The organism is Bradyrhizobium shewense (assembly GCF_900094605.1).
Classification (GTDB): Bacteria; Pseudomonadota; Alphaproteobacteria; order Rhizobiales; family Xanthobacteraceae; genus Bradyrhizobium; species Bradyrhizobium shewense.
The window spans coordinates 305,359-536,044 of the sequence record NZ_FMAI01000001.1; the positions used below are offsets into that span (position 1 = coordinate 305,359).

A 230,686-nucleotide genomic window follows, 5' to 3' on the forward strand; every position below is an offset into this window, starting at 1 on the left:
AGCATGCGGAAGACCACATGCTGTTGCTCGGCCGCAAGACCTCGCTGGAGCGGGTCGCGGCGTTCCTGCTCGAAATGGACAAGCGGCTGACGGCGGCGGGCGTCATCGCGCTCCCGATGTCGCGACGCGATATTGCCGACTATCTCGGCCTGACGCTGGAGACCGTCTCGCGCGCTCTGTCGCGCCTGCACGAACTCGGCATCCTCGGCTTTATCGGCAACACCCAACGACAGATCGTCTTGCTCGACCGGAACCAGCTCGCCAGCCTCGATCTGCATCCTTGAACTGGCGAAACGTCGATCGCGGTTGACCAATGATCCGGGGCGCCGTTCGCCGCAGCCGCATTCATGGCGGGCGTGAAACTGGGCCAGGCGCTTCAGTCAGCCCAAGATGCTCGAGCGTCTTGCGCAACACCTCGAAAAGAATGGCGGCGGACCAGCCGAACAGCAGCACGCCATTCATGGCGGTGAACGGGCCGATCAGCCGCCATTCGCGTACCGGCGTGATGTCGCCATAACCGAGCGTGGTATAGTTGACGAAAGCAAAGTAGAGCAGGTCGGTGTCGGCGGCGGCAGCCTGGACGATGCCGTAGGCCGCGGCCCACACCAGGACTTCCAGCATGTGCGCGACCTTCAACACCACGGCGGTTGCGATCATGACGCCCATCAGGTGCAATTTCGGCCGCTTGAAGTGACGCAGACCTGCGTTGCGCGCGATCCCGACGGCGACGACCGTCACGAGCGCATGAAGCCCGATATTGATCACGCTGACCAGCGTGCCGGCGAGAAACTGTAGCATCATGGCGACCCACCGCCCTCAATTCACCCCAGGACGTCCTACGCCCCCGCCAAACGATGCCAAAGGTCAGCTTGTCGACGTGCCGCCGCCGCGGTTTCCCCTCGCCACGGCGAAGGCCTGGAACTTCACGTGGCGAGCACACGACACTCGCGCCGATCGGCCATGGCGGCGGTTGATCTAGGTCAATGCTGCTTCAACGCCGCCCGCGAGATCGCCAAGGCGCGCCAGCATGGCTGGATCGATGCAGAGCGACAGGCGATCCGGGCTCATATCGAACACGTGCGTTGACTGCCGTCTTGAAGCAGACCCGATGTCGGGTCTGCGCACTCGTTCAGGTTCTTATCGCCGATTGTTCGATCGGCCGGCTGAACCCTGCTCCGCCTATCGCGTGACGCAAGCCGCGACGATCCTGCAGAAGTCGAAGGCGAAGCGGCTATAGAAGAGACTCGCCCCCGGTTCTGACGCTGCCAGGCGATACGAGCTGCCGAGAGCGCGGACGAACTCGACCGTCCCCATCAGCTCCTGGTGCGTCAGCACCGAATGGATGCCCGCCAGCGGTAGCACCAGAGCCTCAATTCCGATGATGGTCATGACCTGTTGGCTCCCGCGCGCGGTAGCGGCGCAAGCTGCGCAAGATGGGCGCTCCTCCATTGATGAGGCGTATCGCCGGTGAAGCGCTTGAACACCGTGGTGAAGTGCGCCTGCGTCTGGAAGCCGACCGTCAGGGCGACGTCGACGAGAGATGCGTCGGCCTGCGCGAGCAGTTCCTGAGCGCGCGCAATGCGGCGCTTCAGAAGATATTCGTGAGGCCGAACGCCGACAGCTGCGCGGAACTGCGCGGCGAAATGCATCCTGCTGAGGCCGGCGACCGTCGCCAGCTCCTGCAGCGTGATCCTCACATTCAAATTCTCCTCGACATATTGCATGACACGCCTGAGACGCCATTTTTGCAGCGACCGTACGGTCCGGCTGGCATGATCCCCGCACTCACCGGCGACGGGATCGAGCGCGGCCCGCTCGTCACGCGCCTGGCGGCTGAACTTGCGGGTGAGGATCGCCAGCCGCAACGCATCCGCCAGGATGGCGGAATGAGCGTCATGCGTGGCTTCGGTCGCCGCGAGCGCGTCAGAGAGACGCCGCATGACGGGGTCCGTAAAATCCGCTGAGGTCTCTTCGCTCCCGTCCGATACACTCGCAAGACGCTTGGCGGAGACCCTGAAGCTGGGCACGCGATCGGCGGATCGCTCGATATCGCCCGCAGATGCCTCAACCGCCAGGGCCACGTCCAGATGAACGAGAGACAGCGTCGTTCCGTCGTCGTCGAACCACTCGACATGCCCCGACGGGGCGAGCCGACGACGATCGATTGCCGAGACGTCGATCGCGCGAACGATATGATCCTTGGCGGCTTGCTGGTGTGACATCTGCAGCGACATCGTCGAATCTCCTTGTCCCATTTCGATCCGGCAGGGCCGCACCGGCCTGTCCGAATGTCATGAGCGAAGAATAATTCGCCGGTCCACGCGCTCCATTCTACGCGGGGGTGCATCGATAGATTCTCGGGTTGATCGAGTCATACCTAGGTATGATCGCAACACAGCCGTCCCGCGCGGCCTCGCCGCGACGCCGAATCGCCGCTGATGGGCGATCGGGTCCACCTGCGGTAAGTTGACGCGCTCGCCGAGCGCCACAGACCAGCAGGATCGCGAAGTGCCCTTGTTTTGCTTCAGTAACGGCCCCTGCCGGCATTCGCACCGGATTCGACGCACTGAGCGTCTTCCAAGAGAGCACGAAAATCACGCGGCAGGATGTTGTCGGCGCGATCAAATCGCGGCATCAACGCCGCTGGAATGAAGCGAACGACGACCAGCGACGATGACGATTGTTGACCAAGCCACGGGGCCATCCGTGAGCCGCATTGGCTTGCGGTTCTGGTCTGCTGCGCTCGCCGTCGCGGTTTTCCTGGTCGACGTCCTGACGCCGCTCGAGGGCGCCGTCGCAGTGCTCTACGTCGTCGCCATCTTGCTCGCAGCGAGAACGAACCGGCGCCACGACATCATGGTCGCTGCCGCCGGCTGTGCCGCCCTGACGATAGTGGCCTATCTGCTCTCGCACGGCCTGCAATCTATCGCCTCGCCCGCCCTCCGTGCGCTGGTGAGCCTCGCGGCGATCGCCATCACCACCGTGCTTGCGCTCCAGAATCACACCGCAACCAACCGCCTGGCGGCGCAGGCACGCCTGCTCAACCTGTCGCATGATATGATCTTCGTCAGGAATCGCGCAAACGTGATCACCTTCTGGAACAAGGCCGCGGAGCAGACCTACGGCTGGTCAGCCGACGAGGCCCTTGGAAAGATCGCCGACGAGCTTCTGCAAACCACATATCCCGACCGGCGAGACGTCATCGAGGCCGGCTTGCTCGACACCGGCCGATGGGAAGGCCGGGTGCAGCAGCGGACCAAAGGTGGCGCCGCAATCACCGTCGATACCCGATGGGCCTTGCAGCACAACCATCTTCGCAAGCCGGTCGCGGTGCTTGAAACGCATACCGACGTGACCGAACGCGTGATGGCGCACGGCGCGCTGGTCGAAAGCGAGCGACGTTACCGCCGGATGTTCGACGCCAGCCGGATCGGCGTCGCCGAAGAGGACTGGAGCGACCTCCGAAAAGCGCTGACGGCGCTGAACCTCGACGGGGCCGGCCTGCGCGACCATCTTTCGCGACATCCCGATTTCTTCTGGCAGGTCAGGCCGCTCGCCAAGATCACGAACGTCAACCCCGCCCTGCAGAAGATGGTCGGAGCCAGCAGTTCTTCCGTCTTCATCGCGAATATCGACAAGCTCCTGGACCGGAGCGACCGGAAGTTCGTCGGCGCATTGGTGGCGTTCGCGGAAGGCGAGCCATTCTACGAAGGAGAGACCGAACTCATCAGGCTGGATGGACGCAAGATTCCGGTACTGTTCACAATTTCCTTCCCGGCGGGGCCCGACGGAGATCGCAACGTACTCGCCTTCGTCGTCGACATCACCGAGCGCAGGCAGGCTCAGGATGCACTGCTCGCGGCACAGGCGGACCTCGCCCACGCGGCGCGCGTCGCCACCCTCGGCGAGATCAGCGCCTCCATTGCCCACGAGGTGAATCAGCCGTTGGCAGCGATCGTCACCAGTGGCGAGGCTGGCTTGCGATGGCTGCGGCGCGACGTGCCCGATCTGAGGGAGGTTGCAACGACCATCAATCACGTCGTCGCCCAGGGCCGCCGAGCCGGCGAGGTCGTTGCCCGGATTCGAACCTTCCTGAAGAAGGCACCGCCCCAGCAGGACATGCTGCAGATCGGCGACATCATCGAGGAGGCAACCTCACTTGTCGCGCGCGAGCTCGCCAAGGACGACGTTGTCCTCACCGTCGAGATCGAGGCCGGCTTACCGCCGATTCGCGGAGACCGGATTCAGCTTCAGCAGGTTCTCGTCAATCTGCTGATCAACGCCGGCCAGGCCATGTCGGGCCAAAGCGGTTCCCGCGTCGTCACGTTGCGCGCCGGCATTGCCCAGGCCGAAAACCTCGCCATTACGGTGCAGGACAGTGGTCCCGGTATCCGCCCTGACGACCTGCCGCGCCTGTTCGACCCGTTCTTCACGACGAAAAACGGAGGAATGGGCATGGGACTTGCGATCTCCCGAACGACGGTGGAAGCTCACGGCGGCCAATTGTCGGCAGAGAGCATCCCCGGCTCGGGGGCGACATTCCGCCTGACACTGCCATTCAGCCAACAACACGCCCTGCCATGACACGACCAAACCAAGCGTCTCCACCGGCCCAACCCTCCAGCTCGGTCGTCATGATCGTCGATGACGACGCAGGCATTCGGGCCTCGCTCGACAGCCTGTTCCGATCTGTTGGTCTGGAGACGCGCCTGTTCGGCTCGCCGGCCGAGTTGCTCGGCGGCACGCTGCCCGAGGGCCCGGGCTGCATCGTGCTGGACGTGAGGCTTCCGGGCGTTAGCGGGCTCGATCTCCAGGGCCAACTGACCCGGCAGGGCATCAGATATCCCATCATCTTCATGACCGGCCACGGCGACATTCCGATGTCGGTGCGCGCTATGAAGGCGGGCGCGGTCGATTTCCTCGCCAAGCCATTTCGCGATCAGGACATGCTCGACGCCGTGACGGCGGCGCTCGAGCGCGATGCGCTGCGCCGAGCCGAGGCCGCGACAAAGGAGGATATCCGCGCCCTTTACGAGACCCTGACGGCGCGCGAGCGCGAGGTGATGGGCCATGTCACGGCCGGGCTGATGAACAAGCAGGTCGCCGGCCTGATCGGCCTCAGCGAGATCACGGTCAAGATCCATCGCGGGAACGTCATGCGGAAGATGGGGGCCCGATCGCTGGCCGAGCTGGTTCGCCAGGCCGAGGCACTCGGGGTTTCCCAGACCCGCAGGACCACGGACCAAACCTGAGTATAATTTCGGTGGGACCGCCCAGCGGGGCATAAGGTGCCATCGGCCGCGCAATGGGAGATATCCTCCCTGCGGAACATTGCGGCCAGGATGTGTGCCAATGGCCAAGACCCCGGTGATTGCAATCGTGGACGACGACGAAGGCGTTCGCACGTCGCTCGCAAGCCTGGTGCGCTCGCTCGGCTACGAGGCTCACGCCTATGCGTCCGGCGCCGAATTCCTGCGCCAATCGCCGGGAAACGATCCGACATGCATGATCGCGGACATTCAGATGCCTGTTATCACAGGCGATGAGTTGCAAGCGCAGCTGGTTGCCTCAGGTCGTCGTTTTCCCATCATCTTCATGACCGCATTTCCGAGCGAGTTGGTGCGCCAGCGCGTGATGGCGGCAGGCGCACATTGCTTTCTTGGAAAACCCTCGAGCGGCGACGAGATCATCCGCTGCCTCGAAGAGGCGCTGGCAGGCCAAGCGCAGCAATAGTCCATTTTCCGCGCGAACGAGTAACGGCCATCTTCGAATGGCCGGCGTGCATTCCGGCAACCATGTTGGTGGACCGGAAATACCGGTAACCGGCGCAAATCCCATACTTGCGGACAAATCACGACATTGGCAGCGGCGCCCGCCCTGCCGAGGGATGTTGCGCGATGCAAGTGAACTCCATTGGCGCCGCCGTCGGGGCGAGTCCGTTGGCATTCGCCGGATTCCCGGTGAGCTCCTGGGCGTTCGCGCTGCGCGTATGGCTGGCAATGCTCCTTGCGCTTTATGCCGGCTTCTGGCTCGAACTCGAGTCCCCCTCGTCGGCGGCCCTCACCGTCGCGGTCCTGACGCTGCCCACGCGCGGTCAAGGCCTGGAAAAGGCCGGATACCGGCTGCTCGCAACCGCCATCGGAGTGGCGGCGTCGATCGCGATCACCGGCCTGTTCTCGCAGACCGGCGCTCTCCTGCTCGCGGTGCTAGGCATCTGGGTCGGGCTCTGTGTCTATGTGGCGGGCATGCTGGACGGCAATCGCGCCTATGCAGCGGCGCTCGGCTGCATCACCGTCGCGTTGATTGCCATCGAGCAGATCGATAGCCCGCTCCAGGTATTCCCGACCGGCATCGCACGTGGCGCCGCCATCGGCATCGGCGTCCTTGCGGTGGCACTGGTCAACGAGCTGCTGGCCGCACCGGACTATCATCCGGTTCTGGCAAGCCGGCTCGAGGCGCTGCATCGCCGCGTCACGGAATTCGCTCGGGGCGCCATCCGCGGCGATGTTTCGTCCACGCCGGCGGCGGCGGACCTCTTGCATGATATCGCGGCCCTGCGTCCGGAGATCGCGAGCCTCAGCACGGAATCAAGCATCGGCACGGCAAGAACCGCGGCCGCGCGTTCGGCGATGGTGGACCTCGTGGACGAGCTGGCTCTTGCCCGCGCCTTCGCGGCGTTGCCTGCCGCAGTCGCGACGGCACAGGATGATCCAGGCTGCGGCCAATCCAGCTTGATCGCAATTTGCCGGGCCCAGCTGCGGAGCGAGATCATCCGCAGGAATAGCGACGTGCGCGGCAATCTCGGGGCGCTGCGGGCCGGGACGCAGCCTCTCCGGCAATGGCGAGCACCCCTGTACCGATCGCGTCGCATCGCGGCCGAAGGCGCCTTCAGGGCCGCAATCCACTTCGTGCTCATTGCGATCGTTTTCGACTTGGCGGGTTGGCCGAGCACGGAGCTCTGCCTTACGCTGGCCGCAGCCATCATCGCATTGAGCTCGACGACTCCGGATCCACGGGGCTTCACGAGGCTTGCGGCCTTTGCCATGCCCGTCGCGTGTCTGCTGGGCGGCATCCTGAAATACCTCGTCTTCAACGGCGTATCCGAATTTCAACTGCTGGCAATCGGCCTCGCACCCGTCGTGATCGGCATGGCGCTCCTGATCACGCTGCCAAGCCGCACGCTGTCCTCGCTCGGCCGGCTCATCCTGGTCTTCATGCTGGCCGTTCTCGCGCCGAGCAATCCTCAGAGCTACGATCCAGAGGTGTTTCTGGTGACGTGCCTGTTTTGCCAGCTGGCCGCGCTGCTGGCCTTTGCGGCACAGCTTCTGTTGCCTTCCTTGTCGAGCGAGCGACGGATTCAGCTGCTGCTGGCCGCGGCGCGCCGCGAGCTGAGGCGGCTGGACTTTGGGCATGCCCGGCATCCGGCACCCGAGGAAGCTGCATTTCGCGATGCCACGCAGATCGAGCAGATCATGTCGGCCGGCGGCAGTTCCGTCGCCGGTCAGCAGGTGGTCGCGGAGGCCATGCACTGCTTCGACCAGGCAGCGGCGCTGCGACGGTGTCATACCGAATTGGAGCGGCTGGCGGCGGGGGCACTTTCCGAGGCGGCGGGCGCCGCTCGAGCTGCCCTCACCTCGCGAAACGGACATACAATCCTCGCCGCCGCTGAGGCGCTGCAACGGGCCGCACCGCAAGCTCATGTGTCGTGCGATCCGATCCTGGCCGCGCTCGTCCGGGCAAGCACCGCATTCGGGTGCCAGCAGCCTCTCACCGGCTCCAGCCAGGAGAGGCGGCCATGACGAACACCTATCGGGAGCTCGTCATCGGCGGCGTGCTCATCGCCCCCATCGTCTCCTATGCGGCAACGGCGCTGGTCGCGTTCCTGTTGCTTCGCCCGGTGTTGCGGTTGGTTGGGTTTACCAGATTTTTCAGCAACCCGTCGCTGGCCGAGCTCTGTCTCTACGTGACGATGTTCGGCCTGTTTGCGCTATTCTTCTAGGGAGAAACGTCATGGGTGTTGCCCAGGCCCGAGATGCCGCCCCGCGGCGCCACGATGACGCGACGGTTGAAACACCTTCGGGTGCCGACACGATCGATCGTTCCGATCTCGACGAGCTCGTGGCACGCGACACCAGCGATCGCGGCACGGAAGGCGACTGGCAGCCCGTGCCATCGACGAGGTCGCGGCGGCGGGCCATCGGGCATTTCTTGGCCAGTGCCGGCAGGCATCTTGCGACTGTCGCCATTGCGCTGATCGCCATCCTGATTTCGGCAGCGACCTGGCAGCATTACGTGACCGCGCCCTGGACGCGGAATGGCAGCGTCCGCGTCCTGGTCGCCAACGTCGCGCCGCAGGTCGCGGGCAAGATCGTCGAGCTGCGGGTGGCCGACAATCAATTCGTCCATAAGGGCGACGTTCTCTACGTCATCGACCCCTTCGATTTCGAGGTCGCTGTCCACGTCGGGAAGGCGCTAGTCGACCAGCGTGCGGCGGATCTGGAGGTGAAGCGGGCCGAGTTCGACCGGCGCCAGCATCTCACCGACCTCGCCACCACGCCCGAGGAGCAGCAGATTTTTGCGGGCAATGCGATGCAGGCGAAGGCCGCCTATGAGGCGGCGGCGCACCAGCTTGCGCAGGCGGAGCTGAATCTGAAGCGGACCAATGTGGTCAGTCCCGTCGATGGCTACGTCACTAACCTCCTGCTGCGCGTCGGCGACTATGCCGTCACCGGCGTCAGCAACGTCTCCGTCATCGACTCCAGCAGTTTCTGGATCGACGGCTATTTCGAAGAGACCAAGATGGCGCGCATCTGTGTCGGTGACCGCGCGGAGGCGCAACTGATCGGCTACGCCAAGCCGATATTGGGACACGTAAAGACCGTGACGCGCGGCATCAGCGTGTCCAACGCCACAGCGGGGACGCAAGGCCTGCCCAACGTCGATCCCATCTACACCTGGGTGCGGCTTGCGCAGCGCGTACCGGTTCGCGTCGCCATCGACACGGTGCCGCCGGACGTGCCGCTCGTCTCCGGCATGACGGCGACCGTGACGATCCGCCAGCCCGACGCGGAGCGCCGAAGCTGGTTTGATCAGGCCCGCGCGAGCCTCGTGGATCCCCTCGCCGACTGGTTCGGTGGAGGCCGCCCTCCCCGTCAGAACTGCCTCCAGGCAGCTTCCGAACAACGTCCCGAAATAGAAGCGCTTCCTATCGCGCGGGAGCCCGCAATTCCTCCCGCGGAGACGATCGCGCCGGGCCTCACCCCGGGCATCGACGCCTCGCCGCGTCCTCGCTGAGCCTGGCAAGGCGCCGAGGCGTATCCCAGAGCGTAACATCGGGGCTCACAGACAAGTCCTTGATGCCCTTGGTCCAATTGGAGTTTTTGCGACATCCGGTCGCACACTGTGCATTTGCAAAATCTAACACCGCTTAAGCATCCCTAACGAGCTTTGCGGCGAGTTCAGACTTATCGTTTGAGCATCGACTTGTTGCATTCGGCAGTTCAGCGGCCGTCACGACGGCAGTGGAACCCAAGAGACGGGACGAACGATGCTCACCGATATGCCCGCGGCCGGCACCCGGTCGACGTATCAACCCAGCCCCCGCGAATCCGACTCTCCGCGAGGGGCGCGCGTATTTCTCCAGGAACGGAAGTGGCGCAGGCCTGAACAACGCCTCGCCACCGAGGACATCACGATCTCGCGCTGGACCTGTGCTCCGACCGCGGTGAAACACGAAGACGCGACAACGCCTCCGGACCGCTATTTCTTCTCCATCGCCTTGAAGACAACCCGTCTCAAGCTGAGCAGAGGCAATCAGATTGTCTTCGACGGCATCATGCCGGCGGGCACCCTCTATGTCGGTGCGCCGGCGAAGCAGATCAGCGCGCAATTCTATGCACCGTGCGATTTTCTGCACTTCCACGTGTCCGCCAGCTACTTTCTGTCGCCGCTGCCCGGAACGGATCCCGTCGCGCATGAAAGCCTGAACGATCTGGTTCTGCTGCGCGACCCGTTCGCCGAGCAGCTCGCAAAGGCGCTGACCGAACAGGGCCATTTGGCCGACCAGGAATTCGCGCACTGCATCGGCCAAACGCTGGCGATGCATGTTGCCCGGCGCGAACTGCCGCGCACCAAGGTCAACGCCTTGCCGAAATGGCGGCTCCGTCGGGTCGAAGAGTATGTCAGAACGCGCTTCGACCGCAGCATCAGCCTGTCCGACCTCGCCAAGGTCGCGGGACTATCTCGCATGCATTTTGCGGCGCAGTTTCGCGCTGCGACCGGGTACCGGCCACGCGAGTATTTGCTGCATCAGCGCATCGAGCATGCGAAATCGCTGTTGTCGAATTCGGAGACGTCTTTGGCCGAGGTGGCACTGGCCGTCGGTTTCTGCACGCAAGCGCACTTCTCGACCGTCTTCAAGCGCATCACGGGCGACACCCCGGCACGCTGGCGATGCGTTAGCCGGAATACGCTGGCCTCGTCCAGGCCTGCCGACAGCGATCCGGCCTCGCCCCGCAAGTCCGTGTCTCCCGCCCTGCCGGCCGCCCCTTCGTGAATCATGCGAAATGAGAAACAGGCTGGGTTCAGGAAATACTTTGCCCGCGCGATCGGTGATGCTGCGGATGTTGCGTGACTTAAGACCCCAAGTCACGGCTCGAGCCTCTCCTCCCAGGCATACGAGCATTAGGGCCGTCCTTCCCCCAAAAGGACGGCCCCTTTTTTTGAAGCATCACGCGCGATCGAAACGCCATCCATGCGAGACCGGACGCGATCCTTAGGCGGCCAGTTGCCGCGCTAGCCAGGCGCGCACGCCCTGAAGGCTCCTGAAATCATCCAGCGAACGTGCCGGAAGATCGGGCCGAACGTCCGCAATCATCCTGCTCAGCGCAGATCCGGGCCCGAGTTCGAGAAACACTGTAGCACCCGCCTCGACACAGGCTTGCAGGCAACTTGCCCACTGCACGGTTTGCGATATCTGCGCAGCGAGCTTGTCGAGACCTGTCCCGGCGGACATCACCGAAGCTCCATCGATGCCGCTCAGCACACGCGCACCGGCAGCCGGCGGGAACGCAACCGACGCCGCCCGCAGGACTTGGCGAAAGGCAACCGACGCTTTTGCGAGCCTTTCAGTGTGTGAAGCAACCTGAACCGGCAAACCGACGATTCTGCTGGCGTTCATCGCCTCCGCGTCTGCGGCAACCTTGTTCAGCGCCTCCCGGTTGCCGCCGATCACAAAGGCATCGCCCGGATTGACGATGGCGACCGCCGCCCCGTGGTGCGCGCAAATCCGGTCGACGTCCTCGCGTGAAAGTCCGCGAACGAATATCAACCCGTCACCGGCCCGCGTTGCAGCATCCATGGCTTCCGCCCGGCGTACCACGAGGTCGAGCGTGGCCGCCGGTTCGAACAGGCCGCCCACGCCCCAGGCCGCGACTTCACCGACGCTATAGCCGGCGACGATGGCACCATGCGGAATGGCGTCTGCGAGCGCGGCTGCCGCAGCCAGCGCCTGGACGGTGCATAGAACCTGGCCGGCGCGGTTGCTATGCAGGGTCTCGTCGGGTTCTCGCCGAACGAAATCACGCGGATCCCTGCCGCCCAGCAATGTCGCAGCATGCTTAAACAGTTGCTCGGCTTCCGGCGCATCGCCCGTAAGGGCGAACATCTTCCGATGTTGCCTGCCTTGCCCCGAGCACAGGATCGCAAGCGTCATTGTCACCGCCTAGTTCGGAAACAGCATTGCGATCGCAATCGCCAGGGTCACGACGCTGAATCCGGTGCTCGCGATGACCATGGAGCCCACCGTTGCCGAATCCAGCCGGTAGTTCACGGCGAACAGGATGCCGAAGAAGCCCGAGGGTACCGCGGCAAGCAGAACCGCCGTCTTCGCGGTATCGGGAGCGATCGGAACCACGTGAATGACTGTCACGGCGAGCAGCGGCCGGACGATGTTCGAGGCAATCGTTGCGACGACGATCCTCCAATCCAGCCGGAAGGACTGCGCCGACAGGATGGCTCCAGTGAGAAAGAGGGCTACACCAGCGGCCGCATTCCCGATCAGCGCGAGGCACGCATGGGCAAGCGCATCCAGATTCAAATCCGACAACGACAGCAGGATACCGAGCGCGGGCGCCAGCACGACCGGCTTTGTCACCGCGCGCCAAACCGCCATGACGACTTGTCGTCCGGACATTTCGGCACCGCGTGCCTTGACCGCCTCCATTTCAGCCACGATCAGGGTCAGCGGACTGATCAGGATCGAACCGGTCGCCAATGCGACGGCAACCGGGACGGTGCCAGCAGGCCCCACGACCGATGCCACGATTGGAAGGCCGACTCCGGCCAGATTCGGAAAGCCGATCGTCAGCGCCTGGAGCGACGCGTCGGACCGCGAGACCGAGGAGAATCTGCGCGCGGCAAAGTACCAGGCGACATAGAGCAGCAGCATCGTCACGCCGAGCGCCACGCAGAGCGGAACCTGGTCGATCATCTCGTGGCGCGACGCCGAAGCTGTCGCCGCGAACAGCGAGGCCGGCAGCGCGAAATCCATCACCAGCGCATTGAGAGCGTCGACGTGAAGATTGTCGACGATATGAAACCTGCCGGCAGCGTATCCCAACAACAGGACGAAGAAGACGGGCACCAGGGCCATCAGGATTGCGTTGGACATCATCGGCCCGTTCGCTCATGGGCGTCGACGAAAAGCGTCATGGCAAGAAGGTCGGCTGATCCGCCCGGGCTGAGACGACGGGCGACGAAGTCTTCATGGATCGATCGCGCCCGCGCACGCCAGCCGTCCGCGCGCACGCCGCCGACATCGATGAATCGACGCGCGGCGCGATGCGCGAAACGAAGGCCCTCAAGTCCGCCCCGATGCAGCAGATTGGTGTCCTCGACGGATGCGATCAACGCGAAGCACGCTTCGACCCGAGCGGATTCCACATCGTCTGGCGCAGCGCGCCTCCGCAAGGCTGGCAGGCCGATACGGTAGACGCTGGGGAAGCCCTGCGCAGCCTCGATACGGGCGCCGCCAGCGTGAAAGCGGCGGCGGACGGCACTGCCATGGCTGTGCAGCAGCACCGGACCGTCGAGGATGCTGCTGCCCCAGAGGCGCGCCACGACATGGCCGAGCCGCAATGCCGGATCGACCACCCCGCCGGCCTTCGCGCCGGCCGCCGCGCACAACAGGCCGAGACCGAAGATCGCGCCGCGATGCGTGTTGACGCCGGAGGTCGCCGCGAGCATCGCCCGCTCGGCTTCAAGGCCGATGATCCGCAGCTGTCCCATGCCGCAACCAAGCGCGCCCGCATCGGCGAGGCGTTGAAAATGAGGCCTGATGGCCGCAGCGCTGCGGCGAAACGTGTCCACATCCATGTCGTCGTGGCTGCCGTTGTCGACATGGCTCACGAGACCCGGCTTGGGCCAGGTTTCCAGCTCCAGGACAAGGCAGTCGGCGGCGACGTCGCCGATTGCGGAGGCATCGGACGCAATTCCCGTCCGGCGTGGAGCGAGCGGTTCAGCGCTCCGCAAGGCCGCGGTGATCATGATCGCGTCACTCCCGAAATGAAGTCGTCCCTGTCGCGCAAAGTGACGCCCTCGATGCTCTTGACCAGAATCTCGCTCGCGCCTGCCTGGAACTCGCGCCAGTTCACCGCGGCACCCTCGGCGTGCATCAGCTCGCCATCGAGCCGCATTGGCGCTTGGCTCTCGATCGCAGCCAGATCGGCGACGAGACGATCCAGATCCGTTTCGGGGCTGGTCTCGAGCAGGAGGTCGAGATCCGAGCCCGCGGTGACGTAGTCGAGCCCGGTCAGCGTCTCCCATGCCAGGCTACCGAATACGCGCGCGTGCGCCGCATGGCGAAGCGCGAGCTCGTCGAGCTGGTCGAGGGTCATCCGCCAGTGCGGTGGTGCGGACGCACGCGCTTTCTTCAGTGACGGGGGTCGCGCAACCGCGACGATGTCGTCGAGGCCGGCGAGAAAAGAGAGCCGTTTCTTGCCGGCAGAGGGCGGCAACGGGAGCCCCAGCGCGAGGCCGGCTGTCTCGCACGGCAGGGCACGCCGCCTGATCGTCGGCCATCCCAGCTCCGCCCAGTGCGCAACAAGAGGATCGCACCCAAGATCGCCATGCAGATCGAGCATCGCGCGCCAGCCATCCGGGCTGACGAAGACGAGATCGTGACGGCCGGCCGGCCGTTCACCGGGTTTGCAGGGCGAGGTCACGAACGCGCTCCGCGATATCGACGGCCTTCACCCGGCCACCACGCTCCTTGCCGAGCGCATCCCGCTTATCCTGGACGGCCGGCATGTCGGCCAGCAGTGCCTCCATCTGGCCAGCAAGCGAGACCGCACTGCTCCATGTCATGTGAACCGCGCCCATTCGGGCGAGATTGGACAGACCCGGGGCAAACACCGGCGTCGATTTCGCCTTCTCCTCCAGCGCCTCCATCGACAGCTTGGTGACCTTCGCCATCGACGGCAGGTCCATCACGGCGGGGTCGGCGCCGGGCAATCCGACCAGCACACGGGTTGCAAGGCCCGTGGCAAGCAGAGCGCCCGCAGCCGAGTGACCATAGAGCAGGCCAATGGTCGCGCGGCCGTTCATGTCCGCATGGATCAGCACCTTGGCGAGATGCGCCAGGAATTCGTTCAGCCCGAGCAGCTCGTCACGCTTGCTCATGCGCTGACTGTCACTGTCGACGAGAACCAGGATGGGCCCGGTGTCCCGGCCGACGGACTCCAGCACATATCCGGAGAGTCGGATGGCCTCGTCGATACCGAGCGCCGTTCGATCCGCGATGCCAACGACGAGCATCCCGGTGCCGGAGCGCAGCACGGCCGAGCCGAGAACGACGCCTTCGTCGTTTCTGACGTCATGGCCGTCCGGGAAAAGCGATGCGAGAACATCATCGAGCGTCACGGCTGGTCCTCCCGATCCTGTTGGCGAGTGCGATGAACAGGTCAGCCGACAGCTCAGGGACCCTCTCCGCGTGTGCGATGCCTTCCGCCGTCCAGATGTCGACGGCGTCCTCGCAGCCGCCGAAACTGCGCAACCTGTCGGCAAGCCGCGCCTGCTCCGCTCTCAGCCCGTCGAGGCCGAAAGGCCCGACGAGGCTGAGCAGCTCGAGCGCAGCCTCGCGGAAGTCCTGGACGGTGTCGTCGGCAAAGACGTCGGCGGCGCCGAGCAGCCGGCGATGCTTGCCTCCCATTGTCCGCCACACCAAAGCGCGATCGCGGGAGTCGAACTCCTCGACGCCGCGATTGGTCTCGATGACCTCCGGGCCCGAGACCGCGATACGCCCGGGCTCCGAGACGGCGAGCGCGGAACAGCAGCCCGCGATCAGGCCGCCCCCGCCATAGCATCCTGAGCGCCCTCCGATCAGACCGATGACCTTCGCACCCGCGATGCGCGCCTCCATCACCGCCCGCATGATCTCGGCGATCGCGAGCTCGCCGGCATTGGCCTCCTGCAACCGGACACCGCCGGTGTCGAACAGGATCAGCACCGGGATCGATCCGATCTCGCGCGCGGCGCGGAGCAGCCCCGTCAGCTTGGCGCCGTGCACCTCGCCGAAGGCGCCACCCATGAAGCGTCCTTCCTGCGCGGCAACGAACACGGGCGAGCCGTCGAGGCGGCCGTGACCAACGACGATGCCGTCGTCGAACTGCTCGGGAAGGTCGAATATCCTCAAATGCGGACTGACCTCACGCTGCTCCGGTCCGATGAATTCGACGAAGCTGCCGGCATCGAGCAGCAACTCCAGCCGCGTGCGGGCCGATGCCTCGTTGAAGCTGGTGCTACGGGCCCGTTCGGCCGGGATGATGTCCTTCAGCGGCGCAATCATTGGCCATTCCCCTCGATCAACCGGACCGCCTGCGCCAGGCGAAGCGAAACCGTGTCAGGACGCGCGCCACCATCATTGATGGAGAACTTCAATCCACCGGGCGAATAGCGCTCGACGAAATCGTCGATCACAGCGCTCCAGACCTCGCCGAAGCCGACCGCCGCGGTTTTGATCTCCAGGGCGCAATCCGCGTCCGGCAGGCTGCGCTCCACCAGCACTTCTAGATTGCCCGAAGCGACCACGCCGACGATCGCGCTCTGCCTGGTGCCGCCGGCACGCGCGCGTGCCCGGTGTTGAAAATTGAGATCTTCCATGACCGTCCTCACCAGTTCCTGAATTTCGACGGCGGCGAATAGAGCCCGCCCGACCAACGCACGAGATCCTTGATCGAGCGCGCCGCCAGCAGACTGCGATCGGCATCCAGCGGATTGATGCCGAGATCCTCGGGACGGCGGATCACGCCACGTTCGCGCAGGCACGCGACCATGTTGCGATCGCGCCGGCGACCGACATCGGTGTAGCCCGCGACGCCGCGAATGGCCTGCTCCCGCTCCTGCGCGGTGCGGCACAACAACAGGTTCGCCAGGCCTTCCTCGGTCACAATGTGGGTGACGTCGTCGCCATAGATCATGACCGGCGCGAGCTCGAGCTTCAGCTTTTCCGCAAGCTCGATCGCCTCGAGCTTCTCGACGAACAACGGCACGTTCTTGTCACCGAATGTCTCGCCGATCTGCACCACCAGCTTGCGGCCGCGGCGCAGCGGGGCCGGACTGTCGGGATCGGCCTCCGCTCCAGCCTTCAGCCAGGGCTCGCTCGGGTGACGCCGCCCGCGCGCGTCCGCTCCCATGTTCGGAGCCCCGCCGAAGCCGGCGATACGCGAAGTGGTGACGGTCGACGAATTTCCTTGCAGATCGATCTGCAGCGTCGAGCCGATGAACATGTCGCAGGCATAGAGTCCTGCCGTCTGGCAAAAGGCCCGGTTCGAGCGCAGCGAGCCGTCGGGACCGGTGAAGTAGACGTCAGATCTGGCACGGATGTATTCATCCATGCCGACCTCCGAGCCGAAGGAATGGATCTGCCGGACCCAACCGGACTCGATCGCCGGAATGAGCGCGGGATGTGGGTTCAGGGCGAAATGGGTTGCGATCAAGCCCTTCAGCCCAAGCCGCTCGCCGAAGGTCGGCAGCAGGAGTTCGATTGCAGCCGTACTGAAGCCGATACCGTGATTGAGCCGCTGCACGCCATAGGGCGCATAGATGCCCTTGATTGCCAGCATCGCGGTCAGGATCTGTCCCTCGGTGATCGCAGCCGGATCGCGCGTGAACAAGGGCTCGACAAAGAACGGCTTATCGGACTCGACGATAAATTGGACGCGGTCGGCCGGGATATCGACACGCGGAACTTTCTCGACGATCTCGTTGACCTGGGCGATCACGACACCGTCCTTGAATGCCGTCGCCTCCACCACGGTCGGCGTGTCCTCGGTATTCGGACCGGTGTACAGATTTCCCTCGCGGTCGGCACTGACGGCGGCGATCAGCGCGACGTGCGGCGTTAAATCGATGAAGTAGCGGGCGAACAGTTCGAGATAGGTATGGACCGCTCCCAGCTCGATCTTGCCACCGAACAGCATCCGCGCGATACGCGCCGACTGCGGCCCGGAATAGGCATAGTCGAGCCGCTTGGCGACCCCGCGGTCGAACAGATCCAGATGTTCGGGAAGGACAACACCCGACTGCACCATGTGCAGATCCTTGACCCTGGAGAGATCAACGGCGAGCAACGCGCGACTGAGCAGGTCGGCCTGCTTCTGGTTGTCGCCTTCCAGGCAAACGCGGTCGCCGGGCCTGATCACCGCCTCCAGCAGGCGTGTGGCGTCTTTCGCCTCGACGATCTTCCCGTGTGCAAGTCCTGCACCGGCCGCAATGCGGGCATCGCGCGCGGCCCGGCCCGTTTGCCAGCTCGTCATGACTTTCGCTCCTTCGCGACGCTCGATCTGCGCCGCGGCGTCCGCGGATTGCCGTGCCTCGGACGGAGTCACGACGGCCGCCGTCTTCTCGATCACGCTCATGGAAATCTCCGCATTGGGTGGTCAGGCTGGCGGGAGTGCTGTCTCTCCCGCCGCCCTTCCCTCCGCCGGCCGTGCGTCAGGACCGGCAAAATACGTCGTCAGCGCGTAGCCGGCTGCTGGAGGCTGCGTGCGGCGCGGGTGATGACGGCCGCCACTTCCTTCGGATGCGACTCGTAGACCGAATGGCTGGCACCGGGGATCACGGTGATCTGGCTCTTGGCGCGCTCGTAGTACCAGCGCTCGAGATCCGGATTGATGATCTGGTCGCTACCCGCCACGACGCCCCAGCTCGGCTTGGTCTTCCACGCGGCCGCCGTCAGCGGTGTGCTGAACACCTGCGTCGCCGCCAGGACCTGGGAGCGCGCCACGAACTCGGCTCGCTCGCGCGGCAGGTCGGGCGCGAATAATTTCGGGAACTGCACGGGATCGAGATAGGTGAACTTGTCGGGGGTGACCTTGATGACGCCCTCGGTCTTTCCAAGCACGCTCGGCGTCTTCTTGCCCAGCGCGGATTCATCTTCGCCGACGTCAGGCGCGTGCGCGGCGACATAGACGAGACCGACGACATTGGGATGGACTCCGGCCTCGGTGATGATCGAGCCGCCGTAGCTGTGGCCGACGAGGAGCGTCGGGCCATCCTGAAGATCGAGTACCCGCTTGGCCGCCGTGACGTCATCGGCGAACGAGGTCTCGGGCTCCTGCACCATCGTGACGCGGAAGCCTTCCTTGATCAGGATCTCGTAAACAGGCTTCCAGCCGGACGCATCCACCCAGGCGCCGTGCACGAGAACGATGTTCTTCGGTGGTTCGGCGCGTGCCGGGACGACGGTCGAAAATAGCGAAAGGGCGGCTGCGAAGGCGAGGCAGGCGTTGAGAGGTTTCATGTCAGGATCACTCCGGGTTGGAATGAGGCGACACTAGTTTCGACGCTTCCCTGCGTATTTTCTCAAACAACGCGCTCTTGCCACTTCGCACGCCAGGACGCGCCCCTAACCGAGAACGCCCCTCGCGCGCCCCTCGAGCGCGACCTAAGTGAGCCACGCATTTGGAGCGGAGACACACCATGCGTGCAGACATTCACGATATCGGGAAGACCAGAATTGCCATCGTGACCGGCGGCAGCCGGGGATTGGGCCGAAGCACCGCCCTGGGCCTCGCCCGTCGCGATATCGATGTGATCATCACCTATGAGACGAACCGCCTAGAGGCAGGCAAGGTCGTCGACGAGATCGTCGGTGCCGGTCGTCGGGCAATTGCCCTTCAGCTGGACGTCGGCCGAGCGGCTTCGTTCGGCGACTTCGCACGAGAGGTCCAACAGGCGCTCGAACAGTTCGGAACCGACCGGGTCGACTATCTGATCAACAATGCCGGCACCTCACATCACGGCACTTTCGACGGAACCAGCGAAGACGAGCTGGATGCACTCTACAGCGTCCACTTCAAGGGTGTCTTCCTGTTGAGCCAGAAACTGCTGCCGCTCATGAGGGATGGCGGACGGATCGTCAACGTCTCGACGGGTCTCACGCGCATCGTGATACCAGGCAGCGCCGCCTACGCGTCCATGAAGGGCGCGGTCGAGGTGCTGACGCGCTATATGGCGAAAGAGCTGGGACCACGCCGCATCGCCGTCAATGTCGTGGCTCCCGGCGCGATCACCACCGACTTCAGCGGCGGCATGGTTCGCGACAATCCTGACATCAACAAGCGCGTGGCCGACATGACGGCGCTGGGGCGCGCCGGCGTGCCCGACGACATCGGTCCGATGATTGCTTCGCTGCTGTCCGAGGACAACCGCTGGGTCAATGCCCAGCGCATCGAGGTTTCCGGCGGCATGTCGATCTAGGCACCGTCCGATACCGAGACCGCTTCGCGCCGTGCGTAGGCGAAACGGACGACGTTCATACACGAAAGACGGCTGGTATCAATTCTGTCACTCAAGAGCCTCCCACTTTCGATCGGCGATCGCATAAAGGACCGGCATATGACGACATCAACCTCACTCATCCGGATCGGAATCGTCGTTTCCGTCCTGCTTCAAGCGGCGTCCCCGGCTCATGCGGCGTCCTGCGAACGTTCGATCGCGCGGGTGCAGGCCCAGCTGGATGCAGCCATCGAGAAGAACGCCGGCGCCGACGGCTGGGGCCCCGAAAGCCTCAGTGCGCTGCGCGGCCATCAACCGACGCCCCGATCTCTGGCGCAGGCCGAAGGATCCAGCGGCGTGCATCTTCAGGTCGCGCTCGATGCACTCGATCGCGCGCGTGCCGCGGATCGCTCCAGCTACATCACCACGTGCCGCCGGCAGCTTTTTCGGGCGAAGCTGATCCTTCGGAGGCAGGCCCAGTAATCCCAACGGGCATGGGTCTGGATCGTGCGACCCGACAGCGGGACGTGCATTCAGGGAATACCGGTGCATCCGCCGCTCACTATCCTCCGGTGCAGATGAAAGTATCCGGAGCCAATCATGCGAGAACAGCTCTCGTCGGGCGGCGGTCACACAAACCGCACCAGATCGCGTCGTTTCCGATCGGTGTGTCCGAGCACGGTGTTGCTAGCCGGCATCCTATGGTTCGTCGCGGCTGCCGCGGTGGCGCAAACGGCCTTGCCGGGAGTGCAACCTTCGCCCGGCATGGGCGCGACCTCACCGTTGAATCCGGCATCGAGCCGGCCTGAAGGCATTCCGCTGGGCTCGACCGAAATTGCAACGCCCGGTGTGTCCCCGCTCAATCCCCTGCAAGGCATGACGAACTGCGCCGGCTCCGGCAATGCCGGATCATCCGGCGCCCTCTTTGACGGCGGCGGACTGTCCGGCGGCTCATCGACGACTTGCACGAGCGGGGCGACACCTCCGTCCGCTCTGCCCTCATCATCATCAGTCGGACGCGTCGGCATTCCGCTCGGCTCGACCGAGCTCGGCGGCGCCGGAATCAGCCCGTCCGTGGCGGTGCCCGGCCCGACCCCGCTCGGCAGCGCAGGGGCCACCAACGGCTTCGGCAATCCCTGACTCATCGAGGACCACACCGTGAAACGAAACCTCACCATCGCCCTGCTCGCTCTCGCCGCGATCCTCGTCGGAGCGGGCTTCTGGTTTTTCGGCACGGACCGGCAGCCGGTCGTCGCCGCCGCGCCCGTGCCCGCCGCCGTGCCGGTGGTTGCGGCCACCGTCAGGGGCAAGGATGTTCCGATCTATCTGCGCGGCATCGGCACGGTGATCGCCTACAACACCGATGTCGTGCGCAGCCAGATTCAGGGACAGATCGTCAAGATCGCCTTTACCGAGGGACAGACAGTCAAGGCCGGCGATCTGCTCGCCCAGATTGATCCGCGGCCGTACCAGGCTCAGATCGAACAGCTCACCGCCAATCGCGACAGGGATCAGGCGCAGCTCGCAAATGCCGAGGCGAACCTGTCTCGCTACAATCAACTCGGCGACAAGGGCTATGCTACGCCGCAACTGATCGAGACGCAGACCGCGCAGGTCGCGCAGCTCAAGGCCGCCGTGAAGGCCGACCAGGCGCAAATCGATCAGGCCAACGTCCAGCTCAGCTACACGCGTCTGACCTCGGCCATTCCCGGCATCACGGGCGTCCGCCAGATCGACGTCGGCAACGTGATTCATCCGACCGATCCGAACGGTCTCGTGGTCGTCACCCAGATCGAGCCGATCTCGCTGCTGTTCAACCTGCCGCAGACGGATCTTCCCGCAATCCAGGAGCACGCCGCAAAGGGAGCGTTGAAGGTCATCGCCTTCAGTCAGGACAACAAGATGAAGCTCGACGAAGGCACGCTGCTGCTGGTCAACAATGAGATCGCGGGGACCACTGGCACCGTTCAGCTCAAGGCGGAATTCCCCAACCACGAGCACCGGCTGTAGCCGGGACAGCTGGTGAACGCGCGTCTGCTGCTGGAAACGCGCAAGGATGCCCTGACGGTGGCTGGATCGGCAGTTCAGCAAGGTCCGAACGGCAGCTATGTCTACGTCGTGTCTGCCGATCAGACGGCTGCCTTGCGTCCCGTTCACGTCGTCGAGATCAGCGACGGGCAGGCTCTGATCGACCAGGGCCTGAAATCGGGCGACGTCGTCGTGGTGGATGGCCAGTATCGGCTGACGGAAGGAAGCCGCGTCCGAGAGCTGCACGGCAAGGCGGCGCGCGAAGCCGATCTGCAAAGCGCCGTGCAGGACGCGCTCCCATGAACCTTTCCGCGCCCTTCATCCTGCGACCGATTGCGACAGCTCTGCTGATGGCAGGTCTGCTGCTGCTCGGCCTTGCCGCCTATCCGCTGCTGCCGGTCGGCGCCCTGCCAAACGTCAATTACCCGACAATCCAGATCTCGGCGCAACTGCCCGGCGCCGATCCGGGCACCATCGCATCGTCCCTGGCCACACCGCTCGAACAGCAGCTCAGCCAGATTCCCGGTATCACCCAGCTCACCTCGTCCAGCGCGCTCGGCGTGGCACAGCTCACAGTGCAGTTCGAGCTGTCGCGCACGGTGGACAGCGCCGCGGTCGACGTGCTGGCCGCGATCAACGCCGCCAGCCCCTTTCTGCCGCCGAACATCCCCTACCCGCCGACGATCCGAAAAGTGAATCCCGCGGAGACGCCGATCATGCTGATCGCGCTGACGTCGGATTCGCTGCCGCTGACCACGGTGGACGCCTACGCGGAAAACATCCTGCTGCCGAAGATTTCGCAGGTGCCCGGCGTGGGTCTCGTCGGAATCGGCGGCCAGCAGAAGCCCGCGATCCGCGTCCGCGTCAATCCGCAGGCGCTTGCCGCCCGCGGCATCGGCCTCGAAGACGTCCGCAGTGTGATCGCCGGCGCCAATGTCGACTCGCCGAAGGGCACGCTCAACAGCCCGCGCGTCACCTACACGCTGAACACCAACGATCAGCTCCTGAAACCATCAGCCTACGAGGACCTCATCATCGCCTATCGCAACGGCTCGCCGGTGCGCATACGCGATATCGGCACGGCGATCGAGGCCCCTGAAAACGACCTTCTCGCCGGCTGGTACGGCAAGGAACCCGCGATCATTCTCGCCGTCCAGCGTGTCCCTGGCGCCAATGTGATCGAGACGGTCGACCGCATCAAGAAACTACTGCCGACACTGCAAGCTTCCGTTCCGCCAGCGATCAAGGTGACGATCGCTGCGGATCGCACCGCCACCATTCGCGCCGCGGTGTCCGACGTCCAGTTCACACTGATGCTCACGGTCGCATTGGTGGTGATGGTGATCTTCCTGTTCCTGCGGAATTTCTGGGCTACCCTCATCCCGGCGATCACGGTTCCGCTGACGCTGATCGGCACGTTCGCGGTCCTCTACGTGCTCGGCTACAGCCTCGACAATCTCTCGCTGATGGCACTGTCGATCGCGGTCGGGTTCGTGGTCGACGATGCCGTGGTGGTCATCGAGAACATCGTACGTCATCTCGAGCAGGGCATGACGCCGATGGACGCGGCGCTCAAGGGCTCCAGCGAGATCGGCTTCACCATCGTCTCCATCACCCTGTCGCTGATCGCGGTCTTCATTCCGTTGTTCCTGATGGGCGGGTATGTCGGAAAGCTGTTCCAGGAATTCGCAGTCACGATCACTGCCTCGCTGCTACTGTCGCTGGTGATCTCGCTCACCCTGACGCCGATGATGTGCGCGCGACTCCTGAAAGATCAGTCGAGGAAAAAGCACGGCCGGCTTTATCTGCTGCTCGAACGCGGCTTCGATGCGTTGCTTGCGCTTTACGCGCGGGGCCTTCGCGTCGTGCTGCGCCATCGCTTCGTGACACTGCTCGTGATGCTCTCGACGATCGCGCTGACCGGCTATCTCTACGTGATCATCCCGAAAGGCTTTTTCCCGCAGCAGGACACCGGGCAGATCGTCGGTAACACCGAGGCTGCCCAGGACATCTCCTTCCCCGCGATGTCCGAACGTCAGCAGGCGATTGTCGACATTCTCTCGAAGGACCCGGCGATCCAGTCGGTGGCGAGCTATATCGGTCCGGGGGGGCCGACGGCAACGCTCAACCAGGGACGCATCTTCATCGTCCTGAAACCCAAGCCCGAACGCAAGGCAAGCGCCGATCAGGTGATCGAGCGCCTCGGGCCCCGGCTCGCCCACATCCAGGGTATCAGGCTCTACATGCAGGCGGCGCAGGATATCACCATCGGCGCCCGCCTGTCGAAGACGCAGTATCAATACACCCTGACGGACGCGGATTCCGACGAGCTCACCCACTGGTCGGCGATCTTCCTGGAGAGGCTCCGTGCGCTCGACGTCATCACCGACGTCGCAAGCGACCAGGCCAATGCCGGTCCGAGGCTCGAGGTCACCGTCAATCGGGAAGTCGCCTCCAGCTTCGGTATCCTGCCGACGACGATCGACAACGCTCTCGACGACGCCTTCGGCCAGCGCATCGTCTCCACCATGTTCACCTCTCTGAACCAATATCACGTCGTCATGGAGGTCGATCCACGCTTCCAGTACGGACCGGAGGCGCTCAAGGACATCTACCTGAATTCGGCTACCGGCCAGCAGGTCCCCCTGAGCACGCTGGTCCACGCCGTCATCAAGCCTGCGCCCATCCTGATCAATCACCAGAGCCTGTTTCCCTCTGTCACGATTTCGTTCAACCTGCGGCCCGGCGCTGCGCTCGGCGATGCGGTGACCGCGATCCAGAAGATCGAGAAGGACACCGGCAAGCCCGCTTCGCTGTCGACCTCGTTCCAGGGCAATGCGCAGGCGTTCCAGTCTTCGCTGTCGGGCACGCCGCTGTTGATCGGCGCGGCGCTGATCGTGATCTATATCATTCTCGGCGTGCTCTATGAGAGCCTGATCCATCCGATCACGATCCTGTCGACGCTCCCTTCGGCCGGCATCGGCGCGCTGCTGCTGCTACTCGCGGTGCACATGGATCTCAGCGTCATCGCCATCATCGGGATCATCCTGCTGATCGGCATCGTCAAGAAGAACGGCATCATGCTGGTCGATTTCGCCCTCGAGGTGGAGCGCGAGCACGGACTGAGCCCCGAGGAGGCGATCTACCAGGCCTGCACGCTCCGCTTCCGCCCGATCCTGATGACGACGATGGCGGCGCTGCTCGGCGGCGTGCCGCTGATGCTCGGTACCGGTACCGGCGCGGAGTTGCGCCAGCCGCTCGGCTACACCATCGTCGGCGGCCTGATGCTCTCGCAGATCCTGACGCTCTACACCACGCCCGTGGTCTATCTCTATCTTGACAAGCTCGGCAACTGGTTCACCGGATCCAAGCCGCGTGCGACCGAAACACCGAGCCCGTCCCCGACCGACGCAGATACAGGATTGAGCCATGAGTCCGCTTGACGGGGTGGCCACCGGCATGACGGCGGAAAAGCTGGTGACCGTCACCCCCGAGATGACTGTGGGCCATGTGGTGGCCGCCATGCCGGCAGTGTACGGCACGCCGACGATGATCCTGCACATGGAGATGGCCGCGGGATCTGCGATCCAGCCGTTTCTGCCGGCCGGGCATGTCAGCGTCGGGATGATGGTCAACGTCCGTCATCTGGCGGCAACGCCCGTCGGCCGGAAGGTGCGCGCGGTGGCGCGGGTCGTCACGGTCGAGACCAAGAGCGTCGTCTTCGAGGTCGAAGCCTGGGACGGCGATCGCAAGATAGGCGACGGCACTCACCGGCGCGGCATCGTCAACGTCGCCGAATTCGAGCAGCGGTTCGGCGTGACGCGACCGGCGGTCGCGATCACGTAGAGCTCCAGCCAGAGACAATTGCGACCGGCTAGATCCCGTCAAATCTCAGCTCCGATCACGACGTCGTGCGTTTTCGCAAAGCGCCTGCGAAGAGGCAAAGACGTCTGTTCCGTACGGCGGTAAATCTTAGGGATGACGTCTGAATGCCTGGACCGCTCCCAACCCGTACAGCCCCGGCGAGGATGGCGCCGCCTGCTGCCGATCCACACCAAACAGGATTGCGTTCTTCTGTGCGCCTTGGGCACCCTTGCCTTGACCCTGGTGTCGTTCGCCTGCTCTCTGCTCGGATACAATGTCACCGCAGTCGCTTTTGCCGCTTTTCTGGCTGCTTCGCTGACATTCGTCGGCGCGGCCATGGGTATCTCCGCCCAGAAAAAGGCCCATGCCGAGTTGGAGCGGAGCGAGCAGCGCTACCGCCATCTGTTCAGCCGCATGCCGATCGCACTCCGCCAGCTCGACGGCAGCAGGCTGGTGGTGCTGTTCCGACAATTGCGGTCCGAGGGAGTCAAGGATCTCGGCGCCTATTTCGACAGCCATCCGAATTTTCTCCAGACCTGCATGGAGGCACTCTCGTTTCAGGAGGCCAATGACCGCGCCATTCAGATGTTCGGAGGCGGAGGTGCCAATGGCTATGCAGGACGTTCCATGGCCGACACCTGGAAGGTGCGTCCGGATACGTTCCGTCGAGCCATGGAGTCCCGATTTCGTGGTGAAACAAACTTCGAAGAAGAAACCAGGATGGTGACCTGGGACGAGCGCGTCGTCGACGTCCTGTTCACGACGGCGCGCGTCGGCCCAATCAACGATCTCGAGATCAGTCTTGTCGGCACGATTGACATCTCGCAGCGCATTCGCGCCGAAGAGAGGCTTCGGCAGGTACAGGCGGAGTTCGCGCATGCAGCGCGCGTCTCGATACTCGGTGAACTCACCGCTTCAATCGCCCACGAGGTAAACCAACCCCTGGCGGCCATCGCAACCAACGGCGCTGCGGGGTTGAGATGGCTGAGCAGGCCCGTCCCTGACCTCGTCGAGGTGCGTAGCGCAATCGAAAATATGATTGCCGATACGCGCCGCGCCGCGAACGTCGTGGCGCGCGTTCACGGGATGGCGTCCCGGAAGGCGCCGGAGCCGGCACGTTTGACGGTCGACGACATCGTCCGGGAGGCACTTGTCTTTCTTCGACATGAGCTGGAATCCCATGCAGTGACGATCCTGCACCGGCCTGATCCGTCGGCCCCGCAGGCACTCGGTGACCGCACCCAGCTTCAGCAGGTCATCGTCAATCTGGCAATCAACGCCGTGCAGGCAATGACGCAGGCCGGACGCGACGATCGCCGCATCATCATCACCACGACGATGCAGGACCCCAGCACCTTGTGCTGCTCCGTGGAGGACAATGGTCCCGGTATCACCACCGAACATGTCGACCGGTTGTTTGAAAGCTTCTTCACGACCAAGGAGAGCGGCATGGGCATGGGACTGCCCATTTGCCGATCGATCGTCGAGGCGCACGGAGGCCGGATCGGCGCCGATAGCCACGGCTCGGAGGGCGGCGCTCGCTTCTGGTTTACGCTGCCGATCTCGACGGCCGCGCCTTCGTCGTAATCCGGCCTCAGTGCCGGCGCGTGACCGCAATCTGGCGGCTGCTACCCTCTAAGGCTGGCTCGCGGTCGAACGCACCAGGCGAATCGGGATGCCCTTGAATGACGGCGTGAAGCTGATGGGATCGCGGGCATAAAGCGGCACCAGCGGATTTGTCTCGGGATAATAAGCGGCGCAGCAACCGGTCGGAAAGGAATAAGCCACCACGCGGAAGTTACGTACGATCCGTTCCGCGCCGTCGGTCGATACGGTTATCAGATCGATACGATCGCCATCGGCAAACCCGCGCTTCTTCATCTCGTATTCGTTGAGGAATACAACGTCGCGCTGGCCGAAGACGCCGCGATAGCGGTCCGACATCGAGTACAGCGTTGTGTTGTACTGGTCGTGGCTGCGGATGGTGCTGAGCCACAGGAAATCGGGATCGCCCTGCGCGGGGTCCTCGCCGCAGCCTTCGAAGACGAGAAAGTTGGCCTTTCCGGACGGCGTCGCCCAGATCCGCTCCCGTGCCGTCGAGGTGAGATGAAAGCCGCCGGGAACGCGGATGCGGGCGTTGTAGCCCTGGAAAATCGGAAAGACCGCCTCGATCGCGTCGCGGATGAGGTCGTAATTTGAAACGAACCCGTCCCAGTCGACCACTGAGCGCTCGCCGAGAGTCGCCTTGGCGAGCCCCGCGACGATCGCGACTTCGCTAAGCAGATGCTCCGATGCCGGCTTGTTGCGGCCGCCGGAGGCGTGGACCATCGACATGGAGTCCTCGACCGTTATCGACTGCGGTCCCGCTTCCTGGATGTCGATCTCGGTGCGACCGAGGCACGGCAGGATCAAGGCAGAGCGGCCGTGGATCAGATGGCTGCGGTTGAGCTTGGTGGAGACGTGGACGGTCAGGTCGAGCTTGCGCAAGGCCGCCTGCGTCGCCTGCCAGTCCGGGATAGCCGCGGCGAAATTGCCGCCCATTGCGAAGAAGACCTTCACCTCGCCGCGGATCATCGCCTCCAGCGCGGTGACGACGTTGTGCCCCGGCGCAGCGGGCGGCTTGAAGCCGAATCGCCGCTCCAGGCGATCGAGGAAATCCGCCTTGGGAACCTCCGTGATCCCCACGGTCCTATCGCCCTGCACGTTGGAATGACCGCGGACCGGACAGACCCCGGCGCCTTCGCGTCCCACATTGCCGCGGAGGAGCGCGAGGTTGGCGATCTGCTGCACATTATGCGCACCGCGCTGATGCTGCGTGATGCCCATGCCGTAGACGAGGATGGCACGATCCGCCTTCATATAGGCGGCGGCCGCATATTCCATGTCCTCGCGCGTCAGGCCGGACTGGCGTTCGATGTCGGGCCATTGCGTGCGCTTGAGGTCGTCGATCAGCGCTTCGATGCCGGCGGTGTGCCCGCGAACGAAATCCCAATCCAGAATCTCCGGCTGCTCGGCAGCACGGGCCGCTTCGTCCGCTTCAACGAGGACCTTCATGATCCCCTTGAGAACCGCGACGTCGCCGCCAACCCGCACCTGGAACAGCTTCGAGCTGATCGTGGTCGAGCCCAGAGTGATCATCTCGATCGGACTCTGCGGCGCCTGGAAGCGCTCCAGTGCCCGCTCGCGGAACGGATTGAACGAGATGATCGACGCGCCGCGGCGGGCTGCGTTGCGCAGGCTCGTCATCATGCGCGGGCTGTTGGTGCCAGGATTTTGGCCGAAGATGAAGATGCAGTCGGCCTTGTCAAAATCCTCGAGCAGCACGGTGCCCTTGCCGACACCGAGCGATTGCGGCAGACCGACGCTGGTCGCCTCGTGGCACATGTTGGAGCAGTCGGGGAAATTATTGGTGCCGTATTCGCGCACGAACAGCTGGTAGAGAAAGGCGGCCTCGTTCGAGGTCCGCCCGGACGTATAGAACTCGGCCATATTCGGGTCCGGCAGCGCCTTCAGCTCTCGGCCGATCATGTCGAAGGCATCGCTCCACTCGACCGGGAGATAGCGGTCGGAGGCGGCGTCATAAGCCATCGGATGCGTGAGCCGCCCGACCATTTCGATATCGTAGTCGCTCCAGGTCGCGAGCTCGGTGACGGTATGCTCGGCGAAAAACTCGGGCGTACAGCGTTTGGACGTCGCCTCCCAGGCGATCGCCTTGCCGCCATTCTCGCAGAACTCGAATGACGAGGTGTGCTTCGGATCGGGCCAGGCGCAGCCGGGACAGTCGAAGCCCTCCGGCTGATTCATGCGGCTCAGCGTTGCCGCCCCCTTCAGCGGCACCCGCTGCACCAGCAGGGCTTCGCTCAACGCCTTCAGGGCTCCCCATCCGCCGGCAGGTTCACGGTAGGGACGAACCGATTTCGTGGTCATCTCGATGTCTCTCGATGTGGCAATTCGCCAGTCAGTTAAGGGGCGCGACGGCAGAGGCGTCTTTTCAAATCGGAATTCGAATTTCTCAATTGCACAGGTTCGGACCAGACCGGCCGGCTGAAGCAGTCAGTGCATTCCGGAAAAAGGAACGTCGTTCCCGGAAGCTGAGCCGGCACCCAGAAACTAGGCTGGTGTCTGGAGCCCATCGCGACGCAGGGCTCGCGACAATTTTCAGGAGCAATCGAACATGTTCTCACGACGTGATTTGCTGGCGATGTCGGCGGCGGGCGCCGCCATGGTCGGTTCCAGCGCGCAGGCCGCAACCTTCGGCAATCCGGACGAGCCGCCGCAAGGCGCCGTGAACGCCACGAGTCCTGGAAGCCTGACCGATCCGGGTCCACAGAACCCAGCGCTCGCCAGCCAGTTTCCTTCGGCGCAAACCCCGCCCGCAACCGACGTCGGCGGCCTGCCGATGGATTGGGCCTCGTTCAACAATGCGCCAAGACGCATCCAGGACGGCGGCTGGGCGCGCCAGGTCACTGTCGCGGATTTCGCCATCTCGAAAGAGATCTCCGGCGTCAACATGCGGCTGTCGGCCGGTGGCATTCGCGAGCTGCACTGGCATCAGGCCGCCGAATGGGCGATCATGACCTACGGAACTTGCCGCATCACGGTGCTCGACACGCAAGGGCGCCCCTATGTCGCCGACCTCAAATCCGGCGACCTCTGGTATTTTCCGCCGGGCGCGCCGCATTCGCTGCAGGGACTGGGTCCCGACGGCTGCGAATTCGTGATCTGCTTCGACGACGGCCATGCCAACGAATTCAACACGCTCCTGGTGACGGACTGGTTCGCGCACACGCCCCCCGAAGTGCTGGCGAAGAACTTCGGCGTTCCGGCTAACGCTTTCGCCAAGATTCCGCTTCACAACCGCTGGATCTTCCAGGGCACTGTGCCCGGCGATCTCGCCGCAGATCGCGCGGCCGCCACTAGGCACGCTGAAGCGCCGCCCTACCCCTTCGTCCACTCGCTGGCCGGCTCGGCTCCAGTCAAGGAGAGTTCGGCCGGGACCATTCGCGTCGCCGATAGCACCACCTTCAAGGTAGCCACCACCGTCGCCGCAGCGCTGGTGACGATGCCGCCGGGGGCCGTCAGGGAGATGCACTGGCATCCGAATGCCGACGAGTGGCAGTACTACATCAAGGGCAAGGCGCGGATGACCGTGTTCGATACCGGTCCCAATGCTCTGACGACGAATTTCGCCGCCGGCGACATCGGCTATGTCCGGCGTAACCTCGGTCACTATGTGGAAAACATCGGCGACACCGAGCTGCAGTTCGTCGGCGTATTCCGCGCACCTCGCTACGAGGAGGTGTCGCTCTCCAACTGGCTGACGCATACGCCGCCCAAACTGGTCGCCCAGCATTTCAACATCGACGAGAAGCTGATCGCGCAATGGCCGGACAACAGCCCCGGCATCATGCCGAAATCCTGAACAAGGGGTCCGAACGAATAAGGCGCCGGAAACGGCGCCTTATTCTTATCCTGGCGAACACCATCCTCGCGATGAGCGCCGCCGTCAGTAGTGATCAACCGCGGAGACGGACTTGCCACGAAAGATGCGATAACCGACCGCCATATAGAGCAGCATCAGCGGGAAGACGAACAGGCCGGCGCCCCAGAACATGAACGCGAGACTCGCATGAGGAGCTGCGGCCTCCTCGATCGTGACGACGAACGGAATCATGTAGGGCCAGAATGAGAGGGCGAGCGTTCCGAACGCCGCCACGAAGATCAGCGACACCATGTGAAACGGCCAGTAGTCGTCGTGGTTCAGGATGCTCCTGGCGAGCACTGCGGCCGCACCGGCGCCGATCAGCGGAAACACGAACAAATAGGGTCGATCGATCCATCGGTGCAAAATCGGAAGATGCTCGGCGAGCGCATGGACGAAGACGATGACCAAGAATGCGAGCACACTTATCGCGAGCGGCGGGATCTGGCGCCGCGCCATGTCCCGCACGGGACCCTCGCTCTTCCGCACCAGCCAGCAGGCGCCGAGCAGCGCATAGCCGAAGCAGAGGCCGATCCCGCACAGGACGGCAAAGGTCGTCAGCCAGCCGAAGGTCCCGCCGGTATAGTCCCCGTTCGAGAATGGCAGTCCTTCCACGATCGCGCCCACCATCGCTCCCTGCATGAAGGATGCGGCAAACGAGCCTGTCGCGAAGCAGACATCCCAGATCCAGCGCGAGCGTGATGCCTTGCCACGAAATTCGAATGCCACTCCCCGCAGGATCAGTCCCAGCAACATGACGACAACCGGGATATAGAGAGCCGGGAGCAACATCGAATAGACCAGGGGAAACGAGCCCCACAGGATCACACCTGTGACGATCAACCAGGTTTCATTGCCGTCCCAGACCGGGGCGACGGTGCCCAGCATGGCCTCTCGTTTGGACTTGCTGCTGGTCAGGCCGAACAGCATGCCGACGCCGAGGTCGAAGCCGTCCAGAAGCAGGTAGATCAGGATACTGATGGCGAGAAGCGCAACCCAGAACATCACCATGCCTATTCTCCCGCTTCGAGATAGCTGCGCGTCGTCGGCAACTGGTCGGCAAGCGACATCGGCCGATTGGGCGCCGGGATGTCCAGCGGCTTGCCGCCAAGTCCCGGCGGGCCGGCCCGCAGCAGCCGATAGATGTAATAGGTCCCGAACGAGAAGATGAAGGCGTAAACCGCGACGAACAAGATCAGCGACATCATCGCGGCGGAGGCCGTGAGGAACGGCGTCACGGCATCAGCAGTCCGCAGCACGCCGTAGATCGTCCATGGCTGACGGCCGACCTCCGCCGTGTACCAGCCGGTGAGGATCGCTATCCATGGCAGCGGAAAACTGAGGAAGATACCCCAAAGCAAGAGGCGGCTGCGCTCGAGGCGATGCTTCAGGCCGAGCCAGGTCCCGAGCCAAGCCAGCCCCAGCATGACGAGGCCGCAGCCGACCATGATCCGGAAGGCGAAGAACGGAATCAACACGGGCGGCCGATCCTGCGGCGCGAAGCTGGTCAGGCCGACCTCCTTCGAAGTCAGGCTGAGGCTTCCGATGATGCTCCCGAGGATCGGAATTGATATGGCGTATTTGTTCGACTCCGTTCCCGAATCTGGAATCGCGATCAGAACCTCCGAGGCGGGCTGCTCGTCGTGCCAACGAGCTTCGATGGCAGCGAACTTGGCCGGCTGAAGGTCGTGGACATAGTCGCCGACGAGATGCCCGATGAAGAGCTGAACCGGAAGCAGCACGGCAGCGAGCGCAAGCCCCATGCTCAGCATGACCCGGGCCTCCGCACGATAGGTCCGCCGCAGCAAATACCACGCGCCGGTTGCCGCGACGCAGAACGCGCCGGTGAGATAGGAGGCGAGCAACATGTGCGGAAACCTGACCCAAACCACCCGGTTAAAGATGATCTGCGCCCAGTCCACGGGCACGAATTGGCCGTTCTGCATGACATAGCCGGTCGGCACCTGCATCCAGCTGTTGTTCACCATGATCCAGAACGCCGAAAGCGTCGTTCCAAGCGCCACCATGGCGGTGGAGAACAGGTAGAACCAGGGTGGCACGCGCGTCCGCCCGAAGATGAGGATGCCGAAGAAGCTGGCTTCCAGCATAAAGGCGGTGAACGTTTCGTAGGACAGAAGCGGTCCCTGGATCGGCCCCGACATCTTCGAGAGCACGCTCCAGTTCGTGCCGAACTGGAACGCCATCACCACCCCCGAGACGACACCCATGCCGAAGGCTACGCCGAATATCTTCAGCCAGAACTCGAAGAGGATCCGGTAGACGGGTTTGCCGCTATATTGGTGCATCGCTTCGAGCACAGTGAGCCAGGCGGCCAGCCCGATCGTAAAGGCCGGGAAGATGATGTGAAACGAGATAGTGAAGGCAAATTGCAGCCGCGATAGAAGAAGGGCTGTCAGATCCATCGGAGACTCCCGTTCGCTCAGGCTCGCTTCGCCGCCCACGGCACGCGGGCAGCCGGCTGCTGGATGTTGTCGACCTTGACAGGAAGACTAGACACCGCATCGGGCGCCCGCTTCCTCGAACGAACGTCCTTTTGTCGAATGGCATGTTGGGTGCCTCGGGCTGGCGGGCGACGACCGCTGCGCATGCCGATGGCGGGAAATCATGGCTCAGCTTCGGGGCGGAGGCGATGCCGGCGACAGAGCCAGAGGACGCATATCGACGAGGCGATCGGCAAGGCAAGACTCCACGCGCCGAGCAACCGCGTTGTGCAGCCGCCGACGGCGGCCCCCAACAGGAACATCAGGCAGAGCGTCAGCATGGCGCCTGTGCCGCGCGCGGCCTCCCGATCGGTTGTCACAACGAACTGATCGATGGCGCGAAGCATGTTGCCAGTGACCGTGACGGAGAGATACTTCCAGCGCTCGACCTGCCTGAAGCTGGCTGACTGCAGCGCGGCAGCAAAGACATTCCGAGAATCGCGACCGCAGTCGGGATGCGATGAAGCAGCAGCATCACCGCGGCCAGGACAACGATCTCACCGGCGAGACAGAGCAGCGGCGCACGAATGCGGATCGCCAATGAAGCGCCCAGGAGGAAGCCGGCGATCGGCACGAGGTGATGGGCCGCATGTTGCCCTTGTCCGGATGCGGCGTAGAGCCCGAGAAAGACCACATTGCCGGTTTGCGAGCTTGCGAAGACGCCGCCGAGCGAGAGCCAGGTGAAGGCATCGAGATAACCGCCCGACATGCTCAGCAGCGCTGCGACGAGAAGGGATTGTTCCGAAACGTAGACCCCGGTGTCCGTCCCGGCCACCGGCTCCCGTGCTGCAGCCTGCACCGCCATTGTCGTCAGCCCTCCCGGTCAGAGGTCCGTGCGCGAGGCGGCATCTTCGGGCAACAGAACACGGTGCGGATGCGTGAACACGCCATACCCGTCGTCGCGAGCGATCGCGACCAGCGTGATTCCGGCCTCGTCCGCGGTCTGAATGGCGAGCGCAGTGGGCGCGGAAACGGCCACGACCACCGGCACGCCGATCATGGCGGCCTTCTGCACCATCTCGACCGAAACGCGGCTGGTCAGCAGCACAACACCATCGCCCGCCGACCTGCCCTCGCGCGTGATGGCGCCAGCGAGCTTGTCGAGCGCGTTGTGTCGGCCGACGTCCTCCCTGATCGCAGCGATACCGAGGCACGGATGCCAAAGGGCCGCTGCGTGGACGGCTCGCGTCTGCTGATACAGGATCTGAAGCGGAGACAGCGCCCGGATGGCCGTCAGCAAGTCCTCTCCTGAGAACGTGGCACCCCGGTCGGCCACGCGCGACGGTGCACGGCGTGCCTGTTCGAGGCTCTCGATGCCGCATAGTCCGCATCCGACGGGGCCGCTGATGGCCCGGCGCCGCGCAGCCAGGGATGCCGCACGGTCGCCATCGAGCCACATCCGCACCTCGATCCCGAGTTCGTTCGGGACCAGATCGATATCCCTGATCTCGCCCGGATGCTCGACGATGGCCTCGGTGAGGCTGAAGCCGACGCCGAAATCCTCCAGGTCCGCCGGCGTTCCCATCATCACTGCATGGGTGGAGCCATTGTAGGTGAGTGCGATGCCGGTCTCCTCGGCAACGAAGCGCGAGGTAGACCTCGTGTGACCACCGCGCCAAGCGATCTCCTGATGCCGCGTGAATGTCGAGCTCGCGATCATGGCTCACACCACCGCTGGCTGGGCCGATGGACGGGAGGCGCGGCTCCTGAGGGCCAGTCCGAATGCGATGAATCCCCATATCAGCTCGCCGACACCCAGCGCAACGAACCAGCCCCATTTTCCAGCAATCGCGTGAATGGCCCTTCCGAGCGATGCCTTCGAGTTCGAGATATCCGTCATGGTTTGACCCTTGTTCGCAGGACCGGTCCGCCGGCCATGAAGCAAAGCCTAGCGAAACCGGCCAGCAGCAATCTTTCGAGGACGCAGCGGTATTAGTTCATCCGTACGGTGCGGATCGGTTTGCGCGATTCACGACCAACGTGGGAGGCTCACGACGGTCGTGGTGCCTCCGGGTCCGGCGTGAACATCGACCGTCCCGTTCAGATGCTCGAGAAGTGCCTCGACGATGGCGCGCTCCTTTTGCTGAGGCCGTGCCTCGTCAGACGAGCCGTTGTCCGTGATGGAGCATGCGACTGACGTAGTCGTCACCCACATTTCGAGATCAATCGCGCCAGTTCCGCCGTGAGATACGCGGCCCGCCGCACTGGTAACCAGCTCGAAGACGATCATCCCCAGCAGCCAGCAACGCTCGGAGCTCATCTTCAACGGATGCAGCAAGAGCGAGAGCGAAATACCCTCGCCTTCGAGGCTGGAACGGCTGATCGAGCGGCATAATTGCTGAAGATAGGCCGCCAGATCGACGATCGTGGTGAACTGCGGCATCTGTAGCGCGTGATGAAGCCGCACGTGACTTTCCAGCCGTTCCTGCAGGGAAGCGAGCGTCGCCCTCCCTTCCCTCGCGTCGCAGCGACTGGCGGCCTTCGACACCAGATCAATCGCCGACGCAAGCTCGTCGTCGATCCGATGCGCGAACTCTCGCAGCAGCAGGCGCTCCGCCGTCATGCCGCCGTTCGCCGAGAGCTTCGAGAGGCTGCTCATCCTTCATCCGCCTCCTGGCCGAACGGCACGACCGCGCTTACGAGTTCGGCCCGTTTCGGCCGGTCTCATACAGGAACCAGACGCGCCGCTCCGTTTCGTCGATCCAGTTTTCCAGGAGACTTGCGGTCGCGACATCGCTGTATTCGTCGCAAAGCTCGTGCACCCGGCGCATTTCCCGGGTCAGCTGCTGGTTGTCGCTGCGCAGCTCGGCGAGCATGTCTAGCGGATCGACATAGTCCGCATCGTTGTCGAGAATGCGCTGCTCGCGCGCGATGTGACCAATCGAGCGCAGCGTGGTCCCGCCGATCTTGCGCGCGCGCTCGGCGATGTCGTCGGTCATGGCGAAGATCTGATCGGCCTGCTCGTCGAGCAGAAGGTGATAGTCGCGAAAGTGGCTGCCCGATACGTGCCAGTGGAAGTTCTTGGTCTTCAGGTAAAGCGCGAAGACGTCCGCCAGCAGCGCTCTCAGCGCGGCTGGAACGTCCCGGTTCGCGTTAGCTCCGAGATCGGTCGGGCTCTGGAGGTCTGCTTTGGTCATGGTCGGTATCCTTGATGGAGGTATGGACATCTAGGCGCCCCTCGCGCCAGTGGTCTTTCCTACCTGAAAGACCATTCTCGAATTGCACGCGCGCGACGGCCTGCCGGCGCGCAGCCGGTTCATTCCACGGGGGTCATCCTGTCCCGCGACGGCAGAAGCGAGATCGTCCCGAATACGCCGTCGCGGCGGATCAGTGCATGAAACAGCGCCGCCGCCAGATGCAGCAGCACGAGGGCAAAGAACGTGAAGCCCAGATAGAAATGGGCGTTCCAGAGCAGCGTGTGCACGCCGTCGCTCTGCGACAGCAGCGCCGGAATCTGAATCCCGCCGTAGAGGATGACCGGATAGGCCGCAGCCCAGAGCATGCCGAGACCAAGCAACGGCATGACGATCATCAAGCCATAGAGGAGTTGGTGAGACAATCTCGCCCCAAGCTTCATGCTCCATGGGAGATCGGCCGGCAACGGCGGGGCACCGTAATAAAGCCGCAGCGCCAGCCTGATCAGGACGAGAGCGAGGAGAGCCACCCCGAGCGTCTTGTGGATCAGGACGAGAGGCAGATATTTCGGCGCGACGGTTGATACCATGCCGGCACCAATGAAGAGCATGGCGAAGATGCACGCCGCCATGAACCAGTGCACCAGCCGCTGGATCAGGGCAAAACGACGGGGAGCGTCGGTCATTGCTGCACGGCCTCGGTTCGCGGATAGTCCTTCGCCTCGGCCGCACGCAAATCGTAGGATCTGCGATACACCGATGAGCGTGCCGCCGGGAATGGGTCATCCGATACCCGTATGCCCTGCGGAAGGACTGTCGGATCGAAGTTGATGTCACGGCACGGGCCATCCCGCTCCGGCTCGATCCGCTGCACGACGAGCGTTCCGACCTGTACCGCGCGGCGCTCTTCCGGCCACGCCCTGCTCGGATCGGCAGTCGGATCGCCCGGTTCAGCCACGGTCGTGACCATGGTCCATCGTTGCGGGCCAGCAGTCCGAATCCGTTCCTCGATCTCCTGCTCGAGGACATCCGGGCCGGCCTTTTCAAGGTCGGCTTGCGAAACCGGAATCCGTTCCGCCGCAGGCCGTAGCGACCATCGTACGACGCGCTCGTCGCCCTTTGCATCTACGAAGACGAAGCTGTCGAGGCTGTTATAGGGCTCTTCCGCGTAACTGCCCGTCCAGGGCGCCGCCTTGGCCCAGGCTGCGAAAGCGGCAAATTCCGGATTCGCCTGACTGAACGCCTTCATCGCCTCCGGATCCTTCTTGCCGGACGCAACCAGCAGGTCGTGAAAGGCCTGAGGTGTCGAAACCGCAAAGAACGGCGGGTTGATCATCGCCATTCTCCACTCCTCGCCATCTGCTGCCGAGATCTGAAGCCCCATGCCGCGCACGCGCACGGTCGCATCTACGGCGTTCGGATCGGCCGTGCCGAGGTTGAAACGCCCAAGGACCGGATAACGGCCCTGCACGAAGACCTTCGCGCGGGAGAGTTCCACACCATTTCCATTCGCCTCGAACGCGCCGGTGAAGCAGATTCCCTTGGCATGATTCCTTCGGTGTCCGAGGGGCGCACCGCTCGGGGGAGTCAGCGCCGCGATCATCCGCTCCGGAGTGAGACGCCCCGGCGAGAGCCACCCTGCCGTATATGCGAACGCAGCAGCGCTGCCGCCGACAACGACCGCAATCAAAACGAGCGACCCAAGGCCCGGACCCTTTAGTCTACCTGGCTGATTCATCAAGTCTCCTTCCACCGCTCGAACTGTCCGGCGATCCAACGCGCGCAGCGCTCGGCTCGAACGACACAGAGTCGTTTTAGCGGGTCGCCGTGGCACCGATCTTTCCAAACATACCGTCAGTTTCGCGAAGGCACGTCCGGACTGCCGGTTTCAAATATTCCGGCAATACACGCGGAGCGGCTTCGGGCGTTCTGGAAATAATTCGTGCGTTTTGAAAATCGATCGCCGCGCTCGAAAGACCCGTGCCGCGCGAGGCGCTATTTCAGGTGCTTTCCGCACAGAGAGGCAGCGCCCGATATCTGGGGAACGAGCGGTATCGCGACGGTGGTGCCGTCTTTGCGGAGTACGGAATGCATTGGGGACCGAATGAGCAAGGTGATCGTCGTCACAGGGGCAGCAAACAGCATCGGACGGAGCACCTGCAGGGAACTGGTGCAGGCCGGCCACACAGTCTACGTGTCAGCGCGGGACGCGGCCACCGCCAAGGACATCGGAGCGGATCTCCACGACCATGGCACCGGCCTTTGCGTCATCGAGTTCGACCTCTCCTCAGAAAGCTCATTGAACTCGGCCATCGAAACCATCATCGCCGAAAACGGCGGCCTCGACGTGGTCGTGCACAATGCGGGCCAAGTGGTTTACGGCCCGACCGAGGCCTTTACGCCGCAGCAGCTCGCCGGGCTATACGAGACCAACGTGCTGAGCGCACAGCGCCTCAATCGCGCGGCACTACCGCAATTACGCAAGCAGGGCCAGGGCCTGCTGATATGGATCACGTCGAGCAGCGCGCGGGGCGGCGCCGTACCTTTCCAGGGAGTCTACGCGTCGTCGAAAGCTGCCCTTGACGCACTGGCGCTCTGCTATGCCGGCGAGCTCGCACGTTGGGGAATCGAGACAACCATCGTGGTTCCCAGCGCGCTCGGACCCGGCCATTACGTTCGCACCGGCCGGCCGGCGGACACCATGCGAGCCGAAGAATACGCAGATGGTCCGACCGCCGACGTGAGCGAAACCACGTTGGCGGGACTTGCCGAGCTTTCGCCCCGCGATCCTGCTCCGCAAGACGTCGCTCGCGCAATAACCGACGTCGTGAACATGCCGTTCGGGCAGCGTCCGTTGAGGGTGCATTTCGGACCCGACGATGATGGAGCTGCAGCCGTCGACGCAGTCGCCGACGGGAAACGCGCGGAACTGCTCCACCGGATCGGACTGGCGGATATTCTCAAACCAGCGGTCATCGGAGTAGAATAGCCCGTCTCACGCACACGGAGGCAAGCCGATGAGCGAGCTACCTGAAGCATCAAGGCCGAGGGGCGCCCACGCCTATGGTACGGAGTTCGCCGACTGCTTCGGGATGCCCGAGCCGCCGACGCATGTTCACCGCACCTTACGCCGCGGCCTTCTTGCGGTCACCGAACTCCGGTTCGACCAACCCATCGAGCAGAGCGCCTCATTGGGATATGACGACGCATTCCTCGCATCGGTATTTCTCAAGGACATCACCGATCACGAATGCTGGTACAATGGCCGTCCCGTCCAGGTCGAAAGCTGGGACGCTGGCAAGACCTACATTTTCGATCTGAGACAGGATCCGCGAGCACTCGTGCGCGGCCCCTCTCACGTCGTCCATTTCTATCTTCCGCTTGCAACGCTCAATAGCTTCGCCGAGCAGAACGACAGCGGCGCGGTCTCGGAGCTCGTCCACAAGCCCGGCATCGGCGGCGACGACGGCGTGATGAGACATCTTGCACGAGCCGGCCTGGCCGCCTTGAGAGACCCGCATGCGACGACTAGCCTGCTGCTCGACGAGCTGTTGAATGCGGCATGTGCACATGCGCTCGGGCGCTACGGCAGCGCGCGCTTCCTATTCCCCCGTGCCGCGGGACTTGCGCAATGGCAGGAGCGACGTGCAAAAGACATGATGAGTGAGCGCATGGACGTCTCGCTTTCCGAATTGGCGCAGGAGTGCGGCCTGTCCATCACCCAGTTCGCACGCGCTTTTCGCTATTCGACCGGCATGTCACCGCATCGATGGTTGATTGCGCAGCGGGTAAGCGTGGCCAAGAACTTCCTTGAACAGTCGAACCTCACATTGACGGAGATTGCCACGCTGTGCGGCTTCTCGAGCCAGAGCCATCTCAATGCGGCTTTCAAGCAACACGCCGGCCTAAGTCCCGGACGGTGGCGCCGCACTTTCAAGTCATGATCTCCCGAAGGCCGGACCTTCTGGTGCGTTTCCATAATCGAAGGTCGTTTTCTGAAAAAAACTCCGCGAACTCGTGAGAGCACCCTCGCCAAAGTCGAGGTGGTATGCCGCGCTGGCGATCCTTTACCGGGATACAGACGGATGCTACGTTCGCGGGCGCGACCGGGTTCACACAGCTTGGTGCACTTCCCAGTCATAGAACGTGACGAGTGCTTTGTCGGGTCAATATCCCCAAAATGGCCTCCTGTTGGCGAACCAAGAACACGACAATCCCTGCCGGCGCTGCGATCCAAGAGAGCTCCGTCCGGAATACCTTCGTTTTCGGGCCGTTTCGCCTCGACGCCCTGCAGAGGCGGATCGAACGAGACGGCAGCCCGATCCAGCTGTCGGCCCGCGCATTTGACATCTTGCTCGCGCTGATCCGGCAAGCCGGCAATGTGGTCCGCAAGAGCGATTTGATAGCGAAGACCTGGCCGGACGGCGGTGTCGACGAGAACAGCTTGCGTGTTTATATCGCAGCACTCCGCAAGGCGCTCGGAGACGGCCATGCCGGCGCCAAATATCTGACCACGATTTCGGGACAGGGTTACTGTTTTGTTGGTTCGCTCTCGAGCCCGGACCAGCAAAAACCCGCGCCCGCTCGATCCAATTACTCCCACAATTTGCCGATCCATCCGCGGCAGTTTGTGGGGCGCGAGCAGAGCGTCCAGGACATATCGGACAGACTCAAGGCCCAGCGTTTTGTCACGGTCGTCGGCCCTGGCGGCATCGGCAAGACGACGGTCGTGGTTTCCACGGGCCACGCGCTGCTCGCGGAATTCGCCGGTCAGGTCTACTTCGTCAGCTTCGGCGAGACCAGCGATGCCGCTCTCGTACCGGCCATCGCGGCGTCTTCGCTTGGGCTGGCGGCGGGGCCTAACGATGCCGCCAGCAGCCTCGTCGCCTTCCTGCGTGACAAGCGCATGCTGGTCATCCTGGATTGCTGCGAGCATGTCATCGAGGCGGCGGCGTCATTGGCCGAACGGCTCTACAAGGAAGCGCCGGATTTGCACATCGTGGCCACCAGCCGGGAGCTCCTGCGCGTCGAAGGCGAACACACATACCGCCTGTCGCCCATCGCGAGCCCGCCCGAGAAAGCCATTCTGACCGCGGCGAGTGCACGCGCCTATCCCGCCGTCGAGCTTTTCGTGGAGCGCGCGACTGCAGCCGGCGGCGAGTTTGCCTTGACGGATGCTAACGCGTCCGACGTCGGCAACCTCTGCCGCCGGCTCGACGGCATCCCGCTTGCGATCGAACTCACCGCCGGTCACGTGGGCACCTACGGCGCCGGAGCCATGGTCCAGCTTCTCGACAATCAGTTCAATCTGTTGTGGGAGGGACGGCGCACCGTACTGCCCCGGCACCGGACGCTGCGCGCAACGATCGAATGGAGCTACAATCTTCTGTCCGAAACCGAACGCGTCATTCTCGGCAGGCTTTCCGTCTTCGTCGGCGGCTTTACCCTGGACGCCGCCCGGTCGACCGCTGGGTTCGAGGAAGACGACAACACGGTCCTGGCGATCATCGACAGCCTCGTCGCCAAGTCGATCCTTGCATCGAACACAGGTCCGCAATCGACGCGATACCGGCTTCCGGACACGACCCGGGCCTACGCACGGGATAAACTGGCTGCCAGCGCCGACGTCGAGGCGATGGCTCGACGCCACGCCTGCTACTTTCTCGCTCTGCTCGAAAAGCTGGGCGAGAGGGATTTCTCGGCCGTGGCCGATCAATTCGGTAACATACGAAGCGCGCTGGCCTGGTGTTTCTCGGCTCAAGGCGACCGTGAAATCGGCATCGCTCTCGCCACGGCGTCGATCCCGCTGTTCTTCAGGCTGTCGCTTCTGACCGAGTGCCAACTCTGGGCGACGCGGGCCATCGACGCGCTCGACCAAACGGCCGGAAGCGTGAAGCACGGTCTCGCGCTTCATGCCGCATTGGGATGGGCCCGGACGCTCGCTGGGCAATTCGACGATCTCGGCATCGCCAGTCTCAGCCCGGCGCTCGAGTTGGCCGAGAGACATGGCGACCTCCCCAGCCAGGTCCGCCTGATCGATCGGCTGCACCTGCTGCAACTCTTCAGCGGCAAGTTTGACGACGCATTGGGCACCGCCCGGAGAGGTGAGGCCATTGCGCTCAAGAGCAATGATCGAGCAGCGCTGGCCCGGATGCGCGTGGCGCTCGGCATCTCCTGCCACTATCTCGGCGATGTCGCCGCCTCTCGCTTGTACATCGAGGCGGCCTTGTCGCGTTCGGGCCTGGACGTCGACGAGGAGCTGACGCTCGATCATCCGGGCCGTGCCCAGATCACATTGGCCCGCATCCTATGGCTTCAAGGATATCCCGACCAGGCCATGGCAACGGTGCAAAAGGCCGTCGCCGACTTGATCACCGTGAACCATCCCATCATGCGCTGCAGAGCACTGCTCTGGGCGTTTGATGTCTTCTACTGGGCCGAGGAGCTGGCGAGCTACGAGCACCTCATTGACGGACTGCTTGCCGAAACTCACCAGCACAATCTCTTCGCCCTTCAGATCGTTGGCGAAGCCATGAAGGGGATTGCGCTGCTGGCACGTGGCGCAACCGATTCTGGGATCCCCATGCTGAGGAGCTCGGTCGAGAAATTGCAGTACCACCGTTTCGGCGCGGTCGCCGGCCTTTGCGTGCCGCTTGCAGCAGCCCTCTCGGCCGCCGGTCGTGGCGACGAAGCGCTGGACACGATCGACCAGGCAATCGCTCAGTCCCGGCACTGCAACTTCCTGATGGAAATGCCGGATATGCTGCGGGTAAGAGCCGAAACGCTGGCGCGGAAGGCCGGTTCGGACGTCGTGAAGGCGGAACAGATCCTTGAACAGTCCCTTGAGGTGGCGCAACAACAGGGAGCGCTGGGTTACGAGTTGCGTACCGCAATCAGCCTTGCGAGGTTATTGCAGAGGCAGGGCCGCCGCCAGGACGCCTATGCCACGCTTGCGTCCGTCTCCAACCGGTTTACCGAGGGATTCCATACGCGCAGTCTCAAAACTGCCAGGGAGTTGCTTGCCGAACTGGGACCTCCCCGTTCCGGATCGCTCGCAGCCAGTTGACCTCTTCCTGGTGGCGTCGCATGTGGCACACGCCCTGGCCTTATCTCACTCGCGCTTGAGCCCGATCGACTTGACGATGGGAGCAAGACGGGCCAGTTCGTCCTCGACGAGGCGCTGAAATTTGTCGGGGCCCGAATCGATGTCCGGCTCCAGACCTTGCGAACGATAGCTTTCCTGCAATTGCGGATCGGCCATCGCCGTACGGGTTGCCGTAGAGATCTGCTCCACGATCGTATCGGGGGTTGCTCGTGGGGCGAACAAGCCAAACCAACCGGCATATCTGAGGCCCGGCATGCCGGATTCGCTGACCGTCGGAATCCCCGGTGCGCCCCTCAACCGCTGTTCGCTCGTCACGGCGATCAGCCGTAGCTTGCCCGCTAGGTGCAACTCCAGGATCTGGCTCGACACCACGGCAATGACGGCGGAGATCTGGCCGCTCACCAGGTCGTTGGTGGCGGCACTCATGCCCCGATAGGGGACGTGGACGACGTCTGCTGCGAGACCGGATTGCAGCCTGAACATCTCCCCAACGAGATGATTGCCGGTGCCAACGCCCGGAGTGCCGTAGGAAAGTCTGCCCGGATTGGCTCTCGCAAAGGCCACCAGCTCCCGCAGGTCCTTCACGGGCAAGGAGGGATGAACCGCGAATGCAAGCGTGCTGGTAATCAGGCGATAGATGGCACGGAAATCACGAACCGTGTCGTAGGCAGGCTGCATCGAGGACAACGGAATCAGCACCTGAGTGCTGCCATTGCCGAGCAGAAGCGAATAACCGTCGGGGGCGCTCTGCGCCACCGCGGCCGAGCCGATCGCGCCGCCAGCGCCGCCGATATTCTCGACGTAGATCGGGCCCAGCAGCGACGCCATCCTGTCGGCCCAGGGACGGCCTATCTGATCACCAGCGGCGCCAGCCGTATAGGGAATGACCAGCTTGATGGGACGGGAGGGATAATCGTCGGCGGCAGCACAGCCGGGCCATGCGGCCAGCGCCGTGATACGCGCCGCCCTATCGAGCAGTTCTCGGCGTGAAAGGAGGGACATCTTCTGTGTATTCGGGACCGTGCTGGTCATCTTACACGAATGAAGGGCCTTGAAAATCCGCGCAGGGAGATCGCTGCCCTGCACCGTGCAGGCGACAAAGCGCCGCAGCGTCGCAATTCGCGTTCTCAGCAGCCGCGGCAGATCGATCCTTCGAGCATCTTCTCGAGCTGGGCGTCGTCCTTGTCGATTGTCGGGTCCGTGCCGAGCAACGGCCGCTTCGTCGCGCGACTACCGCTCTCGGACGATGGCAGCGCCGTGCCGAGCGAGTTCGTCCCCGGCACAGCGGCACTCGAGCCGAGTGCCCCGCCGCTCGTCATCGACATGTGCGAACCAATGCCGCCACGCGCGGACGCCGCGCCTGAGAGCGCAAGGCAGGCGACGATGCAGAGAAACGAAAGCTGTCTCATGGTCCACACTCCACGCGTTGCATGACTTGCATCTAGAACTGGACGCCGCGCGGAAACTGACCATGCACGATCGCGCGATCAATTATGACATCGGTGACAGAACTCCGTTTCGACGGCGCACTAGCAATCATCGACGGCGCAGCCATCGCTGACATTCGATCATCGTCTCGCAAGAGTGATGCATGTCCAGCGAGCTTTGCCGACCGCGCTGCTTATATAACTTGGTATATAAGACACTTCCGGAAACGCCACCAGCCGAGCAGCGATCCCCGCCAAGCGACTCTCCGCACACACCAAGAAAAGGAGAATCGCTATGAGTGCATTCAAGATCCTGATAGCCGCGACACTGATCTCAACAGCGACGGCATCGTCAGCGTCCGCGGCCTGGTCCTTCGCCGACCAGGAGCCCGCTGCCTTTGCCTCGATGTATCCCGATCGCGACGTGCTGAATGGCGGCGCGTTGACTCCGGCGGGACGCATGGGGCTCGAACGTCCCGGCGGCGCCGCCCCCGTGTTCGGCGCGGTTCACGTTCACGACCACCACTGGCGCCAATGAGACAAGAACGATGTCTCGGGCGCGACCGATCGGAAGCGACAGTCCTTTGCTGAAATCCTCGGAATCCATGCGTGACCATGACTTCGTGCAAAGACGAAAATGATCGTTCGATTGATACTGCCCATCCGACGTTCGCATCCACATGTCTGGCCAGCGAGCCGAGACGTTCCCGGCGTCGCTTTGTCAAGGAGACCTGCAATGACTACACTGAAACTCTTTTCCGCCGGCTTGATCGCCGCGGCCATGGTTGCCTCCCCCGCGATGGCTCGCGAAGGCAATACGAACGCGCGGCGGACGAATGTCGACGCCTACGCCTCGACGCAACGTATTCCGGTCACGGCCAAGCGCGGCTGCGTGAGGGCTCCGGACGTCGGCGCCTACGCATCCGCGCCATGGCGCCGTCCGCCCTGCGAGCCGACATCCGGCTACTGATTGCGCGCACTGGACGACGCCCCCTCGGCACAAGGCAACTGCCGGTGCTGAGCTGAAAGGATCGCACGTGGTCACGGGCTTTTCTGTCTCACGGATGGAAGGAAGAATGGCAACTCTCCCTGAAGCTGCCATTCTTCCTTCCGGGATCGACAAATATCGAATTGTTCGCTACGCCGCTGCCGCCGCCCGGCGACCGGCCTCAAGGAAGAAGCCTACCGCTATTCAGCAATTCGACGCGGCAGGGCTTCCGTCAGCATCCCGGCGGCAGGATCGGCGACACTCCCGGCGTTGGCGCGGCACCCGACGCATTGGCCGGTAACACTGTCGCAGGCGACGCCAGGTTCATCGAAACCCCTTCCATGCAGGCGGAGCTGTTCGGACTAGGCACGACGGCATTTGGATCAATGCCAGTGCCGCCAGCCCCGCTGGTGTCCTCCAGGATCGTCCCAGGCACCGGATTGGCCGGCACTTGCGGGATCGAGAGCGGCAGAGACGCAGCACTCGTCGTCTGCCCTCCAGGCGTCGAACTGCAGGCGACCGTCGTTCCCGCTCCTGCGGGCGCAGCCGCAGGAATTGTGCCCGTGGAGCTACTGATCTGCCCCATGACCGGCAGTATTGGAGCCACACTGCCCGGCGTCGGCAGGCCCGTGCTCGATACGAGCGGTGTCGCCGGCGCCAATGTCGGAGAATTCGACGGCGGCGCGCAGACAACAACCGTACCCGGCGTCGTCGGATTAGAGGCGAGCGGAACCGGCGCCAGCGTCGTATCGGGTGCGCCGGGCTCGGTCGTTGCGGAAAACGGGCCAGGGCTATTGAGCGGCGAGATGACGACAGCCCCCGGCACGGTTGGAAGACTCATTGCCGTGCTCCCGGTCGTTGCCACCTGGGCCTCGCTCGGAAGACAGCCTAGCTGCAGGACAATCAGCGCGGCGGGTACGATCCGGATCATGCCCGTGCCCCCTAGCTCGCGTCTTGCTGGCGAATGGCGACTTTGCTGCCCTCCGCCAGATTGACCGCCGGATTGAGCACGACCTGCTCGCCAGGCTGCACGCCGTCGCGCACTTCGACCGACGTACCGAAATCCCGCGCGATCGACACCTTCTGCAGATGAACGGTGCCATTCCGCACCACCACTACGTGAAGTCCGTTTTGATCGAAGACCAGCGCATCGGACGGGACCGTCATCGATGGCGTCTTGCGCGGGATCGACAGCTCGACCGTGCAATAGATGCCAGGACTTAAGGCTCCATCCGGATTCGGGACGTCGATCTCGGTCAGCAGCGTTCGGCTTCCCGGCTGCAACGCGGTTGCGATGCGCGTAACTTTGCCCGGAAACGTTCGGTCCGGAATCTCGGGGACGCGGATCTCGGCATCAACGCCCGGCGCGACTCCGAAGGCCTCGTCCTGTGGAACGAACACCTGCGTTCGGATCACGTTGGAGTGCATCAGCGTGAACATGAAGGTCGATCCGGCCTGTACCAGGCTGCCGTTGTCCACATTGCGCTGCGTGATCACGCCGTCGAACGGCGCCACCACGCGCTGGTAGGCCTTCTCCTGCTGAAGAACGCGAATCTGCGCTTCCTGCGCCGTGATGTTCGATTGGGCCACATTCACGGCCGCCTGCTGGGCACGCAGTGTGAGACGGTCGTTGTCACCCTGTTGTGCCGTCAGCCAGCCTTGCTTGACCAAATTGCTATCCCGCGCATTGGTGACGTCGGCAAGCTCCCGGCTCGCCTGCGCCTGCTGCAGCGAGGCCTGGTTCTGCGCCAGCGTCGCCTGGGCCTGCGCGATCTGCTGGTCGAGCTCCGGCGCGGTGATCTCCACGAGAAGGTCGCCCTTCTTCACCCGATCGCCGATATCGACGTAGCGCTTCTCGATATAGCCGCTGGTCCGCGCGAAGATGTTTGCCGCCTCGAATGCCGTCGTCGTCGCAGGCAAGTTGACCTTCATGATGTCGCCGCTGGGGCGAACCGTGGCCACCCGAACCTCCGGAACGGCGGTCCTGCTCTGCTCTGTCACTGCAGCGACGTCGCGCGCGGCCTGATAGTGCCGCCAGCCGCCGATACCAAGACCGCCTGCGAGCAGCAGGAGCACACCACCTCCGAGCAACACGCCGCCGTAGCGGCGCTGCGGCCGCCCGCCCTTCCCGGGCAATTCCACGATCCGGCAGCTCTCTGCATCAGGCCGGCCTCTTGCGTCGTCATCATCGGTGCGCGCGCGAACATCGCTCATTTCGGTATCTCCTCGAATACGCCGTGATGAGGCCTGCCATCGTTGCGCTTGCGCAGCATGGCGAAGAGATAGGGCACGATCAGCAATGTCGTCGGCGTTGCAAACAGCAGCCCACCGATAACAGCACGCGCGAGCGCCGCGTTTTGCTCCTCGCCCGGGCCTCCGATCGCCATCGGGATCATGCCCACGATCATCGCGGCGGCCGTCATCAGGACCGGACGGATTCGCGTGCGACCCGCGCTCAACGCAGCCTGGAGGGCCGAGTGCCCCTTCAGCTGTTCGTCACGCGCGAAGGTCACGAGCAGGATCGAATTGGCGGACGCAACCCCGACCGCCATGATCGCACCCATCAGCGAAGGCACGTTCAACGTCGTTCCCGTGATGAACAGCATCGTCACGATACCGCAGAAGGTTGCCGGCAGCGCCAGGATGACGACGAAGGGATCGCCGAAATTCTGGTAGTTCACGACCATCAGCAGATAGACCAGGATGGCTGCAAACAGCAGCCCGATCCCGAGATCGCGAAACGACTGATGCATGCTCTGGATCTGGCCCAGGACCTGGATCGAATTGCCGGGCTGGAGCTGCTTCTGCAGCGTCGCGGTCACCTTGTCGATATCGGCCGCCACGCTGCCGAGATCGCGGCCCTGTACGCTGGCATAGACGTCGAACACCGGCTGGACATTGGCCTGGTTCAAATTGGTGGGCACGGTGCCCCGCTTGAACGTTGCGACGTTGCTGAGCAGGCCCGGCACTGTCTGCCCGCCCGCGGCGAGCGAGGCCGAAACCGGTGTGTTCCCCAGAGCATTGAGCGAATTGGCCCTGTATTCGGGGGTCTGCACAGCCAGGTAGTATGGAATGCCTGACGTCGGATCGGTCCAGAAGTTCGGCGAGACCTGGGCCGACGAGCTGAGGCTGACATTGATGTTTGTCGCAACCGTGCTGGCATTGAGCCCGAGCTGCGCAGCGCGGGTGCGGTCGATGTCGGCGTAGAATGCGGGAGCGTCGACCTCCTGCTGAAGATGCGCATCGACGATCCCGGGAACTGCCGCCAGGCTCTTCTGCACCTGCTTTGCCACCGCCAGATTGTTGGCGCCGTAGCCGGCCGTCCGGACGTCGATCTGCGCCGGCAGGCCGAAGTTCAGGATCTGCGTGACGATATCGGCCGCCTGAAAATAGAAGAGGTCCTCGGGAAATGCGGATGGCAGCACCTGGCGCAACTTCTTGACATAATCCGCGGTCGGCCTGTGTCCGTCCTTGAGCGATACGAGAATGGTGCCGTCGTTCACCCCTATCGTCGAACCGTCGGTGAATGCCAGATTATAGGGACGCGCCGGGAGTCCGATATTGTCGACGATCAGTGCCCGGTCCTTTTCCGGAATGACTTCGCGGATCTTGTCCTCGACCGCCTGGAAGATCGCCTCTGTGTGCTCGATGCGGGTGCCGGCGGGTGCGCGAACATGGAGCTGGATCTGGCCGCCGTCGATCAATGGATAGAAGTCCCTGCCGACGTAGATGAACATGACGCCTCCGAGAGCCAGCATCAGCACGGCCATCACCGGGATGATGCCGCGGCGCCGAAGCAAAACCATCAGCAGATCGGAATAGCCGTCGCGCAACCGCCCGAATCCACGCTCGAACATGGCCGAGGCCATCGCGAAAATCCCGGACCGACTCTCGTCCTTGGAATGTCGCCGCTCGCTCTTCAGCAGCAGACCGATCGTGATCGGTGTAAGCGTTCGCGACAGCCCGTAGGACGCTAGCATCGCGAACACCACCGCCAGACCAAGCGGCGTGAAGAGGTACTTGGCCGGTCCCTGCAGGAACACCACCGAAGTGAACACGCAACTGATCGCGAGCGTAGAGACGAGCGTCGGCACCGCGATTTCGGCTGCGCCATGCAGCGTTGCGTCCGACAGCGGCATCCCCTCCTCCGTCCAGAGCCGATGCGTGTTCTCGATCGTCACCGTCGAATCGTCGACCAGTATGCCGACCGCAAGCGCGAGTCCCCCCAGCGTCATCGTGTTGAGGGTCTCTCCGAGAAAATGCAGAACGACGAGCGAAGACAACATCGCGAGCGGGATCGAGATCAGGACGACGAGCGTCGACCGCCATGATCCCAGAAACACCAGGATCATCAGCGCCGTGAGGCCCGCCGCGATCGCGCCTTCCCGCAGCACGCCGTCGACCGAATGAGTGACGAAGACAGATTGATCGAACAGCTCATTGATCTTCAGCCCGGCAGGTGCCGAGGCGCGAATCGACTTCAAGGCATGCTTGACACCGTTGACGACGGCAAGTGTCGAAGCGTTGCCGTTCTTGATCACGCTGAGCAGAACCGAACGATGACCGTCCTCGCGCACGATGTTCTGCTGCACCTGTGATCCGTCGCGGACCTGGGCAACATCCTTCAGCAGGATCGTGGCGCCATTCGCGAACTTGACCGGGATCATATTGAGATCCTTGATCGAGGCCGGTGTCGCATTGGTCCGGACGGTGTACTGGATGTCGCCAATCTTCGCCGTGCCGGTCGGCAGCGTCAGGTTCTGGGTGTTCACTGCATTGACGATGTCGAGCGGCGTCAATCCGCGCGACAGCAGCTTGTTCGGATCGATGTCGACCATGATCTGGCGATACTTGCCGCCCGCAGGCGTTGGCAGCGTCACCCCGGGGACGGGAGCCAGCTGCTGGCGGATCCGGTAGATGCCGAAATCGTATAATTGCTGTTCGTTCAATTTGTCGGACTCGAGGCTGAGCTGTAGCACCGGCACGCTCGAGGCATTGAACTGCACGATGACCGGCGGCTGAATACCCGGCGGCATCAAGGCGCGGATCGCGTTCGTCGCCGAGACGATCTGCGAGATCGCGAGATCGAGATTGACGTCCGGCTGGAAGTAGATCTTCTGAACCGACAAGCCGTTGAGCGTTTGCGCCTCGATGTTCTTGATGCCGCTGACATTGGCGCTGATCGAATACTGGCTGTACGTGCTGACACGCTGCTCCATCTCCGGGGTCGAGAGGCCGGTGTAGCTCCAGATGACGGTGACGACGGGAATGCGGATCTCGGGAAAGATGTCCGTCGGCATTGACCAAATCGCGATGCCGCCGAGAAACAGGATCAGCGCCGCAAGCACGTAGAACGTATGCGGAAACCGCAGCGCGAAGCGAACAATTCCCATGATGACTTCTGCCTGAAGACAATTGCGCCTGACTTCGAACAGATGATTACGAGCCGGCATCTGTTCAAATGAAAACTAATTCAGCACCTCTTGCCGGGACGACTGCGCTCGGCCGCGACCATCACCGGTTCTCGATCGCTCAGAGAGAAGTGAGTTCTTCCAGAGTGGATTCCGGAACGCCACGAGAATAATCGCACCGCGCGGGAGATACGCGTCGACTCGATCCGAAAGCACGCGCCGCATTCTGCGCCGCCAGTACCGCGGCCCGTCTGACCCTTGCGAATGCGCAGATCTCGATCTGCCGGACCCGCTCGCTCGAGATGGAGAGTTCACGACCAAGCTGTTCGAGTGTGCGGGGGTTCTCAGCCAGCCGCCTCGCCTCCAATACGCGCCGCTCGCGCTCCGTAAGGACATCGAGTGCAAGGCGTAGCGCGTTGGTGCGACGCTCTGTCTGTTCCTGCTCGGCGATGACCGTCTCGGCGTCGATTGCATCGTCAACCAGCAAGCTCTGCCACTCGGCTCCCTCCTCGTCGCCTCCAACGCGCGCATTCAGCGAGAGGTCGCCGTTCAAGCGGGAGTCCATCTCGATCACGTCGCGCGTCGCAACGTCGAGCCTCCCGGCAATCATCTTGGCCGCCTCCGGCGTGAGGCCCGCCATCTCGCCGCCTGTCGCTCTCCTCATCTCGCTGCGGAGCCTGAAGAACAGCTTCCTCTGGGCCGTCGTTGTACCGATCCGGACCAGTGACCAGGACCGCAGGATGTACTCGTGAATGGTCGCTTTGACCCACCACACTGCATAGCTGGAAAACCGCGCGCCGCGGTCGGCCTCGAAACGTGAGGCCGCGATCACGAGCCCGAGATTTGCCTCAGCAATGAGATCAACCAGCGGAAGGCCATATCCCCTGTAACCTCGCGCCAACCTGGCTGCGAGGCGGAGGTGACTGGTGACGAGCACGTTGGCGGCGTCTGGATCCCGCGTTTCCTGCCAACGACGTGCCAGCCGCTGCTCTTGATCAGGCTGCAGCAGATCGTATCGCCTGATGGCTGCTGCGTAGGCATTGACCGCGCTTGCCGACGGAGTTCGGCCGAACGTCGAGGTCTTGTTTCTCACGATCACGTGACGAGTTTGCATCCGCTGCTCCCGCGCTCGAACTTGGCGAGTAAGCGTAAGAGGCCTTCCCGCGGAGCTGCCACTAAATTGGACTTGAGAATCCTGAATTCGTTTTCAGGCGGTCCGAGAGTCGGGCATCACCGCCGACGTCACGTCCGGTCAAGCCTCGCGTGACGCGCGATCCGGGATTGAGGTGCTGGGGCGCGGTCCCTTGTTGCTCCTGTCGAGACAAGGATCTCGACCCTCCCGCCGGGGGCCGGGCAAATGATCAGCCTGAAACCGTGAAGCTTGACGATGGCAGCCACCAGGCTCAGTCCCAGTCCAACCCCGGGCGTGTGGCGCATCTTATCGGAGCGATAGAAGCGTCGCAGCACGGCCTCACGCTCCTGCTCGTTGATACCAGGTCCGGTATCGCTCACGCGCACGAGCGCGGTCTTGTCGGCCGACACCAGCTCGAGCCTCACCATTCCGCCCGCGGGCGTGAACTTGACGGCATTGTCCACGAGATTGGCGACCGCCTCGAATAGCAGATCGCGATCGCCCCACACCTGCACCTCGCGATCGATAGCGACGCCAAGCGCGACGTTCTTGTCTTCGGCAATGGGCTCGTAGACGTCGCAGACCTCGCGCAGGATCTCGTCGAGCGCGACATCGCCGAAACCGGCCATACGGCGGTTGTTCTCGATCTCAGCCAGACGCAGCAACGCGGTGACGATTGCGAGCGACTGATCGATCCCGGCGACCGCCTTGTCGACGACCTCATGGAGTTGCTCCAGCGTGGCCGCGTGCGTGCGGCCTCTCTCCAGCGCCAGCCGGGCACGGGTGAGCGGTGTCCTGAGATCATGAGCAATGTCGTTACCGACGCCGGTCAGGGCGTTGATCATCGTCTCCATTTCGTCGAGCATCCCATTGACGATGCCGGCCAGTCGCGCGAACGGATCATCCACATTGTCCTGTGGTAAACGCTCGCGCAGATCACCGGCCACGATCCGCCGGACCCGCTGGTTCACTTCCTCCACGCGCCTCTGGGCACGGATGCTCAACCCCGCTCCGGCCAGCAGGCAGAGGCAGAACGCCGGCAGCAGGCCGAGCGCGAGAGCCTGCCCCACGACGCTCGATATTTCGCGCGTCTCATCGACATTTCTCCCCATGACCAGGATGGCTCCGCCCTCCAGGCGCCTGGCCCCCGCCCTGACAACCGGATCGTGGTCAGTCGATTGCGTGATGCGATCGAGCCGCACCCCCTGCACCACCCCGTCGAGCTCGAGCTCCTGCGGCACGCGCTCGATGTTGCCGGCAAGCCGGGCTCCGGCGGCGTCGAACAGTCCCGCGTACTGCACGCCCCTGGAGTCTTGTTCGAGGTGATCGGTGATCGCGTTGACACGGCGGGCCGAAGGCAGCCTGGCCAGGAAGTCGATCTGGGTCGTGATCATCCGATCCGACCGGACGATCAGATAGTCATCGATCTTCCAATAGATGAACGCGAACAGCCCGACCACGAACAGCGCAAAGGCCGCCGCCACCGCCAGGGCCCAGAGAAACGTGTTCGAACGAATGAAGTGGAACTGGCGCATCGATCCGACGCTCGATAGTCATGCAAACCATGCTCCCCGATTTGGGGATGCCGCGGCGGCTATTGACGCACACGCAGGAGGAATCCCGATCCCCGAACGTTATGGATGAGCTGCACCTCCCCCGGGCCGTCAACCTTGTGACGGAGCCGGCCCATATGCACGTCGATCAGGTTCGTGGTTGCAGGAACGAATTTATAGTTCCAAACCTCCTCGAGCAGCATCGCGCGCGTCAACAACTGGTCGCTGCGACGCATCATGTATTCGAGCAGGCGGAACTCTCGCGGCAGCAGATCGATCTCGCGCTCGCCGCGCCGCGCGGTCCGGTCGATCAGGTCGAGCTCCAGCGGCCCGGCGCGCAGCGTGGTTTCTCGACTGTCGGTCGGACGGCGCAGCAATGCCTCTATCCGAGCGACGAGCTCGACGAGCGCGAACGGCTTGGTGAGATAGTCGTCTCCTCCCATGCGCAAGCCGCGCACCCGGTCATCGACCGCGCCGAGAGCGCTCAGCACCAAGACGGGCGTTCCGACTTCGTCCTTGCGCAGCGCCTCGATGACGGTCAGCCCGTCCATTCCGGGCAGCATGCGATCGACGATCAAGGCATCTGGACATGACGAGCGCGCCCGATCGAGACCATCGATGCCATCGGGCGACCACTGAACCTCGAAGCCACGATCGGCAAGCTCGGCGATGACCGACTCGGCGGTCTCGGCGTCGTCCTCGATCAGAAGAATCCGCGTCATTGTCCCGGTCCCACCTCCTGCGAGGCGCTTCGGCCTGCGGCGACGAAGCATGGGCTCGGCGGCTCTTGTCGTCATATTCCACGCCCATTGCGCCCGAAGGCGCCGCGCTGAGCCTGCATGCGATGAGCCGCTCGCCCTGCGGTGACATAGTCCGGCTCAGGATGGAACACCACTAAATAGCAATTCAGGAAGCCTGGGAGGGCGGCCAGCGACGGTGGGTGAGCAGAAAGGTGTGCTGTCGTCGTGGTCATCTCCCATCTCCGTCCGGGACTCGCGATGTACCATAGATATGTTCTCCATGGGTCCTTGTTACGCACAAGGATGGGATTTTGCGGCGAACATTGCGGATTCGCACGATCGTGGCTGCCACGCGAATAGAGATCACGGGCCGTTGAACTCCGGTGAGCATTTCGTGCGTTTTGTTGAGCCGCGATCGTTCGCACCTCCTCCGCGAGGCGGCTTGGTCTGCCTGCTGTCATCAAAGGAGAAGCCACAATGTCTACCCTCAAGCTCTTGTCGACCGGATTGATCGCAGTCGCCATGCTGGGAGGACCTGTCATGGCACGCGAACGGCACGCCGTCGTGCGACCGTCCTCCATGGAAGCCAATCCGGCCGCATCGAACGCATCCCTCTATCGGGATGGTCGCACCTGCGTTCCGGCGCCGCGTGTCGGCGCATTTGCGACAGCGCCGTGGACCGGCGACAACGTCCCTTGTGAGCCGGGCACCGGAAGCTTCTGATCGCTACGGCTTTGCGGCCGACCGGGCACCTCGGTCGGCCGACCGCATCACCTTGCCGATCGGCCCTCGCCTTCCTGAAACCGAATTTAGTGGGATTGACGAGCGCCGTTCCTATCTTCCTTTCATCACGAAGCTTGGCGACACCACGACGCTGAAGCGAACTGCAGGGATCGCCGAGCACCTCGATAGAAAAGGAGTGCTCCCATGAAACGAGTATTGATGATTTTAGCCACAGCGGCACTTGCCTCGACGTTGACCGTCGGGGTGGCCGAGGCGCGCGGCGGTGGCGGAGGCGGCCACGGTGGTTTTGGCGGCGGCGGCTTTGGCGGCGGACATATGGGCTTTGGCGGGGGAGCGCATTTCGGCGGCATGGCACATGCCGGCGGGTTTGGCGGAGGATTTCATCCCGGCGGGACCGCGGCGTTCGGTGGCGGACACCGCTTCGACGGAGGCCATCTCGGTCTCGGCGATCACATCGCCTCCCGCGGCACAGGCTTCAGTCCCCACGCACTACATCAGTATGGTCGCTATCGGTCCGCGTATGGATTCTACGGCGCCTATCCCGACTGCTACGACTGGTACTACCTGCATCCCAACGCGCCGTTGCCGCTGAGCTGCGGCTGATTTGCAAGCACAAGCCTCTGCCTTTGGTCCGGATCTGGCCTGAGCCGATCCGGGCCGACGGCCTCCTGACATTCATGCGACGACCGCCGCGATCAACGCGGCAGTGACATCTCAGAACTGCACACCGCGTGTCAGGGCACCGTCGACGACGAGGTTCGTTCCCGTGATGAAGCTCGCGGCACGACTTGCGAGAAATACGACCGCGTTGGCCATCTCCTGCGGGGTCCCCATCCGGCCCGTGGGATTGAGCGCAAGCGCGGTCTTGTAGAGCTCGGGATTGTTGTCCTTGATCGTGTTCCAGACTCCGCCTTCGAAATAGGTGTTGCCCGGCGAGACCGTATTGGCGCGAATACCCTTGTGTGCAAGCTGATTGGCGAGACCTTGCGTGTAGTGGATGATGGCGGCCTTGAAGGTGCCGTAGGGGCCGGCCGCGAAATCGACCTCCCGCCCGGAAACGCTCGATATAGCAACGATCGCACCGGCGTCGCTCTTTTCCAGATAGGGCATGGCCGCATTGACCAGCCGGACCGTGCCCATCATGTCGGTCGAAAATTCCCTCGCCCAGCTTTCATCGTCCTGCCCGATAGCCAGCGCACTCACATTCGCCACGACGACGTCGATCCCGCCCAGTTTGGTCGCCATGTCGACCACCCAGGCCTTGAGCGCCACACCATCGGCAACGTCGACCGAGGCTCCAAAGGCGGCCACGCCTTTGCTCTTGAGCGCTGCGACAGTGCTGTTAACATCCGCTTGATTGCGCGCACAAATGCCGACATTCGCGCCCTCCGCCGCAAAGGTCTCGGCGATCGCGCGACCGATCCCCTTGGTACTGCCGGTGACGAGAACCTTGGCGCCCGAAAGTCCTAGATCCATGATCGGCTCCTTTTCTTCTCTTTAGTGTCACACATTCAATAGTTATTCGCCACCGCCCTGACCAATCCCCGATAGCTGTGCGGCATCCGCATCGAAACGAGATCCTTCCGTCGCACGACATTGGTCGGATAAACGCTGTCGAGATTGGTAGTGTCGACCAGCGCCGTGGCAAGGCCCGTATCGTCAGCTGCAATCGCCTCGCGGCGCGGAAACTCGAACGTATCGGGGCCGAACACCCCGCTCAGCCCGGGATAGCCGCGTCCGGGATTGAACACGTTGGCAAACGCCAGGAACACGTTGTTCTCGCCGGCGCGGACGCGGAAGTGATGCCAATGATGCGGATCGGCGCCGGTCGGAATCGGTGCCGACTGTAGAACGGCCGTCCCCGCATGTGGCGAACCGAAGGGGCCCTTGATGGCTGCGCAGCACGCGATGACGTCGCAGCCGCGAAGTGCGAGCACCCTCCCCGCTTCCGGAAACGCCGCATCGTGGCCGATCAGCAGGCCGATGCGCCCGATCGGCGTATCGACGACAGCCCAGTCATCACCGGCCGTGGCCCAGCTCCGCTCCTCTTCCGTCAAATGCGTCTTGCGATAACGCGTGATCCTTCCATCCGGCGTGATCAGACAGGCGCAGTTGTAAACGGCATCGCCCGCGCGTTCGGCCATCCCACAAACGATGTAGATCTCGAGCTGTGCAGCGAGCGCGTGCAGGCTGTCCGTGGCAGGTCCCGGTATCGGCTGCGCCGATCTCGCCGGACCCGCCAGGCCGGTGATCGCGAGTTCCGGGAAAACCACGAGATTCGCGCCCTCGGCTTTGGCCCGGCGGGCAAGATTCGCGATCGCCTCGAGATTTCCGGAAACGCTGTCGGCAGGTGCGAATTGGGCCACGCTGACGCGCGAGCGCATGCCTTCGGGCCAGGGCTCGTGACCATAGAGACCGAAAAACTCGCGTGGATTCCAGCTGAAAGTATCGGTCAGCAACTCCGGATACAGCTCGGGCCGGCGCTGAACGAAGACCGGCTCACCGAGCACGCGGCGCGCACGAGCCATGTCGAGATCGATCTCGGCCAAGGCGAACCCGTCGCCCTTGTCGAGGACCGTGAGCACCTCGCCATCCGGCGCGATCACACAGCTCCCGCCGCTGAACTGGACGGTGCGCTCGCACCCCCAGCGATTGCTCTCGATCACGTAACAGCCGTTCTCGAACGCTCGGCTGATCCAGTAAGGCGCCGGCGTTCGCTCCGCGAGCCAGTTGGAGATATGGCAGATGACATCCGCGCCGCCCAGCGCCATCAGCCGCGCTGTTTCCATAAAATGGATGTCCATGCAAATCAGGAGTGCAATCCGTCCAATCGGCGTATCGAAGACCTGGTTGTGCAGGTCGCCAGCCGCCGCCCATTTCGGCTCCGAGATATAAGGATGGGTCTTGCGATGGCGGCCGACGATGCCATCGGGCCCGATCAAGACGGCCGAGTTGAAGTAGATGTCGTCCTCGTCCGCTTCGGGCATGCCGACCACGACGTAGCAATCATGCTTGCGCGCAAGCGCCGCGAAGCGCTCGGTGGTCGGTCCCGGAACCTTCTCGACAAAGGGCCGAACCTCGGCGCGGTCGAACCAGCAATAGCCCGTGGTTCCCATTTCCGGCGTGACGATGAGCTTCGCGCCGGCCGCCGCCGCCTGTTCGCAGAGTTCGAGCAGGCGCGCGATGTTGCGCTCCTTCTCGAACATGGTCGGCTCGAACTGGACAGTGGCGACCTTGTGCACGCACGGCATGATCGGCGTCCCCCGTTAGCGCAGATAGGATTTCTTGATGGAGGCGCCGAGCGTGTATTTCGGATCGACCATGTTGCCGAGACGCACCCGTCCGGCCTGGGTCAACAGCATGTAGGCGTCGATCTCCTCGAAACCGTAGTCCGCCGCCATCCAGCGGCACAGCTCGCGATAGGCGATGCGCGCTGCATCCTCCATCGGCCGCGCCGAGCCGATGGTCATGATGAAGTCCTGGGTCTCGAGCCGTGGCCAGGCGATCGTCCAGCCTTTGATGAGATCGACCTGGACCGTGGTCACGGTCGGATGCTCGATCGCGACGCCGCAGAGCTCGCCGTCCCCCTGCGCGGCATGGCAGTCGCCGAGATAGAGCAGCGCGCCCTTGGTGTTGACCGGCAGATAGACGATGGCGCCGACGCCGACGTCCGGCAGGTCCATGTTGCCTCCGTAATAATCGGGGACGAGCGAGGAGATCGCCTCGATCTCCGGCGACGTTCCGATCGTGCCGATGAAAGGCTCATAGGGCAACGTGATCTTGTCGTTCCATTTGGTGCCGGTCTTGGCGTCGATCTCCAGCTTCTTGACCCGTTCGGGCAGCGCCGGGTTGAGCAGCGCGGTCTGCCCCGTGCTGACGAGGCCGCCGAAGTCCGGCATGACCACGGTGGTGCCGCACGGCTGCGGCCCGCGCGGCACGATGCTCTCGATATAGACCGCGAGCGTGTCGCCCTTCTCGGCGCCGTTGACGTGGATCGGTCCATTCTGCGGATTGAGGAACGGAAAATTGAGAATCTTCGACGGGCTGTCGGTTTCGTGCTTGATGGCGCCCTCGAAGGCGTCGTGGGTCTCGGCGGAGACGACCGCTCCAGGATCCACGGTCAGCACCGGATTCACGTAGGGGCCGTAGACATAGTGATACTTGCCCTGCTCGCTTTCGGTGATCGTATGCGAAGTGCCGCGCTCACCCTTGGCCACGCCCTTGCGAGCCATGATCGAATCTTTGTGCCAGGACATTTTCTTTTCTCCTTCTATCGTAGGCCAGCGTTCAAACGGCGAGATGGCGCCGCATCTCCGCTTCGTCGTCGAGCGCTGCGCGGTCGAGATTTGCGACGATGCGGCCCTTGTCCATGACGTAGCAGCGCTGCGCCATGGCGCGGATCATGTCGAGGTTCTGCTCGACCAGAATGATGGTCACGCCCGTGCTGCGGTTGAGCTCGACCATGTTGCGCGCGATATCCTGGACGATGTTGGGCTGGATACCTTCCGACGGTTCATCGAGCAGGATGAGATTGGGGTTCGCGATCAAGACTCGTCCGATCGCGAGTTGCTGCTGCTGGCCGCCCGACATGGTGCCGGCACGCTGGTGCCAGCGTTCGGCGAGGATCGGAAACGCCTCCACGATCCTGCGTCGGCCTGCTTCGGGAATGCCGCCGCCCTTGATCGCGGCGCCGACCGCGACGTTCTCGCCGACGGTCAGCCGTGGAAATACGTCGCGTCCCTGCGGCACATAGCCCATGCCAAGGCGCGCCCGTTTGTGCGCCGGCAGGGTTTCTACCGCTTCGCCGCGATAGACGACCGAACCGCTCATCGCCGGCACGAGCCCGATCAGGCTCTTCATCAACGTGGATTTGCCGACGCCGTTGCGCCCGATGACGGCGACGATCTCGCCTTCCCGCACCTCGATCTCGAGGCCCTGGAGCACGGGCTTGCCACCATAGCCGGCGCGCAAGGCGAGCGTCGAGAGGATGACCTCCTTGCGTGGCACATCAAGCATGGGCCTGCCCCAGATAAATCGCCGCCACGCGTTCATCCGCTACGATCTCGTCGATCGAGCCCTGCGCGAAGACCTGGCCGAGATGCAGCACCGTGACACGCTGGGCGACCTGGCGGACAAAAGCCATGTCGTGCTCGATCGCGAGCACCGTCATGCCGTCCGCATTGAGCCGCTGCACCATCTCTCCGGTCAGATGGGTTTCCTCCGGCGACATGCCGGCCGTCGGCTCGTCCAGCAGCAACAGGCGCGGCTTCAGGCTGATCGCCATGCCGATCTCGAGCCATTGCTTCTGGCCATGGCTGAGATTGCCGGCAGTCTGGGCCTGCTCGGACCCGAGCCCGAGGAAGGCGAGCAGCCGGTCGATCTCCGCTTCGAGCTCGGCGCCGCGATGACGGATCTGAAGTGCGATCTCGAGGTTCTGGCGGACCGACAGACCCTTGAATACGCCGGGCACCTGGAATTTGACCGAGAGGCCGCGATGAATTCGCGCAAAGGATTTCAGAGAGGTGATGTTCTCGCCGGCGAAGACAATTTCGCCGCTGCCGGGATGATGCTCACCCAGAATCAGACGGAACAGCGTGCTCTTGCCGGCGCCGTTCGGGCCGATCAGGCAATGGATTTCGCCGGTCTGAAGCGTGAGGTCGACGGCGTTAGTGACGTGTAACCCGCCGAAATGCTTGTTCAGCTTGCGCAGTTCGAGCAGCGACATCAGCCGATCCTCTGCGTCAGGCGGGCGGCGAGCCTGCCGAGCCAGTTCATCGCACCGAGCACGAGGCCGTTCGGCGCGATCAGCACCGTGAGCACCAGCAACACGCCCATGAAGACCAGCGCATATTGGCTGCCATAGATCGTGAGTGCCTGGAACGCGGCCAGCACCATCAGCGTGCCGATCACGGTAGAAGTCAGGTCGCTGCGGCCCCCGACGGCGACCCAGATCAGCGGCAACGCCGCCGCCGTCATGCCCATGCTCGAGGGCGTGATGTACTGTCCCCACACCGTGTAGAGCAGGCCGGAGAGCCCTGCGAGCGCCGCGCCGATGACGAAGGTGATGAGCTGGTATTTGCGCACGTCGTAGCCGAGCATCTCCGCCCGTTCCGGGTTCTCCCGGATCGCGACAATGACGTTGCCGAACGACGAGTTCATCAGCATGCGCAGGCCCAGATAGACGAAGATGAGAAGACCGAGCACGAAGTAATAGAGGCCGACGTCCGCGAACAGCACGATCGGCTCACCCGGCCAGGGGATGGTCAGAGGCGGCATCGCGCTCATGCCGTTGAAGCCGTTCAGTCGCGCGCTGCCGATACGCCACTCTGGCCCTGCGGTCTGGGCCATGAATCGCTCCAGCATCAACGTCACGGCCAGCGTAACGATGCCGAGGAAGACACCGGCGATGCGGCCGAAGAACATGAAATAGCCGAGCAGGATCGCGAACAACGCAGCGATCGCGACGGCCACCACCAGCGCCACCAGCGTGAAGCCGTAGGCCGAGCCGAAATTGATGGTGAGGATGCCATAGCCGTAGCCCGCAATCCCGAAAAAGGCGGTCTGGCCGAAGGACAGCGAGCCGCCATACCCCCAGATCAGGCACAGGCTGAGCGCGATGAACACCCAGACGAAGAAGTAAACCGTGTTGCCAACGGTGTAGCCGTCGCTCACCAGCGGATACACCAGTGCGACTGCGAGCACGACGGCGAACAAGCCCCAGAAGGCCGGACCGCGACCGACGGTCTGCGGTCCTTCGAGACGGCGAAACAACGAGAGAAAACCGGTCACGACGCCATCCCCCGTCAGGTGCGCTCGCGCAGCACGAAGCCGGAAATGCCCTTCGGCAGCACCCGAACGACGATGATGACGGCAACCAGGAGGCCGATCTGGCCGAACAGCTGTCCCTGCCAGGACGTCATCACCGATTTCACTATTGCAAGCACGCCGCCTGCAGGCGCCGTGCCGAGAAAGACATCGGCGCCGCCGATCACCACGGTGACGAACGCTTCCATGATGAAGGTTGCGCCCATGGTCGGTACCAGCGTCATGGTCGGGGCATAGAGACCACCGGCGAGGCCGGCGAGCCCCGCTCCGCAGGCGAAGGTGAGGCTATAGATCAAACGCGTATCGACCCCGAGCGCCGCGGCCATGTGCGGGACCTGAATGGTGGCGCGCGCCAGCACACCGAAGCGCGTCCAGTTGAACAGTGCATAAAGCCCCGCCAGCACACCGAGCGCGGCGCAGAACAGCACGATGCGATAGATCGAATAGGAGTAGTCGCCGACCTGAAAACTGCCGAACGGCGTGCCGACACCTGCCATGGTCGAACCGACCATGATCAGCGTGCCCTGCGTCGCGATCAGGCTGAGGCCCCAGGTGGCGACGATGGTGTCGAGCGGCCGGTCGTAGAGATGGCGGATGACCACCAGCTCCACCACGACGCCGACCAGCGCCGACACGATGGTGCCGGCGAGTATTCCGAGCGGCAACGGCAGGCCGGCATGCACGGTGGCCGCCGTCACATAGGCACCGCACATGATGAACTCGCCATGGGCGAGATTGATCACGCCCATCATGCCGAAGATCACCGCGAGCCCACAGGCCGAGAGCACCAGGAACGCGAAAGCGTCGCCGAATTGATAGAGCGCAGAGAAGACGAGGGTCGCAAGGTTCATGAAACAACCAGAATGTGGGAAGGCGCGAGATTGCCGTCGCAGATGTTCGAGGGTCGCCCCGGCGTTCCGGGAACGCCGGAGCGACCAGCCGCCGTCAGGGTTTCGGCGGGGGATTCGACGGCGTGTACTGGGCCATCGGATCCTTCTTGGTCAGATCGCAGCCGGCCTCGCCCAGCCAGTACGGCTTGATGTCCTCCCAGGTCTTCGGGAAGGAGATCGCGTGATCCGCACCGACCTTGGCGAGATAGATCGTGTGCGACATGTGCTGGCTCTTCGGGTCGATGCAGACCTTGCCCTCTGGCGCGTCCATGCAGACGTCGCCGAGCGCGATCACCTTGCGGATGTCCTCGCGCTTGGTCGACTTCGCGCGCTCCACCATCTGCTTGTAGAGATAGACGGCGAGATAGGAGTTCTCCGCCTCCTGGTTGACATAGGGCTCGCTCGGGAATTTCGCCTTGAACTTGGCGTAGAATTCCTTGCTCTTCGGCGAGTCGATCTCCTCGATGTAGTTGGTGGTGACGTACATGTCCTTCAGGCTCGGCGGCTTGAAGCGCTTGTGCTCGTAGCCCTGGCCGACGTTGACCGAGGAGGCCATCGGCAGGTTGACGTTGGCGGAGGCCGCCTGCTCGTAATAGGAGGCCTGCGCGGTGCCGACCAGCAGGGTGACCACGAAGTCTGGCTTGGCCTTCTGGATGTTCTGGATGCTCTGGGAGAACTGCGACACGCCGAGCGGGATGAACTCCTCGCCGGCCATCTTGCCCCCGTTCTCCTTGACGATCTTGCGCACCCATTCCGCCGAGATCTGGCCGAAATTGTAGTCGGCAGCGAGCGTGTAGACGTTCTTGCCGTACTTCTCCATCATGTAGGGGATGAGCGTGGAGAACTGCTGCTCGGGCACCGCGCCTGTCACGATCATGTGGCCGTCGCAGACACCGCCTTCGTACTGATTGTTGTAGAAGGCGAAGCCATTGAACTGGTCGACGATCGGACGGTACGCCTCGCGCGAGGCCGAGGAGAAGCCCGCGAACACGACGTCGACCTTGTCGCGCTGGAGGACGCGCCGCATGAACTCCTGGTAGCGGGTGTTGTCGGATTGCGTGTCGTAAGCGACGAGCTCGAGCGGCCGCCCCATGATGCCGCCTGCCTTGTTGATCTCTTCGGTGGCGAGCTGGATGGCGTGGACCTTGCCGATCGTCGCGGCGGCAAAATCGCCGGACTGATCTTCAAGCACGCCGAGCTTGATCGGATTTTCCGCCGCCAGTGCCAGAGATGATCCGAGGACAAGCGTCCCCGTGAGGGCTGCGGCACGCAGCCCCCGCAATACAGACTTGCTCATTTTTGCTTCTCCTAGATGGCTTGCTTGTTGCCGCCTTGCAGCGTGATGCCGGTTGTGCGGCCGGACGTATCGGGCGGCTTCGCCCGCTTGCTCATAAACTCCTCGCAATAGAGTTCCATGTTCTGCCGCGCGCGCATGCTGTCGCGGCGGAGCTGGGAATAGGCTCCCTCCTCGTCGAGGCCGTCTTGCTGCATCAGCAGGACGACCGCCCGGATCACCGCGCGCCGGCCGCGGCGGCGCTCCTCGAGGCCTTGAAGGCGCTCATACATCTCCGCGCGCAGCAGGAACTGGTTGATGCCCATGAACAGGGACGTGTAGACCGCGCCGCCGTGCACGGGCTTACGCAGGAACGAGGTTGCGCCGAGATTGACGAGCGCCTTGAGCCGGCTCGGCGCCTCGACGCCGACGAGGCCGATCACCGGCACCGGCGGCAAGCGCGAGCCAGGATTGACCTCGATCGCTACCGCGCCTTCGAGATCGCCGTCGATGAACAGGATGTCCCGCTCGGCCTGAAGGCTTGCGACATCAATCTGCGCACGACCGTCGATGATCTCCGGATATTCGGTGGAGACGCCAAGCTTGGCCAGCGTCGTTTCGAGCGCGCTCTCCCATCCGCCTCGCCGGGTAACGACGATGGCACGGCCGCCCTTGAAGTTCTGTAACAGTCGGGAGCTCATGATTGCACCACCTTCAAAAGCGGAGAGCGCATTGCGCTGGCAAAGCGCGGCGACGACTGAACGAGATAGGGATCTGGCGCGATCGGCTCGCGCGATTCCAGAAGGACTTCGAACTGCCCGCTGACCGTCGACCGACCAATCCGGGGCGTGAGCCAGGCGTGGAAGGTCTGGCGGTCGATCCGGACCTCGCCCTGCGGAGCGCACAGCCGCTGGTCCGCCACGGCGGCGCGTACGGTGCGGGCGTCGTCGGTGCCGGCTTGTGACAGGGCCGCGCCGAGCAGCTTGACGGCGATGTAGGACGCTTCGGCGTCTGCCGACGAGACCGGTCCATCCGGAAATGACGAGGTGTAGGCGCGAATGAAGGCGCCGTTTTCCGCCGAATTCAGCGAGGAGAAATAAACACTCGAGGACAGATGTCCATCGACAGCATCGGGACCGATCTCCGGCAATTCCGGCTCCGACAGCGTGCAACTCGCGACCGGGATTTCAGCCGCCTGATCGATGCCACGCGCACGGCAGGCGGCCCGGAACGCCCGGAAGAAGGCGTAAGCGCTGGTGCCGATCAAATTGTTGAAGACGAAGTCCGGACGCTGATCGATGATCGCCGCGATCACCTGGTCGACCTCGGTGTCGCCGACCGAGAGATATCGCTCGGCAAGCACGGTGCCACCGCGCGCGGCGAGTGCCTCCCGGAAGATGCGATTGTTTTCCCAGGCCCAGATGTAATTGGAGCCGACGCAGAAGGCGCGCGAGCCGACGCGGGATGCCAAATAATCGACGAGCGGCAGCACGTGCTGGTTCGGCGCCGCGCCGGTATAGATGACGTTGTCGGAGCTCTCGAATCCTTCGTAGTGAGACGGGTACCAAAGCAGTCCGTCGAACTTCTCGAAGCAGGGAATCACCTCCTTGCGGCTCGACGAGGTGTAGCAGCCGACCACGTGCCGGACGCCGGAACCGAGCAGCTGGAGGCTGAGCGAGCGATAGCTCGCAAGGTCGCCGGCCGGATTGACCACGACCGGCTCCAGCGCAATGTCGTCATGGCCCGCATTGATTTCGCGAAAGGCGAGCAGCGCCCCGTTCAGCATCGAGCGCGCAACGACGCTGTAGGATCCCGTCGTCGACAGCATCACGCCGATCCGATAGTTCGTCCGCGCCATCACTCGTTCCAAAATAAAAAGGCGCCCGTCGGCTGTTAAGCCGAGGGCGCCCTCGCCGCCAACCGAGCACGCGAAACCGGCGTGATGTTGGAAATGGTTGAAGCTCATTGCGTTGACGGGCCGAACTGCCCAACGCTTGCGTGATACGGTCGTTGAGATCAGTTGTGAAGTCAAGCGCGTTATTGCAGCGAAAGCTGCCGCGATTCATATCGTGGTGCAGCAAAACTATGCAGCCGAGCCGCGGGCACCGCTTCGATGCGGCGGAGACACCAGGGCACGCCTGACGTCCGGTTTCCGGACCTGAGGCGCACTGTCGAAAGCTGCGAGTCGAGCTGCCAGGAGGCCCGTGCACAGCCGAGGGCATCGACGCTCGCCGCCGCGAACGACGGATGTCTCTGCCGGCTGTCGGTTTCATTGGGGCGAGTGAACTTCAGCTGCCCGGAGCCTTGTCTGGCATCAGGCCGCCTCTGCACAATCTCATCCTGAGACCAAGCCCAAACGGCTCTGGGATTTAAGAATTTGGTAACGATACGAACGTGGTTGAGCGCGTTAATGCAAATCTCACACCGCCGGTGTCTAGCCCGTAACGACCCTGCTATAAAGCGTAGCCACGGCTCGATCGACTTCGCGAATTATCCGGTTTCCCTGATTGCGCATGAACAAGCTTAGCAACACCTTCGACATCGTCATCGAGCAGGCGTTCGACTTTCTGTCTCCGGAATATGCCGAGCTGTTTGATCGCTCGGCCGCCACTGCGTTCCAGCATCCGATCTGGCTGCACAGCCTCTACACCAGGCTCGCTTCGGATGCGGGTGCAACACCTCTGGTCGTCGTGGTCCGCCACCGCGCGACGGGCGCCCTTGCGATGGTGCTGCCCTTGCTCCGGATCCGGCGCGGCCCGATCCGAACCGTCGAGTTCGCCGACCTCCGCGTCTCCGACTATCTGGCGCCGGTTTGCAGCCAGAAAGTGTTTTCGCAACTGATCGACGACGCGGACGCATGCACGGAGATTCGGCGCCTCGTTCGACCTTTCGATCTGCTCCGGATGACCAAGCTGCCCGACGGGCGGCTTCCGATCGAGAACCTCCTGGCCGCATCGCGCCGCGCATCGATGGACACCAATGCCTACGCGACGGTTCTCGTCGCGCCGTTCGAGCAATGGCGGGCCAGTGCGATCGATCGCTCCTATCAGAAGGAGCTTGCAAAGAAATTTCGTCAGCTTCAGAAGAAGGGCGCGCTGAGCTTCTCATGCTGCAACGACAGCGCCTCCGTGCTCGAAGCGCTGGATGTGATGAGGAAGTTTCGCGGTCCGCGCTTTCAGGCGCAAGGCGACGGAGATCTGCTCCAGCGTCCCGAATATTTCGGTTTCTATTCCGACGTGGCCCTTCGTGGTCTCGGCTCCTTTGTGCGTCTCTATGCCATGAAGATGGACGGCGAAGTGATCGCCGCCGTGCTCGGCCTCTGCCATCAGGGCAGCTTCCTCATCATCATGAGCGCCTTCGACATTGCCGGATACAAGAGCCAGTCCCTGGGCGCGCTGATGTTCGAGCAGGTAGCGCGGGATTGCATCGAGCGCGGCGATCAGATGCTCGATTTCACCATTGGTGACGAGCCATACAAAAAACTGTTCGGCGGACAGCCCTCGCCGATGTGGGCGATCACGAAAGCCGGCAGCACCGCAGGTGCCATCGCCCTGTTCGCGCTAAAGCAGGCTCCCTGGCTCAAACTGGCGGCCAAGCGGCTGTCGGATTTGCGGCTCCTGCCCGCCCGCACCCCAACTCCCACGCGTTGAAAAACAGCAGGCGAACGGCCGCGAAACTCAGGCGCGCAACGCCCCGCGAACACGCCCGAGCCAGCCGGGATGCATTTGATCGACGCGGTGTGCCAGGCTGCGCCGCAGGAAGTGCAACCGGCGCCGAACATCCCAGCCGATATCGTTGCGGGATGTCAGGGCCTGGCGGAAGCGCGCCATCTTCAGCGACTGCTGGTCCGCCGCGATCTTGTCGCGATCGGAATAGAACTGCGTAATCTTCTCCTGGTCCATGCCGGCGGTCGCGAGCCAGCGCGGCGCATATTCGGTGCAAAGGCGATCGACGTCCACCAGCAGGCGCGCGACGCCCGTGCCGGCGGCGGGACAATTGGTCTGGAACGCATCGCCGATGAGCACGATTCCGGGCTGGAGATGTCCCTCGACGACGGTCAGATCCATCACCCAGTTCTGGACACGGTCGGTGACGCGGAAATCGCCGAGATAGGGCCGCAATCCCGGCAGCAGACGCAGAACTGTCGCTTCCGGCTCACGACGCAGCTCGCGCATGATCGGATCGGTCGGGTCGCGGAACATGAAGAGATTGGCCCGCATGCCGGCGCGAACCGGAAACAGGCTGAGATAGTCGATGCCGTCGGCCGTGCGCTCGCCATAGCAGGTCAGCGCCTCGAAATCGAACGGCGCGCCATCGCGGCGGGCGATCGTGAAGCCGAACGAAACCGAATGGCGTTCGGCCAGAATCTGCCGCTTGATACCGAGTTTATAACCGAGAGCCGCCGCCATGCCCGTGGCGAGAACGACGAGACGCGCAGTCACGCGCCGTCCGGAGGCCAGCTCGAGATGCTGGATGTCGTCGCTGCAGCTGATCGCGGTGACCTCGTCGACGATCAGATCGGATGGCTCGGGGATCCGGCTGCGCGCCATGGCGACGAGATCGGCATAGGGAAATCCGTAGGCCTGGCCGACGCTGACATCGACCACCTTGCCTTCCCGGATATTGAGCACCTGATCATATCGACAAGCGACATTTTCGAGCGCGTCGAGGAAGCCCAGCTTGCGGAGCATCGCCAATTGATGGCCGCCGATCTTTTCGACCCGGAACTCGTCCGGATAGATCGCCCGCTTGTCGATCAGGGCGATGCGATGCCCTGCCCGCGCCAGCACGGCCGCTGCAAGCGATCCTGCAAGGCCACCACCGACGATCGCGATGTCCGCAACGATCGTCGAAGAGCCAGCTGCGCCGATCGGCTCGGTCACAGTTCTATCCGCCGTCATGGTCCAGGCTCCCACGGTCAACCAAAGCCGCACGTGCAATTCTCCGGCCTGATGTCGCATCGCAGGACCAAACGCGATCATTTCTCGGTATCGAGGTTAATGAAGCGGGGGAGCCGGCCGCCCAGACGAAAGTCGGCACGCCTCTTGCTCGGGATTCTCGGTAAATTCCGGCTTCCGGCACTCTGCGGTCGATCCCGGCGAGCCATTCCGCATTCAAGCGCCTGATCTCGCCATTATCGGCCGTCGATGCGGCACTATGCCGTCAACCGGCCTGAGCTGGGCGCTGCTCTATTTGGGACAACGGGGACGGCGATGTTCCACAGTGGAGCAATAGGCGTCATCGCGGTATCGAGTCGCGGGGCGATATCCTGGATGCCGCATTAACACTCGCGGTTTTTCGGCATGCTAGGTTGTCACCGATTTCGGAATATGTCTCTTCAGGAGAGAGCAGCTCCTTAAACTTCCATGATTAAATCTATCCTCCAGCTCATGCGGCGCGATGTCACGCGCGGTGTCGTCGGTACCATCCTGCTCAAGGTTGGTAGCGGCGCGCTCGCGTTTGCGTTGTTTTCGCTGGCGGCACGAACGATGTCGCCCGATGGCTTCGGTATCTTTGCGACCTGGCTTTCGGTTGCCCAGATCGCCGCCGTCGTGGGACTGGTCGGCCAGGAATCGTTGCTGGTGCGGTTCCTGAACGAGTATCAGGTCAGCGAAAGGCCGGACCTCACCAAAGGTGTCCTCCTATCGAGCTTCAAGATTACCTCGGTCGCAATGCTGATTGTGATCATCGGGATCGCCATCGCGGCGGACATGAGAGGCGACGGGTGGATGCTCATACTTGCGGTGTCGGCCTATACGGCCGCGACTGCCGGAGTGATGCTCGGCAGCCAGATCGCACGCTCGCTGGTCAGCATTCTCACGGGCGAAGGAAATCGCGAGTTCTTCTGGCGAGTCATCGTCGTCCTGTTTCTGCTCGCCATGCTGCTGGGCCATCGGCAACTCGATCCCGCCGAGTTGATGGCGGTGATGACACTAGCCATATCGGTGGGCCTGGTTGCGCAAATCGTTTCGATCGCGCGCGTGCTGCCGGATTTGCGCGGTACGCCGGCGCGCTCCGAAACGTCCCGCTGGCGCTCGAGCGCCCTGCACTTCTGGCTTGCATCCATCCTTGAAGCCGCAAACCAGTATTTCGACGTCATTCTGGTGTACTGGATGCTGGATCCGGTGACTGCCGGTATCTACTTTGCCGCATCCCGCCTTGCCAATATCTTCGCCATGCTGTCTGCGGCGCTATACACGTTCGGAGCCCGCCGGCTTCCCTCGCTGTATTTCAGCAAGAACCACCAGGAGTTCGAGCGAACCTTGCAGCTGATGGCGGAGGTGACCGCGCTATGCGTGGTCGCCGGGCTCGCAACGATCTGGATCGGCGGCCCCTATCTCCTCAACCTGTTCGGACCTCATTTCACCGCGCAGCACTCGGTCTTGATCGTGCTCGCAATCGGGACGGCCATCCAGGCCGCAGGCGGCCCGTCTGCTGCAATCCTTCAGCTGACCGGCCACGAACGGATCTACGTTCCGGTCGTTGCTGCCAATGTCGCGCTGCGGCTCGTGGGATTTCTCATCCTCATTCCCTGGCTCGGCCTGCTCGGCGCGGCGATTTCGGCGACCGTGTCGCTGGCGCTCGCGACCATTGCCCTGAACGTCCTCTGCCGCCGGCGAACAGGGGTGGATCCTTCGATCCTCGTGCTGCTGCGCTTCTCCGCCTTGAAGCGCGGCAATTATGCAGTGCGCGGCGCCGACTCCAGCGACTAGGCCTCAATCACGCCGTCGCCCTGTGGTCCGCGACCTCGCGCTGGCCGCGCGCAAGATCGATTGGTTAACGCGCTCGCTGCGCAGCATTCGGGAACCCGTGAAATGGCTGCGGGAACGATGTCGACTGCCAAGCCTGGCATTAACTCCGTTTGTTGCTAATCGGTGTCCGCGCGGTGCCCGCATGATAGGTACCGAGTTAAGAAGGTGAAGATTTCGTTTCTTTAGCGGGTCGGGATCGGTGCTCCACTATCAGCCGAATAAGGAATTGGGCGAGACGACCGCGACGGCACCCGCGCGGTCGAACGGCAGCGGACGAAAGCTGCACGTGCTTCTCGCGCAAACCCAGGCCGAGAACGCCGGAGCGCAGGAGATCTCCAGGCTTCTTGGCGCCGGGCTAACCGCGCGCGGCTACCGCGTCAGCAATCTCTTCTTCTTCCGTAAATCGGATTCCTTCGATGAGCCGCCCGATACGCTCTATTGCGCGCCGAGCCGCCCGGGCAATCCGATGGCGCTGCTGCGGATGCTGTGGACACTCGGCCGCCATATCAGCACCATCAAACCCGACGCCGTCCTGACCTTCCAGCATTTCGGCAACGTGATCGGCGGCGGCGTGACGCGCCTCGTCAGCCGCGCACCTGTCATCGCCAATCAGGTTTCATCCGCGCTGTCGATGAGCTGGCCGGTCCGCACGGCCGACATCGTCATGGGTAGCCTTGGCTTCTTCGACCGCATCACGCTCAATTCGCAGGACATGCAGCGAGAATATTCGCGCTACCCCGCGGCCTACCGGTCGCGCATGGTGCATGTCCCGCACGGCTTCGACGACAAGGCCCTTACCCTGTCGAAGGAAGCCGCCCGACAAAAATTCAACCTGCCGCCGGATCGCATATTGCTCGGCTGCGCAGCGAGGCTGCATCCGCACAAGCGGCTCGACATGGCGATACGTCTGCTGCCGGATCAACCGTCCTGGCACCTCGCGCTCGCCGGCCAGGGAGCCGACGAGGCCCGGCTGAAGCTGCTGGCGAATGAATTGAAGGTGTCGGACAGGCTGCATTTGCTGGGGGAAATCCCGCCCAGCCGGATGGCGGACTTTCTCGCCTGCCTGGACGTGTTCGTATTCCCGACACAGGCCGAGACCTTCGGTCTGGCCGCGGTCGAGGCTGCGAACGCCGGTGTTCCCTCCGTCGTCACCGATCTTCCCGTCTTGCGCGAAGTGTTGTCCTACGAAGGAAAGCCGACCGCAGTGTTCGTCGACGCCTCCGATCATGCGAAGCTTTCTGCAGCCGTCTCCAGGCTGCTGACGGACCAACATTTGATCGACGAACTGCGACAAAACGCCAAAGGCCTGAGGCTGCGCTATTCGGTAGATGCCATGGTGGAGGAATACGTTCGGATTCTCGGCCAGGTCATTTGACCTGATACGTTGGAATAGATTGGCTCGACATGATCATCGAGTTTCGCTGTGAACGTGAGCATGCGCGGCGGTGGATGGGCCGCGAGACGCTGTTGATCGACGGCCGGGAGGTTCCGGTTCAAATCGCGTGGACGGCGACTGCAGAGCCGCGCCCCACAGGCCTCGACGCCCTGTTCGAGCTCGAACGCCTGGTGTTGCACAAGGGCAAACACAGCGGCGCCAACAGGCTGAACATCGCTCCGGAACAGACGCAGGTTCGCACCGGGACAGCCGACGTGGTCGTCGACTTCACCGGCGCCGCGCGCGATCCGAACAACTCCGCCCGGCTGTATCTTCGTCCGCTGTTCAATGGGGTTGCAGGCGAAAACGCCGCGCTCGCCGCCATTCTGGCCGGCGACCTGCCGGTGATCGACATCGTCAACGAAGTCGACGGCTCGCTCGTCGATAGCGGCCATCCATCCGGAGAAATTGCCGCCGGCTTGAGCGGCGCACTCGAAACCGTCATGGCGCGAACGCTGACCATGGTGTCGGCCATCCTGTCGGGACGGCCGCGGATTGTGCCGCAACTGGCGCGTCCCGCCGAAGATAGCCCGCGCCGGGGTCCCGCAGGCTATGTCGCGCGCGGCCTTGCCGTCTCGATCGCCAAGGAGATTTATCGCCTCTGCTGTTACGCCCCGCATTGGCATGTCGGATGGCGTTTCAACGACGGCGCAGGCGTCTGGCAGACGGGCGACCTGTCTGGACCAGGCTGGAACATTCTTCCCGATCCCGGCAATCACTTCTACGCCGATCCCTTTCCCGTCACGTGGCAGGGCCGAACGTTCGTCTTCTTCGAAGACCTCGATCACCGGGTCGGAAAAGGCATCATTTCGGCGATCGAGTTCGGCGACTATGGGCCGACCGGCGAGGTCGTGCCCGTGCTGGAGGAGCCCTGGCACCTCTCCTATCCCTTCCTGATCGAAGACGGCGGCGATGATTTGTGGATGATCCCGGAGAGCTCGATCCACGGGGACGTCGCCCTCTACAAATGCGTTCGCTTCCCGGACAAATGGGAACGACACGCGACGCTCCTTTCAGGCCTTGAGCTCGCCGACGTCACGATCACGCGGCACAAGGGCCTGCATTATCTGTTCGGCGCCTGGCGCGACGGAACCGGCGGCTATTCGGACTCGCTGGCGATCTATTACGCCGAGCACCTCCTGGGACCCTGGTTGCCCCATGCCAGCAATCCGGTCCTGATCGACCGGGCAAGCACGCGGCCGGCGGGGAATTTCGTGACCATCAATGACCAATTGTGGCGCCCGGTCCAGAACTGTGCCGACGGATACGGTGCGGCGCTCGCGCTGGCGGAAGTGATCGAGCTGTCGCCGACGGCCTTCAAGCAGATCGTTCGCCATTCCTTGAAGCCCGGACCGGTGTGGCCCGGCAGAAAGCTGCACACGCTGAACCGCTGCGGCCGGCTTGAGGTGATCGACGGATCGCGTGTCCAGCCCAAGACCCGCGCCTTCGCGAGCAAGCTTCCGTCCGCCGTTCAGTCTCCGCGCACCAGTTCATACACCGCCGGCTGAAGCCGCTGGCGCGCCCTCGCTTGCGCTGTGCCCAAGCGCGCGGGCGAGGACACGCCCGATCGTTCCGGCCTGTGACGCGCTGCCACGCCACGCCACGATCTGGTCGGGACGTATCAAAGCAAGGTCGGCATCATAGAGCTCGCGCAAGGATCCCGGCAGCGTGACGAGCTTCACATCCGCCCCGAGCACGCGGACGGTGTCGGCGACCGCAGCCGGCGCCGGCGCAACCTCGCCGAACTGGAGCAACGTCCACTCGAATCCGAGCAAATCATACAGGGACACGCCGCTCTCCAGCCACGCATGCGGTGCGCGGCCACCGGGACAGGCGCTGGGAATGTAGACGTTCGCAGCATCAGGCGGCGGCTGGCTGCCGTCGGAGACGATAATCGGAGAGCCGTCGTAACGCCCGCCAAAGGTGACGCCGGGAATGTTGAATTCGGCACGGGCGTGCTGTTCGAGATAGATGCCTGCCGTCCGCCGCGCTTCGTTGCCTTCGTCCGTGGCGTCCTCGATGTCTGGCGCGGGCGCGAAGAGACCAAGGGAGTCCGCGAAGCGCCGGGCATAGTCGGTGTTGCGGAGCGCCACCGGACGCCGCTCGACCTCGTAGCTGTCGAGCATCGATACCGGGCTTACGCCCTTGACGACGCTTGCAAGCTTCCAGCCGAGATTGACCGCGTCCTCGATCGCAGTGTTGTAGCCGAGCCCGCCGGTCGGCGTGAACAGATGCGCCGCGTCGCCGCCGAGGAACACCCTGCCCCGCTGCATGCCGTTCGCGACCAGCGCGTGACCTGCGGTCCAGGTCAGGAAGGACAGCACCTCGCATTCGATCGGAGCGCCGCAGGCGCGCTGGAACGCGGCCCTGGCCTCGTCGACCGTGATCGCACTCTCGTCTTCACCCGGCCGCAGCTGGGTGTGAAACGCGAATTCGTCGCGTCCGTTCACCGAGGCCATGAAGGCCCGGCGGTCACCATTGAAGCAATTGTACATCCACGCCTTGGCGTGCGGGATGCTCGCATAGAACTCCGGCGAGCGGAGATACACAGCCAGCATGCGGCCGCCCATGAAGTCGCGCTGCGTCCCGGTCTCGCCGCCATAGACGATGCCGAGCGACTGGCGGACGTGGGAGCGCGGCCCGTCGGCCCCGACGAGGAAGTCGGCCCGGACCTGAAAGCGGCTGCCGTTGTCGAGACATTCGATCTCGCCGACGATGCCGTCGTCGCTTTCGACGTAGCTGACCAGCCGGTGGCCATAGTTCAGCGTGATGCCTGGAAGCCGTTCGGCATGGCGACGCAGCACCGCCTCGACATATTTCTGCGAGACGCGATGCGGGAGCTCGGCCGCGCTCCAGGAGCCCGACAGGCCCTTGATCAGCTCACCTGCGCGCGACGACGACGGCAGTTGAAACCGCGCCAGCTCGTAACCGGCGTAGCGGGTGAAATACGCAACATCGGTCGGATAATCGGCGGGCAGACCTTCGCGCCTGATCTCGTCGGCAAACCCCAGCCGCCGATAGTGCTCCATCGAGCGCGCCTGCGTCGCGTTGGCTTGCGGATTGAACGCGGTACCCGGCTTCTCGTCGATCAGGATCGCGGACACGTCGCGCCGGCCGAGCTCGTTGGCCAGCATCAGCCCGCATGGCCCCCCGCCCACGATGAGCACCGAGGCCGTCAGACCTGTTTCCAAGACGCTTCTCCCTACCAGCACGATTTTGCATGGTAAGGTTGCCTGACGATATCGTCAAGTGACCTGACTAATCGGCATCCTCAAGCGTGTCGAACCGCTCGCCATAAACCGCCAGCCCTTTCAGGATCGCGTCCATGGCGGGCTTGCCAAGCTCGGTACGCATCTCCCGTTCGGCAATGTCGACGGCGTCGCGGAACGCATCGAGCCATTTGCGCCCGGCCGGCGTGAACATGACGATGCGCGCGCGCCGGTCGGTCGGATCGGCGATGCGATCGACGAGGCCGAGCTCTGCGCATTGATCGACCAGCTCCCCCATCGCCTGCTTGCTAATGGACGCCCGGCGGGCGAGCTCGGTGAGCCGTGTGCCCTCCACGTCGAGATTGCGGGTGAGGCTGACATGGGCAATGCGGGTTTCGTCATGTCCCCGCTCGCTCATCAATTCGAGCACGCGGCCTTCGAAGCGCCGCACCGCGTTGTTGAGCAGGCGACCGATGTTGGCATGCCGCCACGCGGTCCCGGATGTCCTGGATTTCACGAGATCTGCTTCCGAATCGACCGACCGAGGTTGTGCGAAGCTAACACAAGAGGCAGCCTGCGCGCTCGTACGGCCGGTCAGCGCATGTGATGGCGGCTCCGGCACGGCGGGCGGCGTGGATCAAAACGCCGCCCGCCATGTCGTGCTTGGAGCGCTGCCGGTAAGGAAGCGCGCTTTACTGGGAACGATCCGAGGTCCAGCCCTTGTACTCGGCGACGTTGTCCCTGGTCACCAGCTTGGACGGCAGCAGCTCGACGGTCGAGGCTGGCTTCTGGCCATTGAGAATGCCGACGCCCACCTGCACGGCCCGCCGCGCCATGAAGAACGGGTCCTGCGAAGCCGAGGCCTGGATCTGCGGCGACTGCGGATCCTTCAGCGCGGCCTCGATATCGGGCGCGCCGTCGACCGCGGTGATGACGATACCGCTGCGGTTCTGCTGGCGCGCCGCAAGGTCGGTGCCGATCGCCTGCGGATCGTTGATGGCGAAGATGGCGTCGATCTTGGGGAAGCGGGTCAGATAACCCTGCGCGACGGTGAGGCCGCCTTCGCGCGAGCCTTTGCCGTCCTGGTCGTTGGACAACACCTTGATGCCGGCGTTCTTCGAGAAGACGTTCTTGCAGCCGACGACGCGGTCGATCACCGCCGAGACCTGCGGCCCGTTCTCGATGATGACGTCGCCCTTGCCGCCCAGCTTGTCGACGATGTACTGGCAGGAGATCTCACCGGCCTGCACGTTGTTCGTGGTCACGGTGGCGTCGGCGCCTTCGGCCGCGGTGTCGACCGCGACGACGACGATGCCTGCCGCCTGCGCCTTTTTGATCGCCGGCCCGATCGCCTTGGGATCGCCGGGGTTGAGCAGGATCAGGTCGACGCCGGCGGCAATGAAATTGTCGATCTGGGTGACCTGCTTGCCGAGGTCGTATTCGAAGCCGACCGTCGTGATCTTCACATTGGGATTGGTCTTCTTCGCCTCGAACTCGGCGCCCTTCGACAGCGCGACGAAGAACGGATTGCCCATCGACCCCAGCGAGACGCCGATCGACTTGAGCTCCTTGGCGAAGGATGGCGCGGCGCTTAGGGCAAGCGCCGTCGCGGCGCCGGCGAGCGTGATCGTCTTCAACATTGGCTTCCTCCCTGGTCTGTCTTCATGTCAGGCACGGCAGACCAGTAGCCGCACCGGAACCTTTCACGTCCTGGCCGAACCTTGCAGCCGATAGCGGTCGAGCGCGACGGCACCGATGATCACCAAACCCTTGATCACATATTGCCAGATGTCGGAGACGCCGACGAGGATCAGGCCATTCGACAGCACGGCGATGATCAACGCGCCGACCAGCGTGCCCCAGATCGAGCCGATGCCGCCGACGAATGAGGTGCCGCCGAGGATCACGGCGGTGATGGCGTCGAGCTCGTAGGATTGTCCGAGTTGCAAGCCGTTGGCTGCATAGAGCCGCGCCGCCTGCATGGCGCCGCCGAGCCCGGCGAAAAGCCCGGAGACGCCGTAGACGAAGATCAGCACGGCCCAGACCTTGATGCCGGCTAACCGCGCCGCACTTTCATTGCCGCCCACCGCATAGATGTGCACGCCGAGCACGGTCCGGCGCAACACCAGCCACGAGACGAGGATGACGAGCAAGGCGATCACCGAGAGCCACGGGATCGACGCGACGCCGGGGATGAGTGTCAGCGAGCCGTTGCCGATGAAGGCGTAGGGAATCGAGGGATTGAACACCGTGGTGTCGGCGCCGAGCAGTCGCGCCAGGCCGCGTACCGCGGTGAGAGAGCCGAGCGTGACGATGAAGGGCGGCAATCGGAGCAGCGCGATCAGCGCGCCGTTGACGACACCGAAGCCAAGGCCGGTCAGCAGCGCGGCCGGCAGCCACAGCATTCCGAGCTCCGGCATCTTGGAGAGCGTCAACCCGGCCATCGCGGAAGCCGCCAGGATCGAGCCGACCGAAAGGTCGATGCCGCCGGTGAGGATGACGAAGGTCATGCCCGCGGCGAGCACGGTGTTCACCGCGGCCTGCTGCAGCACGATGCCTAGATTTTGTCCGGTGAAGAAGCGGCCCTCGGACAGGAAATGGAAGCCGCCGCAGAGGATCAGCAGCACCGGCAACATACCGAGCGCGCTGATCAGCACCCTCACCCGCTGGCGCTTTGATTCTGCGGCAGCACCGTTGGTCGCCGTCGATGCCGCCTTGGCCTGCGAAGCACCATTGTCAGGCATCGAGATGCTCCATCCCCGTGGCAAGCGCCATGATGTCTTCCTGGTTCAGTGCGACCGCAGCTTCACGCCTGACCTCACCGGCGATGTGCCCGGCTCGCATCACGACGACACGGTCACAGATGCCGATGATCTCCGGCAGATCGGACGAGATGACGAGGATGGCGGTGCCGGCCTTGGCGAGATTGTCGATGATCGAATAGATCTCGGACTTGGCGCCGACATCGACGCCGCGCGTCGGCTCATCGAGGATCAGCACCTTTGGCGCAATGGCAAGTAGCCGCGACAGCAGCAGCTTCTGCTGGTTGCCGCCGGACAGGCCACCGGCGGGAGCGCCGACATTGGCGGCGCGAATGCTGAGCCCTGCGAAAGCCCGATCGGCGCGCTCGCGTGCCTTGTCGCGATCCAGGAACCAGCCGAGCTTCGCATCGCGGCCAAGCACCGCGAGGTTGATGTTGTCCAGACATGACATGTCCAGAAACAGGCCGAGCGCCTTGCGGTCTTCGGTCAGATAGGCGATGCCGGCCTCGAGCGCCTCACCCGGCGTGCGGATCTCGACCGGGCGCCCCTCCAGCTCGAGCCGGCCGGAGGTTTTTGGCAACGCGCCGATGATGAGATGCGCAAGCTCGGTGCGGCCGGCGCCGATCAGGCCGGCGAGACCCACCACCTCGCCAGCGTGCACGGTGATCGAGCAGCCCTTCACGCGAAATCCATCAGCCATGTCGATCGCGGCGAGCACGGGATGGCCGCGTCCTGCCTCCGGATCATGGTCCTTCTTGTAGAACGATGAGACGTCGCGCCCGACCATCAGCCGCACGATGGTGTCTGCACGGATCTCGGCCTTGTCGAGCGAGCCGACCAGCCGGCCGTCGCGCAGCACGGTGACGCGGTCGCCGAGCGCGTAGACCTCGTCCATGCGATGCGAGATGTAGATGATGGCGAGGCCCTCGGCGCGAAGCTGGCGGATCAGCGCGAACAGTCGTGCGCTCTCGCCGGCCGACAGCGCCGTGGTCGGCTCGTCCATGATCAGGATCTTCGATCTCGCGTGCAGCGCACGTGCGATCTCGACCAGCTGCCGTTGTCCCATGGACAGATGCGTCACCAGTGTCGACGGCAGGAAGTCCGCGCCGAGCCGTTTCAGGATGGGACCGACGGCCTCGCGCATGGCACCGCGCGCCAGCAATCCAGTCCGCGATATCTCGCGTCCCAGATAGATATTCTCGGCAACGCTGAGATTGGGTGCGAGCGACAGCTCCTGATAGATGATGGAGATGCCCGCCGCGCGGCCGCCGAGCGGGCCTTCGATCCGTACCGGATGTCCTTCGATGCGGATCTCGCCGCCGGGATCTGGTCTGTAGGCGCCGGACAGGATCTTCATCAGCGTCGACTTGCCGGCGCCGTTCTCACCCATCAGGGCATGAATTTCGCCGGCATAGACTGTGAGATCGACGGCACGCAGCGCCTTGATGCCGAAGAAGGATTTCGAGACCCCACGCATCTCAAGGATCGGATCGTTCATCGTGCCTCCCGGCGCACAATGCGTTTCCCACCCGCGTCTCAATCATTCTGTCAGCGCGGCTTGCGCATTAAACAAAAGGCAGCGGCACAGGGCAATACCGAACAGACGGGAATGTAGCATCGAGGCGATGCTAGTGGCGGGGCCGATACAGTTCGCGCCACGCGGGAAGCCGTTCGGCATAAGCATCAGTCAGCCCGGTGTCAGGTTCGAACGTCTCGATGCGCTGCGGTCGCGTGCACACGGTGGCGATCGCCTCACCGGTGACAGCAAGTCGCCCCAATCTCCCCGCACCGAACGCTGCGCCGGTCTCACCTCCGGCGATGCGGTGGATCGGAACATTCAGCACGTTCGCCAGCACCGCGAGCCAGAAGCCGGACCGTGAACCACCGCCAATAACATCGGCTTCCGTAATCACAATGCCAGCATCGGCGAGCGCGTCGCGGCAATCGGCCAGTGCAAAGGCAACGCCCTCGAGCACCGCCTGCACGATCGCCGCGCGATCGGTGCCATGGCTCAAACCATCGAGCATGCCGCGCACGACGGGATCGTCGTGCGGCGTCCGCTCGCCCGCGAGATAAGGCAGGAAGCTCACCGGCGACGGCGCCTGTGGATGCGATCCAAGCGGCGCCAGCAACTCGGCCTCGGTGACCCCGAACAGGCGCGCGGCCCACGCGAGGCAGGAGGCAGCCGAGAGGATCGCGCCGGCCTGAATCCACATGCCGGGAATGGCGTGGCAGAACGTATGCACCGCCCGGTCCGGATTGGCGGCGATTGTACTGGTCGGCGCCAGCAGGGCACCCGAGGTTCCCAAAGATACGAACGCGGTTCCCGGCTGGATCGCACCGATGCCGACGGCGCCCGCCGGATTGTCGCCAGCGCCGCCCGCGATCACCGGCTGCCTCACCATGCCCCAGCGCTGCGCGAGGTCGCTGCGCAATGTTGTTGCAGGCGCGCATCCCTCGACCAGGCGCGGCATGTGATCGCGCGACAGGCCGGTCGCGGCCAAGGCCTCGTCCGACCAGTCCCGGCGCGCGACGTCGAGCCACAGGGATCCCGACGCATCCGAGGCGTCCTCGATGGCTTCGCCTGATAACACCAGGCGCAGATAGGCCTTCGGCAGCAGAACGAGTCTCGTCGCTGCAAAAATCTCAGGTTCGTGCGTCGCAACCCAGAGCAGTTTCGGCGCGGTGAATCCAGCCATCGCCTTGTTGCCCGTCACCGCACGCAAGGCGGGCCAGCGTTGCTCCAGAATGCGACACTCGGCGGCGGCGCGTCCGTCGTTCCAGAGGATGCAGGGCCGCAGCGGCCTCAAGCTCGCATCGAGCAACGAGGCGCCATGCATCTGGCCGGATAGTCCAATGCCCTTGACCGCGGCCAGCTCGTTTCCATGCGACGCCTTCAGGGCATCGAGCGTGGCGAAGGTCGCCTCGATCCATTGCGTGGGGTCCTGCTCGGAATAACCTGATTGCGGCGAGGTGATCGTCAGCGGCCGGCTCTCGCTTGCAATCACGCGCTGGGCGCCGTCAACGAGGATGGTCTTGACTGCGGAGGTACCGAGATCAATGCCGAGATACATGACTGCCTTCCGCTCACTTCGCCGCGTCGATCCAGATCCCCGGCTCGGAATGCTCGCGGATATGGCTGACCAGGAAGTCGGAAAACACCCTGATCTTGGCGGGCAGCCGGACGCGGTTTTGATAGGCGATGTTCATGGTGAGCAGCGGCAACTCCCAGCCCATCAGGACAGGCACCAGCCGGCCGGCCGCGATATCGCTCTGCACGATGTAAAGCGGCTGGATCAGGATGCCGAGCCCCGCGCGTGCCGCACCGCAGATGATCTGGCCGTCATTGCTGTCGAGCGTCGGCGCGATCCGCACCGTCTGCGTCGTGCTGCCCTGGCTGAGCCGCAGCGAATAGGGATCGTTGGCGAGATTGTAGATCAGCATGTTGTGGCGGGCGAGATCGGCAGGGTGCTCCGGCCGGCCGTGCTTCTCCAGATATGACGGCGCCGCCGCGAGCACGCGGTGCATCTGGCCGATACGGCGGACGATGATGTTGGAGTCCGGCTCGTGCTCGCGCGTGCGGATCGCCACGTCGATGCCAGCCTCGATGAAGTCCAGATAGCGATTTGCGCTGATGATCTGCACGCTGAGATCAGGATAGAGCGCGCGGAAGGCGGGTAGCATCGGCGCGAGATAGATCATCGCAAAGGACAGCGAACTCGTCACGCGCAGCATGCCCTTCGGCGACAGCGCGCGGTCGGAAACGGCATCCTCGGCTTCGGCCAGCTCGTTCAACAATGTGCTGCAGCGCTGCAGGAGCTCCTGCCCGGCCTCCGTCAGCCATAGCCGACGCGTGTTGCGTTCGATCAGCCGGACTGCGAGCCGTTCCTCCAGCGCGCTGAGGTGGCGGCTGGCGGCCGCGTTCGACATCCGCAGGATTTCGGCGGCCTTGGACAGGCTGCCGAGCTCGGCGGTTTTGGAGAAGACTTCGAGTTGGAGCAGCCGGTCCATTTTTGCTAAAAGAGGAAAAGAGACTTACAAATTTTGTCCTTTATTTCCGTTTTCTGCAAGGCAAAATAGCTTCAACAAGGCATAATCGCAGGCGAGGAAATCAGGAAATGTCGGGCCCGATCAGGCACATCGTGATGTGGCGGTTGCGCGGGGAAAGCCCCGAGGAGCGCTCCGCCGCCCGGGTCAAGGTCAAGACCTTGTTCGAAGGCCTCAAGGGCCGGATCGACGGCCTCACCCATATCGAGGTCGGCATGGACGTCAGCGCGGTCGACTACGCCTGCGACGTGGTGCTGTTCTCCGAATTCACCGACCAGGCCGCGCTTTCGGCCTATGCCAACCACCCGGAACATCTGCGGGTCCGCGAGGCGCTTGGCGACTTGCGGATCGGGCGCTTCCAGGTCGATTATCCCATCAAAGAGACCGGCGCATGATCGGTTCGTTCACCTTTGAAAACCTGCCCTGCCGCGTCGTCTTCGGCAGCGGAACGCTTGGCTCCGCCAAGGCCGAGGTCGAGCGGCTCGGCGGTAAGCGCGCGATGGTCCTGACGACACCGCAGCAGGAGGCGCAAGGCAAGAGCCTCGGTTCCGCGCTCGGCCCGCTCTATGCCGGCATCTTTCCCGGCGCCACCATGCACACGCCGGTCGACGTCACGGAGCGTGCCCTCGCGGCGATGAAGGCGTGCGAGGCCGACTGTGTCGTCTCGCTCGGCGGCGGCTCGACCACGGGCCTTGGCAAGGCGCTCGCCTTGCGCACCGGGATCAACCAGCTCTGCATTCCCACCACCTATGCCGGCTCGGAGATGACGCCGATCGTCGGCCAGACCGAGAACGGCCTGAAGACCACCGTGCGCGATGCGGCTATCCTGCCGGAGACCGTGATCTACGATGTCGATCTCACTTTGACGCTGCCGGCGGGTCTCGCCGCGACATCGGGCATCAACGCGATCGCCCATGCCGTCGAGGCCCTCTATGCGCGTGATGCCAATCCCGTGACCTCGCTGATGGCGGAAGAAGGCATCCGCGCACTGGCGCGCGCCCTGCCCGCCATCGCCGCCAAAAGCGATGACCGCGAAGCTCGCACCGAAGCGCTTTACGGCGCTTGGCTGTGCGGTGTTTGCCTGGGCACCGTCGGCATGGCGCTGCATCACAAGCTCTGCCACACGCTCGGCGGCACGTTCGATCTGCCGCATGCCGAGACCCACACCATCGTGCTGCCGCATGCGCTCGCCTACAACGCGCCGGCGGTGCCCGACGCCATGATACGCATCTCGCGCGCAATTGGCGCTACCGATGCATCGCAGGGACTTTTCGAACTTGCGAAGCGGCTGGGTGCGAAGACAGCGCTGCGCGATATCGGCATGCCCGAGAGCGGCATCGACAAGGCGGCTGATCTTGCCGTCACCAACGCCTACTGGAATCCGCGCCCGCTCGAGCGCGGCGCCATCCGCGACCTGATCGCGCGCGCCTGGGCCGGCGAGCCGCCCACCGCTGTCAAAACGGCGGCGTGAGACCATGCGGCGCACGCTGATCAGATCCGCGACCGTCATCAGCATGGATGACGCAATCGGCGACCTCGGCACCGGCGACGTGCTGGTCGAGGGCAACCGGATCGTCGAGGTGCGACCATCGATCGATGTCGCGGCCGACACAGAGATTGTCGACGGCAATGGGCGCATCGTCATCCCCGGCCTGATCAACGCGCATATGCACACCTGGCAGACGGGCCTGCGCGGCTATGCCGCGAACTGGACGCTGCTGGAATATTTCCGCCGCATGCATGCGGGCCTTGCGACCGTGTTCCGGCCCGAGGACATCCATATCGCAACCCTCGTCGGCGCGCTGAACCAGATCAATTGCGGCACCACCACGCTGGTCGACTGGTGCCACAACAATCCGACGCCTGATCATACCGACGCCGCCGTGCGCGGCCTGATCGAGAGCGGCATTCGCGCCGCGTTCTTCCATGGCTCGCCGAAGCCGGAGCCAAAGCCCGGCGAGCCGCATTTCTCGGAAGTGCCGCATCCGCGCCGCGAGGTGGAGCGGCTGCTCGCGGGTCCCCTCGCCGACCACGACGGCCTTGTCACGCTGGGCCTTGCTATCCTCGGCCCGCATTATTCGACCCTCGACGTCGCCATGCACGACTTCCGCATGGCGCGCGAGCTCAAGCTGATTGCATCGATGCATCAGGGGGGCGGTCCGGCCAAGACGCCCGGCGGTTGGGAGAAGCTGATCGAGGCCGGCCTCGTCGGTACCGGCATCAACATCGTCCATGGCAACGATTTGCCCGACAATCTCCTCGACATAATGGTCGATCTCGGCGTCTCCTTCTCGGTGACGCCCGAGAACGAGATGATCCAGGGCCACGGTTTTCCGATCACCGGGCGGCTGCTCAAGCGTGGTGTTCGGCCTACCATTGGGATCGATCTGGAATCCGTGTTGGCCGGCGATCTCTTCTCCGCGGCGCGCGTTGCGCTCTCGATGCAACGGGCGCTCGACAACGCGGAGTCCCGCAAGGCCAGCGGCGCCATTCCGGTGACGACCACGATCTCCGTTCGCGAAGCGCTGCGCTGGATCACGACGGAAGGCGCTCGCATGCTCGGTCGCGAAGACCAGATCGGCTCGCTGACACCCGGGAAACTTGCCGATCTCGTCATCATCAACGCCTCCGATCTCAACCTTGTCCCGGTGCACGATCCCGTCGCCACCGTCGTGATGCAGACGAGCCTCGTCAATATCGAGGCCGTCATGATCGGCGGCGCCTGGAAGAAGCGAAATGGCCAGTTGCTGGTTGACGGGTTGGGAACGAAGAAAGAGCTGCTGGCGCAATCCGGCCGGCGGCTGGTGCAGGACATTGAACGACAGGGACGCGCCGCCTGAAGGCGCCAACGGACAACAACAATGACAGACACCTCGAAAAACATCGCTTTCATCGGGATCGGCAAGATGGGTCTGCCGATGTCGGCGCTCGTCGCCAAGGCCGGTTTTGCCGTCACCGCATTCGACCAGAGCGCGGCACGGATCAACGAGGCACGCGCGCAAGGTATTGCGATTGCCGCATCGCCGGCCGAGGCCGTGAGCGGCAAGGCGGCTGTCGTCACCTCCCTGCCCGACGACGTCGCGTTGCGCGGCGCCCTGCTCGGCCCCACCGGCGTCATCGCCGCGATGGCGCCGGGCGCCAGTTTGATCGAAACCAGCACTGTCAGTGTCGAGGCTTCCACTGAAGTTGCCGCCGCGGCACACGCCCGCAGGATTGCCTATCTGCGCGCACCGGTCTCCGGCAATGCCAGCATCGTTCATACCGGCGCCTTGACCTGCTTCGTCTCGGGGCCGAATGAAGCCTTCGAAAATGCAAAACCGCTGTTCGCCACCTTCACCCGCGCGCAGACCTATCTCGGGCCGGCCGAGGAAGCACGCTACGCAAAGCTCTCGGTCAATCTGATGATCGCAGTGTCGGCCGCGATGATGGCCGAGAGCCTGGCGCTGGCGCGCAAGGGCGGCATCGCCTGGCAGGATATCTTGAAGGTGCTCGACGACAGCGCGGTTGCCTCGCCGATGGTGAAATACAAGACCGCGCCGCTACGAACCCGCGATTTCGAGTCGACCTTCTCCTGCAAGCAGATGGCCAAGGATCTCGACCTGATCCTGGGTGCCGGCCATGCCGTCGGCGTGCCGTTGCAGCTCGCGGCCCAAGTCCGCGAGACCTACGGCTCGCTGGTCGCGCAAGGCGACGGCGACACCGACTTCATCGCGACGGTCAAGCACCTGGAACGGCTGTCCGGGCTCGGCGAGCCTAAACTCTGATCGGCGGAAGGCACATATGCGCAATTTCAACGAGAACACGATCACCGACGCCGTGCTGGAGCGGATCAAGGACGCAACCGATCCGCGCATCAAGCAAGTCAGCGAAGCGCTGGTGCGGCACCTTCATGCCTTCGTCCGCGAGGTGCGGCCGACCCAGAAGGAATGGGAATTCGGCATCGATTTCCTGACCCGCACCGGGCACATGTGCGACGACAAGCGCCAGGAGTTCATCCTGCTGTCGGACACGCTCGGCGTCTCCATGCTGGTCGACGCGATCAACCATCCGGTGCCGGAGGGAGCGACCGAGACCACGGTGCTCGGCCCGTTCTTCGTCCAGGCCGCGCCGGAGAAGGACAGCGGCGCCGATATCTCCGGTCCGATGGAGGGCGATCCGATGCTGGTCACCGGCTCGGTGTCGACCGTCGACGGCAAACCGCTTGCGGGCGCCGTCGTCGATGTCTGGCACTCCGACGATGACGGCTATTACGACGTGCAGCAGCTCGACGACATCGGCGATCTCGCGATGCGCGCGCGCTTCCACACCGACGCCGACGGCAGATTCCATTTCTGGTCGATCAAGCCGGCCGCCTATCCCGTTCCGCATGACGGCCCGGTCGGCGAGATGCTGGAGGCGCAGGGCCGCCATCCCTGGCGCCCGGCGCACGTGCATTTCATGATTTCCGCGCCCGGCTTCGAGCAGCTTGTGACACACGTGTTCGTCGCCGGCGACCAGTATCTCGACTCGGACGTCGTGTTCGGCGTCAAAGACAGCCTGATCCGCGAATTCGCCAGGCATCCGGCCGGCCGTGCGCCGGATGGTCGCATGGTGGACAGCGAGTATTTCCATCTCAACTATGATTTCGGCCTGAAGCAGGTCGCGAGCAACGCAAGAGCCGCTTAAGCTAGAGCGGCGACGGACCAGCAAGAGTCCGGCAACAGGGAGCAGACGGGAGCTGAGGATGGGACCGCGGGTCAGCACGAGCATCTTGGCCGAGCGCCTCACGGGCATGATCGGCCCGCGCGCGAGCGTTGCGCGCGGCGTGCTCGATCAGCACGGGCAAAGCGAGTCGCATTATCGCAATTTGCCGCCTGACATCGTCGTCTTCCCTGAGACCACGCAGGAGGTCGCGGAGATCGTCAAGCTGTGCGCGAGCGCGGGCATGCCGATCGTCCCGTTCGGCGCCGGCACCTCGCTCGAAGGCAATGCGGCCTCGGTCGCGGGCGGCGTCTGCTTCGACTTCGCGCGCATGAACAAGGTGCTCACCGTGCACGACAGCGACATGGATGTCGTCGTGCAGCCCGGCATCACCCGCAAGCAGCTCAATGCGGAGCTGCGCAATACCGGCCTGTTCTTCCCGATCGACCCCGGCGCCGATGCCTCGATCGGCGGCATGACCTCCACGCGCGCCTCCGGCACTATGGCAGTGCGCTACGGCACGATGAAGGACAATGTCATGGCGCTGGAGGTGGTGCTGGCCGACGGCCGCGTGATCCGGACCGCGAAGCGTGCGCGGAAGTCGGCCGCCGGCTACGACCTGACGCGCATGTTCGTCGGCGCGGAGGGCACGCTCGGAATCATCACCGAGATCACGCTGAAGGTGCATCCGGTGCCCCAGGCGATCTCGGCCGCGGTCTGCAGCTTCGACACCCTGCACGACGCCGTCGATACCGCGATCTCCGTGATCCAGTCCGCGATCCCCGTGGCGCGCATCGAGCTGCTCGACGACGTCATGATGCGCGGCATCAATGCCTACGCCAAGCTCGGCTATCGCGAAGCGCCCACCCTGTTCTTCGAATTCCACGGCTCCGAGACCTCCGTCGCCGAGCAGGCCGAAGCCGCGCAGGCAATCGCCGACGACCATGGCGGCCACGGCTTTGCCTGGGCCAAGGCACCGGAAGACCGCAGCCGGCTCTGGCACGCCCGCGACAACACGCTCTACGCGGGCCTGGGCCTCCGGCCCGGCGCACGCGCCGTGATCACCGATGTCTGTGTGCCGATCTCGCGGCTGGCGGAATGCCTGACCGAGACGCGGCGCGACGCTGACGAGCACGGCTTTACCGCACCGATTGTTGGCCATGTCGGCGACGGCAATTTCCACATGCTGATCCTGATCGACCCGGCTCAGCCCGAGGAGACCGAGGGCGCCAAGGCGCTTCAGGCCCGCATGGTCGCCCGCGCCATCGCCATGGACGGAACCTGCACCGGCGAGCATGGCATCGGACTCGGCAAGATCGGCTATCTCACCGACGAGCTTGGCGAAGCCGTCGATGTGATGCGATCCATCAAGGCCGCGCTCGATCCGAATGGTCTGATGAACCCCGGAAAGATCTTTGCGAGCGGAGCCACGGCATGAGTGACAAGGCATGAGCGACGCGCTTCCGATCGAGGTCACCTCGCCCACCCCGCTGCTGGAACTGCGCGGCATCAGCAAGGAGTTTCCCGGCGTCAAGGCGCTGGATGACGTGTCCTTTGCCGTCTACCCCGGCGAAGTCCACATGCTGCTCGGGGAGAACGGCGCCGGCAAGTCGAGCCTGATGAAGGTGCTGTGCGGTGCCTACCGCGCCGACGCCGGCGAGTTCTATTATGAGGGCAAGAAGGTCGCGATCTCCTCGACCGCGGATGCGCAGAAGCTCGGCATTGCCGTGATCTTCCAGGAATTCTCGCTGGTCCCCTATCTCGATATCGCACAGAACATCTTCCTCGGCCGCGAGCCGAAAGGCCACATCCCCGGCACCATCGACCGCCGCAAGATCCTGGCTGACGCAAAGCGCGTGCTCGATACCATCGGCTTCGACATCGATCCCTCCACCATTGTCGACAAGCTTGGCGTTGCGCAGCAGCAGATGGTCGAGATCGCAAAAGCGATCAGCCAGAACGCCCGCATCCTCGTGATGGACGAGCCGACCGCGGCGCTGTCCGACCGCGAGACGGAGCTGCTGTTTGCCCTGATCGCACGGCTGAAGGCCGACGGCGTGTCGATCGTCTACATCTCGCACCGCATGGCCGAAGTGTTCGCACTCGGCGATCGTATCACGGTACTGCGCGACGGCCGGCGCATCGACGGCGTCCGGCCCGCCGACGTCACGCCGGACCAGCTCGTCCGCATGATGGTCGGCCGCAACGTCGACATGACCTATCCGCGCAATTTTGCCGACAAGCCCGGTGAGCTGCTGCTCGAGGTCAAGGGCCTGACCGCCTCGACCGGCATCTCCGACATCAACATCGAGGTGCGACGGGGCGAGATCGTCGGCCTGTGTGGCCTCGTCGGCTCCGGCCGCAGCGAAGTCGCGCGCGCCATCTTCGGCGCCGATCCCGTCAGCGCCGGCGAGATCATCTTCGACGGCAAGACCATCTCCGGCGAGCCGGACCTTGCCGCCCGCCGCGGCATCGCGCTGATCCCAGAGAGCCGCAAGAGCGAAGGTCTCGCGCTGCTGCGCTCGGTGAGCGACAATCTGGTGGTGTCGGCGCTGCGAAAGCTGTTCCCGAGCGGCCTGTTCGACCAGCGCGGTGCGCAGCGCACCTCCGATGCCCTGATCCGGCAATTGAGGATCGCGACGCCCAGCGCCCGTCAGACCGTCGGCCTGCTCTCCGGCGGCAACCAGCAGAAGGTCGTGATCGGCAAATGGCTGGCGGCCGGCTCAAAGCTCTTCATCTTCGACGAGCCGACGCGCGGCATCGACATCGGCGCCAAGTCCGAGATTTTTGCGCTGATCGACCGCCTGGTCGCGGAAGGCGCGGCGGCACTGATGATCTCGTCCGAGCAGGTCGAGATCTGCCATGTCTGCGACCGCGCCTATGTGATGCGCGAGGGGCGCATCGCCGGCCACCTGAACCGCAACGAACTGACCGAGGAGAACATCGTGCGACTGGGGATGCATCATGCGTGAGGCCGCGGTCGTTTCACAGCCCAATCCGTTGCAACGCATTCCCGGCGTTGCCATCGTGCTGGTGCTCCTGATCACGTTGTTCAGCGTGATCGCGCCCGGCTTCCTGTCGGTCGCCAACCTCTCCAACGTGCTGGTGCAGTCGACCATCCTGACCATGCTAGCCCTGCCGATGACCTTGATCATCATGACGGAGGGCCTGGACCTGTCGATGGGCGCGGTGCTGACCCTCACATCCCTCTGCGTCGCGATCGTGTCGCTCGCGACCAAATCGATGCTGCTCGGTTTAGGCGCCGGCCTGCTGGTCGGCACGGCCTTCGGCTTCGCCAACGGCTGGCTGGTGGCGATCCTCGGCATTCCGCCCTTCGTTGCGACGCTCGGTACGCTCGGCATGGCGCAGGGCCTGTCGCTGATCGTCAGCGACGGCCAGAGCGTGGTCGGCATCCCCCACAGCGTCCGCGACATCTATTCGGCGACGCTGTTCGGCATTCCCGTGCCGATCGTGATGGCACTCGTGACTTACGCCGCGTTTCACGGCCTGCTCTATCATACCCGCTTCGGCACCTACATTTTCGCACTCGGCGGCAACCGCGAGGCGCTGCGCTATGCCGGCCTCTCGCCGAACCGTCTGCTGATCGCGGTCTACGCGATCGGCGGCGCCATGGCGGGCATCGCGGGCCTGTTGATGACCGCGCGGATGAATTCCGGCCACCCCACCGCCGGCCTCGGACTTGAATTCGATGCCATCGCCGCCGTCGCGGTCGGCGGCACCTCGTTCGAGCGCGGCAATGGCTGGCTGCTCGGTACCCTGCTCGGCGTCCTCTCGGTCGGCGTGTTGCGCAACGGGTTGAACCTGATCTCGCTGCCGTCCTCGGTGCAGGTCGCAAGCGTCGGCGTCCTCGTCATCGTCGCGCTGTTCCTCGATGGTCTCAGGAGCCGGGCATGACCGACATCACCAAAGAGGCGATCATGCCGCCCCGTTCATTCCTGTCGCAGGATGCGATCCAGGTGTTCTATCGCCTGCTCGCGGCCCTCTTGATCTGCGCGGTGCTCGCCGTGCTCAGCGATTCCTTCCTCAGCCTCGGCAACATCCTCAACGTCCTCCGGCAGGCGAGCCTGACCTTCTTCATCGCCTCCGGCCTGACGCTGGTGGTGCTGACGGCCGGCCTTGATCTCTCCGTCGGCGCCAATGTTGCGCTGTCGGCCTGCATCGCCGGGACCGTGATCCACAAGACCGGTTCGCCCGCGCTCGGCATCCTCACCGGGCTTGCCTGCGGCGGCATCGTTGGCCTGCTCAACGGCATCATGGTCACCGCGCTACGCATCCCCTCCTTCATCGCCACCTATGGCATGCTCTGGGTGCTGAACGGCCTCACCTATTGGTACATGGCGGGCGAGACCCTTCACGGCTTCCCCGCGGGCTTCCGCCAGATCGGCAGTGGCTATCTGTTCGGCCTTCCCATCCCGATCTATCTGCTGCTGGTGTTCCTCGGGATCGGGACGCTGTTTGCGCAGCGCACGATCTGGGGCCAGGAGATCTATGCGATCGGCGCCAATCCGGTCGCAGCGCGGCTATCAGGCATTCCCGTCGCGCGCCGCTTACTGCTGGTCTACGCGGTATCAGGCACCATGGCGGGACTTGCCTCGATCATCTTCCTGTCGCGGCTCAATTCGGCCGAGGCCGACATCGGCGAAAGCCTGACGCTGCCGGCGATCGCGGCCGTGCTGATCGGCGGCACCTCGCTGTTCGGCGGCGTCGGCACCGTGTTCGGCACCTTCATTGGCGCGCTGATCCTGACGCTGGTGCTGAACGGCATGAACCTGCTCTCGGTCAGCGCCAACTGGCAGCCGCTGGTCACCGGCATCATCGTCATTCTCGCGGTCTGGCTCGACATGAAGACCCGCCGCCGCGCGCAATGAGTTCTAGAGTTCCAACAAGCAAAATGAGGGATGGAGGCAACATGAAACAGAAACTGGCTTACCTTGCGCTGCCGCTGCTGATGGCGGCCGCGTTCACCACCGAGGCGCGCGCCGACGGCGAGACCATCGCCGTCTTCACCAAGAACCAGACCAACCCGTTCTTCCAGACGGTGCGGGTCGGCGCCGACAACATGGCAAAGACGCTGAATGCAAAGACGCTTCAGTACATCCCGACCAAGCCGGATTCGATCCCGGAGCAGCTGAGCCAGATCGAGGACGTCGTGGTGAAGAAGCCGAGCGCGATCGTCTTCACGCCGGTCGACTACAAGGCGATGGTGCCTGGTGTCGAGAAGATCAACGAAGCCAAGATCCCCGTCGTCAACATCACCGACCGCTCTGCCGGCGGCAAGTTCCTCTCCTTCGTCGGCGCCGACGATTACAGCCTTGGCCTGGAGACAGCGCGCTACCTGCTCAAGACGCTGGGCGGCAAGGGCAACATCGTCATCATCGAGGGCGTCAAGGGCTCGCTGACCAATGTCGACCGCGTCCGCGGCTTCAACGACGCGCTGAAGGAGACCCCCGGCGCAAAGCTGCTGGCGTCGCAGCCCGGCAACTATCAGCGGCTGCAGGCGCTCCAGGTCATGGAAAACCTGATGCAGTCGAACTCGCAGATCGACGGCGTGTTAGCGGCCAACGACGCCATGGCGGTCGGCGCGATCGAGGCCCTCGACGGCGCCAACCGCAAGGCCCAGGTGATCGGCATCAACGGCACCAAGGAGGCGATCGACGCGATCAAGTCCGGCAAGCTGCTCGCGAGCGGCGACTACAACGGATTTGCGCAAGGCTGCCTCGGCACCATGATGGCGATCCGGTCCCTGCGCAATCAGCCGGTCATCAGCGAGATCGTGCTGAAGCCGACCGTCATCACCAAGGACAATTTTGGGCCCTTCGACGTGCCGCTGGAGCAGCGGACCTGCCCGACCTTCGAAGATGCCGGCAAGCTCAGCGCGAAGTAGTCGCATTCACGACAATCTCGGACGGCCGTCGCGGCGGCCGTCCCAAGAACCGAGCTAAGAAACGGAGACCACCATGCTGTTCGCCATTCATGCCGTCGACCGCGCCGGCGCGCTGCCGACCCGGCTCGCCAATTACGATGCCCACAAGGCGTTCCTGAGCGACACCTCGCGCTTCGGCGTCAAGATCGTGATGTCGGGGCCGCTCGTCTCCGACGATGGTCAAACCATGATCGGCAGCCTGTTCCTGATCGAGGCGCCCGGCCGTGACGACGTCGAGGCCTTCAACCGCGCCGACCCCTTTGCCGCGGCCGGCATCTGGGAAAAGGTGACGATCACGGGCTTCCTGCGCCGGCAGGGTTGAGGCCGGCCAAATCAAAAATGCGAAAACAACCCCATGCACAGTAGAATGGGGTTGTTTTTGCTGACGAATTTCCGGCGCGAATCTCCCCCTTCAGCCGCTCGTCGCCACAGCTCCGTCTTCGAGATGGCAGGCCACCCACTGCTCGGTCCCAGTTGCGCGAAGCACCGGCTCTTCGACCCGGCAGCGATCGAACACCAACGGACAGCGGGTGTGGAAGCGGCATCCCTTCGGCGGATTGATCGGGCTCGGCACGTCGCCCTTGAGGATGATCGGATTGCGCTGGGCGCCGGGCTCGGGCAGCGGCACCGCGGAGAGCAGCGCTCTGGTGTAGGGATGCCTTGGCGCGGCAAAGATCTCTCGGCGCGGCGCTATCTCGACGATCTTACCGAGATACATGACGGCCACGCGGTGGGTCATGTGCTCGACGATCGCGAGGTCGTGGCTGATGAACAGCAACGCGAGGCCAAACTCGCTCTGGAGATCCTGCAGCAAATTGACGATCTGCGCCTTGACCGAGACGTCGAGCGCTGAGACCGCCTCGTCGCACACAATCAGTTCGGGCTCGGCCGCGAGCGCGCGGGCAATGCCGATGCGCTGGCGCTGGCCGCCGGAGAATTCGTGCGGCCTGCGGTTCAGCGCCTCGCGCGGCAGGCGCACGGTGTCCATCAGGGAGGTGACGCGGACCTCGAGATCTTCGGCGGATTTGGCGAGGCCGAAATTCCGGATTGGCTCGGCCAGGATGTCACGCACCCGCATGCGCGGATTGAGGCTGGAGAACGGATCCTGGAACACCACCTGCACGCGCCGGCGCATCTGGCGCATCGTGCCCGGATGTGCGTCATCGATCCGCTGGCCATCAAGGATGACCTGGCCTGCGGTGATGTCGAACAGCCGCAAGATGGCGCGCCCGACCGTCGACTTGCCGCAGCCGGACTCTCCGACCAGCGAGAGCGTCTCACCGCGCGCGATCTCGAAGGAGACGCCGTCGACCGCATAGACGAATTCGGACTTGCGGCCGAACAGGCCGGACTTGACCGGAAAGTGCTTCTTGAGGTCGTTGACCTGGAGCAGCGGAGGGCTCATGCCGCGACAGCTCCCTTGGCCGCATAGTGGCAGGCGGCGACGTGACGAGGGCCCTTCTCTTCGAGCCCCGGCGCATATTGACGACAGAGATCGGTCGCAAGCGCGCAGCGGCCGGCAAAGACGCAGCCGGTGATCGGCTTTCTGAGATCGGGCACCTGCCCGGGAATTTCGGCGAGGCGTCTTGCCGTGCCAGTGAGCGACGAGCCAAGCCGCGGCACCGCGCCAAGCAGGCCCTGCGTATAGGGATGACGCGGCGAGCGGAACAGTTCCGCAACCGGTGCCTCCTCGACCTTGCGTCCGGCATACATCACCATGACGCGCTCGGCGATCTCGGCGACGACGCCGAGGTCGTGGGTGATCAGGATGATGGCCGCGCCGACCCGTCGCTTGAGGTCCAGCATCAGCTTCAGGATCTGCGCCTGGATCGTCACGTCGAGAGCGGTGGTCGGCTCGTCGGCAATGAGAAGCTTGGGATTGCAGGCCAGCGCAATGGCGATCATCACGCGCTGGCGCATGCCGCCGGAGAGCTGGTGCGGATATTCGCGCACGCGGCGTTTCGGCTCGGGGATGCCGACCAGCGTCAGCATCTCGACCGCATGTGCCTCGGCGGCCTGCTTGTCGAGGCCCTGATGGATCATCAGCGTCTCGCGGATCTGGCGGCCGACGGTCAGCACCGGATTGAGGCTGGTCATCGGCTCCTGAAAGATCATCGAGATGTCGTTGCCGCGGATCGCGCGCATCTCGCGATCGGAGAGTTGCAGCAGGTCTCTCCCTGCAAAGCGGATCGCACCTGCGATCCTGCCCGGCGGCTCCGGGATCAGCCGCATCAGCGACATCGATGTCACCGACTTGCCGCAGCCGGATTCACCGACGATAGCCAGCGTCTCGCCCTCGTTGACATGGAAAGACACCCCGTCCACCGCGCGGTTGATGCCGCCGGGGGTGCGGAAATGAGTCTGGAGGTTATCGACTTCGAGCAGCGCCATCGCGATCAACCCCGGTCAGAGACGCTTGGCCATGCGCGGATCGAGCGCATCGCGAAGGCCGTCGCCGAGCAAATTCACCGCGAGCACGGTGACGGACAAGAAGGCCGCCGGAAAAAACACGATGTAGGGCTTGACCTGCCACAGCGCGCGGCCCTCGGCCATGATGTTGCCCCAGGACGGAATGGTCGGCGGCGTGCCGGCGCCAATGAAGGACAGGATCGCCTCGGTGATCATGGCACTGGCGCAAATGTAGGTCGCCTGCACCAGCATCGGCGCGAGCGTATTGGGCAGGATGTGGCGGAGGATGATCATCGGCGTGCGCGTGCCGCAGGCGACCGCGGCATCCACATAGGGCTGCTCGCGCAGCGACAGCACCACGCTGCGCACGAGCCGCGAAACGCGCGGGATCTCGGCAACGGTGATGGCGAGGATGACGTTGCCGACGCTGCCGCGCGTCAGCGCCATCAGCGCGATCGCCAGCAGGATCGGCGGAATCGACATCAACCCGTCCATGAAGCGCATCAGGATGCCGTCGGCCCAGCGGATGAAGCCGGAAACCATGCCGATGGCAAGGCCGGCCACGGATGCGAAGATCGCGACCGACAGGCCGACCGTGAGCGAGACCCGCGCACCGAACAGCACGCGCGAGTAGATGTCGCGGCCGAGCACGTCGGTGCCGAACCAGAAATCGGCCGACGGCGCCCGGGTCCGCTTGGCGGGAGCGAGCGCGGTCGGGTCGACCGTCCAGAGATAGGGCGCAAAGATCGCGATCAGGACGAGCGCCAGCAGCAGCGCGCCACCGATCGCGACCGTCGGATGGCCGCGCAAGAACCCAATGAAGCCGCGCCGGATCGTGACCGGCCGCAGGATTTCAGGCAGTTGTGGCGCAAGGACAAGGCCGGCCGGGAGCGCTTGCGGATTGACGGTCGTGTCGGTCAATAGCGGATCCTCGGGTCAACGAGTGTATAAATGACGTCGATCATCAGATTGACGAGGACGTAGACGAAGCTGAACAGCAGGACGATGCCCTGGATGACCGGATAATCGCGGCGCAGGATGGCGTCGATCGTGAGCCGGCCGAGGCCGGGAATCGCGAACACGCTCTCGGTCACCACCGCGCCGCCGATCAGCAGCGCGATGCCGATCCCGATCACGGTGACGATCGGTACCGCCGCGTTCTTCAGCGCGTGAATGAACAGGATGCCGCCCTGCCCGAGCCCCTTGGCGCGCGCGGTGCGGATATAATCCTGCTGCAGGACTTCGAGCATGGCGGCGCGCGTGATTCGCGCGACCAGGGCGATGTAGACGCAGCCTAGCGCGATCGCGGGCAGGATCAAGTTCTCGAGCCACGGCCAGAAGCCTTGCGTGAGCGGCGTATAGCCCTGCACCGGCAGCCATTCGAGCTCGAGCGCGAAGATGTAGGCGAGGATGTAGCCGACCACGAAGACGGGCAGCGAGAATCCGAACACGGCAAAGCCCATGATGACGCGGTCGATCAGGCTGCCGGCCTTCCAGGCCGCCACCACGCCGAGCGGCACTGCCACCACGATCGTGAGCAGCAGCGTGACGATCATCAGCGACAGCGTCGGTCCGAGGCGCTGTCCGATCATCGCCGAGACCGGCAGATTGGTGAAGATCGACGTGCCGAGATCGCCGTGCAGGATGCGCCAGACCCAGCCTCCGAACTGGACCAGGAAGGGACGATCGAGACCGAGGCTCTGGCGGATGCGCTCCACATCCTCCGGACTCGCCTGGTCGCCCGCGATCACCACGGCGGGATCACCCGGCGCAATGTAGAGCAGGCTGAACACGAACAGCGCGACGATTGCCATGACCGGCAGGGTCGCGACGATGCGACGGAGGATGTAGGAGAGCATCTGGCCTCAACGCACGATCATGCAGACTTCGACACGCCCCAGAAGAACGGCAGCGGCCCCTTGGTGATGCCGGAGACGTTCTTGCGCCAGGCCGTGTAGGTCAGGAAGAAGCCGGTCGGCGCATAGACGACATCCTCGAGCGCCGCCTTGTTGACCCGCCCGATCGCCGCCTTCTCTTCCTCGAGATTCTTGGCGTCGAACCAGGTCGTGATCTCCTTCTCGGTATTCGGACTATTGGGCCAGCCGAACCAGGCCTTTTCGCCATTGGCGCGGATGGCGGTGTAGGCGGCGGGCGTGATGCAGTCGGCGCCGGCATGCCAGCTGTGGAACATGTTCCAACCGCCCTGCCCGGGCGGGGTCTTCTGCGCCCGGCGGGAGCCGACCGTGCCCCAATCGGTCGCGACGAAGTCGACATTCATACCGAGCCGCTTCAAGAGATCCGCGGTGACGTCGCCTTGCGCCTTCGTGATCGGCTGATCCTGCGCCACCAGACAAGTCACCGGCTGGCCGGAATAGCCGCTTTCGGCCAGCAGCTTCTTGGCCGCGTCGAAATCGCGCTTGCCCTTCAGGATCTCGCCGCCCAACTCGCTGTAGAGCGGCGTATCCGGCGTGAAGAAGCCGGGCAGCGATTTCCACAATGCGTTGTCGTCGCCGACGATCGCGCGCATATAATCTTCCTGGCTGAGCGCCATCAGCACCGCGCGCCGCGCCCGCACGTCGTTGAACGGCGCGAACAGATGGTTCATTCGGAACGAGCCGATATTGCCGAGCGGATCGCCGATGTCGACGCTGATGTTCTTGTTCTTCTTCAGCACGGGTACGAGATCGGCGATCGGATTCTCCCACCAATCGACCTCACCGTTCTGCAATGCGGCCGCCGCGGTGGCCGGATCCGGCATCACGATCCATTCCACGCGATCGACCAGGATCTGCTTGCCGCCGGCAAGCCAGGAGGCCTTCTCCTGCCGCGGCACGTAGTCTGCGAATTTCTCGAACACGGCCTTGGCGCCGGGGACCCATTCGCCCTTGGCGAATTTCATCGGACCCGAGCCGACATAATCCGTGATCTGCTTAAAGGGATCGGTCTTGGCGATGCGCTCGGGCATGATGAAGGAGCACGGCGCGTTGTTCTTGGCGAGCGCGTAGAGCATTTTCGGGAAGGGCTGTTTCAAGACCCATTTGAAGGTACGGTCGTCGACGGCGGTCAATTCCTGCTGGATCGCAATGATCATCAGGCCCATCGGATCGCGCGCAGCCCAGCGCGACAGGCTCGCAACGACGTCCTTGGCCAGCACCGGCTCGCCGTCATGGAACTTGAGGCCCGGCCGCAATTTGAACGTCCAAATCTTGCCGTCGTCGGAAGTCTCCTCGGACTCGACCATCTGCCGCTGCGGCTGCAGCTGCGCGTCGATGCCGTAAAGCGTGTCCCAGACCAGCGCGGCGGCATTGCGCACGACATATTGCGTGCCCCAGATCGGATCGAAATTGGCGAGATTGGCCTGCGGCACGAAGCGGAGGGTGCGGGCTGATGCGCCTTGCGCGATCGCGGGGGCCGAGAGGCCCGTCAATGCCAGACCGCCCGCGCCAGCCAGTCCCTTCAATACGGTCCTGCGATCCATGAAGTCCTCCCAGTAATGCCGTGATGCCGGCCATCGTTGGCCAAGAGCAGGTGAAACCAGAACCCGTTGGCGTGCAAATGGTATGCCACTAACCGGACCTTCGCCAGCGGGATCTCAACGTCTTTTGGGCCGGCCCAAGCCTCACAGAGCTGCCGCCAGCATCTCGCCGGTCTCGATATGCGGGATGGCCTCGACCAGCTTGCGCGTGTAGTCGGTCTTCGGATTGTCGAACAGCGCCCGGCTCTCGCCCTGCTCGACGATTCCGCCATTGCGCAGCACGATGGTGCGGTCGCAGAGCATACGCACCACGTTGAGATCGTGGCTGACGAACAGCAGCGCGATGTCGTTCTCGCGCCTGAGGCGATCGAGCAGTTGCAGCACAACCGCCTGCACCGAGACATCGAGCGCGGCCGTCGGTTCGTCCAGCACCAGGAGCCGCGGCCGGCAGGCGATGGCGCGGGCGATGCCGACGCGGGCCTTTTGGCCGCCGGAGAGCTGGTGCGGAAACCGCGGCAACAGATCCAGCGGCAGCCCCACCCGCACGGCGCATTCCTCCACCCGTTCGCGCAGCGCCTCACCCGCGCGCATGCCGCCAAGCCGCAGCAGGGGGTGGGCGATACAATCGAAGGCCGTAAAGCGCGGATTGAGGCTCTCGTTCGGATCCTGGAACACCATCTGGATGTCTTTGCGCAAGCGCGAGCGGTGAAAGTCGCGCGAGGCCACGTAACCGATCGAATGCCCGTCGAACACGATGTCGCCTTCGCTCGGGTCGATCAGGCGGCAGATCATCCGCGACGTCGTGCTCTTGCCGGACCCGGACTCCCCGACGAGACCGACGCTCTCGCCGCCGGCCATCGTCATCGAGAAGTCGGCCACCGCAGCAGAGCCCTGGTCGAAGCGTTTTGCCAGTTTTCGCACTTCCAGGAGCGGCGGCGTGCCGTGCACGAGCTCCGCTCGGGGCTTGCTGACGACAGTCGCGTAACGCTCCCGATCCTCCTCCGTCACGAGGTCTTCGATACGGGACGTCGCGGTCGGCGATGCCGCAACCAGACGCCTGGTATAAGCGTGCTGCGGCGCGCTGAAGAGCGACCTGGGACTCGCCTCTTCGACGATGCGGCCACGCTCCATCACGGCGATGCGGCGACAATAGCGCGCCGCGAGCCCGAGATCGTGCGTGATCAGGATCGTGGCCATGCCGCGCGCGGCGGCGATATCCGCCAGAAGATCCATCACCACTTTCTGGGTGGTGACGTCGAGGCCGGTGGTCGGCTCGTCCGCGATCAGCAGCGCGGGATTGCAGGAGATCGCGATTGCGATCATGACGCGCTGGCACATGCCGCCGGAGAGCTCGTGCGGATAGGCGTTCATCCGCGCCTCGGGCTCGCGGATCTGAACGGCGCGCAGCAAGTCCAGCGCCTCGCCCCGCGCGGCTTCTTTCGAGATCCGCTTATGGGTGAGGATCGCGTCCGCGATCTGCAGGCCGATGGCCCGGATCGGATTGAGCGCCGCCCGCGGGTTCTGGAAGATCATCGACATCGCGGCGCCCTGGAGCTGACGGAGGTCATCGCCCCTGAGCTTGGTCACGTCCTGTCCGCGAAACAGGATCTTGCCGCCGGTGACGCGCCCTGCTGCGTCGAGCAGCCGCGTCGTGGCAAAGCCGGTCACCGACTTGCCCGAGCCACTCTCGCCGACGAGGCCGAGCATCTCGCCCTTCTCGACCGTGAGCGTCACGCCGCGCACAGCCTCGACCATGCCACGTCGCGTCGAGAACGCGACGTGGAGGTCGTCAATGCTGAGCAGCGCCTCGCTCATGTGCGCATGCGGGGGTCGAGAATGTCCCGCATCCCGTCCCCGAGGAGATTGAAGCACAGCACGGCCATCATCAGCGCCAGGCCAGGAAATGCGACCAGCCACCACCGCCCGGTCGAGATGAAGCGCGCGCCTTCCGCGACCATGATGCCCCATTCCGGCGTCGGCGGCTTGACGCCCAGACCGATGAAGGACAGGCCCGCGGCGTTGAGAATGGCCCAGCCGAGGTTGAGCGAGATCTGCACCGCCATCGCCGGCAGGATGTTCGGCAGCAGGAAGCGCAGCACCACCGAGAAATGGCTCTCGCCGCAGGCCCGCGCCGCCTCGACCCAGCCGACGTTACGCCGGACATTGACCTCGGCCCGCGCGAAACGGATGTAGAAGGGAAGATTGATGATCGCGGTCGCGATCACGATGTTCTCGATCCGGTTGCCGAGGGCTGCGACCATCGCCATCGCCAGCACGAACAGTGGAAAGGCCATCATCACGTCGACGAACCGGCCGACGCCGCGATCGAGCCGGCCACCGGCATAGCCACAGAACGAGCCGACCACGGCACCGATCGCGAAGGAGATGCCGACGGCAGAGACCGCAATGGCAAGATCTAGACGCGCGGCGATGATGAGACGGCTGAACACGTCGCGTCCGAGTTGGTCGGTGCCGGCGATGTGCGCCGCGCTCGGCGGCAGCAATGCCTCCGAGACATTGGAGGCCACGGGATCGTAAGGCACGATCCACGGTCCGAAGATCGCGACCAGCACGAACAGAAGCACGCCGGTTGCGGCAACGGCGGTGAGCGGGTTGCCGCGCAGGATCCAGACCGAATGGCGGAGAGTTGCGCTGGTCATCCGATCGACACCCTGGGATCGGCGATGCCGTAGCAGATGTCCACGACCAGGTTGACCAGCACGAACAGGCTGGCCATCAGCAGCACAAAGCCCTGCACCGGCGCATAGTCGGAGGACAGCAGAGCATCGAGCGCGTAGGAGGCAACGCCGGGCCAGGAGAACACTTTCTCCACCAGCACATTGGCGCCCAGCATGGTCGAGAACACGATGCCGGCGATGGTGATCACGGGCAGGATCGCATTGCGCAGCGCGTAGGTCACGACCACCTTGCGCCAGGACAGCCCGACCGAGCGCGCGGTACGCACGAAGTCACTGCCGAGCGACACCAGCATCGAGGCCCGTGTGATCCGCGCCAGCGGTGCGATCACGAACAGCGCCATGCTCACTGCCGGCAGGATCAGCTGCTTGCAGGCCGCCCACCATCCCTCGATATCGCCGGCGAGCAGGAAGTCGATCGAGAGAAATCCGGTGCGCTGCGGCGGCAGCGACGTGAAGACGTCGATCCGCCCTGTCGGATCGGGTGCAAGCCCGAGCAGATAGTAGAAGACGTAGATCAGCAGCAGGCCCGACACGAAGGTCGGCACGCAGACGCCGAGCGCGCAGAACAGCCGCACGCCGTGGTCGACGACCGATCCCGGCCTCAAGGCCGCGAGCACGCCAAGCGGCACCGCCGCAATCAGCGCGATCAGCAGCGCGGTGAAGGTGAGCTCGAGCGAGGCCGGCAGCCGCTCGCGCAGATCCTTCAACACCGGCTGCCCGGTCATCATGGAGCGGCCGAGATTGCCGCGGCCGATGTCGGAGAGATAGAACACGAGCTGCTCCGGCACCGATTTGTCGAGCCCCATCTGCTTGCGGATCTGCTCGATCTCCTCCTTGCCGGCATTGGGCCCCGAGGCGAAGAACACCGCGGGGTCGCCGGGCAGGACGCGCATCAGGAGGAAAGTGAAGACCAACACACCGAACAGCGCCGGCAGCGACGACAACAGCCGCCTGCCCGCCCGCACCATCGTTGCGCCGAGACCGGTCATCACCTTTCAGGGCTCCTTTCGTCTGACGCTATCACTTGCGGCTGACATCGCGATAGTCGACCTGGCGGTGAAACTCGTAGGTGTAGCCCTCGATCGAGGACGCCATTACCGCATCCTGGTTTGGCTGCCACAGCATGATTTGCGGCATCAAATCGAAATGCATCGCGTTGAGCTTGCGGCCTGCTTCCTCGTACTTCGCCTTATCCGGCTCGAAGCGGGCTTCCTGCGCGATCGCGGCAAGGTCCGGGTTGTTGATCGAGCTGTAATTCCAGCGCTGATTGCCGGTGTAGAAGTTGCGGTAGAAGTAGTCCGTGGACGGCAGCCAGGCGACGATGCCTTCGGTGTAGAAGGGCAGCTTCTTCTCGTTGATCTGTGTCGACATCTGCGCATCCGGCAGCTTCTGGATGTCGACCTTGATCCCGATCTTGCCGAGCGACTCCTTGACCAGTGCCGCCATCGGCTCGGCGGTCGAGGCCTGGCCGACATTGAAGCTGAAGGTGGTCGAGAAGCCCTCGGGGAGCCCGGCGGCCTTGAGATATTCCCTGGCCTTGTCGAGATCGATCTTGACGGGCTGCTGGAACGGATAGATGCCGTTCAGCGGCTTGCCGTCCGGCCAGCTCGCACCGAACAGCGGCGCGCCGCGACCGAACAGAGCGGCCTTGAACATGTCGTCATAGGGCAGCGCAAAGGCGACGGCGCGGCGGACATTGACGTTGTCGAAGGGCGGGATCTGGTTGTTCATCGAGACGAAGGTGATCGAATTATATTGCGGTGTCGAGATCACCTTCAGCTTGCCCTTGGCCTCCAACGACTGCACGTCGCTGGCCTGGAGATCGACCACGAGATCGGCATCGCCGCGCTCGACCAGATTGGCGCGGGTCGCCGGCTCCGGCACCGACTGGATGATCACGCGCTTGAAGAACGCCGGCTTGTCGGGTGAGCCGCGATTCCAGGCCTCGTTACGCTTGACGATCACCTGCTCGCCCGGCTTGAACGTCTCGATCACATAAGCACCGCTGCCGGCGGTGTGCTCCTTCAGCCAGGCGGTGGCCCAGGGATCATCCGCGGTCGCGTGCTCCTTCGCCACCTTCGAATTGATGATCATGGGATAGACGGTGGCCAAGTTTGGCAGCGCGAGCTTGTCGGGCTTGGGGAGCGTCACCTCGATGGTGAGGGGATCGATCACCTTGAACTGATCGGCCGACGTCAGGGAGCCCGTGAGCAGCTGCGCCTTGCCGAGGATCGGCGCGGTGACGCAACGATCGAGCGACCATTTCACGTCCTCGGCCGTGACCGGCGAGCCGTCCTGGAATTTTGCATCCTTGCGCAGGCGGAAGGTGAGCTTCAGCCCGTCGGGGCTGACGTCATAGGATTCGGCGAGCTCGCCGGTGATCTTGTCGAGGTCGAACACCCATTTGCCGTTGAGCTGCTTGCGGCCGAACGCCACGAGCCGGTCGTAGGTGCTCATGCTCAGCGCGAAGGATTCGCGGGTCGAGCCGGGAATGTTGGGATCGAGGGTGTTGACGGATGCGCCGGTGACATAGCGCAGCGTCTCCGCCCGGGTTTGCGCCTGCGAAGGCGCGGTGGCGATGAGCAACAGCGCGGTGGCGGCGAGCACGGAGGACGCCGGCCTGAAAGACACAAAACGCATTCGTTTTCCCCAAGATTTCGACAACAACGCCAGCAAGGCAGGTTAAGAAAGAAGCAAGTTGCGCGCCAGTCTCATGGAGCGCTGTTGCGGACGCTTCGTCGCGGCGGCGCATGGATGATCATCGCAATTCCCCACTGTTTCGCGCAGGCCGCGTGACCACGGCCTGCGGCACGTCGTAGGCGCTGAGCGAGGCCCAGTGCCGCGCAAGATCGGCGCGGAACAGGCCGCGCGTCAGGCCATGAACCAGCTTTGGCACTGCGGTCGTCATCGCGTTGATCGACGACCCCGACGGACCGAAACTCATGGTCGAGGCGATGGCGAAGAGATGGATGTCGGAGATCCACGGCGTCTTTCCCGGCACACGCTCGGTGAAGGCATAATCGTCGGCGAGATACGGGAAGCGGCCGAGCCGCGCGTTGCGCTCGTGGTCCGGCGGCTGGTAGCGGTCGGCCCAGATCGCGATATTGCCGGCAAAGGCGCGCAGCTCGCCGCGGCCGGAATAGTCCATGTCGATGCCGGTGCCGCAGATGACGAAATCCGCGGCGATGATGCCGCGCGGCGTCTGCAATTCGACCCCTTCGCGTGTCTCACGCGCAGCCTCGATTGGCGCGCCTTCGTGCAATATGAAATTGGCGTGACGCGCGCAGCGGTCATAGGTTGCTTGCGGGAATCCTTCCCGCATTTCGAGAATCTTGCGCATGAAACGCCAGCGCCAGGCATCATCGAGATCGCTGAGATGACGCAGGAAGCCGCGGAAGGTCAGCCAGCGATAAGGTTGGATCACCTGGATCTGGGCCCGGCGGCAGAGCAGATGCACTTCCGCAGCACCCGCCTCCAGCGCCGTTGCCGCATTGTCGAACGCTGATGCGCCGGCACCGATCACGGCGACGCGCTTGCCGCGAAGGTTTTCGAAGTCGATATCGTCGGCGACGGTTGCGACCGAGCGTGCCGGAAGATCGCGCAGCGGCTCGGGGATCATCCAGCTGCCCATGCCCTCCTGCCCCGTCGCCAGCACGATCTTGCGCGCATGGAGCGTCTCGACGCCATCGGCACTCTTCACGACGGCAGTCAGCAGGCCGTCGGCCGCCGGCGCGATCTCCAGAAGCTCGCAGCCGTTGCGCACGGGTAGGTCTATCGTGCGCCGCAACCAGATTAGATAGTCGGCCCAATGGCCGCGCGGGATCAGGTCGAGCGTCTGCCAGCTCTCCTTGCCGAAGCGGGCTTCATGCCAAGACTGATAGGTCAGGCTCGGGATATCGAGGTCAGGCCCCGTATAGTCCTTCGGGCTGCGCAGCGTGGGCATGCGGGCATAGGTCAGCCACGGGCCCTCTTTCCCCTCCGCGGCCTTGTCGAGCAGCAGGATGTTGCCGACGCGGGAGCGCATCAGGCCAAAGCCGATGGCCACGCCGGATTGGCCGGCGCCGACGATGAGCACGTCCAGCGCAGGCTTGCCGTCCGGGCCCATCTTCGGCTCGAGCCAGGCGGCGCCGGGATGCGCGATCCTGGCGAGATCGGCGCGAATGCCCGCTTCGAGCTCTGTCAGCGCACCACTCATGCCGCGAGCCAACCTCCGTCGACCACCATCACCGTGCCGGTCGTGAACGAGGATGCATCGCTCGCCAGATGCAGCGCGGTCTGCGCGATCTCCTCGGCTACACCGAACCGCTTCATGGCATGGCGGTTGCGGGAGGCTTCGCGCACCTCGTCCGCGTTGGCGTGCCGGGCAAAGCTGCGGCGAAGCATCGGCGTATCGATTGCACCCGGCGCGATCGCGTTGACGCGAATGCCGTCAGTCGCGAAATCCACCGCCATCGTCCGCGTCAGGCTGACGATGGCGCCCTTGGCGGCGATGTAGGCGCTGTTGCCCTTGCCGCCGGCGATCGCAAGTTGCGACGCCAGCGTGATGATCGAGCCGCTGTTCTGCCGCTGCATCTGCGGCACCGCGGCCCGCGCCCACAGCCAGGTGCCCCCGACATTGGTGCGGAACACGGCGTCCCAGTCGTCCAGGCTCGTCGTCAGCACCGTGCCGCCGACGGAGAATCCGGCCGCCGTCATCAGGATGTCGAGCCGGCCGTGCCGGGACACGATATCGCTTACGACGGTCTCGGCGAATGCGGCATCGCCGACGTCGCCGATATGCGTCGTGGCATCGCCCACCAAGCGCAAAGTCTCTTCAAGTCCCGCGGCATCGCGGTCGACCAGAGCGAGATGCGCGCCCTCCTCAGCGAACAGCTTTGCGCTGGCTCGGCCGATGCCCGAGCCCGCCCCGGTGATGATGGCCGTGCGCCCCTGCAGCCGCATGTCAGATCCCATCCTTGTGCTGCATCCACCAAGCGCTCATCGCAGCGGCCGACTCCGCGCAAGCAAACCGGGCGCGCCAGCCGAACTCATCGGCCATCCGCTCGACCGACATCGGCGCCCGATCCCCGCCGTGGAGCTTGATGAAGGTCTTCTCTCCGGGAGACGCGAGCCGACACGCCAGCCCTGGATGCAACGCCGCAAAGACCTCGCCCCATTGCAGCGCCGACCAGGCCGCACCGCTGGAGATGTTGTAAAGCCGGTGGCGCGGCCGCTCGGCTTCGATCAGCAGTGCGACGGCCTCCGCGGCGTCCGGCGCATAGGTCCAGTCCTTCATTCCCGGACCCGGCAAGAGGGCTGGCTCGCCACGCGCGAACGCTGCCAGAATCTGAAACTGGAGGCTCGGCGTGTCCCGCACGGAGCCGGGCCGCTCCCATGGACCGAACACGGCACTCAGACGGACGCTCAGGAAGTCGCCGCCAAAGAGCTCGGCATGGCGTGCCACGGAGCGCTCCGAGGTGAACTTGCTGATGGCGTAGAACGACACGGGATCGCAGGGCGTTTCCTCGTCGAGCACCGTGACGCGCTGGCCCGCAGCGCCATAAGCCGACGCCGACGAGAGATTGACGACACGGCGAACACCATGGCGGATCGCGCCTTGCAGGATCGGAATCTGCGCCATCACGTTGATCTCGAGAACGCGCGCAGTCGACACCCGCTCGAGCTCTTCACCGGCCGTAACTGCCGCGCCCAGCACGATCGCATCGCAGCCCCCGGCAATGAGAGCATCGATGCCTTCCGCATCGGTGATGTCGCCCTGAACGACCTTGAGCCGCTCGCGACAATCGGCCAGCGATCGCTGCGCAGTCGGCGGCAGCGGCGCGCGATCATACAACGTCACCTCATGCCCGCGCGCGAGCAGTACCTCGGCGAGATTGAGGCCGACAAAGCCGGTGCCGCCGAAGATGACGATCCTCATCGCGCGCGATCCGCGATCACAGCAGTTTCGCTCCAAAGTTCCATTCCGGGTCCATGTCGGCGACGAGACGGCCGGTGGGCTTCGCCGCCTCCCCGCCGCTGCGTGCCAGGAATTTTCCGCTGCCGGCATCGGCGAGGCACTTGTTGCCGTCGATGATGACTCGGCCCCGCGACAGCACCGACACCGGCCAGCCCTTCAGCTTGCGACCCGCGAACGGCGTGTAGCCCGTGAGATCGTGCATCATCTCGTCCGCGATCGTGACCTCGCGGTTGGGATCCCAGATCGCGATATCGGCATCGGCACCGACCGCGATCGAGCCCTTGCGCGGATGCAGATTGTAGATCTTTGCCGGCGCGGTCGACGTCAGCTCGACGAACTTTTCCAGGCCAAGCCGCCCCTTCGACACCATCGCGTCGAACAGCAGCGGCAGCCGCAGCTCCAGCCCCGGCAGGCCGTTCGCGACCTGCTTGAAATTCGGATTGGGTCCAGCGCGCAGCTTGCCGGTCTCGTCAAAGCGATACGGCGCATGATCCGACGAGATGGTCTGGAGATCGCCGAGCGACAGTGCCTGCCACAGCGCCTCCTGATCCGCATGCGTGCGCGGCGGCGGGCTGCACATCCATTTGGCGCCTTCGGCGCCGGGCTTGTCGAGATCGGCGGCGGTGAGGAACAGATATTGCGGACAGGTCTCGGCGAACACCTTCAGCCCCTGCCCGCGGGAGTCGCGGATCACCTTGGCGCCTTCGGCGGTCGAGACGTGGAAGATCATAATCGGCTGGTCGATCAGCGCAGCCATGCCGATCAGCCGGGTGAAGGCTTCCGCTTCCGACACACGGGCATGACTGACGGCGTGGTACTTCGGCATGGTGTAGCCGCGCGCGAGCAGCCGCTTCACCATCCATGCGATGATGCCGTGGTTCTCGGCATGCGCGCACAGCATCGCGCCGGACTGGCGCGCGGCCAGCAGGATGTCGAGCAGCGGCTCGTCGTCGACCTTGAGCCGGTCATAGGTCATGAAGATCTTGATCGAGGCGTGGCCCTGCTTCACCAGCGCGGGAATGTGCTCCTCGACCGTCTCCTTGGTCGCGTCCGCAATGATCATGTGAAAGGCGTAGTCGATCACGGCGCCCTTCTTCGCCAGCGCATGATAATCCTCCACCACCTGCGGCAATTTCATGCCGACATGCTGGGCGGCGAACGGGATCACCGTCGTGGTGCCGCCGAAAGCGGCAGAGACCGTCGCGCTCTCGAACGTATCGGCGTTCATGATGCCGGCGGCCGACAGCTGCTCGATATGGGCGTGGCTGTCGACGCCGCCAGGCAGCACCAGCCTGCCTCGCGCGTCGATCTCGCGCCTGGCCGCCGGAAGCCCGCGGCCGATCGCGGCGATGGTCTCGCCTGATATGGCGACGTCGGCCTCGAACACGTCTGTGGTGGTGGCGACGCGTCCGCCGCGGATGATCAGATCGTAAGTGGGTTCAGTCATGAGGCACTCCGTGATAGGCTTGGGCAAATGATCTCCATTCCGCAGGAAGACCATCATGTCCCGGCCGCGCATTCTCGTCATCAATCCGAACTCCAACCCTGCGGTCACGCAAGGGCTGGAGGATGCGTTGAAGCCGCTCGGTTTCGAGGGCGGGCCGGAAGTCGTCTGCCAGACGCTGGCCGAAGGTCCCTTCGGCATCGAAAGCCAGGCGGACGTCGACAGCGTCGCGATGCCGCTGCGACGGCTGGTGGAAGGTGACAACAGCTCGGCTGCCTTCGTCATCGCCTGCTACAGCGATCCCGGCCTTCAGGTCTGCCGCGAAGGCACCGAACGGCCCGTGTTCGGCATTGCCGAGTGCGGCGTGCTGATGGCGCTCGCCCGCGCCGAGACCTTTGGCGTCATCGCCATCGCGCAGCGCTCGATCCCGCGTCACATGCGCTATCTCAGGCAGATGGGCCTGACCGACCGCCTCGCCGGCGAGCGGCCGCTCAACATGAGCGTCGCGGAGACCGCTTCGGGCGAAGGCACGGTGGCGAAGATGATCGAAATCGGCCGCGCGCTGCGCGACCAGGACGGCGCCCGCGCCATCGTGATGGGCTGCGCCGGCATGGCGCGGCACCGCCGCCCGCTCGAAGACGCGCTCGGTATCCCCGTGATCGACCCAACACAGGCGGCCGTCACCATGGCGCTGGGTACGGTGCAGTTCTCGGCTCACTAGGCGTCCTTCAGCTCTTTGGCGTCCTGCCGCGCGCGCCATTGCGCGTGGCTCTCGCGCGTCAGCGAAAAAACATCCCGCTGGGTGGTGTAGAGATTGCCGAACATGCGGCCGATCGGCCGGTAGGCGTCGAGATCGACATACATGTTGGCCTCATCCACAAGGCCCTCGCGGGCGTGAACCCTGAGTACCTCGCCGACCAGCAATTCGCGATCGGGCGAGAAGGTGAGCACCACGTGGCGCCGGCATTCGAGCGCGAAGGGTGCGGCGGCGAGGCGCGGCACTTTCACATCGACGGAGGGAAGCGTTGCGAGCCCGGTCGCGGCGACCTCGCTGTCGCCGGAGGGGAAATCGACCGCGCAGTCGTTCATCGTCACCGACAGCGCCTCATCCACCATGTGCACGACGAACTCGCCGTCGCGATGGATGTTGCGGGTGGTGTCCTTCGGGCTGTGATCCGGCCTGTGCTGAAGACCGAGCACGATCAGCGCGGGGCTCTCGGAGAACACGTTGAAGAAGCTGAACGGGGCCGCATTGACCGCCCCGTTCTCGTCCAGTGTCGTCACCAGCGCGATCGGCCGCGGCACGATCACGCCGCAGAGCAGCTTGTAGCGATCGCGCGGATCAAGCTCGCGCAAGGAAATGCCATGATCCGACATCGGCGTCATTTCTCCGGCGGCGGCACCGCGCCGGTTTGGCTGGTGATCAGGCCGTAATGCTCGATCCGGCGATGCTGCGAGAAATTGAAGATCGTGGTCTTGCCGAAATTTGTGGCGTCGAGATCGCAGGAATGGACCAGAAGCTCGTCGTCCTCGGTCCTGGCTTCCGCGACGATCTCGCCGTTGGGATCGACGATCAGGCTGCCGCCGAACAGCGGATGGCCATCCTCATTGCCGGCCTTGGCCACCGCGACGACCCAGGTCGAATTCTGATAGGCGCCGGCCTGCACGGAAAGGCGGTTGTGAAACAGGCGCTTCTCGACGCCCTCCTCGCTTCGCTCCGCATTGACGGAGGGCGTGTTGTAGCCGATCAGCACCATCTCGACGCCCTGCAGGCCCATCACGCGATAGGTCTCGGGCCAGCGCCGGTCGTTGCAGATGGCCATGCCGATGATGCCGCCCAGCTCGCGCCAGACGTTGAAGCCGAGATCGCCGGGCTCGAAATAGCGTTTCTCCAGATGCTGGTGCGAGCGCTTGGTGTCGTAGTCCACATGGCCCGGCAGATGGACCTTGCGATATTTGCCGACGATCTTGCCGGACTTATCGGTCAGAATAGCGGTGTTGAAATGATGGCCGTCCGGCGTCAGCTCCGCATAGCCGAAGTTCATCGCCATCTGGTGCTGCGCCGCGCGCTCGAACAGCGGCTTCGTCGCCGCGTTCGGCATCTCGCGCTCGAACCAGATGTCGAACTCGGCGCGGTCCTCCGCGTACCAGCGCGGAAAGAATGTCGTCAGCGCCAGTTCCGGATAGACGATCAAATCGGCGCCCTTGCTCTTGGCGTCGTCCATCAGCGCGATCATGCGCTTGACTACGGCCTCGCGACTATCGGCCTTCTGGATCGGGCCCATCTGGGCGGCGGCAACATTGACGATACGCATCAGCGATTTCCCGGTGATCTCTTGGAGGAAGTGAAAGCTTCAACGAATTGCCGGCGCGTGCAGCATAACGCGGCACCGCCGAAGGTTTCCAGCCGCATGGGCTGGACAGTTTTTGTGGCGTGATCGGCGCTCATCGGTGCTCCTCGTCGGCAACATCCAGGCCATGATCGAGCGCGTCCAGAAGCCGGTCGGCCTCGTTCTCCGAAATGACGAGCGGCGGTGCCAGGAACAGCGAAACCTGCTCGCCGCTGGTTCCGATCACCGCGCCGGCTTCCAGCGCCCGCGTCGCGACGCGCGAGGCGATCGGCACTTCGGTGGTGTCGGCGTGCCAGGAGCGCCAGTCCGGTCCGTGCAGCTCCACCGTCCAGTGCAGCCCCTGCCCCGCTACGCGCTGCACGCTGGGATGTTTCTGCGCGATCGCGAGCAGGCGGCGGCTGAACAGCTTTTCGAGGCTCTTCACATGCTCGAGAATCTTCTCTTCGCTGATGACCTTCAGGTAGGCGCTGACCGCAGCCATGCTGATCGGATGGCCGCGCAAGGTGCCGTAGTTTTGCCAGCTCGTGCCTTTCAATCGCTCGACGATCTCTTTCGACACCACGACCGCCGCCACCGCGGCCGCGCCGCCGCCGAGTGACTTTCCGAGCGTCACGATATCGGGGCGACTTTCGGCGCCCTGAAACGCGAACCAGCGCCCGGCCCGGCCCGCGCCGGTGACGACCTCGTCGGCGATCCAGTATGAGCCGGCCTGTCGCGCACAGCGCGCCACTTCGTCCTGATAGGCGCCGTCGTAATAGATGCCGCCCTGGGTGTAGTCGATGATCGTTGCCGCGGTATCCGACAGCAGACGCGTGGCGTCGGCCAGATATTCGCGCGGCGGCTTGTTGTTGGCCGGCCCACCGTAGATCGCGCCATCCGGCGCCGGCAGGATTCGCACCGGCGCCATCGGCGCCGGCAGCCTGGAGCCGCCTGAGTGCACCGCAAGGCCACCGTGCCATTGCGGCTGCACGGTCATGCTGCGCGACAGGCCCGTGATGCCGTGATAGGCACGCTCGCGTGTTGCCAGCGCCGAGCGCTGCGTCAAGGCCTGGCAGAGCGACAGCGCCATATCGTTGGCCTCGCTGCCGCTGATGCAAAAGCGCACTGCGCCGACCCAATCCTCCTCGCCGCCGAACGCCGTCGCCATCAAATCGTCGGCGGCCTGCTCGCGGCCGACCCAGGTCCAGCCCTCGTTGACGACGGGCGTATCCGCCGCGCGGCGGATCGCTTCCACCATCGCGGGATGACGGTGACCGAGACCGCCACCGGTGTTGCTGCCGTCGATGAGCTTGCGGCCGTCCGCAAGATGAAAATAGACGCCCTCGCCGCCGACCACGGCCATGGGCGCGCTGTCGCCCGCGTTCAGCCCGGTTCGCAACAATTTGCTCATCGCAATCCCTTCACTCCGCAGCTTCAGCGCCGTAGCCGCCGCCGCCGCAAGTCTCGACGGTGACGAGATCGCCGTGCTGCAGCACGAGGTTAGATTTGCCGTCGATCGCGACGCTTGCGCCCTGCCTGACAAGCGAGATGCGACAGGCCTTGCCGGGTTCACCGCCCTGCATGCCGAACGGCGGAATCACCATGCGCTCGATGCAGGTGGTCAGATGCATCGACGGAGCCAGAATGCGGTAAGCGCGCACGACGCCATCGCCGCCGCGATGGGCGCCGGCGCCGCCGGATTGCCGGCGGATGGCCTGCTGCTCGAGGCGGATCGCGTAGTTCGCCTCGATCACCTCAACCGGCGTGTTCGAGGTGTTCGACAGATGCACCCGGGTTGCCGAGATGCCGGCCCGATCATGACGCGCGCCTTCGCCGCCGCCGTGGACCTCATAGAGCATCTTCCAGGAACCGTCCTGCCGCGGCTGCGCAAAGAACAGGACGCCCGCGGTGGTCGCGCCGCCCGCCGACAATCGCTCCGGAATGGTGTCTTGCATGGCGCGAAAGATCGCATCGACGATGCGCATCGACGTCTCGTGGTTGCCGGCGGCGACGGAGGCCGACCAACCCGGCTCCAGGATCGATCCCGGGCGGGTGATGATGGTCAGGGGACGGAGCGCGCCCGCGTTCTGCTGCATGTCGCGCCCGCTCATGATGCGCGCGGCATAGGCGACGGCCGACCGCGCCATGAACGGCGTCGTGTTGCAGAAATTCGAGACGCGGTCACAGCTCCCCGAAAGGTCGAAGGTCGCCTCGTCACCGGCAATGGTAATCCTGACGTGGATACGCGCGGGCGCGTCGTTCACGCTGCCGTCGTCGAGATGGTCCTCACCTTCGTAGACGCCATCCGGCAAGGCGCGCAACGCCTCGCGCATCTCGATTTCGGAGAGATCGTGCAGGCGCGACTGCGTCGCGGTGAATACCGCCTTGCCGTGCTCGCGGCAGAGATCGACGATGCGCCGCTCGCCGGCCTTTGTCGCCGCGATCTGCGCTAGCAGATCACCCTCACAGGATTCGGCGTCCCGAACATTGGCCTTGAGCAATTGCACGATCGGCGCGTTGACGCCGGCCGCGGTCGCGATCAGCACCGGCGGAATGCGCATCGCCTCCTGGAACGTGTCGATCGCCTTGGCAAAATAGCTGCCGGGCCAGGTGCCGCCGATATCGGGCCAGTGCGCGAGGCTGACCGCGAAGGCCACGATCTCGCCGTCGACGAAGACGGGGCGGACGACCTTGACGTCGTTGAGATGATTGCCGCCGAGCGCGCCGACATTGTAGATCAGCACGTCACCGTCGTTCAGGCTGTCGCGCGGCACCACCTTCAGCAATTCGGGGACCGTGTAAGCCATCGCGCCAAGGTGGATCGGGATGTCGCGGCCCTGCCCGACCAGGCCGCCACGACCGTCCGTGATCGCAGATGACAAATCGCCGGCCTCGCGCAGCAGCGGCGAGCGCGCCGAGCGCGTCATCACCAGGCTCATCTCCTCGGCTGCCGCGGAGAGCCCGTGCCTGATAACCTCGACGACGAACGGATCGAGCTTCATGTTGCCCTCCGCGTCAGGAACAGATTGCCTGAAACGTCCGGCCTCGCCTGCCAGCCCGGCGGCACCACCACAGTCGACCAGGCGTCTTCGATGATCGCCGGGCCGCGGACGGTGTCGGCCAGCGAGGCGCGGTCGATGATCCCTGTCGCGATGTCGTGGAAGCCGTCGAACGAGCAGAGGCGCGTGCCTGACGACATCGCCCTCGCCGCCGTCGCCGGCCGGCTCACCACTGTTGTCGACGGCCGGCGCGCCTGTACCCGCACAGATTCGATGACGCAGGGCTCGCTCGTCGCATAGCCGAAGAGTTCGTGATGCCGCGCCAGAAAATCCTTCTTGAGCCTGATCACGTCGAGCGGCAGTGCGAGCGGGACTGGAATGGCGTCATTCTGCGCCGCGTAACGCATCAGCGCCACCAGCTCGATCTCGATCTCCGCCTGTGCGACACCGTTGGCGATCAGCGGCGCCGAAGCATCGTCGATCAACGCTCCAATGCGCTCCGATACGCGTACGAGATCGATGCCGTCGAGACCGGCGCGCAAAGTCTGCTGCTGCAGGAAGCTGAAATCGGCGGTGAGGCACCCCAGCGCCGAGAACGCGCTCGATGCGCTGGGCACGACGACCTGCGCAATCCCATAGAGATCGGCGAGTCCTGCGGCATGCATGGGGCCGCCGCCGCCGAAGGCGAGCAGCGTGCAGTCGCGCCCGTCGATGCCGCGCTCGACCGTGACGCGGCGCAGCGCGCGGGCCATCGTCGCGTTGGCGACCTTGATGATGCCGAGCGCCGTTTCGGTCAGGCTCAACCCCAACGCCCCCGCGATCGGCGCGATGACGCGCTTGGCGGCCTCGATGTCGATGCCGATGCGGTCGCCAAGCTTCGTTTCGGGATTGAGATAGCCGAGCACGGCGTTGGCGTCGGTGATGGTTGGCTCGGTGCCGCCGCGGCTGTAGCAGGCCGGACCCGGCTCGGAACCGGCACTCTCCGGCCCGACAGTCAGGCCACCCGGGCCGTTGCGCACGATCGATCCGCCGCCCGCCCCGATCGAGTGAACCGCGAGCATCGGCTGGCGCAGCGGCTTGTCGCCGAGCATGCGGCCGTCGGTCATCTCGGCCTGGCCGTCGACGATCAGGCACACATCCGTCGTGGTGCCGCCCATGTCGAAGGTCAGCATGCGCGGCGTGCCGAGCTGGCGCGCGATGCTAACCGACGCCGAGACGCCGGCGGCCGGGCCCGACATCGCCATCACGAGCGGGCGGCGCTTCACCGCGGAGATCGGGATCATGGCGCCGGCGGAATGGAACACCTGCAGGCCGGGGCCAATCGGCAGCCGCTGCTCCAGCTCGCTCAGATATTCCACCGCAATCGGCATCGCAGCCGCGTTGAACACGGTTGCCGAGGTCCGCTCATATTCGCGTGCCTCGGGGTTGACCTCATGCGACAGCGAGACATGGGCGACGACGTCCTTGAGGCGCTCGCCGAGCATTTTTTCGTGCACGGGATTGGCATAGGCGTGAAGCAGAGCCACCGCGACGCTCTGAACGCCGGTCTCCTTCAGCCAGGCCACCAGGCGCTCGATCTCCGCTTGTTCCAGCGGCTTCAGCACGCGTCCCTCGTGATCGAGGCGCTCGGCGAGCCCGAAGCAGCGCTCAGGCAGCACGAGCGGCGGCGATTTCGGCGGAACGTCGAGACGGTAGAGATCGCGGCGGCGATAACGCGCAATCTCGAGCACATCGGCAAATCCCTCGGTCGCGACCAGCGCCACCTTCGGCAACCGACCCTCGACGATGGCGTTGGTCACGCGCGTGGTGCCGTGGACGAAGCGCTTGACCTCGCTTCTGCGCAGGCCCACCGCCTCGATCGCCTCCAGCATCGCCTGAACCGGAGCGGCGGGGCGCGACGGCACCTTCGCAATTCGCGCCTCGGCGGAATCGCGCCGGATCGCGATGATATCGGTGAAGGTGCCGCCGATATCGGTGCCGACCTCCCAGTGATTTTCGGAGGAACTCATGTGCGGGGACAGCGACAGATGAGGTCCGAACCGGACGTCGGGCTGTTACCGTCCATCGCGACATCCAATGCCCAACCGAGAGCGCTCATCATGCATCCCTTGTCTTGCCATTGTCCGCGAGTGTGCGACAGAGCGGTCAGGTCGGGATAGAGCCAGAGTTGTCGCAAATCACCGGGCCGCGCTGCGAGCCGCAAGTTCGGTTGCACGTTTTGGTGCAGCTGTGCCCGCGCGGAGAGCATGCAGATGTCGACTGCTGGACGCCAGCAGAGTGCATCGCACCACGGATTTTTCGGCGCAAACCGTCACGTCCGTTGCACTGCAATCCCAACGTCCAAATCATCTGTCTAATTTGCAGGCGATCGAACGGCGCTGCGCGAGGTTCGGATGCCCATGAGCTATGCACGGCAGGCGGCTCAGCCTTTCTTTATTGTACGGTCAGTAAGCGAGGATATCGTCCGGTCCGATCGATGGGCGACAGCACAGCCATCCGTTGGGACGAGCTCGTTAGAAACCATCGAGATTCGGACGTCCTGCGTTGAAAGTCGCGATCACGGGCCAGATATTGCCTGAACCAGCCAGTCAAATTCGGATCCACCTTCGCCCACCATGCCCTTCTTCCGGCTCAACGACGACCATATGAACCCCGATGATCTCGGGGATTTCGACCCTGAAACCGTGCCGCGCGCCGTCGCCGCTTTCGGGGGCCACATGGTCACCAAGGGCATGGAGCTGGCCATGCACGAGCATCGCAAGGACGAGCTCGTCCTGACCATGCGCGGCCTCGTCAAGCTGGAGGCCGGACACGGCGTCTGGATCGTCCCGCCGCGCTGTGCGGTGTGGATTCCCGGGCATGTTCCGCACAGCGTCAGCGTCGCCGGCGACGTCGAGATGCATTGCCTGTTCGTCGAACCGGACGCGGTGCCGGCGCTTCCGCGGCAATGCTGCGCGCTGACGATCTCGCCCTTGCTCGAGCGTTTGCTGGTGCACGCCACCCACATGCCGGTCATGTACGATCCCGACGGCGCCGACGGCAGGATCGCCGCGGTGCTGCTCGACCAGCTCTCGCTGGCTCCCGCCGAAGAGCTGCGCTTCCCCATGCCGGCCGATGCCAGGCTGCGCCGTATCGCCAGCGCGATGATGACTGATCCTTCCGATCGCGCGACGATTGAGGATTGGAGCCGGCGCATGGCCGTCGCCCCGCGCACCCTCACCCGCATCCTGCAACGCGAGACCGGCATGAGCTTCGGCCGCTGGCGCCAGCAGCTCCACATCCTGATCGCGCTTCAGCGCCTCGACCAGGGCGCATCGGTTCAAGCGGTGGCGCTCGATCTCGGCTATGAGGGGGCCAGCGCCTTCGTCACTATGTTCCGCAAGGCGCTGGGCAAGCCGCCGGCGCGATATCTGGCCGAACGCCGCATCGGCGCACACTGACCGGAATTCGCAATCGATTGTCCCGTTCGCGGAATGCGGTCTGAGGGACCATTTCGTATCCAGGCTCCGAAGCGCCAGGCGGGCGCATTGGCAAGGAGCCGACCGACATGGATTCACTCAGCAAGGGCGTCATCGCCGACGTCCTCCATCGCCTTCACCAGGAAGCGGAGATTGCCGACGGGCAACTGATGCAAACCTTCGCGAATGAAGCGAAGAGCCGCGATGAGATCATCAGCAAGGCCATCGCAGCCGAGAGCCGCGATCTGAACGAAGTCTATCGCGGACTCGCGGATAATTTCCTGAGCGTCTCTCCACGGTTCGGACGCTTCCTCTACATGTGCGTCCGTGTCTGCAAGGCAAAGCGTATCGTCGAGTTCGGCTCCTCGATGGGGATTTCCGCGATCTACATGGCGGCGGGCCTGCGCGACATCGGCGGCGGCCGCCTGATCGGGACCGATCTCGAACCCGGCAAGATCGAGCGGGCACGGGCGAACGTCGCCGCCGCGGGGCTCGCCGACCTCGTCGAGTTCAGGCACGGCGATGCGCGCGAAACGCTCAGCTCCGGCCTTGGCGCCGAGATCGACATGGTGATGCTCGATGGCGCTTTCACTCTCTATCTTCCTATTCTCAGGCTGCTGGAGCCGCACCTGAAGCGCGGCGCGCTCATCGTCGGCGAGAACGCGCTCGAAGAAGCCTCGGGTTATATCGACTACGTGCGCGATCCCGAGAACGGTTACCTCTCACTATCGCTGCCGTTCGAGCCGGGACGTGGCAACGAATTCACGATCAAGACCAGATGATCGGCACGGAGGTGAACCCTGTGATGGAGCCAAACTTGAACGAGCCCGCTCACGAGCCACAAACGTCCGAGCCATCGCGGGCACCGCAGGGACGGCTCACACGGATGTTGCTGCGATGGCTGATGCGTCCTGCACACGTTGCAGGCGTCAGGACGCTCTCGGCGCGTTTCCGGCTCGTCGAGCTCGAAGGCGAAGCGCTCGAGAACGTCGCCTGGACGGCCGGCGAGAAGATCCAGGTCGCGATGGGCTCGGGCCTGAGCGCGCGCACCTATACGCCGATGTCGTGGGACGCTCGCAACGGCAGAACGCGGCTGCTCGCCTTTGCCCATGGCGATGGCCCCGGCAGCCGCTGGGCCAGCGGCTTGCGCGAAGGTGACACCTGCCAGTTCTTTGGTCCACGCCGCTCGTTCGACCTCGCCGACCTCGGAGCGCCCATCGTCTTGTTCGGCGATGAAACCTCGTTCGGCCTTGCAGCGGCGTTGCGCGACAGCCTGCGGGCTGGCGGAGCGCTCCACGTGTTCGAGGCCACTGATATCGCGGAGTCGAGACTGGTACTGGACTCCATCGACCTCGGACAGGCCAGATTAATCGCACGCAGCGCCGATGATACCCATCTTGCAACCGCAGAATCCGAGTTGCTCCGCCTTGCCGAAAACGGCGCACAGTTCGTCCTGACCGGCAAGGCATCCTCGATCCAGCGCATCGGCCGCGCCTTGAAGACCGCCGGCGTCGCGTCATCGCGGATCAGGGCAAAAGCCTATTGGGCACCGGGCAAGACCGGCCTGGACTAGAGAAGAGCCGATGTAACCGCCGGCCGTTGGTCAGGACACGCCGGTCTCGGTCAGGACCGCAGACGCCGCCAGCCAATCGCGATCCCGGTGACGGAGAACGCCAGTCCCAACGCACACAGTCCGACGATCAGGGTATCGCGCAGACGTGGATGCGTCAGCAGGACCGGAAAATCGAGCGTGTGGAGCGCGCTGTAGAACCAGCGGTAGGCCCGCCGCGAGGCATCCAGCCTTTGCAGCACACTGCCCTCGACACCGTCGATATCGAACCAGAGGTCGCCGCAGCGCGAGCGGTAGACGGGCGCACCCGGAATAGCCGATTGCGCGGGGTAGTCGTCGTTGCCAGCAAGAACGGACGGCGCGCCGCAGCCGGCGGCGAGCCGCGCCACCAGATTCTGGATCTCATGCACATCCAGAAATCCCCTTGGCCCATCGCGGGGCGCGTCCTCTGCCTTGATCAAGACCTGACGGTCAAGGCTCACCCGGTCGCGCCGGTAGACAATGCCATTAAAGGCAAACCATTCGATCTCCCGGGCCGAGGGCGATATCGGCTGCCGATCGAGCCATGAGGCAGCCGCCCAATCAGGCAACGCGTTCATCACGCCGGCTTCGGCCGAGGTCAATTGCCCCCGCGAGAACAGCCGGCCGTGATCCATGGAGAGCCAGCCGCTCAGACTCCACGTCAGCACGAACATTGTTGCCGTGAGGCCAATGACGTGGTGCAACGCGTGCCAGCCACGATAGGGCGAGGACATCCGGCGCCCTCGCAGCTGCACCCGCGCGATCCCGAGCACCGCACCAAGCATCGCCGCGATCAGGGCCAGCAATGACAGTGTCCAGACGACACGATCCCACAGCGACCAGTTGCTTCTCAGGACCGTCGGATAAATCCAGTGCAGCACACTGCCGGCCCAATTCCAGCCCCGCTCGCGCCGCCTCGTGTCCAGGACGACCTCGCCGGTGGTCGAGGAGACATAGACTTCCGTCCCGGCAGCATCGCCGAGGGTCACACGAAACAGCGGCCGGTGGCGATCGTATCCGTTCGGCACGCTCCACTGATCATGGTCCGAACGCGCAACGACCGCGGCCTGCGCGGCATCGAGCCCGCGATTGCGCCCGTGCTCCCGCGCGATGGCAAGCGCGGTATCGGCAATTGCGACCGACGCATCCCCTCCGTCGGAGGCGCGGACCGCGCGCGAATGCGCTGGTCCCGACACGATGTAGACCGCTGCATCGCTCCGCTGGATCAGCCGGACGCGCACGGCGTCGGCGACCCCACTGGCAGCGACCGCCTGCGCAACCGGGATCCTCGCCGCTCCGCGATCCATTGGCGCAAGGCCGGCCAACCGCTCCGCTTCCGTCAGCGACGGAAACGGAACGAAGTGCATCACGATCCCCGTCGCGAACCACATCGCGAACAGCAGGCAGAACGCGATCCCGAGCCAGCGATGCGTAAGGACGATCGCGCTCATCATGTGGTCAGCGCCCTACCATTTGAACGCGGCGGAGAGCTCGTAGGTCCGCGGCGCGCCCAAGAGGATCTGGTCGGGATAGAATGGATCGCCCCAGACCGCATAGCGCTTATCGGTGATGTTGCGCACGCGGAAGGTCAGGCGGGCCTGGTCGACCGCATTGAACACCGTCTTCGGGATGTCGACGAACGCGTAGACGTCGGCGACGGTATACGCCTTCATCGTCACGACATTGGCATCGGTATTGTAGCGATCGCCGACATGGCGGCCGGTGATGCCGAGCTCTACCGGCCAGGGCGTGAAGAACCGGTACGACGCGCCGGCATTCGCCACGATGCGCGGCACGTTCGGCGGCGTATTGCCGGAGAACGAGCCGCCGACGAAATTGTAGTCGGCATAGCGGGCATCGACATAGGCGATGTTGCCCCACAGCCGCAGCGGATCGATCGGACGGACCGAAGCGGCGAGCTCGATGCCCTTCGATTCCTGTCGCCCGGCGATGTTGAGCGCCATGCCGCCGGCCGCGGCATAGACGTTCTTGCGCACGATGTCGTAGGCCGAGAACGACCACTCCGCCCTGTTGTCCCAGAACAGATGCTTGACGCCGGTCTCGTAGGTCCGCGAAGTCGTCAGGTCGAGCGGTTGGGTCGGCAACAACAGGAAGCTGGTGTTCGCGGAGACGTCGGCGCCGGTGGCGTACTGGCTGAAGAAGGTCAGGCCGGGCACGACCTCCCAGGTGTAGCCGATGCGGCCCGTCACCGGCGCCCAGTCTTTCGCGAACGGGAAGCCCGCGTTCACCAGGCCGGCGGTATCCGTCGAGTTGCGATCCAGCCCGATGTGCTCGACGCGCAGGCCGCCGATCAGCGCGAAGGTCCGCGTCAGCTTCAGTCGGTCCTCGAACGACAGCGCCTCGTTGTCGATACGCGCGGTCTGCTGCTTGGTCGTGAGCAGACCGTAGAAGCCGCGGTCGGGATCTACCAGCGAAACATAATCGTTCGGGAAGTTGGCTGCGCCCGGCCTGACGAAGTCGAGATAGCTCGACGACAGCGTCGTGACCAGGCGATTGTCGAAGCCTGCGATATCAGCGTCCCAGATCAAATCGGTGATGTTGCCGACGAGGCGCTGGCTGTGCGCGACATAGAAGCGCTCGCGATACACCTGGTTGTTCGTGGAGTCGAACGCCTCGATCTCGTTGTTGAACCAGGTGCGTTCGGCGCCGTAGCCATAGGCCTGACTCTTCAGCGTCAGGTCCGGCGCCAGCTTCAGCTCGAAACCGCCTCGCAGCCACACCTCCTGCGCGACGTTGCGATTGTCGAGAACGTTGTAATTGGTGTTGAAGGTGCGGTCGTCGATCGTGACCGCGCCCAGGTCGGTCCTGTTGAAGTAATTGCCGGAGACGATCCCCGTCGTCGCATGCGAGCCGCTGAAGGCGATCGGCACCAACGGCGCGCCCCAATAGGCCTTCGAGCGGTCTTCGCGATACTCGATTGCGCCCCAGATCTTGAGACTGTCGGAGATGCGATAGTTGAGCTGGCCCGACATGTCGAGCATCTTGGTATTGGTGTCATCGGCAAAGCCGTTGAGTGCGGAACGGCTGATGTCGAAGCGATAGTCGAGGCCTTGGACGTTGGTGCTGCCGCCCGAGCCGTAATGCGCGCGGAACGAATTCAGCGAATCCCAGGAGAAATCAGCTTCGTTCCGGATCGCTCCCGTGTGCGGCTGCTTGGTCACAAAATTGATCGCGCCGCCGGCGGCGCCCTCGCCCGAGATCAGCGAGGCCGGGCCCTTCAGGAATTCCACGGCCTCCAGATTGGCGGTGTCCATGATCCGCGAGGTCATGTTCTGCGGGCCGATCTTGATGCCGTTGTAGAGCGTATTGATCTGGCTGTTGGTGAAGCCGCGCATCGAGAAGGCGGAAGGCTCGGCGGGATTATCGCCAGCGGTGACGCCGACCGCCCCCTGCGCCACGTCGGACACGGTGCGATAGCCCTGCTCGCGCATGGTCTCGGCGGAGATCACCTCGACGGTCGCGGGCGTCTCGCGCACCGTCAGGCCGAGCCGCGAAGCGCTTTCGGCGACGGCGTTGCTGTTGAGCGGCGTCGGGGGTGCCGTAGCCGGCACGACGGGCTTGGGCATCGCTGCTGCGGCCGCCGGCCTGCGCGCTGCCGCGCGGCGCGTGCTCTGCACCTCCCGGCCGGCGGGCTTGGCCTGCTTGCGGGATTGGGCCGGCGACACCTCGACCGGCGGCAGGGGTTCACGGGCCTGCTGCGCCAGCGCAGCGGGCAGATCGAGAGCGGCAAAGGAAGTAAGCGCAGCGGATGCGAGCAGGAATTTTCGCGGTCGTACGATACGGATGGAAGACACGGTTTTCGGACCTCGGTATGACGTCAGTGGCACGTCACAGCGAACGAGGTCTCACCTTTTGGCTCTTCAGGCCGTCCGATGAAGCCGAATGTCTGTACTCCCCGACCGACATCTTCGCGTGTGACCACGGCTGACGGCAGGTCTCCTGGCTTGCGGGTCATCACCGCTTCGTCGCCTTCCCGGGACCGAGGACCCAGTGGCTTCTGACGAAGGATTATCCGCTCACAGTTGCGGGGGCAGCCACGGCGTTGGGGACAATGTCCCCGCACCGTATTCCCTTTTCATCCCCTCTCGGGGAAACCGTCGCAAGCATCTAGGATTACCATCACAACAGAGTCAATGTGCCAGTTGCGGCGTTATGGCCACAACGACCAACTTCCTTGGAGATGAGCATGGAAGGCGAGACCTTCCTCTGGCTGATACGGCACGCGCCCGTCGCGGGCGTCACAGGCACCATCCATGCCGCCGACGCGCCGGCCGATCTCGGCGATCGCGTGCAATTGGACGCTGTGCGACGACGTCTGCCGCGGGATGCCGCCGGCTATGCCAGCCCGTCGCGGCGTACGGTCGAGACGGCACGCGCGCTGGGGCTCGAACCGAAGCTGGTCAGTGAATTCCGCGAGCAGGATTTCGGCGACTGGACCGGCCACCGGCACGACGAGCTCGCCGAGAGCGGCGGCGACGCCTATGCGCAGTTCTGGAGCGATCCGGCTGCCGGACGGCCGCCGGGCGGCGAAAGCTTTGCGGATCAGGTCGTGCGCGTGCGGCTCGGTCTGTCGCGGATCGCAGCCGGATCGGCCACGCTCGTCGTGCATTCCGGCACCATCCGCGCCGCGCTCTGCATCGCGCTGGATCTGACGCCGCAGGCCGCCTTGCGCTTCGTGGTCGATCCGCTGTCGCTGACCCGGATCGATCGCCTGGCGAGCGGCTGGCGCGTCGTCTCCGTCAATCAGCCGATCAGTTAGGTCTGTCAGGCACATTGGCCTGCGCGAACGTCGCCATGCCGTTGTGAAGGCTACAGGCGAGCCGTACCAGCGGCAGCGCGATGGCAGCACCCGATCCCTCACCGAGCCTGAGATCGAGGCTGATCAACGGCTGCACGTTCAGCGCGCGCAACACCAGCCGATGGCCCTGCTCCGCCGATTGATGCGACGGCAGCAGGAACGGCTGGCACGACGGATTGAGCCGCACTGCTGCGAGCGCTGCCACCGATACGATGAAGCCATCGATCAATACGGGGATGCGGCGCTGCGCGGCCGCGATGATCGCACCTGAGATCGCCGCGATCTCCAGGCCGCCAACGGCGCATAGGATTTTTTCCGGCGAAGCGCCGCCAACGCCGTGACGCGCGATCGCAGCATCGATCACACGGACCTTGTGCGCACGGCCGGCCGCATCGACGCCGGTGCCGCTCCCCGCGATCTCTTCGGCGCTGATGCCGAGCAGGCTCGCCGCGATCGCCGCCGACGTCGTGGTGTTGCCGATCCCCATCTCGCCGAAGATCAGCAGATCCGGCTTGCCCGCCTCGGCACGTGAAACCGCGCGCTGGCCAGCCTCGAAGGCGAACGCCAGCTCCGCAGGCGTCAGCGCGGCGTCCACGCTGAAATCGCGCGTGCCATGGCGCGGCTTGTCGGTGACGATACCTGCCATCTCGTCCTGCGCCAGCGTTCCGGCGTCGACGACGTCCAGGCTCGAGCCAAGTTCGCGCGCCAGCACCGAGATCGCGGCGCCGCCGGCGGCAAAATTCGCCATCATCGCGATGGTCACTTCTTGCGGATAGGCCGAGACGCCCTGCGCGACGATGCCGTGGTCGCCGGCGAAGATGATGATCGGCACCCTCGCGGCACGCGGCTGTTCGGTCGCCTGCAGGCCCGCAAGCTCGATCGCGAGCTGCTCCAGCCGGCCGAGTGCGCCGGTCGGCTTTGTCAACTGCGTCTGCCGCGCGATTGCCGCCTCGCGATGGACGGCGGAGACGTCGGGGCAGTTTCGGGTGACCCATTCGGGGAGCATACTGCCTCGCTTACGGCCTGCGCTTGAGAATGTAGCTGTCCATGATCCAGCCGTGCCGCTCGCGCGTTTCCTGCCGCGCCGCGACGATGCGCGGGCCAACCTCGGCGAGCACGCCGGACATGACGATCTGGTCGGGCATGCCGAGATAGGCGCCCCACCAGATCTGCAAGCCTTCCGGATCGAGCGACTGGAACGCCGTGCCGCCGTCGAGCATCACCACCACGGTGTCGACACCTTGCGGCCAGCCGCCTTCACGCAAACGCCGCCCGGTCGTGACCAGAAAGGGCTCGCCGATGTCGTTGAGCGGCAGCGCATGGGCCGCGCACAGCGCCTGGATCGAGGTGATGCCGGGCACGACTTCGATCGTCGGCAACGGATTAAGCCGCCGCGCAATCCGCAACGAGGAATCATAGAGCGAGGGATCGCCCCAGATCAGCAGCGCAACCTTGCCCTCACCTTCGAGATGGTTTGCGATCGTCTGCGACCAGGTCGCGGCAACCGCGTCGTGCCAATCGTCTACGCCTTTGCGGTAGTCAGCTTCAGCGACGTCGCGCACGGGAAGGTCGAACTCAGCGATGGCTGTCTTGTCGCTGGTGAGCACATCCGCGCAGATCGTCCGCCTGAGATCGGCGAGATCGGACTTCGCCGTCCCCTTGCGCGGGATCAGGACGAGATCAGCGGTGTTGATCGCTTGAACAGCGCCGCGCGTGAGCTGTTCGGGATCGCCGCAACCGATACCTATCAAAGAGAGCGTGAGCATCGCGAATGCGACGGGCGGCCCTGCGGCCGCCCGCTCGCTTGTCTCTCAGGCCGCGTTGTGCAGGCGCGGGGTGACGAGGCCGGGCGCGGTGACGCCGCGCAGCGACTTCGCCAGCGCCAGCACCGCGAGATCGGCGAGCGGCTCGATCACGATGACGAGCGCATAGGACGCCGCGAACGTCGCGATGTTGGCGAGATTGGTCATGGCAAAACCGGAGCCATAGAGCGCCCAGAACGCCACCCAGGCGATCACGCCGGCCTGGTAGGTCGTCGAGAGCGCCAGCGCTTGCCGATACTTCAAATCAACATAGGCGGTGTTGCGCGAGATGATCCGTGAAGCGATCGCCTGGATCGCGAACAGCGGCACCAGCAGCGTGGTGACGTTCATGCCATATTGCGGGATGTCGGCGGGCTCGAAGAACACGCCCTGGAGCAGCAGACCGAACGCAAGGCCGAAGGCCGCGGGCGCCGCGCCGAACAGCAGGAACAGTGTCGAGCCGAGAATGAAGTGCACCTCGGAGACGCCGACCGGGAAGTGTGGCAGGATCTCGAAGAAGGTGAAGACGAGGACTGTGGTGGCGAGCGTCCGCGCCGCGAACGACGTGATGCCCTGCTCACGCACGGTCTCCACCGCGAGCTTCAGCGCAACGCCGCCTGCGGCGATGCCGGTTGCGTAACTCAACACGAGCTTGGCGCCCGTCACGACCCCGGGTTCGATATGCATGGCTCAATTCCTTCCTGCCGTCACACCCGACGGCCTTGGCCTCAAAACTTGCAGGGCCGGTCTCCTGGCTCGCGGTTCCCCGGGATTTCCGGCCTTCCCGAGCCTTGCGGCCCAGTGGCTGATCGGAGTCCCTCACCGCTTACAGTCGCGGGGGCGGCTGGGGTTTTGGGCGCCGCAACTGGGTCCGCCCACCCCCATTCCCGATTATGCTCCGGCGCTTTGCGCCGCGTCGAGCACCATGCCTCTCTTGTGTGCCCCTTTCGCTGAGCCTGCGTCAAGGGGCGAACGGCGGCCAAGGCCGTCATGACGGATAATCCCCCGCCAGCGCCCCAAACAGGATCACGGCGGCCGTCGAGGCGGCGCCGCCGCGCGCAAGCTGCTCGGCAAGCTCGGCGATGGTGGTGCGGACCAGCCGTTCGTCGGGGCGTCCGAGGGATTCGGCGAACAGCGCGGGGGTATCCGCAGCGAGCCCGTGCGCGATCAACTTTGCGACAAGCGCCGGGAAGGTGCGCCGGCCCATATAGACCACGGTCGTCGCTTCAGGGTCGGCCAGCGCCGACCAGTTCAGGTTGGGCGGCAGCTCGCCGGTGACATCAGCCCCGGTGACGAACTGCACCCGGCGCGAGGTATGCCGCCGGGTCAGGGGAATGCCGGCTTGCGCCGCGGCAACACAGGCCGATGTCACGCCGGGAACGATCTCGTAGCCGATGCCGGCCTCACGCAGCGTCTCCAGCTCCTCCTCGAGCCGGCCGAAAATGCCGGCGTCGCCCGACTTGAGCCGAACCACGCGCGCGCCTGTTGCGGCATAGTCGACCAACAGGCGGTTGACGTGGTGCTGCTTGGTCGAGGGACGCCCTGCCCGTTTCCCCACCGCGACGAGATTGGCGCCGGGCCGGGCGAGATCGAGGATCGCGCCGGAGGCAAGATCGTCATAGAGCACGACGTCGGCTTCGCGCAGCCGCGCGGCGCCCTTGAGCGTGAGAAGCTCGGGGTCGCCGGGTCCGGCGGAGATGAAGGAGACGAATCCGCTCACCGGTCCTCCGCGATCAGATGAAAGAACGTGCCGGTGGCGTGGCCGCGCTGCGAGCCGGTCTCGGCGATGACTGCGCCAGTCGCATCATGCACTACGGCCAGCGGCATGTCCGGCTGGGCAAGAATGGTCGAATAGTGGAATTCGTGGCCGCGCAGGCGCGCGCCGGAGCGATGTCCCGGCATCGGCGCGGCGAGTTCGGCCAGACGATAACCGAGATGCATGCGACGCTTGGCAAAGCTCGTCTCGAGGCCAAGCAGGCCTGTCATCTCGTGGCGGACACCGTCCGCGTCGGTCAGAGCGGTTCCCAGCACCATATAGCCTCCGCATTCGCCGTGCACCGGCCGCGTTTCGGCGAACGCGCGCAGGCCGCTGCGAAAACGCGCATTGGCCGCGATCTTGCCGGCATGGAGCTCGGGGTAGCCGCCGGGCAGCCAGCACACGTCGGCGCTCGCGTCAGGCGCTTCATCGGCAAGCGGCGAGAATGTCGAGATCTCCGCGCCCGCCCCGCGCCAGGCTTCCAGCATATGCGGATAGACGAAGGAGAACGCCGCATCGCGGGCCAGCGCAATGCGCTGCCCCGGCGGTGTCACGTTCAGCCCATTCGCGGCAGGTTGTGGGGTCCAGGAGGCAGCCGATCGCAGCACCGCATCGAGATCGACATGCTCGGCGACGAAGCGCGCGGCCTCGTCGATCAGCTTGCCGATCTCGCCCTGCTCTTCGGCCTGCACCAGGCCGAGATGTCGCTTCGGCAGGCTGATCTCGGCATGACGCGGCAGCGCGCCGAACACGGCAATGCCGGCGTCGTTGAGCGCACGCCGCACGAGATCTTCATGGCGCGGGCTGGCGACGCGGTTGAGCACGACGCCGGCAAGCCGCACGCCGGGGCGATAATCGCGAAGGCCTGCGGCGATCGCCGCCGCGGTCTGCGCCTGGCCGGAGGGATCGATCACCAGAACCACTGGCCAGCCCAGCAACTCCGCAATGTCGGCGGTGGCACCGGTGCCGGAGACACCGCGCGCGGCGACGCCGTCGAACAGGCCCATCGATCCCTCGGCGAGCACGACATCGGCGTCCGCGCCGCGGCTGACGAGATGCGAGATCGCCCCGCGGTCCATCGCCCAGCTATCGACGTTGACGGAAGCGCGCCCCGTGGCGGCGGCGTGGAAGGCGGGATCGATGTAATCGGGACCGCTCTTGAAGCACTGCACGTTCAATCCGCGATTGCGCCAGGCGCGCGCGAGCGCCAGCGTCACCGTGGTCTTGCCGACGCCGGAAGCCGGTGCGGAGATGACGAGCCCTGCCGCCATCACGAGGCCTCCGGAAAGCGTGGCTCGGCACCGACAGGCCGATAGCGGCGATCATAGTCGGCAGCATAGAGGCGGCTCTCGTCGAAATCCGCAGCGCCAAGCGTTCTGCCGACCAGAATGATCGCGGTGCGCTCCATCTCGGTGCCGACGGCAGCATCGAGCGTAGCAAGCGTGGCGCGGACGATGCGCTGGTCCGGCCAGCTCGCGCGCCAGACGATGGCGACCGGGCAATCCGCGCCATAATGCGGCGCGAGCTCGACGACGACCTTGTCGAGCAGATGGATCGACAGATGGATCGCAAGCACCGCACCGGTCGCGGCGAAGGCTGCCAACTTCTCGCCCTCAGGCATCGCGCTGGCACGGCCCGGCGTGCGCGTCAGCACCACCGTCTGAGCAAGCCCCGGCAGCGTGAGCTCGGCTTCCAGCGCTGCCGCAGCGGCGGAGAAGGACGGCACACCAGGCGTCACGGTAAACGGAATGCCAAGCGCGCGCAGGCGGCGGAGCTGCTCGCCCATCGCCGACCAGATCGAGAGATCGCCCGAATGCAGGCGAGCGACGTCCTTGCCCGCCGCATGCGCGGCGGCGATCTCGGCAATGATCTCATCGAGCGACAGCGGCGCGGTATTGACGATGCGCGCGCCGGGCGGGCAATGGGCCAGCACGCCCTCGGGGACCAGCGAGCCGGCATAGAGGCAGACCGCACAGGCCGCGATCAGGTCGCGCCCCCGCAACGTCAGCAGATCGGCCGCGCCCGGTCCTGCGCCAATGAAATGCACCGTCATGCGCCGTCTCCTTCCGCAATCGCCGCGGTCGCGGTGCGATCCTGCGAGACAACGCGTGTCGAGATCAGCCGTGCACGCGGCCCGGCCGCAGCGAGAGCTGCTGCTTCGGCGACCGATCCAGTGCCGAACTTCTCCGCCACAAGATTGGACCGGGTCGGCGTGGCGATACCGGCCAACATGTCGGCCGGAACAGCCTTGATCGGCACGCCGCACTCGCGCGCGAGCTGCTTCAGCGGCTCCGCGTCGGCCTTGTCGCTGACAGTTGCCATCGCCGTGAGGCCTTCGGGATCACCCGCCGCCAGCAGCGCTTCGCGCAGCGAAGCGAGAGTGACATCTCTCCTGAACCCAAACCCGGCCACCTTCATCGGACCGTACTCCACTGCACCACCGGCCGTGCCGCCTCCCAGGACCGGTAACGGCCGAGCGGGCCGGCATAAGCGATGTCGACCCGCATCAGCTCGCCGCCGTGGCGCTGGTGCAGATCGCCGAGCAACGCTTCCGTCTCCAATGTGACCGAATGTGCAACCAGCCGCGTGCCTGGCGCAAGCCGCGACCAGACCGCATCGAACATCGCGATGTCGAGACCGCCGCCGATGAAGACCGCATCCGGTGCTTCGAGTGCCGCGACAGCTTCGGGCGCCCTCCCGGTGACGACGGTGATCCGGTGCGAAAGTCCAAACGCCGCTGCATTGCTGCGGATGTTCGCGACGCGATCCTCGCGCGGCTCGATCGCAGTCGCCGTCCCGCCGCACAGCGCCCACTCGACCGAGATCGACCCCGAACCGGCGCCGATATCCCACAACCGTTCGCCCGGACGCGGCGCCAGCGCCGAGAGCGCGAGCGCACGCACCGGCCGCTTGGTGATCTGGCCGTCGTGGACGAACAGATCGTCAGGACGCCCCGAGGCGTGGGGCATACCATGCGTGCCCTTCGCCTCAACGGCGACGGTGACCAGGTTTCCAGCGGGATCACCGGCGAAACCGTCGGCGCGATATTCTTGGATGCTTTCGCGCGGACCACCGAGTGCGGCGAGCGTCCAGAAGGTCGAGGCACCCCATCCGCGCTCGCTCAACCATTTTGCGAGATCGCTTGCCGCTTTCCCATCGCGCACGAGGCAGATGATGCGCGCTCCTCGCGCCAGATGCGGAACGAGACGTTCGAACGGTGCGGCGTGAAGCCCGAGGCAGACGGCGGATTCGAGCCGCCAGCCCAACCGCGCGGCCGCAAGCGAGAAGGTCGACGGCGCGGAATGCGCGATCCACTCGCCGGCTTGCAGCTTCTCGGCGAGAGCTGCACCAGCGCCATGCCAGAATGGATCACCGGAGGCGAGCACCGCCGTCGGCCTGCCGCGGCTGCTCAGAACGATATCGGCGTCGAACGGCACCGGCCACGGACGGCCGCGGCTGCCGACGCCGGCAAGCGCGAGATGCCGTTCACCACCGAAGACGGTTTCGGCCTCGTTGAGCGCCTTTCGGCTTGCTTCCGACAGCCCGGCAAGGCCATCTTCGCCGATACCGATGATGGTCAGCCAGGGATCAGCCAAGGAATCAGCCATGACGCACGCCCTCATTCTGGGCGGAACTGCCGATGCGAGCCAACTCGCGGCGGCAATCGCGCGCGCAGGCATCGAGGCCATCTATTCCTATGGCGGCCGCACCCGCGCACCGGCGGATCAGCCGCTGCCGACCCGCATCGGTGGCTTCGGCGGCGTGAGCGGGCTCGCCGACACCATCCGCAGCGAAGGCATTACGCATGTGATCGACGCGACGCATCCTTTCGCCGCGGAGATGAGCCGCAATGCGGTCGAGGCGTGCGCGGAAACCGCCACACCGCTGATTGCGCTGGAGCGCGCGCCTTGGACGAAAGCGCCCGCCGACAACTGGATCGAAGTCACGGACGTCAGCGTCGCGGCCGCTGCGCTGCCCGAGGCGCCCGCAAACGTGTTCCTCGCCATCGGCCGCCAGCACATCGCGCCGTTTGCGATGAAGCCGCAGCATGCCTACACGCTGCGTTTCGTCGATCCGCCGGAAGCGCCGCTGCCCTTCCCCGCTGACGTGATCGTGTCGCGTGGACCGTTCACGTTCGACAGCGAGATCGAGATGATGCGCGAACGCGGCATCGGCTGGATCGTCGCCCGCAATTCCGGCGGCGACGGCGCGCGCGCCAAGATCGACGCGGCCCGCAGGCTCGGCCTGCCCGTGATCATGATCTCGCGGCCGAAGCTGCCCGAGCGGCTGCGGGTCGAGAGCGTGGCCGAGATCATGCAGTGGCTCGGTCATCGCACTTGCCTCGGCGCATAGACCCAGCGGCCGACCCGGCGCGTCTGCGAATTGCCGACGATCACCAGCGTGCGCATGTCGGCCATCTCGGGCCGGGCTTCGTTCAGCGTGACAGTTTCGATCCTCTCGTCGGCAGCGCTGATCGCGCGTGCAAAAATCACGAGGCGCTCGCCGCAGCCGGCGTCCTTCAGCAGCGCGAGCGCGCGGCCGAATCCTTCCGGCCGGCTTGCCGAGCGCGGATTGTACATCGCAATCGAAAAATCAGCTTCGGCGGCGAGCCGCAGCCGCTTCTCGATGACTGCCCAGGGCTTGAGATTGTCGGAGAGATTGATGGCGCAGAAATCATGGCCGAGCGGCGCGCCTACGCGCGCGGCAGCTGCCAGCATGGCCGTGATGCCAGGCAGCACGCGAATCGAAATATTCTGCCATTGCGGCGCCTGTTCGAGCGCCTCAAACACGGCAGAGGCCATCGCGAAGACGCCGGGGTCACCCGAGGACACGACAACGACCTTCCCGCCTTCGGACGCAAGCCGCAGGGCTTCGCTCGCGCGCTGCAGCTCCTCGCGATTGTCGGAGGAATGCAGCTTCAGCCCAGCACGCGGCGGTACGCGCGTGACATAGGGCGCATAGCCGAGAATATCAGTTGCGGCCGCCAGCGCAGCCGTGACCTCGGGCGTCACCAGCGCATCGCTGCCCGGCCCCAGGCCCGCGATGGTCAACGTGCCCGTCATTCTGCGGCGTCCAGGTGCCGGCCCTTGCCGTGCACCAGCACGATCGCGAAATAGGGACAGTCCGCGCCGTCAATGTCGGCGAGCCGCACCACGCGCTCGCCCGCCATGGTGCCGCGCTCGACCAGCCAGGCATCGTCGAGCCGGCCGGCTGAGCTGAGCGCGCGGCGCACCTTTGCGAGATTGCGACCGGTCTTCATCACGACGAGCGCATCGGAATCGCGCATGCGCCGCTCGAGCTCGTCTTCGGGAAGCGTCCCCATCAGCACGGTCGTCACGTCGTCGCCGAGCGCGATCGGCTGTCCGACACCGTTCCAGCAGCCGACCATGCCGGGAATGCCCGCAATCACCTCGATCTCGACACGGCCTTGCAGGCGCGTGTGCAGGTGCATGAAGGAGCCGTAGAAATAAGGGTCACCCTCGCAGAGCACAACGACGTCGACCGCGCGCGCCAGCCGCGCTAGGCGCTCCGCCCACTCGTCGTAGAAGCCGGCCAGCAGCTGCACGTACTCGGCGCTATCGAAGGCGATCTCCGTCGTAACGGGATATTCCATGGGATATTCGGTGACGTCGGCCCCCAGCATGCCCTCGACGATCCGCCGCGCCTGGCCCGGCCTGCCCCTCTTGCGGAAATAGGCGACGTGGCTAGCGCCGCGCACGGTGCGATCGGCGCGCACGCTCATCAGATCAGGATCGCCGGGGCCGAGACCGCAGCAGATGATGCGTCCCATCGCTATTCGCTCCGGCTCGCCAGCGCGTTCACCGCGGCAACCGTGATCGCGGAGCCGCCGAGGCGACCCTCGACCGTCAGCGCCGGCACCGGCGGATCAGCCATCAGCGCGGCCTTGGACTCGGCAGCGCCGACGAAACCGACGGGACAGCCGATGATCGCCGCGGGGCGCGGGCAATCGCCGTCCTCCAGCATATTGAGCAGATGAAACAGCGCGGTCGGCGCGTTGCCGATCGCAACGACCGCGCCATCGAGATGCGGCCGCCACAGCTCCAGCGCCGCGGCCGAGCGGGTGTTGTGCATCGATTGGGCGAGCGCGGGAACGGCGGCGTCGCCCAGCGTGCAGATCACAGCATTCGCCGCGGGAAGCCTCGCGCGGGTAATCCCTTCCGAGACCATGCGCGCGTCGCACAGGATCGGCGCGCCTCTCTGCAGGGCGGCGCGCGCAGTGGTCGCCATGCCGGGCGTGAAGCGAATATGCGCCTCCAGGCCGACCATGCCGGCGGCATGGATCATCCGCACGACAACTTGCTCCTCGTCGGGCAAAAAGCGCGCGAGATCGGCCTCGGCGCGGATGGTCGCAAAGGACTGCCGGTAGATCGCCGCGCCATCGGTCTCGTACGTGTGGGGCATCAGTTCCCTCCCACCAGGATGGAGGGATCGCTGACGATGTCGGCGCCGTTCAGGCCGCGCAGCACCGGCTCATCGCGGATCGAGCCATCACGGACGAGATCGAAGCCGGCGCGCGTCGCCACCAGCGTGACCGCGGCCGTGCCGGAATGGGCGCAACCCTTGCCGCAGCCGGAGACGTGGAGCCGCGTATCGGCGGCGATGCGCGGGGCGAGCGCTGCTGCGAGCGCGCGCGTATCGGCATGGGCTTCGCGGCAGCGCGGTGCGCCACTGCAGGCGATGACGCGCAGCGCGGGATCAAAGGGCTCGGTGATCAGGCCCGGCGCGTTCGGCATCTCCCGCTTGCCCTCGCTCAGCACCATTCGCCAGGGCGTCATGCGCAGCGCATGCCCACAACCGGCGAACTGATGCAGCGTCGTATGCAGCATCTGCCCGAATGCGACGCCGACCATCGCACCTTGCGGATAGTGCCCGGGGCGCGAGGCGGCCATCACGGGCGCGGGCTCGGTCTCGCCGCGTAGCGATTGAGGCAATGCCGCGCCGGACGCAATGTGCGCCGCCATGCGCCCTCGCCCGCCCGTCGCGCCGCCGGAGACCAGGAACCAGCTTGCGAGCGCGAGCGCCGTGCTCACGGCCTCTCCACGTGCGACGGAGCGGCCGAGCTTTGCGCCATCGGCCCGCACCAGGAGGTGACCTGTGCGATCGCGCTCGATGCGTATGTCTGCGGAATCGCCGGCGAGCACGCGCGAGGTCCCGTCATCGATGGCGAAGCCGAATTTCGTTGGAAGCGCGAGCGCATTATCCTCGAGCGCTTCTTCGAGCTCGGCGGCGAGCGATTGTGTCGCGTCGCCAGCGCGCCAGAACGGCGTGACGAGGATGTTGCGACGGGCTTCCGTGGCCGGATCCGGATCGAGCAGCGCCAATCGTGCAAGGCCGTCGATTAACGGCCGATGGCCTTCTTCACTGACGCCCCTGATCTGCAGATTGGCGCGGCTCGTCACGTCGATCAGACCATTGCCGTGTTGCCCGGCGAGCTCGGCAAGTCCTGTGATTTGTGGTGCTTCGAGCCGCCCACCGAACGGACGCACGCGCACCACGAGCCCGTCGCCCGAGAGCATCGGGCGCAGCGCACCGGGACACCAGCCCTTGACCGTGGCCGCACTCATGAGGCCTCCCGCAGCGCCGCCGCGATCGAATTACGGCGCGTTTGCCAAAGCGCCGCATCGTGCAGGCGCGCAAAACAGGTTTCCATCGCGGCGAGAGCGGACGGATTTTCACGCGCCATGAAAGCGCGGACGTCGTCATTGCCGAGCGTCGCATCATAGTAGAGATCGAAAAGATGCGGCGGCACGGCGCCGGCGAGATGCGCGAAAGCGGCCATGTGCTCGAGCGTCGCCGTGATCTCGGCAGCGCCGCGAAAACCGTGACGCATCATCCCACCGATCCACGCCGGATTGGCCGCGCGCGCACGGACGACACGTGAGATCTCCTCGGTCAGGGTGCGCGCGTGGGGCTGCTCGGGACGCGTCGTGTCGAGGTGATAGAGCGAGGGTCCTGCCGCGCCGAGATGCGCCGCAGCCGCCGCAACGCCGGCTTCATGTGCGGCATAATCGGCCGCGAGCAGCAGATCAGTTTCCGGCAAGTCCTGGACATGGACGAAGGCATCGGCCGCAGCGAGGCGCTGTTCGATGCCGGCGCGATTCGGCTGCATCTCACCGTCGGCCGAGAACGCCCAGGACGATGCCGACAACCAGGCTTCACCGGCGGCTTCGCGTGTCTCCGGCGTGAAGGCATCGGGGATCGCCGACAGACCAACGCCGTATTGTCCGGGACGCGGCGCGAATACGCGGGAGGCGCGGTGGCGGTAAGGGTTCTCGTCGCCCTCGTCCTCGCGCGCCGCAAGCGCTTCGGAGGCGGCCTCGAACAATTGCGCAAGGCCTGAGAAGACGTCGCGGAACAGGCCGGACACGCGCAGCGTGACGTCGATGCGGGGACGGCCGAGCTCGGCCGGCGCGATGATGTCGTAGCCGGTGACGCGGCCGGAGGCGTGATCCCAGCGCGGCGCAAGGCCGGCCAGATGCAGCGCCATCGCGAACTCCTCGCCCGCGGTGCGCATCGTCGCCGAACCCCAGAGATCGACGACGAGCCCCTTCGGCCAGTCGCCGTGATCCTGCAGATGACGGCGCAGTAGCTCTTCGGCGAGCTTGATGCCCTGGGCATGTGCCGACGGCGTCGGCACCGCGCGCGGATCGACGGCAAAGAGATTGCGTCCGGTCGGCAGCACGTCTTGGCGCCCGCGATAGGGCGAGCCCGACGGTCCCGGCGCGACGCGCTTGCCTGCAACTGCCGAACGCAACGCGTCGCGCTCCGCTTCGGCGCAGGCACCGCGGCCGAACACGTGGAGGCCGTCGCCGAACTGGCTTTCCTTGAGATCGCAGACGAAGCGATCAATGCGCGGAATGGCTTCGGCCGGTGCGGCCGAGGCATCCAAACCGAGATCGTCTTCGAGGCCCGCCACGCGCGCCTCGTCGCGGATCGCAGCGATCAATCGCTGACGGCGCGCGGGATCGAGACCATCAGCAGTCGAATATTCGTCGAGAAGTCGTTCGAGCCGGCGCAGGGCCGCCGGCACCGAGGATGTTTCCAGCGGCGGTGGCAGATGGCCGATGGTGACGGCGCCAACGCGCCGTTTCGCCTGCGCGGCCTCGCCGGGATCGTTGACGATGAAGGGATAGATGATTGGGAGATGGCCGATCAGGGCTTCCGGCCAGCACGCGGACGACAGCGCCACGGACTTCCCGGGCAGCCATTCCAGCGTGCCATGCGCGCCCATGTGCACGACGGCATCGATGCCCTGCTCTCGGAGCCAGAGATAGAACGCGACATAACCGTGGCGCGGCGTGCGGGCGAGATCGTGATAATCGGTATCGCGCGTGGTCGCATCGCCGCGTTCCGGCTGAACCGCGATGATCGACTTGCCGCAAGCGACGGCTGCGAATTGAAACGCGCCGTCCCGGCAGCTCGGATCATCCTCCGGCGCGCCCCAGGCTTGCGCGAGATCATCCTGCAAGACTTGCGGCAGGCGCGAAAGCGCCGCGCGATAATCGGCGATGCTCCAGGTGAGTTTCTGCTTGAGCAGCGCCTCGCCGAGCGCATGGACCGGAACAACATCGAAGCCGGCCTCAGCGAGATCGGACAGCAACGCCTCGACCGAGGCCAGCGCATCGAGCCCGACCGCATGCGCGATCTGGTGCGGCCTGCCCGGATAGTTCGAGAGCACGAGCGCCAGCCGCTTCTCACCGGCCGGCGTCTCAGCGAGGCGCCGCCAGGCCGCGACGCGCGCAGCGACGGCCGTCACGCGCTCCTCATCGGCGCGATGCGCCAGATGCGCGAATTGCAGATCGGGATCGCGCTCGGCTGCCGACTTGAAGCTCACCACGCCCGCGAACAGACGGCCATCGACCTCGGGCAGCACCACATGCATCGCGAGATCGCCGGGCGACAGGCCGCGCAGCGACTCCGTCCAGTCCTCGCGCCGGGCCATTGAGAGCGCAACCTGGAACACCGGGCACGATGCGGCATCGAACGGCGTCGTGCCGTCATCGCCCAGGGCTGAGAACGCCGTCGCGTTGATGATCGCCGCCGGAGGATTTTGCGCGAGCTGCGCCCGCAACCAATCCGCGACGCCCGCAGCCTTCAGCGAGGTCACGAACACGCCGCAGGCATCAAAGCCGCGCTCGCGCAGCGCTGCGATCAGAGCATCGACCGGGCCCGTATCCGCGGCGGTGAGATAGGAACGGTAGAACGCCACCAACACACGCGGCCTGCCCTCGCCGTGCACCGGTGGAGCAATGACGCCGCGCGCGGGATCGTAGAACCCCATCTCGGGCACGGTCGTCTCGCCGATGACTGGCCCGGCATAGAGTCCCGAGGCTAGCGCGAGCTGTGCAATCGCGGCCTGCGCCGCGACCGGACCGCCGGCGTCGCAGAGCACCTTGAGCCGGCGCAGCGTCGAGACAGGCAAGGTCGAGTATGCATCGAGCCGCGTGTCGTCACGGCCATCGGCCGGCAGCACGGCGACCACAATGCCACGGTCCTTCGCGAGCTGCTGGAGCGCCGCAAGTCCATAGGACCAATAGGACTCACCGCCGATCAACCGCACCAGAATGCCACGCGCCTGCGACAGCGTGCGCTCGATATAGGTGTCGACCGAAAGCGGGTGACGCAATTCCGCGAGATTGGCGAGCCGCAGCGACGGCAGGCTGTCGCGACCACGCCGCCAGCCGGCCGCGAACGCCGCGAGATCGGAATCCGAATACGAGAGCACCACGAGATCGGCCGGGTCCTGGCCGATATCCCTTGGCGTCGCGGTCTCCTCCAGACCGCGGCTCTCGCGGAAGACGACGTGCATCAGATACCTAGTCCTGCCTTGATGGCGGCCTCGTCGATATCGCCGTGCTCGCCGATCACGACGAGCTTCGACCGCCTGTGACCTGCGCCCCAGGGCTTGTCGAACTGATGGCGCACGCGCTGGCCGACCGCCTGCAGCAAGAGGCGCATCGGCTTGCCCGCAACCGCGATATAGCCTTTTGCGCGCAGCACGTTCTGCTCGCGCGCCAGCTTCTGGACGGATGCGACCAGCGCATCGACGTCGGCGACTTCAGGAAGGTCGATCACGACGGAGGCGAAATCATCGTGCTCGTGCTCTTCCTCGCCGTCATGATGCGAGGGACGCGCGGCGAGATCGTTCTCGGCGGCGGCGCCGAGCCCGAGGATGACGCGCGCATCGATCGCACCGTCGGTCACGGGGAGCATCGGTACACGGCGCGGCATCTCGGCGGTGATGGCAGCCTTGGCCGCTTCAAGTCCCGCCGCCCCAGCGAGGTCGGCCTTGGTCAGCAGCACGATGTCGGCGCAGGCGATCTGATCCTCGAACACTTCCGACAGAGGCGTCTCATGGTCCAAATTCTCGTCTGCCGCGCGCTGCGCTTCGACGGCAATCGGATCCGGCGCAAAGCGGCCAGCGGCGACAGCCTCGGCATCCGCGAGCGCGATCACGCCGTCGACGGTGATGCGCGAGCGGATCTCCGGCCAGTCGAATGCCTTCAGCAGCGGCTTCGGCAGCGCCAGGCCCGAGGTCTCGATCAGGATGTGATCGGGCCGCACGGGCCGCGCCAGCAGTTTTTCCATGGTCGGAATAAAATCGTCAGCAACGGTACAGCAGATGCAGCCGTTGGCGAGCTCGACGATGTTCTCCTCCGGGCAATTGGCATCGGCGCAGGATTTCAAGATCTCGCCGTCGACGCCCTCACTACCGAACTCGTTGACGAGCACCGCGAGCTTCTTGCCGCCGGCATTGCTGAGTAGATGCTGGATCAGCGTCGTCTTGCCGGAGCCGAGAAATCCGGTGACCACCGTCACGGGGACTTTTGCGAGCGAGTTCATTCAGCGGCCTCCGGCACGACGGCAATAGGGGGAATGCGGGCAAGCGACTGCTTGCGGAATATTTCCGGCCGGCTGCGCCAGGGGACGAGACCATCCGGCGCCGCCGCATAGGCCGCCGCACCGGCAACCACGTCCTGCGCATTCGCATGCGAAAGGCGGCCATAGACATACGACCAGCGGCCGGGCGCGCTGAGCGCGACCGAGCAGCCCTGATTGCAGGCCGACAGGCATTCGACGGGAACCACATTGACGCCTTCGGGCACGCCGGCGTCGAGGATCGCACCATGCAGGCGCTTGCCGGGGGTCGCCTCGCCCTCGCCGGGCGTCTCGCCGGCACGGCAGGTGATGCAGACGTGAAGTGTGACGGTCATCGCCTCTTCCAGATAACAGCGGGAGGCGATGAGGCACACGGACCGCTCTTTTAGAGGCCCGTTTTCCCCGTCGCGGAACACCCCGTCCGCCGGTCCAAAACTCGTCCGCGCTGGCAGGTCTCCCGGCTTGCGGAGCAGGGTTTCCCCTTCGATCCCCGCCTTCCCGATTCCCGCGGGAATCAGTGGCTTCGGACATCTCTCCGGTCACGGTCGCGGGGGCGGCTGCATTTTGGACCCAAATCTTGCCGATTCGGACCCTATCGCATTCCCTCTTCGCCTGTCATAGGACAGGAACCAACGCCGGGCCACCATTTGCCGGCGGCCGCCACTTGTCAAGCCGAAGGACCGGGACCGATGACGCCTGAACCGGATACAAAAACGGCCGGGGAAACCGACGCTCGCCACGCCACGAAAATGGCGAAGAAGAAGGCCGCCCGCGACAAGATCATGGCGACCAAGAGCGGCGAAAAGGGCCTCATCATCGTCCACACCGGCGCCGGCAAGGGCAAGTCCTCCTCGGCCTTCGGCATGATCGTCCGCTGCGTCGCCCATGGCTTCCCCTGTGCGGTAGTGCAGTTCATCAAGGGCGCCTGGGATACCGGCGAGCGACGACTGCTGACCGGCCATTTCGGCGACCTCTGCCAGTTCCACGCCATGGGCGAAGGTTTTACCTGGGAGACGCAGGACCGCGCCCGCGACATCGCCGCCGCGCGCGCCGGCTGGGAGAAGGCCAAGGAGCTGATTCTCGATGAGAGCCTGCGCATGGTCGTGCTCGACGAGATCAACATCGCGCTGCGCTACGACTATCTCGACATCGCCGAGGTCGTCGAGTTTCTGACCACCTCGAAGCCACCGATGACGCATGTCGTGCTCACCGGCCGCAACGCCAAGGACGAGTTGATCGAGATCGCCGATCTCGTCACCGAGATGACGCTGGTGAAACATCCCTTCCGCTCCGGCATCAAGGCACAGGCCGGCGTCGAGTTCTGAGTTCGATGGCACGCGCGCTGATGATCCAGGGGGCCGGCTCGGACGTGGGCAAGTCGCTCATCGTCGCCGGTCTCGCGCGTGCCTTCACGCGGCGCGGCCTGCGCGTGCTCCCGTTCAAGCCGCAGAACATGTCGAACAATGCCGCCGTCACCATCGACGGAGGCGAGATCGGCCGTGCCCAGGCGTTGCAGGCCCTCGCCGCCGGCGTCGAGCCGCACACCGACATGAACCCCGTGCTGCTCAAGCCCGAGACCGATGTCGGCGCGCAGGTGATCGTCCACGGAAAGCGCATCACGACCGCGCGTGCGCGCGACTACGCGGCCATGAAGCCCTCACTGATGGGCGCAGTGCTGGAGAGCTTTGAGCGGCTGAAGGCGCGCGCCGATCTCGTTCTGGTCGAAGGCGCGGGCAGTCCGGCCGAGGTGAATTTGCGTAAGGCCGACATCGCCAATATGGGTTTTGCGCGCAAGGCCGACGTGCCGGTCGTGCTGGTCGGCGACATCGACCGCGGCGGCGTCATCGCCCAGCTGGTCGGCATCAAGACGGTGATCGACCCCGACGATGCCGCGATGATCCGAGGCTTTGTCATCAACAAGTTCCGCGGCGACCCCACGCTGTTCGACGATGGCTACAAGCTGATCGAGCAAAAGACCGCATGGCGCGGCCTTGGCGTGCTGCCCTGGTTCGCCCGCGCCGGCGAGCTGCCGGCCGAGGATGCGCTCGGCCTGAGCGACGCGCGAAAGCCCGGCCAATGCAAGATCGCGTGCCTGGCGCTGTCGCGGATCGCTAATTTCGACGATCTCGATCCGCTCAAGCTCGAAGCGAGCGTCGATCTCGTGATGGTACGCCCCGGCGAAGCCATCCCCGGCGATGTCCGCCTCGTCATCATCCCCGGCTCGAAATCCACCCGCGGCGATCTCGCCTTCCTGCGCGCGCAGGGCTGGGACATCGATCTGCTCGCGCATCACCGCAGGGGCGGCCATGTTCTCGGTCTCTGCGGCGGCTATCAGATGCTCGGGCGCAGCGTCGCCGACCCTGACGGCATCGAAGGCACCGCAGGCGACACGCCGGGCCTCGGGCTTCTGGACGTGGACACGGTGATGAGCCCGCAGAAGACGCTGATGCGTGTTGCGGCCGTGCATGCCGACACGGACCAGCCGATCGAGGCGTACGAAATTCACATCGGCCGTACCGATGGGCCCGATCGTGCGCGCCCGTTTGCGACACTGAACGGCGAGCCCGAAGGCGCGATCTCGCGCGATGGCCGCGTACAGGGCAGCTATCTGCACGGCCTGTTCACGTCGGATGATTTCCGCAAGGCGTACCTCGCAAAGCTCGACATTCCCGCTGGCAACGAGCCCTACCACGCCCGGGTCGAAAGCGCGCTCGATGCGCTGGCCGACCACATCGAAAAGCATCTCGACGTCGAAGGACTGCTCGCGCTAGCGCGCTAGCACCTCGGCAAGGCGCATCCATTCGGCTCCGCTGCCGGGAAGCCCGAGCCGAAGCCATGTCGGCTTTTGCGCGAAGACGCGCGACCAGATCTGGCTTCGCGCCAATCTGTCTTGCGCGGCGAGCGAGTCGGGCGTCTCGTAGAGACGGAACAGCGGCGTCCCCCCAAGCGGCATCCAGCCTTGCGCTTGCGCAATGGCGTCGAGGCGAACACAGTCCCGGGCAAGTCGCGCTGACGTGGCCTCGGCCCAGGCGTCGTCGCGCAACGCGCGAGAGCCGATCGCGATCGCCGCTCCCGAAACCGGCCATGGACCCGACATCGACGCAAGCTTGCCGATGTCGGCGGCATCGCCGATCGCGAAGCCGAGCCGCAGGCCGGCAAGGCCATAGAACTTTCCGAACGAGCGCAGGATCAGCAGTCCCGGCCGACCGGCTTCCGATGCAAGCGACAGCTGCGGAACGGCGTCGACGAAGCTCTCGTCGATGACGAGGCGGCCGACGCGCGGCAGCAGTGCGAGCAGATCCTTTGCTGCATGATGCTGGCCGCCGGGATTGTTGGGATTGACGACGACGGCGAGATCGGCGCCTGCCAGCGCGTCGAGCTCGCTGGCCTCCTGGACATCCCAGCCCGCAGCCGACAGAACGCCTGCATACTCGTTATAGGTCGGCGCGAGGATGCGGGCGCGGCCGGTTGGCACCAGCTGCGGCAGCAATTGAATGGCAGCCTGCGCGCCACCCATCGCAACGATCGGTGCGCTGGTGCGATAGGCATGCTGCGCCGCCTGATGCAGGGCGTTGGTGTCGGATCGCGAGGGCAGCGCATTCCAATGGTGCGGATCGATCTCGCCGACGGGATAAGGCAGCCGGTTGATCCCTGTCGACAGATCGATCCAGTCTTCCGCGCGTCCGCCAAAACGCTCCTGTGCCAGATCCAGATTTCCACCGTGCTCGAGCATGTCCCGTTCTTTCATGCGAAAGCCAGGATCGCAAGGGTGCCAGCGAGCAGCACCATGGCGCGGCGGTAGACCGTCAGTGCCTCGACGATATCAGCGGCGCGCGGATCGCGCGCGCCCTCGTTGAGCCAAGGCTCGTCGGTCGCGCTGCCGTGATAGATGCGGGGGCCGCTGAGCCGGACGCCGAGCGCCCCCGCCATGGCCGCCTCCGGCCAGCCGGCATTGGGCGAGCGGTGACGGCCTGCGTCGCGCGTCATGCACGACAGCGCCTCCGATCGCCGCGGCGCTAGCAGCACGAACAAAAATCCGGTCAGCCGCGCCGGAATGAAGTTGGCGACATCGTCGATGCGCGCCGCCGCCCAGCCGAAGGCCTCGTGCCGCTCGTTGCGATGGCCGATCATGGAGTCCAGCGTGTTGATCGCCTTGTAGCCGAGGATGCCCGGGAGGCCGAACAGCGCGCCCCAGAACACCGGCGCCACGATGCCGTCGGAGGCATTTTCCGCAAGGCTCTCGATCGCCGCGCGCGCGATGCCGGCTTCATCGAGCGCTGCGGGATCGCGGCCGACGATGCGCGAGACCGCGTCGCGCGCGGCGGCGATATCGCCAGCCAGCAATGGATTTGCGACGGCGGCCACGTGATCATGCAGCGAGCGCAGCGCAACCAGCGGCCAGGCCAGGATACCGACCAGCACGATTTGCATCCAACCCAAGGGAAGCAAGGACTGAAGCGTCCAGCCGAACGCGACGGAGAGCGCAATCACCAGAAGCGCGCCAGCAAGGCCTGCGGCGCGGCGAAGTGCCGGCGGATCTGACGCGCGATTCCAGGCAATGTCGATGGCACCGATCAGCCGACCCAGCCAGGTCACGGGATGACCGATCCGCGCGAACAGCCATGACGGCCAGCCCAGGAGGGCATCCACCGCCATCGCCACCACCATCGCGCCCGCAAAGCCCACACACGCCTCCTGTCCCGCCCCTGTTGCGCAAAGCGAAGGCAGAGCGCAAGCCCCCGGCGGCCTGATTTCGGCTTTGTCTTTGGCCGCGTTTGGTGATTAGTCAGGCTCACAGGAGACCTTTATGGCCGTCATCTTGATCACGGGCGGAGCGCGATCGGGCAAGAGCACCCACGCGGAGAAGCGCGCCCTCAGCTTTCCGGGCCAGCCCGTCTACATCGCGACGGCCGAGGCGCTCGATGCCGAAATGGCGGTGCGCATCGCGAAGCATCGAGCCAAGCGCGCGGCGGTCGACTGGATCGAGCGGGAGGTACCACTCGATCTCCTGCAAGCTCTGATCGACACCGACGGCGGCGGCCCGAGGCTGGTGGATTGCCTGACCTTGTGGCTCTCCAACATGATGCATGCGGGACGTGACTGGGAGTACGAACTGATGAAACTCGCCGCCTTCCTCCGCGGTCAGAAGAGCCCCGTCGTCTTCGTCACCAACGAGGTCGGCCTCGGCATCGTGCCCGACAACGCGCTGGCGCGTAGCTATCGCGACGCCGCCGGAATCATGAACCAAGTCATCGCGGCGGTTTCCAACGAGGTCGAGTTCGTCGTCGCCGGTCTCCCGATGAAACTGAAATGATGCTGCGCGCCGAATTTTTGCGGGACGTCATCGCCGATCTCAGGATGGCGGCGTCGTTCGTCACGATCCTTCCCGTGGCATCGTCCAAGCCCGCGGCCGATGGCGCCGTCGCGCGTGCGACATGGGCGCTACCCGTGGCCGGACTGCTGGTCGGCCTTGCCGGCGCTTTCGTCTACAAGGTCGCCATCCGCTTCGGACTGACGCCGAACATTGCCGCCCTGCTCGCGCTGGCCACGACCGCCCTCATCACCGGCGCGCTGCACGAAGACGGTCTTGCCGATACCGCCGATGGGCTCGGCGGCGGCCGCACGCGCGAGCGCAAGCTCGAGATCATGCGCGACAGCCGGATCGGGACCTACGGCGTCTGCGCGCTGATCCTGTCGTTCGGCCTGCGCTGGAGCGCACTCGCGGCGATCGCCAATCCCTTGCTGGTGGCATGTGCACTGTTGTCAGCGCATGCCGCCGCCCGCGCCGGCGTGCCGGCCTTCATGTCACTGGTACCGCCAGCGCGGCCTGACGGGCTGTCGGCGAGCGCGGGATCGCCGCCGGGTCGCAGCGTCGCCATCGCCTTCGCTCTTGGAACACTCGCGCTCGCTCTCGCGTTGGGGCCGGGCAAGGCGCTGGTCGGCCTGATCCTGCTGTCGCTCGCCGGCCTGTTGCTGGCGCGGCTTGCCGTGCGCCAGATCGGCGGGCAGACCGGCGACATCCTCGGTGCATTCGAGCAGATCGGCGAGATCCTCATTCTGCTGGTCGCGGCATCCTTCCGGATGGGAGGCTGATCTCATGGTCGAGTTCGACGACACCTTCCGTCAGCACTTGCGCGAGCTGTTCGTGTGGCGCCGCGACGTCCGCCGCTTTCGAGCTGACCCGCTGCCGGCCGGCGCCATCGATCGTCTGATCGAGACCGCCTGTCTCTCGCCCTCGGTCGGCCTCAGCCAGCCTTGGCGCTTCGTCACCGTCGATGATGCTGCGCGACGTCGCGCCATCATCGACAATTTCACGGCGTGCAACGCCGACGCACTGAATTGCTATTCCGGCGAACGCGCGGCCCGCTACGCCACGCTGAAACTGTCGGGCCTCGAACAGGCCCCCGGTCACCTCGCCGTGTTCGCCGATAAGGCCAGCGACATCGGCCACGGCCTCGGCCGTGCGACCATGCCGGAGACGACCGAGTATTCCGTGGTCGGCGCCATTACCGCGATGTGGCTCGCCGCACGCGCCGAGAGCATCGGCATCGGCTGGGTCTCGATCCTCAATCCGGATCGCATCCACGCCGTTCTCGACGTGCCCGATACCTGGAAGTTCATCGCCTATCTCTGCATCGGCTATCCGGAAGTCGAATGCGACCAGCCCGAGCTGGAGCAGGCGAAATGGGAGCACCGGCGCGGAGCGGATGAGTTTACGTTGCGGCGTTAACCCCAAGCTCGTCATGCCCGGGCTTGTCCCGGGCATCCACGTCTTCGTTTCCACGTCAAAAGAACGTGGATGGCCGGGACACGCCCGGCCATGACGGAGACACTACGACCTGCTCCTGCCGGCCACCGCCGCCACAGGCGCGGGTGGCTCCGGCTTCTGGAACATCAGCAGCGGCCGGAAGATGACGCGGCCATAGGCCTCGTAATGGTTCTGGGTCGAGACCGCCATTTTCAGCGGCGTCGCGTAATTCGCCTCGAACGTCATGAACGACGCATAAGTCCAGGAGAAGCCGACGCCGACAGAGGCCATTTCAGTGACGCCAGGGAAGGTCGAATACACCGCACCCCAGTCGGTGAAGATGTAGGTGTCGAAACCCCTGAGCCATTGCGACCAGTTGTAATGCAGCTCGGCGTTTAAATAATAGCCGCTGTCGCCGGAAGCCGCATTGGAGGGATAGCCGCGTACGGTGGTGGGGCCGCCGATCGAGAAGATCTGATCGCCCGGAAGCAGCTTCTCCTGCGTGTATTGCCAGCTCGCCAGCACATTGGCGCTGAAGTTCTGGGGCCCTGCAGCGCTCGTCGCGATCAGCGAGCCGGTATAGGTGTTGAACGCGCGGTTGTTGCCGAGCACATAGTCATGCCACGCGATGTAGTTCACTGCCGGCGAGACCGTGATCGAATAGGTGTTGCCAGACTTGGTCACCGAGATTCCAGCCGTGGTCTTGTCGTAGTGGTCATCGGTGACGGCAACCGTGGCAAAGCGGCTGACGGTCTTGCCCTCGGTCAAGGCTGCGTTGAGCAGCACCAGCCAGTCCTGCGTCACCCAGACCGGCTGGCTGAAATTGACAGCGGCCTGGCTCGAGCGACCGGTGACGTCGAGCGCGACGAACGGCCCCTGGACGATCTTGATCTTGCCTTCGGTATAGCTGACGCCGGCGCGGCCGCCCCAGGGATTGACCGGGATGCTGTAGGCGACATTGCCGTTGAGATTGCCGTCGGAGCGGACGCCGTAGAAGGTCAGGCGGTCGTCGACGCCGAACAATCCGTGGCGCTTGTAGAAGGCACCGCCCTCCCAACGCCCGGTGTTTTCGGAACCCTGGTTGTCGGTGAAGAGCTGCAAGGTGTCGACCGGCGGCTCGATCACCGCGAATTGCAGGTCGGTGAGGCCGAAGCTCGTGCCGGGCTGCAGCAGCGCCTTGATCTGGACGTCGTTGGTCCGGTTGAACCAGATCACGTCGCGGTTGAGTTTTGGAACGTCGAGGACCTCGCCTTCGGGCTCCTTCACGCGATCGAGGATGTAATCGGTGCGGGTCTGCTTGTTGCCCTCGACGGTCGTCTTCTGGAGCCGGCCTTCGGTCAGCTTGACGCGGACGACACCGCCCTTGGCGTCCTGCTCGGGCAGCGTCGCGATGCCCGTGACGATGCCGCGCGCGGCATAGACCGCGTTGATGTCGGCAACGAGCTGCAACAGCGAGGCGATGTCGACGTCCTTGCCGACATATTTCTTCGCGATCTCATCCAGCTCCGCCGGCGTGATGAACTTGGACTCGTCGAACGTGACCTTGCGCAGGCGAAATTTCGGCCCGCCTGGCTTCAGGAGCTGGGACTTTTCCCGCTCGCCGCCGATCACCGCCGGCCCGGTGAGCTTGGGCGGCGCGCTCTGCTGCTCGAGCTGCCGCCGCTGCCGGTCGACGTCGTTCTGGATCACGCCGGGATTGATCGACTGGGCGCGCGCGGACGCGATGCAGCAAGCTGCAAGCCCGATCCCCAACGATGCCCCCAGAATCCGCATCCCGAATCCAATTACCATGCCTGTGCGAGACGGCCAACGGCCGGCTTCGCCGTTTCAACCGCCGCATCCTTCCAGCCCGGACGTCCCGCACGCTGCCCCTTCTGGCGCAGCTTGCGCATGTCGCTGAGCCCTTCGATGTTGACGGCGGGGCCGGACCCGACGGCCTCGACTGGCCGTGGCGTCAGCAGCGCGTCGAGCCGCGCCTGGCCGGAGAGACCGAGCAGGTAGAACGTGCCCCCGTCCTTCTTCGCCAGCCAGGTCTCGATGCTCTCTTTGCCCTCGCCGTCGACCGAGATGTTGCGCGCCATGCTGGCGCCGGTGAAGCTATAGCAGCAGGTGTGGGTCGGCCCGTAATTGGTGACGGTCGCCGAGACGTCGCCGGTGTAGAACACCACATAGGCGTTGCTGACATTGGCGTTGCCGGTCTGGCTCATCGTGAACACGCCGCCCGGCTGGTAGAGCTGGAGTGACGGCCAGTTGGACGGCGCCGGCGTGCGGTTGTTCAAGAGTATCTGCTGGGTCGCCGTGGTGAGCATGAGCTGGCCCGGCACATAGCCGTTCAGGATCGAGACAGCCGGCGCATCGGTCCAGAAGGTCGCGTCCACCACCCTGAACTGGTTGACGATGATGTGGTCGGGGTCGATCGAGATGTTGGCGGACTTCGCAACGCCGCCGTTGTAGCCGGTGACGTTCAGGATCAGCGGGACCGCCGGGTTCGAACGGATCTGCTCACCCTTGACGTTGATCGTATCAGCCGCGAGGTCGAGCTCCCGCACGACGCTGACCCAGTTGATCGTCAAATCACCCGACGAGGTCATCTTGACGATGTCGCCGCTGATCCGGTCGAGCGAGACCGGCCCGACCACATCGAAATGCGTGTCGCCGTGCGCGGAGATCGATCCGCCGCGGAGCGAGCCCGTGTCGGACTTGATGTTGAGGTCGCCGGCATCGCCCGGGATCCCCGTCGTGGTGAGCTGGCTGAAGACGACGTCGTTCACGGCATGCAGGGTCTGCGTGCCGCCGCTGATGGCGGTGCCGACGGTGATCCCTCCGGTCGTCGCGGTGACGTCGAGCGCGCCGCCAACGTTAAGATTATCCCAATGAACGACCGTGCCGCTGAGGACTGCGTTGCCGGTCGTGGTCGTGAGGTTATGGCCGGTATTGGTACCCGCCGCGATCAATCTCGCCGAGCCGTGGGCCGAGACCGAGCCAAGCGTCGGCACGCCGCCTGAACTCACGGTCTGCGCGAGGATGAAACCGTTGTCCGCGGTGACGTTGATGCTGCCGGCATCGCCGTTGATGCCCATCGCCGTCAGCGCGTTGAAGGTGACGTTGTCGCGGGCATGAATGGTCTGCGTCCCGCCGCTCTGCGCGGTCTGGAGGGTGATGCTGTCCTGACTCGACGCCGCGCCCAGTGTCGTGCCGACGTTGAGGACGTTCCAGTTGATCGGGCCGGTTGCAGTCAGCAGCCCCGAGCCGGTCGTGGCGGCGAGCGTGTTGCCGGTGATGGTCGTGGCCGCAACGAGGCTCGCCGAGCCATGGGCCGAGACCGAGCCCAGCGTGGTCACGCCGCCAGAGGTCACCGTCTGCGCCAGGATGAAGCCGTGGTCGGCGGTGACGTTGATGCTGCCGGCATCGCCGTTGATGCCGGTCGCCGTCAGCGCGTTGAAGCTGACGTTGTCGCGGGCGCGAATGGTCTGCGTCCCGCCGCTCTGCGCGGTCTGGAGGGTGATGCTGTCCTGACTCGACGCCGCGCCCAGTGTCGTGCCGACGTTGAGGACGTTCCAGTTGATCGGGCCGGTTGCAGTCAGCAGCCCCGAGCCGGTCGTGGCGGCGAGCGTATTGCCGGTGATGGTCGTCGCCGCCAGCAGCGTCGCCGAGCCATGGGCCGAGACCGAGCCCAGCGTGGTCACGCCGCCAGAGGTCACCGTCTGGGCCAGGATGAAGCCGTTGTCGGCGGTGACGTTGATGTTGCCGACGTCACCGCTATTGCCCGTGGTCGCAAGCGACTTGAACGTCACGTTCTGGGTCGCATGGATCGACTGCGAACCGCTGCTGTCGGCGGTGCCGATGAGGATGCTTCCATTGTTGGCGATGGCGCGGAAAGATCCGCTCGCGCCCGTCGCCGTGCCCGCCAGCACCTGGTCGAGCGTCAGTCCGCCGGTGCCGATGATGTCCACACTGCCCTTCACCGCGGACAGCAGGCTCACCTCGCTGTCGGTGAGAACCTTGACGTAGATGTCGCCGGCGCTCGCGCTCGCCGATAGACGCGCGGCACTGACGGTGAACCGGCCGGTCGCGCTGCCGATGCCGTTCGATGCGCTCACCGAGAGTTCGGCGCCCGCACCGGAGGCGATGAACTTGGTCTGGCCGTCGCCATTGTCGATGATCGCGCCGAGCGAAGCGACGCCGCCGGCGGTGACGATGATCGACGGGGTGTTCGAGGCGGCCGCATAGGACAGCGACGAATTCAGCTGGCCGATCGTCGCATCGCCCGTGGTCGTCACCGAGATCAGTCCGGCCGCGTTGATGGCGGAATAAGCGCCCATCGACAGGGTGGAAGCCACCAGCGTCACGCCGTCCGAGTTGCTGGTCGCAACCACCGGCGCCGCGCTGGTGCCGGCGGCAAAGGTCATGCCGCGGTTGGCCAGCAGCTGCATCAGGCCGTGGCTGGTGATGCCAGTATTGATGGTGAGCGCACCGCGCGCCGCGTTCAGCGTCAACGCGCCGCCGGCCGTCAGCGCCCCATAGGGACCGCTCGTGCCGACCGCGAGATCGCCGGTCACCGCGAGGATGCTGAGGTCGCCGACCGCCGAGCCGGTCACCGCGCCGGAGATGTTCACCTGCAGCGGCTGGAAGGTCGAGCCGTTGAAGCCGATGCTGCCGCCGGCGCGCAGGTCGAGGTCGGTGCCAAGGATGTGGATCGCGGAGCGGTCCGTGAAGCCGGCTTCGGCGTAGATGCTGCCGGTCGCGGCGAGCTGGATCGCATTGCCGGCGGCGATGTTGCCAAGGATGAGATCGCCGGTGGTCTGCTTCACATAGATGCCCTGCGCCGACGAGACCTGGTCGAGCTGGTCGTTACCCGGGTCGGCAAACGCGATCTGAAGCGCGTTCGCGTTGGTCGCGGGATTGCTTCCGGCGGCCCCGGGGGCGCCGACATTGCCGTGCTCGGCGATCAGGGTCAGGTTGGCGATATCGCCCGAAATCACGGCCCCGCCCACATTGGCGGAGATGTTGGTCACGGCGTCGAGCTTGACGTCGCCGCGGCCGGTCACCTCGATGCCGTTGGCCTGCGCGGCCGTGATCGGGCCGTAATTCGCGGTGACGCCGCCGAGCGCAAGGCTGTTCTTGCTGCCGAGATAGACGTTGGTCAGCGCCTTGGCCGAGATCGCGATCGGGTTGTCGACCACGACGAGGTTCTGCTGCGACAGGCTGACCGTATAGGTCGTGACATGGGTCGTCGGGTCCGTGACCGCGCCGACGGTGAGCTGACCGGGACCGGCTGTGGCGAGCAGGCCCCTCTGCTCCGGCGTCAGCGACGAGGAATCGACGCTGGTGAACGTGAACGTCTGGGGCGCGGCCGAATTGCCGACCGAGCCGCGCGGCGCGTAGAGCATGATCTGGTTGGCACTGACATTGGCGATGACGTTGTCGTCGATCGGCGGCGGTGCCGCGCCAACAGCCGACGACGACACCGTGTAGGCGAGCTGGCTCTGGGTCCACTGCGAGCCCGCGGTGATGATGCCATAGACCCGCTCGGTCGATGCCAGCGTATAGGTGTAGGTCGAGCTGAAATGGCCCGGTTGCAGGGCCGACTGCAGCGCGGCATTGGTCGGCATGTACTGCTGATTGGTTGCGACGCCGTCGAACAGCTTGGTGAACAGGGTCGTCGAGAGCGAGCTGCCGAACACTGACGCCAGCGGGTCTGCAGGTGCGGTGCCGAGCAATGTGGTCAGCGAGCTCTTGAGCTCGGCGGTGTTGATCTGGCCGAGCAGGAACTGATCCCGCAGGAACCGCGTCGTGGCCTCGGTCTTCATCTGCGTCGTCGTGACGTTGGCTGGGTCGATGCCGAGCTTGGCCGCCACTTGCGCCCGCAGCACCGTCAGCCCAACAGAGGTCGGGTTGTAGGTGCTGCCGTTCGGGAAGGCGATGTTCTTGAGCTGGAAATAGTCGTTGTAGGCCGACGTCACCATCGACTGGTAGCTGTTGACGGCGTTGGTGGCGGCGTTGCCGCTGAGCAGGTCGAGGCTCGCCCAAACGCTCTGGAGATGCTGGCTCTGCGCCTGGGTGAGACCGACCGCCGCCCGGCCGTTGAGGATACTGGCCTGGTTGCCGTCTGAGCCGGCGGCTTCCAGGAAGACCGGGCCGCCGGTCGACTGGATCGTGCCGAGGCGGAGGTCGCCCTTGGACTGGACGATGTAGGTGCCGGTGGCCGAGGCGCTGTCGAGCACGCCGCCATCGACGGCCCCGCTCGCCTGCACCGTTCCGGTCGCCTGGATCACCAGCGGATTGATGTTGGTCAGGGTGGATGCGCCATTGACGACGGCGCTCGTCGCGCCGATCGCACCCGAGGCGGAGTTGATCTCGATGTTCTTGCCGATCACGACGGGGTTGGCGGGGTTGTAGGCGGAGGCCGAGTTGATGTCGCCGGTCGCCGAGAGGAAGACGTTGCCCTGCGGCGTGGCGCCTGCCGAATTCACCTTCACCTGGTTGATCGACAGCGCGCCGATCGCCGAGATCGCGATGTCGTGGTCGATCGAGCTGGCGGTCAGGCTGCCGCCATAGATCTGCATCTGGACCGGACTCTTGCTGGCGCCGAGCGTGCCGATGCCGCCGTCACCCCGAAGCGTCACGCTCGTCCCCGAGATCACCGGGTTGTTGGCATTGGCGCCGACCGTGATGGACGAGTTGGCGCCGGTGGCGGCGAGCGTCGTCGTCCCCTGCTGGTTGTTGATCGACCCGTTGATGACGATGCCGGAAGTCGAATTGACCACGACGTCGCTGCTGCTGCCGCCGGTGAACTTGATGTTGATCGGGTTCGACGCCTTGACCGTGTTGGTCAGCGTGAGCGTCAAATGATCGTAGATTTGCTGGTACCAGTTGTATTGGGCATCCGCGCCGCAGCAAGCGTTGGAGTGGGTGTTAAGTCCAACGGGGGTCCCATCCGGGTTCACGCCTCCCGCCCAGTGATAGCTGCCGGTGGCGGTGGTGACTTTCTGATAGTTGCTGCTCTGCGTGCCTGAAACCAGGCTGGTCGAGCGGGTCCAGTTCTCGCCGGTGACCTGATTGGGCGTGAAGTGCCAGCCGTAGTCGAACTGCGTGCTGGTGGGCAGACGATCCAGCGTCGCAGTGTCGACCCACTGATAGAGCATGTTCGCCTGCGTCGCGTACTGGATGCCTGCCGTACCGGTCCTGGATGTAACCATCGACGGGTCGATCGCGGCCGCGGTGACGCTGTTGGTCTCGTATTTCGTTACCTGCTGGTTGCTCGCCGCCTTGGGATCGTAGACATACCACGTCGTCTTCCCCTGGAGCTGGTCGACGATCTCGACCACGCTCTGGGCGGTGGCGCTGGTATTGATGGTGTTGGTGACGAGCTGGAGCCCGCTGGTGTTGTTGACCGTGACCGTGCCGGCGCCGCCTTTGATCTCGATGTTTCCCTGGGTCTGGGTGTTGTCGGTCGAGGTCGAGATGATCTTGCCGTTCAGATAGACGTAGCCGCCGGCGCCCTGCGCCACGCCGTTCAGGATGAGCTGGTCGGTGAGAGCGTTGTACCTGACCCCGATCTTGGCATCGCCGCTGGCCGACGCCGTTACGGCGCCCGAGACGTCGTAATAGACGCCGTTCCGCGCATTGGCCTGGGCCGCGGCAAAATCCGCGCCATTGTTGCGGTTCTTGAGGCCGTTGCTGCCATAGATGGCATCGTACGCCGCGGCGCCGATGTCGACCGAGTAGTTGCTGCTCGAGCCGGCCTGGATGGTGCCGTTGATGTTGATCACCGACGCCGAGATGATGACCGCCTGGCCGCTGATGGTCCGGGTGGCAGTCGCGGTGGCCGGCGCGTCCGCGGTCTTCGGCGTGATCGCATCCGGCTGGATATTGATGACCTGGAAGAAGCCCGAGCTGTCGCAGTCTCTCGCACAATTGAACGGCGTCTTGTACGGACCGCTATCGGTGTAAACGTTCCGGCCGTCATAAGTCGTTTTCTTCCACTGCGCGAGCACGACATTGGTCGAGTCCGGCGACTGCCCCTCGATGATCTTGAGGGTCGGGATGTCCGGCACGCTGCCGGCATCGGGAGTGCTGGTGTTCCCAGGCGTGCCCCGGCCTATCGGCAGGAAGATGGCCGAATAGAGCGAGAGGCCGTCGTAATACGTCATCAGCATGCGCGCGGTGAAGATCGTGCTGGCGTCGGCGTTGGAGACCGGTTGATACACGCCGTGGCTGCCATCGGCGCAGCAGTAGTAGAAATAAGGGTGATCGGTTCCCGAACCGATATGCGGAGCGGTATAGTAGTCGCCGTAGGCGCCGAGATAGGTCGCCGCCGTCATCACCGCCGTCAGCGCGTCTTCCGGCCGATTTTCGGTGCTCGCCCATTGCGAAGTGACCGCGCTGCCGCTGTCGTAGAAGCTGCCGATGCCGCCGAGGAAGGTGAAGGTGCCCTTGGGCACCACGATCTGAACGGTCGCGGCGCTGAGTGACTGCGATGCGACGACACTGCCGAGATTGTTGACGATCTTGAGCAGGCCGTTCGCGTTGTTGGCGGCACCGTTGAAGTAGATGTCGGGCGTGCGGGTCAGCAGATTGCCGTTCTGGTCAATGCCCTGGCCGGAGTCGGGATCCAGGCGGTTGTAGGTGGCCGAGACATCGATGACCGGAGTCGCGCTCGGCATCGCGGTGAAGGTCACGTTGGAGTGCGAATCCGGGTCGACATGGTCGATCTGGCGGTAGGTGATGTTTCCTCCGCTCACATCGGTGACCGTGAGGTTGCCCAGGCTCATGAAGTCGAGGCCCTTGTTCTCGATCTTGATCAAGGGCGAGCTGCGCGCGATGACCGCCGGCGCGGCCGGGTTCGAGCCGCTGTTGCCGGTCAGCTTCTGCGCCAGGATCGAGACATTGCCGGCGGACACCAGGATGTCGCCGAACGCGAAGGCGTTGCCGGGCGCGTCGGAGGTGAACGGCGCCTGCTTGATCAAGGTGTCGATCTGGCGCTGGATGTCGCCGGTCGGATCGGTGCCGGACGGCGCCATCGTCGCGGGCGCCGTCGGCGTCGCCGCCGCAAGCTGAGAGCGGACCTGCGCCTGGGTCAGGCCGGTCAGCGCCGCCAGCTGATTGACCACCAGCTGGTAGGGATTGAAGTTGCCGACCACGGTGTACTGGACCGTCTGGTGATTCCAGCTCATCACCGGGCTGAAGTGATTGACGTCGGAAACGGACTCGAGGGTCAGCGCGGAGTAAGGGCTGGTCGTGCTCAGGGTCGGCGTGCTCGCGCCGAGCTCGATCGTGATTGTCACATCGTTGTTGATGCCCGCCACCACCAGGCCGTTGAGCGCGACATCGCCGGTTCCGCTGGTGTGGCTGTGATTGTCGCTGTTCTTGGCGCTGAAGATGTCCAGATATGGATTGTAATTGCTGCCGTTGCCGGCCGCCGTGACCTGCCCCTGCGTTGCGCCCAGATAGATGTCGCGCGCGCCGAGGATGCTCGAGGTGGGCGCGAGCGTCAGGCTGGTGGTGTCGTCGGCATTGGCCGTGCCGCGGTAAAGCGCGGAGATCGGGATCGCGGTGTTGTTGTAGACGACCGTCGTCGCCGTCGCCTGCACGCTGCTGAAGACGCTGCCGTCGCCGGCGAGGCCGGCGTAGATGTTGATGTCGCGCCAGGCCACGATCTTCGTGCCGGCGCCGACATTGACGGCCTGGTTGGCGTGGACCCAGCTGTTGGTGCTGGCACCGACGCCCGCGATCGCGCCGTAGAGGCTGGCATTGGCGTTGTTCGCAGCCGCCATCTTCGCGGCCGTGCCGACATAGATCTTGCCGACGCTGAACAGCTCGCGGGCGTTGATGTTGACCGCGAGCGTGGCGGTCGCCGTCATGTTGGATTCGGCGCCGCCGCCGGCGAAGAAGCTGGCTGTGGCGAGGCTCGCCGTGTCGTTGGTGTTCAGCGTGTTGTAGGCCTCGATATTGATGAACGCCGCCGACGTGCGCGGATCGCCGTTGAGGCTCAGCACCGTGCCGGCGCCGATATTGGTGTTGACGGTCTGGGTGACGGTCGAGGTGCTCAGCGCGGCCGCGCCCGAGAACGTGCCGCCGGAACCCGAGCGCGCGCCACCGCCGCCCTGGTTGACGACGTCGTTGGCGATGACGACCATGTTGCCGCCCGCCGAATTGATGATCAGGTGCGTTCCGATCTCGGCCGTGGTGGTCGAGTTCACGTCGTTCTGCGCCTTGCCCGCCGAGACGCCGGCCGTGGACGCCTGGTAGGCGTCGCCGTTCGCGGCATAATTCGTGGTGTGCAGGGCGTTGATGCGAAGACCGCCGAAATAAAGCGTGTCGTCCGTCGTTCCGCCGTCGAACCGCGCGTTGGTCACGGCGGTCGAGCTGGTGGTGGCGACCGCCGCCGCGCCGGCATAGGTGCCGCCCGCGCCGACCGTTGCGTTGGAGACGTTGGTATCCGTGCTGGTGGCCGTGATCCGGAGGATGCCCGTGTAATTGCCGTGATTGAGATTATCCATATCGGCAGGCGCACCGAGATAGGCGTAGGTGTGCGCGCTGGACGAGGTCTGCGCGACGGTGGCGCCGAGCGCCAGGAACCCGCTCGAGAGGCCCGTCGCCTCGGCATATTGGGCGCTGTCGTTTTCAGCCGCGATGGTCACGTCGGCGTTGGGAAGCCTGATCCCCGTCCCGCCATAGGCGCTGACCGTCGCGTTCTCCGACGCCTTGGCGTAGCTGCCCTGCGCGCCGATCAGCGAGCCGCCGCCGCCGGCGAGCGCCTTGGCGTAGGTCGTCGTGCCATAGATTGTCGTCGTGGTTCCGTCAGCGTTAGTCTGCGTACCGATGATTGGGACGAGCGCCATCGCGGTCACGCCGAGCGCGCCGCCCGAGAAGCTCGTGTTGTCGCCGACATCGGCCGTCACCGTGGCGCCGACCGTGGACTGGGCGATGGCGACGCCGACGGCACCGCCGCCGACCGAAACGCCAATCGCCTCGCTCGAAAGATTGGGCGTGATCGACGCCGACACCAGCGTGCCGACGCCGGCCGCAGACGTCGTGATCGAGGCACTATTGCCGATCTCGGCCAGCACGGACGAGCTCTCGTGCGCCTCCGCATCCGCACCGACGCCCGCGACGATGCCGCCGCCGAGCGCGGTGGCCGTCGTCGTCAGCGTGCCGGCACCGCTTGCGCCAACTGCCAAGGTCGCGACGTTGACCGTGGCGCCGTTCAGAACCCTCGCGGCGACAGAGCTCGCTCGGCTTGCTGTTGCGACCGAAGCACCGACCGCCACGGCACCGCCGGTGACACCGCCGGTGAAGACGACCTGGGTCGTCGAATCCTGCGCCATGACGGCGGCGCCATTGCCGGTGCCGCTCGCGCCGGTGATCTGGCCGCCGAGCAGCGCCACCACGGAGTTGCTGACATTGCCGACCGCGACAGCCGCCTGGGCGCCAAAGTAAAGCGCCGCACCGCCGGCGATGGCCTCGGTGTCGATGGTCTTGCCGGCATAAGGCCCGGTAGTCGCGTCCTTGACGACCGCCGCAACGGTGACAATCGGTGCCGAGACGGCCAAAGGCGTATCGGCCGCCACCAGCACGCCGGAGCCGTTGCGTCCGTAGTCACTCAGATTGGCGAGCACGGTGCTGTTGACGCTGGTGTAGCCAATGCCGGCCCCGATGCCGACGTTCTTCGCAAAGCCCGCGCCGAGCAGATACATCTTGGCCGCGTTGGCGCTGGTCGCGGCGACATTGACCTGTGTGCCCGTGACGTTGCCGCCCGCGATCTGCGCGACGACGACGTCGTTGCCGCCGCTCAGCACATTGCTGACGTCGTAGGTCGAGCTGACATTGGCGCTGTTCGGATTGCCGGCGGTGCCGCTGGCGACGGCGTTGCTGCCCTGCGCGTTGCTGGTGCGATTGTTCACGGACGCGATGGTGCCGTTGCCGTTCTGGTTGAGCTGGCCGGTCTGCTGGCCCTGGGTGTCGGCGTCCGCAGTGTTGGTGCCGATGATGATGACGCCGACGGTCGCGCCGATGCCGACGCTGCCGCCGATGCCGGCGGTGACCGCGTAGGACAGCACCTCCTTGGTGCTGAGCGCATTGACGTTGATCGCGCCTGACGAGTTCAGATTGCTGTTCCAGCTTTCGGCAACGGTCCGACTCTTGAACACGATGACGTTGGCTGCGGCGCCGACGCCGACGCCTCCCCCGCTGGCGCCGACCGCGAGCGCACCCGCGATCTCCTTGATCGCCACGTCCTCGTTGGCGTTGATGGTGACCGCGCCCGCCGCACCACCCGTCGCCGATTGCAGCGTGGTGTCGTAGACGCCGGCGATCGTGGTGTTGTTGGCGATCTCGATGTTCGCCATGCCCGCGATCGCAGCCGTGCCGGTCGAGAGCGCGCCGCCGATCGCATAGGCCTCGAAGCGGTTCTTGGTCTTGGCCTCGACGTCGAGCGCGCCGCTCAGGTTGAGCGCGGTGGTGTGTGCCGCGCCATTGCCCTGATAGTGGAATTCGTCGCCGACATAAGCCTCGGTCCGGTTCGAGGAGACCTGCACCAGGAACGCCGCGCCGATCGCGGCCTGGCTGCCATAGGCGCCGGAGCCGTTTGCAGAGAAGATGCCGGTGTTATTGGTGGCATTCACCGTCAGTGACGCGGCCGTCAGCGCGCCGCCGTCGACATAGGCTTCCGTGGTCGCCTGGAAGACGTTCAGACCGACCGAGCCGGTGTTGAAGCCGACGGCGATCGACGAGGCATCCTGCTCGGCATTGGCCTTGACGGTGACGGCGCCGACCGTTGCGCTCGACGACTGCACGCCGCCAACCGTGGCATTGGTGATGTAGGCCAAGGTCTCGCGCGACATCGTGGTCGAGATGATCGTGGCGCCACCGCCGCCGCTGCTGCCGTAGGCGATGCCGGCGCCGAACGCGCCGGAATAGGAGAAGCTCGACGCGGCGACCTCGATCTGCGGCGCCAGCGTCGACGAGCTCAGGCGCGTGTCGATGCTCGCGCTGTCGATATAGGCCCTGGTCGACCCGCTCATCACATTGGTGATGGGGTTGATCATGATGGCGATGCTGGAGCTCGCAGCAAGCGAGGCGACGTTGGTCACCACGGCCTGGTGCGAGCTCGCCACCACGGCAAGGCCGCGCACGGTGTCCTGGTTCTCGGAGAGGTCGGGCGTAGTGTCGGTCGGCGCATGGGCGGCGCCGAGATCGAACGCGTGGACGAGCGTGCCGTTGTTGACCGACAGCGTATCGGACGAACTGGTTCCGAGCGCATCGACCTTGGTGTTCGCCCCGGTGATATAGGCTGCGGTGGTTCCCGTGATCTGGTTGGTCACCAGCGAACCTGCGCCGCCGGCCGCGCCCTTGCTGATCGACAAGGCGCCGGCGAACACGGCCGCCTTGTCGTTGTTGCCGGCGATCACGCCGACATTGTTGGCGGCGGTGACGTCGGCACCGTTGATGCCGTTGATACCGGCAGCGGTGATGCTGGCCGTGACGTTGGTCCCCATCAGATTGGTGGCGACCGAGCCGGCCAGCCCGACCTGCGAGGACATCGCGACACCGACGGCGACCGTCGAAATGCTGGCATTCGAGTTCGCACCGACGGCAACGCTGCCCGAGGCCGTCAGCTTGGAGCCGGTGACGCCGGCGCTGACATTGTTGGCGATGCTGCTGTAGACCAGCGCCAGACCTGCGGCGCTGCCTTGCGACGAGGCGCTCGCGATCGCGGCGGTCCCGGTGATACTGGAATTGTCGGTCGCACTGACGGAGATGTTGCGGGCCGTGACGGACGATTGCGTCGTGCTGGACAGATTGTTGCCGATGGCCGCCGAGACGGTATTGGCGATCGAGCTGATCGTCGTGCCGCCGACGCCTGCAAACTGTCCGGTCGCCAGACCGAGGCCGATCGTGACCGACTGGATCTTCGATGAATCGACCGCGCTCACGCTGACATTGCTGACCGCCGACATCAGAACATTGGCGATATAAGCCGAATGCGTGGTTGCGATGGTGTCATAGATGATCGAGGCGCCGACATTGTTCTTGCCGGCCTGGATGAGCCCCGCAACGGAGACGATGCTGGCGCCCGGACCATTCCCCGTGCCGTCGTTAAGCGCCGCCGCGCTGAAGTCGATGCAGTTCTGCCCGCCTGTGCCGCCGGCAACCGTGCAGGTGTCTGTGGCGAGATGATTGTTGTTCGACGTCCTGACGAGGTTTCCGAGCGCCGTATCCAGCGCCGACACCGCGCCGCTGTCCGCGAGCACCGTCACGCGCCCGACGTTGATGCTCACCGTCGAGCCGCTGTTGATGTAGGCCGTCGTGGTGGGCGAGATCTCGCTGACGACGATCGCGCCGGCCAGTCCGTTGGACCCCGCCCCGCCCGAGGCCGCACCGGCCGCAATCACGCTGGCGCTGTCGGCCAGCACCAGCAGGGTGTCGTAATTCGAGATCGAGGTGCTACGGATATGCGCGTCGGTCGCGTTCCCGCCGGTGGGATCGGCGATCGACGCATAGGTCAGCCCGATGCCGACGCCGGCCTGGCCACCCGAGATATAGAGCGAGCCGCCGCCGATCGCGATGTTCGTGGTCTGGTAGGCATCGACTTCGAGCGCGCGATTGACGCCAGCGGACTGGCCCGTGATCGTCGAGCTCTCGATATAGGCGTTGGCGCTGTCCGTGATGATGCCGACGGAGGCCGACAGCGACGCCGCATTGGATTTCGATCCCGCAACGCCGATGGCGACGACCGTCTCCGAGCCGCCATTGAGCGCCTGCACCGTCACCGAACTCTGGTTGTTCATGGTGGTGCCGTAGATATAGGCAAGTGTCGCGTTGTCGGACATCGCCGCCGCGATGGCGCCGCCGATTGCCGCGCCCTGAGCGGACGCCCCGGCCAGATTGAGCGCCGCGGACCCGGAACCATTGTTGAGCATGGTGTCGTTGAGCGCCTGAACGATCGTATTGGTCAGTACGGTGCCGGTCGTGGTGTACTTGTTGACCGTCGTGTTCCTGATATAGGCGCTGGTGCCGAGCGAGACGTCGCTTACCGACGAACTACCGGCGAGATCGATGCTGAAACCGTCGGTGCTCGATCCCGAGCTCGAACTGATCTTGCTCGCGGCCGTCGCAACACCGGCGGTCCCTCCGGTCGCACCGGCGCCGGCGGCGCCCGCCTTGTCGGAGAAACTGGACGCCTGCGGCTCGGAAATCGATGCCGCGACGGCGGCCGCCGTGATGCGTCCGGAGGTGGTCGCGCTGATCGTGAGATTGTCGACATTGACCGCGCCGCTGCCGCCGCCATTGCCGGCGAACGGATCGTTCGAGCTGAACACGCCGGGCCGAATGTCGGAACGGTTGTCACCGATATAGGCGGAGGTATCGGCATTTGCGCCGAGATAGGCAACGGCCAACCCGACCGCCGAACCGCCGCTGGTATTTCGGCTCATCGCGCCGGCCAGCGTCACGACCGACAGATCCTGCTGCGCCAGGATGCCGACTGTCGGCGCATAGACGGTGGCCTGGCTCGAGATCGACGCGTGGGTCGTGTTGTTCAGGAACCCGAGCGAAGTAATGCCGTTCAGCGCCAGCGTGCCGGCGGCCTTGCCGCTGGTCGGCGCGACCGCGATGAACTGATCCGAGGTGATCGCGTTGACGGCGATGTCGTCCGCCGCGCGCACTGTCGCACCGTCCGAAATGCCGGCGATGGTGTTGGTGTTGAACTGGACGAGATTGAGCGCGCCGCCGACCGAAGAGCCGCCCGAGGTGTTGCCTGTCAGGAAGCCGAGCGTGCCGACATTGCCGGCAGCGTCGATCGACGCGGTCGTCGTCGTCGCCGCGACCTGGAGGGTGGTATTGTAGGTATGGACGTCGCCATTGTCCATCCCGACCGACCAGCTGCTGCCGCAGGCCGCGCTGGTGCAGGTCGTGGTCAGGTTCGCATCGCCGGCAACCCAGGCCGTCGTGTTGTTGTTGACGACGAAATGGTTCAGCGAACCGGCGATGCCGATCGTGTCGCCGGCGTCCGCCGTGGCATTGGCGTAGCTGGTCAGGATGTTGCCGCCGACGCCGAGATTGCCGTTGAGGTGGCTCAGCACCGCACCCAACCCATCCCACTTCAGCCAGGAGTTGGTGATCGGCAATTCGGTGGTGGCATCGACGGCGATGTTCGCCGCGTTGATTCGGGCCCCCCCGCCGACATAGGCGTTCGAATTGTGGGTGAAATTGCCCCATGCAACGGCGGCGCTGATCGCCGTGCTCTCGCCCGACACCGGGTCCTTCGTGATCGCGCTGGAGGTCGCATTGCTGCGAACGCCGCGATCGATGACGTTGCTGGCAACCGCGACGTTGCCGCTCGCATAGATGCTCGGCGCGCCGCCGCTCGGATTCTGCGCGATCGCAGCGGTCGCGCTCTGGGTGCTGTTGGCCAGCGACAGTGCGCCCGCAACCTTGAAATCGAAATTCAGCGGCACCAGCGATCCCATGTGATCCCTGATGATCGACGTCGGCGAGGTGACGGCGCGCAGTCCTCGTTCGATCGCTGCGATCAGCGCCGGCAAACCGGCGATGGACGAAGCCATCGTGGAATTGCTCGTGGTGTCGGACGTCGCCTCGACCAGAACGGAGCCGTTCATCCGGTTGGCAGCACTGGTTCCGAGCGATGCGCCGAGCGTTGCGGTCACGGACGTCGTGATGTCGCTGATGGCCAACGCTCCCCCGACGGCGCCGCTCGCACCCGTCCCGGGTGCCGCGACCGACGTTGCGCTGGTCGAGAACGAGTTGTTGTTGATCGCACGCACTTTCAGGGTGCTGCCGCTCGTATTCACCAGACCCGCCGCAAGATGCGCGCCGGTCTCGACGTTGGCGGTCGTGGTCACTGAGCCCTTGGAATAGGCCACCGTCGGGACGATCTGCGCGCTCGTCGATGCCGCGAGGGCAGAGACGGCGATGGTCGCATCATTGAGCGCCTTGATTTCGAGGTTGCCGCCGGCATTGATCGTCGCGCCCGAGGCCACGTTGGTGGTGGCGGTGCCGTCGATCTTGCCGACGACCACGCCGGCCGCGACCGGCGTGAGGCTGCCGAGCAAGGTGGACGCGATCGCCGGATCCGAGGCGGTCTCCGATGCATGCGCGGAAATGTTGACGTCGCCGCGGCCGTTGATGTCGGCATGGCTGTTGATGTTGATGGTCGCCGTGGCGCTGGCCGCGACATAGCCGCCATTGAGGCCCAGCAGCGAGCCGGCAAGCGTCGAGCCGACGAGCGCCAAGGCCCCGACTGGCGAACCGTCGAGGAAACTCGATACGGCGGTCGAGGTCGCGGTGATCGAGACGGTGCCGCCGGTGATCTTGCCGTCGACAATGATCGCCGTCGCGGCGGTGGCTTGGCCGGACAGCTTGATGTCGCTCGCCGCTGCCGTCAGCGTGACGTTGCCGTCGGTATAGGTGGTCCCGCCGAAATTGACCGACTGCGCCAGGATCTGCGCGCCATTCATGATCTCGATGTTCGGCGCGTCGATGATGACGTTGTTGGCGTTGCCGGTCGAATGGCCGGAGCCATCGAGACGGCGGGCATCGATCATCGCATGCGCGGCGAGCGTAATGGAATGATCAGCCTGGATGAGGTAATTGGCACCGGCGCTGAGCCCGGCGAGCGCAGCCGCGACGGAGCTGTTCGAAAGCGTCACGCCGGTGTCGCCCTGGGCGGCATCGCCGACAACCAGGTCGGTCGGGTCGATCAGCAGCGTGCCGGCCTTGCCGTTGGCCGCGCTGAGGTTGACCTTGATGCCTTGACCGATGTCGATGATGCCGTTCGCGCTGAAGTCGACGAGACCGGCGTTGCCGGTCTTGGCGCTGGCGTTGAACCTGGCCCCACCCGCCACGGTCAGGTTCTGCGCCGCCTTCAGGCGGATCTCGCCGGCATCGCCGGTCTTGCTGGCAATGTTCAGCCTGGCGTTCTTGCCGATATCGATGTTGTTGCCGGCCTGCACCGTGATGTTGCTCGGCGTCGAGGTCTTGCTGTGCGCGGTCAGGCGGCCGTTGACGCGAGCGTTGTTGACGGCGCCGATATGGATCGAACCGTTGCTGACGGTGATCGAGCTGGCGCTGCGCAGGCCCTTGGAATTGACCGAGGCCGCGAACTTTGCGGCGTGGTCGAGATTGGCGATGTCGCGCTGGGTCGCGCCGCCGACGAAGACGTTCTGCCCGGTCAGGCGCACGCCGTCCTGGGCATTGACGCGGCCGTAGATGCGGATGTTGCCGTCGGGCGAGACCGGGAACGAGCCCGCCATGAGATTGCCGACCGCCGTGCCGTTGATCGCGCCTCCGGGACCGATCAGGCTGTCGGTGAACTCGCGCGTCGGGGTCGAGACGTTGAGGCTGCCGACATTGACCACGCCGCTGCGGCCGACCACGAACCCCTTGGGGTCGGCGAAATAGACGTTACCGCCGATCGCACCGTTCATGTAGGAATTCAGCGTGCCGTTGACGTAGACCGGCGCGTCGCGAACGATGTTGACGAGGTTTCGCGTCCCGGTCGGCAGTTGCAGGTTGACGGTGTTGCCCTGCCCGACGCTGAACTGCGAGAACGAGTTGAAGGCGTTGTTGCCCGAGACCGTCGACGTCGTGACGTTGGTGACGCTGCCGGAGGTCTGAAGGCTGGTCCCGGTCCGTCCATCGGGAACGATGACGTTCGCCGTCTGCGCATGAACGCGGACGCTGAACACCGGCAGGAACACCATCTGCATCGAGCACAGCAGCGACATCGAACGAAACCGCGCCAGCCGGCGCAGCGTCGTCCGCTCGTCATTGTCTCGCGCCGCAGATGGTCCGCGCATTTCAGATCCTCGTCATCGGCATTGGCGCCGATCCACAACCGGGTGGGAGAATGTCGTGCGATCCAGACATCAGAACTGGCCGGGCGGCAGCTTGAAGATGTCGGGGCTCTTGGCGTCGGCCACGTAGAACAGCAGCAGGCTGGTCGGCGTCAGCACACGCTGGTTGTTCTCCTTGTTCTCGAACGTGCCCTGGAGCAGCAGGATCACCGAGCGATCCTTGGCGTCGCTGCCCCGGAACATCACGATGCCGCCGGCGACGGGCATGTTGACCGCGATGGAGTCGGGCTTGAAGCCTTCGCCCATGAAATGGGCGCGCAGGATGTTGGCGTTGGAGAACAGCTTCTCCGGCGTGATCGCTGCGTCAGTCCCCTTTGACCAGACCGCGCCGACCTGGATCAGCGACTTCGACTTGTAGCCGAACACGTAGGAGAGCTCCGCGGTGCCGCCGTTCGGCAGCAGGTCGGGAGCCGAATACAGCAGGCTGTGCGTCAGCTCGGACGCGTTGTCCTGTGACTTGATGGCGTCGGGCTTGGCGTTGAAATCCTTCGTCATCGCCGCACGCACATCGGCCTCGTTCATGCCGAACTTGGCGGAGCGGAAACCGTCGATCGCCTTGATCTTGTCGTCCGCGGCCGGTGTCTCGGCCGAATTCGCCCCGGCGGCGACAGACGTGCCGGCTGCAGCGGGAGCACCGGCCGCAGCGGCTTTGGGTGCCGGTGCAGCCTTCTGCTTTGGCACGGCGCCCTGGGCCGCGAGCGGTCCGGCTGCAATGGAGGTGAGCAGGCCGACGACGGCCGGAATGAGATAGATTTTGCGCATCGAGAACCTTCGAAAAAACTTGAAACAACGCTTCAAAAATCGGCAGCTGCGAAATCGCCTTCCCCGCACCGTCGTCGCAGCCGAGACGGAAAATGTTGCAACGCGAAGGCGTTACAAGGCGTCACGAAGGAGACAACGCTCGAAACAGCGACTCTTTGGCAGCGTAGGAATACGGTATCGGGCTGCCAAACGCTGCGAATGAGCATTCATAAGCGCATTTTTTCATCAATTGTGGATGCCGGCCGTTCGCGCTAAGCATCCGCTCCGGGGCAAGCCATCATGCGAAGAGTTTCATGACCGAACGGCCTTCCGCTCTCGCGGTCGATCGCCGCGGGTTCATTCGCCTTGCGGGCGCAACCGCCGCGGGATGGGTCGCGCTCGGCGCAACATCGGATCGCATGCGGATCGTCGCATCGTTGACCGCATTGCCGCTCGACGACGAACTGACCCGGCGGAGCATGATCGACAGCACGACCTCCCGCCTCGGCGGCCTCGTCGCCGGCTTGAGGCAGCGCGGCTGGGTCGAAGGCGCCAACTTCCGCCTCGAGCTCCGTTCGACCTTCGGCGGACCGGACCGGCTCAAGGCCGCGATTCAGGAATTGCTGGAGCTGAAGCCGGACGTGATCCTGACGGGGTCGACGGTCGAAACCGCGGCGGTCCTTGCCGCCACCAGGACCATCCCGATCGTCTTCGCGACCGCCAACGATCCCGTCGGCAATGGCTTCGTCGAAAGCCTTGCGCATCCCGGCGGCAACGTCACCGGCTTCACCAACAGCACTGCCGAGATGGGCGGCAAATGGCTGCAGCTGATCCGCGAGGCCGTGCCTGATCTTGCGCGCGTCGGTATCCTGTTCAACCCTACGACCACCCCTCGCGGCGGGCGCTTCTTCCTCGACTCGATCGAGCAAGAGGCGGCCGAGTCCGGAGTGTCCGCAATCCCCGCCCCCGTCAACGCGCCGGCGGACATCGACGAAGCCGTCAGGCGCTTCACCGAGCCGCCCAAGGCGGCAATGATTGCGCTGGTCGACAGCTTCCTGGTCGTCAACCGGAAGGCGGTCGTTGCGGCGGCGGCCAAGTATCGCGTGCCCACGATCTATCCGTTCCACTACTTCATGGAGGCCGGCGGATTGATGAGCTACGGGCCGACGCTGGAAGTGCGCTCGGCCGACTATGTCGATCTCATCCTGCGCGGCACCAAGGCCGGCGACCTGCCGGTGCAATCGCCGCGGAAATACGAGCTCTTGATCAACCGCACCGTCGCCCGCACGCTGGGATTGACCATACCATTCACGCTGCTCGCGCGCGCCGACGAGATCCGCGAGTGAACGAAACGGTCGACCAGGGACATTTGCGAACGCCTCCCGGCCGGCTGTTCCGCAAATATCTCTACTCGATCGTCGCCCTCGCCTTTGCCGCGCTCGCCATCAACACCGGCTTCGACGTCTGGTTCTCCTATCGCGAGCAGAAGCAGCTTCTGGCCGCGACCCAGCGCGAGCAGGCAGCGTCCGCGGCGATTCAGATCGGCCAATTCATCGGCCAGATCGAAAACCAGATCCGATGGCTCTCGCGCCTGCCGCCGGAGCTGTCGACCAACGAAGACGAACGCCTGAACGCCATCCGTCTCCTGCGTCTCTCCCCGGCGATCGCGGAAATCGCCGAGCTCGACTCGCACGGGCTTGAACAGATGCGTGTGTCCCGCCGTGTGGCAGACCGAATCGGCAGTAAAGCCGACCTCTCCGCCTCGCCCGCCTTTCGCGGAGCCAACGAAAGCCGGGCCTATTACGGGCCGGTCTATTTCTTCGGCGACACCGAACCCTTCATGACGCTCGCCACGCGGGGAATTGGCCGCAATCCCAATGTGATCGTCGCCGAGGTCAATCTGCGTTTCATCTGGGACCTCGTCGCCGGGATCAGGGTCGGCAACACCGGCAAGGCCTACGTGGTGGACCGCACGGGGGTCTTGATCGCGCATCCCGATTTGTGGCGGGCCCTGCAACGCAGCGATCTCTCCGGCCATGCCGACGTCCGCGCCGCGCTTGACGGCGTGGGGCCGCCCTCCGGCGGCCTGGTCAAGGAGGACCTGTCCGGTCAGCGCGTGCTGTCGACCTATGCAACGGTCCCTTCGCTCGGCCTGCTGGTGTTCGTCGAGCTGCCGCTCAGCGAAGCCTATGCGCCGATCTATGCGTCGATTGGCCGTTCGACCTTTCTCCTCGTCGTCCTGCTGGCCGGAGCGGTGCTGGTCTCTCTCTTTCTCAGCCGGCGCATGACGGGGCCGATCCAGCTCCTGACGCAGGGCGCGCGGCGGATCGGGAGCGGCGATCTCGGCCTGCGGCTCGCGATCAAGACCGGCGACGAGCTGGAAGCGCTCGGCGACCAGTTCAACCGGATGGCCGCGCAGCTGCGCTATTCCTACGCGACGCTGGAGCGCAAGGTGATCGAGCGCACCTCCGAGCTGGAGAAAGCGCGCGATCAGGCCCTCGCCGAGCACGATGCCGCCGAGCGCGCGCGCAGCGCGGCGGTGGCGGCCAATGAGACCAAATCGCGCTTCCTCGCCGTCGTCAGCCACGAACTGCGTACGCCGCTGAACGGCGTCATGGGGGTGCTTCAGCTGCTCGACGACGGCAAGCTCGGCGAAGCGCAGCGGCGCCACCTCACGACCGCGGCCACATCGGGTGAGACGCTGATCGCGCTGGTCGATGCCATCCTGGAATATGCGCGCCTGGAGGCCAGCGCCGAAACCCTGGAGCCGCGTAATTTCCGCCTCGACCAGCTGATCGAGACGGCCGCCGACCTGATGCGGCCCCAGGCCTTCGGCAAGGGACTGACTTTTGACCTCGCCTGCGATGCCACGGTCAATACCTCCGTGCACGGCGATCCCGTGCGGCTCAATCGCATCCTGCTCAATTTGATCGGCAACGCGATCAAGTTCACACCATCAGGCGGGATCGCCGTCAACGCAGCCGCCGAGCGCTATGACGGTCATATCCTGCTGCGCGTTAGCGTTCGCGACACCGGCATCGGCATCGCCCCCGACATGCATGAGCGGATTTTTGAGGATTTCGTTCAGGCGGACGACAGCATCGCGCGGCGGTTCGGCGGCACCGGCCTCGGACTCGCAATCGCGCGGCGTCTCAGCCGTTTGATGCGCGGCGAGCTGACGGTGGAGAGCACGCCGGGCGCGGGCAGCACGTTCATGCTTGTAGTGCCGCTCGGCCTCGCCGCGAGCGGTATCGCACAAGGCGCGCTTCCGCCGCCGTCGCGGCAGCTTCGCGTGCTGCTGGTCGACGACGATCCCGTCAATTGCGAGGTCGGCGAAGCGATCCTGAAGCGGCTCGGCCACCGCGCGATCATTGCCAGAAACGGTGCGTCGGCCATTGAGCTCGCCAGCGGTCAGACGTTCGACATCATCCTGATGGATCTGCACATGCCCGACATGGACGGCGTCGAGGCGGCGTCGCGGATCGGCAAGCTCGGTCTGCCGAAGATGCCGCGCATCATCGCCGTCACCGCGGACGTGTCCTCCAGCGCACGCGAGCGGCTCGCCGACGCAGGCATTGTCCAGATCGTCAGCAAGCCGATCCTGATCAACGCGTTGCGCGAGGCGATCGAGGAAGATCCGGAGATCGAGCCGGCAGCCGTGCAACTCGCAGCCGGCGCCTTGATCGACCGGCACTATCTCGACGACCAGAAAGAGCTGCTCGGCGCCGCGCAAATCACAAAGCTCCACCACTTGCTGGAGGAGACCAGCGAAAAGCTGATCGACGACATCACCAAGGCTGCCGCGACCGGCGACCACAAACAGTTCGCCCGACACGCACATCAACTCGGCAGCGCCGCCGGCGCGCTCGGCCTCGTCCGCCTGTTCGAGCGCTGCCGCGAGATCGAGCTGGCGGCGCCCTCCATGTCCCCGCCCGACTGCCAGCGCGCCGCGCGCGAGCTCGCTTTGCTGCGAGCAGCGTCGATGAGCGCGCTCGACGATCTGCTCCGGCCCGCCGTGCAGCGGTCGGTCAGCTAGATTTTCTCAGATCGAGCTCTTAGCGTTTTGACCCTGAGCAGGCCAAGACGGCTGAAATCGCACATTGACGTCTGCGAGTCCCCGGCGTTGAATGGTGTTTTCGATGTGGCGGAGGAGCTGCGGCGTCCCGTCGCCCGACAAGCGGTCGGTTAGCCGCTCCTGATCTTCGCCTTCGGGAAGTACAGTTTGGCTTCACCGACGCGCTGGGAGGTCGAGAGCCATGAGATTTCCAACCGCTCTATGGGTGTTCTCGTTGGCATTGCTCACCCCGGCGGGGGCGCGAGCGCAAATCCAGGAGGGCCCGCCAGCATGGGCCTACCCGGTCAACCCGCCCAATTTTCAACGCACGCCTGACGATGGCACGATCAGGCACGTTCCTGACAGCGCAGCCGGTTTTACGCTCACGCAGTTGCGCGATCTGTTCGCCGCGCCCGACTGGCATCCGGACGATCATCTACCAATGCCAGAGATCGTGGCGAGGGGGAGAAAGCCAGAGGTGTTCGCGTGCGGCGTCTGCCACCGGGCAGACGGACCGGGCGGTCCTGAGAATGCCAGCCTATTTGGCCTCTCCGCGGAATACATCATTCAGCAAACGGCGGAGTTCAAGACGGGTCTGCGCACGAACTCTGCGTCTCGCGTCGCCACCGACCTGATGATCAAGTTGTCCAAAGCGGTGACCGATCAAGAACTCGCAGAGGCGGCAGGCTACTTCGCCTCCATCAAGCCCAGATCGAATATTGTCGTCGTCGAGGCCGAGGCGGTGCCAAAAACACAGGTGAGAGACCTGTTCCTGGCTCCGCTGGACGGCGCCGAGAAAGAGCCCATTGGCCAGCGCATCATCGAGATACCGGAAAACGTTGAACACTTTGTCAGCCGGGACTCGCGCGCTCGTTTCATCGCCTACGTCCCGGTAGGCAGCGTTCAAAAAGGACAGACGCTGGCAGCGAACAGCGATCCGCGCGTCCAGTGCGCGGTCTGTCACGGCACTGACCTCAATGGGACTGCCATCGCACCGGGGATTGCGTCCCGTTCGCCCACCTACATGTTCCGGCAGCTCTATGACTTCAAATCGGGCGCGCGGAAGGGCGCCAACAGCGAACTCATGAAACCGGTTGTCGAGAATCTCAGCGTGGACGACATGATCGCGCTGGTTGCCTTTTCAGCGTCGCTCAAGCCCTAACATTCTTCGGGGCTGTGCAGAATGGGCCAGCCGGCGCGCTTTCCTGCGCTCATCAGGGTCCGATTCTGGCCCAAAGCCACCCTAAGCGTTCGCTCCTACCATGTCTGCGCGCGGACTTATTCCGGTCAGCTGGCCAAGAAGGAGGTCAACCTCAACGATTCCAGTCGGTTCTTCAGCAGGTCGCCCGGCCGGCAATGTGCCGCCGGCCGAGCCAACACGCCACCCAAGGAATTAGCTTCCTTCCTGTGGGACCTGTGACCATTGCGCTGTCACGAACCGGACGTTTTAACGACGAGCTTTATGTTCAGCAGGTTGACGCCCTTGAATGGGTTCGGCGCGCTTTCGATTGTTCCCGTACCCGTGGCGTTCGCGTAGGCACCTGTGCCCGACAGGATGGTGTATTCGCCCGTTGATTTGCCGTCTTTGGCCGAACCGGTGTAGCGCGCCGTAATCGAGCCTTCCTCGAACGTGTACGTGCTGTAGCCGAAGAAGGGGCCCGACCCTTTGAGCAAGTCCGAAGTATTGACGAACTCTTTCACTCCGATACGGCCATCGTTGAAGACGGCGACCCCAAAGAATTTGCCAGAGACAACCGTCTGTCCCTCGACGTTTGCGGCCTCTATTACCTTGAGGTCGATTGGCTTCGTAACCAGCTTGAACTCAAGCACCCGCTCACCGGCTACAGCAGTCGATGCCGCGACGGCCAATGCCACGCCAGAAAGCAAAAAGCTGAGAGACTTCCGCATAGCTTCCTCCTGCGCTTGTTGAAATCAAGTCGAGAAGTGTGAGCTACTCATCGTGCCCGGCTCTTCGCGGTGGCACGGAAGAGAGCCCTCGGAACGCCCCGACAGCGGCTGAACTCTCTCTGTCCTGAGGCGCGAAGTCGGGACGCAAATATGAGTCCCAAGGCACGGGAAGAAAGTTCAACTTTCCGGTGCGGTATAATCGTATCCAGCCACTGCGCGGACTCTCAGCAAAGGCACAATCATCATTGCCTTTGCTGGTCGCCGGACTTCATCCAATCGTTCGCGGGAGAGCAATTCCGGGAATCACTGTCAGCAACGTTGACAATAGGAGAACCCTTGCCGCTCACCCCTCAAAGGCAAATCCCCTGAGTGTCCGCCGTGTAACTCGCCTTCTTGACTCATCGCGATAGATCGCTGCGAGCCGTTGCCCGGGCAGAGTCATGGCTTTCCGACCCAGCCTCAGCGCGTGCGCACGCGCTCATCTTCCCGCCCAAACCGCTCAACGAGAAAGTCGATGAACAGCCGCACCTTCACCGACAAATGCCGCGTCGGCGGATAGACCGCATAGAGCGCCAGCGGCGGCGCGGAATAGTCTTGCAGTACCGCCCGCAGCTCGCCCTTCTTCAACGCGTCGGCAGCGATGAACTCCGGCAGCAGCGCCAGCCCCCTGCCCTTGATCGCGACGTCGCGCAGCACCTCGGCATTGTTGACGCAGAGCGACCAGGCCGGCTGGATCCAGTGATCGCCATCCGCGCCGGTAAGCTTCCACTGATTGCCGGTGAGCAGGAAGCCGTAGGTCAGCGAGGCGTGCTCGCGCAGATCCTGCGGGTGCTTTGGCGTGCCGTGACGTGCGAGATAATCCGGCGAAGCGCAGATCATGCGCGCCACCGGCATGATTTTTCGCGCGATCAAGCTCGACGATTCCAGTTCCGCGATCCGCAAGGTCACGTCAAAACCGTCCTGGACGGGATCGAGCAGGTCGTCGCTGAGCACGATCTGGAGCTGGAGTTCGCCATAGCGCGCCATGAAATCGGCGAGCACGGGACCGAGCCGCATCGTGCCGAACGACATCGGCGCGTTGACGCGCAACAATCCGCGCGGCGCCGACTGGGCCTGCGTCACCGCCTGGTCGGCGGCCTCGATCTCCGAGAGGATGACGAGCGCGCGCTCGAAGTAGCGCTGGCCGTTCTCGGTCGGGCTGGCATGCCGCGTGGTCCGGTTCAGGAGCTGCACGCCGAGGCTCTCCTCGAGGTCGGCGACGTATTTGCTGATCGCCGAGCGCGACAGCCGCAACTGCCGGCCCGCTTCGGCAAAACTGCCGCTTTCGACCACTTTCACGAACGCGCGGAGGCTACCAAGCTTATCCAAGGGCTGCTTCCGCCGATTGTTTCCAAATCGTAGACATAGCCGTCATATTTGCATGGATTGTCTCCAATCCAAAGCGGAACGATATTTCCGGCCAGAGCAAGACGCTCCCCGAACTCTGGAGGAACGACAATGTCTGGACTGCACCATGTCACCGCAATCGCCGGCGACCCCATCAGGAATTTCGGCTTCTACACGCGGGATCTCGGCCTGCGCTTCGTCAAGAAGACGGTCAATTTCGATGATCCCGGCACCTATCACTTCTATTATGGCGACGAGACCGGCCGCCCCGGCACCATCCTGACCTTCTTTCCGTGGGCGGGCGTTCCGGCCGGGCGCCGCGGCGTCGGCGAGACCCATCAGACCGCCTTCCGCGTGCCGCAGCGCTCGCTCGGCTACTGGACCCAGCGTTTCACCGAGAAGGGCATTGCCTACGAGGCGCTGGAAAAGCGCTTTGGCGAGTCCGTGCTGCCGTTCACCGATCCCGATGGCATGGCGCTGGCGCTGGTCGGCATATCAGGCGCCGAGAGCGAGCCCGGCTGGAGCAATGGCGACGTGCCGGCCGAGCACGCGATCCGCGGTTTCCATGGCGTGACCTTGCTGCTCGACAGCGCGGCGAAGACGGCCGCCGTCCTCACCGACGTGTTCGGCTTCAAGGAGACCGGCCGTGAAGGCTCGGTGATCCGCTTCAAGGCGCCTGGCGATGCCGAGGGCAGCGTCGTCGATATCTACGAAGCCAAGGGCTTCTTGCGCGGCCATCAGGGCGGCGGCTCGGTGCATCACATCGCATTCCGCGCGGCTGATGATGCCGAGCAGGGCAAGATGGCGCAAAGGCTCGTGAGCAATCACGGCCTGCATCCGACCGAGCAGAGGGACCGCAACTACTTCCGCTCGATCTACTTCCGCGAGCCCGGCGGCGTGCTGTTCGAGATCGCGACCGACATCCCCGGCTTCGCTGTCGACGAACCTGTCGCGACGCTGGGACAAGACCTGAAGCTGCCTGCCTTCCTCGAAGCGCAGCGCAAGCAGATCGAGGGCGTTCTGCCGAATCTGGAAGAGACCGTGTCATGACCGAGACTGAATTCATCCATCGTTTCGAGCCCGCGACCAGCGCGGGCTCCCCTCCGCTCCTCCTGCTGCACGGCACCGGCGGCGACGAGAATGACCTGCTCGGGCTCGGCAAGATGATCTCGCCGGGGTCCGCCCTGCTCTCGCCGCGCGGCCGCGTGCTCGAGCACGGCATGCCGCGCTTCTTCCGTCGTCTCGCCGAAGGTGTGTTCGACGAGGACGACGTCCGCCACCGCGCGAACGAGCTCGGCGAGTTCGTCAACGCGGCGCGGCAGCGCTACGGCATCGCCGCGCCGGTCGCCGTCGGCTTCTCCAACGGCGCCAACATCGCAGCCGCGCTGTTGCTGCTGAAGCCGGACGTTCTGGCCGGCGCGATCCTGCTGCGGGCGATGGTGCCGCTGTCGGATCCGCCCACAGCCGATCTTGCAGGCAAGCCGGTCCTGCTATTGTCCGGGCAAGGCGACCCGATCGTGCCGGCCAGCAATTCGGCCAAGCTTGCGGCTCTGCTCTCGCAAGCAGGCGCGAGCGTGACCCACAGGGTCCTGCCCGCGGGCCATCAATTGTCGCAAGCCGATTTGACGCTCGCCCGCGACTGGATCGGCAACGTCGACGCCAAGGCAGCATGACCTGGCAGGCGGCGCATCGTTTCCAAACGGTGCGCCGCCGCCTTCACTCGAACCGCGCGTCGTGGGTCGCACCCAGACGGCCTTGATCGCGCCGAAGGGATGCTCGACTGTCTCACGTCGCGTCCGCATGGCGTCTGGAGTGGAATCGAGCCGTCTCTCAACTCTCAAGAAGCGAGCGTCTCGCTACTGGCAAACGCATTGCCTATGCGGTGGGCGTCGCGCCAAGCGCTGAGTGCGATGGTACACCCCTTACGAAGTCTATGAATGCGCGCAACGGCGCCGGCACGAGACGTCTGCCAGGATAGTAGAGAAAGGGACCCGAAAAGCTTTGCCACCAGGGTTCGAGGACCGGCTCGAGCTGACCACTGGCGAGATGGGGACGAAGCCAGTCCTCGAAGAGGCAGACAATGCCGGTACCGGCGATGGCGGCGGCAACGGCGAGATCTGTCGCTGTCCCGACGCTGACCAGCAGCGGTCCTTTGGGTTCGACGCGAACGATTTCGCCATCCCGTTCAAACTCCCACGGAGCCACCATCGCACCGGATGAAAGACGACCGCCAAGACAAGCGTGGTTGACAAGGTCGCTCGGATGATCGGGCCGGCCGTGTCGATCGAGATAGTTTGGAGAGGCAGCGGTTGCAAAGCGCTGAACGCGAGGTCCGATTGGAATCGCGATCATATCCTGCTCCAGACGCTCGTCGTATCGGATGCCGGCATCACAACCGGCGGCCAGAACGTCGATAAAATTACTCTCCGCAATGACCTCCAGCCGAATGTCTGGATAAGCCGCGAGGAAGCGGGGCGCGATGGTGGGCAGCACGAGGCGCGCCGCGCTGACAGGCACGTTGAGACGCAGCGTACCTGCTGGCCTGTTGCGGGAGCTGTTGACAACATCGACGGCAGCTTCCACCTCGGCGAATGCTGGCCCGAGCCGCTCGAGGAGACGTTGACCTGCCTCAGTGGGCACCACGGTTCGCGTCGTCCGGTTCAACAATCGGACGCCGAGTTGCGCTTCCAGCCTGGTTACCGCTTCGCTGAGTCCTGACGCACTCGCCCCGCTCGACCGAGCTCCGTCCCGAAAGCCTCCGGCCCGCGCGACGGTCACAAAAGCGTTCAGTTCACCCAGATCGACTTTCACTGTTCGCTTCTCCGAACAACCCGTTCGGATTGTACCCGGTTATCGAGCGCGCGGGCAACGTCTACCTACCGGCCATTGGTTCTTATGGAGATGACCTATGCCCAACACCGCCCTAACTGCCAGCTTTGACCTCGGAGACCGCCGCGTGAAGCGGCTTGGCTACGGTGCCATGCAGCTTGCTGGCCCGCACGTGTTCGGTCCGCCCAGGGATCGCGCCGCCGCATTGGCTGTGCTGCGAGCGGCCATCGCGTCCGGCGTGAACCATATCGACACAGCTGACTTCTACGGCCCGCATGTCACAAACCAGTTGATCCGTGAGGCGCTGCACCCCTACCCCGGGGATCTCGTCATCGACACCAAAATCGGGGCTCGGCGTGGCGCGGACGCCTCATGGAATCCGGCCTTCTCGCGCGAAGAGCTCACCCAGGCGGTCCACGACAATCTGAAAAATCTCGGGGTCGACGCACTCGATGTCGTCAACTTTCGCGTCATGATCGATCGGCATGGCCCCGCCGAAGGCTCGATCGAAGCGCCGCTGAACGTCTTGGCCGATCTCCAACGTCAGGGCCTGATAAGGCATATTGGGCTGAGCAACGTGACCGCGACGCAGGTCGCGGAAGGACGCAAGATTTGCAAGATCGTCTGCGTGCAGAACCAATACAATCTGGCCCACAGGTCTGACGACTCCTTGATCGACGACCTTGCTCGGGACGGCACTGCCTACGTGCCGTTCTTCCCGCTCGGCGGGTTCACCCCCCTGCAATCGTCCACTCTGACCGATGTCGCTGCTCGCCTCGGTGCAACGCCCATGCAGGTCGCGCTTGCTTGGCTCCTTCGTCGGTCACCTAACATCCTGCTTATCCCCGGCACTTCGTCCGTCGCACATCTGCGCGAGAATCTCGCCGCGGCCGAACTCGATTTGCCGGATGATGCGATCGATGAGCTGAATGGCCTTGCCGGGAGCCCCGGTTGAGGCGGTTTCCGGGCGCAGCATGGTGACAGTGCTGCCTCATGCCAAATTGAGGCCGACAGTATGAAAATGGAAACGCTCATGGACACTCAAGACCCTGGCCGGCGCTTACGGCTACTACAACTCCGGCTGCGACTATGACAAGCTACGGACAGTATATTTGTCCGGGGCAATATACTTACTGGTATTGATCAGCCAAAGTTTAGGACGGCGGTTCGAAGCCCGCCGTACTCATGCCTCGGCCAGAGCGCCGCTTCGTCAGCGGCCATCGTGAGTTTGTAAGGTGGCCAAGATGCCCACCGCGTGGCGGCGTCTACAATCTGAGACTGGGACCTGAGTTGCAGCTTTTGCAGCAGCCGCTTCCGCTGTTCGCCAACTTGATCAGCTCTTCCGCCGATCTGAACCGCAATGGCGCGCTGAACTCGGTGAGTAACAGCCGATAATGCTCCTTCCGTCACCGCGAGACTGTTCACTTTTGGCCACAGCCGCCATCGCTGATGCAATTCGCTTATGCGCAGCAAGTGCGGGACGAACCGATCATAATTCGATAGAAACGGTCATATGACCGACCAAACTGCTGACGTCCAGGCTGCTATGCAGTATTTGACCTGGGCACTGGAAAAGATCGAAACGGTGGGCAACCAAAAAGCAGCCCACCACGCCCGTATAGCCTTAGAGGCGCTGCGCAAGGGTTCAGCTGATAAGACTGAATAATCAGCTTCGGCCTAGCACAGCAAGCCCGCTTCGGGTCAGAAGCGCTCGTCCAAGCGGGGAAGTAGTAGCGCTGCTGGGCGGCCAAGAGTGCAACCCGCGTCTCGCCCCGCCGCAGGCGGGACGAGATCGTTGCTTCCAGAGCAACTCGCTCAGATAAGGAAGTCGGTCTGGTGCAGGCTTGCCGTCTGGACGCCGTCGAGCGTGATTGTGTCGTTCCCCGACAGATGAATCACGGCGTCGCCGGCGGCATTGTCGCTGATCAGGCTCGACAGCGCCGTCCAATCCGCAAACCCGTAATCGTGCACATTGATCAGGTCGTGCTCCGTCACCGTGCTACCGACCGCTTTGTTGCCCTGATCGAAGTCGGTGATCAGGTCATTGCCGGAGCCGGCGTTGAAGACAAAGGTGTCGCTGTTCCCCCCGCCCGAAAGCTGGTCATTGCCGGCGCCGCCGTTGAGCACATCTCTGCCGCCGGTGATCGAACCGGGTGCCGCGGGGTTGTAGACCGCCGCATCACCAAACAGACGATCGGTGGCTGCTCCGCCGGTGAGGATATCGTTGCCGCCATGGGCATTGCCGGACATGGTCGGAGCGTCGCCGAACAGCACATCGGACGCATCGTCGGTGTACTGGGTGCTGATCTTGACGGTCAGGATGTCGTCGCCGCCCTGAGCGTTGTCGGTCAGGGACGTCGAGGAATCTCCCGAAAGCGAGGCGCCGGACCAGACGTTCTCGCCGCTCATGGTCAAGTTGAGGTTGTCGTTGCCGCCATGCGCATCGCCTCCGATGGAGCCGATGGCATCGCCGCTGATTCTCGCCGAGCCCTCCCGGGTGATCAGACTGATGTCGAGCGTGTCATTGCCGCCCTGCGCCGTGCCGTTCATGGAACCACCGGCATCGCCGGCGTACACATTGTCGTAGCCCCGCCAGCCCACCGCGCCGGTGATGGTGTCGCTGCCGCCGTGCGAATTGCCCGACATGTCGCCGACGACATCGCCGAAAGCATGCGCGTTGGTGTACAGCGAGCCGGCCTCGACATTGATCGTGTCGTTGCCGCCCCTGGCGTTGTCGGTCATCGCCTGGGCATCGCCGACCACGAGGGCGGTGTTCCAGCCGTAGTTGAAGTTGACGGTGAGCGTGTCGTTGCCGCCGTGGGAATGGCCATGCAACGTCGTATTGTCGTCGCCGAAGATCGTGACCTCTGCTTCCGGCTGGCTGATGGTCGCCGTCACGGTGTCGTTGCCGCCCCAGGCATCCGCGGTGGTCGGAAAGTTCGGATCACCGTAGATGGTTTCGATTTGACCAAACTGGTCCAGCAGGACGTCGATGGTGTCGTTCGGCAGATGCTGCATGGCGTAACTCCCATTTCATTGTCGGAGGCGGGCCTGACGGCGGCGAGATTCTTGCGCGACGTGCTGTGACCACGCTTCACGGAGACGAATCTAGTTCTGGTCGATGGCGGAGGTTTGCTGGAATTCGGGACAGAGTTTGATGGCGACGGGTTTCGCTGCGCCGTGCGGCGAAACTCGTCATTTGCGCAGCCGCGATCGCGATGCCGCTCCGCGCGTCGCGGGGCGACACCGCCGCTCTTGCTCTGCGCCTTCAGATGATGAAGTCGGTCGGATGCAGGTTTGTCGCCTGAATCCCGTCGAGCGTGATCGAATCGTTGGCGGAGAGATGAATCACGGCATCGCCGGCGGTGTTGTCGCTGATCAGCTTCGACAGCGCCGTCCAGTCAGCGAAGCCGTAGCCCTTCACGTCGATCAAATCCTGTTCCACCGCGGTGCTGCCGACGGCCTTGTTGCCCTGATCGAAGTCGACGATCGTGTCGTTGCCCGAGCCGGTGTTGAAGACGAACAAGTCGCTGTTTCCCCCGCCCCACATCCGGTCGTCGCCGGCCCCGCCGTTCAGCGTGTCGACGCCGCCGGTGATCGAGCCCGGTGTCGCCGGTTCGTAGATTCGCGCATCGCCATACATGAAATCGCGGCCCGCGCCGCCATTGAGGATGTCGTTGCCGCCATGGGAATTGCCCACCATGGTCGGCGCATCGCCGTACATCTGCGCGCCGGCTTCCGCGTACTGGCCGTCGAGCTTGACGGTGAGCACATCGTCGCCGCCCTGGGCGAAATCCATCAGGGATGCCGCCGAATCCCCGAACAAGGCTCCGCCTGAGATGGCGCTGCCGCCGTTCAAGGTGACGGTCAGGTTGTCGTTGCCGCCATGCGCGAGCCCCCTCAGGGAACCGATGGCGTCTCCGCTGACAGTCGCCGCGCCGTCCGTCGTGAGCACGCTGACATCGAGTGTGTCGTTGCCGCCGTGCGAGGTGTCCATCATGGAACCGCCAGCATCGCCGGCGAACAAATTGGCGCCGCCGCGCCACGCGACCGAGCCGGTTATGTCGTCATGGCCGCCCTGCGCATTGCCTGACATGTCGCCCGCGGCATCCCCGAAGGCCGAGATCGTCGTGTAGACGGTGCGGCCAGCATCCGCAACGATCGTGTCGTTGCCGCCCTTGGAATCATCGATCATCGATTGGGTATCGCCGATCACGATGGCGGTGTCCCAGCCGCCGCCGATGTCGGCGATCAGCGTGTCGTTTCCGCCTTGGGAATGACCAAGCAGCATCGTGTGGTCGTCGCCGAAGATCGTGAGTTTTGCATTGAGCCCGGCGACGGTGGCCGTCACGGTGTCATTGCCGCCCACGACGTCGGTGGCTACCGGAAAGCCGGGGTCTCCATAGACGGTCGCGATTTGGCCAAATTGGTCAAGCGTGACGTCATAGGTATCGTTCGGCAGATGCTGCATGGCGTAACTCCCATTTCATTGTCGGAAGCGGGCCTGACGCCTGCAGAGCTTTCGTTTTTTGCAAGACGCGTTGTTGACCACGCTTCACCGGGAGCGAATCTACCTTTGGTAGATGGCAGAGATTTGCAGGAATTCGGGAGAGAGTTTGATTGCGCACATGGAACCGCGCTGACATCGCGAGGAACCTCGCCGCAGGTTGCGCATCCGTGAAGGCCTGATGACCTGCCTGCAAAAGCGTGCTGGCGAACGTCGGAGTGTCTGCTTGCTACGGCACCAGGCGGAACTTGCCTCCGTCGACCTCGGTCAGGAAGGCGGAGCGCTCGTCATACCCGTTGTGGTCGGTCGGGCTCGTCGTCGACAGGGCGTTGTTGAGATAGTGTTTTGCCCGACGGGTCAATGTCCAGCGCATCGCGCCGGCATTGAACCTCGCAACGCGCAAACCATTGAAATGACTACGCCCGGCTACTGTGCATGGGGTTGTTTTTCAGGTTTTTGTTTTGGACAGGAGCTGCCCTCTCCCACAAGGGAGAGGGCGCAGAGCAACACGGATGCTGCGCCGATGCAGCCCCTACTCCCAGGACCACGTCGAAAAATCGTTCTCGTATTGCGGCACGTCCTTCCAGACGCCCTTCAGCTTCTTGTTGGTGATAGTGATGAGCTGCGGTTGGTACAGATAGGCGGAGACGGCGTCGGTCGCGAGCAGGCGCTGGGCGTCGCCGAGCAGTTTTGCACGCGCGGCATCGTCCGGCGTCGACACGATCTGCTTGTAGAGTGCGTTGAACGCCTCATTGTTGTAGCCGAGATAGTAGTCCGCCTCGGTGATCTTGACGAGATCGAACGGCTCGACATGGCTGATGATGGTGAGATCGAAATTGTGCGGACCGTTGCCGGCGAACACCTGCGACAGCCATTGGGCCCATTCGACGTTCTCGATCTTGGCGACGATGCCGACCTTGGCGAGCTGGGCTGCGGCGATCTCGCCGCCCTGCCGCGCATAGGACGGCGGCGGCAGCTTGAGCGACAATTCGAGCGGCGTGGTGACGCCGGCTTCAGTGAGCAGCTTCTTGGCCTTCTCGGGGTCGTAGGGGTTGATGCCGGTGGTGTCGACATAGCCGAGCGCCCCCGGCACATAGAAGCTGCCGATCGGCGTGCCGAAACTGTCGACGGCGCCGTCGATCATCGCCTTGCGGTCGATCGCGGCGAGGATGGCGCGGCGGACGCGGACGTCGTCCAGCGGCTTCTTGCGGTGGTTGATCGCGACGATGGTCTTGGCCCTGGAGCCGCCGACCAGCACCGTGAAGCGCGGATCGGCCTTGAACTGGCCCATGGCGCGCGCCGCAGCGACGCGCGGAAATGCATCGACGTCGCCCGACAGCAGCGCTGCCACCTGCGCCGCCGGATCGGAGATGAAGCGGATCGTCACCTTCGAAAGCTTGACCGCGGCGGCGTTGCGATAATCGGCCCATTTGGTCAGCGTGAGCGAGGAACCCTTGGCCCAGGCGCCGAGCTGATAGGGCCCGGTGCCGACCGGCTGCGTGACATTGGTGGCAGCGCTCTTCGGCTCGACGATCGAGCCGCCCGCCTGCCCCAGCAGGAACGGCAGGTTCGGCTCGCCGTATTTCAAGGTGATCACGACCGTGTCGGCATCGGGCGCCTCGACCTTCTCGAAGGCCTGGTACAGGCTCTTGTCCTTGTTGGTGCTGTTCGGCGCGGCGTTGCGCTCGAATGAGAACTTCACCGCGGCGGAATCGAACGCCTCGCCGTTGTGGAATTTGACGCCCTTGCGCAGCTTGAATGTATAGGTCTTCAGGTCGGGCGAGGCGGTCCAGCTCTCCGCCAGCAGCGGCGAGACCGAGCCGTCCTCGTTGATCTTGGTCAGGGTCTCATAGATGTTATAGAGCGTGACCTCGGCGATCGCAGCCGCGGCGGCATTGGTCGGATCCAGCCCCGGCGGCTCCAGCGCCATCGCCATGACGACGCTGTCCTTCTTGCTCTGCGCCAGCACGGGCAAAGGCGTTGCGACCAACGCGGCGGCAAATGCAACGATCGACAATTTCCTGAACATGCGTAACTCCCCGGCCAGTTCTGTTCTAAGCCTACGCCAATCCTGCTCCGGACACTAACCTTCCATGGCCGCCTGCGGCAACGCCATCACAGCCTCCGCCTTGTGGCAGGCGGCAAGGTGCCCCTCGCCCACCTTGCGTAACTCAGGCAGGGCCTCGCGGCAATGCTGGTCGGCGAGCGGACAGCGCGCGACATAAGGGCATCCGGTCGTGGCCGCCGATTGCGAGGCGATCGCCTGGCCCCCGCGTCGCCGCCGGCCGCCGCCGGCGCGCGCCCGCGGCACGGCATCCAGCAGCGCCCGCGTATAGGGATGGGCGCAGTGCTCGAACAGATCTTCGGGCCGTCCCTGCTCGACGATCCGGCCGAGATACATCACCGCGACCTCGTCGCAGAGATAGTCGACCACGGCGAGGTCATGGCTGATCAGGATGTAGCTCAGGCCGAACTGCTCCTGGAGATCCTGCATCAGGTTCAGCACCTGCGCCTGCACGGAGACGTCGAGCGCGGAGACCGGCTCGTCGGCGACGATCAGCTTCGGCTGGGTGATCAGCGCACGCGCAATGGCGATGCGCTGGCGCTGGCCGCCGGAGAATTCGTGCGGATATTTCTCCATGTCCGCATCGCGCAAGCCGACCTGGCGCAGCACCGCGGCAACGCGCGCACGAAAGGTGGCGCGGTCTGCGTCTTCCAGCACGGTGAGCGGCTCGGCGACGATGCGGGCGACGGTCTGGCGCGGATCGAGCGATCCGTAGGGGTCCTGGAACACCATCTGGAAATCGCGGCGGGCGCGGCGCAGCTCGTCCGCGGAGATGCGATTGAGGTCGCGGCCGAGCAGCGCGACCTGGCCCGACGTCGGCCGCTCCAGCGCCATCACCAGCCGCGCGAAGGTCGACTTGCCCGAGCCGGACTCGCCGACGACGCCGAGGCTCTTGCCGGCGGCGACCTGCACGCTGACGCCATTGAGCGCGCGCACCTGGCCCGGCGGTCGGAACAGGCTCTCCCGCGGCAGGGCGTAGCGCTGCTCGAGATCCTTCACGTCGAGAAGAGGCGCAGCGGTCATGCGGACAGCGCTCCGACGTTTTCAGCCATCGAGACATCCGTCCTGATGCAACGCACGACGTGCCCGGGTCCGACGTCCACCATCGGCGGCAACGCGGCGCGGCACTGATCGATCACCAGCGGACATCGGTCGGAGAAAGTGCACCCCGCCGCCAGATCTGCAAGCTCCGGCACGGTGCCCGAGATCGTCTTCAGCCGCGTCCCCTTGCGCGCGCCGAGCTTCGGCCGGGCGCGAAACAGGCCCTGCGTATAGGGATGCCCCATCCGGCGGAACACCTCGTCGGTCGGCCCGCTCTCGACGACGGTGCCGCCATACATCACCATCATGCGCTGCACGTTCTCGGCGATGACGCCGAGATCGTGCGAGATCAGGATCATCGACATGCCACGCTCCTCGACGAGATCGGCGATGAGGTCGAGGATCTGGCCCTGGATGGTGACGTCGAGCGCGGTGGTCGGCTCGTCCGCGATCAACAGATCCGGCTCGCAGGCGAGCGCCATGGCGATAGTGATGCGCTGGCGCTGGCCGCCGGAAAACTGGTGCGGATAGGCATCGACGCGCCGCGCGGGATCGGGTAGCCCGACGCGGTCAAGCAAGGCGATCGCCTCTTTGCGCGCCTGCGCCGCCGAATGCTTCTTGTGACGTCGCAGCGGCTCGGCGACCTGATGCCCGATCGTGTGCATCGGATTGAGCGCAGTCATCGGCTCCTGGAAGATCATGCTGATGCGGTTGCCGCGCAGGCGGCAATAATCCGCATCCGGCAATCGCGCGAGTTCGTTGCCGTCGAGCTTGATACTGCCCGAGACCACGGCGCTATCGGGCAGCAACCCCATCAGGGACATCGCCGTGACCGATTTGCCGCAGCCGGACTCGCCGACCAGCCCCAGTGTCTCGCCGCGCTTCAGGGCAAAGCTGACGCCACGCACGGCCTGCGCCGGCCCGCGGCTGGTATTGAGGCGCACGCCGAGATTTTCAACTTCGATCAGCGGCATGACGCGTTGCTCGCCCATCGTCATCGCTCCCGTGCCAGTCGGGGATCGAGCAGGTCGCGCAATCCGTCACCGAGAAGATTGAGGCCCAGCACCGCGATCGCGATCGCTGCCCCCGGATAGACGGCGAGCATCGGCGACTGGAACAGCAGGGTCTGGGCATCGTTCAGCATCCGCCCCCAGGACGGCTGCGGCGGCTGCGTGCCGAGACCGAGATAGGACAGCGCGGCTTCGGCGAGAATGGCGAGCGCGAACTGGATGGTGACCTGCACGATCAGGATCGACAGGATGTTGGGCAGCACGTGCTCGATGGTGATGCGGAACGCACCCTTGCCTGCCGCGCGCGCGGCCAGCACGAATTCGCGCGCCCAGATCGCGTTGGCCGAGCCGCGCGTCAGCCGTGTCAGCGTCGGGATCTGGAAGATGCCGATCGCGACGATCGAGGTAACCATCCCCGGCCCCACCACCGCGGCGAGCATGATCGCGGAGAGCACGGCTGGAAAGGCGAAGGTGAAGTCGGAGAAGCGCATGATGATCTCTTCGGTCCAGCCGCGCCGGGCCGAGGCGATCAGGCCGAGCGTGACGCCGAAGCTGAGACCGATGCTGACGGCGATGACGCCGACCATGATGGTGGCGCGGGCGCCGGCGAGCAGCAGCGAGACGATGTCGCGGCCGAAGGAATCGGTGCCGAGCCAGTGCGCCGCCGACGGCGGCCGCAGCTTCGAAGCGATATCGATCTCGTAGGGCGACCACGGCGTCCACACCAGCGAGAGCAGCGCCGAGGCAAGCACCAGTAGGCTCAGCGAACCGCCGAGCACGAAACTGCGATGGCGCAGCGCTCGGCCCCAGAAGGTCTTGGCCGGCACGCGGCGCGCCGCGAGCGGCGCGTCAACCGGAGTGGTCAGGGGCGCGCTCACAGGTCGTGGACCTTGATGCGGGGATCGATGAAGGCATATAGCACGTCGACCACGAAATTGACGATGACGACCATGGTCGCCAGCAGCATCACGCAATTGCGCACCACGATCAGGTCGCGGTTCGCGATCGACTGGAAGATCAGGCGGCCAAGGCCCGGCAGATAGAACACGTTCTCGATCACGATGGTGCCGGCGAGCAGATTGGCGAATTGCAGCCCCATGACCGTCATGACGGGGATCATCGCATTTCGCAGCACGTGGCTCCACAGCACCTCGCGCTTGCCGAGCCCCTTCGCGCGCGCCGTTCGAACAAAGTCCTCGCGCAGCACTTCCAGCACCGCCGAGCGCGTGACACGCGCAAGGATCGCAGCCTGCACCACCGCGAGCGAGATCGCCGGCAGCAGCAGCGACTTGACGCCGAGCCAGATGCCATCCTCCCAGCCGGAAAATCCCCCCGCCGAGAGCCATTGCAGCCGTACCGCGAACAGGAGAACCAGTAGGATCGCAAACCAGAAATTCGGCAGCGCGATGCCGACCTGCGTCAGCGACATCACGCCGACGTCGCCGAGCTTGTTGTGGTTGGCGGCGGTGTAGATGCCGGCCGAGAGCGCCAGCGTCACCGTGATCGTCATGGCCATGATCGCGAGCGGAATGGTCAGCACCAACCGCTCCGCGATCAGGCTGGCGACCGGAGTGCCGTAGACATAGGAGTTGCCGAGATCGCCGACGAGGAGGCCCTTGATCCATTGCAAATAGCGAACCGCCAGCGGCTGGTCGAGCCCGAGCTTGACAGTGAGCGCGCGGACCGCATCCGCCGAGGCATCGGCGCCCATCAGCATCTGCGCGGCATTGCCGGGGAGCGCATCGAGCACCAGGAAAATGATCAGGGATGCGCCGACCAGCGTCGCCAGCAAGGTCAACAGACGTCGGAGGACAAATACGCTCATGCGCGCTCGGCTTCAGGGCTCAGCTGCGGCACGATCAACATGTCCGGGCGGCTGAGGCAAGCCTTTTGCTGCATGCCCATCTCCTCAAGCCGGCCAGCGGGACAGAAGGTCGCTTGAAGCCTCGAACAGCGCGCTGACGCGCAGCAATTCCGCATCGGCACGGAAGCAGCCGACGAGCTGAAGCCCGATCGGCAGGCCGTCGCGGCCAAAGCCAGAGGGCAGGCTGACGGCGGGATGGCCGGTCATGTTGAACGGCATGGTCCAGGGAAACCAGTGCGGCCGGACGCTGTCGAAATGGGCTCCGTCGATCTCGATGGAGCCGAACAAATCCTGCTTGATCGGCAGCGCGGTGCGCGTGAGCGTCGGCATCGCGAGGAAGTGTCCGCGCGCAAGTAGCGATTGCACGCGGCGGAACAGCGCGGTGCGCGCGAACATGGCCTCCTGGTAGTCGACGCCGCTGACTTCGGTCGCAAGCGCGAGCTGCTTGAGGAAGGCCTCGCTCAGCTCGTCCTTGTGCTCGGCTGCGAGTTTTGCAAAGCGCGTGCGCCAGACCGTGTGGTTGATGGCGCGCCAGATCGGCTCGATATCGAAACCGTCGCCGGAAAATTCCTCGAGCTCGGCGCCGAGCCCCGCCAGCCTGTCGAGGCTCGCCTTGAAGCTGGCTGCGACCTCGGCGGACACCGGACGGCCCGGCGGCGTCAGGCAATACAGAATCCGCTGCCCGCGCAGATCGCCATGCGGGGCGGCCGTGCCGATGAAATCGGGCACGGGAACGCCGATCGACCAGGGGTCACAAGCATCCTCGCCTGACATCGCCTGCATCATCAACGCGGTGTCCGCGACGGTCCGCGTGGTCGGCGTGACATAGGTCTGGTTGCCGAACGCATCCAGCGCCTGACTATGGGGGATAACTCCGTTGCTCTGCTTTAAGCCCACCACGCCATTGCAGGCGGCGGGAATTCGCGTCGAGCCGCCGCCGTCGGTCGCGATCGCGAGCGGCGCGATGCCGCTGGCCACGGCAACGGCCGCGCCGCCGCTGGAGCCGCCGGAGGACCGGCACCGATCCCACGCATTGCGGGTGCGGCCGAACAAAGGCGAATCGGTCAGGCACTTGCTGCCGAATTCCGGCGTCGTGGTCTTGCCGATCAGGATCGCGCCTTCGGCGCGCAGCCGCGCCACCGCGAGGGCATCCTCGTTCGGCACATTGTCCTTGTAGGGAACGGCGCCGAAGGTGGTCTTGACGCCCTTGGTGTTGACGATGTCCTTGACGGTGACGGGGATGCCGTGGAGCAGGCCGAGCGGCTCGCCGGCCATCATCTTGCGCTCGGCGATACGCGCCTGCGCCATCGCCTCGTCGCCACACAGCGTGATGAAGCAGTTCAACTCGGGCTGGAGCGCCTCGGCGCGCGCGAGCACGGCACTGACGATCTCGACTGGCGAAATCCGCTTTTCGGCGATGAGGCCGCGCAGCTCGGTTGCGGACAGCAGACAGGGATCGCCGTTCATCGTCACATCACGCTCCGAAGCGGGCCGCCGTTGGCCCAAAGCATTGACAGCGAGAATGACAGTTTTGTTAACTCGCCGTCCAATACCATTTTGATGTGCAACCCATACGTTTTCGGTATGCCAATGGATCTTCGCCGCCTCCGCTATTTCGTCGCCGTCGCCGAGACACGCAGCGTCGGCAAGGCCGCCGAGCGGCTACGGATGGCTCAGCCTCCGCTGTCCGTCCAGATCCGCAAGCTCGAGGCCGAGATCGGCGCGCCGCTGTTCCGCCGCGGCACCCGCGGCATGGACCTGACCGAGGCAGGCCAGGCGTTGCTGGCGCGTGCGAGCGAAGCGCTGGCGCTGGCCGTCGATGGGGCCGAAGCCGCGCGCGCGGTCGCCGCCGGCAAGCGCGGGCGGCTCTCGGTCGGCTACATGTTCGTCCTGGCGAATGCGATGCTGCCGCGGCTCATCCCTGAACTGCGCCGCTCGGTTCCCGGCGTCGATCTCGACTTTGCCGAGCTCAGCGCATCGACGCGCGAGGCCAGGCTGCTCGACCGCAGCGTCACGGTTGCGCTGTGCATGCCGGCCATCAACCATCCCGAGATCCAGGTGGCTCGGATCGGTGCGCAGCCATTCATGCTGGCAATGCCGATCCGCTCGCCGCTCGCACGTCTCGGCGCCGTGCCGATGGCGCGGTTGCAGGGCCGTCCGCTGATCGCGTTGCCGCCTCCGGAGCAAGATCCCGCCTCCTCCGCGGTCGCAGCCCTGCTGCGACGACATCAGATCGTGATGCCGATCGCGAGCCGTGTGGAGACGGTGCATTCGGCGATGAGCCTAGTTCTCGCCGGCGAAGGTCTTGCGATCGTGCCGGCCTGCGCCCAGCTCGGCGCGCCACGCGGCATCGTGTTCAGGCCGCTGCGCGATGCGGCCGATTCCATCGACATCGCGGTGTGCTGGCGGAGGGATTCCCAGAGCCCGCTGATCTCAAGGTTCATAAAATGCGCCGAGAAGGCCGTGGCACGGCTGTGACGCGGCGCCTTCCCCTCTCCCCTTGTGGGAGAGGGTGGATCGCCGCGAAACAGCGAGACGGGTGAGGGGTCTCGCGCGGCAAACGAAGCTCTCGCGCTCGTGGACGCATACCCCTCATCCGGCGCTTCGCGCCACCTTCTCCCACAAGGGGAGAAGGGAAGAACGGGCTACAAGCTCCATGTGATCTCACGGCTCCAGGGCGGATCGGCGCCCGGGCGGGTGCAGGTCAGGCCGGCGCAATTGGCGGCAAAGGACAGCGCCCGGCGGAGCTCGTCGGCGCTAATGTCCTTCAATGCTTGCCGGGCAATGCGACCCTGCTTGTGCAGGGCAAAGAGCAGCGCAGCCTGAAAGCTGTCGCCCGCGCCGATCGTGTCGGCGACTTCGACCTTGGGCGCGGCGACCTCGATCTGCCCTGCCCCCGCGTGCCATGCGATGGCGCCATTGTTACCGCGGGTGATGACGACGAGGCTCGTGCCCTGCCTGAGCAACGCATTCGCCCGCTGCTCGTAAGGCTCGTCGCCGAAGAGATAGGCGAAGTCGACGTCGGACATTTTGATGAGATCGGCGCGGCCAGCGAACTCGGCCATGCGCGCCAGATAAGCCGGCTTGTCCTTGACCAGATTGGGCCGGCAGTTCGGATCGAACGAGATCGTCGATGACGCCCGCGCGTCCGCGATCAGCGCTGTCGTCTCCGCCGCGCCCTGGTCGTAGACGAGCGTGGTCGAGCCGACATGAACGGCTTCCACATTCGCGAACGGAATCGCCCCGCGCCGGTAGGTCCAGTTCCGCGTCGCGGTTCCGGCGTCGTAGAAGGCGTAATGCGACTCGCCCGCGACGATGCGGACGAAAGCGAGCGTGGTCTGGTGATCACTGCGGGTGGCGAGATTGAGGTCGACGTTGGAGGCCGCCGCATGATCTGCAATCATCCGCCCGAACATATCGGTCGAGATGCCGCCGACGAATCCAGTAGGTGCGCCCAGCCGGGCCATGCCGATGGCGACATTGAGACAGGAGCCGCCGACCGCCGGCATCACCGCCTCGCGTCCTTGCGCATTTCCCGTCGGCACGAAATCGATCAGCGCATCGCCGCAGGCAATCAGCATGTCCTTCAACCCCTCGCGATGTCGGCCATCGCCGCGCGGCTGCCGCGATCGACGTCGCGCAGAAGCTTATAGACCTCGCGCTTGCGGGCGTGAAACGCGGCCATGTCGGGCGCGGTCGGCTCGCTCTTCCGTCCCAGCGCCGACATCTTGGCCATGGTCTCGCCGATCGAGGCACAGGCGCCGCCGGCGACGGCGCCGAGCATCGCGGCGCCCAGCAGCACCGGCTCCTTGGTTTGCGGCAGCGCGACGGTGAGGCCCGTGGTATCCGCCATGATCTGCCGCACCAGCGGGCTGCGGCTGGCGCCGCCGCCCATGATCATGAGGCTGGAACGGACGCCATGCGCGGCAAAGGCCTCGATCACCTCGGCGAGGCCATAGGCGAGACCGCACAGACCCGCGACGAACAGCCGCTCCATCGAGGCGATGTCGGTGTCGAGATCGAGACCGGCGATCACCGCCCGCGTGTCGGGGTCGGCATAGGGCGAGCGGTTGCCGATGAATTCGGGCAGAACATGGATGTCGCGGGCGAGCAGCGCGGCACGGCTGGCGCTACCTGCGCGCGCGATGATACGGCGCTCGAGGAAGTCGATGAGGTCGAGACCCTCGCTGCGCGCCGCCGCGCTCGCCTCGGTATGGCCCGGATGCGATTTGAGGAGATGGTCGATCGCCGCGCCCGCGGCCGACTGGCCGCCCTCGTTGAGCCAGAAGTCCGGGACCATCCCGGAGTAATAAGGCCCCCACACGCCGGGGACGAAGCACGGCTCCGTCGTCGTCGCCATGATGCAGGCCGACGTTCCCATGATGTAGGCAAGCCGATCGCTGACATCGCTCGCCCCGCTCGATCCGTCGCGGCCGCCGATCGCACCGATGCCGCCGGCATGGGCATCGATCAGCGAGGCGCCGACCGGTATGCCCGGCGACAGGCCGAGCTCGGCCGCGGCCGTGCGGGTGAGTCCCGCGCCGAGCTGCGTGCCGGGGGAGACGATCTCCGTGCCGATGCGGGCATATTTTTCGGCGACGAAGTCGGACAGGCCGATGCGCTTGAAAAATTGCGCGCTCCAGCCGCCGCCATCATGGGCGAGATAGTTCCATTTGCAGGTGACGGTGCAGGTGGAACGCTGGAGCGAGCCGGTCGCGCGCCAGGTCAGATAATCCGCGAGATCGAAGAAGTGGCCGGCGGCGTCGAAGCTCCCACGAAGGTGCCGCTTCAGCCATAGCAGCTTCGGCATCTCCATTTCGGGCGAGATCGAGCCGCCGACATAGCGCAGCACCGTGTCCTCGGTCTCGTTGATCAGCCGCGCCTCGGCGATGGCGCGATGATCCATCCAGACGATGACATTGCGTTGCTTGTCGCCGGATGCGCTGACCGTGAGCGGCTCGCCCTGCTTATCGAGGACAACCAGCGAACAGGTCGCGTCAAAGCCGATGCCGCCGACGCTGTCAGGCGCGATGGCGGCTTCCGCCATCGCGGCCCGCACCGATGTCGCGCAGGCGTCCCAGATGTCCTGGGACGATTGCTCGACGATATCGCCGGCCTCGTGCCAGATCCGGATCGGATGCCGGGCGGTGGCCAAAAGCGTGCCGGCCTCGTCAAACACCCCGGCCCGCGTGCTGGCGGTCCCCACGTCGACGCCGATATACGCTCGCAGCATTGTCGCTCCCGGTCGCTTTCCGTCAGCTTTGACGGTGAGCCTACCAGCAAGTATAGCCGCCATCCACCAGCACGATGCTGCCGGTCATCAGGCTCGCCGCTTCGGAGCTCAGGAACAACACGACCGAGGCAATCTCCTCGACCTGCCCCATCCGTGCCATCGGGGTTCCACCGATCCAGGCGTCGTACATTTTGGCGTTGCTCTTCACAAAGGCGTTGAGCGGCGTCTCGATATAGGTCGGCGCCACCGCATTGACGCGGATGCCGCGCGCGCCCCATTCGGCTGCCAGCGATTTGGTCAAATGATGCACCCCCGCCTTGGAGGCGTTGTAGAAGCACTGCTCCTGCGGCTTGTTGACGATGAAGCCGGACATCGAGCCGACATTGACGATAGCCCCGCTCCCGGCCTTCAGCATATGCTTGCCGAATTCGCGGCAGCACCAGAAGGTGCCGTTGAGATTGACGTCGATGACGTTGAGCCAGTGCTCGTCGGTAACGGTCTCCGCCGGGGTTTCGCTGCGGGCAATACCGGCATTGTTGACGAGGATATCGACCTTGCCGTAGCGGGCGACGAGGTCGTTCGCGACCTCCGCCACGCGCTTGGTATCGGTCACGTCCATGATCGCGGTCTCGACGTCAAAGCCCTTCGCCTTCAGGCTGGCCTTGGCGCTGTCGGCGACCTTGCTGTCGCGGTCGCCGATGATGACCCTGGCGCCGGCCTCGGCCAGCGCTTCCGCGCAACCAAGGCCAATGCCCTGCCCGCCGCCGGTGATGAACGCGGTCTTGCCGTTCAGCTTGAATTTTTCCAGGTACATGGAGGTCTTTCCGTTTCTTGCCGTTTTCTTGTTCAGTTCCGAAGCGCGTTGCCGCTCGCGTCGAAGCGGTGAATGCGCGCGGGGTCCGGCACCAGCGACACATGGTCGCCGGCATGCAGGCTCAATTCGCCGATATAGCGTGCGGTCAGCATCCCGAGCGGGCCGGCATCGACATAGAGGAAAGTGTCGCTGCCAAGATGCTCGGCCACCGCGATGGTCCCCTGCCAGCCTCCGGTGCCATCGCGGTCGATCTTGAGGTGCTCCGGCCGGACGCCGATGGTGGCCGCACCACGCTGCAACGCGAGCTCTCCGGTGACGAAATTCATCTTGGGCGAACCTATGAAGCCGGCGACGAAGAGATTGGCCGGCCGCTCGTAGAGCTCCAGGGGCGACCCATATTGCTCGATCTTGCCGCCGTTGAGCACGACGATCTTGTCGGCCATGGTCATGGCCTCGACCTGGTCGTGGGTGACGTAGATCGCGGTGGTGCCGAGCTGCTTCTGTAGCCGCGTCACCTCGATGCGCATCTGCACGCGCAGAGCGGCATCGAGATTGGAGAGCGGCTCGTCGAACAGGAACGCCTTGGGCTCGCGCACGATGGCGCGGCCGATCGCGACGCGCTGGCGCTGGCCGCCGGAGAGCTCGCGCGGCTTGCGGTCGAGATACGGCGTAAGGTTCAGCGTTGCGGCGGCGGCCTCGACCTTGCGGTTGATCTCGTCCCTGGCGAGCCCCGCCATCTTCAGGCCAAAGCCGATATTGCCGCGCACGCTCATATGCGGATAGAGCGCGTAGGACTGGAACACCATCGAGAGCCCGCGCTTGGCTGGCGGCGTGTCCACGACGTTCTTGCCGTCGATCACGATCTTGCCGCCAGAGACATCCTCGAGCCCCGCGATCAGCCGCAAGAGCGTGGTCTTGCCGCAGCCGGACGGACCGACGAACACCACGAAGGAGCCGTCGGCAATTTCGAGGTCGGCGCCTTTGATGATGTGCACGGGGCCGAAGGATTTCTGCACGCCCTGAAGTGTGATCTGACCCATGATCCGGCAGCCCCTCTACTTCACCGCGCCGAAGGTCAGCCCGCGCACGAGCTGCTTCTGGCTGAACCAACCGAGGACGAGAATGGGCGCGATCGCCAGCGTCGAGGCCGCCGACAGCTTTGCCCAGAACAGCCCTTCCGGGCTCGAATAGGAGGCGATGAACGTGGTGAGCGGCGCAGCGTTCGAAGTCGACAGATTGAGCGTCCAGAACGCCTCGTTCCAGGCGAGGATCAAATTGAGCAGCATGGTCGACGCCAGGCCCGGGATCGCCATCGGCGTCAAGACATAGACGAGCTCGCGGCCGATGGTGGCGCCGTCCATGCGCGCGGCTTCCAGGATGTCGCGCGGGATCTCCTTGAAATAGGTGAACAGCATCCAGATCACGATCGGCAAGTTTCCGAGGCACAGGATGAAGACAAGGCCGATGCGAGAATCGAGCAGGCCGAAGGTCTTGTAGATCAGGTAGATCGGCACCAGCACGCCGACCGGCGGCATCATCTTGGTCGAGAGCATCCAGAGCAGGATGTCCTTGGTGCGCTTGGTCGGCGAGAACGCCATCGACCAGGCGGCGGGGATCGCGATCAGAAGCGCAATCAGGGTCGAGCCGCCTGCGATGATGACCGAGTTCATGGCGTGGTGGAAATAGTCGCTGCGCTCCTGAACCGTCGCATAGTTTTCGGTGGTCCAGTGGAAGAACAGGAAGGATGGCGGGATGGCGAAGGCCTCGAGCTCGGTCTTGAAGCTCGCCAGCACCATCCAGAGGATCGGGAAGAAGATCAGGAAGCCGAACAACCAGGCCACCGCCGTCGATATCACCACCCGCCGCGTCGTCGCCATCCGTGCCATGCTTCAAGCCTCCAGATTGCGGCCGACGATGCGGACGAGGAAGAAGGCGACGACATTGGCGATCACCACCGCGACGAGGCCGCCTGCGGAGGCGCTGCCGACGTCGAACTGGATCAGCGCCTGCGAATAGATCAGGAAGGCGATGTTGGTGGTCGACAGTCCCGGGCCACCGCCCGTGGTGACATAAATTTCCGCAAAGACCGTGAGCAGGAAGATCGTCTCGATCAGGATCACCACGGTGATGGGCCGCGCCAAGTGCGGCAGCGTGATGTAGATGAAGGTCGAGACGGCGCTGGCGCCGTCCATCTCGGCAGCCTCTTTCTGCTCCTCGTCGAGCGACTGCAGCGCGGTGAGCAGGATCAGCGTCGCGAAGGGCAGCCACTGCCACGTCACGATCAGGATGACGGCAAACAGCGGCAAATCGTTGAACCAGTCGATCGGCGTCAGATGGAACAGCGAGGCGAGCCAGGCGAACAGACCGGACACCGGATGCATCAGCAGGTTCTTCCAGACCAGCGCGCTCACCGTCGGCATCACGAAGAACGGCGCGATCACCATCAGCCGCACGAAATTGCGTCCGATCACCGGCTGGTCCATCAAAAGCGCCAGCGGAATGCCGAGCAGGATCGTCAGCGCGAGCACCGAGCCGACCAGCACCAGCGTGTTCTGGAGCGAAGCCAGGAAGGCTGGATCGGTGAGGAAGTAGCGGAAGTTCTCCAGCCCAATGAATGATTCCGAGCCGGGATCGAGCAGGCTGTAATGCAGCGTCGAGAAATAGATCGTCAGCGCCAGCGGAACGATCATCCAGATGAACAGCAGCCCGACGGCCGGCGTCAGGAGCGAGCGCGCAAGAGTCTGCGTCTGCCGGGTTGCCATCAACGCTTCTCCGCTGGCGGGAAGAAGGCGGCCATCCATGACGCTGGATGGCCGCAAGTCTGAGCTCAGGAGGAAGAGCTCGGGTTCACTTGATGTAGCCGGCGCGCTTCATCTCGCGCTCGGTCGCGGATTGCGCCGCGGTGAGCGCGGCGTCGACGGTCATCGAGCCCGCAAGCGCGGCGGAGAATTGCTGGCCAACCTGGGTGCCGATGCCCTGGAATTCGGGAATCGCAGCGTATTGCACGCCGACATAAGGCACCGGCTTCACCGTCGGCTTGTTCGGATCGGCCGCGTCGATCGAGGCCAGCGTCAGCTTGGCGAACGGGGCAACCTTCAGATATTCATCGTTCTTGTAAAGCGAGGTCCGCGTGCCTGGCGGCACGTTGGCCCAGCCCTCCTTCGATGCCACGAGCTTGGTGTAGTCCTTGCTCGTCGCCCAGGCGATGAACTTCTCGGCGGCTTCCATCTTCTTGGAGCCGACGGGGATCGCAAGATTCCAGGCCCACAGCCAGTTGGCGTTCTTGCCGAGCCCGGTGTTGGGCGCCAGCGCGAAACCGACCTTGTCGGCAACCTTGGAATCCTTCGGATTGGTGACGAAGGACGCCGCCACCGTGGCGTCGATCCACATCGCGCATTTGCCGGCATTGAACAGCGCCAGATTCTCGTTGAAGCCGTTGGAGCTTGCGCCGGGAGGGCCGGCTTCCTTCATCAGATTGACGTAAGTCGTGAGCGTCGTCTTCCATTCGGGCGTGTTGAACTGCGGTTCCCACTTCTCATCGAACCAGCGCGCACCGTAGGAATTGGCCATGGCCGAGAGGAACGCCATATTCTCGCCCCAGCCGGCCTTGCCGCGCAGGCAAATGCCGTAGGTGCCGGCGCTCTTGTCGGTCAGCTTCTTGGCGGCGTCGATCACGAAATCCCAGGCCGGCTTTTCCGGCATCTTCAGGCCCGCCTTCTCGAACAGGTCGGTGCGATACATCACCATCGAGCTTTCGCCATAGAACGGCGCGGCATAGAGCTTGCCGTCGACGGAGACCGCGTCCTTGATCCTGGGCAGCAGGTCGGCGACGTCGTAGTCGCCGCCGAGATTGGCGAGCGGCACCAGCCAGCCCTTCTTGGCCCAGATCGGCACCTCATAGGTGCCGATGGTGAGCACATCGAACTGACCGCCCTTGGTGGCGATGTCGGTGGTGACGCGCTGGCGCAGCACGTTCTCCTCCAACGTCACCCATTTGACCGAGATGTCCGGGTTTTTCTTGGTGAATTCAGCCGTCAGCCCCTGCATGCGGATCATGTCGCCATTGTTGACGGTGGCGATCGTCAGGGTCGTTTCGGCCATCGCGGGGACGGCCAGCAACAGAACAGACGCGCCGCAGACGGCGCCCAAGACGTGTTTCACGGTGACCTCCCTCAAACTCGCGTTTTGAGCATATGCCCACGCGTTGGGCGTATGTTCAACGCAAGGAAGGAGGATTGTCAAGCAGGCACGGAGCCGTTTGCGCAACTTATGAGTGCTGCGGTGCGACAACCCTTCCCGTCATGCCCCGCGAAGGCGGGGCAGCCAGTACTCCGTGTCGTGAGTTGTTTGCCTCAAGCTAGGCCGCGGCGCACTGAATCATCCGCCCCAGTGCGCAATTGCGCACAAGGCGGATGATGGCAGCGGAGTGCAAGGGCGACCGCCCGCCTACCGCTCCAAAATCGCCCTTGCCGTCGTCTCGTCGGTAATCAGGCCGTTGACCAGGCCGCCGTTCAGCGCCGCCGCGATCGCCGGCACCTTGGCGGCACCGACCGCGGCGGCGATTGTGGTGGTCTTCGCCGGCACTTCCGGCGGGATGCTGGTGAGGCGCTTGTTGGTGCCGGTCTTGAGCAGGCGACCCTTGGAATCATAGGCCCAGCCGGTGATCTCGCCGATGGCACCCAGCCGCATCATCTCGAACAATTCGTCGCGGGTGACGAAGCCATCGATGTGGACCTGAGCCTTCTGGTCCATCTGGCCGATGCCGACGAGGCGCAAATCGGCCTTGGCCGCAACCGCCTTGACCTTTGCGATCGGCTCGATGCGGACCATCTTGTTGCGCTCGTCCTCGGACGACATCAGGAACGGCAGCGGCATCGGATAATGCCGCGCACCCGTGCGGTCGGCCAGCCGGCCTACCGTGTCGTAAAAGCTCGCCGAACCGTCGGCGGAGATGTTGCCGACCAGCGAGACGATCTGGTGATTGGGCCTGTCGATCGGCGTAACGCGCTCGACCGCGGCGCGCACCGCACGGCCGGTGCCGAGCGCGACGATCACCGGCGTCTCCGAACGCAGCGTCGCATCGAGCAGATTGGCGCAGCGTTCGGCGATGCCGGAAGTAGCCTGCGGCGCCGCGGGATCGGCGGGCACCACCTCGCAATGAGCAAGGTCGAAACGCTCCTTCAGGCGCGCCGCAAGCTCCATGCAGGCGGCGATGGGGTGTTCGAGCCGGAAAGTGATGAGACGCTCGGCAAGGCACAACGAGACCAGCCGCTGCGCCGAGGCACGCGAGACCTGGAGCATCTTTGCGATCTCGTCCTGGGTGTGACCGGCGATGAAATACAGCCAGCCGGCGCGCGCGGCGTCGTCGAGTCGGGATTTGTCGTTCTCGGCGGCCATGCGGGCCTCACGCCTCCCAGAAATCGCTCATGCGCGCGAAGACCCGGTCGGCCCCCGCCTCGGACAATATAGCCCGGCCGTCGCGACCGCGATAATGGCTGCCGCCGACAAATCCCCAGACCGTCATGCCGGCCGCCTTGCCCGCCTGCACGCCGCTGGCGCTGTCCTCGATCACCAGGGTACGCGCAGGTTGTGCGCCCATCTTCTCGGCCGCAAGGAGGAACAGATCGGGCGCCGGCTTGCCATGCCTGACCATTTGCGCGGTATAGATCCGCTCGCCGACATGCGCCCGCAAGTCCGTGACGTCGAGAGAGAGCGAGACGCGGTCGATATCGCTCGACGACCCCACGCAAAACGGCATTCGCAGGTCGGACATGATGGCGGCAATGCCCGGGATCGGCCGGAGCGAGCCCGCAAACGTCGCCAGCACATGCGACTTCAGGCGCGGCAGAAAGCCATCCGGCACGACCTGCCCGAGATCACGATAATGCTGCTCGATCGCCTTGGTGCTGCGCCCGAGGAAAAGCTCGAGCGCCTGTGTCTGGGTGAGCGCAATGCCGAACTCGGCCAGCACCTCCGACAGGCATTGGCAGCTCAAAAGCTCGCTGTCGACGAGCACGCCGTCGCAGTCGAAGATGATCAGGTCGGGTTTTGACTGGAAGTAGTCCATCCGGCCATTCGATCATATACCCAGCTGATGAGCAATAGTTCGCGTGGGAACGCGGCGCCGCGGCTTCCCCTGTTAGTGCGCGACCTGCCGGTAGATTGCCGGCAGCGCCGCGGGCAACCGCTTGATGTTACCGACGATGGCATAGCCGCCGCGCCCGAACAGGGTCGGGAAGTAGGATTGCGCGGTGGCGTCCACCGTGACGCCGAAGGCGGCGATGCCGAGTCGGCACGCCTCCTGCACCGACTTGCGGGTGTCCTCGAGCGCGAAGCGGCCCTCGTAATGGTCGACGTCGTTCGGCTTGCCGTCGGTGAGGACGAGCAGCAGCTTCTTGCGCTGCGGCTGGCGGGCGAGTTCGGCGGCGGCATGGCGTACCGCCGTGCCGATCCGCGTGTAATAGCCCGGCTTCAGCGCGCCGATGCGGCGCTCGACCGTCCCGCCCATCGGCTCGCCGAAGGCCTTGACCGTCTCGAGCCGCACCCAGGACCGCCGGCGCGAGGTGAAGGTGAGAATGCTGTGGTGATCGCCGCAGGCCGAAATCCCATGGGCGAGCGCCAGCAGCGCCTCCTTCTCGACGTCGAGCACGCGGTAGCCGTCGACCCAGGCGTCCGTGGACAGCGAGACGTCGACGAGCAGCGTGACGGCGAGATCGTGCCCTTGCGGGCGCATCGCGACGTGGATGCGATCGAGACCGCTGCTGCTGCCGGCGCGCAGGTCGCACCGCGCGCGCACCAGCGCGTCGAGGTCGAGATCATGTCCGTCGACCTGGGCGCGCATCAATTCGTGACGCGGCCGCAACACCTCGAAGCGGCGGCGCACCTGACGGATGTGCCGGCGCATGGCGTCGTCAGGCGCCCAGCTCTCACCTTGCTCGGAGGCCGCACCCGCCAGCACGCGGCAATGATCGGGCAGATAGGATCCGCTGCGGTAATCCCATTCGGGATAGGTGAGGTCCGCTTTCAATCGCGATGCATCGAGGGCCTCCGGCGGCAGGTCGAGATCGAACTTGAACCGGCTCGCCGGCTTGCCGGTGCGGCGGCTGAGCGTGATCTCCTCGAGATCGTCGGCCGCTTTCTGCGCATCCTCGTCCTCACTGTCGTCGGCCGGACGATCGACATTGACCATCTCGGCCATCGCAAGGATCTTCTCGAAGCGGTTGAGCACAAAAGGATCGCGGCGGTTGGCATTGTCCTCGCGGTCGCGGACGGCAAAGCGCTTGCGATTGTCCTGGGCCTCGGGCTCGGCGCCCGGGGCACATTCGTCCTCGCCTGCATGCGCGGCCGAGAGCTCGCGCGTCCAGCAATCCCCCCAGAGCGGGCACGGCAGGATCGAATGATAGCCCGGCGGCGCCTTGTCCGGCAGCAGGCCCGTCCCCATCATCGCCGGCCACAGTCTGCCCGCAGGCGCCTTGCCGGCGCCGAGCAAGGCCAAGACGATCTGCTCGACCTCCTGCTCGATGCGTGGCAAAGGGCGACGAGGCCGAGCCTCGGCGGTTGCCGCGGCGAGCTGGGCATAATCGGCGACAAGCCCGGGGAATTGCGTGAGCACCCAGACCGCCGTCTCACTTGCCCGGCGCAACACCAGAAGATCCCGCCGCAGCGGATCGGCTTCCGTGATCGTCTCGATCGGTGCAGCTGCGAACCACGCCGCAAGCCAGCGATAGAGCGCCGCGTTCAACGCGCGGTCGGGAAAGATCGAGATCCGATCGGGCAGGAAGATGGTCGCCGCGTCACGGCCCGGCTGCTCTAACCGCTCGTCACCGAGGCCGATGCGCTGTCGCCAGCCGAGACGGTGCCCCGATTTTCGCGCGCCTGCGCTTGCAATCTGCACCCCGGTCTCGCCGCCAAGCGCGCGGAACATCACCGCGAGCCGGCCTCTCACCTCGGTCAGTGCAACGGCGTGCTCATCGTGAACCGGATAGCTCGCGGTGCTGCCGACCATCCTGTGCCAGGCGCGGCCGACCGTCTCCTCCAATTCGAGGAAGTCGAGCATGGGAGCGGCCTCACCCGATGACAGCGCGTGCGACGTCCAGCAGCGCCGCCTTCACGTCGGAATCGTCGGTCAGCGGCTCGATCATGCCGGCCAGCACGGCATCGGCGATCGGCGTGCCCGCGGCAATCAGGGTCGCGCAATAGACCACGAGCCGGGTCGAGACGCCCTCTTCCAGATCGTGGCCCCTAAGCGCGCGCAGCCGGCCAGCCAGCCCCACCAGCGGCCGCACGCGCTCCGGCGACAGTCCGCTTTCGGCGGACACGACGGCGATCTCCTGCTCGGGCGGCAGGAAGCCGAATTCGATGGCGATGAAGCGCTGCCGCGTCGATGGCTTCAGCGCCTTCAGCAGCGTCTGGTAGCCGGGGTTGTAAGAGACCACGAGCATGAAGCTGTTCGGCGCCACCAGCTCCTCGCCGGTCCGCTCCAGCGGCAGGATGCGGCGGTCGTCGGTCAGAGGATGCAGCACTACTGTGACGTCCTTGCGGGCCTCCACGACCTCGTCGAGATAGCAGATGCCGCCCTCGCGCACGGCGCGCGTCAGCGGACCATCGGTCCACACGGTGTCCCCGCCCCTGAGCAAATAGCGGCCGGTGAGATCGGCGGCGGTGAGATCGTCGTGACAGGCAACCGTGTGAAGCGGCAGGCCCAGCCGCGCCGCCATATGCGCGACGAAGCGGGTCTTGCCGCAGCCGGTCGGCCCCTTGAGCAGAACCGGCAGACGACGCCGCCAGGCATGTTCGAACAGCTCGCATTCGTTTCCGGATGGAACATAGGCCGGCAGCTCGGGCGCCGAGGTCACCGTGTGAAGGGCAGATTTCATGATGTCTCTCCGGATTTTCCAGGAAGCAGGCGGCCGCGGCGAACCGCGGCCGCCCTTTCTCGTTCACTCGGCCGGCTGCAGCACGGCGGGAATGGTCGCCTGCTTCTCGCGGCCCGGCACCAGCACGGCCCACACGAACATCAGCGCGGAGATCGCGACAAACACGCCGGAGCCGAGCCGGACCCAATAGAACATCGCGAGCTGGTCCTGCACGTCCATGTAGCCCTGGCCGAGCACGCGCTGGAGATGGACCTGGACCACGCCGGCGAAGGTCAGCGCGAAGGTCATGGTCATCATCGCCGTGCACATGATCCAGAAGCTCGTCATGGAGAGCCATTGGTTGTAGGGCGCGCGTCCCTTGATCTGCGGGATCGCATAGGCCATCACCGACAGGTTCAGCATCACATAGGCACCGAAGAAGGCGAGATGACCGTGCGCGGCGGTGACCTGCGTGCCGTGGGTGTAGTAGTTCACCGAGGACAGCGTGTGCAGGAAGCCCCACACGCCGGCACCGAGGAACGCCATCACCGAGCAGCCGACCGACCACAACAGCGCAGCGCGGTTCGGATGCTTGCGGCCGGCCTTCCAGGTCATCTGCACGGTGAAGATCACCATGGTGAAGAACGGCGCAACCTCGAGCGTGGAGAACAGCGAGCCGATCCACTGCCAGTATCCGGGCGCGCCGATCCAGTAGAAGTGATGGCCGGTGCCGAGAATGCCCGAGAACAGGGCAAGGCCGATGATGACGTAGAGCCACTTCTCGACGACCTCGCGATCGATGCCGTTGAGCTTGATCATGAGATAGGCGAGCACGGAGGCCATGATCAGCTCCCAGACGCCCTCGACCCAGAGATGGACGACGTACCACCAGTACATCTTGTCGACGGCAAGGTTCGCCGGGTTGTAGAAGGCGAACAGGAAGAAGATCGCAACGCCCCACAAGCCGAACAACAGGATGTTGGTGACCGTGGTCTTGCGGCCCTTCAGCGCCGTCATCGTGACGTTGAACAGGAACATCAGGCAGACGACGACGATGCCGATCTTGATGATGAAGGGCTGTTCGAGGAACTCGCGGCCCTCGTGGTAGTGGAAGAGATAGCCGACCACGGCGACGCCGGCTGCGCCGAAGAACATCCAGAACTGGATCTTCGCCAGCAGCGGGCTATAGAGCTCATTCTCGGTCTCTTCCGGGAGCAGATAGTAGGTCGCGCCCATGAAGCCGATCAGCGACCACACGATCAGCGCGTTGGTGTGGATCATCCTGACGATGTTGAACGGCAGCAGCGTCGACAGCGTATTGGGTAGGACGTAGATGGTCCCTGCGAGCAGGCCGAACACGACCTGGGCCAGGAACAGGGTCAGCGCGCCGTAGAAATACAGCATCGCGACTTTCTGGGTTTGGTACTTCATCTCGGGTTCTCTCTGTCTTGAAAGAGGAAAGCTGTGCGCCTTGCATGTCGTTTGAGCAGGATCTCCTCGGAAAACCGCTTCACACTTTCCCGGATCATGCTCAGCCCGCCTTGTTCGGCGGCCAGCTCTGACGCTTGATCGTGCTGGTCCATTGCAGGAAGTCAGCGAGATCGTTGAGTTCCTGGTCGGTCAGGTTGAACTGCGGCATCTGCCGCCGGCCCTCCGCGCCCGAGGGCTGCGATTGCATCCAGGCCTTCAGCGTCTCGCGCGCGGCGGCCGGATCCTCGTTGCCGCCCCAGCGATCCCAGACGTTGCCGACCTCTGGGGCGAAATAGGCGCCCTCGCCCAGCAGCGTGTGGCAGTTGATGCAGGAGTTCTTCTCCCAGACATGCTTGCCGCGGGCGACCGACGACGTCAGCGTCTTCGCGTCGGTCGAGGTCGTGGCCATGTAGTAATGGCTGTGCGCCGTCAGCCCTATGAAAATGGCGAAGAAGAAGGCCGAACCGCCGTAGAAGACATTTCGAGCGGCCGACTTGGTCAGGCGTTCAGCCATTGCCAATCCTTTCCGTTTGATTCTGAGAAAGATGCGATCCTGCGATTTATTGCCGATTGCCAGGGGGCACTCTTTGACGAAGCGCAAGCAGCGCGACGATGCGCAACCGCCAGTCAGATCAAGGCAACGACGGCCGATGCGAGCCAGGCAAACAGCACCACGATGAAGACCCAGGCGCTGACGATGCCGCGCCAAAGCGCCGGCGCTGAGCGAAGATCGAGGAAATCGAGCACGATGCGGCGGCCCTTGAGGGCGGCGAACGTCAGCAGCAAGGCATTGGCGAACAAGGGACGCGACACCAGCGGCGGGACCAGAATGGTCGCGAGCGCAAGGCCGATCAACGCGATCCAGGTGATGTCGAGACGATCCGGAATCACGGGTGCACCAGATAGATGATGGGAAACATGACGATCCAGAGCAGGTCGACCATGTGCCAGAAAGCCGTTCCGGTCTCGACGCCCGCCGCTCGGGCACCCCGGGACACTACGGCCAGAATCACGATGCCGAGGCCGACATGCAGGAGATGGAAGCCGGTGAGGAGGAAGTACAGCGTGAAGAACGGGCCGGTCTCCAGGCCGTTTCCTAACGCGATCTCGCCGGCATATTCGAACAGCTTGACCGCGATGAAGACGCCGCCAAGAGCCATGGCGCCAAACAGCCAGCCGCGCGCACGCCGGCTCTCGCCCGCCCGTGCAGCAGCCGCCCCGCGCGCGGCAGCCCAGCCGCTGGTCACGAGCACGATGGTGTTTATTCCGGCCAGATGCGCATCAAGGCTGGCTTGACCGGCCGCGAAGACCGCCGGGTGAAGCGCATGCGCGATGACGAAGGCACCGAGGAACAGGCCGAAGGCGGCAAGCTCGCTGAAGATCAGCACCCAGATCATGGGATCACCGGGAAGATCTTCCAGGATTCCCCAGCCGCTTCCCTGTTGTTCGCAATCCGTTGCCGACATCTGACTTCCGCATCAAGACGCCGAACAGATATCCCACCGGCGCGATTCCAACTTTGTCGCCGGACAAATAGTGCAACTGGCCAGAGGCGGGTTTGCGCTATCGCAACGTCCCGCCCGCCTCACCGTCATAGGGTGGATGCATCCGGCGGTTCCACAAAATGGCGAGCGATGCAATGAGCGATGCACAAATCGGGCTGATAACCGCAACCCCCATCATCATCGTGTTCGCCATCGCGCTGCGGAGAATGGGGGTGCTGTCGACCGTGGCAACCGTATCGGCGGTGACGCTTTCCGTCGCGATCGCGACGGTGCTGTTCACGACGCAATCACCGCTGCCGTAGGGTGGGCAAAGCAAAGCGTGCCCACCATAGTGCCACGAGAGAAGATGGTGGGCACGGCGCTTACGCGCCTTTGCCCACCCTACCAGACCGTCAATGCGGCTACCGCCGCTGGTTATACACGTCGATACACACTGCCCCGAGCAGCACCAGGCCCTTGATGACCTGCTGATAGTCGATGCCGATGCCGAGGATGGACATGCCGTTGTTCATCACGCCCATGATCATGGCACCGACCACGGCGCCGCCGACGCGCCCGACCCCGCCGTAGGCCGAGGCACCGCCGATGAAGCAGGCGGCGATGACGTCGAGCTCGAAGCCCAATCCAGCCTTCGGCGTCGCGGTGTTGAGGCGCGCGGCGAAGACGAGGCCGGCGAGCGCGGCCAGCACGCCCATGTTGACGAAGGTGAGGAAGGTCAGCCGTTCGGTCTTGATGCCCGACAGTTTTGCCGCCTTCGCATTGCCGCCGACCGCGTAGACCTGCCGGCCGATCACGGTGCGCCGGGTGACGAAGCCATAGAGCGCGATCAGCGCGGTCATGATGACCAGCACGTTGGGCAGGCCACGATGCGAGGCGATCAGATAGGTGAAATAGAGCACGGCGCAGGCGAGCAGAACGCTCTTCCCCAGGAAGAACGCGTAGGGCTCGACCTCGATGCCGTGCGATTGCTCGCGCGAGCGGCCCTTGGCGCTGGCATAGACGAGCCCGAGCGCGAGCACGGCACCGATCAGCATGGAGGTCGGATGCAGCGTGCCGGCTTCGGGCAGCAGTTCCGGAATAAAGCCCGACGACAGCTTCTGGAAGGTCGCCGGGAACGGGCCGAGTGATTGGCCCTGCAGCACCGCGAGCGCCAGGCCCTTGAACACCAGCATGCCCGCCAGTGTCACGATGAAGGATGGAATGCCGAAGAAGGCCACCCAATAGCCCTGCGCCGCGCCGATCGCCGCACCCAGCAACAGGCAAGCGATGAAGGCGAGCGTGTAGTCGATCTTGTAGGTCACCATCAGCACGGCGGCGACCGCGCCGACGAAGCCGGCGACCGAGCCGACCGACAGGTCGATATGGCCGGTGACGATCACCAGCAGCATGCCGAGCGCCATGATGACGATGTAGCTGTTCTGCAGCACCAGGTTGGTCAGGTTGAGCGGCTGCAACAGCGTGCCGCCGGTCATGACCTGGAAGAACAGCATGATCGCGATCAACGACATCAGCATGCCGTAGTTACGCAAATTGTTCTTGATGAAGCTGCCGTGCCGGCGCTCCTCGGGCAGCGATACCGTCTTGTCGGTCATGGCTGCATTCCTCCCATTTCCGCGGCCGCGGGCGCGGCGTTCCCAATGTTTCGTTCGTTGCGCATGATGGCGCGCATGATCTTCTCCTGCGTCGCGTCCGCACCCTTGAACTCGCCGACGAAGGCGCCGTCGTTCATGACGCAGATCCGGTCGCAGATGCCGAGCAGCTCGGGCATCTCCGAGGAGATCACCACGACGCCGCGGCCAGCCTCCGCCAGCTCGTTGATGATACAGTAAATCTCGTATTTGGCACCGACATCGATGCCCCGCGTCGGCTCGTCCAGGATCAGGACCTTGGGATCGGTCATCAGCCATTTCGACAGCACCACCTTCTGCTGGTTGCCGCCGGAGAGCTGGCCGGTCTCCTGGTAGACGTCTGAGCAGCGGATGCGCATGCGGGTGCGATAGTCGCTGGCGATCTTCAGCTCGGCGATGTCGTCGATCACGCGTTTAGGTGCAACCTGATCAAGGCTGGCGAGCGTGATGTTCTTGCGGACGTCGTCGGCCAGGATCAGGCCGAGCTGCTTTCGGTCCTCGGTGACATAGGCAAGGCCGGCGTCGATCGCAGCCGCGACACTCGGCAGCACCATATCTCTGCCTTCGAGCCGGATGCTGCCGCTGATATTGGTGCCCCAGGAACGGCCGAACAGGCTCATGGCGAATTCGGTGCGGCCGGCCCCCATCAGGCCAGCAATGCCGACGACCTCGCCACGCCTGACGCCGAAATTGACGTTCTTGATCACCTGCCGCTCGGGATGGATGGGGTGATAGACCGACCAGTTCGCGACGTCGAGCACGGGCTCGCCGATCTTCACGCTGCGCTCCGGGAAACGGTGCGCCATGTCGCGATTGACCATGCTGCGGATGATACGGTCTTCCTGAATCGGCTCGGCGCGGCAATCGATGCTGTCGACGGTGCGGCCGTCGCGGAGCACGGTGATGTGGTCGGCGACCTTGGCGACCTCGTTGAGCTTGTGCGAGATCAGGATCGAGCCGATGCCCTGCTCGCGGAACGCCATCAGGCGTTCGAGCAGCGCGGCGCTGTCGGCCTCGTTGAGGCTCGCGGTCGGCTCGTCCAGGATCAGCATCCGCACCCGCTTGGACAGCGCCTTCGCGATCTCGACAAGCTGCTGCTTGCCGACGCCGAGATCGGTGATCAGGGTGTCCGGGGATTCCTTCAGGCCGACCTGTGCCAGCAGCTCACGCGTGCGCCGGTACACCTCGTCGCGGTCGATGACGCCGAGCTTCGAGGGCGGATGTGACAGGAAGATGTTCTCGGCGATCGACATCAACGGGATCAGCGCGAGTTCCTGATGAATGATGATGATGCCGAGCGCCTCGGAATCGTTGATGTCGCGGAAGCGCCGCTCCTCACCATCAAAGACGATGGTGCCCTCGTAGCTGCCATGCGGGTAGACCCCGCTCAGCACCTTCATCAGCGTCGACTTTCCGGCGCCGTTCTCGCCGACGAGCGCGTGGATTTGCCCGGCGTGAACCGAGAAGTTGACGTCGCGCAGCGCCTGCACGCCTGCAAAGCTTTTGCTGACGTTGCGCATCTCCAACATGGCGGTCATTGGCTTTGTGTCCTTAGATCACCGTCATTCCGGGGCGATGCGAAGCATCGAACCCGGAATCTCGAGGTTCCGGGTTCGCCCGCCGGGCGCCCCGGAACGACGGAGCAAGAGAAAGTCCTACTGGAACTGCGCCTTCTTGTAGTAGCCGCTGTCGACCAGCACCTTCTCCCAATTGTCCTTGTAGACCACGACCGGCTTGAGCAGGTAGGACGGCACGGTCTTGACACCGTTCTCGTAGGTCTTGGTGTCGTTGACCGTGACCTGCTTGCCGGCAAGCGCGGCGTCGACCATGTCGGCGGTCACCTTGGCGAGGTCGCGGGTATCCTTGAAGATGGTCGAGTACTGGTCACCGCGCAGCATCGCCTTGATCGAGGGCACCTCGGCGTCCTGACCCGAGATGATCGGCATCGGCTGATCGGCGCTGCCGTAGCCGACGCCCTTCAGCGAGGAGATGATGCCGATCGAGATGCCGTCATAGGGCGAGAGCACGGCGTTGATCTTCTTGTTGCCGTAGTAGGCGCTGAGCAGATTGTCCATGCGGGCCTGGGCGGTGGCGCCGTCCCAGCGGAGCGTCGCGACCTTGTCCATGCCCATCTGGCCCGAGGCGACGACGAGCTTGCCGCTGTCGATATAGGGCTTCAGCACGCTCATCGCGCCGTTGTAGAAGAAGTAGGCGTTGTTGTCGTCGGGCGAGCCGCCGAACAGCTCGATGTTGAACGGGCCCTTGCCGTCCTTGAGACCGAGGCCCTGCACGATCGACTCGGCCTGGAGCACGCCGACCTGGAAATTGTCGAAGGTGGCGTAATAGTCGACGTTCGGTGTGCCGCGGATCAGGCGGTCATAGGCGATCACGGTGATGCCCTTCGCCTTGGCCTGCTTGAGCACGTCGGACAGCGTGGTGCCGTCGATCGCGGCGATCACCAGCGCCTTCGCGCCCTTGGTCACCATGTTCTCGACCTGCGAGAGCTGGTTCGGGATGTCGTCCTCGGCATATTGCAAGTCGGTGTTGTAGCCGCGCTCCTTCAGCACCTTGACCATGTTGTTGCCGTCGTCGATCCAGCGCGCCGACGATTTGGTCGGCATCGCGATGCCGACGGTCGCCTTGTCTTGGGCGGAGGCGGTGAGGCCTGTGGCCATCGTCGCAGCGCCGGCCAGCGCCAGCGCGAGGAATGTCGTCTTCAGTGTCAGCATGTTTTACTCCCTTGGGTGTCAGACTGTTTCTTTGTTTCGTCGAGAACGTCGTCGTGGACTGCCTCTGGTCTCCTATGCGAGCTTGACGTCTGGCTCCGCGCGACCGCGCGCGGATGCCTCCAATAGAAAAGTGCAACCGGCTTGCGGATCGGCGGCGCGCGCCGCCGCGTCCATATCCTGCCACGCTGACGTGACAAGGAGGCGCGACAGATCGGGGCCGACGAAAGCGGGACAGCTTGCCTGTTTTGCCGGCACGCTCAGTGAGCGCAGACGCTCGCCTTGCGGAGAATAGACATCGACACGGCTCGCGCCCCAGCAGGCATTCCAGATCTTTCCGTCGGCATCGCACACTGAGCCATCGAGGCCGCCGAAACCGGTGTGTCGCAACAACACCTCCGGCTCGCCGCGCGGCAGACCGGTCGCGGGATTGAGCGGGACTGCGTAGAGCACGGCGCGCGCGGTGTCGGTGAAATAGCCGGTGCCGCCATCCGGCGAGAAGCAGATCGAATTGGGAATGCTGATGCCGGGAAACAGCGTCGCGATCTTGCCGCGATGGAGCGCATAGATCGCCCCTGCCTTCGGCTCAGCCTTCTTGCCCATGGTGCCGATCCAGAACGTGCCGGACTGGTGCACGCGGCAATCATTGGAGCGCGTCACGGGATTGTCCGCCTCGAGCGGAAGGAACAGCGTCATCGCGCCGTCGGCGAGCTTGCGGATGTAAAGCCCATCCTCGGCGACGATCAATTGCCGCTCGGCATCGATGCGCCCGAGCGCGCTCGCCATCCGGCCGAGCGCATGAACGCGGACGCTGCCACTGCCAAGCTGTGCCTCGAACAGCCGCCCCTCGCGGATGTCGAACCACCAGGCGGTGTCTGTGGTCACGTCATAGGTCGGGCCCTCGCCGAGATGACAGGGATCGTCCGAGAGAACTGATGTCGGCACCTGTTCCATCATGACGCCCTCACACCGAAGCGATAGACCGTGTGGTGCCGATATGCTCCGCCGGGATCGAGGCGCGGGCTCGGGAAATCCGGCCGGTTCGGCGCGTCAGGCCAGATGTGCGGCTCCAGACACATGGCATCCGACTGCCGGATCAGCTTGCCGCCCTTCCCCGAAATCGTGCCGTCGAGATAGTTGCCGGAATAGACTTGCAGGCCGGGTTGGTCGGTGAACAGCTCCATGACGCGCCCCGAGCGCGGTGCCTCCAGCCGCGCCGCGAGTGCAAGCTTGCCGTCGCGCGCAAGGCAGTAGGTGTGGTCGTAACCCCTGCCGTTGCGCAATTGCTCATCGCTCTGCCGGATGCGCTCGCCAACGGGCCGAGGCTCGCGGAAGTCGAACGGCGTGCCGGCCACCGCGCGCGGCGGTCCGGGCAGCGGAATGGCGGTGGGGTCGATGGCGAGGAAATGTTCGGCGGCAACCGTCAGCCGGTGGTCGAGAATGGGCGTGCCTGACGTTGCGCCTTCCAGATTGAAGAAACTGTGGTTGGTCAGGTTGACGATGGTGGGACGGTCGGTCCGCGCCTCCATGCTCAACGACAATTCGGTCGGGCCGGTGAGGCGATAGGTCAGGCGGACATCGAGGTGGCCGGGATAATTCTCCTCGCCATGCGGACTGACATAGGTCAGCGTCACCGCGGGCTCGGCGCCGTCGTCGATCTCCGCAATCTGCCAGAGCTTGCGGTCGAATCCATCGAGGCCGCCGTGCAGCGCGTTCGGCCCGTTGTTGACGGCAAGTTGCACCGTCTCGCCGTCGAGCGAGAACTGTCCTTTGGCAATGCGGTTGGCGTAGCGGCCGACGGTGGCCCCAAGGAACTTTCGCTCCGCGAGATAGCCGGCGAACGCGTCATGGCCGAGCACGACGTCGTCGTGACCGCCCTTCGCATCCGGCGCAATCAGCGCCTGGATCACCGCGCCGTGGGTGATGATGCGCGCCTCGAAGTCGCCCTCGCCGCGCAGCACGATGCGCTCGACCTTGCGACCGTCAGGCAGTGTTCCGAAGATGTCCTTTGTGATTTTTGATGCGGCCATGTCTAATCCACAAACGGTTCGACGACGGTGCGCCTGCCGAGCAGGAAGGCGTCGGCGACGAGGCGAAGCGGTGTCAGATCGACGTCGCTTGCGCCGGTCGCCGCGAGCTCGACGAAGCGCCGGTAGAGTCCGCGATATTCCTCATCGGGCGCCTCGGCAAGCACCTTGCCGTCGACCTCCATCCGCGCGCCACCGCTGGACAAGGTCATCCGCCCCTGGTCGGTTTCGACGACGATATCCCAGCTCTGCGGTCCGGTCTGGCGGAAATCGAACTCGGCGGTGACAGCAAGGCCGTCGATGTCGGTCAGCGTCAGGTTCGCCGCAATCGGTGCCTGGCAATTGGCGGGAAACGCCAGCTCGGCCGCGGTGACGAACACGGGCTTCGGCAGGATTTTGGTCAGGATCGACAGCGCGTTGATGCCAGGATCGAACACGCCGAGGCCGCCCGGCTCCCAGATCCAGCTCTGCCCGGGATGCCAGACGCGAACATCTTCCTTCCAGCTGATGTGCACCGACTTGATGCGCCGCTCAGTGAGCCATTGTCGCGCGGGCTCGACGGCCGGCGCATGGCGCGAATGCCAGGTCGCAAACAGCGTGCGCTTTGCCTCCGCCGCCATCGCGACCAGCGGATCGAGCTCGGCGACACCGATGCCCGGCGGCTTCTCCAGCATGACATGCTTGCCGGCGGCGAGCGCCGCGGCAGCCTGCGCGCGACGCACCTGCGGCGGTGTGCAGAGCGAGACAGCATCGATCGGAGGTCCCTTTTCCAGCAGCTCCTCGATGGTCGCAAAATGCGGCAGTCCTGGCAGCGAGGCGTTACGGCTGGCAATCGCCGCCAGCGTCGCGCCCGGCACGGCGGCGATCGCGCCGACATGCTGGTCACGCGCGATCTTGCCGAAGCCGACGATGGCGATGCGGAGTTCCGTCACGATCCCTCTCCAGATTCCACGGAGGCCGGTGCAGTCTCGATGACCGTGCCCTCATGGCGATGCATGCCGTTGTGAATGACGAAGACCATCGCCTCCGAGGCCGCTTCGGCATCGCCGGCCGCAATGGCATCGACGATCTTCTGGTGCCAGAGCAGCACCGTGTCGCGGTCTTCCAATTCGACCGGCGCACTCAGCAGGAACGAGGCGCGAAGCGCGGCCTCGATGACGTGGCCGATCGAGCGCATGAACAGGTTACCGGAGGCGCGCGCCACGGCGACGTGAAGTGCGAGGTCGGCATCGGCAAAGCCGACCGAATCGGACGCTTCGAGCCGCATGCGGTCCATGCTGCGCCGAAGCTCGGCCAGATCCTCCTCTGACCGCTGCGCAGCCGCCAGCATCGCTGCGCGCGGCTCGACCGCGAGACGGATCTCGGCGAGGTCGTTGAGGAAACGCTTGTCGATACCGGCGTCCAGATGCCAGGCCAGCACGTCGGCGTCGAACATGTTCCAGGCGGCACGTTCGCGCACGACGGTGCCGACGCGCGCCTTGGTCGTCAGCAGTCCCTTGGCGACCAGGGTCTTCACGCTCTCCCGCAGCACCGGCCGCGACACGCCGAACATCGCGATCATCTCGGCATCACCAGGCAGGCGCGTCCCTTCCGCGTAGCGGCCGGCGATAATGTCGATGCCGATCGAGCGGGCGACCTCCGCATGGTTGGAGTGAGCCCGCCGCGTCGGGATGACGACAATGCGCGATGTCATGTGGCGGCTCCTGCGCTCTTCGCCAGCGGCCGGCGCGCCAGCGCGACCAGTCCCTGCTGCAAAGCAATGAAGGCGAACAGCAAGATGCCGGTCGCGATCTTGGTCCACCAGCTCGACAGCGTGCCGTCGAAATTGATGTAGGTCTGGATCAGGCCCTGGATCAGCACGCCGAGGAAGGTACCGATCACCGACCCCTGCCCGCCCGTGAGCAGCGTACCACCGATCACGACGGCGGCGATGGTGTCGAGCTCGACGCCGACGGCGGAAAGCGAATAGCCCGCGCTGGTGTAGAACGAGAAGACGATGCCGGCGATGCCTGCGAGCAGGCTCGACAGCATGTAGATCTTCACCGTCATCTTGCCGACCGCAACGCCCATCAGGCTGGCGGTCGTCCGGCTGCCGCCGAGCGCATACACATTGGCGCCGAACCGGGTGAGATGCAGCAGCAGCGCCCCGCCGGTCACGATCGCGAGCATGATGATCGCGATCGCCGTCAATCGCCCTCCACCCGGCAATCGCAAGGCGAAATCCGACACGGTGGAATAGATCGGCGCGGTGATCGGTATGGATTCGGTGGAGAGCAGGAAGCTCGCACCGCGCGCCAGGAACATGCCGGCGAGCGTCACGATGAAGGGTGGCAAATCAAAGACATGGATCACCGCGCCCATCGCCGCACCGAAGGCCGCCGAGAGTGCGAGGACGGCGACAAAAGCAACCAGCGGCGGCATGCCCCAGCGCTCGATCGCGAGCGCAACGAAGACGGTGGTGAAGCCGATCACCGAGCCGACCGAGAGATCGATGCCGCCGGAGATGATGACGAAGGTCATGCCGGCCGCGACGATGCCGAGGAAAGCGTTGTCGGTGAGGAGATTGCCGACGACGCGGGTCGAGGCGATGTTGGGAAACTGCACGGCGCAGGCTGCGAAGCCCGCAACGAGCACGATCGCCGTGATGAGGGCGGGCGGCAGACCTCTCATGCTTTCGTCCTCCGCAGCCGCGCGGCGATGCCGGCAAAACCGGTCAGCTTGGGCGATTGCAACAACAGCACCGTGAGCACCACCACCGCCTTGACCAGCAGGTTGAATTCCGGCGGATAGCCGGACAAGAGGATGCCGGTGTTCATGGTCTGGATAATCAGCGCACCGAGGACGGCCAGCAAGAGGCTGAAGCGGCCGCCGAACAACGAGGTGCCGCCGATCACCACGGCCAGAATGGCATCGAGCTCGAGCCAGAGGCCGGCATTGTTCGCGTCCGCTCCCATGATGTCGGCCGCCGCGATCACGCCGGCCAGCGCGGCGCAGACGCCGCACCAGACATAGACCGACAGGATCATCGCACGGGTGCCGACGCCGGCAAGCTCGCTCGCGCGCGCATTGCCGCCGGTCGCCTCGATCAGGAGCCCGAGCGCGGAGCCACGCACCACCGCGCCGGTCAGGATGAGCATGCCGAGCGCAATCGCGACCGGCACGGGCAAGCCGAGCACCGAGCCATTGCCGAGCCAGACCAGATCGGGCGACGAGAAGGTCACGATGCGCCCCTCGGTGATGAGCTGGGCGATGCCGCGTCCCGCGACCATCAGGATCAACGTCGCCACGATCGGCTGCATGCCGAGTACCGCGACAAGGAAGCCGTTCCACAGGCCGCAAATCAAGCCCGCGCCGAGCGCTGCCGCCAGAACGACGGCCAGACTGTGAGTGTCGGCGAGGCTCGCCGCAATCGCGCCCGCGATCGCCATGACGGCGCCGACCGACAGATCGATGCCGCGCGTCGCGATCACCAGAACCATGCCAAGTGACAACAGTGCTACCGGCGTGCCGCGATTGAGCACGTCGATCAGGCTGCCGAACAGACGGCCGTCCTGGAGGCGCAGGTCGAAGAATTGCGGCGACACCACGCGGTCGACCGCGAGGATGACGATCAACGCGAGGATCTGGGCAAGGCCGCGGCGCGGCAAGAGCGCTGTCATGCCCGGCCCTCATGCGCAACGCCGGCGCCGTCGGCGGCGATGGCCGCGAGAATGTTGCCGACGTCGACCGCCTCGCCCGCGAGCTCCTCGACATGGGCGCGGTCGCGCAGCACCACGACGCGGTCGGAATAGGTCACGATCTCATCGAGCTCGGAGGAGATTACGAGCAGCGACAAGCCGTCGTCGCAGAGCTCGCGGATCAGGCGGATGATCTCGGCATGCGCGCCGACGTCGATGCCGCGGGTCGGCTCGTCCAGCACCAGAAGCCGCGGCGAGGTCGCGAGCCAGCGCGCCAGCAGAACCTTCTGCTGATTGCCGCCGGACAACAGGCCGACGGGGCGCTCAGCATCGGGCGGACGGATGTCGAGCATCTTGACGTAGCGGCGCGCGATCTCGTCCTGCTCGCGGCGCGACAGCGGCCGATGCAGGCCGCGCTTGGCCTGGAGCGCGAGCACGATGTTCTCGCGCACCGTGAGCTCGGCGACGATGCCGTCGGTCTTGCGCTCCTCCGGGCAATAGCCAAAGCCGTGGCGTACGCCGTCGCGGGGCGACTGCAGCCGCACCGGCGCACCCTCCACCCTCGCCTTCCCGCCATCGGCGCGCTCGGCGCCGAACACCAGCCGCGCCGTCTCGGTCCGGCCCGAGCCGAGCAGGCCGGCGAGACCGACGACCTCGCCATGGCGCAGCTCGAGATTGAACGGCGCGACATAGCCGGCCTTGCCGTAATTCTCGAAACTCGCGCAGACCTCGCGCACCTTGTGCTCGCCCACTGATGCGCGCGCGCTGGTGGTCTCGGCCAACTCGCGGCCGAGCATCAGCCGGATCAGCTCGAGGCGCGGCAGTGAGGCGGTCTCGCGCTCGCCGACGAGGCGGCCGTTACGCAGCACGGTGATGCGATCGGAGATCTCGTAGACCTGGTCGAGGAAGTGACTGACGAAGGCGATGCCGATGCCGCGCCTGGCAAGCTGACGCATGATGCCGAACAGGATCTCGACCTCGTGGCGGTCGAGGCTCGCGGTGGGCTCGTCCAGGATCAGCACGCGCGCGGAGAGATCGACGGCGCGGGCGATCGCGGTGACGTGCTGCACGGCCACCGAATAGCTGCCGAGCGGTGCGGCAACGTCGATGTCGAGGCCAAACTCCGCAAGCAGCGCCTTGGCGCGGCGGCGCATTTCGCCCTCGCGCACGATGCCGAAGCGCATTGGCTGGCGATCGAGGAACAGGTTCTGCGCCACGGACAGGTTCGGCAGCAGGTTGACTTCCTGGTAGACGGTGGCAATGCCCGCTGCCAGCGCTGCCTTGGCCGAGCGCGGCGCGACCTCTTCACCGCCGATCCTGACAATGCCGGCGTCGCGCGGGAATACGCCGGTGACGACCTTGATCAGCGTGGACTTGCCGGCGCCGTTCTCGCCGAGCAACGCATGGATCTCGCCGGCGCGCAGCGTGAAGTCGACCTCCTGCAGCGCGCGCACAGCACCAAAGCTCTTGCTGATCCCACGCACCTCAAGAAGAGGCAGAGCAGGATCGGGGCTGTTCTGCATGGCAAATTCACTCCCACCGGTGCCCGCCATTGAAGCGGACACCCAGCCTAGCCGTTCGTGCAGCGGTTTCGAAGAGGGATCGCCGGACCACAGGAAGCGTCCGGCGCGGAGCCCGCCTCAGTAACCGAGGCCCTTCTTGCTGTCGTAGATCTTCTGCGGATCGTCGGCGGCGGTATAGAGCTTGGACTCGGTCTGGATCCACTTCGGCGGAACCGTGCCTTTGCCCTTGAAGGCCGCGACGGCATCCAGTGCTGGGCCAGCCATGTTCGGCGTCAGCTCCACCGTGGCGTTCGCCTCGCCGGCAACCATCGCCTTGAAGATATCGGGGACCGCGTCGATCGAAACGGTGAGGATGTCCTTGCCGGGCTTGAGGCCGGCTTCCTTCATCGCCTGAATCGCGCCCACCATCATGTCGTCGTTGTGGGCGTAGACCGCGCAGATGTTCTTGCCGCCGCCTTCGGCCTTGATGAAGCTTTCCATCACCTCCTTGCCCTTGGCGCGGGTGAAGTCGCCGGTCTGGCTGCGCACCACCTTCAGGTTGGCGTGCTTAGCGATGGCGGTATCGAAGCCTTTCTTGCGGTTGGTGGCGACGCTGGCGCCGACCGTGCCCTGCAGCTCGACGATGTTGCAGGCCTTGGCGCCGACTGTCTTGGCCAGCCAGTCGCCGGCGACCTCGCCCTCATGCACGCTGTCCGAGGTGACGGCGGTGAGATAGAGTTCCTTGCCGGACGGATCGATGTCGCGGTCGAGCAGCACCACCGGGATCTTGGCTTCCTTGGCCTCCTTCAGCACCGAGTCCCAGCCGGTCGAGACCACGGGCGCGAGGAAGATCGCATCGACGTTCTGCGCGATGAAGGAGCGGATCGCCTTGATCTGGTTCTCCTGCTTCTGCTGCGCGTCGGCGATCTTGAGATTGACCTTACGCTTGGCCGCCTCCTGCTTGGAGACCGACGTCTCGGCCGCGCGCCAGCCGGATTCCGATCCGATCTGCGAGAAGCCGATGGTGAGCTCGGCGGCATTCGCCGGCAGCGCGAGCAGCAAGGCGGCCGTGGCGCTGGCCGCAAAGAGGGCTTTGAGGATCATCAGGCGAGTCTCCCAAGATGTTATCCGGGGCGCCGATTGGTAACATGGCACCCGCAGGCCGGCCTTCGAGGCGGCGGGAGGGACTATTTCACGGAAGATGAGTTCCGACTAGTCATATTATTTGACTATTTAGAGGAAATCGCAGCGGGGCGAGCTGAGCAGCCAGATGACACGCCAAGCGCGATTTTGTTCCGCTGATACAACGGGAAGATGAAGGGATTTTGTAGTTGGGTCCAGCCGCGGACACCGTCATGGCCGGGCTTGTCCCGGCCATCCACGCCTCACCTCGCATGACGAAGAACGTGGCTGCCCGGGACAAGCCCGGGCATGACGGCCTCATAGACGTCGGCGTGGGAGGTCAGCTGCGAGACGTAAAGCGCTAAATCAGCTTCCGCTGCGCCAGGTTTTTCATCAGCGCACCGATGCCGAAGGTCCAGGGCTCGCATTCGTCGCTGGTGCGCATGCGGTTGACGAGCTTGCCGAGCTGGGGCGCTGCGATCGTGACGATATCGTCCCGCTTGTGGGTGAACCCCTGCCCCGGCGCATCGCGATCCTTGACCGGCGCGAACATCGTGCCGAGGAACAGCACGAAGCCATCAGGATATTGATGCACCTTGCCGATGGTCTGCTCGACCAGATCGATTGGATCACGGCTGATCTTGCTGATCGAGGAATGGCCGTCGAGAACGAAGCCGTCCGTCCCCTTCACGTTCAGGCTGATGTCGAGCTTGCGCGCATCGTCGAGCGTAAAACTGTCGTCGAACAGGCGCAGCAGCGGTCCGATCGCGCAGGAGGCGTTGTTGTCCTTGGCCTTCGACAGCAGCAGCGCCGAGCGTCCTTCGAAGTCGCGCAGATTGACGTCGTTGCCGAGCGCGCCGCCGACGATCTTGCCGCGGCTCGACACGAACAGCACGAGCTCCGGCTCCGGGTTGTTCCAGGTCGATTTCGGATGCAGGCCGGCATCCATGCCGGTGCCGACCGAGGACAGCGTCGGCGCCTTGGTGAACACTTCGGCATCGGGACCGATGCCAACCTCGAGATATTGGCTCCAGGCGTTCTGATCGATCAGGACCTGCTTCAGATGCATCGCCTGGTCGGAGCCCGGCTTGAGCTTTGACAAATCGTCGCCGATCAGCCGCGTCACCTCCTTGCGGATCGCTTCGGCCGAGGCCGGATTGCCCTTCGCCCGCTCCTCAATCACGCGCTCCAGCATCGAGATGGCAAAAGTGACGCCGGCAGCTTTCAGCGTCTGCAGGTCCACGGGCGCAAGCAGCCACGGCTTTTGGCGATCGCGCTGATCCGGCGCCGTGTTGGCCACGATGGCGTCGAGATCGCCGATGCGCTCGCCCTTGGTCAGGCTCAGCGCCTTGGCCGGATTGTCTTCTTCGCAGAGCGCGCTGATGGTCGGAAATCTTGCGGTGACGTCGAACACGCCGTCGCCACGGACGGCGACCACGGCCGGACCGTTCGCCTGCGGCAGCCAGACGCGGCCGGCGAGTGTGCCGCGTGTTCCGTCCTCAGGGAGAAGGTCTTTCACCGTCAATGTCGTCATGGCCGCGCCCTCGCTGTTTCTCGGATCAGCCGCAGCCGATCACATTGGCGAAAACCAATAAACGTCTGGCGGGGGAAGTCCAGAGAGCGCGCCCCTCACTTGAACCAATGCACCAGTGCGATGCTGATGCCGAGCAGCAGCATCAGCGACAGCGTCACCGCGGCCGTCACCCGCCCGCCGACATTGGCGAGCACGCGTACGTCGACGCCGAGTCCGAGGGCCGCCATCGACACCACGGTGAGAAAGCTCGTGATCTTGGTCACCGGACCAACCACCGTCCCCGGCACAATTTCGAGGGAACGCAGCGTCGCCAGCGCCAGAAAGCCGAGGATGAACCAGGGCACCAGGCGGAAGAAGCCAACATGGGTCTTCTTGGCATCGCTCTGCCAGCGCGAGGCGGCGAGCGACAGGCCGACCACGACCGGCCCGAGCATCAGCACACGCATCAGCTTCACGAGCGTGCCGATCTGTGTCGAGACGAGCCCGGCCGGGACCGTCGCGGCCAGCACCTGCGGCACCGCATAGACCGTGAGGCCGGCGAGGATGCCGTATTGCGTGGCAGACAATTGCAACAGCGGAATCAGCAGCGGCAGGCCGAGCACCATCATCACGCCGAGGATCGCGGTGAAGGAGATCGAGGATGCGATCTCGTCATTGTTGGCGCCGATGATCGGGGCCACGGCGGCAATCGCCGAATTGCCACAGATCGAGTTGCCGCAGGCGATCAGGATCGACAGCCGCGTCGACAGGCCCAGCATCCGGCTGATGCCAAAGGAGACGCAGAGCGCAATCACCACGACCGCTGCGATCGAGGCCAACAGCGCGACGCCGGAGGCCGCGATGGCGGCGAAGCTGATCGAGGCGCCCAGCAGCATGACCGCGACTTCGAGGAGCTGTTTTGCGCTGAAGGCGATGCCGGCCTGCCAGCGCGGCGCGGGTTTCCAGAAGCTGCGCAGGGCCATCCCGAGCAGGATCGCCATCACCAGCGCCTCGACATAGGGATGCTCGAAGACGCCGAGCTCCGCCCGTTCGAGCAGGGCCGAGACACCGGCGACGGCGATACAGAGGAGGACGCCCGGAATCAGCGCGAAAATACGGCTCGCGGCGGTGGTCGGCTTGGCATCGGCCGGGCTGGATGCTTGATTCTGCGACACAAATCTCTCCCAGGGAGAAAGATTTATACGCAGCGCCAGCTCAATGGGGAATAAGTTTTCGACATATCAGGGCCGAGGGAAGTTCTGTCCTCAACCCGGAATAAACGGCCTCAGAAGATCAGGCTCTTGGCGAGCGAGGCCACACGGCTGAACCCGTCGTAAACGCCGGGTTCGAAGAACGCTGCACGCGCGAGCACGATTCCGGCCACGAGCGACCAGAACAGCCCGGTCCCGACCCGCAACAGGAGCTTTGACGCGCGCGACTTCGGCTGGGCATCCGTCGCGGATACCAACTGCTCGCCAAAGGGCTCAAATCCAGTGCGTTCCATAGCAGGCCAATCCATCAATTCCTGGCTGAAATGTCGTCTTTTCGACCCCAAACAGCAATGGAAGCGATTGGCTTTTTTGGTCCTCCGCGGGGAAACTCCTTCCGCCGGAATGACCCCGGACAACCGTTTTCTTCTTCGGGCCTATTCGGGCACCGCCCGCCCGGCTCAGAGGGCCAGATAACGCCGGCGGATCGCCTCATTGGCTTTCAGCTCGTCGATTCCGGCGGCGTAGACGATCTGGCCCTTATCAATGATCGTGGCGTGGCTCGCGAGCCCCAGGCAGAAATGCATGTTCTGCTCGGCGATCAGCACGGTCGATCCGATGCTTCGAAGCTGCCGCAACAGCTCGCCGATCCGCTGCACGATGATGGGCGCGAGCCCCTCGCTCGGCTCGTCCAGCAGCAACAGCGCCGGATTGCCCATCAGCGTGCGCGCGATGGCCAGCATCTGCTGCTCGCCGCCCGAAAGACGCCCGGCGATGCGATGGCGCAGCGGCTCCAGCAGCGGGAAGACCTCATAGATGCGCTTGATCGGCCATTCGTCCTGCCCCTCCGGCCCCCTCTTCTTCCCGATGACGAGATTGTCCTCGACGGTGTGCTCCGGAAAGATCTGGCGATCCTCCGGCACGAAGCCGAGACCGGCGCGCGCGATATGATGGGGCTTCCGGCCGGAGATCAGAGCACCGCGCAGGCTCACTTTGCCCCGCCGCGGCGGCGCCAGCCCCATGATCGCCTTCATGGTCGTCGATTTGCCGGCCCCGTTGCGGCCCAGCAGCGCCATGGTCTCGCCCTGCCGCACCGAGAGGCCGACGCCGAACAGGATCTGGCTGGTACCGTAATAGACGTCGAGATCGGCGACTTCGATGATGACGGCGCTCATGCGGCGGCTCCCGCATGTTCGGTGCCGAGATAGGCCTCAATCACGGCACTGTTGTTGCGGATCTCGTCGGGCGTGCCGGTCGCGAGAATGCGGCCATAGCAGAGCACGACGATTTTGGGCGCGATCTTGAACACGATGTCCATGTCGTGCTCGATGAAGACGACGGTGATCTTCTGAGTGTCCCAGAGCTCGCGCACCTTGTCGATCATGCGCCAGCGCTCTTCCGGGCCCATGCCGGCGGTGGGCTCGTCCAGCAGCAGCACTTTTGGTTCGAGCACCAGCGCAAGGGCAATATCGAGGAGTTTCTGATCGCCGTGTGACAGCGTCGCGGCCGTGCGGTGGCGCTTGCCGGCAAGGCCGAGCAGCTCCATCACGTGTTCGGCGCGGTCGCGCGTCTCCGCCAACGGAAAGCGCTTGTGCAGCATCGCGGACGAACGCTGGTCGGCGCTGACGGCAGCCAGCATGGTCTCCTGCACCGTCAGCGATTTAAAAATGCTCGCCACCTGGAAGGCGCGGCCGATGCCGTGACGGACGATCTCCGGGGGCGAGCGGCCGGCGAGATCGACACCGTCGAGCAGCACCTCGCCGGCGTCAGGCTTCAACGCGCCGGTGATCAAATTGAAGAACGTGCTCTTGCCGGCGCCGTTCGGACCGATCACCGCGGTGAGCGAACCGTCGGGGAAGTCGAGCGTGACATCGTTGGTTGCCTTCACGCCGCCAAAGGACTTTGCAAGGTTGCGGATCTCCAGCATCGCTAGCGGCCCTCGCCTGCGTCGCGCCGCTGCGAAAACCATTCGGCGACGAAGTCCAGCAGGCCTTTGCGCAGGCCCAGCGCGAAGAACAGGATGACTACCCCGAGCACGATGCCATGGTACTCGGTGAACCGCGTCACGGTGTCGTTGAGCAGGAGCAGCAGCACGGTGCCGACCATCGGCCCGAGGAAGGTCGAGACGCCGCCAAGCATGTTGATGAAGATGCCCTCGCCCGAGATGGTCCAATAGGCGAATTCCGGATAGGCGCCGGAGACGAACAGCGCCATCACCATGCCGCCCATCGCCGCAAACAGCGCCGCCAGCACGAACACGGTGAGTTTTGCGCGCCAGACATCGATACCGAGAAAGCTCGCGCGCGCGGCATTGTCGCGGATCATGCGCAGGGTGTAACCGAACGGCGATTGCGCGATCTGGCGCATCCCGAGCAGACCGAGGATCAACAGCGCGCAGCTCGCGATGTAGAGATGGACGTGGTTGGCCAGGTCGATGCCGAGAAAGACCGGTCGCGAAATGCCGCCGCGCAGGCCCTGGTCGCCGCCGGTGAACGAAGCCCAAGACAGGATGGTCGAGTGGATCAGCATCTGGAAGGCGAGCGTGACGAAGGCGAAATAGATCTCCTTCAGCCGCACGCAGATCGCGCCGATGACGGCCGCGATAACCGCCGTGATCGCAAGCGTCGCCACGAAGGCGACCGGAATGGGTACGCCGAGCTTCTGCATGATCAGGCCGAAACTGTAGGCACCAAGGCCGAAGAACATGCCATGGCCGAACGAGGTCAGGCCGGTGTAGCCGACCAGGAGGTTGAGCGAGGTCGCGAACAGCCCGTAGGCGGAGCAGCGGATGACGAAATCGAGCAGCGCCTTGCTGCCCGTCAACAGCGGCAGGCTCGCCAGCACGGCAAAGGCGACCAGCGCGATCAGGACGTCGCGATAGCGTTGCAGCACCGAGCCACCGCGCAGGGGTGCCAGCCCTTGCGCGCGTCCGGCCTCCAGCTCGGTCATGCCGCCTCCTTGCCGAACAGGCCGGTGGGTTTCGAGACCAGCACGATCACCATGAACAGATACATCAGGCCTTCGGTGAACAGTGGAAAGCCGAGCGAGCCGAACGAGCGGATCAGGCCGAGCAGAAGCGCGCCGATCAGGGCGCCCAGGATCGAGCCCATGCCGCCAATCACGGTGACGATGAAGGATTCGATCAGCACCGAGAATCCCATCCCGGGCGTGAGCGAGCGCACCGGCGCGGCGAGCGCACCCGCGAGGCCCGCCAGCATGCCGCCGAGCGCGAACACGCCGCCATAGATCAGGCCGGTGTTGATGCCGAGCGCGGACACCATGCCGGGATTTTGCGCGGCGGCCCTGATCACCTTGCCGATCCGGCTCCGCGACAGCCCGATGCCGAGCACAATGGCCGCGACAAGCGCGACGCCGATCAGCAGCAGATAATAAGGCGGCACCACGCCGCCGGCGATGAACAGCGGCATCACCTGGAACGCGGAAGGCATGCCCATCGACTTGAATTCGGGCCCCCAGATCAGGCGCACGACATCGTCGAAGATCAGCACGAAGGCGTAGCAGACGAGGAGCTGCATCAAGACGTCCGCGCCATAGACGCGGCTCATGAAGACGCGCTCGAAGATCAATCCGAGAATGGCGGTGCCGGCCGCGCCCGCCAGCATCGCGAGTGCGAAGCTCCCCGTGAGCTGATAGGCGGTCATCGCGAAATAGGCGCCGAACATGTAGAAGGCGCCGTGGCTGAAATTGACCACCTTGAGCACGCCGAAGATCAGCGTCAGCCCGACCGCGACCAGGAACAGCAGCATGCCGATGATGAGGCCGCTGGTGGTCTGCGTCACCAGGCAGGCGGAGCTGGAGAGGCAGCCGGCAAGCGCGTCGAGATCCACGAGAGCACTTTCATTGTCGGGCGCCTGACAGGGCGCGAAAAATCAAACGAAAACGGCGAAGACGGTCGCCCGTCTCCGCCGCACATCAGATCAGGTGTAGCCCTTGCTCTTCTTCCACTCGGCCTCGAGCTCGAAGATCGTCTTCCAGTCGCCGGCCTTGACCTCCGGCACATACGGCTCCTGCGGGATCGTGGTGCCCCAGCCGATGGCGTAGCCGACCAGCGTGTGATCGTCGCCGCGCATCGTCACGGTGCCGTCGGCACCGAACGGGCACTTGATGGTGAGGCCCTTCAATGCCTCCGCGATCTTCTTGCCGTCGACGGAGTTCGCCTTCTTTGCGGCCTCGGCCAGGAACATCACGGCGGTTGCGTTCTGCCACGACCAATTGGTCGGATACTCGTTGTACTTCGCCTTGTAGGCGTCACCCCAGGCCGCGTTCTCCGGCGTGGTCGGGAAGGTCTTGATGTAGCGGTTGCCGGAGTGGATGCCCTTGGGCAGGTTCTTCACGACGGTGAGCGCGGTGTAGTCGGCCATGTTGACCGCGAACACCTCCATCTGGCTGAACATCGCGTAGATGTTGGCCTGGTCGATATAGGAGGTGAGATCGCCGCCCCACAGGCAGGAATAAAGCGCCTGGGGTTTGGCTTGCAGGATCTTGGTGACCACCTCGGTGTAGTCGGGCTGGAACAGCTTTGGCCAGGACTCGCTGATGATCTCCACATCAGGCGCGAAACGCTTCAGATACAGCGTGAACTCGCCGGTGGTGTCGCGGCCATAGGCATAATCGGGCGAACAGGTCGCCCATTTCTTCAGGCCCTTGGTCTTCGCGATCGCGGCGGCGTAGCTGCCGCCGACGATCGAATCGTGGATGCCCTGGCGCACGCAGCGGAACGCGTTCGGGATGTGCTGCTTCGGATCAGCCGTCAGCGAGGACGCTTCCGAGCAGGTATGGATACAGAGCACGCCGAGGTCGCGCGCCACCTCATGCACCGCGAACGATCCGGAGGACGCCTCGCCGTCGAGCAGCAACTCGCAGCCATCGGTGTTGACGAGCTCGCGCGCGACGCGGGCGGCTTCCTGCGGCTGGCCCTTGGAATCGCGGATCACCATCTCGATCTGCCGGCCGGCAAGGCCGCCGGCGGCGTTGACCTTCTCGACTTCGAGCATGACCGCATTGCGCGAGGACGTACCGAGCTGCGCCACCCGGCCCGACAGGATCGTCGGCATGCCGATCTTGATGGTCTTGGCTTGCGCACGCGCCACCCAAGGCGCGGCAACACTCATCGCACCGGCGCCCATCAGCGCCAGCGTTGAACGGCGGCTGATGCCCGGTGTACGGGTCCTCGTCATTTTTCCCTCCCTCTGTCGGGTCGGCGTGTCCTGATCCCTGTCGGAGATCGTCTCGTCTCCGTGCTCCCAAGGATTTCAGAGGGAGGGGGTGACGTCAAGCCAAACATGAACTATGAGTCAGAATTCATACGAGAGGAAACGAGGCCGACAATTGGCCTGAAACCAGCGAAAATGATCAACCTGTCGAGCTTCATCGCCTTTCATGCCCGGCGCACGCCGGAGCGGTCTGCGCTGAAATATCGCGGCGAGGAGATTTCCTACGCGGCGTTCGATGCGCGTGTCCGAACGGTGGCAGCCTGGCTCGCCGCGCAGGACATCGGCGCCGGCGACATCGTGGCGGTGCTGATGAAGAACAGCGCGGCGTTCCTGGAGCTCGTCTTCGCCACCAGCCATCTCGGCGCGGTGTTTCTGCCGATCAACTTCCGCCTCTCCCGCGACGAGGTCGGCTACATCGCCGGCAATGCCGGCGCACGGCTTCTGATCGTCGATGAGGAATTGGCTGCGAATGCCGCGGGCACTGGGATTGTCGTGCTCGACGAGGCCGCGCAGCAGAGCCTTACGCGTCTTGCTGGCGATGCGCCGCCCGCGCCGATGCATATCCGCGCACCATCAGACCTGATGCGGCTGATGTATACATCGGGCACGACCGACCGCCCCAAGGGCGTGATGCTCTCTTACGATAATTTCTACTGGAAGTCCGCCGACCAGACGATCGCGCTGGGGCTCAGCGCCGAGACCCGCCTTCTCGTCGTCGGCCCGCTCTATCACGTCGGCGCGCTCGACCTGCCCGGCATCGCCGTGCTCTGGCATGGCGGCTTCATCCACATCGAACGCAATTTCGAGCCGGAGACCGCGCTTGCGGCGATCGCCGAGGACAAGCTCAACGCGGCATGGTTCGCACCTGTGATGACCAGCGCGATGCTCACCTGCCCGACGCGTGAGCATTATGACGTCTCCAGCCTGCAATGGGTTATCGGCGGCGGCGAGAAGACGCCGGAGCTGCGCATCCACGCCTTCTCCGAATATTTCCGCAACGCGCGCTACATCGATGCCTATGGCCTCACCGAGACCGTCGGCGGCGACACCTTCATGGAGGCCGGCCGCGAGATCGAGAAGATCGGCTCGACCGGGCGTGCGATTGCCCATGTCGAGATCGAGATCCGCGACGAGGACGGCAAGGCCGTGCCGGCGAACGTCAACGGCGAGATCTGCTTGCGCGGACCGAAGATCACGCGCGGCTACTGGAAGGATCCGGAGAAGACGGCGTCCGCCTTCTTCGGCGACTGGTTCCGCAGTGGCGACGTCGGCTATCTCGATGAGGATGGCTTCCTGTATCTGACCGACCGCAAGAAGGACATGATCATCTCCGGCGGCGAGAACATCGCCTCTTCCGAGGTCGAGCGCGTCATCTATGAATTGCCCGAGGTGCGTGAGGTCGCGGTGATCGGCCTGCGCGACGCAAGCTGGGGCGAACGTCCGGTTGCGATCGTCGTGCTGGCCGAGGGCGCCAGGCTCGAGCTCCCTGCGCTCACCGAGCACTGTCGCGCGCGGCTCGCGAGCTTCAAGGTGCCGAAAGAGCTGATCATTCGCGACAGCCTCCCGCGCAACCCGTCTGGAAAGATTCTCAAGCGCGTGCTGCGCGCCGAACTGGAGACCGTAGCATGACGCAAGGCCCAGCCACCGCGAAGATCACAAAACTCAACCGCGTCGAGCGCAACGCCTGGACCAAGCAGAAGATCTTCGAGGCCGCCACCAAGGTCGTCGGCAAGCATGGCTATGCCGAAGCCTCCGTCGCCCGCATCACCGAACAGGCCGGCGTCGCGCAAGGCACTTTCTACAATCATTTCGAGAACCGCCAGGAGCTGCTCGACCAGCTCTTGCCCAAGATCGGCCTCGACATGGTCGAATTTATCCGCGCCCGCACCGGCACGGAGGATGCGGCGCGGCAGGAGATCGAGCGCTTTGCCGCCTTCTTCGACTTCATCCGCGAGGTGCCGGAATTTTTGCGCATCCTCAACGAGGCCGAATTCTTCGCACCCATCGGTTACCAGAAGCATCTCGACAACATCTCGGTCGCCTATGTCCGCATCCTCCGCCGTGCGCGCCTTGCCGGCTGCATCGAGGATTTCAGCGACGAAGAGTTCGAGGCGATCGTCCACATGCTGATGGGCGCGCGCGGCTATCTCAGCCGCCGCTACTCCTATTCGGCCGGCGGCGTCACCGCCGTGCCCGAGCACGTCATCTCCGCCTATCGCAAGCTGATGACACGCGGCCTCTTCACCGCCTCCGGAGACCAGGATACGCCATGAACATCGAATCTCCGCACAGGCCGCTCGACCTTGCTTCGACCATCGCAGAGGGCGACATCCGCTGTCTCCTGATGGTGCTGGTGCACATGACGGGCGATGAGAATTGGCTTGCGCCGCCGTACTTGCCCAAGCGCGACATCCGCCTGATCCCCGATCCCGAGGCCGGCGTGCCCCGGGAGATCCAGGACGAAATCCGCGCCGCCGTGGTGAAGCTCTTCGCCGATGGTACGCCGAAGCCTGTCATCACTGACCCTGGCGACGAGCTGCTGCTGAAGATGATGCGCGCCTGTCTCGGCGAGAATGTCGCGCCGGAATACGCCCCGCTGATGCGCGAGGAGATGGGGTTTGTTGCGCGCGAGGCGCGTTGGACCAAGCAGCCATCGAGCGACAAGCTCGCGGAGCAGCACGTGCTGATCGTCGGTGCCGGCGTCTGCGCCATTGCGCTCGGCGTCGCGCTCGGTCATCTCGGCATTCCCTACACCATCGTCGAGAAGAACGCCGAGCTCGGCGGCACCTGGTGGATCAACCGCTACCCCGGCTGCGGCGTCGACACGCCGAACCACTCCTATTCCTACTCGTTCGGCTCCGGCAATGCATGGACCCGCTATTTCTGCCAGCGCGAGGAGTTGCTCGGCTATCTTCAGAAGGTCGCGGACGAATATGGCATTCGCAAGCATCTGCGCGTCAACACCGAGCTGACCTCGTCGCGCTGGGACGAAGGCAAGCGGCGCTGGATCTCGACGCTCAAGACCGAGATCGGCGAGGAGACCTTCGAATCCACCGCGCTGGTCTCGGCCATCGGCCAGCTCAACGATCCCTCCCGCGCCCGATTCGAGGGCGAGGACGACTTCAAGGGAACGATCCTGCATTCGGCGCTGTGGTCGAGCGATATCAATCTCGACGGCAAGCATGTCGCCGTGATCGGCACCGGCGCAACCTCGATGCAGCTGGTGCCGTCGATCGCCGGCCGCGTCGCCTCGGTCGCCGTCTATCAGCGCAGCGCGCAATGGGCGCGGCCGGTGAAGGGCTATGCCGATCCGATCAGCGAGTGCGCGCGCTGGCTGCTCGCGCATCTGCCGTTCTATATGCAGTGGTACCGCTTCAACATGTTCTGGCGCTATGGCGACGGCCTCTTGCCGTTCCTGCGCAAGGACCCGGCCTGGCCGCATCCCGAGCGCGCCGTCAACAAGGGCAACGACCGGCACCGCCAGGAGCTGACCGACTTCATCCTGTCGGAATTACAGGGCCGGCTGGACCTGATCGAGAAATGCGTGCCAACCTATCCGCCCTACGGCAAGCGCATCCTGCTCGACAACAACTGGTTCAAGACGTTGACGCGGCCGAACGTGGAGCTCGTCACCGACGCAATCGACCATTTCGACCAGGGCGGCATCGTCACCGCCGACGGCAAGCACCGCCGCGCCGACGTCATCGTGGTCGCAACTGGCTTCAAGGTGACGGAGATGGCGGCGCGCCTCAACATCAGCGGCCGCGACGGCAAGGATTTGCGCGAGGCCTGGGCCAACGACAATCCGACGGCGTTCCTCGGCCTCACCGTGCCCGATTTCCCCAACTTCTTCTGCATGCTCGGCCCCAACTCCGGCCCCGCGCATGGCGGCAGCGTGATCTTCCAGTCGGAATGCCAAAGCCGCTACATCGCCGCCTGCCTAGCCGAAATGATCGAGCACGACGTCGCCGCGATCGACGTCCGCCAGGATGTGCTCGACGACTACGTCCGCAAGGTCGACGCCGAGCACGAGACAATGATCTGGACCCATCCGGGCATGAGCACCTACTACCGCAATTCAAGTGGCCGCGTGTTTTCCGCGATGCCGTGGCGGTTCGTGGACTATTGGCGCATGACGCATGATCCGGATCTGGGGCAGTACAGGCTGACGAGGGCGTAGCCTCTCGCCGCCTCGGAATTCGCGGGTTAACCTCCCGTCCGACAAGGAGCGCCATACGTCCAAAGGGAGCCGTCCGTGCCCAAGCCAATCGTGCGCATCTACACCGACTACAAGAGCCCCTATGCGTTCGTCGCGAACAAGCGGCTGTTCGCGCTCGAAGAGACGCACGGCGTCGAGCTCGAATGGCTACCCTACACGCTGCGCGTCGCCGAATTCATGGGGACGGTCGAGGAGCGCACGCCGCATTTCTGGCGCAAGGTGCGCTACGCCTATATGGACGCACGGCGCTATGCCAATGCTCAGGGACTCGTCATGAAGGGGCCGCGGCGGATCTACGATGCTTTCTACTCCAGCGTCGGCATGCTGTTTGCGCAACGGCACGCCTTCTTCCGTGCGTATCACGACACGGTGTTTCGTCGCTTCTGGAGCCATGAGCTCGAGATCGACGACCTCGCCGCAATCACTGACGTCATCACATCGTGCGGTGGTTCGGCGAGCAAGTTCGAAGCCTACGTCCACGGCCCTGCCCGCGCCGAACACGACCGCATCATCGACGAGGCCGAAGCGCTGGGCGTCTTCGGCGTGCCCACCATGGTGTTCAACAGCGAGCTGTTCTGGGG

General features: G+C 64.7%; 199 protein-coding genes and 3 riboswitches (2 of these 202 running past the window's edge). Of the genes, 64 read left to right on the top strand and 135 right to left on the bottom strand.

The window, feature by feature from the left end; translation table 11 throughout:
• Nucleotides 1-284: the 3' portion of a helix-turn-helix domain-containing protein gene (locus GA0061098_RS01295; RefSeq protein WP_091952582.1), read on the top strand. It extends 400 nt beyond the left edge of the window; only the last 284 of its 684 coding nucleotides appear in the window; its start codon lies off the left edge, out of view; its stop codon occupies nt 282-284.
• Nucleotides 285-345: 61 nt separating this feature from the next.
• Here the strand turns inward: GA0061098_RS01295 and GA0061098_RS01300 are convergent, their stop codons facing one another.
• Nucleotides 346-801, bottom strand: a complete 456-nt coding sequence (locus GA0061098_RS01300) for a potassium channel family protein (RefSeq protein ID WP_091952584.1) — start codon at nt 799-801, stop codon at nt 346-348.
• Between the two features lie 159 nt (nt 802-960).
• On the opposite strand from GA0061098_RS01300, the gene GA0061098_RS46925 reads away from it, so the two are divergent.
• Nucleotides 961-1,086 (top strand): hypothetical protein, encoded by a 126-nt coding sequence (locus GA0061098_RS46925; RefSeq protein ID WP_283807978.1) that lies wholly within the window; start codon nt 961-963, stop codon nt 1,084-1,086.
• Between the two features lie 93 nt (nt 1,087-1,179).
• Here the strand turns inward: GA0061098_RS46925 and GA0061098_RS01305 are convergent, their stop codons facing one another.
• Together GA0061098_RS01305 and GA0061098_RS01310 are read right to left on the bottom strand one after the other, a co-directional pair.
• A complete protein-coding gene (locus tag GA0061098_RS01305; protein WP_091952586.1) occupies nt 1,180-1,389 on the bottom strand; it encodes a hypothetical protein in 210 nt (69 codons plus the stop codon).
• Nucleotides 1,386-2,234, bottom strand: coding sequence for a helix-turn-helix domain-containing protein (locus GA0061098_RS01310; RefSeq protein WP_091952588.1), 849 nt, complete (start codon nt 2,232-2,234; stop codon nt 1,386-1,388). Before GA0061098_RS01310 ends, GA0061098_RS01305 begins: the two co-directional genes overlap by 4 nt.
• Nucleotides 2,235-2,673: 439 nt before the next feature.
• Between GA0061098_RS01310 and GA0061098_RS01315 the strand changes: the two genes are divergently transcribed.
• The 7 genes from GA0061098_RS01315 (at nt 2,674) to GA0061098_RS01345 (ending at nt 10,555) form a co-directional block, all read left to right on the top strand.
• Nucleotides 2,674-4,584: a PAS domain-containing sensor histidine kinase gene (locus tag GA0061098_RS01315; RefSeq protein WP_091952590.1), complete on the top strand. Its 1,911-nt coding sequence runs from the start codon at nt 2,674-2,676 to the stop codon at nt 4,582-4,584.
• A complete protein-coding gene (locus GA0061098_RS01320; RefSeq protein ID WP_091952593.1) occupies nt 4,581-5,252 on the top strand; it encodes a response regulator transcription factor in 672 nt (223 codons plus the stop codon). The genes GA0061098_RS01315 and GA0061098_RS01320 overlap by 4 nt, the downstream gene beginning before the upstream one ends.
• 100 nt (nt 5,253-5,352) lie before the next feature.
• Nucleotides 5,353-5,733, top strand: a complete 381-nt coding sequence (locus tag GA0061098_RS01325) for a response regulator transcription factor (protein WP_165637089.1) — start codon at nt 5,353-5,355, stop codon at nt 5,731-5,733.
• Nucleotides 5,734-5,897: 164 nt separating this feature from the next.
• Nucleotides 5,898-7,799, top strand: a complete 1,902-nt coding sequence (locus GA0061098_RS01330) for an FUSC family protein (protein WP_091952598.1) — start codon at nt 5,898-5,900, stop codon at nt 7,797-7,799.
• On the top strand, nt 7,796-7,999 hold the full coding sequence (locus GA0061098_RS01335; protein ID WP_091952601.1) for a DUF1656 domain-containing protein: 204 nt from the start codon (nt 7,796-7,798) through the stop codon (nt 7,997-7,999). Before GA0061098_RS01330 ends, GA0061098_RS01335 begins: the two co-directional genes overlap by 4 nt.
• A gap of 11 nt (nt 8,000-8,010) precedes the next feature.
• Nucleotides 8,011-9,294 (top strand): HlyD family secretion protein, encoded by a 1,284-nt coding sequence (locus tag GA0061098_RS01340; protein ID WP_091952603.1) that lies wholly within the window; start codon nt 8,011-8,013, stop codon nt 9,292-9,294.
• 253 nt (nt 9,295-9,547) lie between these two features.
• Nucleotides 9,548-10,555: a helix-turn-helix domain-containing protein gene (locus GA0061098_RS01345; RefSeq protein WP_091952605.1), complete on the top strand. Its 1,008-nt coding sequence runs from the start codon at nt 9,548-9,550 to the stop codon at nt 10,553-10,555.
• Between the two features lie 219 nt (nt 10,556-10,774).
• On the opposite strand, the gene GA0061098_RS01350 is transcribed toward GA0061098_RS01345, so the two are convergent.
• The 9 genes from GA0061098_RS01350 to GA0061098_RS01390 all read right to left on the bottom strand — a co-directional run bounded on the left by GA0061098_RS01350 (nt 10,775) and on the right by GA0061098_RS01390 (nt 18,799).
• Nucleotides 10,775-11,713 carry an acyltransferase domain-containing protein gene (locus tag GA0061098_RS01350; protein ID WP_091952607.1) on the bottom strand — a complete coding sequence of 313 codons (939 nt, stop codon included), beginning with the start codon at nt 11,711-11,713 and terminating at the stop codon, nt 10,775-10,777.
• 9 nt (nt 11,714-11,722) lie between these two features.
• Nucleotides 11,723-12,673 (bottom strand): AEC family transporter, encoded by a 951-nt coding sequence (locus GA0061098_RS01355; RefSeq protein ID WP_091952609.1) that lies wholly within the window; start codon nt 12,671-12,673, stop codon nt 11,723-11,725.
• Nucleotides 12,670-13,545 (bottom strand): triphosphoribosyl-dephospho-CoA synthase MdcB, encoded by an 876-nt coding sequence (gene mdcB / locus GA0061098_RS01360; RefSeq protein WP_091952612.1) that lies wholly within the window; start codon nt 13,543-13,545, stop codon nt 12,670-12,672. Before mdcB ends, GA0061098_RS01355 begins: the two co-directional genes overlap by 4 nt.
• Nucleotides 13,542-14,222, bottom strand: a complete 681-nt coding sequence (gene mdcG, locus GA0061098_RS01365) for a malonate decarboxylase holo-[acyl-carrier-protein] synthase (RefSeq protein ID WP_091952615.1) — start codon at nt 14,220-14,222, stop codon at nt 13,542-13,544. The genes mdcB and mdcG overlap by 4 nt, the downstream gene beginning before the upstream one ends.
• On the bottom strand, nt 14,197-14,919 hold the full coding sequence (gene mdcE, locus GA0061098_RS01370) for a biotin-independent malonate decarboxylase subunit gamma (RefSeq protein ID WP_091952617.1): 723 nt from the start codon (nt 14,917-14,919) through the stop codon (nt 14,197-14,199). The genes mdcG and mdcE overlap by 26 nt, the downstream gene beginning before the upstream one ends.
• Entirely contained in the window at nt 14,906-15,844 is a 939-nt protein-coding gene (locus GA0061098_RS01375; RefSeq protein ID WP_165637090.1) for a biotin-independent malonate decarboxylase subunit beta, read from the bottom strand. Before GA0061098_RS01375 ends, mdcE begins: the two co-directional genes overlap by 14 nt.
• Nucleotides 15,841-16,158, bottom strand: coding sequence for a malonate decarboxylase acyl carrier protein (gene mdcC / locus GA0061098_RS01380; protein WP_091952619.1), 318 nt, complete (start codon nt 16,156-16,158; stop codon nt 15,841-15,843). Before mdcC ends, GA0061098_RS01375 begins: the two co-directional genes overlap by 4 nt.
• Before the next feature lie 8 nt (nt 16,159-16,166).
• Nucleotides 16,167-17,813, bottom strand: a complete 1,647-nt coding sequence (gene mdcA / locus GA0061098_RS01385; RefSeq protein WP_091953876.1) for a malonate decarboxylase subunit alpha — start codon at nt 17,811-17,813, stop codon at nt 16,167-16,169.
• 200 nt (nt 17,814-18,013) lie between these two features.
• The gene (locus GA0061098_RS01390; protein WP_091952622.1) at nt 18,014-18,799 is read right to left on the bottom strand and encodes an alpha/beta hydrolase; all 786 of its coding nucleotides are present in this window, start codon (nt 18,797-18,799) and stop codon (nt 18,014-18,016) included.
• Nucleotides 18,800-18,978: 179 nt separating this feature from the next.
• Between GA0061098_RS01390 and GA0061098_RS01395 the strand changes: the two genes are divergently transcribed.
• The 8 genes from GA0061098_RS01395 to GA0061098_RS01425 all read left to right on the top strand — a co-directional run bounded on the left by GA0061098_RS01395 (nt 18,979) and on the right by GA0061098_RS01425 (nt 27,255).
• A complete protein-coding gene (locus GA0061098_RS01395) occupies nt 18,979-19,758 on the top strand; it encodes an SDR family NAD(P)-dependent oxidoreductase (RefSeq protein ID WP_091952625.1) in 780 nt (259 codons plus the stop codon).
• A gap of 138 nt (nt 19,759-19,896) precedes the next feature.
• Entirely contained in the window at nt 19,897-20,259 is a 363-nt protein-coding gene (locus GA0061098_RS01400; RefSeq protein WP_091952628.1) for a hypothetical protein, read from the top strand.
• 117 nt (nt 20,260-20,376) lie between these two features.
• The gene (locus GA0061098_RS44675; RefSeq protein ID WP_165637091.1) at nt 20,377-20,916 is read left to right on the top strand and encodes a hypothetical protein; all 540 of its coding nucleotides are present in this window, start codon (nt 20,377-20,379) and stop codon (nt 20,914-20,916) included.
• An 18-nt stretch (nt 20,917-20,934) separates the two neighbouring features.
• On the top strand, nt 20,935-21,786 hold the full coding sequence (locus tag GA0061098_RS01410) for an efflux RND transporter periplasmic adaptor subunit (RefSeq protein WP_245323132.1): 852 nt from the start codon (nt 20,935-20,937) through the stop codon (nt 21,784-21,786).
• Nucleotides 21,787-21,798: 12 nt separating this feature from the next.
• A complete protein-coding gene (locus GA0061098_RS45925; RefSeq protein ID WP_245323133.1) occupies nt 21,799-22,107 on the top strand; it encodes a permuted SH3 domain-containing protein in 309 nt (102 codons plus the stop codon).
• On the top strand, nt 22,104-25,247 hold the full coding sequence (locus GA0061098_RS01415; protein ID WP_091952631.1) for an efflux RND transporter permease subunit: 3,144 nt from the start codon (nt 22,104-22,106) through the stop codon (nt 25,245-25,247). Before GA0061098_RS45925 ends, GA0061098_RS01415 begins: the two co-directional genes overlap by 4 nt.
• A complete protein-coding gene (locus GA0061098_RS01420) occupies nt 25,234-25,650 on the top strand; it encodes a thioesterase family protein (protein WP_091952634.1) in 417 nt (138 codons plus the stop codon). Before GA0061098_RS01415 ends, GA0061098_RS01420 begins: the two co-directional genes overlap by 14 nt.
• A 261-nt stretch (nt 25,651-25,911) precedes the next feature.
• The gene (locus tag GA0061098_RS01425; protein WP_245323148.1) at nt 25,912-27,255 is read left to right on the top strand and encodes a sensor histidine kinase; all 1,344 of its coding nucleotides are present in this window, start codon (nt 25,912-25,914) and stop codon (nt 27,253-27,255) included.
• Between the two features lie 48 nt (nt 27,256-27,303).
• On the opposite strand, the gene GA0061098_RS01430 is transcribed toward GA0061098_RS01425, so the two are convergent.
• On the bottom strand, nt 27,304-29,595 hold the full coding sequence (locus GA0061098_RS01430; RefSeq protein WP_091952638.1) for an FdhF/YdeP family oxidoreductase: 2,292 nt from the start codon (nt 29,593-29,595) through the stop codon (nt 27,304-27,306).
• Nucleotides 29,596-29,842: 247 nt separating this feature from the next.
• On the opposite strand from GA0061098_RS01430, the gene GA0061098_RS01435 reads away from it, so the two are divergent.
• Entirely contained in the window at nt 29,843-31,090 is a 1,248-nt protein-coding gene (locus tag GA0061098_RS01435; protein WP_091952639.1) for an oxalate decarboxylase family bicupin, read from the top strand.
• 84 nt (nt 31,091-31,174) lie between these two features.
• On the opposite strand, the gene cydB is transcribed toward GA0061098_RS01435, so the two are convergent.
• From cydB to GA0061098_RS01480, 10 genes are all read right to left on the bottom strand, one after another.
• Complete coding sequence (cydB, locus tag GA0061098_RS01440) at nt 31,175-32,161, bottom strand: cytochrome d ubiquinol oxidase subunit II (protein WP_091952641.1); 987 nt, start codon at nt 32,159-32,161, stop codon at nt 31,175-31,177.
• Nucleotides 32,162-32,163: 2 nt separating this feature from the next.
• Nucleotides 32,164-33,573 carry a cytochrome ubiquinol oxidase subunit I gene (locus tag GA0061098_RS01445; RefSeq protein WP_091952643.1) on the bottom strand — a complete coding sequence of 470 codons (1,410 nt, stop codon included), beginning with the start codon at nt 33,571-33,573 and terminating at the stop codon, nt 32,164-32,166.
• 200 nt (nt 33,574-33,773) lie between these two features.
• On the bottom strand, nt 33,774-34,064 hold the full coding sequence (locus tag GA0061098_RS45930) for a DUF1275 family protein (RefSeq protein ID WP_245323149.1): 291 nt from the start codon (nt 34,062-34,064) through the stop codon (nt 33,774-33,776).
• Entirely contained in the window at nt 33,968-34,456 is a 489-nt protein-coding gene (locus GA0061098_RS01450; RefSeq protein WP_245323134.1) for a YoaK family protein, read from the bottom strand. The genes GA0061098_RS45930 and GA0061098_RS01450 overlap by 97 nt, the downstream gene beginning before the upstream one ends.
• Nucleotides 34,457-34,474: 18 nt before the next feature.
• On the bottom strand, nt 34,475-35,311 hold the full coding sequence (gene fdhD / locus GA0061098_RS01455) for a formate dehydrogenase accessory sulfurtransferase FdhD (protein WP_091952645.1): 837 nt from the start codon (nt 35,309-35,311) through the stop codon (nt 34,475-34,477).
• A gap of 3 nt (nt 35,312-35,314) precedes the next feature.
• The gene (locus GA0061098_RS45935; RefSeq protein WP_245323135.1) at nt 35,315-35,491 is read right to left on the bottom strand and encodes a hypothetical protein; all 177 of its coding nucleotides are present in this window, start codon (nt 35,489-35,491) and stop codon (nt 35,315-35,317) included.
• 129 nt (nt 35,492-35,620) lie between these two features.
• Nucleotides 35,621-36,250, bottom strand: a complete 630-nt coding sequence (locus GA0061098_RS01465) for a histidine kinase dimerization/phosphoacceptor domain -containing protein (RefSeq protein ID WP_091952648.1) — start codon at nt 36,248-36,250, stop codon at nt 35,621-35,623.
• Between the two features lie 37 nt (nt 36,251-36,287).
• A complete protein-coding gene (locus GA0061098_RS01470; RefSeq protein ID WP_165637092.1) occupies nt 36,288-36,788 on the bottom strand; it encodes a Dps family protein in 501 nt (166 codons plus the stop codon).
• Between the two features lie 119 nt (nt 36,789-36,907).
• Nucleotides 36,908-37,471 (bottom strand): cytochrome b, encoded by a 564-nt coding sequence (locus GA0061098_RS01475; RefSeq protein WP_091952650.1) that lies wholly within the window; start codon nt 37,469-37,471, stop codon nt 36,908-36,910.
• The gene (locus tag GA0061098_RS01480; protein ID WP_091952652.1) at nt 37,468-38,523 is read right to left on the bottom strand and encodes a catalase family peroxidase; all 1,056 of its coding nucleotides are present in this window, start codon (nt 38,521-38,523) and stop codon (nt 37,468-37,470) included. The genes GA0061098_RS01475 and GA0061098_RS01480 overlap by 4 nt, the downstream gene beginning before the upstream one ends.
• A 366-nt stretch (nt 38,524-38,889) precedes the next feature.
• On the opposite strand from GA0061098_RS01480, the gene GA0061098_RS01485 reads away from it, so the two are divergent.
• The 3 genes from GA0061098_RS01485 to GA0061098_RS01495 all read left to right on the top strand — a co-directional run bounded on the left by GA0061098_RS01485 (nt 38,890) and on the right by GA0061098_RS01495 (nt 43,851).
• On the top strand, nt 38,890-39,774 hold the full coding sequence (locus GA0061098_RS01485) for an SDR family NAD(P)-dependent oxidoreductase (RefSeq protein ID WP_091952654.1): 885 nt from the start codon (nt 38,890-38,892) through the stop codon (nt 39,772-39,774).
• A 28-nt stretch (nt 39,775-39,802) separates the two neighbouring features.
• Entirely contained in the window at nt 39,803-40,729 is a 927-nt protein-coding gene (locus GA0061098_RS01490; protein ID WP_091952657.1) for a helix-turn-helix domain-containing protein, read from the top strand.
• Between the two features lie 236 nt (nt 40,730-40,965).
• Entirely contained in the window at nt 40,966-43,851 is a 2,886-nt protein-coding gene (locus GA0061098_RS01495) for an ATP-binding protein (RefSeq protein WP_129590801.1), read from the top strand.
• Nucleotides 43,852-43,896: 45 nt separating this feature from the next.
• Here the strand turns inward: GA0061098_RS01495 and GA0061098_RS01500 are convergent, their stop codons facing one another.
• Together GA0061098_RS01500 and GA0061098_RS01505 are read right to left on the bottom strand one after the other, a co-directional pair.
• Nucleotides 43,897-44,892, bottom strand: a complete 996-nt coding sequence (locus GA0061098_RS01500) for a Bug family tripartite tricarboxylate transporter substrate binding protein (protein ID WP_091953882.1) — start codon at nt 44,890-44,892, stop codon at nt 43,897-43,899.
• Between the two features lie 125 nt (nt 44,893-45,017).
• Nucleotides 45,018-45,299, bottom strand: a complete 282-nt coding sequence (locus GA0061098_RS01505) for a lipase chaperone (RefSeq protein ID WP_091952660.1) — start codon at nt 45,297-45,299, stop codon at nt 45,018-45,020.
• 313 nt (nt 45,300-45,612) lie between these two features.
• Between GA0061098_RS01505 and GA0061098_RS01510 the strand changes: the two genes are divergently transcribed.
• Nucleotides 45,613-45,855, top strand: a complete 243-nt coding sequence (locus tag GA0061098_RS01510) for a hypothetical protein (protein ID WP_028142517.1) — start codon at nt 45,613-45,615, stop codon at nt 45,853-45,855.
• A gap of 198 nt (nt 45,856-46,053) precedes the next feature.
• Nucleotides 46,054-46,287: a hypothetical protein gene (locus tag GA0061098_RS01515; RefSeq protein WP_038947981.1), complete on the top strand. Its 234-nt coding sequence runs from the start codon at nt 46,054-46,056 to the stop codon at nt 46,285-46,287.
• A gap of 250 nt (nt 46,288-46,537) precedes the next feature.
• On the opposite strand, the gene GA0061098_RS44680 is transcribed toward GA0061098_RS01515, so the two are convergent.
• From GA0061098_RS44680 to GA0061098_RS01545, 6 genes are all read right to left on the bottom strand, one after another.
• Nucleotides 46,538-47,146, bottom strand: a complete 609-nt coding sequence (locus tag GA0061098_RS44680; protein WP_161499966.1) for a hypothetical protein — start codon at nt 47,144-47,146, stop codon at nt 46,538-46,540.
• A 101-nt stretch (nt 47,147-47,247) separates the two neighbouring features.
• Nucleotides 47,248-48,519, bottom strand: a complete 1,272-nt coding sequence (locus GA0061098_RS01525) for an efflux RND transporter periplasmic adaptor subunit (protein WP_091952665.1) — start codon at nt 48,517-48,519, stop codon at nt 47,248-47,250.
• On the bottom strand, nt 48,516-51,698 hold the full coding sequence (locus GA0061098_RS01530) for an efflux RND transporter permease subunit (protein ID WP_091952667.1): 3,183 nt from the start codon (nt 51,696-51,698) through the stop codon (nt 48,516-48,518). The genes GA0061098_RS01525 and GA0061098_RS01530 overlap by 4 nt, the downstream gene beginning before the upstream one ends.
• A 139-nt stretch (nt 51,699-51,837) precedes the next feature.
• Entirely contained in the window at nt 51,838-52,830 is a 993-nt protein-coding gene (gene rpoH / locus GA0061098_RS01535) for an RNA polymerase sigma factor RpoH (RefSeq protein WP_091952670.1), read from the bottom strand.
• Between the two features lie 128 nt (nt 52,831-52,958).
• A complete protein-coding gene (locus tag GA0061098_RS01540) occupies nt 52,959-54,383 on the bottom strand; it encodes a sensor histidine kinase (protein ID WP_091952672.1) in 1,425 nt (474 codons plus the stop codon).
• Nucleotides 54,384-54,442: 59 nt separating this feature from the next.
• Nucleotides 54,443-55,123: a response regulator transcription factor gene (locus tag GA0061098_RS01545; RefSeq protein WP_091952673.1), complete on the bottom strand. Its 681-nt coding sequence runs from the start codon at nt 55,121-55,123 to the stop codon at nt 54,443-54,445.
• A gap of 495 nt (nt 55,124-55,618) precedes the next feature.
• Between GA0061098_RS01545 and GA0061098_RS01550 the strand changes: the two genes are divergently transcribed.
• Both GA0061098_RS01550 and GA0061098_RS01555 read left to right on the top strand, forming a co-directional pair.
• Nucleotides 55,619-55,864: a hypothetical protein gene (locus GA0061098_RS01550; protein ID WP_091952674.1), complete on the top strand. Its 246-nt coding sequence runs from the start codon at nt 55,619-55,621 to the stop codon at nt 55,862-55,864.
• Nucleotides 55,865-56,083: 219 nt separating this feature from the next.
• Nucleotides 56,084-56,488 (top strand): hypothetical protein, encoded by a 405-nt coding sequence (locus tag GA0061098_RS01555; protein WP_347337516.1) that lies wholly within the window; start codon nt 56,084-56,086, stop codon nt 56,486-56,488.
• Nucleotides 56,489-56,599: 111 nt separating this feature from the next.
• On the opposite strand, the gene GA0061098_RS01560 is transcribed toward GA0061098_RS01555, so the two are convergent.
• From GA0061098_RS01560 to GA0061098_RS01605, 10 genes are all read right to left on the bottom strand, one after another.
• Entirely contained in the window at nt 56,600-57,361 is a 762-nt protein-coding gene (locus GA0061098_RS01560; RefSeq protein WP_091952676.1) for an SDR family NAD(P)-dependent oxidoreductase, read from the bottom strand.
• Nucleotides 57,362-57,396: 35 nt separating this feature from the next.
• Nucleotides 57,397-59,136 carry a nitrilase-related carbon-nitrogen hydrolase gene (locus GA0061098_RS01565; RefSeq protein WP_091952677.1) on the bottom strand — a complete coding sequence of 580 codons (1,740 nt, stop codon included), beginning with the start codon at nt 59,134-59,136 and terminating at the stop codon, nt 57,397-57,399.
• A gap of 15 nt (nt 59,137-59,151) precedes the next feature.
• The gene (locus GA0061098_RS01570; protein ID WP_091952678.1) at nt 59,152-60,141 is read right to left on the bottom strand and encodes an acetamidase/formamidase family protein; all 990 of its coding nucleotides are present in this window, start codon (nt 60,139-60,141) and stop codon (nt 59,152-59,154) included.
• A gap of 31 nt (nt 60,142-60,172) precedes the next feature.
• Nucleotides 60,173-60,901, bottom strand: coding sequence for an ABC transporter ATP-binding protein (locus tag GA0061098_RS01575; RefSeq protein ID WP_091952680.1), 729 nt, complete (start codon nt 60,899-60,901; stop codon nt 60,173-60,175).
• Nucleotides 60,894-61,610 carry an ABC transporter ATP-binding protein gene (locus GA0061098_RS01580; protein ID WP_038947971.1) on the bottom strand — a complete coding sequence of 239 codons (717 nt, stop codon included), beginning with the start codon at nt 61,608-61,610 and terminating at the stop codon, nt 60,894-60,896. Before GA0061098_RS01580 ends, GA0061098_RS01575 begins: the two co-directional genes overlap by 8 nt.
• Complete coding sequence (locus GA0061098_RS01585) at nt 61,610-62,674, bottom strand: branched-chain amino acid ABC transporter permease (protein WP_091952683.1); 1,065 nt, start codon at nt 62,672-62,674, stop codon at nt 61,610-61,612. The genes GA0061098_RS01580 and GA0061098_RS01585 overlap by 1 nt, the downstream gene beginning before the upstream one ends.
• Nucleotides 62,675-62,688: 14 nt before the next feature.
• The gene (locus tag GA0061098_RS01590) at nt 62,689-63,561 is read right to left on the bottom strand and encodes an ABC transporter permease subunit (protein ID WP_091952686.1); all 873 of its coding nucleotides are present in this window, start codon (nt 63,559-63,561) and stop codon (nt 62,689-62,691) included.
• A 94-nt stretch (nt 63,562-63,655) separates the two neighbouring features.
• Nucleotides 63,656-64,897: an urea ABC transporter substrate-binding protein gene (locus tag GA0061098_RS01595; protein WP_091952688.1), complete on the bottom strand. Its 1,242-nt coding sequence runs from the start codon at nt 64,895-64,897 to the stop codon at nt 63,656-63,658.
• 11 nt (nt 64,898-64,908) lie between these two features.
• Nucleotides 64,909-65,574: an ANTAR domain-containing response regulator gene (locus GA0061098_RS01600; protein ID WP_028142502.1), complete on the bottom strand. Its 666-nt coding sequence runs from the start codon at nt 65,572-65,574 to the stop codon at nt 64,909-64,911.
• On the bottom strand, nt 65,571-66,731 hold the full coding sequence (locus GA0061098_RS01605; protein ID WP_091952690.1) for a transporter substrate-binding domain-containing protein: 1,161 nt from the start codon (nt 66,729-66,731) through the stop codon (nt 65,571-65,573). The genes GA0061098_RS01600 and GA0061098_RS01605 overlap by 4 nt, the downstream gene beginning before the upstream one ends.
• 655 nt (nt 66,732-67,386) lie before the next feature.
• Here GA0061098_RS01605 and GA0061098_RS01610 point away from each other — a divergent pair.
• Nucleotides 67,387-68,523: a GNAT family N-acetyltransferase gene (locus tag GA0061098_RS01610; protein ID WP_091952693.1), complete on the top strand. Its 1,137-nt coding sequence runs from the start codon at nt 67,387-67,389 to the stop codon at nt 68,521-68,523.
• 27 nt (nt 68,524-68,550) lie between these two features.
• Here the strand turns inward: GA0061098_RS01610 and GA0061098_RS01615 are convergent, their stop codons facing one another.
• Nucleotides 68,551-69,774: an FAD-dependent oxidoreductase gene (locus tag GA0061098_RS01615; protein ID WP_165637093.1), complete on the bottom strand. Its 1,224-nt coding sequence runs from the start codon at nt 69,772-69,774 to the stop codon at nt 68,551-68,553.
• A gap of 465 nt (nt 69,775-70,239) precedes the next feature.
• Between GA0061098_RS01615 and GA0061098_RS01620 the strand changes: the two genes are divergently transcribed.
• The 3 genes from GA0061098_RS01620 (at nt 70,240) to GA0061098_RS01630 (ending at nt 74,568) form a co-directional block, all read left to right on the top strand.
• Nucleotides 70,240-71,586 carry a lipopolysaccharide biosynthesis protein gene (locus GA0061098_RS01620; protein ID WP_091952696.1) on the top strand — a complete coding sequence of 449 codons (1,347 nt, stop codon included), beginning with the start codon at nt 70,240-70,242 and terminating at the stop codon, nt 71,584-71,586.
• Between the two features lie 238 nt (nt 71,587-71,824).
• On the top strand, nt 71,825-73,000 hold the full coding sequence (locus GA0061098_RS01625; protein WP_091952698.1) for a glycosyltransferase family 4 protein: 1,176 nt from the start codon (nt 71,825-71,827) through the stop codon (nt 72,998-73,000).
• A gap of 29 nt (nt 73,001-73,029) precedes the next feature.
• Complete coding sequence (locus tag GA0061098_RS01630; protein WP_091952700.1) at nt 73,030-74,568, top strand: glucosamine inositolphosphorylceramide transferase family protein; 1,539 nt, start codon at nt 73,030-73,032, stop codon at nt 74,566-74,568.
• On the opposite strand, the gene GA0061098_RS01635 is transcribed toward GA0061098_RS01630, so the two are convergent.
• From GA0061098_RS01635 to GA0061098_RS01665, 7 genes are all read right to left on the bottom strand, one after another.
• Complete coding sequence (locus GA0061098_RS01635; RefSeq protein ID WP_091952702.1) at nt 74,551-76,272, bottom strand: FAD-dependent oxidoreductase; 1,722 nt, start codon at nt 76,270-76,272, stop codon at nt 74,551-74,553. The genes GA0061098_RS01630 and GA0061098_RS01635 overlap by 18 nt on opposite strands.
• A gap of 46 nt (nt 76,273-76,318) precedes the next feature.
• Nucleotides 76,319-76,786, bottom strand: coding sequence for a MarR family winged helix-turn-helix transcriptional regulator (locus GA0061098_RS01640; RefSeq protein ID WP_091952705.1), 468 nt, complete (start codon nt 76,784-76,786; stop codon nt 76,319-76,321).
• Between the two features lie 175 nt (nt 76,787-76,961).
• On the bottom strand, nt 76,962-77,909 hold the full coding sequence (locus GA0061098_RS01645) for an ABC transporter substrate-binding protein (protein WP_018316013.1): 948 nt from the start codon (nt 77,907-77,909) through the stop codon (nt 76,962-76,964).
• A 63-nt stretch (nt 77,910-77,972) separates the two neighbouring features.
• On the bottom strand, nt 77,973-79,013 hold the full coding sequence (locus GA0061098_RS01650) for an ABC transporter permease subunit (RefSeq protein ID WP_091952707.1): 1,041 nt from the start codon (nt 79,011-79,013) through the stop codon (nt 77,973-77,975).
• Nucleotides 79,006-80,529: a sugar ABC transporter ATP-binding protein gene (locus GA0061098_RS01655; protein WP_091952709.1), complete on the bottom strand. Its 1,524-nt coding sequence runs from the start codon at nt 80,527-80,529 to the stop codon at nt 79,006-79,008. Before GA0061098_RS01655 ends, GA0061098_RS01650 begins: the two co-directional genes overlap by 8 nt.
• A 130-nt stretch (nt 80,530-80,659) precedes the next feature.
• Entirely contained in the window at nt 80,660-82,105 is a 1,446-nt protein-coding gene (gene xylB / locus GA0061098_RS01660; RefSeq protein WP_091952711.1) for a xylulokinase, read from the bottom strand.
• Between the two features lie 13 nt (nt 82,106-82,118).
• Nucleotides 82,119-83,042 (bottom strand): LysR family transcriptional regulator, encoded by a 924-nt coding sequence (locus tag GA0061098_RS01665; RefSeq protein ID WP_091952713.1) that lies wholly within the window; start codon nt 83,040-83,042, stop codon nt 82,119-82,121.
• A gap of 107 nt (nt 83,043-83,149) precedes the next feature.
• Between GA0061098_RS01665 and GA0061098_RS01670 the strand changes: the two genes are divergently transcribed.
• The 11 genes from GA0061098_RS01670 to GA0061098_RS01720 all read left to right on the top strand — a co-directional run bounded on the left by GA0061098_RS01670 (nt 83,150) and on the right by GA0061098_RS01720 (nt 94,024).
• Nucleotides 83,150-83,473, top strand: a complete 324-nt coding sequence (locus tag GA0061098_RS01670) for a Dabb family protein (protein ID WP_038947956.1) — start codon at nt 83,150-83,152, stop codon at nt 83,471-83,473.
• Nucleotides 83,470-84,549: a maleylacetate reductase gene (locus tag GA0061098_RS01675; protein ID WP_091952715.1), complete on the top strand. Its 1,080-nt coding sequence runs from the start codon at nt 83,470-83,472 to the stop codon at nt 84,547-84,549. Before GA0061098_RS01670 ends, GA0061098_RS01675 begins: the two co-directional genes overlap by 4 nt.
• 4 nt (nt 84,550-84,553) lie before the next feature.
• Nucleotides 84,554-85,918, top strand: a complete 1,365-nt coding sequence (locus tag GA0061098_RS01680) for an amidohydrolase family protein (protein WP_091952718.1) — start codon at nt 84,554-84,556, stop codon at nt 85,916-85,918.
• A gap of 21 nt (nt 85,919-85,939) precedes the next feature.
• Nucleotides 85,940-86,842, top strand: coding sequence for an NAD(P)-dependent oxidoreductase (locus GA0061098_RS01685; protein ID WP_091952720.1), 903 nt, complete (start codon nt 85,940-85,942; stop codon nt 86,840-86,842).
• Nucleotides 86,843-86,858: 16 nt separating this feature from the next.
• Entirely contained in the window at nt 86,859-87,743 is an 885-nt protein-coding gene (locus tag GA0061098_RS01690) for an intradiol ring-cleavage dioxygenase (protein ID WP_091952722.1), read from the top strand.
• A gap of 58 nt (nt 87,744-87,801) precedes the next feature.
• Nucleotides 87,802-89,196, top strand: a complete 1,395-nt coding sequence (locus GA0061098_RS01695) for an FAD-linked oxidase C-terminal domain-containing protein (protein ID WP_091952724.1) — start codon at nt 87,802-87,804, stop codon at nt 89,194-89,196.
• A gap of 10 nt (nt 89,197-89,206) precedes the next feature.
• Nucleotides 89,207-90,730: a sugar ABC transporter ATP-binding protein gene (locus tag GA0061098_RS01700; protein WP_091952726.1), complete on the top strand. Its 1,524-nt coding sequence runs from the start codon at nt 89,207-89,209 to the stop codon at nt 90,728-90,730.
• Nucleotides 90,723-91,673 carry an ABC transporter permease gene (locus GA0061098_RS01705; protein ID WP_091952727.1) on the top strand — a complete coding sequence of 317 codons (951 nt, stop codon included), beginning with the start codon at nt 90,723-90,725 and terminating at the stop codon, nt 91,671-91,673. The genes GA0061098_RS01700 and GA0061098_RS01705 overlap by 8 nt, the downstream gene beginning before the upstream one ends.
• Nucleotides 91,670-92,647, top strand: coding sequence for an ABC transporter permease (locus tag GA0061098_RS01710; RefSeq protein ID WP_091952728.1), 978 nt, complete (start codon nt 91,670-91,672; stop codon nt 92,645-92,647). The genes GA0061098_RS01705 and GA0061098_RS01710 overlap by 4 nt, the downstream gene beginning before the upstream one ends.
• Before the next feature lie 41 nt (nt 92,648-92,688).
• Nucleotides 92,689-93,663, top strand: a complete 975-nt coding sequence (locus GA0061098_RS01715; RefSeq protein ID WP_165637094.1) for a sugar ABC transporter substrate-binding protein — start codon at nt 92,689-92,691, stop codon at nt 93,661-93,663.
• A 73-nt stretch (nt 93,664-93,736) separates the two neighbouring features.
• A complete protein-coding gene (locus GA0061098_RS01720; RefSeq protein ID WP_091952730.1) occupies nt 93,737-94,024 on the top strand; it encodes a YciI family protein in 288 nt (95 codons plus the stop codon).
• Nucleotides 94,025-94,114: 90 nt separating this feature from the next.
• Here GA0061098_RS01720 and GA0061098_RS01725 read toward each other — a convergent pair whose 3' ends face one another.
• From GA0061098_RS01725 to hydA, 13 genes are all read right to left on the bottom strand, one after another.
• A complete protein-coding gene (locus GA0061098_RS01725) occupies nt 94,115-95,107 on the bottom strand; it encodes an ABC transporter ATP-binding protein (RefSeq protein WP_091952731.1) in 993 nt (330 codons plus the stop codon).
• Nucleotides 95,104-96,093: an ABC transporter ATP-binding protein gene (locus tag GA0061098_RS01730; protein WP_091952732.1), complete on the bottom strand. Its 990-nt coding sequence runs from the start codon at nt 96,091-96,093 to the stop codon at nt 95,104-95,106. Before GA0061098_RS01730 ends, GA0061098_RS01725 begins: the two co-directional genes overlap by 4 nt.
• Nucleotides 96,094-96,108: 15 nt before the next feature.
• On the bottom strand, nt 96,109-97,032 hold the full coding sequence (locus GA0061098_RS01735; RefSeq protein ID WP_091952733.1) for an ABC transporter permease: 924 nt from the start codon (nt 97,030-97,032) through the stop codon (nt 96,109-96,111).
• Entirely contained in the window at nt 97,029-97,970 is a 942-nt protein-coding gene (locus GA0061098_RS01740; protein WP_091952736.1) for an ABC transporter permease, read from the bottom strand. Before GA0061098_RS01740 ends, GA0061098_RS01735 begins: the two co-directional genes overlap by 4 nt.
• A gap of 17 nt (nt 97,971-97,987) precedes the next feature.
• The gene (locus GA0061098_RS01745) at nt 97,988-99,589 is read right to left on the bottom strand and encodes an ABC transporter substrate-binding protein (RefSeq protein WP_091952738.1); all 1,602 of its coding nucleotides are present in this window, start codon (nt 99,587-99,589) and stop codon (nt 97,988-97,990) included.
• Between the two features lie 141 nt (nt 99,590-99,730).
• Entirely contained in the window at nt 99,731-101,401 is a 1,671-nt protein-coding gene (locus GA0061098_RS01750) for an ATP-binding cassette domain-containing protein (protein ID WP_091952740.1), read from the bottom strand.
• Complete coding sequence (locus tag GA0061098_RS01755) at nt 101,398-102,246, bottom strand: ABC transporter permease (protein ID WP_018315991.1); 849 nt, start codon at nt 102,244-102,246, stop codon at nt 101,398-101,400. The genes GA0061098_RS01750 and GA0061098_RS01755 overlap by 4 nt, the downstream gene beginning before the upstream one ends.
• Entirely contained in the window at nt 102,243-103,277 is a 1,035-nt protein-coding gene (locus GA0061098_RS01760) for an ABC transporter permease (protein ID WP_091952742.1), read from the bottom strand. The genes GA0061098_RS01755 and GA0061098_RS01760 overlap by 4 nt, the downstream gene beginning before the upstream one ends.
• A 28-nt stretch (nt 103,278-103,305) precedes the next feature.
• On the bottom strand, nt 103,306-104,925 hold the full coding sequence (locus tag GA0061098_RS01765) for an ABC transporter substrate-binding protein (protein ID WP_091952744.1): 1,620 nt from the start codon (nt 104,923-104,925) through the stop codon (nt 103,306-103,308).
• A 118-nt stretch (nt 104,926-105,043) separates the two neighbouring features.
• Nucleotides 105,044-106,480, bottom strand: a complete 1,437-nt coding sequence (locus GA0061098_RS01770) for an NAD(P)-binding domain-containing protein (RefSeq protein ID WP_091952746.1) — start codon at nt 106,478-106,480, stop codon at nt 105,044-105,046.
• On the bottom strand, nt 106,477-107,226 hold the full coding sequence (locus GA0061098_RS01775) for an SDR family oxidoreductase (protein ID WP_091952748.1): 750 nt from the start codon (nt 107,224-107,226) through the stop codon (nt 106,477-106,479). The genes GA0061098_RS01770 and GA0061098_RS01775 overlap by 4 nt, the downstream gene beginning before the upstream one ends.
• 1 nt (nt 107,227) lies before the next feature.
• Nucleotides 107,228-108,202 carry an NAD-dependent epimerase/dehydratase family protein gene (locus GA0061098_RS01780; protein WP_091952751.1) on the bottom strand — a complete coding sequence of 325 codons (975 nt, stop codon included), beginning with the start codon at nt 108,200-108,202 and terminating at the stop codon, nt 107,228-107,230.
• A gap of 16 nt (nt 108,203-108,218) precedes the next feature.
• A complete protein-coding gene (gene hydA, locus GA0061098_RS01785; protein ID WP_091953888.1) occupies nt 108,219-109,688 on the bottom strand; it encodes a dihydropyrimidinase in 1,470 nt (489 codons plus the stop codon).
• A gap of 55 nt (nt 109,689-109,743) precedes the next feature.
• Here hydA and GA0061098_RS01790 point away from each other — a divergent pair, with 55 nt between their 5' ends.
• Nucleotides 109,744-110,406, top strand: a complete 663-nt coding sequence (locus GA0061098_RS01790) for an aspartate/glutamate racemase family protein (RefSeq protein WP_091952753.1) — start codon at nt 109,744-109,746, stop codon at nt 110,404-110,406.
• Here the strand turns inward: GA0061098_RS01790 and GA0061098_RS01795 are convergent.
• The 5 genes from GA0061098_RS01795 to GA0061098_RS01815 form a co-directional block, all read right to left on the bottom strand.
• Complete coding sequence (locus tag GA0061098_RS01795; protein WP_091952755.1) at nt 110,403-111,071, bottom strand: flavin reductase family protein; 669 nt, start codon at nt 111,069-111,071, stop codon at nt 110,403-110,405. The two genes, GA0061098_RS01790 and GA0061098_RS01795, sit on opposite strands and share 4 nt — an antisense overlap.
• Complete coding sequence (locus GA0061098_RS01800) at nt 111,068-112,000, bottom strand: N-carbamoyl-D-amino-acid hydrolase (RefSeq protein ID WP_091952758.1); 933 nt, start codon at nt 111,998-112,000, stop codon at nt 111,068-111,070. Before GA0061098_RS01800 ends, GA0061098_RS01795 begins: the two co-directional genes overlap by 4 nt.
• Nucleotides 112,001-112,130: 130 nt before the next feature.
• Nucleotides 112,131-113,426 (bottom strand): class-III pyridoxal-phosphate-dependent aminotransferase, encoded by a 1,296-nt coding sequence (locus GA0061098_RS01805; RefSeq protein ID WP_091952760.1) that lies wholly within the window; start codon nt 113,424-113,426, stop codon nt 112,131-112,133.
• Between the two features lie 10 nt (nt 113,427-113,436).
• A complete protein-coding gene (locus tag GA0061098_RS01810) occupies nt 113,437-115,017 on the bottom strand; it encodes a hydantoinase B/oxoprolinase family protein (protein ID WP_165637095.1) in 1,581 nt (526 codons plus the stop codon).
• The gene (locus tag GA0061098_RS01815) at nt 115,014-117,023 is read right to left on the bottom strand and encodes a hydantoinase/oxoprolinase family protein (protein WP_091952765.1); all 2,010 of its coding nucleotides are present in this window, start codon (nt 117,021-117,023) and stop codon (nt 115,014-115,016) included. The genes GA0061098_RS01810 and GA0061098_RS01815 overlap by 4 nt, the downstream gene beginning before the upstream one ends.
• Before the next feature lie 636 nt (nt 117,024-117,659).
• Between GA0061098_RS01815 and GA0061098_RS01820 the strand changes: the two genes are divergently transcribed.
• From GA0061098_RS01820 to GA0061098_RS01830, 3 genes are all read left to right on the top strand, one after another.
• On the top strand, nt 117,660-118,454 hold the full coding sequence (locus GA0061098_RS01820) for an AraC family transcriptional regulator (RefSeq protein ID WP_245323136.1): 795 nt from the start codon (nt 117,660-117,662) through the stop codon (nt 118,452-118,454).
• Between the two features lie 107 nt (nt 118,455-118,561).
• Nucleotides 118,562-119,254 carry an O-methyltransferase gene (locus GA0061098_RS01825; RefSeq protein WP_091952770.1) on the top strand — a complete coding sequence of 231 codons (693 nt, stop codon included), beginning with the start codon at nt 118,562-118,564 and terminating at the stop codon, nt 119,252-119,254.
• Nucleotides 119,255-119,376: 122 nt separating this feature from the next.
• Nucleotides 119,377-120,045 carry a siderophore-interacting protein gene (locus GA0061098_RS01830; RefSeq protein ID WP_245323137.1) on the top strand — a complete coding sequence of 223 codons (669 nt, stop codon included), beginning with the start codon at nt 119,377-119,379 and terminating at the stop codon, nt 120,043-120,045.
• Nucleotides 120,046-120,095: 50 nt separating this feature from the next.
• Here the strand turns inward: GA0061098_RS01830 and GA0061098_RS01835 are convergent, their stop codons facing one another.
• Entirely contained in the window at nt 120,096-121,517 is a 1,422-nt protein-coding gene (locus GA0061098_RS01835; protein ID WP_091952774.1) for a PepSY domain-containing protein, read from the bottom strand.
• A gap of 12 nt (nt 121,518-121,529) precedes the next feature.
• Nucleotides 121,530-123,878, bottom strand: coding sequence for a TonB-dependent receptor (locus GA0061098_RS44685; RefSeq protein WP_165637096.1), 2,349 nt, complete (start codon nt 123,876-123,878; stop codon nt 121,530-121,532).
• A 118-nt stretch (nt 123,879-123,996) separates the two neighbouring features.
• Nucleotides 123,997-124,198: riboswitch (cobalamin riboswitch) on the bottom strand.
• 72 nt (nt 124,199-124,270) lie between these two features.
• On the opposite strand from GA0061098_RS44685, the gene GA0061098_RS01850 reads away from it, so the two are divergent.
• Complete coding sequence (locus tag GA0061098_RS01850; protein ID WP_165637097.1) at nt 124,271-124,843, top strand: histidine phosphatase family protein; 573 nt, start codon at nt 124,271-124,273, stop codon at nt 124,841-124,843.
• Here GA0061098_RS01850 and cobT read toward each other — a convergent pair.
• From cobT to cbiE, 8 genes are all read right to left on the bottom strand, one after another.
• Nucleotides 124,836-125,888 carry a nicotinate-nucleotide--dimethylbenzimidazole phosphoribosyltransferase gene (gene cobT / locus GA0061098_RS01855; RefSeq protein ID WP_091952780.1) on the bottom strand — a complete coding sequence of 351 codons (1,053 nt, stop codon included), beginning with the start codon at nt 125,886-125,888 and terminating at the stop codon, nt 124,836-124,838. The two genes, GA0061098_RS01850 and cobT, sit on opposite strands and share 8 nt — an antisense overlap.
• Before the next feature lie 10 nt (nt 125,889-125,898).
• Complete coding sequence (cobF, locus tag GA0061098_RS01860; RefSeq protein WP_091952782.1) at nt 125,899-126,648, bottom strand: precorrin-6A synthase (deacetylating); 750 nt, start codon at nt 126,646-126,648, stop codon at nt 125,899-125,901.
• A 45-nt stretch (nt 126,649-126,693) separates the two neighbouring features.
• Nucleotides 126,694-127,371, bottom strand: a complete 678-nt coding sequence (locus GA0061098_RS01865) for an energy-coupling factor ABC transporter permease (RefSeq protein ID WP_091952785.1) — start codon at nt 127,369-127,371, stop codon at nt 126,694-126,696.
• A 37-nt stretch (nt 127,372-127,408) separates the two neighbouring features.
• A riboswitch (cobalamin riboswitch) is annotated at nt 127,409-127,627 on the bottom strand.
• A 45-nt stretch (nt 127,628-127,672) separates the two neighbouring features.
• Nucleotides 127,673-128,404: a uroporphyrinogen-III C-methyltransferase gene (gene cobA, locus GA0061098_RS01870; protein WP_091952787.1), complete on the bottom strand. Its 732-nt coding sequence runs from the start codon at nt 128,402-128,404 to the stop codon at nt 127,673-127,675.
• A complete protein-coding gene (locus GA0061098_RS01875; RefSeq protein ID WP_091952789.1) occupies nt 128,401-129,711 on the bottom strand; it encodes a cobyrinic acid a,c-diamide synthase CobB in 1,311 nt (436 codons plus the stop codon). The genes cobA and GA0061098_RS01875 overlap by 4 nt, the downstream gene beginning before the upstream one ends.
• On the bottom strand, nt 129,711-130,493 hold the full coding sequence (gene cobM / locus GA0061098_RS01880) for a precorrin-4 C(11)-methyltransferase (RefSeq protein ID WP_091952791.1): 783 nt from the start codon (nt 130,491-130,493) through the stop codon (nt 129,711-129,713). Before cobM ends, GA0061098_RS01875 begins: the two co-directional genes overlap by 1 nt.
• Nucleotides 130,490-130,858, bottom strand: coding sequence for a cobalamin biosynthesis protein (locus GA0061098_RS01885; RefSeq protein ID WP_091952793.1), 369 nt, complete (start codon nt 130,856-130,858; stop codon nt 130,490-130,492). Before GA0061098_RS01885 ends, cobM begins: the two co-directional genes overlap by 4 nt.
• Complete coding sequence (cbiE, locus tag GA0061098_RS01890; protein ID WP_091953891.1) at nt 130,855-132,036, bottom strand: precorrin-6y C5,15-methyltransferase (decarboxylating) subunit CbiE; 1,182 nt, start codon at nt 132,034-132,036, stop codon at nt 130,855-130,857. The genes GA0061098_RS01885 and cbiE overlap by 4 nt, the downstream gene beginning before the upstream one ends.
• 10 nt (nt 132,037-132,046) lie before the next feature.
• Here cbiE and GA0061098_RS01895 point away from each other — a divergent pair, with 10 nt between their 5' ends.
• Nucleotides 132,047-132,793 carry a cobalt-precorrin-6A reductase gene (locus GA0061098_RS01895; protein ID WP_091952795.1) on the top strand — a complete coding sequence of 249 codons (747 nt, stop codon included), beginning with the start codon at nt 132,047-132,049 and terminating at the stop codon, nt 132,791-132,793.
• Here the strand turns inward: GA0061098_RS01895 and cobJ are convergent.
• From cobJ to GA0061098_RS01930, 7 genes are read right to left on the bottom strand one after another with little or no spacing between them, the layout of a single operon-like run.
• Complete coding sequence (gene cobJ, locus GA0061098_RS01900) at nt 132,769-133,503, bottom strand: precorrin-3B C(17)-methyltransferase (protein WP_091952797.1); 735 nt, start codon at nt 133,501-133,503, stop codon at nt 132,769-132,771. The two genes, GA0061098_RS01895 and cobJ, sit on opposite strands and share 25 nt — an antisense overlap.
• Complete coding sequence (locus tag GA0061098_RS01905) at nt 133,500-134,231, bottom strand: precorrin-2 C(20)-methyltransferase (RefSeq protein ID WP_091952799.1); 732 nt, start codon at nt 134,229-134,231, stop codon at nt 133,500-133,502. The genes cobJ and GA0061098_RS01905 overlap by 4 nt, the downstream gene beginning before the upstream one ends.
• A 2-nt stretch (nt 134,232-134,233) precedes the next feature.
• Complete coding sequence (locus GA0061098_RS01910; RefSeq protein ID WP_091952801.1) at nt 134,234-134,863, bottom strand: precorrin-8X methylmutase; 630 nt, start codon at nt 134,861-134,863, stop codon at nt 134,234-134,236.
• Nucleotides 134,863-136,026 carry a precorrin-3B synthase gene (gene cobG, locus GA0061098_RS01915; RefSeq protein ID WP_091952805.1) on the bottom strand — a complete coding sequence of 388 codons (1,164 nt, stop codon included), beginning with the start codon at nt 136,024-136,026 and terminating at the stop codon, nt 134,863-134,865. Before cobG ends, GA0061098_RS01910 begins: the two co-directional genes overlap by 1 nt.
• Nucleotides 136,023-139,271, bottom strand: a complete 3,249-nt coding sequence (cobN, locus tag GA0061098_RS01920; protein ID WP_091952807.1) for a cobaltochelatase subunit CobN — start codon at nt 139,269-139,271, stop codon at nt 136,023-136,025. Before cobN ends, cobG begins: the two co-directional genes overlap by 4 nt.
• Complete coding sequence (gene cobW / locus GA0061098_RS01925; RefSeq protein WP_091952810.1) at nt 139,271-140,305, bottom strand: cobalamin biosynthesis protein CobW; 1,035 nt, start codon at nt 140,303-140,305, stop codon at nt 139,271-139,273. The genes cobN and cobW overlap by 1 nt, the downstream gene beginning before the upstream one ends.
• On the bottom strand, nt 140,302-140,676 hold the full coding sequence (locus tag GA0061098_RS01930; RefSeq protein ID WP_091952813.1) for a DUF1636 family protein: 375 nt from the start codon (nt 140,674-140,676) through the stop codon (nt 140,302-140,304). Before GA0061098_RS01930 ends, cobW begins: the two co-directional genes overlap by 4 nt.
• Before the next feature lie 95 nt (nt 140,677-140,771).
• A riboswitch (cobalamin riboswitch) is annotated at nt 140,772-140,990 on the bottom strand.
• 40 nt (nt 140,991-141,030) lie between these two features.
• On the opposite strand from GA0061098_RS01930, the gene cobO reads away from it, so the two are divergent.
• Together cobO and GA0061098_RS01940 are read left to right on the top strand one after the other, a co-directional pair.
• Nucleotides 141,031-141,666: a cob(I)yrinic acid a,c-diamide adenosyltransferase gene (gene cobO, locus GA0061098_RS01935; RefSeq protein ID WP_091952815.1), complete on the top strand. Its 636-nt coding sequence runs from the start codon at nt 141,031-141,033 to the stop codon at nt 141,664-141,666.
• 5 nt (nt 141,667-141,671) lie between these two features.
• Entirely contained in the window at nt 141,672-143,120 is a 1,449-nt protein-coding gene (locus tag GA0061098_RS01940) for a cobyric acid synthase (RefSeq protein ID WP_091952818.1), read from the top strand.
• On the opposite strand, the gene cobD is transcribed toward GA0061098_RS01940, so the two are convergent.
• Together cobD and cbiB are read right to left on the bottom strand one after the other, a co-directional pair.
• Complete coding sequence (gene cobD, locus GA0061098_RS01945; protein ID WP_165637143.1) at nt 143,109-144,074, bottom strand: threonine-phosphate decarboxylase CobD; 966 nt, start codon at nt 144,072-144,074, stop codon at nt 143,109-143,111. The genes GA0061098_RS01940 and cobD overlap by 12 nt on opposite strands.
• Before the next feature lie 11 nt (nt 144,075-144,085).
• Nucleotides 144,086-145,027 carry an adenosylcobinamide-phosphate synthase CbiB gene (gene cbiB, locus GA0061098_RS01950; protein ID WP_165637098.1) on the bottom strand — a complete coding sequence of 314 codons (942 nt, stop codon included), beginning with the start codon at nt 145,025-145,027 and terminating at the stop codon, nt 144,086-144,088.
• A 121-nt stretch (nt 145,028-145,148) separates the two neighbouring features.
• On the opposite strand from cbiB, the gene cobU reads away from it, so the two are divergent.
• From cobU to bluB, 3 genes are read left to right on the top strand one after another with little or no spacing between them, the layout of a single operon-like run.
• Entirely contained in the window at nt 145,149-145,655 is a 507-nt protein-coding gene (cobU, locus tag GA0061098_RS01955) for a bifunctional adenosylcobinamide kinase/adenosylcobinamide-phosphate guanylyltransferase (protein ID WP_091952822.1), read from the top strand.
• Nucleotides 145,652-146,434: an adenosylcobinamide-GDP ribazoletransferase gene (cobS, locus tag GA0061098_RS01960; protein WP_091952824.1), complete on the top strand. Its 783-nt coding sequence runs from the start codon at nt 145,652-145,654 to the stop codon at nt 146,432-146,434. The genes cobU and cobS overlap by 4 nt, the downstream gene beginning before the upstream one ends.
• 4 nt (nt 146,435-146,438) lie before the next feature.
• The gene (gene bluB, locus GA0061098_RS01965) at nt 146,439-147,071 is read left to right on the top strand and encodes a 5,6-dimethylbenzimidazole synthase (RefSeq protein WP_091952826.1); all 633 of its coding nucleotides are present in this window, start codon (nt 146,439-146,441) and stop codon (nt 147,069-147,071) included.
• 102 nt (nt 147,072-147,173) lie between these two features.
• Here bluB and GA0061098_RS01970 read toward each other — a convergent pair whose 3' ends face one another.
• The 3 genes from GA0061098_RS01970 to GA0061098_RS01980 form a co-directional block, all read right to left on the bottom strand.
• The gene (locus GA0061098_RS01970; protein WP_091952828.1) at nt 147,174-148,862 is read right to left on the bottom strand and encodes a ShlB/FhaC/HecB family hemolysin secretion/activation protein; all 1,689 of its coding nucleotides are present in this window, start codon (nt 148,860-148,862) and stop codon (nt 147,174-147,176) included.
• Between the two features lie 11 nt (nt 148,863-148,873).
• Nucleotides 148,874-165,910: a leukotoxin LktA family filamentous adhesin gene (locus GA0061098_RS01975; RefSeq protein ID WP_091952830.1), complete on the bottom strand. Its 17,037-nt coding sequence runs from the start codon at nt 165,908-165,910 to the stop codon at nt 148,874-148,876.
• A gap of 69 nt (nt 165,911-165,979) precedes the next feature.
• The gene (locus GA0061098_RS01980) at nt 165,980-166,729 is read right to left on the bottom strand and encodes a hypothetical protein (protein WP_091952832.1); all 750 of its coding nucleotides are present in this window, start codon (nt 166,727-166,729) and stop codon (nt 165,980-165,982) included.
• 293 nt (nt 166,730-167,022) lie between these two features.
• Here GA0061098_RS01980 and GA0061098_RS01985 point away from each other — a divergent pair, with 293 nt between their 5' ends.
• From GA0061098_RS01985 to GA0061098_RS01995, 3 genes are all read left to right on the top strand, one after another.
• Complete coding sequence (locus GA0061098_RS01985) at nt 167,023-168,054, top strand: ABC transporter substrate-binding protein (protein WP_091952834.1); 1,032 nt, start codon at nt 167,023-167,025, stop codon at nt 168,052-168,054.
• On the top strand, nt 168,051-170,744 hold the full coding sequence (locus GA0061098_RS01990; RefSeq protein ID WP_091952836.1) for a hybrid sensor histidine kinase/response regulator: 2,694 nt from the start codon (nt 168,051-168,053) through the stop codon (nt 170,742-170,744). Before GA0061098_RS01985 ends, GA0061098_RS01990 begins: the two co-directional genes overlap by 4 nt.
• Before the next feature lie 220 nt (nt 170,745-170,964).
• A complete protein-coding gene (locus GA0061098_RS01995) occupies nt 170,965-171,924 on the top strand; it encodes a c-type cytochrome (protein WP_245323138.1) in 960 nt (319 codons plus the stop codon).
• Nucleotides 171,925-172,193: 269 nt separating this feature from the next.
• On the opposite strand, the gene GA0061098_RS02000 is transcribed toward GA0061098_RS01995, so the two are convergent.
• Together GA0061098_RS02000 and GA0061098_RS02005 are read right to left on the bottom strand one after the other, a co-directional pair.
• Entirely contained in the window at nt 172,194-172,670 is a 477-nt protein-coding gene (locus GA0061098_RS02000) for a hypothetical protein (protein WP_091952840.1), read from the bottom strand.
• Between the two features lie 459 nt (nt 172,671-173,129).
• Nucleotides 173,130-174,038, bottom strand: coding sequence for a LysR family transcriptional regulator (locus GA0061098_RS02005; RefSeq protein ID WP_165637099.1), 909 nt, complete (start codon nt 174,036-174,038; stop codon nt 173,130-173,132).
• Nucleotides 174,039-174,167: 129 nt separating this feature from the next.
• Between GA0061098_RS02005 and GA0061098_RS02010 the strand changes: the two genes are divergently transcribed.
• The gene (locus GA0061098_RS02010) at nt 174,168-175,106 is read left to right on the top strand and encodes a ring-cleaving dioxygenase (RefSeq protein WP_091952842.1); all 939 of its coding nucleotides are present in this window, start codon (nt 174,168-174,170) and stop codon (nt 175,104-175,106) included.
• Complete coding sequence (locus GA0061098_RS02015; RefSeq protein WP_091952844.1) at nt 175,103-175,729, top strand: alpha/beta hydrolase; 627 nt, start codon at nt 175,103-175,105, stop codon at nt 175,727-175,729. Before GA0061098_RS02010 ends, GA0061098_RS02015 begins: the two co-directional genes overlap by 4 nt.
• Nucleotides 175,730-175,931: 202 nt before the next feature.
• Here the strand turns inward: GA0061098_RS02015 and GA0061098_RS02020 are convergent, their stop codons facing one another.
• Entirely contained in the window at nt 175,932-176,867 is a 936-nt protein-coding gene (locus tag GA0061098_RS02020; protein ID WP_091952846.1) for a LysR family transcriptional regulator, read from the bottom strand.
• 97 nt (nt 176,868-176,964) lie between these two features.
• Here GA0061098_RS02020 and GA0061098_RS02025 point away from each other — a divergent pair, with 97 nt between their 5' ends.
• Nucleotides 176,965-177,840 (top strand): aldo/keto reductase family oxidoreductase, encoded by an 876-nt coding sequence (locus GA0061098_RS02025; RefSeq protein ID WP_091952850.1) that lies wholly within the window; start codon nt 176,965-176,967, stop codon nt 177,838-177,840.
• A 558-nt stretch (nt 177,841-178,398) separates the two neighbouring features.
• Nucleotides 178,399-178,551: a hypothetical protein gene (locus tag GA0061098_RS44690; RefSeq protein WP_018315939.1), complete on the top strand. Its 153-nt coding sequence runs from the start codon at nt 178,399-178,401 to the stop codon at nt 178,549-178,551.
• A gap of 149 nt (nt 178,552-178,700) precedes the next feature.
• Here GA0061098_RS44690 and GA0061098_RS02030 read toward each other — a convergent pair whose 3' ends face one another.
• The 9 genes from GA0061098_RS02030 to GA0061098_RS02065 all read right to left on the bottom strand — a co-directional run bounded on the left by GA0061098_RS02030 (nt 178,701) and on the right by GA0061098_RS02065 (nt 188,839).
• A complete protein-coding gene (locus tag GA0061098_RS02030; RefSeq protein ID WP_091952853.1) occupies nt 178,701-179,903 on the bottom strand; it encodes a calcium-binding protein in 1,203 nt (400 codons plus the stop codon).
• A gap of 250 nt (nt 179,904-180,153) precedes the next feature.
• Entirely contained in the window at nt 180,154-181,356 is a 1,203-nt protein-coding gene (locus tag GA0061098_RS02035; RefSeq protein WP_091952856.1) for a calcium-binding protein, read from the bottom strand.
• A 265-nt stretch (nt 181,357-181,621) separates the two neighbouring features.
• Nucleotides 181,622-181,765, bottom strand: coding sequence for a hypothetical protein (locus tag GA0061098_RS44695; protein WP_161499997.1), 144 nt, complete (start codon nt 181,763-181,765; stop codon nt 181,622-181,624).
• A gap of 159 nt (nt 181,766-181,924) precedes the next feature.
• Nucleotides 181,925-183,421 carry an ABC transporter substrate-binding protein gene (locus tag GA0061098_RS02040; protein WP_091952859.1) on the bottom strand — a complete coding sequence of 499 codons (1,497 nt, stop codon included), beginning with the start codon at nt 183,419-183,421 and terminating at the stop codon, nt 181,925-181,927.
• Nucleotides 183,422-183,475: 54 nt separating this feature from the next.
• Entirely contained in the window at nt 183,476-184,480 is a 1,005-nt protein-coding gene (locus tag GA0061098_RS02045) for an ABC transporter ATP-binding protein (protein WP_091952862.1), read from the bottom strand.
• The gene (locus GA0061098_RS02050) at nt 184,477-185,490 is read right to left on the bottom strand and encodes an ABC transporter ATP-binding protein (RefSeq protein ID WP_165637100.1); all 1,014 of its coding nucleotides are present in this window, start codon (nt 185,488-185,490) and stop codon (nt 184,477-184,479) included. The genes GA0061098_RS02045 and GA0061098_RS02050 overlap by 4 nt, the downstream gene beginning before the upstream one ends.
• Nucleotides 185,491-185,492: 2 nt before the next feature.
• Entirely contained in the window at nt 185,493-186,386 is an 894-nt protein-coding gene (locus GA0061098_RS02055) for an ABC transporter permease (protein ID WP_091952868.1), read from the bottom strand.
• Nucleotides 186,383-187,333 (bottom strand): ABC transporter permease, encoded by a 951-nt coding sequence (locus GA0061098_RS02060; protein WP_091952871.1) that lies wholly within the window; start codon nt 187,331-187,333, stop codon nt 186,383-186,385. The genes GA0061098_RS02055 and GA0061098_RS02060 overlap by 4 nt, the downstream gene beginning before the upstream one ends.
• 84 nt (nt 187,334-187,417) lie before the next feature.
• Nucleotides 187,418-188,839: an amidase gene (locus GA0061098_RS02065; protein WP_165637144.1), complete on the bottom strand. Its 1,422-nt coding sequence runs from the start codon at nt 188,837-188,839 to the stop codon at nt 187,418-187,420.
• Nucleotides 188,840-188,962: 123 nt separating this feature from the next.
• Between GA0061098_RS02065 and GA0061098_RS02070 the strand changes: the two genes are divergently transcribed.
• Nucleotides 188,963-189,850, top strand: coding sequence for a LysR family transcriptional regulator (locus GA0061098_RS02070; protein WP_091952876.1), 888 nt, complete (start codon nt 188,963-188,965; stop codon nt 189,848-189,850).
• A gap of 167 nt (nt 189,851-190,017) precedes the next feature.
• On the opposite strand, the gene GA0061098_RS02075 is transcribed toward GA0061098_RS02070, so the two are convergent.
• From GA0061098_RS02075 to GA0061098_RS02145, 15 genes are all read right to left on the bottom strand, one after another.
• A complete protein-coding gene (locus GA0061098_RS02075) occupies nt 190,018-190,953 on the bottom strand; it encodes a carbohydrate kinase family protein (protein ID WP_091953898.1) in 936 nt (311 codons plus the stop codon).
• Nucleotides 190,954-190,958: 5 nt separating this feature from the next.
• Nucleotides 190,959-192,605 (bottom strand): FGGY-family carbohydrate kinase, encoded by a 1,647-nt coding sequence (locus tag GA0061098_RS02080; RefSeq protein WP_091952879.1) that lies wholly within the window; start codon nt 192,603-192,605, stop codon nt 190,959-190,961.
• 40 nt (nt 192,606-192,645) lie between these two features.
• Nucleotides 192,646-193,419, bottom strand: coding sequence for an SDR family NAD(P)-dependent oxidoreductase (locus tag GA0061098_RS02085; RefSeq protein WP_091952881.1), 774 nt, complete (start codon nt 193,417-193,419; stop codon nt 192,646-192,648).
• Nucleotides 193,420-193,451: 32 nt separating this feature from the next.
• The gene (locus GA0061098_RS02090; RefSeq protein ID WP_091952884.1) at nt 193,452-194,459 is read right to left on the bottom strand and encodes an ABC transporter ATP-binding protein; all 1,008 of its coding nucleotides are present in this window, start codon (nt 194,457-194,459) and stop codon (nt 193,452-193,454) included.
• A 15-nt stretch (nt 194,460-194,474) separates the two neighbouring features.
• Entirely contained in the window at nt 194,475-195,305 is an 831-nt protein-coding gene (locus GA0061098_RS02095) for a carbohydrate ABC transporter permease (protein ID WP_091952887.1), read from the bottom strand.
• Nucleotides 195,306-195,308: 3 nt separating this feature from the next.
• Complete coding sequence (locus tag GA0061098_RS02100; protein ID WP_091953901.1) at nt 195,309-196,181, bottom strand: carbohydrate ABC transporter permease; 873 nt, start codon at nt 196,179-196,181, stop codon at nt 195,309-195,311.
• An 85-nt stretch (nt 196,182-196,266) separates the two neighbouring features.
• The gene (locus GA0061098_RS02105; protein ID WP_091952890.1) at nt 196,267-197,580 is read right to left on the bottom strand and encodes an ABC transporter substrate-binding protein; all 1,314 of its coding nucleotides are present in this window, start codon (nt 197,578-197,580) and stop codon (nt 196,267-196,269) included.
• A 285-nt stretch (nt 197,581-197,865) separates the two neighbouring features.
• Nucleotides 197,866-198,816 carry a sugar-binding transcriptional regulator gene (locus tag GA0061098_RS02110; RefSeq protein ID WP_091952893.1) on the bottom strand — a complete coding sequence of 317 codons (951 nt, stop codon included), beginning with the start codon at nt 198,814-198,816 and terminating at the stop codon, nt 197,866-197,868.
• 7 nt (nt 198,817-198,823) lie between these two features.
• A complete protein-coding gene (locus GA0061098_RS02115; protein WP_091952896.1) occupies nt 198,824-199,486 on the bottom strand; it encodes an HAD family hydrolase in 663 nt (220 codons plus the stop codon).
• Between the two features lie 72 nt (nt 199,487-199,558).
• A complete protein-coding gene (locus GA0061098_RS02120) occupies nt 199,559-201,475 on the bottom strand; it encodes a nitric oxide reductase activation protein NorD (protein WP_091952899.1) in 1,917 nt (638 codons plus the stop codon).
• Nucleotides 201,476-201,485: 10 nt separating this feature from the next.
• Entirely contained in the window at nt 201,486-202,295 is an 810-nt protein-coding gene (locus GA0061098_RS02125) for a CbbQ/NirQ/NorQ/GpvN family protein (protein ID WP_091952902.1), read from the bottom strand.
• A 63-nt stretch (nt 202,296-202,358) separates the two neighbouring features.
• On the bottom strand, nt 202,359-203,705 hold the full coding sequence (locus GA0061098_RS02130; protein WP_091952905.1) for a cbb3-type cytochrome c oxidase subunit I: 1,347 nt from the start codon (nt 203,703-203,705) through the stop codon (nt 202,359-202,361).
• Nucleotides 203,706-203,805: 100 nt separating this feature from the next.
• Nucleotides 203,806-204,258, bottom strand: coding sequence for a c-type cytochrome (locus GA0061098_RS02135; protein WP_018315916.1), 453 nt, complete (start codon nt 204,256-204,258; stop codon nt 203,806-203,808).
• Between the two features lie 113 nt (nt 204,259-204,371).
• Entirely contained in the window at nt 204,372-204,632 is a 261-nt protein-coding gene (locus tag GA0061098_RS02140; protein ID WP_165637145.1) for a cytochrome C oxidase subunit IV family protein, read from the bottom strand.
• Entirely contained in the window at nt 204,632-205,210 is a 579-nt protein-coding gene (locus GA0061098_RS02145; RefSeq protein WP_091952911.1) for a cytochrome c oxidase subunit 3 family protein, read from the bottom strand. The genes GA0061098_RS02140 and GA0061098_RS02145 overlap by 1 nt, the downstream gene beginning before the upstream one ends.
• A gap of 173 nt (nt 205,211-205,383) precedes the next feature.
• Between GA0061098_RS02145 and GA0061098_RS44700 the strand changes: the two genes are divergently transcribed.
• The gene (locus tag GA0061098_RS44700) at nt 205,384-205,551 is read left to right on the top strand and encodes a hypothetical protein (protein WP_085967637.1); all 168 of its coding nucleotides are present in this window, start codon (nt 205,384-205,386) and stop codon (nt 205,549-205,551) included.
• Nucleotides 205,552-205,650: 99 nt separating this feature from the next.
• Here the strand turns inward: GA0061098_RS44700 and mmsB are convergent, their stop codons facing one another.
• The 19 genes from mmsB to GA0061098_RS02245 form a co-directional block, all read right to left on the bottom strand.
• Complete coding sequence (mmsB, locus tag GA0061098_RS02155; RefSeq protein WP_018315912.1) at nt 205,651-206,841, bottom strand: multiple monosaccharide ABC transporter permease; 1,191 nt, start codon at nt 206,839-206,841, stop codon at nt 205,651-205,653.
• Nucleotides 206,838-208,415: a multiple monosaccharide ABC transporter ATP-binding protein gene (mmsA, locus tag GA0061098_RS02160; protein WP_091952914.1), complete on the bottom strand. Its 1,578-nt coding sequence runs from the start codon at nt 208,413-208,415 to the stop codon at nt 206,838-206,840. Before mmsA ends, mmsB begins: the two co-directional genes overlap by 4 nt.
• Nucleotides 208,416-208,532: 117 nt before the next feature.
• Entirely contained in the window at nt 208,533-209,606 is a 1,074-nt protein-coding gene (gene chvE, locus GA0061098_RS02165) for a multiple monosaccharide ABC transporter substrate-binding protein (protein WP_091952917.1), read from the bottom strand.
• 72 nt (nt 209,607-209,678) lie between these two features.
• Entirely contained in the window at nt 209,679-210,557 is an 879-nt protein-coding gene (locus GA0061098_RS02170) for an SMP-30/gluconolactonase/LRE family protein (protein ID WP_165637146.1), read from the bottom strand.
• Nucleotides 210,557-211,633 (bottom strand): aldose epimerase family protein, encoded by a 1,077-nt coding sequence (locus tag GA0061098_RS02175; RefSeq protein WP_091952923.1) that lies wholly within the window; start codon nt 211,631-211,633, stop codon nt 210,557-210,559. Before GA0061098_RS02175 ends, GA0061098_RS02170 begins: the two co-directional genes overlap by 1 nt.
• 2 nt (nt 211,634-211,635) lie before the next feature.
• The gene (locus tag GA0061098_RS02180; protein ID WP_091952927.1) at nt 211,636-212,562 is read right to left on the bottom strand and encodes a Gfo/Idh/MocA family protein; all 927 of its coding nucleotides are present in this window, start codon (nt 212,560-212,562) and stop codon (nt 211,636-211,638) included.
• A complete protein-coding gene (locus tag GA0061098_RS02185; RefSeq protein ID WP_091952930.1) occupies nt 212,559-213,323 on the bottom strand; it encodes a FadR/GntR family transcriptional regulator in 765 nt (254 codons plus the stop codon). Before GA0061098_RS02185 ends, GA0061098_RS02180 begins: the two co-directional genes overlap by 4 nt.
• A complete protein-coding gene (gene yjfF / locus GA0061098_RS02190) occupies nt 213,320-214,300 on the bottom strand; it encodes a galactofuranose ABC transporter, permease protein YjfF (RefSeq protein ID WP_091952932.1) in 981 nt (326 codons plus the stop codon). The genes GA0061098_RS02185 and yjfF overlap by 4 nt, the downstream gene beginning before the upstream one ends.
• Entirely contained in the window at nt 214,297-215,289 is a 993-nt protein-coding gene (locus GA0061098_RS02195; protein ID WP_091952935.1) for an ABC transporter permease, read from the bottom strand. Before GA0061098_RS02195 ends, yjfF begins: the two co-directional genes overlap by 4 nt.
• Complete coding sequence (locus GA0061098_RS02200) at nt 215,286-216,830, bottom strand: sugar ABC transporter ATP-binding protein (RefSeq protein WP_165637101.1); 1,545 nt, start codon at nt 216,828-216,830, stop codon at nt 215,286-215,288. The genes GA0061098_RS02195 and GA0061098_RS02200 overlap by 4 nt, the downstream gene beginning before the upstream one ends.
• Before the next feature lie 117 nt (nt 216,831-216,947).
• Complete coding sequence (ytfQ, locus tag GA0061098_RS02205; protein WP_018315902.1) at nt 216,948-217,913, bottom strand: galactofuranose ABC transporter, galactofuranose-binding protein YtfQ; 966 nt, start codon at nt 217,911-217,913, stop codon at nt 216,948-216,950.
• Nucleotides 217,914-218,292: 379 nt separating this feature from the next.
• Nucleotides 218,293-219,465: a fumarylacetoacetate hydrolase family protein gene (locus GA0061098_RS02210; RefSeq protein ID WP_091952941.1), complete on the bottom strand. Its 1,173-nt coding sequence runs from the start codon at nt 219,463-219,465 to the stop codon at nt 218,293-218,295.
• A gap of 95 nt (nt 219,466-219,560) precedes the next feature.
• Nucleotides 219,561-220,619, bottom strand: a complete 1,059-nt coding sequence (locus tag GA0061098_RS02215) for a YeiH family protein (RefSeq protein WP_091952944.1) — start codon at nt 220,617-220,619, stop codon at nt 219,561-219,563.
• 110 nt (nt 220,620-220,729) lie between these two features.
• On the bottom strand, nt 220,730-220,948 hold the full coding sequence (locus tag GA0061098_RS02220; RefSeq protein WP_018315898.1) for a hypothetical protein: 219 nt from the start codon (nt 220,946-220,948) through the stop codon (nt 220,730-220,732).
• 165 nt (nt 220,949-221,113) lie between these two features.
• The gene (locus tag GA0061098_RS02225) at nt 221,114-221,827 is read right to left on the bottom strand and encodes an ABC transporter ATP-binding protein (protein WP_091952947.1); all 714 of its coding nucleotides are present in this window, start codon (nt 221,825-221,827) and stop codon (nt 221,114-221,116) included.
• Nucleotides 221,824-222,579 (bottom strand): ABC transporter ATP-binding protein, encoded by a 756-nt coding sequence (locus tag GA0061098_RS02230; protein ID WP_091952951.1) that lies wholly within the window; start codon nt 222,577-222,579, stop codon nt 221,824-221,826. Before GA0061098_RS02230 ends, GA0061098_RS02225 begins: the two co-directional genes overlap by 4 nt.
• 2 nt (nt 222,580-222,581) lie before the next feature.
• Complete coding sequence (locus GA0061098_RS02235) at nt 222,582-223,601, bottom strand: branched-chain amino acid ABC transporter permease (protein ID WP_091952954.1); 1,020 nt, start codon at nt 223,599-223,601, stop codon at nt 222,582-222,584.
• A complete protein-coding gene (locus tag GA0061098_RS02240; RefSeq protein ID WP_091952957.1) occupies nt 223,598-224,500 on the bottom strand; it encodes a branched-chain amino acid ABC transporter permease in 903 nt (300 codons plus the stop codon). Before GA0061098_RS02240 ends, GA0061098_RS02235 begins: the two co-directional genes overlap by 4 nt.
• 90 nt (nt 224,501-224,590) lie before the next feature.
• Nucleotides 224,591-225,850, bottom strand: a complete 1,260-nt coding sequence (locus tag GA0061098_RS02245) for an ABC transporter substrate-binding protein (protein WP_091952961.1) — start codon at nt 225,848-225,850, stop codon at nt 224,591-224,593.
• A gap of 171 nt (nt 225,851-226,021) precedes the next feature.
• Here GA0061098_RS02245 and GA0061098_RS02250 point away from each other — a divergent pair, with 171 nt between their 5' ends.
• From GA0061098_RS02250 to GA0061098_RS02265, 4 genes are all read left to right on the top strand, one after another.
• Complete coding sequence (locus GA0061098_RS02250; protein ID WP_091952965.1) at nt 226,022-227,515, top strand: AMP-binding protein; 1,494 nt, start codon at nt 226,022-226,024, stop codon at nt 227,513-227,515.
• Complete coding sequence (locus GA0061098_RS02255; RefSeq protein WP_091952968.1) at nt 227,512-228,159, top strand: TetR/AcrR family transcriptional regulator; 648 nt, start codon at nt 227,512-227,514, stop codon at nt 228,157-228,159. The genes GA0061098_RS02250 and GA0061098_RS02255 overlap by 4 nt, the downstream gene beginning before the upstream one ends.
• On the top strand, nt 228,156-230,066 hold the full coding sequence (locus GA0061098_RS02260) for a flavin-containing monooxygenase (protein ID WP_091952970.1): 1,911 nt from the start codon (nt 228,156-228,158) through the stop codon (nt 230,064-230,066). Before GA0061098_RS02255 ends, GA0061098_RS02260 begins: the two co-directional genes overlap by 4 nt.
• A 75-nt stretch (nt 230,067-230,141) precedes the next feature.
• Nucleotides 230,142-230,686, top strand: the 5' portion of a protein-coding gene (locus tag GA0061098_RS02265) for a 2-hydroxychromene-2-carboxylate isomerase (RefSeq protein ID WP_091952972.1). It continues 91 nt past the right edge of the window; 545 of the gene's 636 nt are visible here — the first part of the coding sequence; the start codon lies at nt 230,142-230,144; its stop codon lies off the right edge, out of view.

Excerpts from the sequence above, each read along its gene's own strand:
- GA0061098_RS01300 (WP_091952584.1), bottom strand. The coding sequence starts at position 801 with ATGATGCTACAGTTTCTCGCCGGCACGCTGGTCAGCGTGATCAATATC.
- GA0061098_RS46925 (WP_283807978.1), top strand. The coding sequence starts at position 961 with ATGGCGGCGGTTGATCTAGGTCAATGCTGCTTCAACGCCGCCCGCGAG.
- GA0061098_RS01305 (WP_091952586.1), bottom strand. The coding sequence starts at position 1,389 with ATGACCATCATCGGAATTGAGGCTCTGGTGCTACCGCTGGCGGGCATC.
- GA0061098_RS01310 (WP_091952588.1), bottom strand. The coding sequence starts at position 2,234 with ATGTCGCTGCAGATGTCACACCAGCAAGCCGCCAAGGATCATATCGTT.
- GA0061098_RS01315 (WP_091952590.1), top strand. The coding sequence starts at position 2,674 with ATGACGATTGTTGACCAAGCCACGGGGCCATCCGTGAGCCGCATTGGC.
- GA0061098_RS01320 (WP_091952593.1), top strand. The coding sequence starts at position 4,581 with ATGACACGACCAAACCAAGCGTCTCCACCGGCCCAACCCTCCAGCTCG.
- GA0061098_RS01325 (WP_165637089.1), top strand. The coding sequence starts at position 5,353 with ATGGCCAAGACCCCGGTGATTGCAATCGTGGACGACGACGAAGGCGTT.
- GA0061098_RS01330 (WP_091952598.1), top strand. The coding sequence starts at position 5,898 with ATGCAAGTGAACTCCATTGGCGCCGCCGTCGGGGCGAGTCCGTTGGCA.
- GA0061098_RS01335 (WP_091952601.1), top strand. The coding sequence starts at position 7,796 with ATGACGAACACCTATCGGGAGCTCGTCATCGGCGGCGTGCTCATCGCC.
- GA0061098_RS01340 (WP_091952603.1), top strand. The coding sequence starts at position 8,011 with ATGGGTGTTGCCCAGGCCCGAGATGCCGCCCCGCGGCGCCACGATGAC.
- GA0061098_RS01345 (WP_091952605.1), top strand. The coding sequence starts at position 9,548 with ATGCTCACCGATATGCCCGCGGCCGGCACCCGGTCGACGTATCAACCC.
- GA0061098_RS01350 (WP_091952607.1), bottom strand. The coding sequence starts at position 11,713 with ATGACGCTTGCGATCCTGTGCTCGGGGCAAGGCAGGCAACATCGGAAG.
- GA0061098_RS01355 (WP_091952609.1), bottom strand. The coding sequence starts at position 12,673 with ATGATGTCCAACGCAATCCTGATGGCCCTGGTGCCCGTCTTCTTCGTC.
- mdcB (WP_091952612.1), bottom strand. The coding sequence starts at position 13,545 with ATGATCACCGCGGCCTTGCGGAGCGCTGAACCGCTCGCTCCACGCCGG.
- GA0061098_RS01375 (WP_165637090.1), bottom strand. The coding sequence starts at position 15,844 with ATGATTGCGCCGCTGAAGGACATCATCCCGGCCGAACGGGCCCGTAGC.
- mdcC (WP_091952619.1), bottom strand. The coding sequence starts at position 16,158 with ATGGAAGATCTCAATTTTCAACACCGGGCACGCGCGCGTGCCGGCGGC.
- mdcA (WP_091953876.1), bottom strand. The coding sequence starts at position 17,813 with ATGACGAGCTGGCAAACGGGCCGGGCCGCGCGCGATGCCCGCATTGCG.
- GA0061098_RS01390 (WP_091952622.1), bottom strand. The coding sequence starts at position 18,799 with ATGAAACCTCTCAACGCCTGCCTCGCCTTCGCAGCCGCCCTTTCGCTA.
- GA0061098_RS01395 (WP_091952625.1), top strand. The coding sequence starts at position 18,979 with ATGCGTGCAGACATTCACGATATCGGGAAGACCAGAATTGCCATCGTG.
- GA0061098_RS01400 (WP_091952628.1), top strand. The coding sequence starts at position 19,897 with ATGACGACATCAACCTCACTCATCCGGATCGGAATCGTCGTTTCCGTC.
- GA0061098_RS44675 (WP_165637091.1), top strand. The coding sequence starts at position 20,377 with ATGCGAGAACAGCTCTCGTCGGGCGGCGGTCACACAAACCGCACCAGA.
- GA0061098_RS01415 (WP_091952631.1), top strand. The coding sequence starts at position 22,104 with ATGAACCTTTCCGCGCCCTTCATCCTGCGACCGATTGCGACAGCTCTG.
- GA0061098_RS01420 (WP_091952634.1), top strand. The coding sequence starts at position 25,234 with ATGAGTCCGCTTGACGGGGTGGCCACCGGCATGACGGCGGAAAAGCTG.
- GA0061098_RS01430 (WP_091952638.1), bottom strand. The coding sequence starts at position 29,595 with ATGACCACGAAATCGGTTCGTCCCTACCGTGAACCTGCCGGCGGATGG.
- GA0061098_RS01435 (WP_091952639.1), top strand. The coding sequence starts at position 29,843 with ATGTTCTCACGACGTGATTTGCTGGCGATGTCGGCGGCGGGCGCCGCC.
- cydB (WP_091952641.1), bottom strand. The coding sequence starts at position 32,161 with ATGGTGATGTTCTGGGTTGCGCTTCTCGCCATCAGTATCCTGATCTAC.
- GA0061098_RS01445 (WP_091952643.1), bottom strand. The coding sequence starts at position 33,573 with ATGGATCTGACAGCCCTTCTTCTATCGCGGCTGCAATTTGCCTTCACT.
- GA0061098_RS01450 (WP_245323134.1), bottom strand. The coding sequence starts at position 34,456 with ATGGCGGTGCAGGCTGCAGCACGGGAGCCGGTGGCCGGGACGGACACC.
- fdhD (WP_091952645.1), bottom strand. The coding sequence starts at position 35,311 with ATGATCGCGAGCTCGACATTCACGCGGCATCAGGAGATCGCTTGGCGC.
- GA0061098_RS45935 (WP_245323135.1), bottom strand. The coding sequence starts at position 35,491 with ATGACGGATATCTCGAACTCGAAGGCATCGCTCGGAAGGGCCATTCAC.
- GA0061098_RS01465 (WP_091952648.1), bottom strand. The coding sequence starts at position 36,250 with ATGAGCAGCCTCTCGAAGCTCTCGGCGAACGGCGGCATGACGGCGGAG.
- GA0061098_RS01470 (WP_165637092.1), bottom strand. The coding sequence starts at position 36,788 with ATGACCAAAGCAGACCTCCAGAGCCCGACCGATCTCGGAGCTAACGCG.
- GA0061098_RS01475 (WP_091952650.1), bottom strand. The coding sequence starts at position 37,471 with ATGACCGACGCTCCCCGTCGTTTTGCCCTGATCCAGCGGCTGGTGCAC.
- GA0061098_RS01480 (WP_091952652.1), bottom strand. The coding sequence starts at position 38,523 with ATGAATCAGCCAGGTAGACTAAAGGGTCCGGGCCTTGGGTCGCTCGTT.
- GA0061098_RS01485 (WP_091952654.1), top strand. The coding sequence starts at position 38,890 with ATGAGCAAGGTGATCGTCGTCACAGGGGCAGCAAACAGCATCGGACGG.
- GA0061098_RS01490 (WP_091952657.1), top strand. The coding sequence starts at position 39,803 with ATGAGCGAGCTACCTGAAGCATCAAGGCCGAGGGGCGCCCACGCCTAT.
- GA0061098_RS01495 (WP_129590801.1), top strand. The coding sequence starts at position 40,966 with ATGGCCTCCTGTTGGCGAACCAAGAACACGACAATCCCTGCCGGCGCT.
- GA0061098_RS01500 (WP_091953882.1), bottom strand. The coding sequence starts at position 44,892 with ATGTCCCTCCTTTCACGCCGAGAACTGCTCGATAGGGCGGCGCGTATC.
- GA0061098_RS01505 (WP_091952660.1), bottom strand. The coding sequence starts at position 45,299 with ATGAGACAGCTTTCGTTTCTCTGCATCGTCGCCTGCCTTGCGCTCTCA.
- GA0061098_RS01510 (WP_028142517.1), top strand. The coding sequence starts at position 45,613 with ATGAGTGCATTCAAGATCCTGATAGCCGCGACACTGATCTCAACAGCG.
- GA0061098_RS01515 (WP_038947981.1), top strand. The coding sequence starts at position 46,054 with ATGACTACACTGAAACTCTTTTCCGCCGGCTTGATCGCCGCGGCCATG.
- GA0061098_RS44680 (WP_161499966.1), bottom strand. The coding sequence starts at position 47,146 with ATGAGTCTTCCAACCGTGCCGGGGGCTGTCGTCATCTCGCCGCTCAAT.
- GA0061098_RS01525 (WP_091952665.1), bottom strand. The coding sequence starts at position 48,519 with ATGAGCGATGTTCGCGCGCGCACCGATGATGACGACGCAAGAGGCCGG.
- GA0061098_RS01530 (WP_091952667.1), bottom strand. The coding sequence starts at position 51,698 with ATGGGAATTGTTCGCTTCGCGCTGCGGTTTCCGCATACGTTCTACGTG.
- rpoH (WP_091952670.1), bottom strand. The coding sequence starts at position 52,830 with ATGCAAACTCGTCACGTGATCGTGAGAAACAAGACCTCGACGTTCGGC.
- GA0061098_RS01540 (WP_091952672.1), bottom strand. The coding sequence starts at position 54,383 with ATGCGCCAGTTCCACTTCATTCGTTCGAACACGTTTCTCTGGGCCCTG.
- GA0061098_RS01545 (WP_091952673.1), bottom strand. The coding sequence starts at position 55,123 with ATGACGCGGATTCTTCTGATCGAGGACGACGCCGAGACCGCCGAGTCG.
- GA0061098_RS01550 (WP_091952674.1), top strand. The coding sequence starts at position 55,619 with ATGTCTACCCTCAAGCTCTTGTCGACCGGATTGATCGCAGTCGCCATG.
- GA0061098_RS01555 (WP_347337516.1), top strand. The coding sequence starts at position 56,084 with ATGATTTTAGCCACAGCGGCACTTGCCTCGACGTTGACCGTCGGGGTG.
- GA0061098_RS01560 (WP_091952676.1), bottom strand. The coding sequence starts at position 57,361 with ATGGATCTAGGACTTTCGGGCGCCAAGGTTCTCGTCACCGGCAGTACC.
- GA0061098_RS01565 (WP_091952677.1), bottom strand. The coding sequence starts at position 59,136 with ATGCCGTGCGTGCACAAGGTCGCCACTGTCCAGTTCGAGCCGACCATG.
- GA0061098_RS01570 (WP_091952678.1), bottom strand. The coding sequence starts at position 60,141 with ATGTCCTGGCACAAAGATTCGATCATGGCTCGCAAGGGCGTGGCCAAG.
- GA0061098_RS01575 (WP_091952680.1), bottom strand. The coding sequence starts at position 60,901 with ATGCTTGATGTGCCACGCAAGGAGGTCATCCTCTCGACGCTCGCCTTG.
- GA0061098_RS01580 (WP_038947971.1), bottom strand. The coding sequence starts at position 61,610 with ATGTCGCTGCTCGAACTGCGCAAGCTGAACAAGCATTTCGGCGGGTTA.
- GA0061098_RS01590 (WP_091952686.1), bottom strand. The coding sequence starts at position 63,561 with ATGAACCTTGCGACCCTCGTCTTCTCTGCGCTCTATCAATTCGGCGAC.
- GA0061098_RS01595 (WP_091952688.1), bottom strand. The coding sequence starts at position 64,897 with ATGAGCAAGTCTGTATTGCGGGGGCTGCGTGCCGCAGCCCTCACGGGG.
- GA0061098_RS01600 (WP_028142502.1), bottom strand. The coding sequence starts at position 65,574 with ATGAGCTCCCGACTGTTACAGAACTTCAAGGGCGGCCGTGCCATCGTC.
- GA0061098_RS01605 (WP_091952690.1), bottom strand. The coding sequence starts at position 66,731 with ATGGCGCGGACGAACTATCGGATCGGCGTGATGCTGTCGACGACGGGA.
- GA0061098_RS01610 (WP_091952693.1), top strand. The coding sequence starts at position 67,387 with ATGAACAAGCTTAGCAACACCTTCGACATCGTCATCGAGCAGGCGTTC.
- GA0061098_RS01615 (WP_165637093.1), bottom strand. The coding sequence starts at position 69,774 with ATGACGGCGGATAGAACTGTGACCGAGCCGATCGGCGCAGCTGGCTCT.
- GA0061098_RS01620 (WP_091952696.1), top strand. The coding sequence starts at position 70,240 with ATGATTAAATCTATCCTCCAGCTCATGCGGCGCGATGTCACGCGCGGT.
- GA0061098_RS01630 (WP_091952700.1), top strand. The coding sequence starts at position 73,030 with ATGATCATCGAGTTTCGCTGTGAACGTGAGCATGCGCGGCGGTGGATG.
- GA0061098_RS01645 (WP_018316013.1), bottom strand. The coding sequence starts at position 77,909 with ATGTTGAAGACGATCACGCTCGCCGGCGCCGCGACGGCGCTTGCCCTA.
- GA0061098_RS01650 (WP_091952707.1), bottom strand. The coding sequence starts at position 79,013 with ATGCCTGACAATGGTGCTTCGCAGGCCAAGGCGGCATCGACGGCGACC.
- GA0061098_RS01655 (WP_091952709.1), bottom strand. The coding sequence starts at position 80,529 with ATGAACGATCCGATCCTTGAGATGCGTGGGGTCTCGAAATCCTTCTTC.
- xylB (WP_091952711.1), bottom strand. The coding sequence starts at position 82,105 with ATGTATCTCGGCATTGATCTCGGTACCTCCGCAGTCAAGACCATCCTC.
- GA0061098_RS01665 (WP_091952713.1), bottom strand. The coding sequence starts at position 83,042 with ATGGACCGGCTGCTCCAACTCGAAGTCTTCTCCAAAACCGCCGAGCTC.
- GA0061098_RS01670 (WP_038947956.1), top strand. The coding sequence starts at position 83,150 with ATGTCGGGCCCGATCAGGCACATCGTGATGTGGCGGTTGCGCGGGGAA.
- GA0061098_RS01675 (WP_091952715.1), top strand. The coding sequence starts at position 83,470 with ATGATCGGTTCGTTCACCTTTGAAAACCTGCCCTGCCGCGTCGTCTTC.
- GA0061098_RS01680 (WP_091952718.1), top strand. The coding sequence starts at position 84,554 with ATGCGGCGCACGCTGATCAGATCCGCGACCGTCATCAGCATGGATGAC.
- GA0061098_RS01685 (WP_091952720.1), top strand. The coding sequence starts at position 85,940 with ATGACAGACACCTCGAAAAACATCGCTTTCATCGGGATCGGCAAGATG.
- GA0061098_RS01690 (WP_091952722.1), top strand. The coding sequence starts at position 86,859 with ATGCGCAATTTCAACGAGAACACGATCACCGACGCCGTGCTGGAGCGG.
- GA0061098_RS01695 (WP_091952724.1), top strand. The coding sequence starts at position 87,802 with ATGGGACCGCGGGTCAGCACGAGCATCTTGGCCGAGCGCCTCACGGGC.
- GA0061098_RS01700 (WP_091952726.1), top strand. The coding sequence starts at position 89,207 with ATGAGCGACGCGCTTCCGATCGAGGTCACCTCGCCCACCCCGCTGCTG.
- GA0061098_RS01705 (WP_091952727.1), top strand. The coding sequence starts at position 90,723 with ATGCGTGAGGCCGCGGTCGTTTCACAGCCCAATCCGTTGCAACGCATT.
- GA0061098_RS01710 (WP_091952728.1), top strand. The coding sequence starts at position 91,670 with ATGACCGACATCACCAAAGAGGCGATCATGCCGCCCCGTTCATTCCTG.
- GA0061098_RS01715 (WP_165637094.1), top strand. The coding sequence starts at position 92,689 with ATGAAACAGAAACTGGCTTACCTTGCGCTGCCGCTGCTGATGGCGGCC.
- GA0061098_RS01720 (WP_091952730.1), top strand. The coding sequence starts at position 93,737 with ATGCTGTTCGCCATTCATGCCGTCGACCGCGCCGGCGCGCTGCCGACC.
- GA0061098_RS01725 (WP_091952731.1), bottom strand. The coding sequence starts at position 95,107 with ATGAGCCCTCCGCTGCTCCAGGTCAACGACCTCAAGAAGCACTTTCCG.
- GA0061098_RS01730 (WP_091952732.1), bottom strand. The coding sequence starts at position 96,093 with ATGGCGCTGCTCGAAGTCGATAACCTCCAGACTCATTTCCGCACCCCC.
- GA0061098_RS01740 (WP_091952736.1), bottom strand. The coding sequence starts at position 97,970 with ATGCTCTCCTACATCCTCCGTCGCATCGTCGCGACCCTGCCGGTCATG.
- GA0061098_RS01745 (WP_091952738.1), bottom strand. The coding sequence starts at position 99,589 with ATGGATCGCAGGACCGTATTGAAGGGACTGGCTGGCGCGGGCGGTCTG.
- GA0061098_RS01750 (WP_091952740.1), bottom strand. The coding sequence starts at position 101,401 with ATGAGCGAGGCGCTGCTCAGCATTGACGACCTCCACGTCGCGTTCTCG.
- GA0061098_RS01755 (WP_018315991.1), bottom strand. The coding sequence starts at position 102,246 with ATGACCAGCGCAACTCTCCGCCATTCGGTCTGGATCCTGCGCGGCAAC.
- GA0061098_RS01765 (WP_091952744.1), bottom strand. The coding sequence starts at position 104,925 with ATGCGTTTTGTGTCTTTCAGGCCGGCGTCCTCCGTGCTCGCCGCCACC.
- GA0061098_RS01770 (WP_091952746.1), bottom strand. The coding sequence starts at position 106,480 with ATGAGTGGTGCGCTGACAGAGCTCGAAGCGGGCATTCGCGCCGATCTC.
- GA0061098_RS01775 (WP_091952748.1), bottom strand. The coding sequence starts at position 107,226 with ATGCGGCTGCAGGGGCGCACGGCCATCATCACCGGGGCGGGCTCGGGC.
- GA0061098_RS01780 (WP_091952751.1), bottom strand. The coding sequence starts at position 108,202 with ATGAGGATCGTCATCTTCGGCGGCACCGGCTTTGTCGGCCTCAATCTC.
- hydA (WP_091953888.1), bottom strand. The coding sequence starts at position 109,688 with ATGACTGAACCCACTTACGATCTGATCATCCGCGGCGGACGCGTCGCC.
- GA0061098_RS01790 (WP_091952753.1), top strand. The coding sequence starts at position 109,744 with ATGTCCCGGCCGCGCATTCTCGTCATCAATCCGAACTCCAACCCTGCG.
- GA0061098_RS01795 (WP_091952755.1), bottom strand. The coding sequence starts at position 111,071 with ATGACGCCGATGTCGGATCATGGCATTTCCTTGCGCGAGCTTGATCCG.
- GA0061098_RS01800 (WP_091952758.1), bottom strand. The coding sequence starts at position 112,000 with ATGCGTATCGTCAATGTTGCCGCCGCCCAGATGGGCCCGATCCAGAAG.
- GA0061098_RS01805 (WP_091952760.1), bottom strand. The coding sequence starts at position 113,426 with ATGAGCAAATTGTTGCGAACCGGGCTGAACGCGGGCGACAGCGCGCCC.
- GA0061098_RS01810 (WP_165637095.1), bottom strand. The coding sequence starts at position 115,017 with ATGAAGCTCGATCCGTTCGTCGTCGAGGTTATCAGGCACGGGCTCTCC.
- GA0061098_RS01815 (WP_091952765.1), bottom strand. The coding sequence starts at position 117,023 with ATGAGTTCCTCCGAAAATCACTGGGAGGTCGGCACCGATATCGGCGGC.
- GA0061098_RS01820 (WP_245323136.1), top strand. The coding sequence starts at position 117,660 with ATGAACCCCGATGATCTCGGGGATTTCGACCCTGAAACCGTGCCGCGC.
- GA0061098_RS01825 (WP_091952770.1), top strand. The coding sequence starts at position 118,562 with ATGGATTCACTCAGCAAGGGCGTCATCGCCGACGTCCTCCATCGCCTT.
- GA0061098_RS01830 (WP_245323137.1), top strand. The coding sequence starts at position 119,377 with ATGCGTCCTGCACACGTTGCAGGCGTCAGGACGCTCTCGGCGCGTTTC.
- GA0061098_RS01835 (WP_091952774.1), bottom strand. The coding sequence starts at position 121,517 with ATGATGAGCGCGATCGTCCTTACGCATCGCTGGCTCGGGATCGCGTTC.
- GA0061098_RS01850 (WP_165637097.1), top strand. The coding sequence starts at position 124,271 with ATGGAAGGCGAGACCTTCCTCTGGCTGATACGGCACGCGCCCGTCGCG.
- cobT (WP_091952780.1), bottom strand. The coding sequence starts at position 125,888 with ATGCTCCCCGAATGGGTCACCCGAAACTGCCCCGACGTCTCCGCCGTC.
- cobF (WP_091952782.1), bottom strand. The coding sequence starts at position 126,648 with ATGCTCACGCTCTCTTTGATAGGTATCGGTTGCGGCGATCCCGAACAG.
- GA0061098_RS01865 (WP_091952785.1), bottom strand. The coding sequence starts at position 127,371 with ATGCATATCGAACCCGGGGTCGTGACGGGCGCCAAGCTCGTGTTGAGT.
- GA0061098_RS01875 (WP_091952789.1), bottom strand. The coding sequence starts at position 129,711 with ATGGCGGCAGGGCTCGTCATCTCCGCACCGGCTTCCGGCGTCGGCAAG.
- cobM (WP_091952791.1), bottom strand. The coding sequence starts at position 130,493 with ATGACGGTGCATTTCATTGGCGCAGGACCGGGCGCGGCCGATCTGCTG.
- GA0061098_RS01885 (WP_091952793.1), bottom strand. The coding sequence starts at position 130,858 with ATGAAGGTGGCCGGGTTTGGGTTCAGGAGAGATGTCACTCTCGCTTCG.
- GA0061098_RS01895 (WP_091952795.1), top strand. The coding sequence starts at position 132,047 with ATGACGCACGCCCTCATTCTGGGCGGAACTGCCGATGCGAGCCAACTC.
- cobJ (WP_091952797.1), bottom strand. The coding sequence starts at position 133,503 with ATGACGGGCACGTTGACCATCGCGGGCCTGGGGCCGGGCAGCGATGCG.
- GA0061098_RS01905 (WP_091952799.1), bottom strand. The coding sequence starts at position 134,231 with ATGGGACGCATCATCTGCTGCGGTCTCGGCCCCGGCGATCCTGATCTG.
- GA0061098_RS01910 (WP_091952801.1), bottom strand. The coding sequence starts at position 134,863 with ATGCCCCACACGTACGAGACCGATGGCGCGGCGATCTACCGGCAGTCC.
- cobG (WP_091952805.1), bottom strand. The coding sequence starts at position 136,026 with ATGAGTGCGGCCACGGTCAAGGGCTGGTGTCCCGGTGCGCTGCGCCCG.
- cobN (WP_091952807.1), bottom strand. The coding sequence starts at position 139,271 with ATGCACGTCGTCTTCCGCGAGAGCCGCGGTCTGGAGGAGACCGCGACG.
- cobW (WP_091952810.1), bottom strand. The coding sequence starts at position 140,305 with ATGAACTCGCTCGCAAAAGTCCCCGTGACGGTGGTCACCGGATTTCTC.
- GA0061098_RS01930 (WP_091952813.1), bottom strand. The coding sequence starts at position 140,676 with ATGACCGTCACACTTCACGTCTGCATCACCTGCCGTGCCGGCGAGACG.
- cobO (WP_091952815.1), top strand. The coding sequence starts at position 141,031 with ATGACGCCTGAACCGGATACAAAAACGGCCGGGGAAACCGACGCTCGC.
- GA0061098_RS01940 (WP_091952818.1), top strand. The coding sequence starts at position 141,672 with ATGGCACGCGCGCTGATGATCCAGGGGGCCGGCTCGGACGTGGGCAAG.
- cobD (WP_165637143.1), bottom strand. The coding sequence starts at position 144,074 with ATGCTCGAGCACGGTGGAAATCTGGATCTGGCACAGGAGCGTTTTGGC.
- cobU (WP_091952822.1), top strand. The coding sequence starts at position 145,149 with ATGGCCGTCATCTTGATCACGGGCGGAGCGCGATCGGGCAAGAGCACC.
- cobS (WP_091952824.1), top strand. The coding sequence starts at position 145,652 with ATGATGCTGCGCGCCGAATTTTTGCGGGACGTCATCGCCGATCTCAGG.
- bluB (WP_091952826.1), top strand. The coding sequence starts at position 146,439 with ATGGTCGAGTTCGACGACACCTTCCGTCAGCACTTGCGCGAGCTGTTC.
- GA0061098_RS01970 (WP_091952828.1), bottom strand. The coding sequence starts at position 148,862 with ATGCGGATTCTGGGGGCATCGTTGGGGATCGGGCTTGCAGCTTGCTGC.
- GA0061098_RS01975 (WP_091952830.1), bottom strand. The coding sequence starts at position 165,910 with ATGCGCGGACCATCTGCGGCGCGAGACAATGACGAGCGGACGACGCTG.
- GA0061098_RS01980 (WP_091952832.1), bottom strand. The coding sequence starts at position 166,729 with ATGCGCAAAATCTATCTCATTCCGGCCGTCGTCGGCCTGCTCACCTCC.
- GA0061098_RS01985 (WP_091952834.1), top strand. The coding sequence starts at position 167,023 with ATGACCGAACGGCCTTCCGCTCTCGCGGTCGATCGCCGCGGGTTCATT.
- GA0061098_RS01995 (WP_245323138.1), top strand. The coding sequence starts at position 170,965 with ATGAGATTTCCAACCGCTCTATGGGTGTTCTCGTTGGCATTGCTCACC.
- GA0061098_RS02000 (WP_091952840.1), bottom strand. The coding sequence starts at position 172,670 with ATGCGGAAGTCTCTCAGCTTTTTGCTTTCTGGCGTGGCATTGGCCGTC.
- GA0061098_RS02010 (WP_091952842.1), top strand. The coding sequence starts at position 174,168 with ATGTCTGGACTGCACCATGTCACCGCAATCGCCGGCGACCCCATCAGG.
- GA0061098_RS02015 (WP_091952844.1), top strand. The coding sequence starts at position 175,103 with ATGACCGAGACTGAATTCATCCATCGTTTCGAGCCCGCGACCAGCGCG.
- GA0061098_RS02025 (WP_091952850.1), top strand. The coding sequence starts at position 176,965 with ATGCCCAACACCGCCCTAACTGCCAGCTTTGACCTCGGAGACCGCCGC.
- GA0061098_RS44690 (WP_018315939.1), top strand. The coding sequence starts at position 178,399 with ATGACCGACCAAACTGCTGACGTCCAGGCTGCTATGCAGTATTTGACC.
- GA0061098_RS02030 (WP_091952853.1), bottom strand. The coding sequence starts at position 179,903 with ATGCAGCATCTGCCGAACGACACCATCGACGTCCTGCTGGACCAGTTT.
- GA0061098_RS02035 (WP_091952856.1), bottom strand. The coding sequence starts at position 181,356 with ATGCAGCATCTGCCGAACGATACCTATGACGTCACGCTTGACCAATTT.
- GA0061098_RS44695 (WP_161499997.1), bottom strand. The coding sequence starts at position 181,765 with ATGCGCTGGACATTGACCCGTCGGGCAAAACACTATCTCAACAACGCC.
- GA0061098_RS02040 (WP_091952859.1), bottom strand. The coding sequence starts at position 183,421 with ATGTTCAGGAAATTGTCGATCGTTGCATTTGCCGCCGCGTTGGTCGCA.
- GA0061098_RS02045 (WP_091952862.1), bottom strand. The coding sequence starts at position 184,480 with ATGACCGCTGCGCCTCTTCTCGACGTGAAGGATCTCGAGCAGCGCTAC.
- GA0061098_RS02050 (WP_165637100.1), bottom strand. The coding sequence starts at position 185,490 with ATGGGCGAGCAACGCGTCATGCCGCTGATCGAAGTTGAAAATCTCGGC.
- GA0061098_RS02060 (WP_091952871.1), bottom strand. The coding sequence starts at position 187,333 with ATGAGCGTATTTGTCCTCCGACGTCTGTTGACCTTGCTGGCGACGCTG.
- GA0061098_RS02065 (WP_165637144.1), bottom strand. The coding sequence starts at position 188,839 with ATGAACGGCGATCCCTGTCTGCTGTCCGCAACCGAGCTGCGCGGCCTC.
- GA0061098_RS02070 (WP_091952876.1), top strand. The coding sequence starts at position 188,963 with ATGGATCTTCGCCGCCTCCGCTATTTCGTCGCCGTCGCCGAGACACGC.
- GA0061098_RS02075 (WP_091953898.1), bottom strand. The coding sequence starts at position 190,953 with ATGCTGATTGCCTGCGGCGATGCGCTGATCGATTTCGTGCCGACGGGA.
- GA0061098_RS02080 (WP_091952879.1), bottom strand. The coding sequence starts at position 192,605 with ATGCTGCGAGCGTATATCGGCGTCGACGTGGGGACCGCCAGCACGCGG.
- GA0061098_RS02085 (WP_091952881.1), bottom strand. The coding sequence starts at position 193,419 with ATGTACCTGGAAAAATTCAAGCTGAACGGCAAGACCGCGTTCATCACC.
- GA0061098_RS02090 (WP_091952884.1), bottom strand. The coding sequence starts at position 194,459 with ATGGGTCAGATCACACTTCAGGGCGTGCAGAAATCCTTCGGCCCCGTG.
- GA0061098_RS02095 (WP_091952887.1), bottom strand. The coding sequence starts at position 195,305 with ATGGCACGGATGGCGACGACGCGGCGGGTGGTGATATCGACGGCGGTG.
- GA0061098_RS02100 (WP_091953901.1), bottom strand. The coding sequence starts at position 196,181 with ATGGCAACCCGGCAGACGCAGACTCTTGCGCGCTCGCTCCTGACGCCG.
- GA0061098_RS02110 (WP_091952893.1), bottom strand. The coding sequence starts at position 198,816 with ATGGCCGCCGAGAACGACAAATCCCGACTCGACGACGCCGCGCGCGCC.
- GA0061098_RS02115 (WP_091952896.1), bottom strand. The coding sequence starts at position 199,486 with ATGGACTACTTCCAGTCAAAACCCGACCTGATCATCTTCGACTGCGAC.
- GA0061098_RS02120 (WP_091952899.1), bottom strand. The coding sequence starts at position 201,475 with ATGCTCGACTTCCTCGAATTGGAGGAGACGGTCGGCCGCGCCTGGCAC.
- GA0061098_RS02125 (WP_091952902.1), bottom strand. The coding sequence starts at position 202,295 with ATGAAATCTGCCCTTCACACGGTGACCTCGGCGCCCGAGCTGCCGGCC.
- GA0061098_RS02130 (WP_091952905.1), bottom strand. The coding sequence starts at position 203,705 with ATGAAGTACCAAACCCAGAAAGTCGCGATGCTGTATTTCTACGGCGCG.
- GA0061098_RS02135 (WP_018315916.1), bottom strand. The coding sequence starts at position 204,258 with ATGGCTGAACGCCTGACCAAGTCGGCCGCTCGAAATGTCTTCTACGGC.
- GA0061098_RS02145 (WP_091952911.1), bottom strand. The coding sequence starts at position 205,210 with ATGTCGGCAACGGATTGCGAACAACAGGGAAGCGGCTGGGGAATCCTG.
- GA0061098_RS44700 (WP_085967637.1), top strand. The coding sequence starts at position 205,384 with ATGAGCGATGCACAAATCGGGCTGATAACCGCAACCCCCATCATCATC.
- mmsB (WP_018315912.1), bottom strand. The coding sequence starts at position 206,841 with ATGACCGACAAGACGGTATCGCTGCCCGAGGAGCGCCGGCACGGCAGC.
- mmsA (WP_091952914.1), bottom strand. The coding sequence starts at position 208,415 with ATGACCGCCATGTTGGAGATGCGCAACGTCAGCAAAAGCTTTGCAGGC.
- chvE (WP_091952917.1), bottom strand. The coding sequence starts at position 209,606 with ATGCTGACACTGAAGACGACATTCCTCGCGCTGGCGCTGGCCGGCGCT.
- GA0061098_RS02170 (WP_165637146.1), bottom strand. The coding sequence starts at position 210,557 with ATGGAACAGGTGCCGACATCAGTTCTCTCGGACGATCCCTGTCATCTC.
- GA0061098_RS02175 (WP_091952923.1), bottom strand. The coding sequence starts at position 211,633 with ATGGCCGCATCAAAAATCACAAAGGACATCTTCGGAACACTGCCTGAC.
- GA0061098_RS02185 (WP_091952930.1), bottom strand. The coding sequence starts at position 213,323 with ATGACATCGCGCATTGTCGTCATCCCGACGCGGCGGGCTCACTCCAAC.
- yjfF (WP_091952932.1), bottom strand. The coding sequence starts at position 214,300 with ATGAGAGGTCTGCCGCCCGCCCTCATCACGGCGATCGTGCTCGTTGCG.
- GA0061098_RS02195 (WP_091952935.1), bottom strand. The coding sequence starts at position 215,289 with ATGACAGCGCTCTTGCCGCGCCGCGGCCTTGCCCAGATCCTCGCGTTG.
- GA0061098_RS02200 (WP_165637101.1), bottom strand. The coding sequence starts at position 216,830 with ATGCAGAACAGCCCCGATCCTGCTCTGCCTCTTCTTGAGGTGCGTGGG.
- ytfQ (WP_018315902.1), bottom strand. The coding sequence starts at position 217,913 with ATGATCCTCAAAGCCCTCTTTGCGGCCAGCGCCACGGCCGCCTTGCTG.
- GA0061098_RS02210 (WP_091952941.1), bottom strand. The coding sequence starts at position 219,465 with ATGACGACATTGACGGTGAAAGACCTTCTCCCTGAGGACGGAACACGC.
- GA0061098_RS02220 (WP_018315898.1), bottom strand. The coding sequence starts at position 220,948 with ATGGAACGCACTGGATTTGAGCCCTTTGGCGAGCAGTTGGTATCCGCG.
- GA0061098_RS02225 (WP_091952947.1), bottom strand. The coding sequence starts at position 221,827 with ATGAGCGCCGTCATCATCGAAGTCGCCGATCTCGACGTCTATTACGGT.
- GA0061098_RS02230 (WP_091952951.1), bottom strand. The coding sequence starts at position 222,579 with ATGCTGGAGATCCGCAACCTTGCAAAGTCCTTTGGCGGCGTGAAGGCA.
- GA0061098_RS02235 (WP_091952954.1), bottom strand. The coding sequence starts at position 223,601 with ATGACCGAGCTGGAGGCCGGACGCGCGCAAGGGCTGGCACCCCTGCGC.
- GA0061098_RS02245 (WP_091952961.1), bottom strand. The coding sequence starts at position 225,850 with ATGACGAGGACCCGTACACCGGGCATCAGCCGCCGTTCAACGCTGGCG.
- GA0061098_RS02250 (WP_091952965.1), top strand. The coding sequence starts at position 226,022 with ATGATCAACCTGTCGAGCTTCATCGCCTTTCATGCCCGGCGCACGCCG.
- GA0061098_RS02255 (WP_091952968.1), top strand. The coding sequence starts at position 227,512 with ATGACGCAAGGCCCAGCCACCGCGAAGATCACAAAACTCAACCGCGTC.
- GA0061098_RS02260 (WP_091952970.1), top strand. The coding sequence starts at position 228,156 with ATGAACATCGAATCTCCGCACAGGCCGCTCGACCTTGCTTCGACCATC.